The sequence below is a fragment of the Flavobacterium bizetiae genome, assembly GCF_024271895.1.
In the GTDB taxonomy this organism is placed as follows: domain Bacteria; phylum Bacteroidota; class Bacteroidia; order Flavobacteriales; family Flavobacteriaceae; genus Flavobacterium; species Flavobacterium bizetiae.
Map to the genome: position 1 here is coordinate 346,030 of NZ_CP091861.1, position 171,471 is coordinate 517,500.

Genomic DNA, 171,471 nt, shown 5'->3' on the forward strand with positions numbered 1-171,471 from the left:
CAGCAAAAACAATTTTTGCTCCTCTCAATACAAAAGCATTTGCAGTAGAAACAAAAGTATAAGACGGCATTATCACTTCATCTCCAGGTTTGATATTAATTAAAATTGCAGCCATTTCTAATGCATCCGTACAAGATGTTGTCAGCAAACATTTTCCAAAACTATACTTTTGTTCAAAAAAATATTGACATAGTTGTGTATACTTTCCATTACCTGATATTTTTCCAGAAACAACAGCATCAGTAATATATTGTGTTTCTTTCCCCGTAAGATAGGGCTTGTTGAAATGTATCATTATCTTATAAATCTTAATGGGTTACCAATATATAGTCCACATTTTACAATTGATTTCACCACTAACGAACCAGCTCCAATTTGAGTATTATTAATAATTTTTATATTATCAATAACTGTCGAATTGATTCCCAAGAAACACAGTTCTTCAATTGTTACAAATCCTGCAACAGCAACTCTTGGCGATAAAAAAGTATGTTTTCCGATAGTAGTATCATGAGCAATAGAACAACTTAAATTTAAAATACAGTTTTTTTTTATAATGACTCTTGCATCAATTACGCAACCGGGATAAATTACAGAACCACTTTCTATAATTGCAGTAGAATCAACCCAAGCCGTTGAGTGTACTAATTTCCCAAAAGGAATTTTACTTTCAAGTCTTTCGAACAAATATTTTTTCACACCTAAATGCTTATATCCAATTCCTATTAATAATTCATCAAATTGTTTTAATACAAAAGCCTTTTCAATATCAGTCGTTTTTCCAATTACTGGAATTGAATTCACACTTTTTTTTATAGAAAAATCATCAAAGAAAACTACTTTTTTATACTGTTGGTCAGATAATGCAAAATGAGCAATTTGTTGCCCTAAGTCTCCTGCCCCAATAATAGCTAATGTTTTCATATTCAAAATATAAGATAATTACGAGCTTCAATTCCTTCATTAAATAACAAATCTAATATTGAAACACCATGAACAAATGGAGGATACAATTGTTCATACTCCGGATATGCCGAATAATCAAAATAATTGATTTTCACACCCGCTTCTTCAAAAATTCTTTCATTCATATATACTTTAGCTGCTGGACCTGAAAAATAATCCGTTCCATTTAACTTTAAACATAAATCAAGTAACCGCTCTGAACGTTCCTCTTTTAAAGAAAAATCAGAAGAAAAATGAAAATTAGTTTTTATGTTTAATATTTCACAAATTGCACTTATAAATCGAAAATTTATCTCTGTTAAATACTTAGATGTTGTGTTTAAGTATAAGTCTTCAAAAAAATCTTTATAATAATTAAAATTAGCTGACTTACCATAAACTTGTTTTATAACATTCCAATGGTCATTATTCCAATTTTTGTCAGATATTTTAGTTTCCCTTATTTTTTGTAAATACTTACCTTTAACTTCAACTGGAATTGTCAACCATTTAACACCCGATTGAGTTTTAATTAAATTTCTATTTCTCCAATCTCTTTTAGTAAATTGCATATCATCATAGATTACAAAATCATCCGCCAAAGCAATTGAATCGAAATATCCTTTCCAAGGAATATAATTTGATTGAGTTATTATAATTTTTCTCATTAAGATATAATATCTTTAGTACTCCACGATAATGAAGGTCGAATCATTCCATTAACTTTTCCTAAATAACCAGATTCTCTTATAATATCTTTTACTTCAAAAGTTAATAATTCATGATCACTAAACAAAGGGTTCATTTCATTTGTATGAAAATAAACATGTATTTGATATACATCATCATTTAAAAAATTAGATGGAATTTCGCAACAAATCTCAGTAGCTTTATTTAATTTACAATTAAACTTACCTCCTGATCCAAAAACAATATCCCCTTTTATAGTTTTTAAATCAAATCCTATAGAAATGAATTCTTTATTTGTTTGATTAATGATATTCATTTTAAAATTAATCAACGAAGTCACATCGATTATATCATTTTTATTACTTGTAGAGGCATTTTCAATTCCAGCATACATAATTCGAATTTTATCATTGCCTTTGGCTTTAATAATAGAATCAAAATTAATGATTCTTTCTAAAAAAGAATTACTTTGCAAATAATCTGAAATTACTTTAGTAGGGGTTCCACTGCTACAAATTTTCCCATGTTCCATAGATACAACACGTGTACAAAGTGTTTCTACTGCCGCCATATTATGACTCACAAATAAAACAGTTCTACCTTCTCCCTTAGAGATATCTTGCATTTTACCAATAGCCTTCTTCTGAAACTCTGCATCACCAACAGCCAAAACCTCATCAATAACCAAAATTTCAGGTTCTAAAAAAGCAGCTACAGCAAATGCTAAACGAACAGTCATTCCAGAACTATATCTTTTTACAGGCGTATCAATGTAACGTTCGCATCCTGAAAATTCAATAATTTCGTCAAGCTTGGAAGAGATTTCTTTTTTGGTCATTCCCAAAATTGCACCGTTCAGGAAAATATTTTCTCTTCCGGTCATCTCTCCATTAAATCCTGTTCCTACTTCAAGTAGTGAAGCAATACGCCCACGAGACTTTATACTTCCAGTTGTAGGAGCTGTAACTTTTGAAAGTATTTTTAAAAGTGTTGATTTTCCAGCACCATTTTTACCAATAATACCGAGCACTTCTCCTCGCTCTACCTCAAAGTTAATGTCTTGTAAAGCCCAAACATAATCAGATCTTCCTTTGGTGGAACGATCATTTGTTTCACCTATTTTTAGATACGGGTTCTCTTTTCCTCGAATCTTATGCCACCAACGATTGATATCATGACTTAAGGTTCCGGTACCTACTTGTCCTAAGCGATATTGTTTAGAAATGTTTTCGGCTTTTAATATTATATCTTTTTTCAATGGTAAATCTAAAATGGTAAGTAAAACATACAGTTACAAATATTCGATTTTAAACAGTATCTATAAAGCTCTTTTCCGTTTTGTTGAAAACTAAAAGTCCGATAAAAAATACCGCAATAGTAACAACTAAAGTATACGAAAGACCTAGCACTGAAACTTCTCCCGCATCTAAAAGCATGTAACGAGCTGTTTCTATTATATACGCTAATGGATTATACTCTACGAGCCAGCCATAGCCTGGTAATTTATCTTTAATTAAACTCATAGGATACATAACTGCAGACAGGTACATTAATAACTGTATCCCAAAACCTATTAAATGACTGAGATCTCTGTATTTTGTTACCATTGCCGAAATAAGCATTCCTAATCCCAATCCTAAAACTCCCATGATTATAATTAAGATAGGAAAAAATAAAATGAGACTGTTTAATCCTAAATTTGCTCCCTGAAAATAATAGAAAATATAAAATCCTATAAAAATCAAAAATTGAATTCCGAATTTCACTAAATTAGAAATCACAACTGATAGTGGTGTAATAATCCGAGGAAAATACACTTTCCCAAAAATAGCAGCATTCGCTTTAAAAGTATCTGAAGTTCCCGTTAAACACGCAGTAAAATAATTCCAAACGGTTATTCCAGACAAATTAAACAAAAATGGAGGAACAGTACCTGTATCAATACCAGCAACGTTATTGAATATTATAGTAAATGTTACAGAAGTAAATAATGGCTGGATTAAATACCAAAGTGGCCCTAAAACGGTTTGTTTATAAACCGTAATAACATCTCGTTTTACGAAAAGGAGCAACAAATCTCTATATTGCCAAACTTCCTTTAAGTTTAGTGAGAAGAATTTATTTTTAGGTGTTATTTCAAACAACCAATCATTTGGGGTATTGTTGTCGTTCATTTTATTTTAAAACTAATTAACCGAAATAGTTTCTCAAAGAGCAAGGTTTAATTAACAAGATTTTTATTCGCTTATAAATTATATTAAAAGCAAAAAGGCGTTTTTAAAAAAACACCTTTTTAATATCATTTGAATACAAAATTCAATTTATCATAAGAAACTACTTATCTAAAACTTCAAAAGCAGAATTCATACTTTTAAATTCCGGAACAATTTTCTTCATTTTCGTAACAATATCATCATTGTCATAGAAGTCAGCAATACCTATAAGCTCATCAATTTCAATATGCAAATTTTCGTATTCGTCTTGTAATTCCTGAGCAATCATAATTTTATTATGATAGGTTGGCAAAGTCTTAGAAGTATCATTTAATAATTCTTCATATAATTTTTCCCCTGGTCTTAATCCAACAATTTTGATCTTGATTTCTTTATCCGGAATAAATCCTGCCAGCTTAATCATTTTTTTAGCCAAATCAATAATCTTAACCGGTTTACCCATATCAAAAATATAAATCTCCCCTCCGTTACCCATCGCACCCGCTTCTAGTACTAACTGACATGCCTCCGGAATCGTCATAAAATAGCGTATGATATCCTGATGGGTAATAGTAACGGGGCCACCCTCAGCAATTTGTTTTGTAAACAAAGGAACCACTGATCCATTTGAACCTAAAACATTTCCGAAACGAGTTGTAATAAACTTAGTTGCCCCATCAACATTTTCTTTTTGATTTTTCAAGAATAACGATTGAACATATTTCTCAGCAATACGTTTACTGGCCCCCATAACATTACTTGGGTTAACAGCTTTATCTGTAGATACCATTACAAATTTCTTCACTCGATATTTACAAGCTAAATCAGCCAGATTTTTAGTTCCTTTAATATTGGTCTGAATCGCCTGTGATGGATTTTCTTCCATCAATGGAACATGCTTATAAGCTGCAGCATGAAAAACAACATGAGGACTATAATTTTTAAAAACTTTTTCTAAAGCTTTTTTACTTCTAACGTCTGCAATAACTGCTACAATTTTTGCCTGTGACCCTAAAGTTAGGGTTTCTAAACATAAATTATGAAGTGGTGTTTCAGCATGATCTAAAATGATAACAACTTTAGGATTAAATCCTAAAACCTGTCTTACTATTTCGCTTCCAATTGATCCAGCTGCTCCACTAATAAGAATTGTTTTATCTTTTAGCTGTTTTGAAATTGATTTACTATCCAGAACTATAGGTTTTCTTTCAAGTAAATCTTCAATCTGAATGTTCTTTACTTTTTGAGAAATTTCTTTTTGATTCTCCCAATCTGAAATTAATGGTACTGTATATACTCTATAATTGAATTCTAAGCATTGATCAACAATAATCAACTGTTCTTCTTTTGATAAACTTTTATCCGCTATAATAACACCTTCTGCAGCTACAGAACGCATTAAAGCAGGTAATTTTTTTCTTAAAATCAGAATTGGTAAATCTAACATTCTTTTAGATGCATTCTGATTATTCTTATCTACAAAACCAACAATTTTAAATCGTGAAGGTGTTTCAAATTTTAATGCATTTGCAACCGAAATTGCATTAGCATCAGTTCCATAAATTACAGTTCTGATTAACTTAGAATTGGTTTTCTCTGAAAAATACAATTCGAAAGTTTGTTTTACGACAACACGATACAAGAATAAACCACAAAAAGATAAAACCAAATTTATAAAAAGTGCCGTATTCAAAAAAGCTTTATGTCCAGTATATAACTCAAAAACTAAATTGAAAAATAAAAAAAACACCAAAACTGACATTTGAGAAAACAATAGCTTAATAGCATCTATGTAAGAAGAGTGTCGTATAATTCCTGAATACGTTCTAAAAAGCCAAAAGAAAAATACATTAATAACGATTAAACTTGAGACAAAATAAAACTGATGTGACGTAATAATGTACCCCAATGCGGTCCCTTCAAACAACATATACGTAAATGTGAACGAAAAAATTAGCACCATTACATCTATAGCAATAATAATCCATCTAGGCAGATAGCTAAGATTATTAATGCTACTTCTTAGATTCCTGGGTGAGAGAAAATTATGCAACAACGATGCTATTTTGGTTTGTTTGTCTGTATTCAATTTGGTTTAGTTTAATTTTGTAAACTTTGTCTGTCTTACAAAAATACAAATTAAAGTTTTTAAAAAATTATTTCTCGATGCAAATTAGATTTTAACGCCTTTTTTCTTTTGTTTTAAAAATTCTATTAAATACGATCCATATCCGGATTTTACCAAAGGTAAAGCTAATGTTTCTAGTTGTGCATCATTTATAAATCCTTGTCTCCAGGCAATTTCTTCAATACAGCCAACTTTCAAACCTTGTCTTTCTTCAAGGACCTGAACAAATTGTCCCGCCTGCATTAAACTATTAAAAGTTCCTGTATCCAGCCAAGCCGTTCCTCTGCTTAAAATACCCACTTTTAAGGCTTCTCTTTCTAAATATACTTTATTCACATCAGTGATTTCATATTCACCACGAGCACTTGGTTTAATATTTTTGGCAATTTCTACAACCGAATTATCGTAGAAATATAATCCCGGAACCGCAAAACTAGATTTTGGTTCTGCAGGTTTCTCTTCGATTGAAATTGCTTTAAGATTCTCATCAAATTCCACTACTCCATATCTTTCCGGATCTGAAACATGATAAGCAAAAACAACACCACCGTTTGGTTTTGTATTTGATTTTAAAAGCTCCTGCATATTCGATCCAAAAAAGATGTTATCTCCCAATATCAAAGCTACATCATCATTACCTATAAATTCTTCACCTATTACAAAAGCCTGAGCTAAACCGTTAGGAATTGCCTGTTCTGCATAACTGAATTTGCATCCTAAACTTGAACCATCACCTAATAATTTTTTAAAATTTGGCAAGTCGTGCGGAGTAGAGATAATTAATATTTCACTAATCCCTGACATCATTAAAGTAGACAACGGATAATAGATCATTGGTTTATCATAAACAGGCATCATCTGTTTACTCATAGCAAGAGTCAATGGATGTAAACGTGTACCAGAACCTCCGGCTAAAATAATTCCTTTCATAAAATTTTATTTTAGATTTTAGATTTTAAATTTTAGATTACTTAATTGGAATACTAATATTTAAATCTTCAATGCATCTTTTATTTATACAAACATTTTTTTCAAACTTTCTTTATAATATGGAATATCTACATTATAAGTAGCTTTAATTTTTTTCTTATCTAATAATGAAAATTCAGGACGCTTTGCAGGAGTTGGATATGATGCTGATGGTATACCGCCAACATTACAACTGTATCCTCCAAATTCTTTTATGCTCAACGCAAATTCATACCAACTTATTTCACCTTCACTCGAATAATTATAAATCCCTGGAATCCATTCTGGAAATTCCAAAATATCAATCATTGCCTGAGCTAAATCAGCAGCATATGTTGGAGATCCTATTTGATCGTTTACAACGTTAATAGTATTTCTTTCCTGCATTAATCGTTGCATCGTTTTTACGAAATTATTTCCAAATTTACTGTAGACCCAAGAAGTTCTTATAATAATTGAATTTGGATTTTCTTTTAAACAAGCAATTTCACCTGTCCTTTTACTTGCTCCATATACATTGACAGGATTAGTTTTCTCGTCTTCATTTAAGGCAATTGAAGAAGTTCCGTCAAAAACATAGTCTGTAGAAATATGAATTAGTTTTGCATCATTCTTCTGAGTATATTTTGCAATAAATTCTACCGCAAGATGATTTATTGTGAAAGCTAGTTCTTTTTCAGTCTCAGCTTTATCAACTGCTGTATAGGCACCACAGTTAAAAATAACATCAGGTTGAATTTTATTTAATTGCTTTTCAAGAATATCTAAGTCATCTAAAGCGATTTGAGTTCTATCAGCAAAAATCCATTCATAATTTGAATAATTTACAGATAAAACAGCTAATTCAGATCCTAACTGTCCGTTTGCTCCCGTTACAAGAATTTTCTTCATTAAAATAAGCTGTTACAATTTTCAATAAAAGGAAGTATTTGATCTTTTTCGGAAACAATTGCATCTTTTAAATCCATGCCCCAATCAATATTTAAAGAAGGATCATCATATTTAATTCCACCTTCAGAAGATTTATTATAAAACTGATCACATTTATACATTACTGATGCTGTTTCACTAATAACCGAAAAACCATGAGCGAATCCTTGGGGAACTAATAATTGCTTTTTATTTTCTGCTGATAATAAAATACTAAATGCTTTTCCGTAGGTAGGTGAATCTTTTCTTAAATCAACAGCGACATCTATAATTTCTCCTTCTAAAACTCGAACTAATTTTGTTTGTGCAAATGGTGGATTTTGGTAATGTAGACCTCTTAAGGTTGCATTTTTAGAAAAAGATTGATTGTCCTGAACAAAATTTATGTTAATCCCTAAATCTTCAAATTTAGTTTTACTGTAAGATTCAAAAAAATAACCCCTTTCATCTCCAAAAACAGTTGGTTCTACAACCACCAAATCTTTTATAAACGTTTCTTCAATTTTCATATTAAAATCAATTCTTATTTATATTCAAAAAAGTTGATTATAACTTCTTTAACTCTATCTTTATCTTCTACTGACAAATTTGACCCCGATGGTAAGCATAATCCTTTTTCAAATAATTTTTCGGCAATCTTATTACCATAATATGGATATTTTTCAAAAATTGGCTGTAAATGCATCGGCTTCCAAAGTGGACGACATTCTATATTTGCTTTTTCAAAAGCAAGTCGCAAACTTTCCCTATTTCTATTTTTATTAGGTTCAACCAAAATGGTAGTTAACCAATAATTCGAAAAATAATCTTCATTAATACTCTCAAAAACATCCACTCCTTCAATATTTCTGAATATCTCTTTATAAAAGCTATTAATCTTTCTTCTGGAATCTACATTTTTATCTAAAACTTTCAACTGTCCCAATCCAATTCCTGCGCAAATATTACTCATTCTGTAATTATATCCTATTTGGCTATGCTGATAGTGTATCGCTTCGTCTTTAGATTGTGTCGCATAAAAAATGGCTTTATCCTTTAGTTCTTTTGAATTACTTATTAAAGCCCCCCCACTTGAAGTGGTAATTATTTTATTTCCATTAAATGAAAAAATTCCGAAATCTCCAAAACTTCCACATTTTTTTCCTTTATAAGAACTTCCTAATGCTTCAGCACTGTCTTCAATAATTGAAATACCATACTTATCTGCAATAGCATGAATTTCATCCACTTTATAAGGATTCCCATAAAGATGCACTACTATAATCGCTTTTGGCTTTTTTCCTTTTTTAATTCTATCTTTAATAGCAGCTTCTAAATATTCAGGACAAATATTCCAGGTATCTAATTCGCTATCTACAAAAATTGGGATTGCTCCCTGATATAGAATTGGATTGGCCGAAGCTGAAAAAGTCATACTTTGACAAATAACCTCATCTCCTTTCTCTACTCCTAACAACACCAATGCCAAATGAATAGCCGACGTACCTGAATTGAGTGCCGATATAAGTGATTTCTCATTTAGATAATTTTCTAAAGCACTTTCAAATTCATCAACATTTGGCCCTCCGGAAGTTATCCAATTTGTTTCTAAAGCCTTTTGAATATACTCTTGTTCAAAACCGCTTTCTTCAGATAAGGATAAATAAATTCGTTTATTATCCATTAATTTTCCAATAATCTGAAGGATAGCGAATATCATCGTCACTCACATTAGTAAGCGGCAATGTTGAAAAAGAAATTAGTTTTGAATCTTTTTCTAAAGATTCTATAGCATTGGCATAACCTGCAGGAATATGCACTATCTTATTATCATTAACAGAAACAAAAATAGTTTCTACAATTATGTCTTTCGAAGGATTTTGCCAATCATCAATTTTTACAAAATGAATATGGAAAGAACCAGTTAAACAATAAAAGTTTTTGTTATCTAATTTATGTCCTTGCCAGGCACGAATAGGATTTTCTTCAGAATTACTAATGATGTAGAATCTCTCGATATCCGTAAACTTAAAATCATTAACATACGAAATAGTTCCTCGATGATCAGAGAAATTACCTCCTTGAATTATTTTTGGAATCATGCCTTTAATTTTAAATCACTTTTATTTAACAAATAAAACTTAAGGGTATATATTAAAAGTAATGGTGATATCACAATTACAAATAGTACTATGTCATTAACCTTTTGATATAAAAAGATAACTAAAGCTGAAACTGCACTTTGAGCGATTGCGTAGTATAAAGAGACCAAACGGTGTTGCATTTTATATTCATTACTTAAAACCTGATACAAATGAAGACGATGTGCTTCAAAAATATTTTGTTTTAAGTATAATCGATGGATAATGGTGCAAATTGCATCAACACCATAGATTGCTAAGAACAAAAGCCATACGAGAGAACTGGTTACTAATATCAATTTCAAAATCAAATAAATAACCCAAAAAGCAATAGCGATACTGCCAATATCCCCGGCAAAACATTTTGCCTTTTTTCTATAATTAAAAAACAAGAAAACGAAACTGGCGATCATTGCATACTTTATAAAAACAGCATCAAAGAAAAATTGAATATTTTTATTTACATATAATAATGCCCCCATTACAATCAAAGTATACAATCCTGTAATACCATTAATTCCATCCATAAAGTTATAAGCATTGATCAATCCTATTGCCAGGATATATGCAATAATAACTCCATAAAAAGGCATCAAAATAAATACTCCTAAATCATAAAAAATCAAGGTAATAGCTAAAAAGTGAACTGAAATTCTGATTTTGTTAGACAAACTATGAATATCATCCCAAAAACTGACTAAACTAACCAGAGTAATCCCGCTAAAGAAAAAATAATTCGTCTGAATATTTTGTAAAAAATAAATTAGAGCAGCGAACCAAAAAATGATTCCGCCTCCTCTTAAAGTAATTTCTGTATGTGAACTTCTTTGATTGGGTTTGTCAATAATATTATAACGATCAGCTACTTTAAAATAAAGTAACATCAAAATCATTAAAATTATTCCTAGTATTGTGTATTGCATTATATATCAGGTTACTCCCAATTAGTATCTTTTATTTCATTGTAAACTTTTTGAACACCTTCCTCCAAGGTAGTTTTAGCCTTCCAACCGAAATTGCTTAGTTTAGAGACGTCCATTAATTTACGTGGAGTACCATCTGGCTTGGTTGTATCAGTTAGAATTTCACCTTCGAAACCAACGACTTTTTTAACTAAAATTGCCAGATCTAAAATTGAAATATCTTCACCAACTCCAATATTAACTAATCCCGATTCATTATAATTTTTCATTAAAAACACACAGGCTTCAGCAAGATCATCAGCATGCAAAAATTCTCTTTTAGGGCTTCCAGTTCCCCATATAGTAACAGAGCTGTCGTTATTACGCTTTGCAGTAATAAACTTTCTCAGCATTGCAGGTAGAACATGAGAGTTTTTTAAATCATAATTATCATTTGGCCCATATAAATTTGTAGGCATAACCGAAATAAAATTACAACCAAACTGGTCTCTATAGGCATCGCACATTTTGATACCTGCAATTTTTGCAATTGCATACGGTTCGTTTGTAGGCTCCAATTCTCCTGTAAGCATATATTCTTCTTTTAACGGCTGCGGCGCCATCTTAGGGTAAATGCAGGAAGATCCTAAAAACATTAATTTTTTTACATTATTTAAGTATGATTGATGTATTACATTATTTTGTATCATCAGATTTTCATAAATAAAATCTCCTCTGTATGTGTTGTTAGCAATAATTCCTCCAACTTTTGCAGCTGCTAAAAAAACGTAATCAGGTTTTTCTTCTGCAAAAAAATCAGCTACAGCTTGTTGATTACGCAAATCTAACTCTGAAGACGTTTTAAGAACAAAATTTATATGTCCCTTAGCTTTTAATTGACGTAAAATAGCTGAACCTACCATTCCACGATGTCCCGCTATGTATATTTTATCTTTTAAATTCATAATTTTAATTTCATATTCCAAAATAAATTATTCTGGCTTTTAAATTAATATCTAATAGCTGATTTTACCTCGTTTAACATCTTTTCTCTTTTCACATAATCAAGATCACATGCCATCATTTCTCTCACTAATCCAGCCAAATCATATTTCGGCACCCATCCTAATTTCGTTTTCGATTTGGTTGGATCTCCAATAAGTAAATCCACTTCTGTCGGACGAAAATATTGTGGATCAACAGAAATAACCTCTTTACCTAACTCAATCTGATAATCAGAATTATTACAACCAGCTACATATCCTTTTTCATTTACTCCTTCGCCTCTAAATTCAATATCTATACCTACTTCTGCGAATGACATTTTAACAAAATCACGTACATAGGTAGTTTCTCCCATAGCAATAACATAGTCTTCCGCAACATCTTGCTGTAAAATGCGCCACATTGCTTCTACATAATCTTTTGCATGTCCCCAGTCGCGTTGGGCATCTAGATTTCCTAAGTATAAACAATCTTGTTCTCCTAAAGCAATTGCAGCCGTTGCCATAGTTATTTTACGAGTAACAAAAGTTTCTCCTCGACGAGGTGATTCATGATTAAACAAGATTCCGTTACAAGCAAACATATCATAAGCTTCACGATAATTTTTAGTAATCCAGAAACCATAAATTTTTGCTACTCCATAAGGTGAACGAGGATAAAAAGGTGAGTGCTCATCATAAAGTCCTTTTTCATTTTTATTCTCAGCCAAACCACCATACAATTCAGATGTTGAAGCCTGATAAATGCGTGTTTTCTTTTCTAAACCCAAAATACGTACTGCCTCAAGTATTCTTAGTGTACCAATACCGTCAACATTAGCCACATATTCCGGCGAATCAAAGGAAACTTTTACATGACTCATAGCCCCTAGATTATATATTTCATCAGGTTGTACCTCTTGAATAATTCGAATAATATTAGTAGAATCCGTTAAATCCCCATAATGCAACTTAAAATTTACATGAATTTCGTGTTGATCTTGATAGATATGGTCAATACGTTGTGTGTTAAAAGAAGAAGCTCTTCTTTTAACACCATGGACCATATAACCTTTCTCTAATAATAATTCTGCCAAATACGAACCATCTTGTCCTGTGATTCCTGTTATAAGTGCAATTTTCATATTTGTTTTTTTTATTTTTTTCTAAATGAAATAAATGTCTTTCTCAATCCCTCATCTACCGAAATCGGTAATGACTTACCTATTGCTTTTACTATTTTCTCATTACTTACGACATAATTCTCTGTGAGCTTTTGCAAACGTTCTGAATTTAAAGGTAAATACAAATAATCTCCAAACTTAGCGATCAACCATATTAAATTTTGCGGTACCTTTAAAACTTTGCTTCTTTTATTCATGCTTATTGCTAAAAGTTGAACTAATTCATTTGTTGACAATGTTTTGTCATCCGCCACATTATATACTCCTGAAGGAATGGAAACATTTTCTATTAATTCATTAATAACAAAACAGAAATTCTCTATACTCAAAAAAGAACGTTGATTATAAAAACTACCTAATGGCCACGGTAAACCTTTGGTAACAATTTGAAATAATAAATTAAGATTTCCCTTATTTCCTGGTCCATGGATTATACATGGTCTTAAAATATAAACTCGCTTATTACTTGGTAATTTCTTACTTAAAATATATTCTTCTGCCAGATGCTTAGAAATACCATAATGGGTTTTAGGATTAGCAATTTCATTTTCTGTTAAAATACCTATAGCTCCATCTGATACAGCCTTTACCGTACTTATAAAAATAAACAAATCCAAATCCGAAGCCAAAAAGGAATCAAATACTTGCCTAGTTAATTCAAAATTAGTTTCATAATACTCATTTGGTTTAGAAACTTTTTTTAAATCATGTGCTTTTCCAGCCAGATGAATTAAAACATTGCCACTAAAACTAAAAATTTGATCCGGTACATAACGTAAGCTTAGGGTTTGTACCTCACTTAAGCCATTCAAATATTTCTGAAGATTTGTTCCTACAAAACCCGTTGCTCCAGTAATTATGATCTCTTTCATTATCTGGAAAATTTAAAATAAATATAACTATATAATTTAAATGGTAAAACTCGCAATGGGATTTTAAAAAGTAAGACTTTTGTAAATTCAATATAAGTAAAAAAATCTATTTTTAAAAATTTTCTATAGAGCTTAACTTCATTAATTGCATATTTTATACCCCATCTTCGTCTAATAGCTTCTGAAAGATTTTCTCCCAGTCTAAAATACAATACATTTTCCTTAACATTCCCAAACATAAATCCTGCCATATAGGCTCTAACAAAAAAATCATAATCTTCTGGAAAGATAGTAGTGTCATAGCCATTTATAGCATCAAAAGCTTCTTTTTTAAACATAATAGTTGGATGTGAAAAAGGACTTCTAAATTTCATAAATTCGACAATTTCTTTATGGAAAAGAGGTACTTGCCTAATAGAAATAACATCTTCAATTTCTTTTGAGAACTCAATTATTTGTCCTCCTACAATATCCAAATTATTATCTATCAAATAATCCATTTGTATTTCAAATCGATTAAAAAAACAAATGTCATCTGAGTCCATTCTTGCAACAATTGAATTTCTGACCACTCTCATTCCTTCATTTAAAGCGTTAGCTAAACCTTTATTTTTAGCCAAAGAGACTACATTAAAAATATATGGATATTTTTTTTCATAATAATGGATAACACTATCTAATCCTTCCGTTAGTTCACCATCTTTAACCAACACAATCTCATTTGGAACAAATGTCTGATTGAGGAGTGACTCTATAGATTTTTCAAGAAACTCAGGTATTTCCTTATTATATACCGCCATTAAAACCGAGAATTCGAAAGCTTTATTTGACATTTTTTTAATTAAAATTGTAAATTAAGAATAGTAAGTTATAACCTCAACAAATTTTTCTATTTGAATCTTAGGGTTAAACTTTTCTATTTGATATTTAATGTTAACTCTAAAGTCATCAGAGTTAGTGATTAATCTTTTAAGATTATTTGATAAAAGTACAGTATCATTTGGATCTTGTACGATCCCACTAGTTCCAACGACTTCCGGTAAAGATGATACATTAGATACAATTGATATTTTATTAAAATACATGGCTTCTAAAGGAGGAATCCCAAATCCCTCATATCTACTTAAATAAACCATACCAGTGCATTTTTCAATTACGCTGTTTTTTTCACTATCACTTAAATATCCCATGATTTCAACCTTTTCTTCTAATCCTAAATCTTTTATTAATGAAATAATTTTATCATAGCCCCAACCTAATTGCCCAACTATCTTGTATTTATAAAAACCAAACTCTATATTTTTGTTTAAAAAATCATTAAAGCCAATAATCATATTTTCAATATTTTTACCGGGTTCAATAGTACAAACGGTTACAAAATAAGGCTCAGAAATAGTTTCCGAGGAAAATTTCAACTCTGGAATAAAATTATAAATAACTTTTATCTTTGATGTTTCAATATTTGTAATTTCGACAATATCATGTTTAGAAAACTCCGAAACAGTAATAATTGTATCACTATTTTGTGCCGCCTTTTTAGACAATCCTTTTATATATAGGCTACGCAAAAAAGAATATTTATTATCAACTCGAAATGGTATCATATCATGAATACTCGAAATGAGAACATTTTTTTTATTTAAAATCTTTGCCCAAAGAGGAATTGATGGCGTTGGAGAAAAAAAAACATTCTTACCTCTAATCAAATAAAAAGGTAGAACAAACTGTTCAAATAAAATTCTGATTACAAAATTATGTACAAATGAAAATTTTATAACTCTAATCTTAATATTTGCATTTATATCAAACAGACTCAAACACTCAACCTTAGTATTTGACAATAAAATTATCTCATCAAATTTATCCCATTTTTCATCTTCAAAATCAATATTGCTAACTATTCTTTTAAAAAAATAGCCTACTCCCGCAAGTTTATTTGAATTAAAATTAATCAAATTAATATATAGCTTCATGATCTATTTCTAGTTATTTTTATCAAAATAGATCTCAAAATGTTTTCTGGAAATTTCTTCCCAAGAAAACAAATCCATTAATTTTGAAACATTTTTATCCGTACAAGCATTATCACTTAATAACTGTTGAATTATTTTTTTTGCCTCATCTTCATTATGTACAAGATAACAGTATTTATCAAAAAAATCATTAATTTCCTTATCATCAGAGTATGTAGTAACTATGATGCAACCATTTAAAGCTGCTGCCATTAATGATCCCCTTCTAGATGAAACTCCATCTGGAAATGGCAGATACACAATTTTACAATCAGCCAAATTATCTGCTGTTTCATCCACTGATCCATTCAATAGATATTCGATATAAGTAGATTCACTTTGCAGCTGATCTAAATAAGATTGATATCTGGCTAAATTTTGACCAATTATAACACATCTTTTACTGCCAAAAAATTGATTAGCAACTGCTATGAAAGATTCTAACCCTTTTATTGGTCGTATATGTCCAAAATAAGCTAAATCAATTTTCCTTTCTGATAAGTTTTTCCCACAATTTTTAGACCTTGGAATATTACTGCCTATATTGATTACGAATATTTCTTTTCTATTTAAAATCGGGAGTTTTTTAAGATAAGCATACTCTGTTTCGTTCGTAACTATTATTTTACTACTAAAAAAAAGTAGTAACATTGTGAAAATTTTTGCTTTAAAAGTCCTGTTTGACAACTCGTGGAGAGTAACAATTATTTTTTTCTTTGGCAAAAAAGCAACTAATAAAAGAGGTAAAAAACTATATCCATATCCTTCTGTAGGATACTGAATATGTATAAAATCCGCTTTTTTAGATTTAATCTCCCTAAGGTAAGAAAACAAGTTACCTACACTCCAATTTGTTTTATAGAATAATTCAAAAGAATTACCTTGATTTATAAGGGCTTTAAATAATTGTTCTGAATAATCTCCAACTCCACAAACATTTGGAGGATAAGATCCCGTAACAAATAATATTTTTTTTTCAACTATCATTGACTTGCGTAAAGTTTATAAGGTATATATAATTCAGGGTAGGCGTTTAAAGAACTTAATAATTGGAAAAAACCATAAAATAATAGAATTCCAAGAAAAATAAATTTAGTTCTCACATCAGTATAACTCCAAAAACGACCAATTAATGCAATTTCAATAAATGTAAAATAAGTGGAAATCATCTGAAAAATTGGCGATCCGTTAAACAATAAATACAAAGCAAATCCTACAATGTAAACATTTAAAAAGTAATCTGAAAGAGAATCTAAAATACCTTTATTCTTTTTTATCACGTATAAATAAAACAATATAAAAACACTTCTTTTTATTACAGATAATGTCATCAAAATTACCGGATTTGTATTCTCCGGAATAACATTCTCATTATTTTCAGAATAAAACAGCATTTTTTCAACAAAAGGATTACTACTAAATGCTGACAATACATCACCCAAAAATCCTACAAATTTAAAAGGTAATTGTGGAATTCCGATAAACAAACAGACCATCAAAATAATCAATATTTGTTTTGTTGTAAAACGTTTACGAGGAATAAACCAAGCTAAAATAAGCATTATAGAAGTACGATGAAACAGAAAACCGATTGTTTGCCATATAGCATATTTTTTATATTTCTTTTCATGTACAAAATAAAAAACAAACAGCCCTGCACCCAAGGAAATCATTCTACGATTACTTCCCATAAACTGTGCTACAAAGAAAGCATTATAAAATAAAAAAAAAGAAATATTGGGATTAGAAGAGTGTTTCTTTAAAAACCAGAAAACAATTCCAACACCGATAAAACTATCAACTAATAAGAATAATGTATAATTATTAGTAAACATCTTAACAAAAGCATTAAGCAAAACATAACCTAAATCAAATGAATAAACATTCAATAGAAATGTCCAATTTAATTCTAAAGTATCAAATAGTACCTTATAAGATTCCCAATCTGTTCCTGTTTCCCATCTTAATCCCGTAAAAAATGATAAAAATATAAAAGAAGTAAATAATAAAACATTTCGATAAGGTCTTAAATCTGTACATACTTCTAAAACAGCTAAAATAAAAAACCACAGATAAAAAAATAAGTATATTTTTCCATCAGAAAAAAGATTGAAAATTAACTCGACCATAACTATTTAATAGTTGATATTTTCTTCATCAAAATCTGTTGTGATTAAATGTATCTGCGATTCAAAACGGCTAAATGGGCGCATTAGACGAATTAATAGAAGGTATTTCTCAAGTCCTATTAACCTATAAAGTAATCTAGTCCCAGTATTAAACATTCTCAATTTTCTGCCAACCCCATTTAAATTATCTTTATTTACCTTATCAATATTTATAATTGAGGATTTCATCATGCCTTTTTCTTTTAATTTCTGATATAAAGAACCTTGCGCAATTGAAAATGGATATTCAAACAATTGTCCTTTATTAGTTAAAGAACGGTAAATACGGCGATGAAAGCCTTTGATGGCTTCATCATTTTCAAATACTCCAAACGAATATTTTTCTTTAATATAACTATCAAATACATCTCTATTTTCGTAAATTGCCTTTGCATAAATATTTGTCAGGAGTTTTATGTCCTCATAATCTTTTATGCCTGAAATATTATTTTGAACTACATTTCCTTTTTTTAGCTCAACATAATTATACCCAGAATAATGCACAAATATAACTGGATGAATTGACTCTTCAGAATCGGTTTCACGATTGCAAACCATTAGTCCTTCGTCACTCATAAAAACTTTACGTTCAAAAAAATTCCAAGGTGCAATATTCATTCCCAGATGACGAGAAATATGTAATTCTGTACTGTTAAAAAAACAAGGCAGAAAATCCATCCACTTTTGATCTGTAAAAAACGAATCATGAGAATCTATATAACACTTATCCAATAATCGAGTGTGCCACCAGGAAATCATTTTTTTTGATGCAATACTTCTTTTAATTGCACAAAACCCAAGATTAAAAACGCCTGTACTAAGTAACCCACTTTCAGATCGATCCCCTTGAAATGTATCTTGAATAACTGTTATATGTGGCGTTAATACAATTGAATGGACATCCAACATATCATAAATTGAATTCAAACTATTATATATAAATATATCTGGATCTAGATAGATAATTTTATCATATTTAGTTTTTTCTATAAAATATGAGAACGAAGCTGGTTTAATAGACGTACAAAATTCTGTTAAATCATATTTAAAACTCATATCAATCCATTGTTTACTCGAAATATTCAACTCATTTCTTGCAAACAAAATATTTGATGGTAATTTTTCTAAATCAAAGTTGTCTGAAAAATCATCCGCTACAATAATAAAAAAATCTGTATCTGGATTTTGGGCTTTCAAAGAAGATTCTAATATTTGAGCTAACCCTATGTAATTTTTTGCAACTATTGTAAATGCAACCTTTGACATTTATTTGAACTTTATAATTTTATTAATAATCAGAAATTTTAATCCAGCTTTGAGGATAAAAATCTTTAGTTTCCAAATAGTTTACAAAGTATTTAGGAACAATCACTATTTTATCATTACTCTGATTCAACCAAGCTCCCCACCAACTAAAAGTACTATTTGAATTTATATTGTGCTTACAATTACTCATTAAGTGCATATCTTTCCAAGAATTTTTTCCATTATTACACTCAATAAAAGTACATCTATCCAATACAAAATTATCCTTAACCCATTGTAAATCATTTGAAAACACAAAAAAATGAGGATTTACAACCATTTCATTAATTTTCTTTATAGCAGTTTCAAAATAACCTTTAGTACATACAGAACCATACATCTCAAAATGAATACCTTTCATATAGTCACCTCTTCTAACATGTATTGAAACACTTTCACAATTTTTAATTTCTTCTAAATGTCTTACATTAACATCATCCTCTACTTTTAATTTAAAAGTATCTAAAATTTCATTTTGATTAACATCAAAATATTTTTCTGAATGCCATCCGCCATATAAAAAACGAATTCCTTTTGACGGTTTTATTAAAGATTCATTAAAATCGTAATTAGCACTCTCTTCGACTAATGTTATTCCAAATAAATTCAGAACTTTAATAATCGGTTTAGAAAAATAAGGGTATTTTTTAATCGTCAAAATTCTAAAAAGAAGAAACAGAACAGAATTTATCAGTGTTTCTTTATACTGAATATTAAAAACTCTATCAAGCTCATAACCATTATGATTTATGTGAGACCTTTTATCAAATATAAAGCTAGTCGAATTATCAATTTTCCTTTTTCGTAGAAAAAAACCATATTGAGACATTTGGTTTCCTAAACCATTAAAAATAATTACTACATCCATTTATTATTTAACTTTTAATCTCATTATTCCTAATGAATTTTGCAGGATTACCTCCCCAAATCTGATTTTCAGGAATGCTTTTTGAAACAACAGAACCTGCTGCAATTACAACATTATTCCCAATAGTAACTCCCTTCAAGATAATGGAATCCATTCCAATAAAAACATTATCATTTATTATGACTGGCGAATTTACCATATTCTTTTCATCTTCATCTGTATGCCAATGACAAGGATTTAGAGAATGGAAATCGGAATCTACAATAGTTACTCCTCCACCGATCATAATATTATTTCCAATTATAATTGATTTAGTTGCAACAATTACAACATTGCTCATACCAATGTTATTTCCTAAAATAAGTTCTGCATTTTTTGAAACAAAAAATTTACATTTATTATTTTTCCCTAAAGTGGAATACTTAGCTTCATTTACCATTATTAAATCTGAACCAAATCTTACCAATGAGTTAGAATGAACATCTAGCAATGGTATCCCAAGAGAGCGAAATGATTCAAATTTCACTCCATTAATAACGAAAATACACTTCGTAATAAAATTACTAAAACGCATGTAAAACCTCATCGATAAATTACGATATAATTTAATCATCTTTTCAATTATTAGACTAATTTTTTCTTTCTTAAAAATCTTTTAGAAAGAAAAATTAATATATTAATAAAGATTTTAGGAGATCTAAATAAAAGGTTTAATCTAAAAGTTGATCCTATCAATAATTGGGAATCATGCAAGTACTTATTTTCAACCTCCAGATACAATGTAGAAAAAACATCGTAGTCTATAATTTCTTGAACAAAATCTCTTTTGCTTTTATTGTTTGACATTAAGTATTTAAATTCATCGTTAAATAATTCTGGCGTAATTAAACATTTTTTCAATTCTTTTCCTTCATTGTATCGAAATTCCGGATCTTCACATAATTTATTACCATAAGCTAAAAATTCAGGAATACTAGTTCTAGTAATAATATGTTTTGACTGATGACAAACAAAACCTTCTATAAAATTAACAGGAAGTTTATCATTTGTGTAAGCCAGAATTGGTTTAGAATTATAAGAAGCATATTGCGACATCAACCCTCCACACAGAGGATATGTTCCTAGATAAAAATCACAAGACTCATAAACTTCATTTATATCACTACGATTGCCTAATAAAAAAATCCTAGTATGTAGATTATTTGAATTAATAAATTTTTCAAATATCGAATTATTACCCGTGCCTGCAAACAATAAAACTACATTATCATTAGAAATTAAAAACTGTTTAATTAAATCAAAATAAACATTATTTTCTCCATAAATTTTATAGTAAGAACCACCTGAAAAGACTTTAATACTTGACTCGGAAATCTCTTCAGGAAAACCATTAAAGTTTGTTTTATTTACGATAGGGTAATAGGGTAATAAAAGCAATTGTTCTCTTTTTAATCCTCTTTTATCAAGCGAAACAGAACAACCGTAACTTCTAAACTCTATACAATATTCTATACAAGAAGCCCCTAGCCAATAGGCATGATCCGTAGCATTTATATTATATCTTATTACATTTTTAAGTATATTGCATATAGTAATTGCAACCACATCCCACGGCATAATATGCATAAGATATTTCTCAGGTTTATAATCAAAAATTAATTTTTCAATTAATTTAATTTTTTCTACATAACTATACTCTCGTTCAAAAGTAAAAATTGATCCTTTAGGATATGCTGCAATTTCTTCTTGAATAATTTTTATCCTATTTAGATCGGTATCTCCATAAATGTAAATAAATTCAATATTTGCATTAATGAACGCACGAATATATTGCTGAGTTAAGCCATGATTATCACTCCCATTTGTGTCTATCAAAGCATATTTTCCTTTAATCGAAATAAAATCTTCAAAAAACCAGGTGTTAATCTTTTGCGAAATATTAAATATTAAGTTCTCAATTTCATTATCTGTATAAAAAAAATTAGAATTGTAACCTAATTTAGCACAAATCTCAATGTATTTTAAAGACGATTCTAGATCAGAATTTTCAAAACATTTTGCAGCAATTCTTTTTAAATCATCATATTGCCTTAAAAAATCTTCTTTAGTGAAATCTAACATATTGTAAATTGAGTATTATATTTTACTTTTAAATAATATTTTTCTAAAAATGACTATCATAGTAACAAAATATAGAAAATAATTAATTGCAAATGCAATTGTAATTCCATTTAATTTAAAATATAATATACATAAGTAACTAATTAAAACGTATGTTAACGAAAAGACAATTTCACTTATTACAAATGCTTTTGTCATAGCTTTGGCAGTCATCAAAAATGCTACTAACCAAGCAGCAATTTTAAAAAAATCTCCTAGCAACTGAAAGAAGAAAAGTTCGCTCATTGCTTCAAAATCTTTAGAATATAATATCCTAATTACTAAGAATCGAAACAAATAAATTACTGAACAACTCACAAATACTAGTGGCATTATTATTTTATAGCCTTTAAAAATTTCCTTTCTTAATTCATCATTACTAAATAAAGAAGATAACTTAGGTAAATAATAAGTACTGAGTGACATAGTTACAATTAGCAGATAACCATCCGAAATTCGCATCATTCCCTGCCAATAACCGGCGGCGTCAACTCCCAATTTATCAATCACCACATTTCTTAAAATAATCTGAGATACAGGCATGCAAATTGAAGATGTAATTGCCATCAAACTATAGTGAGATAATTTTTTAGCAACATTTTTATCAAACGGCTGATTAAAAAATGACCAAGAAAACCAGTCACTTTTTATCACTAAAACAAGAGTTACAAAAAAAACGATAGATTGAGTAAGAACTAGTGCATATAATGCACCAAGCAATTTAAAGTTAATTACTAATATAAGAGTGAATATTAATCCAATAATACTACCTGCGGTATTTACTATAGTGTACTTTTTTATTTGTTTTAACCCATTTAATATAGCTACAAGAAAAGTATTAAGTGAATATAATATAATAGTCAAACCTAAAACTCTTATAGGATTAATATATACAAGAGATTTAAACAACAAATCGGAGATAAAAGAAGCAGAGAATAATAAAATTAATCCAAAAAAAGCAGAACAATAAATGCTTATTTTTAAGGAAGTACTAAAAAGTTTTTTTATTTTATCTTTATCGCCATCATATTCAGCAGTATATTTTATTACTCCAGTATTAATTGCACCATTAGAAAATGTAAGTACAATTGTAATAAAATTATTAAACTGTCCTATTAAAGCAATTCCACTTGGTCCCGTTATTAACGCAATTACCTTTCCTGTTACAAATCCAGAAGATATTCGTATTATTGAAATTATAGCAGAAAAAAAAGAAGTTTTTATTAATTTCAAAATAATTAATATTTATTCAAAACTTCGACTATTTTTTTTACTTCCTCTATTGTCATTACAGGACTTATTGGAAGACTTAAAACTTCTCTATGGATTTTTTCTGTTACAGGTAATGAAAGAGCATTCATTTGAGGATAACACACCTGTTTATGAGGCGGTATAGGATAATGCACTAAAGTTTGAATTTCGTTTTCAATGAGATAAGATTGCAACTTTTCACGATCATCAGTACGAATAATAAATACATGCCATACATGCTCATCTTCTATCGTTTCACTAGGCAAAGTAATCTTATCATTTTTTATATTATTTAAATAGAACGACGCAATTTTTCTTCTTTGTTGTGTTTCAGAATTTAAAAAATTTAGTTTAACATTTAAAAAAGCAGCCTGTATTTCATCCATACGACTATTTAACCCTTGATATTGATTTACATACTTTTGTGCAGAACCATAATTTGCTAAAGCACGAATAATCTTTTCTAATTCAATGTCTTTAGTAGTAACTGCACCAGAATCTCCTAAAGCCCCAAGATTTTTTCCAGGATAAAAACTAAATCCTGCCGCATCTCCTAAATTTCCAGTCTTAATATTATTCCAACTTCCACCAATAGCTTGCGCGTTATCTTCTATTATTTTTAGATTGTACTTTTCCGCTAAATATTCAAATTTTTCATGCCAGCAAACCCTTCCATATAAATGAACAACCATAATGGCTTTGGTTTTTGAAGTAATGTTTTTTTCGATTAAATTTATATCTAAATTATATGTTTCCAAATCTGGTTCTACCAAAACAGGGACTAAATTGTTATCTGTTATTGCCAGTATTGAAGCAATATATGTGTTAGCAGGAACAATAATTTCATCTCCTTCATTCATTATGCCCATTTCAATATAGGCTTTAAAAATAAGTCGTAATGCGTCTAAACCATTTGCAACAGCAATTGCATTTCCTCCTTTTTGAAAATTTTCCAAATTTTCTTCAAACTTTTCAACCTGCTTGCCCAAAAGATACCAGCCACTATTAATAACTTCTGTTGCAGCTTCAATAAGTTTTTCTGAATATTGATTATTTATTTTTTGTAAATCTAAAAATTTGATCATTTTTTATTTATTATATATTACCACACTTCCCCAAGAGTATCCAACGCCAAAACCTGCTAAAAGGATTTTATCATCTTTAATCTGTAAATCCAATCTGTTTTTTAAAGCTATGGGAATAGTTGATGAAACTGTATTACCATAATTCTGCATATCAATAAGAAACTTCTCTTTTGGAATATTTATTTTTTTTCTCAAATAATCTAACATGAAAGTATTGGCCTGATGAAAAATAAATTGGCTAATTGTATCTATGGTTTCATTGTTTTTTCTGAGATTATCATTAATCAGTCCAGGAACTGCCTTTGCTGTGAAGTTAAATATCTCCGGACCATTCATAAAAAGATTATTGTCATTTGGAAAATTATCGTCAATGGTCTTATGATTTTTCATAGCGCCATTTTTAACTATTAAATTCTCAAAGCCTTTTCCATCAGTACCTAATGAAAACTCTCCTAATCTATATTCACCATTATTTGAAATTAAGGTTGCAGCTGCAGCGTCGCCAAAAATACTTCTGTTACCTTTATCTAAAGCGTGAATATGCTTTGAATAAGTCTCTGCAGTTATTAGAACAACATTTTTAGCAATCCCTGCAATTACTAATCCTTTAGCTAGCGATAGTCCATAAATAAATCCCGAACATCCCTGATTAATATCAATAGCTCCACAGCTAGTTGAGAGACCAGCCCTATCTTGAACAATACATGCGGTTGTAGGTAAAAAATAATCTGGAGATTGTGTACAAACTAACAAAAAATCAATATCCGATTTTTTTATATTATGTTCCCTACATAAATTATTCAATGCCTCAACACTAATATCGGATGTAAATTGGTCTTTTCTTGTAATATTTCTACTTACAACCCCAATTTTCTGAATAATTTTTTCACTATCCCATTCTGGAAATTGAGCGACAATATCTTCATTTGTCAATACCTCAGATGGCAGATAATATGAAATATGCTTTATGTATGCGTCCATTATTTACTATCTTGAATGAACTGGTAGAATTCTTCAATAGATTTAAAACTTGAAATCTTTTCTATTTCAACTTTTAGATTATATTCATCTTCGACCATCATTTGAATTGTTACAGCTGTTAACGAATCCCAAAAATCAGAACCAGCATAATCAAATTCTGGTGACAATTCAATATTAATATCTTCTAATTGATTTCTAAAACTTTCAATAAATTTTTCCATAAAAATGTTTTTTTAATTTAAAATAATTTTTCAAATTTTCTTTTATTAACTAAAAAATTTTCTTTAGTCAAAACAAAATAAAAATTCAAGTCATCTTCACTTTTCAAATATGGGTGAAATTTCTTATGATAACTTATGACAGATTTGTTTTCTTTTCGTACTTCAAAATTTAATTGGTTATAACCCAATGCAACAAATACGAATTCTTTTAAGATAATATCAACTTTTATAACGTTAATAGGAATATTATAAAATGGTTTTGAGACAAAACTTCCAATTTCAATACTATCACTTGTTTTATTATAAATTCGATAAGTAGCAAATTCTTCACCTTTTTCATCAATAGCAATAAAATAATACTCGTCTTTAGATTTTTCGCGTTGTTTATATTTTCTTATCCAATCTTTTTGTTTGTCTATATCTATATCAGTTGGACTAATAAATTTAGCTTTAGAAGTATCTGTTCTCAATTGTATTATAAAATCAGCGTCTGTCTCTTCTACTAATCTTAACTTTATATTGTAATTATGTATTGCTTCCAAGGGAGATAAAATTTAAATATTCATTGTATGATCTAATATAATCCTTTTCAGTATATTCATGAGACGCTAGAACCAAACAAATAGAACCGCTAGAAAAATTAATTTCTGAGGCCCAAATTCCTGGTGGAATATGTAATCCTACATCTGGTCTGTTCAACAATACTTGTCGTTTTGTAACCCCATCATCTAAAAGTACTTCAAAACTACCACTTGTAGCGACCAAAAATTGATGGCATTCTTTATGAGCATGTGCACCTCTTGATTCTCCACCAGGGATATCATACAAGTAGAAAATTCTTTTAACACTGAATGGAATTTCAATGTTGTTATTAACAGCGGTTATATGTCCGTTTCTATCTCCTTTTTGCATTAGATACAACAGATTACAATCAAAAACTGTTTTTTTATTTCCCATTTAACTATCTTTTAATTCTTCAAAATCTCTTATATAATTGTCCACTGAAAATGACTCACTTGAAATATGCAAAGCCAAAGAATTAGTAGAAAAATTTTCTATATGTCGCCATGTTTTTGCAGGTAAGTATAACCCATAATAACTTCTATTCAATGAATACTTTTCAGTAGTTCCGTCCAAATTTGTTATAACCACATCAAAACTTCCACTAAGGGCTATAATTATCTCTTTTTGGGTTTTGTATGCATGCCCACCTCTAACTTCTCCACCTGGTACATCATACGTCCAGAAAGTTCTTTGTATTTCAAAAGGTATTTGATCAGGATATTGTAAAAAGGTAAGGTTACCTCTTGGATCTTGAATTTTTGGAAAATCTAAAATTATAGGTTTCATAATTAAAAAATAATATTACTCTTTGATGAGTACTTTAAATAACTTTCTAAAAACTAAAAAAACAGTTACTAAAATTGCGGCTAATATTCCTCCAATTAAAATTCCTTTTGCTTTACCAAGTCGCTCCTTAGCTAATGGCAAAATTGGTTTATCAATAACTTGAATTAATGGCGTTTCTTTTCTCAAAGTTACTTTTGCCAACTCGGTTTGTTTTACTAACTCCGTTAGTATTGCGGTATTAGCCTGCACGTCAACCTGCCTTTTAGCTGAGGGTGCACGACGCACATTAAGAGCTGGATTTAAATTAAAGGTATTATCATTTGCAATGGCAACTCCAGTAATGGCACCATTGAGTTCTCCACGAATTGAATCGACTTGGCGTTCTAAAATAGCCATGTTCAATCTGGCTTTTTTGCTTTTTGTTTCAATATAAAACTGACCAACTTCTTTAGCTAAAGTTTCACAAAAATATTTAGCGAATAATTCATTAGTAGAAGAAACATCAATGTTAATTATAGCAATCTTCTTGTCTTTTTGCCCAACAGATAATCCGGATTTTGATAAACCTTCATATAACTTACCTAATATACTATCCTGAGCTCGTGTAAAATATTTACGGTTAGCATTTGGTAAAAACTCTATCTTAGAAAATTTGGAATTTTTATTCCAGCTTTCTCTCCATTCATTATTTTGAATGTACATTTCTGCCAACGAGATAACTTTGCCATTATATTCAACTGGAGATAACAATGTTTTCTCTACCATTACTCTTGACTTAAATAATTCAGTCAAGTTAGCCCCACTAAAAACTCCTCCTCCACTTCCTCCTAAATCTAATCCAAATGAACTAGCTAATCCCAAAGCTCCCCCAATGCCTCCGCCTTTTTCATCTTCTAATGCAAAAGATAAAGTTGCAGTATATATTGGTTTTTTAATATATGAATAAGCAAGTCCTAATGCAGCTCCTGCAATTCCGGCTAGTAAAATTACTTTCCATTTAGAAAATAAATACTGATTCCAGATTTTTAATTTTTGAATCAATTCTTTTAACGAAATTTCATCGTTATTACTAGATTTATTATCCATCAAAAATAATTTATTTAAAAGCAGTAACAATTAATAATGCTAAACTAGCAAAAGCTGTACCTAGACCAGCCCATTCTCCTGCGCTCATTTTTTTTCTTTCAGGTTTTTCGGGAACTACAATTTGTGAATCTGGTTCCACTTTAGGGTAAGATCTAAAGAACAAAAAAGAAGTTGTTACATCAGCTTTTCCATTAGGGTAAATTATATAAGCTTTTCTTTTCCAGCCTTTACTATCAACTCCTCCAACAGAATTAATATAATATTTAAATCCCTTTCCGCTTCTATAGGGTATTTCCGACGTTAGCAAAACATTACCTGTTACCTTTACTCCTTCACTATAGATTGCAACTTCAATCTCGTCTCCAGGAAATAAAGTAACATTTGAGTAGTGATTTTTATCCTTTACTATTTTTTCCCAATTTACGGGAATTGTAACATATTTTAAATCCTCTTTTAACTTTTTACTCAACTTCTCTTTAAGCGTATCATTTTTAGATAAATTCAGGTCAATACGCTCTAATTGATCAATTTGTTCTTGTTTGATAGGTCTCTTAATTTTCATACCATCCAAATTCGCAATTGAAGTTAATCCTCCTGCTCTCATAACAACGTTATAAACTGTCTCTTTCTTATTCGCTAAAACATACTTACCCGGATAACTTACTGCACCCAATACTGACACCATCTCCGGTTTCTCATAGACAGCCATTCTGCGAATATTAATAACATCAAAAGGTTTTAAAACAAAGTTTTTGATCTGCTCGTTATTACCTGCTGTTATTTCAAGTTCAACTAATTCGATACGTTTTGGATCAGCGTCATCGATTACATCAGACTTAATCATTCTTGCAATTTCGACTCTTTTAGAAGCAGAACCTGTTAATCCCCCAACCTGAATAACTAAATCATTTAAAGTTAAATTTTCAAAATATTCATATTCGCCAGGATTTTTAACTTCACCATCAATAGTAATTTTATATTCTTCTCTAAAATCTAAAATAGAATATACCGTTACAATATCTTCTCTTTTTAATGCTATATCTGAATTTAAGTCTCCTGATAAGGCTGCCGATAAATCAACATTAACAATTTCTGTAGTTAAATCCGTTTTTAAACGAATAATTCGAGCTCTTTTTGTATAAGCATCTTCTTTAAGTCCTTCTGCTCTTGTAATAAGATCCGAAATTCGCATTCCTTCATTATAAGAGTAATAATCCGGTCTAAAAACTGCACCCTCGATTTTAATACGGTTCTCAAATCGATTTAAAATTTTAGTCACTCTAAAAACATCTCCAGATTGAGGCATATAAGAATTGTATTCACTTTCGTTTATATCATGCACTTTAAATTCTTTTCCTGTTTTCTGCATTACATTTACTGATGCAGTATAAGCAAATTCATTGAAACCGGATGCAAAATTCAATAAATCAGAAAACTTTTCTCCTTTTTTCATTTCAAAAATTCCGGGACGTTTTACTTCCCCTTCAACGGTAACTCTTTGGCTATACGCCGGAATTCGAATAACATCATTATCTTTCAAACTCACATTATCAGATTGATCACCCTTAACTAAAAACTTATAGATGTCTACATTTTTGTAAACTTTATTATTTCTAATTAATTCTATATTTCTGTAACTGCCGTTTTTCCCAGGTCCTCCCGCTAAATGCAAAGCATTATACACTGTTGCCAAAGAAGAAATAGAATAATTACCTGGCTGTTTTCCTCCTACAATAGTAATTTTAATGGTACGAATTCTACTTAAACTTACACTAACTTGTGATTGCCCGGAACCTACAGTACTATAAACTCTTGCAATAGCTGCTTTTATTTTTTGAGTAGCTGCTTCGATTGACATTCCTGAAACCGAAATTTGACCAACGTAATCTATCGTTATCTTTCCTTCTACGCTGACTGGAATACTGGCATTGTATTCCTGAACACCGTATACACTTACCTGCAATTCATCTCCTGGTCCCAAAACATAATTCATAGGAGTGGCTAACTTTAGATCCGGTTCAAAATTCAAAGTAGGGTTATCAAATAATTCAGAACCAAAGATTAAGGCATTTACTGAATCTTTTATTTTCTCGTTTTTAATCTTCTCCTGTTTTCTTCCAAACTCAGTATCTTTATCTACGATCTTTGGCTTATTCTCTTTATCTTTTGAATCGTCCTTTGAATTTTTCTTTTCATATTCATTAAGCTTAATTCTAAGCTTATTAAACTCCGTTTGAGTCATCCCTTTCGATAAAACCATTGACTCTACACTATCAATTGTTGCATTGTTGCTTTTTAATTGAGCACTAATTTTTGCTAAATCATCATCAGACAAATAATCTACTTTAACAGTACTTAAATCTTTAGATTTCAGTATGTCCTGAGCATTCGCATTAAATGATAATAATAAAATAAAAAGCAGCGTAAGAACGTATGTTATCTTTTTCATATGAAACTATAATTTAACCTGAAGTGTGGTGTAAATAAAATTGTTTATTGTTTATGAATATTGTTTTTGATAATACTCTTTATAAGATCCAGAGGTTACATTATGCAACCATTCTTCGTTATTAAGATACCAATTAATTGTTTTTTCCAAACCTTCTTCAAATGTAACTGAAGGTTTCCATCCTAATTCTTTATTAATTTTAGAAGCGTCTATTGCATAACGTAGATCATGACCAGGTCTGTCTTTTACATAAGTAATCAATTCCAGTGAAGTTCCCTCAGACCTTCCTAATTTTTTATCCATAATTTGGCATAATAGTTTTACCAAATCAATATTCTTCCATTCGTTAAAACCTCCAATATTATAGGTTTCATGATTTTTACCATCGTGAAAAACTAAATCTATCGCAATAGCATGATCTTCTACAAACAACCAGTCACGGGTATAATTACCATCTCCATAAACTGGTAATGGCTTATTATTGATGATATTATTTATAAAAAGAGGAATCAACTTTTCAGGAAAATGATACGATCCGTAATTATTAGAACAATTCGTTAAAACATAAGGCAAACCATAAGTTTCACCATAAGCTCTTACAAAGTGGTCAGAGCTTGCTTTAGAAGCTGAATAGGGAGAATTAGGATCATAAGAAGTAGTTTCTGTAAAAAGTCCTTCTGCTCCCAGCGAACCGTAAACTTCATCGGTGCTTATGTGATAGAAACGTTTTCCTTCAAAACTATTTTTCCATTGTTTTTTGGCCGCATTCAATAAATTCATCGTTCCAATAACATTTGTTCTCACAAATGCTAATGGATCTTCAATGGAACGATCAACATGAGATTCTGCTGCCAAATGTAAAATACCATCAAAATTATGCAATGAAAAAAGTTCATTGATAAAAGTTTCATCAACGATATCTCCCTTTATAAAAGTATAGTTTGATTGATTTTCAATATCTTTAATATTCTCAAGATTACCAGCATAAGTCAAAGCATCTAAATTGAAGATTTGATACTCAGGATATTTGTTTACAAAACGTCTTACTACGTGTGAACCAATAAAACCGGCACCGCCAGTGATAAGAATTTTTTTCATTTCAATTAGTTTAATAAATCTGAATTTATTTTTTCTAACTCACTATAGATATCCTTTACATCTTGTGAGTTTTCTTTTTGCAAAATTAAATTTGCTGTATCGGTGTACACGAAAATAGTGTTTTTTAATCCCAGAAAAGTAGTATGCTTACCAGAACCAATCACCATATTTCCATTTTTATCTATAGGATGTCCTTTTGAAACTAAATAATCATAAACAGACTCAAATGAGCCTAAATCTGACCATGAAAAAGCAGCAGGCACTACTTTTATTTTTTTGCTGCGTTCCATAACAGCATAATCAATACTAATTGAGGGAATTTCTAATGACAAATTTAAATCTAAAAATCCATTCTCACTTGCTTCCCAGACAGCTTTAGATTTTTCATATACATCTGGTTGAAATTGTCTCAATTCATCTAAAAGAACGCTCGCTTTAAAACAAAACATTCCACTATTCCACAAGAAGTTTCCTTTAGCAATAAATTCTTTAGCTGTAGTTTGATTTGGTTTTTCACGGAATGAAATTACATTATCTCCTTTTGACTCGATATAGCCATATCCTGTTTCTGGCTTTGTAGGGATAATTCCAAAAGTAACAATAAAACCATCCTGAGCTTTTGAAATAGCTTCATTAATTGCTTTATTATAATCTTCTATTTTATCAATAATATGATCTGATGGAGTTACAATTAAGATATCATCCGGATTTGACGCAAATGCCGCAAAAGCAATGGCAGCAGCAGTATTCCTTGGTGTTGCCTCCACTATATTCACATAAGAAGTTTTGGTTTTATCCATAACTTTTCCGCTTAAGTGATGATTATCTACATTCCCTACCACCATTACTTTATTTGCTAAATGACTGTTACGATCGACAGTTATTTCAAATAAAGATTTATTTTCAAAGATTTCAAGATATTGTTTAGGTTGGCTTTTTCTTGAAAGTGGCCATAATCTGCTTCCTACACCCCCAGTTAAAATAACGTGAGTTACTGATACTCCCATATAATATTATATTTTTTTTAATTGTTTTTCAGCAACCTCTTTTCTAAGATTACTACTTGAAAATCGATGATCTCTAACATTAAAGTATAATGTTATTCCTTTTTGCTCACAATAATCACGCCCCGTAAAATTTTTCTCGCGATATTCATCACCAATAATACGTACATCTATTTTAAAGGAACGTAAAATATCTTCCAGATCTTGCTCGGTTGCATAAGGAACAATTTCATCTACAAATTTGCAGCCTTTTAATTGTATATATCTTTCTACTACTGTTTGCGAAGGACTGTTTTTTTCAGGACGATCAAGTGTTGGATCTGTTTGCAAACCTACTATCAAATAATCGCATTCTCTTTTTGCTTCTTCTAACATTTTAATATGTCCAGCATGCAGTAAATCAAAAGCACTAAAAGTTATTCCTACTTTCATAATTTAAAATTAAAGTCTATTATCAGCTATACTGCCCAAAACTCCTTTTACATCGTATAATAAACTATTTTCTTTTTGCAACTCTGAGAAATTTAATTCTAAAAATTCGTGATGAGAGACTCCCAGAACAATTGCGTCAAATTTATTATTTGGCACTTTCTCAATTGTTACTAAATTATATTCTTTTTTTACATCATTCGCATTAGCCAATGGATCAAATATGGTTACTAGAATTCCGTATTCTTTTAATGCTTTTACAACATCAACAATTTTTGTATTACGAACATCCGGACAATTTTCTTTAAAAGTAATTCCAAGCATCAAAAGACTTGCTCCATTAACAGAAATTCCTTTTTTGATCATCAACTTTACTATTTGCGAAGCAACATATTCTCCCATGCTGTCATTCAAACGTCGTCCTGCCAAAATTATTTCGGGATGGTAACCAAATTCCTGAGCTCTTTGCGCTAAATAATAAGGATCAACACCAATACAATGCCCTCCTACTAATCCTGGTTTAAAAGGTAAAAAGTTCCATTTTGTTGAAGCGGCAGCTAGTACTTCCTGTGTATCAATATTCATTAAGTTGAATATTTTAGCAAGTTCATTTACAAAAGCGATATTAATATCTCTTTGTGAATTTTCAATAACTTTTGCAGCTTCGGCGACTTTTATACTTGGTGCTAAATGTGTTCCGGCAGTAATTACGGATTTATATAAAGCATCGACTCTTAATCCAATTTCAGGTGTTGAACCTGAAGTCACTTTTAAGATTTTTTCGACTGTATGTTCTTTGTCTCCCGGGTTTATTCTTTCAGGAGAATATCCCGCAAAGAAATCTTCATTAAATTTTAATCCCGAAACTTTTTCTAAAACAGGAACACATTGTTCTTCGGTAACACCTGGATAAACAGTTGATTCATAAATAACAATATCTCCTTTTTTTAATATTTTACCTACTGACTCGCTTGATTTATATAAAGGAGTCAAGTCAGGACGATTATTTTTATCTACCGGAGTAGGAACTGTCACTATAAAATAATTACAATCTGCTATATCATTTAAAGAACTTGTACAATATAATCCAACTTCAGCATTCGAATTATCTACTAAAACAGCTTGTAAAGTAGCATCATCAACTTCTAATGTTGTGTCTGTACCTGATTTTAAAGAAGCTATTCTTGATTCATTTATATCAAAACCTACAACTGAATATTTAGTAGCAAATAATCTGGCCAAAGGTAGCCCAACGTAACCTAAACCTATAATGGCTATTTTTACATTTTCGCTCAATTTGTAATCTTTTTTATCTATTTCAGTCATAATAATTCACGGCTTCGCCTCTCTGAGTCACAAAGATTTGACACAGATATTCTAAAATCATTTTCGGCAAATATAACATATTAAGTCAATTTATTCAATACGGTTTCCCGTAATACAGAAAAAACAAACAAATAAACATTAATGCTAAGCACCAACACTCTATCAATCAGTATGTAAAAATTTACCTTATAAAAAAAACAGAAAATAAAATCTCTATTTGGAGAAATTTTACCTTCTGTTTATTACCAATAGTTACACAATATAACTACATTATTTATATTTTATTTTAAGGACACACCCTAAAGATTCTAAAACTAACGTATAATAAGTATTCGATATTTCCTGAACTATTGCATCCTGATTACTAAAAGCTCCGGATTCTAATTTTATACGATCACCAACCTGAATAGAAGTCACCGTAACATCACTTAAATTAGGAGCTGCCAGACTCGTTTTTATGATTTTAATTTCTTCATCGCGAACAATAGCTGGTTTTCCCAACCAAAACAAATATCGAACCACTCCTGAAATCTGAAAAACTGAATTTCGATCAGTATCTTCTAGCTGAACAAAAACATAGGAGTTAAAAAGCGGCACTTCAACCTTTTTCTTTCTATCTGTCCATTGTTTAATTTGAATTATTAATGGACAGTAACACTCAATTCCAATTTCATTAAGTTTTTCCGCAACTTTTTTCTCCCACTTGGGTTTTGTATACACTACATACCAATTCTTCATTTTTCTTTTTATTGAAATAAACTTTAAACCAATCTTCCCTTATTCATTTCATATTAAATTTCACTTCAATACTTTTTGCAATTAAGAACCTATTCCTTTATAAATGAAGCCTATTGATTCTAATTCTTTTGCATTCAGAATATTTCTTCCGTCAAAAAGAAAAGCTGGTTTATGCATCGAATCATAAATTTTTTGCCAATCATAGGTAGTAAACTCATCCCATTCTGTTAGAATAGCAATAGCATGAGATCCTTTACAGGCTTCATAAGCATTATCAAATATTGACAAGGCTTTACTATTTGCTTCCACTGTTCTGGTTTCTAAATAATCTAAATCACTTAGCATTTTATTTCTGGAAACTTTCGGATCATAAACAGAAATTTTAGCCTGTTCGTTAATCAAATCATCAGCTACATATATAGCAGCAGATTCTCTGGTATCATTTGTATCTTTTTTGAAAGCCCATCCTAAAAATGTAATTTTCTTATCAGCAACTGTATTATAAAGGGTTTGAACTATTTTATTAGAAAACCTTCTTTTTTGATGATCGTTCATTATAATTACCTGCTCCCAATAATCGGCTACTTCATTTAATCCGTATGATTTTGCAATGTAAACTAAATTAAGAATGTCTTTTTGAAAACAAGAGCCTCCAAAACCAACAGATGCTTTTAGAAATTTAGGTCCAATCCTGCTATCCATTCCAATAGCTTTTGCAACTTCATTAACATCAGCCCCTGTTTTTTCGCACAATTCAGACATGGCATTGATAGATGAAATACGCTGTGCCAAAAATGCATTTGCAGTTAACTTAGAAAGTTCAGAAGACCAAACATTTGTCGTTAGGATTTTATCTTTACTAACCCAATTCGCATAAACATCAACTAAAGCATTAATTGCTTCTTCTCCTTCCGGCGTTGTATCTCCTCCAATTAAAATTCTATCCGGATTTAATAAATCAGTTACAGCAGTACCTTCGGCTAAAAATTCAGGATTCGATAAAATTTGAAATTGAACTCCATTTCCTGTATTATCCAAAATGCTTTTTATAGCTTCAGCAGTACGAACAGGTAAAGTTGATTTCTCTACAACAATTTTATTCTGCTTTGCTACTTTAGCAATTTGTCTTGCGCAAAGTTCTATATATTTTAAATCGGCAGCCATACCTTTTCCTTTTCCGTAAGTCTTAGTTGGCGTGTTTACAGATATAAAAATTACTTGCGCTTCATCAATAGCTTTTTCTACTTCTGTAGAAAAGAAAAGATTTCTTCCTCTTGCTTCTGCAACTATTCCTGAAAGTCCCGGTTCGTAAATCGGAATATTATCTGTATTTGGATCGTTCCAATCTTTAATTCTTTGTTCGTTTAAATCAACAACAGTGACTTGAATATGTGGGCATTTTTGAGCAATTACTGCCATTGTCGGACCTCCAACATAACCTGCACCAATGCAACAAATTTTTGTAATTTTCATTTAATTTACTATTATCTTGAACCTTATTTTATTTTAAATTTTTCCAATACCAGCTTACCGCTTCTTTTAATCCATCTTGTAATGAATATTTAGGATCATATCCTAAAATTGTTTTTGCTTTCTCTATACTGGCTAAAGAATGCGGAATATCACCTGCTCTGTTTGCACCATAAACAATCTCTACATCTGCTATTTTAGCATCAAATTCAGAGAGATAATCTTTTAAATAACCTACCAGATCGTTTAATGTATTGCGATCGCCAAATGCGGTATTGTAAACCGTATTTACAGCTTCTGGATTTTTATTAGTCATTGCCAATTCGTTCATCTGAATTACATTGTCTATATAAGTAAAATCACGAGAATAATTTCCATCTCCATTAATTACCGGACTTTCATAATTCATTAATTGAGTAACAAACTTTGGAATTACCGCCGCATACGCACCATTTGGATCTTGCTTTCTTCCAAAAACATTGAAATATCGCAAACCAATCGTCTCTAAGCCATAAGTTCTACTGAAAATTTCAGCATACAATTCGTTTACATATTTTGTAATTGCGTATGGCGATAATGGTTTACCAATAACATCTTCTACTTTTGGCAATCCTTGAGAATCTCCATAAGTTGAAGAACTTGCTGCATATACAAAACGTTTTACCTTTGCATCGCGAGCAGCCACTAACATATTTAGAAAACCCGAAACATTAACATCATTCGTCGTAATAGGATCATTAATAGATCTGGGAACAGAGCCTAAAGCTGCTTGATGCAAAACATAATCAACTCCATCTACCGCTAAATTACAATCAGCAATATTTCGAATATCACCCTCGATTAATCTATAGTTTGGGTCATGTATAAAATCTTTTAAATTATGACGGTGTCCTGTAGAAAAATTATCAAGACAAACTACTTTATGCCCCAATCCTAAAAAATACTCAGACAAATTTGAACCAATAAAACCCGCTCCGCCAGTTATTAAAATTGTATTTTGAGTTGATGTTTTCATTATTGCGAATTATTTTTTCTTGAATTTATTCAAAATTTCTTTCCAGAAACTTAATTTATCTCCTTCATCATGATAACCGTTTGAATAAGCTCCATAACCGTACCCATATCCATAAGCCGTGCCATATTTCGCTTTATTCTCATAACCATTTAAAATAATACTCGCGTTTGCAAGTTCACCTCGTTGCACTCTGGTATTTAGCAACGTGATCATATCTTTTTTAGTATAATTTTGTCTTACTATATAAAGTGTAACATCAGCATATTGTGCTAATTCCAATGCATCAGATACCAATCCGACTGGAGGTGTATCCAGAATGATATAATCATAATGTTGTTTTAGTTCTGTAATTAATTCTCCCATTGCATCGCTCAAAATCAATTCTGACGGATTTGGAGGTATTGGCCCTGAAAGGATAACGTCAAGATTAGGAATTTGAGTCGTGTTTATAATTTCAGCTAAACTATTTTGTTTAATTAAATAATTCACCACTCCTATTTGATTTTTCAATCCAAACTCATCTGCCAATCTTGGCTTTCTTAGGTCTAAACCAATAATTACGGTTTTCTTTTCGCTTAAAGCAAAAACGGTCGCGATATTTATCGAACAAAATGTTTTTCCTTCACCACTTATAGACGAAGTGATCATTAATGTTTTTGAACCGCTTACTTGTTGTTTTTTATACAAAAACTGCAACGAAGAACGAATCGTTCTAAAAGCTTCTGAAAGTGCTGACTTGGGCTTATCAAAAACAGCTAAATTCAGAGAATCTTTATTAACTCCAACGACACCAATTAATGGTATTTGAGTTAATTTACTAATATCCTCAGTATTTTGAATTGAATTATTGACAAAGAAAATTCCGAAAATAAATAATAAAGGTACTAAGGTTCCTAAGAATAAAGCCAGAATATAATTTACAGAAGTTTTAGGACCAATTAATCCTCCACCAATATCCTTTGCAGGATCAATAAAATGGAGGTCAGATAAATTTGAGGCTTTAACAATCTCCGCCTCATTTCTTTTCTTCAAAAATTCATTATAAATATTGTCACTTAAATCATATTTTCTCTGAATCTTCAGCAATTCCTGTTGTTCTTCCGGAAGTCTTTTTACGGTACTTTCGGCCTGACCAATTTTAGCGTTTACCATTGCTAAATCTGTCATTAAAGATCCTTTTGCTGAAGCTATATTTTCTAACAAAACATTTTTAACAGCCTGCATTTGGTTATCAAAATCTTTAAAGATTTTATCACTTTTTACCGCATAAGCCATTTCTGATCTCTGAGTTGAAAGCGCTATTAATTTTGAAACATTAACAACAACATTGGGATCTTCTATTCCTGCAACAGAAGGTGCTGGTAATCTTGAGTAATCGACACTATTGTTTAAATATGATTTTAAAGAATTATAGTAAGATATTTTTCTCGTGATCTGATCTCTTTCGACATCAAAATCCATTATTTTATCTGAAACTTTTTCTCCGCCACCTTCAATTTCATAAATATTTTTATCTTTTCTAAAGGTTTTGAGTTCACTTCCCGTTTCTTTCAATTGCGACTCCATTGCAACCAGTGTACTATCGATAAACCGTATGGTATTGTTTGCAAATTGATTTTTACCATCAAGCTGAAGTTTGATTAACATTTTTACGGTTGCATTCAAATACTCCACCATTCTGGCTTTATTTGTTCCTTGCATCGATAATGTTAATATCGACCCGCCTTTATCATCAGAACTAACATTCACTCCTCTATAACCTGATACAGTACCATCAAAATCATTAAATTTTATAAAATATTCATTCCCTGTATACATTCCGGGATTGTCATTTATTTGTATCTTTAAATTTAAAAAAGGCAAAGAAACCTGTTCTCCTACTTTATATTTCTTTACAAATTCTGTTGGCTGAACAGCGGTATTGCTATAAGTATTATTAGAATAGGTGATTAATGAAACCGAATTATTTTCGAAAGGGATTCGAATTTCATACTCGTTAGCACTTAAAAATTTAATGCTAATCAAAGTATTAGCCAATTGACCTTTTGATTTATCAATTACAACATAAAAAGGAACTGCGCCGTAAGAATCTACTAAATTGTATTTTCCTTGTGTAAGATAATCGATGTAAAACTGTAATTTATCTACAACCAATTCATTATGAGATCGAGATTGTATTATTGTCGAAATTCCGTTTACCTGATCTGAAACTCCTCCCCAATTAAAAACCAAACTGGTATTTGACGTAAAAAACGGGTTTCTTTCTTCTTTGATAGAAACCATCGTTTGCATAGCATAAATTTTTTCTTTTCGAATATTTACCTGATATGCAATTGTAAAAGCAATAATTAAACTAGCTAAAAACCATTTCCAATAACTTAGAATCTTCAATAAGAATCCTTTAAAATCAAAATTTGAATGATTTTCAAAAATGGAAAAATCTTTTATATCTAACATTTTTTGAATTTAGTTTTAGTTTTTAAGCAATAGGAAGACTGTTGTAGCAAGCGACAAAACAGTAATAATGGTAGTAATAGATTCTATACCTGTTTTTCCTGTTCCCCAGGTTTTTTGTTTAAGTGGTTTTACATAAACATAATCATTGGGTTGCAAATAAAAATAAGGTGATTTTATTACATTAACATCTGTTAAATCGATATCATGCATTTGTACACCTGTTGGGGTTTGACGAATTATTGTTACCTCTTTTCTATTTCCTGTAATTGTTATATCGCCGGCATTTGCGATGGCCTCCAGAATATTTACATGTTCCTGAAACAATGTTTTAGTTCCTGTACTTCCTACCTCACCATTTATTGTATATCTAAAACCTGCTAATTTTACAGTAACAAAAATATTTGCCTCTTTTTTAAAATATTCTTCCAGTAATTTTTTTTCAATAGTAACCCGAACTTCTTCAAGGGTATATCCTATCACATTAATCTCTCCTAAAATTGGCATTCTGATATTACCATGATCATCAACAGTAAATCCGTTAAAATATAATGTTGACTCAGATTTTCCTGCCCCTGCTTCTGTTGTATTAAAGATTGAAACTAATTTAGGATCAATAGCTTTTATATCGACGCTTAAAATATCATTTACCTGTAATCTGTAAGGTTTAGATTCTACTGCAGCAATATTATTTTGTTCTACTGAACTGTTTTTATCCTGCAAATAGGTTAAGTCTTTTACCGGAATACAGGATGTAAACAACACACTAATTAACAGTAATATATAAAAGCCGTTTTTTGTCATTATTGAAATTTTATCGCAAATATAGCTTTTCCTTTAATCTTCAGAAAATCTAACCTTTATTTGGGTTTATTTAATTGTTTTTGAAAGTTTTTTCGAACGGAACGCGATGTAAAATACTTCTTCCGAGTGTAATTTCGTCTGCATATTCTAATTCATCACCCACAGATATACCTCTTGCAATGGTTGAAATTATAATTTCTGATTCTGCAATTTGTTTATAAATGTAGAAATTGGTTGTATCTCCTTCCATTGTAGAGCTTAATGCAAAAATAATTTCCACTACTTTGCCTGCTTTTACTTTTTCGACCAAAGTCGAAATGTTTAACTGACTTGGCCCAACACCTTCGATTGGAGAAATTTTTCCACCCAAAACATGATAAATCCCTTTGTACTGGCCTGTATTTTCAATCGCCATTACGTCGCGAATATCTTCTACTACACAAATGGTCTGATGGTTTCGCGCTAAATTTGCACAAATCTCACAAACTTTTGTATCTGAAATGTTATGGCAACTTTCACAAAATTTAATATCCTCACGCATATTTAATAATGCATGAGATAAAAAGCCTGTTTGTTCTTTTGGCTGTTTTAATAAATGCAACACCAATCGCAATGCCGTACGCTTACCAATTCCAGGTAATTGCGACATTTCGTTGACTGCTTTTTCTATTAATTTTGATGAAAATTCCATGACGACAAAAGTAATATTTTTAATGGTTTAGTAGACTTGGTGGCAACTAAATTCAATATGATCGAGAATACTAATTATAGATACAAAAGGGTCTTTCTAGCCCAGATGGTAACGGCATCCTTTTGTGGTGGGGTTCACCACAAAAGATATAGTGGACAGCTGGAAATAGCTCCTAAAAATTTTAATATTGATTTGTAGCCAATAAAACCAAAGTACAAGCAACTTCTGCTTTAATATTGTTCAATTCTAATAATTGATATAATTCCGGATTTTCGGTGCCTGGATTAAAAACTACACGTTTTGGCTGTGCTTCGATTATATAATTGTAGTAATCTCGCTGACGTGCAGGATTTAAATATAAAGTTACTGTATCTATGTTTTTTACAGGAATTGCTTTGGTCTGAATTTTTACACCTGCAACTTCTCCTGTATTTTGACCAATTGCCAAAACGGTATGTCCTTTTTCGACTAACATATTTATGGCTCTATAAGCGTAACGATCTGGTTTTGTGGTTGCACCCAGAACTAAGGTTTTTTTATTTTTCATCATTTTTAAATATGCTACAAAAGTAATCAAAAAGTACGAGCTTATTTTAGCTTATTGATTTAGTTACAAGAACAATTAAAATAATATCCTAACAAGAATTTGCTTTCATATCTTAAAAAATAACTATTTTTACTTCATTAACTAAAATTACATGGATTTATTCATTTATCTATTTGCTGCTCTTTTTTCGGTATTAAATCCAATTGGTACAGTGCCCATTTTTGTTGGACTTACGCAACATGATTCTCAGGAAGAGCGTGCCAGAATTTCGCTTTGGACAGCCATAAACGTTTTTATCATTTTACTCGTTTCTTTTTTTATTGGTCAATATGTTCTGAGTTTTTTTGGAATCAGTATTGATGCGCTTCGTATTGCAGGCGGAATTGTAATTGTCAATTCTGGCTTTTCGTTACTTTCCGGAAAAATCAATAAAAAACGAGGAATCAATAAAAAGGTAGAAACAGATGCTCAGCAACGTAATGATATTGCACTAACTCCGCTAGCGATACCAATGTTGGCAGGACCGGGATCAATTTCTTTGCTTATTGCATTTTATCAGGAACATCACGGAATGGAAGAAATTATCATTTCGACTTTGGCAATTTTAGCTATTGCAGTTGCAATTTTTGCCATTTTGAAAAGTGCACATTATTTAGCCCGAATATTAGGGGCTTCAGGAATTGTGGCTATTTCGAGAATTGTTGGTTTTATAGTAATTTCTATCGGAATTCAATATATTGTGAGTTCTATCATTAATATCGTTAAAGGAAATTTGATGTAACTCATTTAAAATATTTAAATAAAAAAAATCCAAATTCCAAAAACTGAATATCTCAGTCTGGAATTTGGATTTTTTTATTTGAATTTTCTAAAACTTAACTTCTTGGCAAAAACACTTCAGCCATCATGCATCTTGCGCTTCCACCTCCGCAGGCTTCAATCGTATCAAGGCTTGAACTTAAAATTTCGGCATGATTTTCTAATTGAGTGATTTGTTTTGGAGTTAGACTTTGATGTGCCGATGCACTCATAACGATATACTTCTTATCATTTGTTCCTCGAACTTCTAACATATTACCAGCAAAATTATTTACTTGAGCTTCGGTAATCAGAATAACTTCTTTTTTATCGGCTTTTAGATTTTCAAGAACCATTTTGCGTTCTTTTTTGTCATCTATAGAATCGGCACAGATAACAGCAAAAGTTTCGCCTAAACACATCATAACATTAGTATGATAGATTAATTTACGTTCTCCATCAACAGTTTGGAAAGCTTCAAAAATAACAGGAGCATAATCAAAGTCTTCACAAAATTCGATAAATAATTCTTCATCAGCGCGTGGAGACAATGCGCAATACGCTTTTGCATTAGCACGATCTAAAAGTAAACTTCCGGTTCCTTCAAGAAAAAAACCATCTTCTTCTGCCGATGTGTAATCCATTATGTTATTAATCTCAAAACCTTTGTCTTCAAGAGTATCTAAAATATCTTCACGACGTTCGTGGCGACGATTTTCTGCAAACATTGGATAAAGGGCCACATCTCCATTTTCATGAAAGGAAACCCAGTTGTTTGGAAAAATACTATCTGGCGTATCTGTTTCTAATGTATCGTCTATCACCGTAACATCAACTCCAACAGCTCTTAATTTTTCAACGAAAGTATCAAATTCCTGCTGTGCTTTTGCATTTACAGTACTTGGCAAAAGTCCGTCTAATACTTTTTGGTAATAATTATTTACAGCAGTTTGCTCATTCATTCTAAAAGCAACTGGCCGAATCATTACTATTGCATTTGTCGTTTGTTTCATTTTCTATATTTTTATTTTGTTTCAGATTTCAAATTTTAAGTTACAACAAACGCGGAACCTGAAACAAAGAATTTAATCTCTAATTAATGGCAAAGTTGAACATCTCAATAAACCTTCCTGCTTTGCAATCTCGGCATAAGGAATTTCTTCAACGATAAAACCGTTTGCACGTAGCCAATTGTTTAATCTGGTAAAGTTTTTTTCTGAAACTACTACATTTTCGTCTATAGAAAACACATTAGAAAACATATTGTACATTTCGTTTCTTTCGATATGAAATAAGTTTTCTTTCCCAAAAAGATTAACTAAATACATATAATCAGCTTCTTCACGGAAACCTCTTTTATAAATAATTCCTTTATCTTTTCCAACAGGCTGAAAACAACAGTCAAGGTGCAACGCATTATCACGAGCTTCGATTTTAGATTTAACCAAATCGAATTCTTTTACAATTTTATTAGGAAATAATTCTTTTATAAAATTAACACCGTGCATATTTGTACGCGCTGTAATATAATCTTTATAGTCACTTCCTTTATAAGTTCCGATAAAAACATGATCATTCCAAAGCATAACATCACCACCTTCAATATGAACTTCTTCCGGAGGACGAACTACTTTTAAAGGATCCATCTGATCAATTATATATTGAATGGCATCTAACTCGCGCTCTCTATCAGGAAGAATATTGGATTTTACAAATGTATCATCTATAACGAAACCTATATCTCTCGCAAAAATCTGATTGTAATTTTCAATCATTTCAGGACGATATACTTTTACATCATACTTTTGAAATACAGCATTAAAAGCGTCCATTTCAGCAATCATATCTTTTTCGACAGGATAAGTTCCCGCTTTAATATGTTCCAAAGATTTAGGATCATAGGCTTCATCTAAAGATGGAGTTGGCCCATTATGAACAGCAGAACCCAAAACCACAGCACGCAGTCTCGACGTTTCGTTCTTTATATTTAATTGCAACATAACTTTATTATATTTTGGCCAAAGATAAAAAAAGCTTCACAGTTAAGTGAAGCTTTAAAATATTTTTATTTGTTCGACTTAAAGTCTCTCAACGGGTGCCCAGTATAAATTTGTCTTGGTCGACCAATTGGTTCTTTATTCTCACGCATTTCTTTCCATTGTGCAATCCATCCTGGTAATCTACCAATAGCAAACATTACTGTAAACATATCTGTAGGAATACCTAAAGCTCTGTATATAATTCCAGAATAGAAATCTACGTTTGGATATAAGTTTCTTGATTTGAAGTAATCATCTTCTAAAGCTGCTGTTTCTAATTTTTTAGCGATCTCTAAAATAGGATCTTCAACTCCTAGAGTTTCTAAAACTTCTTTAGCTGCTTTTTTGATTATTTTAGCTCTTGGATCAAAGTTTTTATAAACTCTATGACCAAATCCCATTAAACGGAATGGATCATTTTTATCTTTCGCTTTCGCTAAAAATTTATCAGTATCTCCACCGTCTTTATTGATTTCTTCTAACATTTCAAGTACTGCTTGATTTGCACCTCCGTGAAGAGGTCCCCAAAGCGCAGAAACACCAGCAGAGATAGAAGCAAATAAACCAGCATGAGATGAACCTACCATTCTTACTGTAGATGTAGAACAGTTTTGCTCGTGATCTGCATGAAGAATAAATAATTTATCTAATGCAGCTACAATAACCGGATTAGCTGAGTAAGGTCCTGTAGGCAATTTAAACATTAATTGCATAAAGTTTTCTACGTAACCTTGTGTATTGTCATAGTAGTTTAACGGATAACCCATAGTTTTTCTATAAGTCCAGGTTGCAATTACAAGAAATTTACCCATTGTTTTACAAATGGCTTCGTACATTTCTTTTTCATTTTCAACGTTTACCGCTTTTGGATTAAATGCTGTTAAAGCACTTGTTAAAGCAGAAAGAACTCCCATTGGGTGAGCCGTTTTTGGAAAACCATCAATGATATTTTTCATCTCTTCGTTTACCAAAGTATGTTTTTTAATACCATTTTCGAACTGCTCTAATTGTTGAGCTGTTGGCAATTCACCAAAAATTAAAAGATAAGATACTTCTAAAAAATTAGCTTTTTCAGCTAAATCTTCGATGGAATATCCTCTGTAACGCAAAATTCCTAATTCTCCGTCTAAGAATGTGATTTCACTTTTACAAGAACCAGAATTTTTATATCCCGGATCTAAAGTAATAATACCAGTTAAATCACGTAATTTGTTAATATCGATAGCTGATTCATTTTCGCTTCCTGTAATTACCGGAAGTTCAATTTTTTGACCATCTACTTCTAATGTAGCTATTTTTGACATAATATATCGGAAATAAATCTTTAAAATAATAATTTATCAAATCTAAGGAATTTAAGACTAATTAAAAAAAGAATACTGCTATGAATTTGTTAAAACTCCAAAAAAAAACCATTCGTGTAAACGAATGGTTTAATTTTAATATATAACTCTTACAATTATTTAATCTTGAAAGCGTTTAATCCCGGGAAATAAGCAGTACTTCCTAACTCTTCTTCAATTCTTAATAATTGGTTGTATTTTGCCATACGATCAGAACGAGAAGCAGAACCTGTCTTAATTTGACCACAGTTTAAAGCTACTGCTAAATCAGCAATTGTATTATCTTCAGTTTCTCCAGAACGGTGAGACATTACAGATGTATAACCTGCATTTTTAGCCATATTTACAGCTGCAATAGTTTCTGTTAAAGTACCAATTTGGTTTACTTTTACAAGGATTGAATTTGCAATTCCTTTTTCGATTCCAGTTGATAAACGTTCAACATTAGTAACGAACAAATCATCACCTACTAATTGCACTTTGTGTCCAATTTTTTCAGTTAAATATTTCCATCCATCCCAGTCATCTTCATACATACCATCTTCGATAGAGATAATTGGATATTTAGCAGCAAGTTCAGCTAAATAATCAGCTTGCTCTTCTGAAGTTCTGATTTTTCCAGTTTCTCCTTCAAATTTTGTATAATCGTATTTACCGTTTACATAAAATTCAGAAGCAGCACAGTCAAGAGCAATTACAATTTCGTCACCAAAAGTGTATCCTGCTTTTTCAACAGCTAATTTAATAGTATCTAAAGCATCTTCAGTACCACCAGCCAAGTTTGGAGCAAAACCACCCTCGTCACCAACAGCAGTACTTAAACCTCTGTCATGTAACACTTTTTTCAAACTGTGAAAAATTTCAGTTCCCATTTGCATAGCATGTGAAAATGAAGTCGCTTTTACAGGGAAAATCATAAATTCTTGAAATGCGATAGGAGCATCTGAGTGAGAACCTCCGTTGATGATATTCATCATTGGTACAGGTAATGTATTAGCAGAAACACCACCAACATATCTGTATAAAGGTAATCCAAGTTCGTTTGCAGCAGCTTTTGCAGCAGCCAAAGAAACTCCTAAGATAGCATTAGCTCCTAATTTAGATTTATTAGGTGTACCATCTAAATCAATCATTAATTGATCAATTGTGTTTTGTTCGAAAACAGAAGTTCCAACTAATTCTTCAGCAATAACAGTATTTACATTGTTCACTGCATTCAAAACTCCTTTTCCTAAGAAAGCTTTTCCTCCGTCACGTAATTCAACAGCCTCATGTTCTCCAGTTGATGCTCCAGAAGGAACAGCAGCTCTACCTAAAACTCCATTCTCAGTAATTACATCAACTTCAATAGTAGGATTACCTCTCGAATCAAAAATTTGTCTTGCGTGAACTTTTATTATAATACTCATTATTTTTGTTTTTTATTAATAAATTATAAATATTTTTCGAAATTATAAAAATATTCAATATTAAATACCACATTTAACAATTAAATATCTTTATTTTATTAACTACATCGTTTTAGCAGAAGCCGCTTTTATATTCTCAACAAACTGATCGAATAAATAAGAAGAATCATGCGGTCCAGGACTAGCTTCCGGATGGTATTGTACAGAAAAACAATTCTTATTTTTCATACGCATACCTGCAACAGTTTCGTCATTTAAATGCAAATGTGTAATCTCTAAATCAGGATGATTATCCAACGCTTCTTTATTTACAGCAAAACCATGATTTTGAGAAGTAATCTCACCTTTTCCTGTAATAAGGTTTTTCACCGGGTGATTTATACCTCTGTGACCATTAAACATTTTATAGGTCTGAACACCATTTGCTAAAGCAATTACCTGGTGTCCTAAACAAATTCCGAATAAAGGATTATCATTCGCTAAAATTTCTTTTGCTACTTCAATTGCTCCAAAAAGTGGATCCGGATCTCCAGGACCATTTGACAAAAAGTACCCATCCGGATTAAACTCTGCCAAATCTTTATAAGTTGAATTATAAGGGAAGACTTTAATGTAACAATCTCGCTTTGCAAGGTTTCTTAAGATATTCTTTTTGATACCAAGATCTAAGGCCGAAATTTTGTAAGTCGCATTTTCATCTCCAAAAAAATAAGGCTCAGTAGTTGAAACTTTTGACGCCAACTCTAAACCTTCCATGTTTGGCACATTAGCCAATTCTTTTTTCAAATCTTCAATCGAAGTACCATCTGTACAAATAACAGCATTCATCGCACCATTATCACGAATATAGCTTACTAGCGCTCTGGTATCAACATCAGAAATACAGATTAGATTTTGTTTAATAAAATAATCCTCTAAACTTCCTGAAGAATCTTCTCTCGAATAATTAAAACTAAAGTTTTTACAAACTAATCCTGAAATTTTGATGCTATCTGATTCTATTTCCAAATCGTTAACACCATAATTTCCAATATGAGGATTAGTAGCCACCATAATTTGACCAAAATAAGAAGGATCTGTAAAAATCTCCTGGTATCCTGTCATTCCAGTATTAAAACAAACTTCACCGAAAGTTTTACCGCTGATTCCGATAGATTTTCCGTGAAAAATAGTTCCATCACTTAGTAATAAAATGGCGCTTTGTCGTGTAGTGTATTTCATTATTTAATTTGTATTGTTTCTTTTTTAATTGTTTCATGAAACCTGCGTTGCGGATTTCATTTGTAATTAGATATTTTGCAAATTTACTTCTTTAAAAGAGTGCTTCCAAGATTTTTTAAAAATTTCATTCATAAAATTAAAACCTAAGTTTTAAAATAAGTTACATTTTAAACTATTTTAAAAAAATCCAAAAAAAAAGGATAAACTAAAAATTAGCTTATCCTTGATTTCTATAGAATCATTACTTTCATAATTATTCAGAAGCTTCAGTAGTCGATTCTGATTCAGCAGCTGGAGCTTCAGGAGTAGTCTCCTCAGCTTTTTTTGCTTTACCACCACGACGGCTTTTAGCTTTTTTAACTTCTTTTTTACCACCATTGTAAAGTTCATTGAAATCTACAAGTTCGATCATTGCCATATCAGCATTATCTCCCAAACGATTTCCAACTTTAATGATACGAGTGTATCCACCTGGACGGTCTCCAACTTTAGCAGCTACGTCTCTGAATAAATCAGTTACCGCATATTTACTACGTAAGTAAGCAAAAACAATACGACGATTGTGAGTCGTATCTTCTTTTGATTTTGTGATTAAAGGCTCAACGAATTGTTTAAGCGCTTTAGCTTTAGCAACAGTAGTGTTAATACGTTTGTGCTCAATAAGAGAACAAGCCATATTAGCTAGCATAGCTTTTCTATGTCCAGTCTGTCTGCTTAAGTGATTGAATTTTTTTCCGTGTCTCATTGCTATTTTAAATTTAATCCCGCAAGCGGGATTGAATTATTCTTTATCTAATTTGTATTTAGCTAAGTCCATTCCGAAAGTTAAATTCTTAACAGCTACAAGTTCATCTAGCTCAGTTAAAGATTTTTTACCAAAATTACGGAATTTCATTAGGTCATTTTTATTGAACGATACTAAATCACCAAGTGTATCAACTTCAGCCGCTTTCAAGCAATTTAATGCTCTCACAGATAAATCCATATCAACAAGCTTAGTTTTAAGCAATTGTCTCATATGCAATGACTCTTCATCATACGATTCTGTTTGTGCAATTTCGTCAGCCTCGAGTGTAATTCTTTCGTCAGAAAATAACATGAAGTGGTGAATTAAAACTTTAGCAGCTTCAGTAAGAGCATCTTTTGGATTAATAGATCCATCAGTTTTGATTTCAAAAACTAATTTTTCGTAATCTGTTTTTTGCTCAACACGGAAGTTTTCAATTGCATATTTTACATTTTTTACCGGAGTAAAAATAGAGTCTGTAAAAATAGTACCAATTGCAGCGTTCTGTTTTTTGTTCTCCTCAGCAGGAACATATCCTCTACCTTTTTCGATTGTTAAATCGAAGTTCAATTTGATTTTAGAATCTAAATTACAGATAACAAGGTCTGGGTTCAGAACTTGGAAACCTGAAATAAATTTTTGAAAATCACCTGCTGTTAGTTGATCTTTACCAGAAACAGAAATTGTAACTGCTTCATTATCGATATCTTCAATTTGACGTTTAAAACGTACTTGTTTTAGATTAAGAATAATTTCGGTAACATCTTCAACAACACCTGAAATAGTAGAAAACTCATGATCTACACCTTCGATACGAACAGATGTAATTGCATAACCTTCTAATGCTGAAAGCAAAACTCTTCTAAGTGCATTACCAACTGTCAATCCATAACCAGGTTCTAAAGGTCTAAATTCGAATTTACCTTCAAAATCGGTTGAATCGATCATGATAACTTTATCGGGCTTTTGAAAATTAAATATTGCCATAAATTTCGACTAAGTCAATTATTATTTGTTGTACAACTCTACGATTAATTGTTCTTTAATGTTTTCTGGAATTTGAAGTCTTGCAGGTACAGAAACGAAAGTTCCTTCTTTAAGATCATTGTTCCAAGTAATCCATTCATAAACATGACTTGAATTTGATAAAGAACGTTCGATAGCTTCTAAAGATTTAGATTTTTCACGAACTGCAACTTTATCACCAGGTTTAAGGTGGTAAGAAGCGATATTTACAACTTCACCATTTACGGTAACGTGTCTGTGAGAAACTAATTGTCTAGCACCTCTTCTAGAAGGAGCGATACCCATTCTAAAAACAACGTTATCTAATCTTGCTTCACATAATTGTAAAAGAACTTCACCAGTAACACCTTTAGTAGCTGATGCTTTTTTGAATAAATTTCTGAATTGTTTTTCTAAAATTCCGTAAGAATATTTAGCTTTTTGCTTTTCCATTAACTGAACAGCATACTCAGATTTTTTTCCTCTTTTTTTAGCCATCCCGTGTTGTCCAGGTGGGTAATTTCTTTTTTCGAAAGATTTATCATCTCCGAAGATTGCTTCGCCAAATTTACGAGCAATTCTAGTTTTTGGACCAGTATATCTTGCCATTTCTAAAAAATTAAATTTAAGGTAGAGATTATGAATTCAGGTCAAATCCTTCGATAATCTATATTCTACCTTGTTTATACTATAAATAAATAAAATTAAACTCTACGTCTTTTTGGAGGACGACATCCGTTGTGAGGCATTGGAGTAACATCGATAATCTCTGTAACTTCAATTCCACCGTTATGAATAGAACGGATAGCAGACTCACGTCCGTTTCCTGGTCCTTTTACATAAACTTTCACTTTTTTAAGTCCAGCCTCAAGAGCTACTTTACTACAATCTTCTGCTGCCATTTGGGCTGCGTATGGAGTATTCTTTTTAGAACCTCTGAAACCCATTTTACCAGCTGAAGACCAAGAAATAACTTCACCTTTTTTGTTTGTCAAAGAAATGATGATGTTATTGAAGGTAGCAGAAATATGAGCTTCTCCCGTTGATTCAACGATAACTTTACGTTTTTTTGCAGTTGCTTTAGCCATATTACTTATTATTTAGTTGCTTTTTTCTTGTTAGCAACAGTTTTTCTTTTACCTTTTCTTGTTCTAGAGTTGTTTTTAGTTCTTTGTCCTCTTAACGGAAGACCAGATCTATGACGAATACCTCTGTAACAACCAATATCCATCAAACGTTTGATGTTTAAAGAAACTTCAGAACGTAATTCTCCTTCAATTTTGTAAAATGAAACAGCATCACGAATCGCTCCGATCTCATCATCATTCCAATCTTGAACTTTTTTGTCTTGGCTAACTTGAGCTTTTTCTAAAATCTCAATAGCTCTACTTCTTCCTAATCCAAAGATATAGGTAAGTGCTATAACACCTCTTTTATTTTTTGGGATATCTACCCCTGCTATTCTTGCCATAATTATCCTTGTCTTTGTTTAAATCTAGGATTCTTTTTGTTTATTACGTACAATCTCCCTTTTCTACGCACAATGATGCACTCGGGACTTCTCTTTTTTACTGATGCTCTAACTTTCATAGTGAATATCCTTTAATATCGATAAGTAATTCTTGCTTTTGACAAATCATAAGGACTCATTTCTAGTTTCACTTTATCACCAGGTAATAACTTGATGTAATGCATACGCATTTTACCAGAAATATGAGCAATTACGATATGTCCATTTTCTAACTCTACACGGAACATCGCATTTGACAATGCTTCGATGATTGATCCGTCTTGTTCTATTGCTGATTGTTTTGCCATATAAAAATTAAGCTACTGCTTTTCTATTTTTACCAGTCTTCATTAAACCATCATAATGTTTGTTTAACAAGTATGAGTTGATTTGTTGAATAGTATCTATTGCAACCCCAACCATAATTATTAACGAGGTACCTCCAAAAAACATTGCCCAAGATTGTTGTACATCCATAATACTTACAACAATAGCTGGGAACACAGCAATCAAAGCAAGGAATAAAGATCCTGGGAAAGTTATTAAAGACATCACTTTATCAAGAAATTCTGAAGTTTCAGCTCCTGGACGAACGCCCGGAATAAAACCACCACTTCTTTTTAAATCGTCAGCCATTTTGTTAGTAGGAACTGTAATCGCAGTATAGAAAAATGTAAATACAATAATTAAAGTTGCAAATACAAAGTTATACCAAAATCCGAACATATTACTAAATGCACCAACAATAGATTGTGATGTGTCTGATTTAGACAATCCAGCTACAGCTGCAGGTATAAACATAATTGCCTGAGCAAAGATGATAGGCATAACCCCCGAAGCATTAAGCTTAAGAGGAATCCATTGTCTATTACCACCTGCCAAATCTTGTTCGTAATCCCCGCTTGTAGTACGACGAGCGTACTGAACAGGAATTCTACGTACTGCCATTGTAAGCAATACACAAGAAATGATCACTAATAACCAAACAATAATTTCAATAACTAACAACATTGGACCACCATTGTTATTGGTAACTCTGGTTGTAAACTCTTGGATAAAAGCTTGCGGTAAACGCGCCAAAATACCAACCATAATCAATAATGAAATTCCATTTCCAATACCTTTATCTGTAATTTTTTCCCCAAGCCACATAGCAAAAATAGTACCAGTAACTAAGATAATAACAGAAGAGAACAAAAATTCAGGTGAATTAAAGCCTAGTAAGAATGCACTACCAGGTAACGTTCTGTATAAATTGTAGATATAAGTTGGACCTTGAACCAGTGTAATAGCTATAGTCAACCAACGAGTGATTTGATTAATCTTTTTTCTACCACTCTCTCCATCGTTTTGAAGTTTTTGCAAATAAGGAATCGCAATTCCCATTAACTGAACAACAATAGATGCAGAAATATAAGGCATAATTCCTAAAGCAAAAACTGAAGCTTTAGAGAAAGCACCTCCTGTAAACATGTCTAGGATAGATCCTAAACCATTTTTAGTTTGTCCCGCTAAACCTGTTAATTGAGTTGCGTCAATTCCAGGTAGCGTTACGTGTGCACCAAAACGATATACTAAAAGCAATCCTAATGTAATTAAGATTCTGTTTTTCAGTTCTTCGATTTTCCAAACATTACTTATTGATTCAATAAATTTCTTCATCTTAGTAGATAAGTTATATAGTTACAGCTTCTCCACCAGCAGCTTCAATAGCAGCTTTTGCAGTAGCAGTAAATTTGTGGGCAGTTACTTTTAATTTTGCTTTCAATTCTCCTCTACCTAAAATCTTAACGATTTCATTTTTGGTAGCTAGACGATTTGCTACGAAATCTGTCATTGAAACAGAATCAGTAATCACACCATTGTCTACTAATAATTGAAGCGTATCTAAATTAACACCTTCGTATTCTTTACGATTGATGTTTGTGAAACCAAACTTAGGCACACGTCTTTGAAGTGGCATTTGCCCTCCCTCAAAACCAATCTTTTTAGAATAACCAGAACGAGATTTTGCTCCTTTGTGACCTCTTGCAGAAGTACCACCTTTTCCTGAACCTTCTCCTCTACCTAATCTTTTATTTTGATTGTGTGTTGACCCTTCAGCTGGTTGTAAGTTACTTAAATTCATAACAGTATTTGTTATTTAGCTTCTTCGACAGAAACTAAGTGTTTAACTTTGTTTATCATACCAAGGATAGCAGGATTTGAATCATGCTCTACAACTTGTCCCATTTTACGTAGACCTAAAGCTTCCAAACCTCTTTTTTGAGAAAGAGGACAGTTGATTTTGCTTCTTACTTGTTTTACTAATAATTTAGCCATAATTTCCTTGAATTAACCTTTAAAAACTTTTTCTAAAGAAACACCTCTTTGTTTTGCAACAGTATGAGCGCTTCTCATTTGTAATAAAGCATCAAAAGTTGCTTTCACTACGTTATGAGGATTTGATGATCCTTGAGATTTAGATAATACATCGTGAATACCTACTGATTCAAGAACTGAACGAACAGCTCCACCAGCAATAACTCCTGTACCATGAGAAGCAGGAATTAAGAATACACGTGCACCACCAAATTTACCTTTTTGTTCGTGAGGAACAGATTGTCCATTCAAAGGAATTTTTACTAAATTTTTCTTAGCATCTTCTACTGCTTTCGCAATTGCTTCAGAAACGTCTTTAGATTTTCCTAATCCGTGACCAACTACTCCGTTTTCATCACCTACAACTACAATAGCAGAAAAACCGAAAGCTCTACCACCTTTTGTAACTTTAGTAACACGATTAACACTTACCAGACGATCTTTAAGTTCAAGACCACTTGGTTTTACCAATTCTACATTTTTGTATTTAGACATAATATATTAGAATTTAAGTCCAGCCGCTCTTGCGCCTTCTGCTAATGATTTAATACGACCGTGATACAAATATCCACCTCTATCAAAAGTGATGGTTTCTATCCCAGCTTTTAACGCTTTCTCTGCAACTAATTTTCCAACAGCAGCAGCGATTTCAACGTTAGTACCTTTTCCTATTTCTTTTTCTCTTGAAGATGCAGCTAAAATAGTAACTCCATTTACATCATCAATAAGTTGAGCGTAAATTTCTTTGTTACTTCTAAATACAGATAGTCTTGGGTTAGCAGCAGTACCACTAATCGATTTTCTAATTCTGAATCTAATTCTCTGTCTTCTATCAGATTTTGTTAATGACATAATCTTATTTTTTAAGCTGATTTACCTGCTTTTCTTCTTAATACTTCACCCACAAATTTAACACCTTTTCCTTTGTACGGCTCAGGCTTACGGAAACCTCTGATTTTCGCAGCAACCTGTCCTAAAAGTTGTTTGTCAAATGATGTTAATTTTACGATAGGGTTTTTTCCTTTTTCAGATATTGTTTCTAAAGCTACTTCTGGAGCAATTTCTAAAACAATATTGTGAGAATATCCAAGAGCTAAATCTAACTTTTGACCTTGGTTTGAAGCTCTATAACCAACTCCAACTAATTCAAGTTCTTTTGTAAAACCTTCAGATACACCAACAATCATGTTATTGATTAACGATCTGTATAATCCGTGTTTTGCTCTTTGGTCTTTATGATCAGACGATCTTTCTAATAAAACTTGATCGCCTTCAACTTTTACAGTAATGTCCGAAAACTCCTGAGTTAGTTGACCTTTTTTTCCTTTTACCGTAATGATACCGTCTTTAACTTCTACAGTTACTCCAGCAGCAATTACAATTGGGCTTTTACCTATTCTTGACATCTTATTTAGTCTTTAAAATTAGTATACGTAACAAATTACTTCACCACCTACATTTAATTGTTTAGCTTGTTTTCCAGTCATAAGACCTTTAGAAGTTGAAACAATTGCAATTCCTAATCCGTTAAGGATTCTTGGTAATTTGGCAGCACCTGCGTATTTACGTAAACCAGGTTTACTAATTCTTTGGATATCTTTAATTACAGGCTCTTTAGTATCTTTATCGTACTTCAAAGCAATTTTGATTGAACCCTGAACAGAGTTGTCCTCAAATTTGTAACTCAAGATATAACCTTGATCAAATAAGATCTTAGTTATTTCTTTTTTTAGATTAGAAGCTGGAATTTCAACAACTTTGTGGTTTGCAGCCACAGCGTTACGAACTCTAGTCAAATAATCTGCAATAGGATCTGTATACATATGTATTTGATTGCGATTATGGTTTTCGGGAGGCACCCGCCTCCCGAACCTTTAATCAATTAAAATTATTTTTTGGTTTGCAAAAGTAATAACTTATTGCGAGATTACCAAGACGCCTTTTTAACTCCAGGAATTAACCCATTATTAGCCATCTCACGGAAAGTTACACGTGAAATACCAAATTGACGGATATAACCTCTTGGTCTACCTGTTAATTTACAACGATTGTGTAAACGAACTGGTGAAGCATTTTTAGGTAATTTTTGTAAGCCTTCATAATCTCCAGCTTCTAATAAAGCTTTTCTTTTTTCAGCGTACTTAGCTACCGTTTTCTCTCTTTTCACCTCACGGGCTTTCATTGATTCTTTAGCCATGTCTTAATTCTTTTTAAAAGGTAATCCTAATTCAGCCAATAATGACTTTGCTTCCTTGTCTGTTTTTGCAGTAGTAACAAATGTAATATCCATTCCTGAAATTTTGTTTACTTTGTCAATATCAATTTCCGGGAAAATGATTTGCTCCAAAACTCCAAGGTTGTAATTACCTCTTCCGTCGAAACCAGTAGCTTTGATACCACTAAAATCTCTAACGCGTGGTAAAGCAGAAGTAATAAGTCTATCTAAAAACTCATACATTCTCTCTCCACGTAAAGTAACTTTTGCTCCAATAGGCATACCTTTTCTCAATTTGAATGACGCAACGTCTTTCTTTGAAATTGTAGATACTGCTTTTTGTCCAGTGATCTTTGTTAACTCATCAACTGCATAGTCAATAAGTTTTTTATCAGATACAGCTGCACCAACTCCACGGCTCAAAACGATTTTTTCAAGTTTTGGAACTTGCATCACGTTTGTATATCCGAATTCTTCTTTAAGAGCAGAGATTACTCTACTCTTATATTCTTCTTTTAGTCTAGGTGTATATGCCATTACTATAGTACTTGATTAGATTTTTTTGAAAATCTTACTTTCTTATCTCCTTCTACTCTAATACCAACTCTAGTTGTTTCCTTAGTTTTAGGATCAATTAGTGAAATGTTAGATATTTGTATAGAAGCTTCTTTCTTAACGATACCACCTTGAGGGTTTTTAGCACTTGGTTTTGTATGTTTCGAAACCATGTTTACACCTTCAACTATCGCTTTATTTTTCTCACGGTAAACACGTAAAACTTTACCTTCAGCACCTTTATGGTCTCCAGCAATAACTCTTACGATATCTCCTGATTTTATTTTTAGCTTTATCATCTTAAAACGAATTAAAGCACTTCTGGTGCTAATGATACAATTTTCATGAATTGTTTTTCACGAAGTTCTCTTGCTACCGGACCAAAAACACGAGTTCCTCTCATTTCCCCTGCAGCGTTCAAAAGAACACATGCATTATCATCGAAACGGATATAAGAACCATCAGCTCTTCTCACTTCTTTTTTGGTACGTACAACAACTGCAGTTGAAACAGCTCCTTTTTTAACGTTACCGTTAGGAGTTGCATCTTTAATAGATACTACAATCTTGTCACCAACAGAGGCATACCTTCTTTTGGTACCTCCTAAAACACGGATAGTTAAAACTTCTTTTGCTCCCGTGTTATCTGCTACTTTTAGTCTTGATTCCTGTTGTACCATAATTATTTAGCTCTTTCTAAGATTTCAACTAATCTCCAACATTTTGTTTTACTTAAAGGACGCGTTTCGCTAATTCTTACAGTATCTCCAATGTTACAGTCGTTTGTTTCGTCGTGTGCAACGTATTTCTTTGTTTTCAACACGAACTTACCGTATAATGGGTGTTTTACTTTTCTTACTTCAGCAATAACAATAGACTTATCCATTTTATTTGAAGTAACAACACCTATTCTTTCTTTTCTTAAATTTCTTTTTTCTTCCATCTTTCAGCAGAATACAATTATTGTAACTCTCTTTTAGTTAACTCTGTAGCCAATCTTGCAACTGTTCTTCTTACACTTCTAATTTGAAGTGGGTTCTCAATTGGAGAAATAGCGTGAGCCATTTTTAGGTCAGCATATATTTTCTTAGTTTGACTAAGTTTTTCTTGCAACTCCGCTGCAGAAAGATCTTTTATTTCTGATTGTTTCATAATATAAATTTAATTATGCTTCGAAATCTCTAGCAACGACGAATTTAGTTTTTACTGGAAGCTTTTGAGCTGCAAGACGTAACGCCTCTTTTGCAACTGATAAAGGAACTCCTCCAACTTCAAACATAATTCTTCCGGGTTTAACAACGGCAGCCCAATATTCAACGGCACCTTTACCTTTACCCATACGTACCTCAAGAGGCTTCTTAGTAATTGGTTTGTCTGGAAATATTTTGATCCATAATTGTCCTTCTCTCTTCATGAAACGAGTTGCAGCAATACGCGCAGCTTCGATTTGACGAGAAGTTAAGAACATTCCATCTTCATGTACAGATTTAATACCAAACATTCCATTAGAAAGTTCATGCCCTCTTTGAGAGTTACCTTTCATTTTACCCTTTTGTACCTTACGGTATTTTGTTCTTTTAGGCTGTAACATTTTTCTTTAGTTTAAAAATTTACTTTCTTTTACGAGCGTCTGGTTTTCCACCTTTATTAAAGTTAGATTTACCTCTAGGGGCATCTCCACCTTTACCACCACCAGTTCCAGATTGTTTTTTATCCATTCCTGCAAGTGGAGAAAGATCTCTCTTTCCATAAACTTCACCTTTCATGATCCATACTTTGATACCCATTCTACCGTAAGTAGTGTGAGCTTCAGCCAAAGCATAATCAATATCAGCTCTGAAAGTTGATAGAGGAATTCTACCTTCTTTGAAACCTTCTGAACGTGCCATTTCAGCACCATTCAAACGACCAGAAATCAAAACTTTAATACCTTCTGCATTCATACGCATAGAAGCTGCAATAGCCATCTTAATTGCACGTCTGTAAGAGATACGGCTTTCGATTTGACGAGCGATGCTTGTCGCCACAAGATAAGCATCTAACTCAGGTCTTTTAATTTCAAAGATATTGATTTGAACCTCTTTGTCAGTAACTTTCTTAAGTTCTTCTTTTAACTTGTCTACCTCTTGCCCACCTTTTCCGATAATAATACCAGGTCTAGCAGTAGTGATAGTAACGGTTACAAGTTTCAAAGTTCTCTCGATGATTACTTTAGATACACTAGCTTTTGATAAACGAGCGTGGATATACTTTCTGATTTTGTGATCTTCGGCAAGTTTATCCCCGTAATCATTTCCACCATACCAGTTTGAGTCCCACCCTCTGATGATACCAAGTCTATTTCCAATTGGATTTGTCTTTTGTCCCATGCTGCTTAAGAATTGCTTTGTGTGTTATTGATAGCTCCAAGCACGATTGTTACGTGATTAGAACGTTTTCTTATTCTGTGTGCACGACCTTGTGGAGCTGGACGAAGTCTTTTTAACATCATTCCACCATCTACTCTGATCTCCTTAACAAATAATCCAGCTTCTTCTAAATTACCTTCACTATTTTTTTGCTCCCAGTTGTTGATTGCAGATAATAATAGTTTCTCTAATTTTCTTGAAGCCTCTTTAGAACTAAATCTTAAGATGTTAAGTGCTCTTTCTACCTTCTGACCTCTTACCAAGTCCGCTACTAAGCGCATTTTTCTAGGTGAAGTAGGGCAGTTATTCAATTTTGCGAAAGCAATAGACTTATTAGCCTCTTTTCTCGCATCTGCTGTTTCTCTTTTACGAACTCCCATTGCTTCTTATTTTTTACCTTTATTTTTTGCTCCAGCATGACCTCTAAAAGATCTAGTTGGTGAAAATTCTCCTAATTTGTGACCTACCATGTTTTCTGTTACGTAAACTGGTACAAATTGACGACCGTTATGAACTGCGATAGTTTGTCCAACGAAATCTGGAGTAATCATAGAAGCTCTAGACCAAGTCTTTACTACACTATTTTTACCACTTTCTACGTTTTCCTGAACTTTCTTGTCTAACTTATAATGAACGAAAGGTCCTTTTTTTAATGAACGTGCCATATCTTATTATTTCTTTCTACGTTCTACGATATACTTGTTACTCGGGTTTTTCTTAGAACGAGTTCTATAACCTTTTGCTGGTATTCCATTTCTTGAACGTGGATGTCCACCAGAAGAACGTCCTTCTCCACCACCCATTGGGTGATCAACAGGGTTCATTGCAACAGGTCTTGTTCTAGGTCTTCTTCCTAACCATCTTGTTCTACCAGCTTTTCCTGATACAACTAATTGGTGGTCTGAATTAGAAACAGCTCCAATTGTAGCCGAACAAGTTAACAAGATTAATCTTGTCTCACCAGATGGCATTTTAATTGTAGCATATTTTCCATCTCTTGCCATTAATTGAGCAAATGTACCAGCTGAACGAGCAATTACTGCTCCCTGACCTGGACGTAACTCAATACAAGAGATTACAGTTCCTAAAGGAATTCTGCTTAAAGGCAATGTATTACCAATTTCAGGTTGAGATTCTGGACCAGAAACTAATTTCTGACCAACTTTCAATCCGTTTTGAGCAATTACATAAGTTTTCTCTCCATCAGCATAAGCTAATAAAGCGATAAATGCAGTACGATTTGGATCGTATTCGATTGATTTCACAGTAGCCGGAATTCCGTCTTTAGTTCTTTTGAAATCAATAATACGATATCTCTGCTTGTGACCACCACCCGTATAACGCATGGTCATCTTTCCTTGACTATTTCTACCTCCAGAGTTTTTTATCGGCGCTATCAAAGAGCGTTCCGGCTTATCAGTTGTAATGGCGTCATAACCATTCACAACTCTAAATCGCTGACCTGGGGTAATAGGTTTTAATTTTCTTACTGACATTTTTCTATCTTAGATATTGTTGTAAAAATCAATTGTTTCTCCTTCTTGTACTTGAACAATCGCTTTCTTAATTGCATTTGTCTTTCCACTGATCAAACCACTTTTAGTGTATTTTGTAGTTCTATCCGGTCTTACGTTCATCGTGTTAACTGAAACGATAGTTACCCCATAAGCAGCTTCAACAGCTTTCTTAATTTGAACTTTGTTTGCTTTTTTGTCAACAACGAATCCGAAGCGGTTTAAAACTTCACTTTCTTTGGTTACTTTTTCTGTTACTATAGGTCTAATTATGATGCTCATATTCCTATTATTTACTTAAATTTTCTTCAATTAACTCCAAAGAACCTTCTAAAAGCACTAAATTATTAGTGTTTAAAATAGCGTAAGTGCTTAATTCTGAGCTAGTTACGACATTTGAAGCCTTTAAATTGCGTGACGACAAATATACATTTTTATTCGACTCACCCAACACAAATAGAGATTTTTTATTATCTAACCCTAAAGCTTTCAAAACGTTAATGAAATTTTTAGTGTTTGGAGTTTCAAAATTAAAGTCCTCAAGAACGATAATATTTGACTCTTTTGCTTTGATTGAGAAAGCTGATTTTCTTGCCAATCTTTTCAAGCTTTTATTCAATTTAAATGAATAACTTCTTGGTCTTGGTCCGAAAATTGTTCCACCACCTTTAAACAATGGATTCTTAATACTTCCCGCACGAGCAGTACCTGTTCCTTTTTGTTTCTTAATCTTACGTGTACTTCCTGTCACTTCAGCTCTTTCTTTAGCTTTGTGAGTTCCTTGTCTTTGATTAGCAAGATATTGCTTAACATCAAGGTATACAGCGTGATTGTTTGGTTCAATTGCGAATACTGAATCAGAAAGTTGAACTTTTCTACCAGTATCTTTTCCGTTGAAATCTAATACTTTTACTTCCATTACTTCTGAATGATTACATAAGAGTTTTTATGTCCAGGAACACATCCTTTAATAACAAGTAGGTTCTTTTCAGCAACTACTTTTAAAACTCTAAGGTTTTGAACTTTTACATTGTCTCCTCCCATTCTTCCAGCCATACGCATTCCTTTGAATACTCTAGATGGATAAGAAGAAGCTCCCACAGAACCTGGCGCTCTTAAACGGTTGTGTTGACCGTGAGTTGCTTGTCCAACACCACCAAATCCGTGACGTTTAACAACCCCTTGAAAACCTTTACCTTTAGACACACCTTGTACATCTACAAATTCTCCTTCAGCAAAAATAGAAACATCAATAAGATCCCCTAATTTTTGTTCAGTTGCAAAATCTTGAAATTCAACGACTTTTTTCTTAGCAACAGTTCCAGCTTTTTTAAAGTGACCTAAAGCCGCTTTAGTGGAATGTTTCTCGTTTTTGTCATCGAAACCAAGTTGCAACGCTTCGTACCCGTCAACACCTTTGGTTCTGACTTGGGTAACAACACACGGCCCAGCCTCGATTACTGTACAAGGAATGTTTTTCCCGTTTTCGTCGAAAATACTAGTCATGCCGATTTTTTTACCAATTAACCCAGACATAAATATTAATTATTAATTACTAAAATTCCCTTCAATTTGAAAATAACAGAAATTTCCAAACAGGGAGTGCAAAAGTATACATTAAAATTGAATATACCAAACAGTTAGAAAAATTAAATAGCTCATTATCAAAATCAAAGAACCAATTCTACATGCGTAAGCATTCTTTTTCTTCAAAAAAATAATTTTTCATCTTCATAACTTAGAAGAAACATTCTCTTGATATTTACATAATTTGATAAAGAAAAAACCCTGCAACAGCCTAAAACAAAGACATTTCAATCAAAACACAAATAATTAAGAACAGTCGATATTTCAGAAAAAACAACAAGAAAAAACTTTTTCGCATAAAAAAAGCGAAACACTTCTGTCTCGCTTTTTTTTTATAAAATATAATAAAAAATTATACTTTTATCTCTACTTCAACTCCACTTGGCAATTCAAGTTTCATTAATGCATCAATAGTTTTAGATGAAGATGAATAAATATCAATCAATCTCTTGTATGACATTACTTCAAATTGCTCTCTCGCTTTTTTGTTAACGTGCGGAGAACGCAACACAGTGAAAAGTTTTTTGTGAGTTGGCAACGGAATTGGACCTGTTACAACTGCTCCAGTAGTTTTTACTGTTTTTACGATCTTTTCAGCAGACTTATCTACCAACATGTGATCGTAAGATTTTAGTTTTATTCTGATTTTTTGACTCATTTTCTTAAGAATTAAGCGTTACCTTTTGCTTTTTTAATTACCGCTTCTGAAATATTAGAAGGCGTTTCTGCATAGTGAGAAAACTCCATTGTTGAAGTAGCTCTACCAGAAGACAATGTTCTTAATGTTGTTACATATCCAAACATTTCTGATAATGGCACATCAGCTTTAATAGTTTTAGCACCATTTCTGTCACCCATGTCATTAACCTGACCTCTACGACGGTTGATATCACCTACGATATCTCCCATGTTTTCTTCAGGAGTAATAACTTCCATTTTCATGATAGGCTCAAGAATAACCGCTCCAGCAGCTTTAGCAACTTCTCTATAACCCATTCTAGCAGCTAACTCAAAAGAAAGAGCATCTGAATCGACAGGGTGGAAAGATCCGTCTGTTAAAGTTACTTTCAAACTATCAACTTGGTATCCTGCTAAAGGACCAGTTTTCATAGCTTCACGGAAACCTTTCTCTACAGATGGAATATATTCCTTAGGAACGTTACCACCTTTTACAGCATTAATAAATTGCAATCCTACAGGAACTTTACCATCAACTTCATCAGCTGGCTCAAGTGTAAATACGATATCACCGAATTTACCACGACCTCCTGATTGTTTTTTGTATGTTTCTCTGTGCGTAGCACTTCTTGTAAACGCTTCTTTATATTCAACTTGAGGCTCACCTTGGTTCACTTCAACTTTAAATTCACGTTTCATACGATCAATCAAGATATCCAAGTGAAGCTCACCCATACCTGAAATAATAGTTTGCCCAGAAGCCTCATCTGTTCTAACAGTAAACGTTGGATCCTCTTCAGCTAATTTAGCTAAAGCCATACCCATTTTATCTACATCAGCCTTAGTTTTAGGCTCAATAGCAATACCAATTACCGGTGCAGGGAATTTCATTGACTCAAGAATAATTGGGTGCTTTTCATCACACATTGTATCTCCAGTCTTGATATCTTTAAATCCAACTGCCGCTCCAATATCTCCTGCCTCGATATACTCAATTGGGTTTTGCTTGTTAGCGTGCATTTGGTAGATACGAGAAATTCTTTCTTTGTTTCCAGAACGAGTGTTCAAAATATATGAACCAGCATCCAAACGACCTGAATAAGCACGGAAGAAAGCTAAACGACCAACATAAGGGTCAGTAGCAATTTTAAATGCTAAAGCAGCGAATGGCTCTTTTACATCTGGACGACGAAGAATTTTTGTTTGATCTTCTTCTAACAATTCAACATCATCAGGATGAATTCCTTCGATACCTTCTTTATCCATTGGAGATGGAAGATACTTACAAACAGCATCTAACATAAATTGAACTCCTTTGTTTTTGAAAGAAGAACCAGCAAGCATAGGAATGATTGCCATGTCAATTGTAGCAGCTCTTAATGCTTTGTTGATCTCATCTTCTGTAATAGAGTTTTCATCTTCCATGAATTTCTCTAAAAGATTCTCATCATAATCAGCAACCGCTTCAATAAGAATAGATCTGTATTCTTTTACTTCTGCAAGCATATCCTCAGGGATAGGCACAATATCAAAAGTAGCTCCTTGTGTTTCATCATGCCAGATAATAGCTTGATTTTTCACTAAGTCAACTACACCTTTGAAATCGTTCTCTTCACCAATTGGCAAAGTGATCGCAACTGCATTAGATTTCAACATATCTCTAACTTGTTGACATACATTCAAAAAGTTAGAACCTTGTCTATCCATTTTATTTACGAATCCCATACGAGGAACTCTATATTGATCAGCAAGTCTCCAGTTAGTTTCAGATTGCGGCTCAACACCATCAACTGCACTAAACAAGAAAACCAAACCATCAAGTACACGTAAAGAACGGTTTACCTCTACAGTAAAGTCAACGTGTCCAGGAGTATCAATAATATTAAAATGATAAGGCAATGTCTCAGGCAAAACTTTACCTTGCTCAGTAGGAAAATTCCACTCACAAGTTGTTGCAGCAGAAGTAATTGTAATACCCCTTTCTGCTTCTTGCTCCATCCAGTCCATTGTAGAAGCACCATTATGTACTTCACCAATTTTATGAGTTTTACCAGTATAAAAAAGGATACGCTCAGTTGTTGTTGTTTTACCAGCATCAATATGAGCAGCAATTCCTATATTTCTTGTATATTTTAAATCTCTAGCCATTTCTTACGAATTAAAATCTAAAGTGAGAGAAAGCTTTATTAGCTTCTGCCATCTTGTGAGTATCCATTCTTTTCTTAACCGCAGCACCTTCTTCTTTAGCAGCAGCTAAACACTCTGATGCTAAACGTTGTGCCATAGATTTTTCATTTCTTCTTCTAGAATAAAGTATCAACCACTTCATTGCCATAGAAATTTTTCTGTCTGGTCTAATTTGCATTGGAATTTGAAATGTAGCTCCTCCAACTCTACGACTACGTACTTCTACGTGAGGCATAACGTTTGTTAAAGCATCTTTCCAAATTTCTAATGAAGATTTTTCTGAATCCTGCTTTTTAGACTCAATGATGTCAATTGCATCATAAAATACTTTGAAAGCTGTAGATTTCTTACCATCCCACATTAAGTTGTTCACAAAACGTGTTACCAATTGGTCGTTAAACCTCGGATCTGGTAAAAGTGGTCTTTTCTTTGCCGCTCTTTTTCTCATGTCTTTTTTTTAATAAAAAGTTATAGGTCATCCGTTAAATGTTATGTGTCATCCACTTTAGCTTACGCCAAATTTCAAACCCTTAACTCCTAACCTCCAACTTTAACGTTTTAAATTACTTTTTTGCTTCTTTTGGGCGTTTAGCACCGTACTTAGATCTTCTTTGCGTTCTTCCTGCAACTCCTGACGTGTCAAGCGCTCCACGAACGATATGATATCTAACACCTGGTAAATCTTTTACCCTTCCACCTCTAACTAATACTATCGAGTGCTCTTGTAAATTGTGTCCTTCTCCAGGGATGTAAGCATTCACCTCATTACCATTTGTCAAACGTACACGCGCAACTTTACGCATTGCAGAGTTTGGTTTTTTTGGTGTAGTAGTGTAAACACGCGTACAAACCCCTCTTCTTTGAGGACAAGAATCTAAAGCAACCGATTTACTCTTCTTAGTTATCTGAGTTCTTCCTGTTCTTACTAATTGTTGAATTGTTGGCATAATTAATACTAAAAATTTATTATGTATATTAAATTCCCGCTTTTTACGGGGTTGCAAATGTATAAAATATTTTTCAGTATACAAACGTTAATTCATTAATTTTCAATAACATTATTTAAGCTTATGATTTTACAAACAAACAATTGATATTTGCAATACTTTTAAAAACCAAACAATTAGATTTGAAACACCTTATATACATAATTTTTTTCTGCCTCGGCTCTTCCGCTTATAGCCAAAATTATTACTTAAAAATAATTGGCTCAAGCAAAAGCGAAAACCAAATAATCGACTCTATTAACTACAATACGAAACATCCCAATATCAAATCATTAAATAAAGAAATAACGATTATCTCAGAAAAGCTAACAAAAATCGGCTTTTTAGACAATAAACCTTTAGAGATTACACAGGAAAATGACAGCACCTATACATCAAAAATAGAACTAAAAAATCGCATTAAAGAGATACATATATATATAGGTATAAATAATTCATTTTTTAACTCAACCCAAATAAAAAACGACTCCTTAATTCTACCTTATTATGAAATAGAAAATTTCTTAAATCAAAAGATAATTGAGGCTGAAAAAAAAGGTTTTGCATTGAGTAAAATAAAATTTGAGAACATTAAAAGAAAGAATTCAATAATTTATGCTGACTTAAATTTTAAATCCGAAAAAAAACGCACCGTAAATTCAATTATTCTAAGTCAAATAAACCCTGAAGAGAAAAAATTTTTCCCAAAAGGCCACCTAAAACAGCTCAACAAAAAATACCTCAATAAAACTTTTAATCAGGAAACTGTAAAAGAACTTTACAACGACATAAACAGTTTTGAATTTATCACACAAACGAAGTATCCGCAAATATTATTTACAAATGACTCCACTAAAATATACGCTTACGCAGAAAAAAGGAGCGCAAATACTTTTGACGGCTACATAGGATTTTCAAATGACGAAAACAAAAAAACAACACTCAACGGATACCTTGACCTGGCACTACTAAACACTCTTCATGCCGGCGAGCAATTTTCATTATACTGGAAAAGCGATGGAAACCAGCAAAAAACTTTCAATACCAGAATAGAAATTCCATACATCTTCAACTCATCATTAGGGATCAAAGCACAGCTAAACATTTTTAAACAGGACAGCACTTTTCAAAATACCAAAACAGCAATTGATCTCGGATATTATTTAAATTACAATTCTAAAATATACCTGGGCTACCAATCAACGGAATCAAGCGACATTCAGAACACCAATAATTCAACGATTAGCGATTATAAAAACTCCTATATCACTTCATCCCTTGAATATAAAAAAATTGACTACTCTAACAACCTTTTACCTAAAAAAGCTTATATCAATTTTATACTTGGATACGGAAAAAGAAACACAAACAGCACAGCAGAAACTGCTGATTCAAGCCCACAAGCCTATGTAAATGCTAATTTTTCATATAATTTCGAATTAAACAAAAGAAACTACATCAACATAAACACGCAGAGCTACTATTTAAAAAGCAAAAACTATATCACAAATGAGCTCTTTAGATTTGGTGGTATTAATTCTATAAGAGGTTTTTCAGAAAACAGCCTTCAGGCCAACTTCACCTCTATGCTTCTCACAGAATATAGATACCTTATTTCGAAAAATCTATACATTAATTCAATTCTTGATTATACAATTTATCAAGATTTAACAAATAGTCAAAATCCTGACAAAATTAAAAATTTAACAGGAATTGGAATCGGCACAAACATCCAAACTACGAGCGGCATACTTCGGATTAATCTCACTAATGGCGGGACAAGACTTAAAGAAATTCAATTATTTAACACTATTGTTAATATATGTTATAATGTTAAATTTTAACTTAACAGTAAAAATCATTAACACAATATTAGGTTTGTTAACAAATTATTATGAATATTGTAAAACTAATTCAAAATAATTGAGAAAATGAAACCAAAGTTCAATGGATTTTTAGCACTTCTAGTAGTGCTATTCGCGCAACTAACCTTTGCGCAAGAAAGAGCCGTTTCGGGAACTGTTACTGACGAAGCAGGCTTACCGCTACCAGGGGTAAGCGTGTTGATTAAGGGAACAAAAACTGGAACACAAACAGATTTTGACGGCAAGTATTCCATCAAAGCAACAACAAGTCAAGTTTTAGTATTTAGCTACATTGGAATGAGAACCCAAGAAATAGCAGCGACTTCATCGCAAGTAAATACTAAATTATCCGGAGATGCTCAACAACTTGAAGGGGTTGTGGTAACTACAGCAATGGGTATTAAGAGAGAAAAAAAATCTCTAGGATATGCTTCTCAACAAATTTCAGGTGCAGATATTAACGGCGGCGCAGGGAGCGCAAACGTTGCTAATCTTTTATCTGGTAAAGCTGCGGGTGTAGAAGTTCAAAGAAACACCAACTTTGGAGGGTCTACAAACGTTGTAATTAGAGGAAACAAATCTCTTACAGGAAACAATCAGGCACTATGGGTAATTGATGGAGTACCAATTGACAACTCAAACTCAAACACTTCTTCTCAACAAGTAGGGGGCGGAGGTTACGATTATGGTAACAACGCATCTGACATCAACCAAGAAGACATCGAAAGCATTAACATCTTAAAAGGAGCGGCCGCAACAGCTCTTTACGGATCAAGAGCCGCAAATGGTGTTGTAATGGTAACAACCAAAAAAGGAAAATCAAATGACAACAAAATAGGCTTTACCTTTTCAAGCGGGTTCACCAATGGAAGAATTGACAAATCAACTTTCCCTGAATACCAAAACAGATATGGTTCAGGATACGGTTTTGGTTCATCATTCTTAGGTACAGGAACACCAGATACTGTAGACACTTCAAATGACGCATCTGATGGAGACGCATTCGACAATCAGCTAGTATATCAATGGGACGCTTTTACACCATTTTCGCCAAATTACGGAAAGGCAACCCCATGGGCAGCTGCAAAAAACGGTCCTGTAACTTTCTTTAAAGACGCCCAAACCTTTGTCAACAGCATCTCTCTTGAAAAATCTACAGAAAGATCAAGCTTGTCTATGAGCTATGTTAACACAAATCAAACAGGTATTCTACCAAATAGTGAATTGAAAAAAAATCAAATTAGCACAAGATTTAGCCAAAAAGTTACAGACAAACTTACCGCCAATGCTTACGCTTCTGTTACATTACAAAGTACAGTAGGTAGAAACTCTACTGGTTACAACGACAACATCATGGGTAACTTCAGACAATGGTGGCAAACCAACACTGATGTTCAAGCTCAAAAAGATGTTTATTTTGCATCAGGTGGCCAAAACATAACATGGAACTGGAGCGACCCTACTACACCGGAAGGATTAGTGCCAGCATATTGGGACAACCCATATTTTACACGTTATCAAAACTACTCCTCTGATGACAGAACTCGTTTATTCAGCTATGCATCTTTAAACTATGAGATCACTCCATGGTTAAGCGCATTAGGGAGAGCTTCTTTAGACACTTACAAACAACTTCAGGAAGAAAGAAGAGCCGTTGGTTCTATTGCATCAGGATTCGGTCTTTCTCCAGTTGACGAATCATCAGGATACCAAAGAAATGACATTAGCTTTCAAGAGATTAACTATGATTTTATGTTAAACTTCAACAAAAAATTCGGAGACAACATCAGCATTAATGGAGTTCTTGGAACAAACATAAGAAGAAACGACAGAGACAATGTACTATCATCAACAGTTGGCGGATTAGTAGTACCTGGAATCTATGCTTTATCTAACTCAAAACTAGACTTACCATTTCCAAAAGAAGCTAAAATATCTTCCGGTGTTAATGGTATATATGCTCAGGGATCTATTGGATATCTAGACACCTACTTCATCGACGCCTCTATCAGAAGAGACGTTTCATCTACATTACCAGACGACAACAACTCATATGTTTATCCAGCTGTTTCAGGATCTTTTTTATTCTCAAACGTAGTAAAAGCAAATTGGTTAAATTTAGGAAAATTCAGAGTTAATTACGCTGAAGTTGGTAACGATGCAGATGCATTACAACTGAACAATACTTATAACAGAGTTTCAAATTTCCAAGGACAACCTCTTTACACAAACTATTTGTTACTTCCATTCCGCAGCATTAATAAAAACCCCGAACTTAAACCAGAAAGAACAAAATCATTCGAAGTTGGTTTAGAAGCAAGTATGCTAGACAGACGTTTAGGATTTGACATTACTTATTACAAGACAAACTCTGTTGATCAAATTGTATCTGCAGCAGTATCTTCTGCTTCTAGTTATACAAACGGACTTGTTAATGGTGGAAATATCGAAAACAGAGGTTTAGAACTTCAATTAAATGGTACTCCAATTAAAACAAAAGATTTTAGCTGGGAAATTATCATCAACTGGTCGAATAACAGAAGTAAAGTTATTTCACTACCAAACGGACTTGACAATCTTCAACTAGGAGCTTTCCAAGGTGGAGTTACCGTTAATGCCGCTCCAGGAGAGGCATATGGAGCCTTAAAGGGAACAGATTACGTTTATACAAACGGACAACCGACTATAGACCAAGCTACAGGAAAATACATGATCACTACTTCTTCAAGCAATGTAATCGGAAACATTACTCCAGATTGGATTGGGGGCATCAGAAATAAATTTACTTACAAAAATTTAGCTTTTGGATTCTTAATTGATACTCAAAAAGGTGGAGATATTTTCTCTTTAGACATGTATTACGGTCTTGCTTCGGGATTATATAAAGAAACAGCTGTAGGAGATATTAGAGAAAATGGAGTTATACAACCTGGTGTTGCCCCAGATGGATCAGTTAACACCGTAAGAACAGAAGGCGGAACAATTGAAAACACCATGGGTTATGGAGCGGCTCCAAACAAAGCTTTTATTTATGACGCTTCATTCGTAAAATTAAGAGAAGTTTCAATCACTTACAACTTCCCTAAAAAAATGTTCGAGAACACATTCTTAAGCTCTGCGTCAGCAAGTCTTGTAGGATCGAATCTATGGATAATCAGTAAAAATCTACCATACGCAGATCCAGAAAGCGGATTATCTTCAGGAAATAGCTCAAGAGGTTATTCTGTTGGATCACTTCCAACAACCAGAGATATTGGATTTAACTTAACATTCAAATTTTAATACAGAAAAAATGAAAAAATTAATATATGCTTTAGGAATTATGATTCTCACAGTTTCATGTGATGATAGCAGCCTAACAGACTTAAATGTAGACATCAAAAACCCTTCTGTAGTCCCTCCTAGCACTTTATTTACAAATGCAGAAAAAGGTCTTACTGAGCAATTAGTAAACACAAACGTAAACAGAAACATTTTTAGATTAGTAAACCAGCAATGGACAGAAACCACTTACCTTGACGAATCTACCTACAATTGGGTAACCCGCAAAATTTCCGACAACCACTGGGACAGATTATATGCAGGAGCACTAGCTGATTTATCACAAGCAAAAGGTTTTATCGAAAAAGAAGTAATATCACCAACAGACCCTGAATTTACCGAAAAAACCGTGATAAAGAAAAATCAATTAATACTAATTGACATCTTAATGGTGTACACTTATCAAGTATTAGTAGACACTTATGGTGACGTTCCTTATACAGAATCATTAAAAGCAGCAGCTAATTACTTACCTAAATACGATAAAGCAATTGACATTTATAAAGACTTAATTGTACGTCTTAATAACGACATTGCAACTATCGACACTTCGTCATCAGCATTTGGCACGGCCGAAGTAATTTATCAAGATGATTTGGATGCTTGGGTTAAATTTGCGAACAGTATTAAACTAAAATTAGGAGTAAACCTAAAAGCTTCAGGACTAGAAGGCGCTATTGCAGATGCAACAATTATATCAGGCGCAGCCGGCGGATTTACATCAAATGCTGACAATGCAAAATTACCCTATATGTTAAACCTTCCTAATACGAATCCACTTTATGTAGATATGGTATTTTCAGGAAGAAATGATTTTGTTGTTGCAAAACCATTTGTTGATGCATTAGTTACACTTAATGACCCAAGAAAAACTCCGTATTTTAAACCAACTTATAAGGTTCAGGATCCTGTTACAAAAGAACTAGTAACAGTTACAGGTTATAAAGGAGGAATAGTTGGAGAAAAAAATGCCCAAGCCCGTTTTACGCATGTAAGCGACAAAATAAAAGCTCCAGATTTTAGCGGTACTTTATTAGATTATGCCGAAGTAGAGTTTTTATTAGCCGAAGCTTCAGGAAGAGGAGTAGCAGTGGGAGGATCTATAGCCTCACATTACGAAGCAGCAATTAGAGCCTCTATGCAAGACTGGGGAGTTTCAGATGCAGATGCAGATGCCTACCTAAACCAGCCTGCTGTTGCCTATGCTACCGCAACAGGAACATGGCAGCAAAGAGTTGGAGAACAAGCATGGTATGCTTTATTCAACAGAGGTTTTGAAGGATGGACATCAACAAGAAGGCTAAATTTCCCAGTTTTAGCATTAGCCGCAAATGCAGACGCTGCAGCCGAAGGTCAGATACCTTCAAGAATGGCATATCCTATTAGAGAGCAAACATTAAATGCTACAAATTACAATGCTGCATCTACTTCAATTGGAGGTGATAAATTAAGCACAAAAATTTTCTGGGATAAATAAAATAGTAATCCTAACATAATTTAACAGAAAACCATCCTTCCAAAAGGGTGGTTTTTTTGTCTAAAAGTTATAAAAAAAAGAATAATAACCACTATTTTCTTAAATTTAACATTTTAAAGAATCACATTATTTTTCATTATTATCATATTTGAACCAAAAAAATACGAATTTGCAATTTACACATCTTTTTTAACTATAAAAAAACAATATCTTATAGTAAAATCATAATTTAACTAAAAAAAAAGCTTTTTATATTAGGTAGATTAACAAATTATTAAGATTTTTGTCGGACTAATTCAAAATATTTAAAAATGAAACTAAAGTTCAATGGATTCTTAGTGCTTTTATTAGTACTAATTGCGCAACTTACTTTCGCGCAAGAAAGAGTTGTTTCTGGAACAGTTTCTGACAATACAGGAATGCCTTTACCAGGTGTTAGTGTATTAGTTAAAGGAACAAAGACAGGAACACAAACTGATTTTGACGGAAAATATTCTATCAAAGCAGCACCAAACCAAGTATTAATTTTCAGCTACATCGGGATGCAATCTCAAGAAGTTGCTGCAAGTTCATCTAATGTTAATGCAAAACTAAAAAACGATTCAGTAGAACTGGAAAGTGTTGTAGTAACTGCATTAGGTATTAAGAAAGAGAAAAAAGCATTAGGATATGCTACTCAAGAGGTAAAAGCAACAGAATTAACAAGAGGAAACAACAACAGCTTAGCTGGTGCACTTCAAGGAAAATTAGCTGGGGTACAAATCACTCCTTCTAGTGGTGCTCCTGGAGCTTCTTCTCAAATTGTTATTCGTGGAGCTCGTTCTTTCACAGGAAACAACACTCCATTGTATGTAATTGATGGTATGCCGGTAGCATCTCAGGCTGATTACAGCACTGGAAATAGTGTAACTGGATCAGATCTTGCTAATAGAGCAGTTGATATTGATCCAAACGATATTGAATCTATCAATATTCTTAAAGGACAAGCTGCATCAGCAATTTACGGACTTAGAGCATCAAATGGTGTAGTAGTAATTACTACAAAAAGTGGTAGAGGAGCTTCTAAAAGCGGAAAACCTACAATAAGCTTCAACAGCTCAATTACTGCAGATGATATATCTAGAAAAATTAATTTTCAAGATGAATATGCACAAGGATCAGGTGGGGTATACGCTCCAACAAACTCATTATCTTGGGGTCCTAAAATTTCAGAATTACCAAACAATCCAACATACGGAGGTAACGTTCCAAATGCTTTAAATGGAATGAATGCAGGAGCTCATCCTGGGCAATACTACGTACCACAAAGAGTTACAGCAGGCTTAGACCCATGGGTTTCCCCTAAGGTATATGACAATTTTGGTGATTTCTTTAAAACAGGAATAACAGTTAACAACTCTTTTAACATAACACAAGCTACTGATAAAAGTAATTACGCATTTGCTTTAGGTTCATCTAACCAAGATGGTTTTATACCTTCAACTGGCTTGGATCGTTACAATGCAAAAGCAGCATTTAGTACAAAATTAGGAGACGAATGGAAAACTGGATTCGTAGGTAACTACATCAACACTAAAATAACAAAAGCTACAGGTGCGAACGATTCATCTGTTGCAGGTGCATTCGCAAGTCCAATCAGCTATGATTTAAAAGGAAATGGATTCGCAAGTCCAACAGATCCTTACAAACAAGTTTATTACAGACCTACAGGATTTAACAACCCTTACTGGGCAGCTAAAAACAACATATTTGACGAGCAAACTGATCGTTTTTTCGGAAATACATATGTTGAATTTGCTCCAAATATCTCAGCGAACGACCAACATAAATTAACTTTCCGTTACCAACTTGGTGCTGATACTTATACTACTAACTATAGAGATATCCAAGAATACGGAAATCAACAAACTACAGCAGGACATTTAGAGATTTACGGAATTTCATCTAGAACAGTAAACTCATTATTTACTGTTAATTATGAATACAAAATTTCAGACGACTTAAACTTAACAGCTTTAGTTGGTAATGAGATTAACGATAGATACAATAAATCGTATAGCATGACAGGAAATAACCTTAACTATGGTGGTTTCCCAAATTTATCAAATACACAACAAACAGTTGCTACGGATAACATTGTTAAAAACAGAACTTTCGGTTTATTTGGAAATTTGAATCTTGCATACAAAAACTTTATTTTCTTAGGTGGTACAGTAAGAAACGATATCGTATCTTCAATGCCAAGAGATAATCGTTCATTTGTATACCCATCTGTATCATTAGGTGTAGTATTAACTGAATTAGAAGGATTAAAAGGAAACTCAACATTATCTTTTGCTAAACTTAGAGCATCTTGGGCTGAAGTAGGTCAAGCAGGATCTTATTTAGAAAACTACTATACAGTACCTAGTTACTCAGGTGGTTTCTGGTCTAACTCTCCAGTAAATTACCCACTTGGAGGTGTAAACTCATACATCCCAAACAATGTAATGTATGATCCAAACTTAAAACCTCAAAATACAAGATCTTATGAATTAGGTGGAGAGGTAAGATTATTTAAAGATCGTGTAAGTATCGATTATACTTATTCTAGACAAAATGTAATTGACCAAATCTTCCAAGTACCATTAGCAGGTTCTACAGGAGCTGCTACTTTAGTAATGAATGGAGGAAAAATCCACACTAATAGTCATGAATTGATCGTAAGCGTTACACCAATCAGAACTAATGATTTCGAATGGACAGTATCTGCAAACTATACTCAAATTGACAACTTCGTAGACGAATTAAAAGAAGGAGTACCAAATATTTTCTTAGGAGGATTTACAACTCCACAAATTAGAGCTAGTATCGGAGAGCGTTTCCCTGTAATTTACGGAACAGCTTTCGCAAGAGATGCCAATGGTAACATTATAGTTGATGCTAATGGATTAGCTACAGCTGGAGAAACTAAATCACTTGGAGAAGTAGCACCTAAATTTAACTTAGGAGGTACAACAACTTTCAGATACAAAAAGATAACTCTTGCAGCTACTTTTGACTGGAAAAACGGAGGTAAAATGTACAGCGGAACAAATTCATTGTTAGATACTTACGGATTAAGTGCTAAAACAGGAAACCGTGACGAGTTATTAGTTCAAGAAGGAGTAACAGCAGATGGACAACCAAATACAAAAGCTGCTACTAAAGAAGCTACTTACAACAGATATTCAAATATTGCAGAAACTGCTGTATATGATGCTTCTTTCGTAAAACTTAGAGAATTATCTTTAGGATATACTCTTCCACAATTTTCTACAGGATTCGACATTCGTGTTACTGCATTCGCAAGAAACATTTTATTATGGGCTAAAATGCCAAACTTAGATCCAGAGTCATCACAAGGAAATAACAATATGGCTGGAGGTTTTGAAAGATTATCAGTTCCACAAACAACAAGTATTGGAGTTGGAATGAATCTAACAATTAATTAATATAATTCAAAAAAATCATGAAAAAATATAAAGTCATCTTACTTTTGGTGATTGCGTCACTTTCATTAAATTCTTGTTCAGAGGATAAAATGGACGACATCAACAAAAACGTAAACGATCCACTAGATGTGCCAACTCGTTTTGCCATCACCGACGCTATGACAAGTACTGCATTTAGTAATACTGGTTCAGACATATCTTTCTACACTGGCGTATATGTAGAATTAAACGCAGGTGGTTTTGGTCAAATGTATAATGCAGAGACAAGAAATGGTGAGCCTAAAAACCAGACTACTTTTAACAACTCTTGGAACAGTATATATCAAACTATGTACAACCTAAAGTTGATCATAAATAAATGTACTACTGGTGAAGAAAAAGGTAATACTGCGACATTAGGTGCTGCACAAGTTCTATACGCATACAACTTAGCTTTGTTAACAGATATGTTTGGAGACGTTCCTTTCACTGAGGCTTTTCAACCTGGAGTAATTTTTACCCCTAAATTAGACCGTCAGGAAGACCTTTACAAAATTGTTTTCGCAACTCTTGAAGATGCGATCGTTAATTTAGGAAAAACATCAACTTACGCATCTTTAGGATCTCAGGATCTAATATACGGAGGAGATAATTCTAAATGGATAAAAGCAGCTAATGGTTTATTGGCTCGTTATACATTACGTCTTTCTTTTAAAAACCCTGATTATGCAAAAGTATTGACTTATGTAAGTAAGTCTTTTACAAGCAAAGCTGAAGAATTTAAAATGAAAAATGCAAATATTCCTAATCCTTATTTCCAATTTGATAATGATAGAGGTTATTTATTTGCTAGTAAAAGTTTACATGATAAATTAAGTGCAAGAACAAATGACCCACGTACTGATGGTTATTTTGAAAAAATTACATTGTCAGAGGCATCGCCTGCAACTTATGTGTTTTTTAATAATGGTGTTAGCCTTCAAAGTCAAAAATATTCATATTCAGCATTATTAAATGCAACCAATCCGATATTTATGTTAAGCTATCATGAACTATTGTTTATTAAGGCAGAAGCAGAAGCAAGAAACTCAGCGGCTGTTACAAGCACAGCTAGCTTGACTGCTGCTGTAAATGCTGCTTTCAACAAAGATGAAAAAATTAATTTTTCAACTACGGATGCTGCAACTTATGTTGCTGGATTAAACATTGTGACTAATGCTGATTTATTAAAAGAAATCGCTGTACAAAAATACTTCTCGTTTTACGAAAACGAATCAGCTGAAGCATTTAATGACTACAGACGTTGGTTAGCTATGTACGGTTCTGCAGCTGCAAATCCGATTCAATTGGCAAATCCATTGAATGCAACTCAATTCCCACTTAGATTACCTTATGGTGATTCTGATGTATCTGCAAATAGTAATGTGAAAGCAGCATTTGGAGATGGAAATTACGTTTATACAGAAAAAGTTTGGTGGGCTGGAGGTACTAGATAATAGTATTCTTTACATCTAAAAACAATTCAAAAAAAGGGCACTTATCTTACGATGAGTGCCCTTTTTATTTTTAAGGACTACAAAACCCTTCTGTCAAAATAGAAAACAAACACTTATGTCACTCTCTTTTCAGAGTGGTTTTTTTTTTGTAAACATTATCCCTATATTTGTCCCATGGAAAAAGAACATCAAATATTTGGAATTAGAGCCATTATAGAAGCAATTCAAGCAGGTAAAGAAGTCGATAAAGTATTTATACAAAAAGAGATTTCAGGAGAATTAATGAAAGATTTAATGAAAGTGATGAAACGCGCTAACATAAATTTCTCATATGTACCTGTGGAAAAATTAAACCGATTAACTCCAAACAATCACCAGGGAGCAGTTGCAACCATCTCTCCTATTGGTTTTATAGAACTGGAACATTTAGTAGAATCGACAATTGCATCTGGTTCAAAACCATTATTTTTAATATTAGATCAAATCTCTGATGCCCGAAATTTTGGAGCTATTATTAGAACAGCAGAATGTACAGGCGTGAACGGAATCATTGTACAAAAATCTGGTTCTGCCCCGGTAAATGGAGACACAGTTAAAACTTCTGCAGGAGCTGTATTTAATGTCCCTATCTGCAAAGTTGAACACATCAAAGATGCTATTTTTTATCTTCAGGGTTCAGGAATTAAAACTGTTGCTGCAACCGAAAAAACAGATCAAAATATCTATGACGTTACATTAAACGAGCCGCTAGCCATTATTATGGGATCTGAAGAAAGAGGGATAAATCCTTCTGTACTTAAAATCGTTGATGAAAAAGCAAAATTACCAATGTTTGGATCAATAGGATCTCTAAACGTTTCTGTAGCTTGTGGAGCATTTTTATACGAAACTGTTCGACAAAGAAGTTAAGTAGTATTGAGGAATTAGGTTGACAAATAAATATAATAATTGATGTCTTTAAACCCTACCCAAAACATATCAATAAAAAAAACCGGTTTAATACTTGTAATTATTTTGACTACAGGTATTAATTACGGTCAGACTACTTCATATAACCAATTTTGGAATGAAATTCAGTTCACCAGAACCATCAACGAAAAATGGTCGACTGAATTAAATCTAGGTGCTGTCTATAGCAGCACAGAATCTTCTTCTAATATTTTTCAGCAAAATATACAGCGTTCTGCACGCCTTTGGGGACATTACTATTTTTCTGCCCGTTGGAAATTCTCTACCTTTTTAGCTTATAATTATAATAAGGACGTTCCGGAAATTGGACAATTTAAATCTCCTGAGACGAGATTTGCGCTACAAGGAATTTACTATTTTCATAAAACGGGTTACACTTTAAGCACCAGAATGAGAATGGAATTGCGGCATATGCGAAATGAAGAAGGTGACTATGACAATGTTCTAAGATATCGCCAGCAAATAAAATACATCCTCCCAATAAACAGCAAAGTTCTAAGAGAAGGTGTTGTTTATGCAATAGCTTCAGATGAATTATTTTTTAAATCAGGAACAAAAGTAACAGGCTTAAGCTTCTTTGACAGAAACAGACTAAACATTGGCGCGGGATATTTATTTAGTGATGACATTCAGGCAGAAGTAACTTATGCAAATGAATACCTGCCAAGGGACAATGAGAATCAAATTGTAAATGCAGCATCATTGACGGTTACTTTTAATAATCTCTTTAGAAATCTAAGTAAAAAACTACATCATAAAAACGAATCTTCAACTGACGATTAAATTTTTACTTGTCTTTTTTTTTCAAAAAACAAGCGAGCTGTTTTACAATAGCATCTTTATGTAATTTAAAATCATAGCTGCGCACAAACTCTGTACCTTCCATATTAATTTCGGCGACGACAGCTTCAAACTTAGAAAAAGCTTCGATATCTTTTTGATCAATTAAATAAAGAACCTGCATCACTGAATCGTTATGTCGGTACTGAGTATCATAATGCGTTAATCTGTAGACATTTTTATCAGTAAGATGAATCACTAAATCATCCTTAATTTTTTTACCTTCTTTTTTAGGCGGAAATGGTGAAGGTTGCAGCGCAATAAAAAAATGCTCTTTATCTGTTACGATATTAATTTTTAATGATTTTGACTTTGTAGTATAAAAGTTAGTCGGATCAAAATAGTAAGTCATAGTACCATCTGCAAGTACCCTATTCTTTATATCGCATTGAGCATGCATATTTGAACTAATTAAGACTAATAAAAAAACAATGGTAAAGCTTATTTTTTTCATAACATCTTGATTGAAATTAGAATACAAACAAAAATAGTCATTAAATTAATTCAAATATTGCATTTTACATTTTATCCTCTGATTCTGTTTTGGTTACTGTATAATTAACCGAAACATTTGAATTATAGTAATTCCAAAAAAGTTCCGGTTCTTCCTCCGGAATCTCTGTATTTACGAAATTTCCATTTTCATCAAAATGTTTCATAAATGCATCTTCTTCAGGATTAAAGTCCGGTTTTTGCCATTCGTAAACAATAGGTTTTGCGTATTCAGGAGTTTTATAAAGTAACGACATTCCAAATCCGGTTATAAAACCAGCTAAATGCCCTTCCCAAGAAATTGTTTTATCGACATCAGGAAAAACATACCAAATCATTCCTCCGTATAGCAAAATTACGGATAACGAAAGTGCCACTAAACGGTAATAATGCGTTTGAATTCCTTTAAAAAATATAAAACTCACCAAAACATAAATTAGTCCACTGGCCCCTATATGATAGTTCTCTCGGCCAATAACCCAGGTTATTAAACCCGAGAATAAAATCCCAAAACCAATTACAGCAAATGATTGTTTGGGATAAAAAAATTGCATAGCCGCTAATAATACTAATAACGGAATAGAGTTATTATATAAATGGTCTAAATTTTCGTGAATAAAAGGGCTAAACAAAATACCTTGCAAACCTGAAAAGTCGCGAGGATAGATACCATGTTGATAAAAATCAAAATCGAAACGGATTTGCATCCAATAAACAATCCACAAAAAAAGAACAAAAAAAACAGGAAGACCTATCACGGCATTCGAAAATTTAAAGTGGTTATCATTCATCGTTTTTGGAAATAAAGTTATAAGGATGATATCAAAAAACTATCCAATTACAATTTACTGATAATTTGTCAGCTAACCACTTATGCCCTTTGTTACGATTTGTAACCCTTTAATACTATAAAATTAAAATTGAAAATAGTAATTTTACAAAATGGAAGCACCTTTAGCCGAGCGTATTCGCCCACAGCAATTAGAAGATTATATCAGTCAGAGTCATTTGGTTGGACCAAATGGTTCATTAACGCAACAAATTTCGAAAGGAATTATTCCGTCATTGATCTTTTGGGGACCTCCCGGAACAGGAAAAACAACTCTTGCACAAATTATTGCTCAGGAATCAAAACGCCCATTTTACATCTTAAGTGCTATAAATTCAGGGGTAAAAGACATTCGTGATGTAATTGAAAAAGCAAAGCAAAGTGGCGGATTATTTACAGCAAAAAATCCTATTTTATTTATTGATGAGATTCACCGATTTAGTAAATCACAACAAGATTCGCTTTTAGCTGCTGTCGAAAAAGGATGGATAACACTTATTGGTGCTACAACAGAGAATCCGAGTTTTGAAGTTATTCCTGCATTATTGTCACGTTGTCAAGTTTATATCTTAAATGCCTTTACCAAAGCAGATCTAGAAGCTTTATTGCATCGTGCAATGAAAACGGATACTTATCTGGCAACGAAAAACATTACATTAAAAGAAACAGAAGCTTTACTCCGACTTTCTGGCGGAGACGGAAGAAAGTTATTGAATATTTTTGAACTTGTAATCAATGCTTCATCAGGCGATGAAATTATTATTACAAACGATCGCGTTTTTGAATTGGTGCAACAAAATACTGTTTTGTATGACAAAAGTGGCGAACAGCATTATGATATTGTTTCGGCATTTATAAAATCAATTCGTGGCAGTGATCCCAACGGAGCCATTTATTGGCTGGCAAGAATGATTGAAGGCGGTGAAGATGTTAAGTTTATTGCCCGAAGAATGCTTATACTTTCTAGCGAAGATATTGGTAATGCAAACCCAACAGCTTTTATAATGGCGAACAATACTTTTCAAGCTGTAACAACTATTGGTTATCCTGAAAGTCGAATTATATTAAGTCAATGTGCCATTTATCTGGCAACTTCTCCTAAAAGTAATGCTTCGTATATGGCAATTGGTAATGCGCAACAATTGGTAAAGCAAACAGGAGATTTACCGGTTCCTATTCATTTAAGAAATGCTCCAACAAAACTTATGAAAGAATTAGGTTATGGCGATGATTATAAATATTCGCATGACTATGCTAATAATTTTGCGGAACAGGAATTTTTACCCGATGCTGTAAAGGAAACGGTTCTTTATAATCCAGGCAGCAACTCAAGAGAGAATAGCAACCGTGAATTTCTAAAGAACCGTTGGAAAGATAAATACGGTTACTAAAACCGTATTTTATTTTTAGAATTTTACTACCACTTTTTCAGATACTAATTGATCATTTTTATAGTACTCAAAAAACCATTGATTGTCTTTTGCGTTTAATGATCCCTGAATACCATCTTTTATAGCAATAAATGAATCCGGGCGAGATGTTTTTAACAACTTCATTACCACTTTTGGTGTTTTATCAATTAACTGATATCCGTTTTCTGTTGGTTGCGCGTACAATAAGTTAGGATCTGTCATATCTGCAACCGGAGCTGATACAGTTGCTGTCGCAGCTAATGTTTGAGCAGTTATAGGGGCTGAAGCAGCTACAGTATTAGCAGTTTTTCCGTTATACTTATAATTTAGTGCATTTATAGAAACAAATGCCAACTCAAGACTTTCTCTGTAGGCAGATTCATATTCTTTTTCTTTACTTCTTCCTACTTGTGATGTATAAATAACCTTACCATAGCAATCTCTAAATTCTAGATAAAGTTTAGTGATTAAAAATCCACTATCTCTTTTTACATCGACATATAAAAGATCACAACGATCAGCAAATCCTGCAGGAAGTTGTTCATTTGCATAAAAAGCCTGAAAACCAGCTTTAAGTAAATTTGCCTTAGTCATCGTTGACAGCCTGTACTGATTTTCTGTTTTAAGAAAATCATATTTTAAAGGCACAATAACTGCTTTGTAATCATTAACAGATTGTGAAAACCCAATAACTGAAGTAAGAAATGCTATCAAGAAAAATTTAATTCTCATAATTATAAATATTTTTTAAGTTCTAATAAATGATTTATTTGTTTAATATTATCCGGTGCTGCAATTTTTTTATCATTAAAAAAAATAGCATCCAGACCAGCGTTCAAAGCCCCATTGACATCAGCATCAAGGCAATCGCCAATCATTATACTATTTTGTTTTGATGCTTTAGCAACATTCACAGCATAATCAAAGATAATACTATTTGGCTTTTTTACACCTGCCAATTCAGAATTTGTTATAGTCTCGAAATAACCAGAAAGTAATGCATTATTAATCTTCTTGTCCTGAACATTAGCAAAACCATTAGTAATAATATGCAGTCTGTATTTTGGTCTTAAATATTCTAAAACTTCAATTGCGCCATCAAAGAGATGGTTATTATCCGTTAAAAACTCGATATAATCGTTTGCAATTTGGTCGATACTTTCATCAGAAATCTCAATATTCAGAGCATCAAAAGAAAACTTCAATCTATTGTATCGCAATTCTAAATGCGTAATTTTATCATTTTGATATAATTTCCAGCACTCCTGATTTATAGGAGCGTATTTTTCTATAAAATCCTGTATTTTAATCTCAGGAAATCTGCTCTTAAAAATTCGATCGAAAGCCATCTCTGAGTTCTTATCAAAGTCCCAAAGCGTATGATCTAAATCAAAAAAAACATCGGTAATATTTGTCTTCATGTGTTAAAAAATTCCTTCATCTACAAAACTATAATATTTTGTTTCAGTAATGATTATATGATCTAAAACTTTAACATCTAAGCTTTCTCCTGCCAATTTTATTTTTTGGGTAATATCCTTATCCGCTTTACTTGGCATTGTACTGCCTGAGGGGTGATTGTGGCACAATATCAAGCCAGTAGCCCTGTTTTCGAATGCTAACTTAAAAATAAGTCGCATATCTACAATGGTTCCCGTAATACCTCCTTTACTTAATTGCGTTTTAGAAATTACATTATTTGAATTATTAAGAAAAAGCACCCAAAATTCTTCATGGGCCAATTCGCCAATAATGGGCTGCATAATTTCAAAAGCCACTTTGCTAGAAGTTATCTTCGTTAATTCAACCTTTTCTTCTGCTCTCCTTCTTCTACCTAATTCTAGTGCCGCAATAATAGTAATAGCCTTCGCCTGCCCTATCCCTTTAAAATTCATTAGATCGTTAATAGACATTTTACCCAAAGAGTTTAAGCTATCTAAACTGGCCAAAATTCGCCGGCTCAATGCCACAGCAGATTCATTACGACTACCGGAACCAATTAAAATTGCTAATAATTCTGCATCACTTAAGGCTTGTTTTCCTTTTAGCATTAGTTTTTCTCGAGGCTTGTCATCTTCTGACCAATCTTTAATAGCAAAATGATTTGAATTCATAGTAGTTTTTGTCATTAATCGAAAAAATAAATCAGCTATTTTTACGAAAGGCGAATATATTAAAAAATAAGAAAAATCATTCATAAAATATATTCTATAATTTTAATCCTTACATTTAGATTCGCATAACACACCACTAAATTTGTCAGATGAAACCACTCTTTACTGCACTCGTTTTTTTATTACTTATATCTTGTAAACAACAACCAACAGATTCATCACAAAATATAAATGAACAAGAAGATGCGAAAACTTTTGAGCAAAAATTATCAAACGCCGCTTTATCTATAATTGACCCGACAATAGATTACGATCCTGCTTATTTCTCTATCGAATATCCCAACGGAGATGTACCAAAAAACAAAGGCGTTTGTACAGATGTGATTATTCGTTCGTACAGAAAATTAGGTATTGATTTACAAAAAGAAGTTCACGAAGATATGATCAAAAATTTTTCAGCATATCCTAATTTACAAAAATGGGGAATGACAAAAACCGATACTAATATTGATCATAGAAGAGTTCCTAACTTGGAAATCTTTTTTGAACGAAAAGGGGAAAAACTTCCTGTTACACAAAATCCAAAAGATTATAAAACAGGTGAAATTGTAACCTGGCTAATTAATAATAAATTACCCCATATTGGAATTGTAACCCGCAAAAAATCAAAAGACGGAAAAAGAAATCTCATCGTACACAATGTTGGCAACGGGCAAGTACTGCAAGATTGTTTATTTGAATATAAAATTGTGGGACATTACAGGTATTGGAAATAAAATTCCAACTTGAATTGTATATGATCTATAATTCCGAAAAGCAAATTCCAAAAAAAAATGCCAATTACAAAACTGCAATTGGCACATTATCTTATTATCAAATTGACTAATTATCTAATTAATCAACCCTTTTACTTCATCAAAGTTTAATCCTCCGTAATTTCCTGAACTCATCAATAATAAAGCAGAATTATCAAGATTTAAATTGAATAAATAATCTTTGAATTCTGCAGGATTAGTATAAATAATTAAATCTTTTCTATTAAAAGCTGTTGCTATTTGCTCGTAAGTTACTTCTTCTAATTGCTTAATTTTTACAGCATCCGGAGAATAGAAAACAACAGCAACATCAGCATACTCTAAAGCGCCTTCATATTCTTTTAAAAACTCAGCATTCAAACTGCTATAAGTGTGTAATTCTAAACAAGCAACCAAAGTTCTGTTTGGATATTGCTCTTTAACCGCTTTTGTCGTCGCGGCCACTTTACTTGGCGAATGTGCAAAATCCTTATAAGCTACTTTACCTTTTCCTTCTGCGATTTTTTCTAAACGCTTTGATGCACCTTTAAAACTCGCAATTGCTTCATAAAAATCAGCTTCATCTACGCCCATGTTTTGGCAAATCCATTTTGCTCCGGCAAGATTATTTAAATTATGCGCTCCAAAAACTTCAATTGGCATATCGCCCTCTGGAGTTTCTAACAAGGTTACACCATCATTTACACTATATTTTGGAGTAGCATAAGCCAGTTTACGAATTGGATTCGTTGCAGCTTCAGCAACACGCTTAACTTCTGAATCCTCTTCGTTATAAACTAAGATTCCGCCATTGGTAATTTTGGCAATAAAAATTTCGAACTGCTCTACATAATTCTCATAGGTTGGAAATACATTAATATGATCCCAGGCAATTCCAGAAATTAATGCAATATTAGGTTGGTACAAATGAAATTTTGGGCGTCTGTCTATAGGAGATGATAAATACTCATCACCTTCCAGAACCATAAAATCATTTTCTTCGGTAAGGTGCACCATCGTATCAAAACCTTCAAGCTGTGCTCCTACCATATAGTCAACTTCGATATTGTGATAATGCATTACATGCAAAATCATAGAAGTAATAGTTGTTTTTCCGTGCGAACCTCCAATTACAACGCGAGTTTTATTTTTAGATTGCTCGTATAAAAATTCAGGATATGAATAAATTTTCAAACCTAATTCCTGCGCTTTTAGCAATTCAGGATTGTTTGCTTTTGCATGCATTCCAAGAATTATTGCATCAATATCAGCCGTAATTTTCTCAGGAAACCAACCTAACTCAGCAGGTAAAATTCCTTTTTTTTCTAATCTTGATTTTGATGGTTCAAAAATAGCATCATCACTACCTGTAACCTGATATCCTTTATTATGCAATGCTAATGCTAAATTGTGCATAGCGCTCCCGCCTATCGCGATGAAATGTGTTTTCATTATAAATTCCAATTTTTAAATTCCAAATTCCAATCTTATCATTAAAATTTGGTTATGAGATTTGATTATTGTGTGTCAAATTTTCGTTTTAATTCCTGTGCCTTTTTAGGGTCTTTTAATTTATTCAAATATAAATTATATAATTTTTGAAATGTGACTTTTGATTTACCAATTTCATTTGCCTTCATATAATTTTTTTCTGCCAATGTATATCTCTTAAAATATTCTTCGATTCTCCCTCTTGACAGATAACCATCTACCGGAGAAAATTGTGCTAATTCATTCGAATACCCAATTGCTTTAGATTCGCTTCCGCCCAAAATACCTGGTAATTGCAAATATATTTCAATCAAAGCCCATCTTGCCTGCACGTGTTTCGGATTCAGAACAATTGCTTTTTCAAAGGCTTGTTTCATATCGTCTACCATCGTAAAAGCTTTTATTTTATTTACTTCTGTAGCTCTCATCGCCAGACAACCTCCATATTTAAAATAATAATCAGCTTCTGCGGGTTTAAGTTCTTTGAGTTTTTTAAAATATTCAGCACCTTTTACCCATGCTTTTTGATGTGCTGCAATTTCTCCCAAATACTCCATTGTTTTTATATCCAAAGGTTTGCTTTTTAAAACACCTTCAAAAATAACTTGTGCTTCGTCGTATTTTTTAGATTGAAATAGCTTCTCGCCTTTTTCAAAATTAGATTGTGACCAAATACAAATTGGCACAAATAAAAAAAAGAGGAGCAGCTTTTTCATGTTTCAAAAATAGGGAAATATAAAACGTAACATTTGGTTTTAGAGATAAATTAGTAATTTGTACGAAATTTATTTTACCCGCATCCCAACCTTTATCAAAAAACTGTTCTCTATATTCTAAAACTTACTTATGAAAAAAATATTATTTGTTTTCTTATTGTTCTCAATGACTTTGTCTGCGCAACAAAATGACAAAAAATGGAAAAAAGTTATTGAATTTGAGAACGAAGGAAAAATTAAGTCTGCAAGTGAAATAGTGGATAAAATTTACAACAAAGCAGTTTCAGATAAAGACGAAATTCAAATGATAAAAAGCTTTTTTTATCATTCTAAATATTTACAGGTTCTGAGTGAAAATGCACAGACCAAAATTCTAAACAATCTTGAACAAGATATTAATCGGGTTTCAATTCCTTCAAAAGCCATTTTAAACCTGGTGTATGCAAAGTGTTTAAATGATTATTTTAATCGAAATAATTATACAATAAGATACAGCAGAACGAATACAACTTTTCTTGAAAGCGATTTTTTGACCTGGACAGAAAATAATTTTACTGTTCAAATTAATAATGCTTTAAATAAAACATTAGAAAATGAAGCAATTTTAAAAAGTACATCCTTAACAAAGTACGAAGCTATTTTTGATTATTCTACTTTAGAAAAATTTAAAAAGCAAAGCTTGTATGATTATATTATTAAAGAAAACATAGCTCTTTATACCACTAAAATTCGTCTATGGGAAATTCCTAAAAATGATTTTTTACCATTTAAAGCAGAACTTGTTGGAAACTCAAATGATTTTATAAAATTAAATTTTGATTTCGTTTCTAATGAAAATTTACGCTTGCTTTTGAAATTATATCAAAAACAAGAAACTAACAATCCATCAGTAGAAAATCAATGGGAACGCATACAATTTTCCAAATCCAATTTAATAGATATTGATGAAAGCTATCTTTCATTATTAAATAAACTACAAAAGAACACAAATGACGTTTTTTTGATTCAAAAAATACAATTAGAAAAAGCCGCTTTTTTAATTCAAAAAGCATCAAAAGAAACTCATCCGGATTATAATATTAAGGCACTTGCAACTTTAGATAGTATTATTACTATTAACAATCGATCTAATGCGTACAAATTAGCGTTACAAAAAAAAGAAAATATTTTATACAAAAGTATACAGGCACAACTTCAGCAATACACTTATGCAAACGAAAACACAAGAGCTCTATTTCGTTATAGAAACCTGGAAAAATTAAAAATTTCATTTTATAAAATCAATCAAAATCAGCTTAGTAACTTAAAAAAATCAAATAGTACAAAAGATAGTTTAGGTAATGCTATAATCAAAAAGTCGCCACCTCTTAAAAGTGCCACCTACACTCTTGTAGACAAAAAAGATTTTTTCGAATACAGTACAGAAGTTCTTTTGCCTCAATTAGACAAAGGTTCTTATTTGGTTTATTTTGAAAATGACTCAGATTTAAAAGACAAAAAAGCATATTCTTTCGAAACTCTTTCCGTTTCAAACTTATCCGTTTTGGCATCTCAAACAGACTCCAAAGAAACGTTTCAGGTTCTCGATCGAAAAACCGGAGAACCAATAGAAAATGTAAGTATTAAATCTCCGAAATTTTCTATTATATCTTCTAAAAACGGAATAGCTGTTTATAACGAAAAAACCGAAAGATATAATTACGATACTTTAGTATTTTCGACAAAAAACGATACACTAACAATAAATAAAAACTACATAAATTATAACCGTGAATATCTTACAGAGAATAGTAACGAAAAAATTTATACCGACGGAAAAGTAGCTTTTTATCTCGATCGGGCCATTTACCGACCTGGACAAACGGTTTATTACAAAGGCATTGCAATTCATAAAAAAAACAATAAGAATATTATAGTTCCTAACACTACATTCAACATTATTGTTGAAGATGTTAATAGTAATACTATTCAAGAATTTAACATTACTACAAATAAGTATGGTTCTTTCTCCGGTGAATTTATTTTACCTAAAACCGGACCTACCGGAAATTTCACAATGAAAGCTGAAGAGCCTGACAATTACGAAAAAGACATTACCTACAATAAAGACGAAGAAGATCATCCTTTTTGGGATCATGCCGATCTAAAAAATTCAGAAATACAATTTAGAGTAGAAAAATACAAACGTCCTAAATTCGAAGTAACTTTTGATCCTAAAAAAGAGAGTTATCAAGTTAACCAATCAATGAAGGTAAAAGGAACAGCCAAAGCTTTTGCAGGAAGCAACATTTCTGATGCCAAAGTAACTTATACAGTAACACGATATACAAGTTATTACAGAAATTATTATACGCCGGACAGTCATGAGATTATAGCTTCTGGTGAAACTAAAACCGACGCTTCAGGTAAGTTTACTACCGACTTTATTGCCCTACCATCTAAGAACAGTAAAAAAGATCAATTGCCTGTTTTTAATTACCGTATAAAAGCCAATGTAACTGATATTAATGGCGAAACTCACGAAGCTGAAACTACTGTAAAAGTAGGTTATCACGATTTGGTTCTTACCACTTCTATTCCTAACGTAATTGAGACCAAAAACAAAAATCAAATCAAATTATCCAGCACTAATTTAAATGGTGAATTTTTGGCTGCCAAAGGCGAAGTTAAAATCTATTATGTAAGTTCATTTTCAAATAAATTTAAAGAGCGAATATTTTCTCAACCTGAAATAAAAACGATATCCGATCCAGAATTCGAGAAGTTATTTCCATATGAAAACAACAAAAGCATAAAAGATAGCATCAAACAGGTTTTGGTATTTACTAAAGCTATAGACACTCAAAAGGACAAAACTCTGGCTTTAGATTTTATTTCGAATTATAAATCCGGAAATTACAAAGTTGTTTTTTCGGCAAAAGATAGTTTTAATAATCTAATCGAAAGCACTTCAGATTTCGCACTTTATCAAAGCAACGATAAATTCGATAGTAGTAAATTACTCAAAATAAGCCAAACGAATACAGATCCTACAAAAGATGGTTTTATAGCACTAAAAATTACATCAATAGTCCCGGAACTTTATGTTATAACTACAGGAAATTATAATAGCGAAATATTTTCTCAGGAAACGTATCATCTTCACAACAATGAAATTACAGTCAAAATTCCTATCAAAAAAGAATTTGAGAAAAAAGTAAAAATAAGCTTTCAAAGTGTTTTTGAAAATGAAACTTTTAGTAGTGAGATTGATGTAGCCTTAAAAGAATCATCTCCAAAATTAGAATTTAATGTAGAAAGTTTTAGAAATAAGATACAACCGGGAAGCAGCGAAAACTGGTCATTTAAATTAAACGCTATAAACACTAAAAACGAAGCCGAAGTTTTAGCCTCTATGTATGACAGTTCACTCGATCAATTCGCCATAGGAGATTGGAGTATGCTAGGGTTTAATGATTTTTATAATGACGGAAATAATGTAAAAACACGTTTGGGTTTCGAGAAATTATATCTTTCTATTCCAAACTTAAACTCACCGTACAGACATATCGACTTTAATAATGAAACAACTAAATTAATATGGTTTGGATTTGATTTTAATAACGATCAAAGAGCCACTTTTATACAAAAAGAATATCAAAAACAACTGACGAAAAAGCTGAAGAAACCAAAAAATGCAAAACTAATCTACGGATCAATTACTGATAAATCGAAAGAACCACTTCCAGGAGTTACAATTACAGTAAAAGGAACTCAAAGAAGCGCATCATCAGATTTTGATGGTTATTTCGAAATTGAAGCAGCAGAAAACGAAGAAATTATTTTTAGTTATATTGGTTCAAAAAGTCAAACTATCTTAATAAGAAATCAAAAAAACATTAGTATTATTTTAGAGAACGATACAAATGGTTTAGAAGAAGTTGTTGTTGTAGGATATGGCAAAACAACTAAGAGACGTTTGACCACTGCTGCAGCTGTAATAAAATCTGTCAGTTCAGAAGTTGTTGAAGAAGATAATAATGTTTACAATAGTGCAGGAATCGAGAAAACACTTGGCGGATCCGTACATGGCATTACAATTAGAGGAAGTTCGACAATAAATGGTGAAACTCCTTTATATGTAATAGACGGCGAAATTGTTTCTGCAAATAATATTAAAGATATAAACCCAGCAGATATTCTTTCAATAGAAACTTTAAAAGATGCAAAAGCCACAGCCCTTTACGGAAGTAAAGCCGCAAACGGCGTAATCATCATCACAACCAAAAAAGCATTAGAAGCCTTAACCCAAGTAAAAACCAGAAAAAATTTATCTGAAACTGCTTTCTTTTTACCCAATCTAAAAACAGATACAAACGGAAAAATAAGTTTCAACTTTACATCGCCTGAAGCTTTAACATCCTGGAAACTTCGTTTATTGGCTCACAATAAAGATGCTGTTTCCGGTTATTTAGAGAAAAGTGTTATTACCCAAAAAGAATTAATGGTTTTACCGAATTTTCCTCGATATTTTAGAGAAAAAGATACTATTGTAATTAGTGCTAAAATTTCGAATGTTACTGCCGAAGCAAAAACAGGAATTGCCCGTTTACAATTTTTTGATGCTGTAACTATGCAGCCTATCGATGCCAAAATGCTAAACACGAAAAACATTAAAAACTTTACTGTTGGTGCTTTTGGGAATACAACGGCAACCTGGACAATTTCTATTCCTGAAGGTTTGCAAGGCGTTCAATATAAAATTCTGGCCAAATCAGGCAGTTTTTCTGACGGAGAAGAAAACATTCTTCCGGTTTTGACCAACAATATGCTTGTAACAGAAAGCATCCCAATTTGGGTTCGTGAGAATTCAACTAAAGAATATACATTTGAAAATTTAAAAAACAATACTTCATCAACTTTAAAAAACCATCAATTTACGTTTGAATATACTTCAAACCCAACCTGGCTTGCGATTGAGTCGCTACCCTATTTAATGGAATACGAACACGAATGTGCTGAACAAACTTTTGCCCGCTTTTATGCCAATGCTTTGGCTTCTGAAATTATTTCGAGTAATCCGAAGATTGCAGCTCTTTTTGAAAATTGGAGAAAGAACGGAAAACTAAATTCGAAATTAGAAGAAAACGAGGAATTGAAATCTATTATTCTCGCTGAAATTCCTTGGTTGAAAGATGCTGAAACCGAAGACGAAAAGAAAAAAAAACTTGCACTTTTGTTTGATTTAGAAAAAATGAAAACTTCACAAGAAGCTACTTTCGACAAATTAAAACAAAAACAAAAAGCCTCAGGAGGATTTGCCTGGTTTGACGGAAGTAACGAAAGCGAATATATAACGCGACATATTCTGGCAGGTTTAGGTCATTTATCTAAATTGAGTAAAACAGAATATAGCAATCAAAAAATTGATGCGATTGCTAAAACCGGAATTCCGTTTCTGGATGGTAAATTTTTACAATACTATAAAAACAGCACCAAAGATTTAAAACCAACAGAGAAACTAATCTGGATCAATCCATATTCTGATCTTCACTATTTGTATACCAGAAGTTTTTATTTAGACAAATATCCGCTTTCAGATACTTTACAAATAGCAACAAAACAATATCTGGAAACGGCTAAAAAAGATTGGCTGAAATATTCGCTTTACGAAAAAGGATTAGCCGCTTTGACTTTAAACCGTTTTGGAGAAAGTGAAACTGCTAAAAAAATCATCGAGAGCTTGAAAGAAACTTCTTCAAACAATGAAGATTGGGGAATGTACTGGATTGCCAACAAAGCAGGTTGGTATTGGTATCAGGCGCCTATAGAAACTCAGGCTTTATTAATTGAGGCTTTCGCCGAAGTGAATCACGATACCAAATCTGTTGATGCAATGAAAGTGTGGTTATTAAAAAATAAACAAACCAAAAACTGGCCTACAACAAAATCTACAACCGAAGCCATTTATGCTTTACTAATGCAAGGCAACGACTGGCTAAGTGTAAAAGACAACACAGTCATTAAAATTGGAAATGAAAAAATAGTAACTAAAAAATTAGCGGAAAACGAAAAAGAAGCCGAAACGGGTTACATCAAACTGAACTGGAAAGCCGATGAAATTAAAAAAGAAATGGCTTCTGTAAAAGTCGAAAACAAATCGAAAGTTCCGGGATTTGGTGGTGTTTACTGGCAATATTTTGAAGATTTGGATAAAATCAAAAGCAATTCTGGTGCGGTTTTATCTGTTTCGAAAAAAATATTTGTTAAACAAAGATCATTTACCAGTAATCAAACACAAGGTATTAATCTAACAACCCCATATAAAGTTGGCGATCTCATTACTGTAATATTAACTATTACGGCAAAAGAAGACATGGAATATGTACATCTAAAAGATATGAGAGCTTCTTGTTTTGAACCTGTAAATGTACTTTCCGAATACAAATACAAAGATCGTTTAGGATATTATATGAGTACAAAAGATGCCGCAACACATTTCTTCTTTGATACTATCAACAAAGGAACTTATGTAATAGAATATGATATAAGAGTAAATAACAGCGGAGAATTCTCGAACGGAATTACAACGATTCAAAGTATGTATGCGCCGGAGTTTGCAAGTCATACAAAAGGGATACGAGTGAAAGTTAATTAAAAAACTTCTTAAAATTCCAATTTGGAAATTCCAAATTCCAAAAGCGTGCAATAAAAATTGTTATTTAAATCCGACAGGTTTTAAAAACCTGTCGGGTTTAACTTTGACAATTGTAAGTCCGAGCAAAGTCGAAAATCTATACCAATTCGAATGCCTTCAGCTTCGCTCAGGATGACAATCAATTTCATAATCACACTATTTCAGGCTGAGCGGAGTCGAAGCCCTTTTTAAACAAAAAACCCGACAGATTTAAAATCTGTCGGGTTTACTTTTATAAATAAATTGAGATTATTTAGCAATCGTCAATTCGTCAATAATGTTTTTAGCTCCGGCGTATTTGTCGATAATCCAAAGTACATAACGAATATCAACATTGATAGTTCTTTGCAATTTTGGATCAAAAATAACATCGCCAGCCATAGCTTCGATATTTCCGTCAAAAGCAATTCCAATTAATTCTCCTTTTCCGTTAAGAACCGGTGAACCAGAATTTCCTCCTGTAATATCGTTATCTGTCAAGAAGTTTACTGGCATATATCCTGCTTTATCAGCATATTGTCCGTAATCTTTTTTCTTGTTCAATTCTAACAAACGTTTTGGTAAATCAAATTCCTGATCTCCGGCTTTGTATTTTTTCACCATACTTTCCATAGTAGTATAGTTATTAATTTTAGCATCGTTTCTTGGATCTGCAGGTAAAGCACGAACTTTTCCGTAAGTCAATCTCAAAGTAGAGTTGGCATCAGGATACTGAATTGTGTTTAATTTTGATTCTCTTAAACCTTCAACCAATTCGCGGAAAGCAGTTGCAAAACCATCATCAGCTTTTGCCTGATCATCAGTTTTAGCACGGTATTTTGTCATCAAATCATTAGAAATAATATACAACGGATCGTGTACAATTGCCAATGGTTTTGGATCAGCCATAAATGCCAATACTTTTTCTTTAGTTGTAAAGTAACTTATTTCAGTTGCTTTTGCAACATCTGCAGTAAAGTCACCATTATTTTCTGATTTCATTTTAGCTACCTGAGTACCTAAACCATATTCAGCACCTTTAGAAGTATATAAATTCAATTGTGCTGCAAAAATATCTTTTTCAAGAGGCGCATAAAACTCCCCATAAATGTTGTCAATCATTGTATTGATCTTAGGCAACATCTCAGCTTTTTTAGCATCATTTTCATTATAGTAAGCGATCAAAGCATTACCTAAATTTGCTGGTCCCGCTGCATAAGCTGACGTACGCAAAAGTTGCATTAAGTAATTGTCATGAGTTGCTTTTAAATTTGTCGATCTGTAATAATCATTAATAGTAGGAATTACATTCTCGTACTTTTCTTTATTAGCAGGTTTAGTTGCCCACTCATAGAATTTATCTTCTTGTGCAGTTTTAACATCTACTGTACCAGCTTTTGTTAAAGCATCAATCATTCCCTGACGGTTTTTCCAGTAGTTGGCAGTCGAAGCATATTTAGACGCGTATTGCAAACGAACTGTTGCATCTTTGTCCATATACTTTTTCATTACATCCATTCCGGTTTTAGCACCTTCAACCCATGCAGGATAAGCATATTTAATGTTTTGCTCGATTCCACCAGCTGGCATCCAACGGTTTGTTCTTCCAGGATATCCTAAAATCATCGCAAAATCATTTTCTTTAACACCTTTAATACTTACTGGTAAGTAATGTTTAGGTTGCAAAGGCACATTATCTTTAGAATAAGCTGCAGGATTTCCGTCTTTGTCAGCATAAACTCTAAACATAGAGAAATCTCCTGTTTGACGAGGCCACTCCCAGTTATCAGTGTCTCCACCAAATTTACCAACACTTTCAGGAGGCGTTCCTACTAAACGAACATCTGTATAATCCTGGTAAACGAAATAGTAATACTCATTTCCCTGAAAGAAAGGACGAACAGAAACAGTATATTTTCCGCCTTCGTTGTTTTCTTTTTCAATCAAATTGATTTCTTGCTGAATGATTTTGTTTCTTTCAGTCTCTGTCATTTGATCATTTACTTTTGATAAAATTCTTTTAGAAACATCATCCATACGAACAAAGAAACGAACGTATAATGATTTTGGTTTCATTTCGGCACTTTTCTCTTTTGCCCAGAAACCGTCTTTTAAATAATTTTGTTCTGCTGTAGAAAGTTCAGCAATTGCATTATATCCACAGTGGTGATTAGTTAATACTAATCCGTTTTTAGAAACGATCTCAGCTGTACAACCTCCGTTAAATTGTACAATCGCATCTTTCAAACTATGGTGGTTAATGCTGTAAATTTCTTCGGCTGTTAGTTGCAAGCCCATTTTCTCCATATCTCTATGGTTTAATCTTTCGATAAACATCAAGAACCACATTCCTTCATCAGCCTTTACAGGAAAAGCCATTAGGCACATGGTCAAGAATAAAACTACTTTTTTCATGTTATTTTGTTTAAGTTCTGCGAATATACTTCATTTTCGCAACAAATAATAACTCAAACCTCCAAAATCGAAACATATGAAATCCTTTAAAGCTTGGTTTTACGAATTTCGCAAATCGTATAAAAACAAAAATTAAGATTGTATTATGAAATAAAAGACAGGTAAATCCCAAAATTTAAATGAAATTAAAAATAAACAATTTGAGAAATCAACAATTTTATAATAATTAACTTTCAAAAATAAAATTAACTTATAATTTATTTCTTACAAAAAATAAAACATATAGCTTTGTAGAAATAAATTAATCAATAAAAAAATGAAAAAATTATTAGTTGTTGTTGCTCTATTTGTGGCAACTCTTTCAAACGCACAAAAGGGTCATATCTTTTTAGGTGGAGACGTAGGTTACTCATCAGAAAAAATTGGAGATGCTAAATCTACCAATTTCGAATTTGCACCAAGAGTTGGTTATATGTTCGCGAATAGCTGGGGCGTTGGTGTTGAAGGATCGATTCAGAATATTGACCTTGCCGGATCACCTAAAACTGAAAGATATAAGATAGGAGGCTTTTTGCGTTACATTACTCCTATTACCGAAACTTTTGCTTTTTATGCAGATCTTGGAGGAGGTTACCAAACTTATTCTGTTAACGACGCAAAAGGTATGTATGCCTTTTTTACCCCGAATCTGTCTATTAATGTTAAACATGGCGTAGCATTGAATTTCTCTATTGGAGGAATTAAGTACGATAACCTGGATGGGCACAACGACCCAAGACAGGAACGTTTTAGTTTCGATTTTGGAAACTCATTTAACATTGGGATTTCTAAAAATTTCTCATTGTAATTTTTTAGTTTTCAGCTAATAATAAAGCTGAGACATTTTTTTGTTTTTTTCGTTGAAAACAAAAAAACCCGACAATTTTTGATTGTCGGGTTTTATATTTTACGCCATCTATTTTACTCGTTTAGCATTTTCCAAAGTTTATCTTTAAGATCAGTTAATCCTTGTTGGGCAACTGATGAAATAAACATGTATGGAACATCTTTGAAAGCAACATCTAATTCTGTTTTTAATTCAGCTTTAAGTTCGTCATCCAGCATATCGCATTTTGAGATTACTAAAAGACGTTCTTTATCTAACATTTCAGGATTGTATTTGGTCAATTCGTTTACCAAAATATCATATTCTCCTTTTATGTCCGGAGTATCAACAGGAACTAAAAACAACAATGTTGAGTTACGCTCAATATGACGCAGGAAATAATGTCCTAAACCTTTTCCTTCTGCAGCACCTTCGATAATACCCGGAATATCTGCAATTACAAAAGATTGAAAATCTCTGTAAGCAACAATTCCTAAGTTTGGTTTTAGGGTTGTAAAAGGATAATCGGCAATTTTTGGTTTCGCTGAAGTTAATACCGATAATAAAGTTGATTTTCCAGCATTTGGAAATCCTACTAAACCTACATCGGCTAAAACTTTAAGCTCTAAAATTACATCCATTTCTACACCCGGTAAACCTGGTTGTGCGTATCTTGGAGTCTGATTGGTTGAGCTTCTAAAATGCCAGTTTCCTAAACCACCTTTTCCTCCTTTTGAAAGGATTTTTTTTTCACCATCTTCGGTAATTTCGAATAAGGTTTCTCCGGTTTCTTTATCTTTTACGACAGTCCCTAAAGGTACTTCGATGTATTTATCTTCTCCATCGGCACCTGTACTACGATCTCCTCCTCCGTCTCCACCGTGACCGGCTTTGATATGACGAGCAAATTTTAAGTGAAATAATGTCCACAAACCTTTATTTCCTACTAAATACACGTGTCCGCCGCGGCCACCATCACCACCGTCCGGGCCACCTTTTTCAATAAATTTCTCTCTATGTAAATGTGTAGATCCTTTTCCTCCCTTTCCGGAAGAAACATATATCTTAACATAATCTACAAAATTTCCTTCTGTCATTGTTTTGAATTTCAGACTTTAGATTCTAGATTTTAGATTGCTCTAAATCGTACGTCTAACTTCTATTGTTTTTGTATTCAGCCTCAGTTTTGGTTTCTAACGCAAACTGCGACTAAAAACTGTGACTGAAAACTATTTTATTCTCTCTTTATTCTTTAAGTGCTTTTACCAACACTTTATCAATCTTAACGCCATCCATATCGATGACTTCTAACACAAATTTTTGCCAGATTAATTTCTCGCCTTCTTTCGGGATATGAGAAAGCTCGGTCATAATCATTCCGCTTACGGTATTTACTTCGTAATCATTTGTCAATTCGTCTAACTCGAAATAAGTCAGGAAATCGTGTAATGAATAATGTCCGTCTACCAGCCATGTACCGTCTTCTCTTTCTACCAGTTGAAATTCATCTTTATAAAAATCAGATGCATCACCAACCAGCGCTTCGAGAATATCATTTAAAGTAATAATTCCCTGAAAAACACCGTACTCGTCAGAAACTAAAGCATAATGAACTCCGGTTTTCTTAAAATTCTCCAGAGCTTTATAAGCTGTCGTTTGCTCCATTAAATAAGGAGGATCGGTCATTATTGCTGCTAAATCAAAATGATCACTTTCGATGTTGGCAAATATATTTTTAAGGGTTACGATACCCACAATATCATCGTAATTGTCTCTGTAAACCGGATAAACGGTATGCAAATCCATAAGGACAAGTTCTTTTATTTTTGCTTTATCAGCATTAAAAGGCAACATGTCTACCGATTTACGGTGTGTCATTAATGAGTTTACTTTTCTGTCGCCAATATGAAAAACACGTTCTACGATATCTTGTTCGATTTCCTGAACTTCTCCGCCTTCGGTTCCTTCTTTTATAATGGCTTTTATTTCTTCTTCAGTAACCTTTCCGTCAGCTGATGGTTTTATTTGCAAAACGTTCAGTAAAAAATCTGTCGAAGTGGTAAGCAACCAAATAAATGGAGCTGTGATAATCGAAATAATTTTCATTGGCATTGCTACCATTTTGGCAATCGATTCCGGATAATTTAACCCGATTCGTTTTGGCAGCAATTCTCCTAAAACTAATGAGAAAAATGTTAAGACTACCACTACAATTCCTACTGCAACTGAATGTGCATAGGGTTTTAAGAAAACAAATCCGCTAACAAATATTTCTACATCTACTGTGATTTTATCACCACTATAAATACCTGTTAAAATCCCGATTAAGGTGATTCCGATTTGTACTGTAGATAAAAACTTGTTTGGTGAATTGGCTAAGTCGAGAGCAATCCTGGCACTTTTATTTCCTTTTTTTGCGGCAGTTTCGAGTCTATTTTTTCGGGCTGAAATAAGTGCAATTTCAGACATAGAGAAAACTCCGTTTAATAGTATTAGAAAAAATATTATTAGTATTTCCAATTTGTGGTTTATTCGTTATTGAATTGTTCGCTAAATGTAATTTGTAACCTAAATGTTATAGCTCAGATGAAAGAGAAAAGCCCGGAGCTAAAAAAACTAATTTTTCTTGCCAGAAAACAGCGACCGAAGGAAGCTCGTTTTATGGTATAGAAAAATAGATTTTTACGTCCCGATAGCTATCGGGATTTCACGTACAGCTGGAAAAAGCTTCTACAAATTATCTATAACTGACGTTAATCGCTCTGTAATATCTTCGATAGTTCCGATACCGTTTACGGCATGAAACTTATTTTGTTCTTTATAATATCCGATTAGTGGAGCTGTTTTTTCATTGTATTCCTGATATCTTACACGAATTTTTTCTTCGTCCTGATCATCTACTCTTCCACTTGTTTTTCCTCTTTCCAGTAAACGTGCTACCAGAATTTCATCATCAGCTTCTAATGCGATTGTTGCAGTAACACCTGACCCAATTGTTGGTAAAAATTTATCCAGAGCCTGTGCCTGATCTAATGTTCTTGGATAACCGTCGAACAAGAAACCTGCCGTATCCGGGTGTTTATTTACCTCGTCTATTAACATTGCAGTGGTAACTTCGCAAGGAACCAATTCTCCGTTGTCCATAAAAACTCTTGCTTTTTTACCTAAATCTGTATCATTTTTTAAATTAAAACGAAAAATATCTCCTGTTGAAAGATGAGTTAATTTGTATTTTTCTTTTAAAAATTCTGCCTGAGTTCCTTTTCCTGCGCCCGGCTTTCCAAATAAAACAATATTAATCATAATATGAGTGAGTGTTGTTACTTCTAATTTTTTATAAGAAGTTTTAAATGAATATATAGTTGTGTGTGTTTATGCTTATTCTGCTAATTTATAAACTTCGGCCAGGTTTCTTCCTAAACCATCGTAGTCTAATCCGTAACCAACAATGAATTTATTTGGAATTCTGATTCCGATGTAATCTATTTTAATGTCTTTTTTATAGGCGTCTGGTTTAAAAAACAAAGTGGCAATTTTAAAATGCTTTACATTTTGTGCTTTAAACAAATGCTTTAATTCTTCGATCGTATTTCCGGTATCGATAATGTCTTCGATGATAATTACGGTTCTGCCTGATAAATCCTGATTGATACCAATTAATTCTTTTACAGTATTGGTCGTTTCAGTTCCTTCGTAAGAGGCCATTTTAATGAATGAAATCTCGCAAGGTTTTTTATACTTTTTAACAAAATCGGCAACGACCATAAATGCACCATTTAAAACACCAATAAAAATTGGAGTATCGTCTCCAAAATCATCCTCTACCTGTGCTACTAATTTGGTCAAAGCAAAATCAATTTCTTTGGCCGAAATAAACGGAACAAATTGTTTATCGTGAAGTTGTATCATTATTTTTATGTTTAAAATAATGGGCAAAGATACAGAATTACAACCAAACTGTAAGTATCAAAATAGGCTGTACTTGTATTTTTTTAAGAATGTTAAATATCACATAATATTTATAAATGTTTTCTTAAAAACTTTTTTATTTTTACTAAATTGTTGTTCTATAAATATTTAACCCTAAATCACAATGAAAAATACCACACAACTATTTTCAATATCATTATTAGCCATACTGACTGCCTGTAACGGACAGGTAAAAAAAGAAGAAAAAGAAGCGCTTGCGAAACAACCTAACGTCGTCGTAAAAACTGCTGTTGGAGATCTGACATTACCTCCGCCTTATGCTACCGAATCTAAATCTAACAATAGTAAAGTGATTGGATGGCCTGAAGGAAAAACACCTATTGCGCCTGAAGGTTTTACAGTTACTAAATTTGCAGATGGTTTCGAAAATCCGCGTTGGACATATATTGGACCAAACAATGATATTTTTGTGGTAGAAAGCGGCACAAGAACGAGTAAAAATCAAATTACAGTTTTACGTGATAAAGACAAAGACGGTAAGTTTGAAACGCGTGAAGTTTTTATAAAAGACTTAAATAAACCTTTTGGAATGTTGGTTCTAAAAGACTTTTTCTACATTGCAAACACGGATGGTTTATACCGATATCCGTATAAAAACAATCCGTTAAAACTAGAAACTAAAGGAACTAAAATTCTTGAACTTCCTGCCGGAGGTTACAACAATCACTGGACAAGAAATATAATCTCAAATCCTGAGGGAACAAAAATTTACGTTTCGGTAGGTTCCGGAAGTAATGTGGGAGAAAACGGAATGGATAAAGAGGTACGCCGTGCTGATATTCTTGAAATTAATCCTGACGGAACTGGTGAAAAAATATATGCTGCCGGACTTAGAAACCCTGTTGGAATGGATTGGAATCCCGTAAACAAGGAACTTTGGACAGCGGTTAACGAACGTGATGAATTGGGCGACGATCTTGTTCCTGATTATGTAACGAGTGTAAAAAGAGATGGTTTCTACGGTTGGCCTTACTCTTATTATGGTAATATTCCTGATCCTAGAATGAAAGGCGAACGCAAAGATTTAGTAGCGAAAGCAATTGTTCCGGATGTTCCGGTTGGTCCTCATACGGCTTCGTTAGGTTTGGCTTTTTATACTAAAGATGCTTTTCCTGCAAAATACAAAAACGGAATTTTCGTAGGACAACACGGTTCATGGAATCGCTCTAAGATATCGGGTTACAAAGTTGTCTTTGTTCCTTTTGCAAACGGAAAACCTTCTGGAAAACCGGAAGATTTTTTAACTGGTTTTATTGCTAATGCTGATAAAGCAGAGGTTTACGGACGTCCGGTTGCGGTAACGGTTACGCCAGACGGATCGCTGTTGGTGAATGATGATAGTGGGAATACGATTTGGAAGGTAACGGCGAACAAATAAAAGTAAATTCCAATATTTAAATTCCAATTTTAGTGGGAATTCAAAAACGCTGGTTTTTTTTACCGAAAAGAACTCTAAGATTTGTTTTTTTATCTCGCAAAGTCGCAGAGTCGCAAAGAAAATTAAACTTTGCGCCTCTGCGACTTTGCGAGAAAATTACATACAGACTAAAAAACTTTGCGCTCTCTACGAAACCTTTGTGTTCTTTGCGGTTAATCTTTTTATGCCCAACAAACTCTTTTATGATTTTAAAAAAATATTGTTTTCTCTTTTTTGTGTTTTGCGTTTTTCAAAATAGCAAGGCACAAGAAAAAGAAAGCAAAACTATAGATTCTGTAAAAACTCAAAAATTAGATGAAGTCATTATAAGTCCGCTTCATGTTAATAATCGTTTGCAGAATACTCCGGCTGCAATTGGCATTTTATCTAAAAAAGAGCTTTTACAAAATAACGCTACCGATATTACAACCGTAATCAATACGATTCCGGGAGTTTTTATGCAATCATCGAATTTTACGACAACCCGAATTTCGATTCGTGGTATTGGCGCAAGATCTCCGTACGGAACCAATAAAATCAGAGCTTTTTATGGCAGTATTCCGCTAACATCCGGAAACAGCGAAACGGTTATTGATGATATTGATCTCGAAAACATAGGACAACTTGAAGTTATTAAAGGTCCGCTGTCGAGTATTTATGGCGCTGGTTTGGGCGGTGCGATTTTAATTTCACCTCAACTTTCTAAAACAGTTGGAGAAAATGCCAGTCTAAGCAGCGTTTTTGGTTCGTTTGGATTACTCAAAAACAGCTTGAATTATAGCTTGAATAAAAATAATTCAAGTGTAAATATTAGCTATCACAATCTTAAAACCGATGGATGGCGAGAAAACAGTTCGTACAAGCGTGAAGGCGTTACACTTGCTGGAGAATTATTCAGGAAAGAAAACAGCAAGCTTACTTATTTTTCGAATTATACTTATTTAAAAGCTTACATACCAAGTTCTATAACTAAAGAAGTTTTTGATTCTAATCCTAAATTGGGTGCCGCAACCTGGGTGGCTTCAAAAGGGTTTAAGGAATACAAATCGACTTTGGCGGGATTGGCTTATGATTTTAAAATTAATGATCATCTGAATAATTCAACTTCAATTTTTGTGAATTATAAGGATAGCAACGAACCACGGCCTTTTGATATTTTACGTCAATATACTTTTGGGACTGGAGGAAGAACCCAATTTTCAGGAAATTTTAAAATTAGTAAAGTCGAAAATCAATTCATAGCCGGAATTGAATATTTTACTGATAATTACAGCGGAAATACTTTCGAAAATTTATACAAAACCAATAACGGAGAAGGCAGCCTTCAGGGCAAACAACTTACTGAAACAGACCAGAAAAGGCATTTCTATAATATATTCGCCCAATTAAGAACATTACTTTCAGATCATTTTGAAATTCAGGCAGGATTAAATTATAATGAAACTCATTTTGAACTAACAAATTTTCTCCCAAACAAAATGGCAACGGAAAAGTACAGCTATGACGGAATTTTTTCGCCTCAATTGTCTTTTCTTTTCAAACCCAATCAGGAACGAACTTTATATTTTTCTGTAAGTCGCGGATTTTCGTTGCCTGCCACAGAAGAAACACTAACAAGTTCCGGTAACATTAATCCGGATATAAAACCGGAAAGCGGTTATAATTTTGAAGCAGGCGGAAAGTTCTATTTCTTCAATAAAAATCTTTATACAGAAGTTGCGGTTTATCGAATGGAAATAAAAGATTTATTGGTAGCCAAAAGAATTGGTGATGATCAATATGAAGGTATAAATGCTGGCAAAACGTTTCATGAAGGAATCGAAGTTTCGGCAAAACACAATTGGGTCATTAATCATTTTTTTACTTTGAATTCTTTTATTGGTGCATCGTTAGGCCAATATGAGTTTAAAGATTTTGTCGATAACGGAAATGATTATTCCGGAAATAAACTAACCGGTGTTGCGGCGAATAAAGTAAATGCTGGAATAATTTTAAATACTTATTTGGGTATTTATTTTTCTGCTGATTTTCAGTTTACAGATAAAATTCCGCTAAACGATGCGAATTCGACTTATTCAGATTCTTATCATATCATCAATTTAAAAACAGGTTATCGTTTTGAAATTCTGCCTAAACTCAATACCAATCTAGCTTTTGGCATTAATAATGTTACTGATGAAAAATATGCCTCTATGATTTTGCCCAATGCCGTTGCAGTCGGCAACGCAAGTCCCAGATATTATTACCCGGGCTTACCTATTAATTATTACGGAACTATTTCACTAAATTACTTATTTTAGATGCCTAATAAACCGAAAAAAATGTTGTCTGAATTACAAGCAAAACTAGACTATGTAAATGCTTACAGAGAAAACCGACTAATGGCGGCTCAGTATGTTTTAGAAAACCAGCATTTATTTGGAGAATTGGTTGCGATTTGTTTTTCACCAGAAGACAAAAACAATCATAAAGCTTGTTGGATTTTAGAGTTTGTGTCTTACGAAGAGTTAATTTGGCTGCAACCTCATCTTGATTTTTTATGTTCTAATTTGAAAGTCTTAAAAGATGAAAGTGCTATTAGACCAATCGCAAAAGTGGTTCAGCTTTTAGTGAAATCCCATTATAAAAAAAATGACGACAGTATTTTACTTTCCAAAGAAAATCTGCAAGATTGTATCGAAGCTTCTTTTGATTGGTTAATTAATGATGTAAAAGTCGCCACAAAAGCGTATTCTATCAGAACATTATATGTTTTAGGAAATCATTACGACTGGATTCATCCTGAACTGCAAATGATCCTGAACAAAGATTACGGAGATCATTCTGCCGCTTATAAAGCTGTAGCCAAAGAAGTCTTAAAGAAAATTGAAAAATAATTGCGCTACTGATTAATTTTACCGCAAAGCACGCTAAGTTTTTACCTTAGTATTATGGTGAGAAAACATAAAGTTCGCAAAGCTTTGTGACCTTTACAGCTATTTATAGCCTCAAATAAAAACCTTTGTGAACTTTGCGAAACCTTTATGTTCTTTGCGGTTAAATTTTTAGCCACAAATTAAAAGGATTAGAATGATTTTTTTTAGGTCGCCACGAATTAAACGAATTTCCACGAATTTTTAGCTCCAAAATTTAACGTATAGCTTTGTGACCTTTGCTGCTATTCATAGCTTCAACTAATAAACTTTGTGAACTTTGCGAAACCTTTGTGTTCTTTGCGGTTAAATTTTTAGCCACAGATTAAAAAGATTATAATGATTTTTTAGGTCGCCACGAATTACACGAATTATATTTTGTCAAAATTGAAGCTTAAAAATTTGTTTAATTCGTGGCAAAAAAAATAATCTCACTGCAAATTGTGGCAAAAAAGATTAAAAAGTATCTTTGCACAAACACAACTACAATGAACTATTTTTCTTCTGATTTTAAATTAGGAATATTAGGTGGCGGACAATTAGGCAAAATGCTTTTGTTCGACACTCGAAAATTTGATATACAAACTTATGTTTTAGATCCGAGTGACGAAGCTCCGAGTAAAATTGCCTGCAATAAATTCTTCCAGGGCGATTTGATGGATTATGAAACGGTTTACAATTTTGGAAAACAAGTCGATGTTTTGACTTTCGAAATTGAATTGGTTAATCTTGAAGCTTTAACGCAATTAGAAAATGAAGGCTTAAAAGTATATCCTTCTCCAAAAACTTTAAAAGGAATTCAGAATAAAGGAGTTCAAAAAGATTTTTACACCGAAAGTAATATCCCAACTGCAGCCTATTTACGATTTGAAAGTCCGGCACATTTGCAAAAATCAGTTGGAAATAATGAAATCACGATTCCGTTTGTTTGGAAATGTACTGAGTTTGGTTACGATGGCAATGGCGTGAAAGTCATTCGTCAGATTTCGGATATGGATGATTTACCAAACGTAGAATGTATCGCAGAAACTATGGTTCCGTTCAAAAACGAATTGGCGGTTATCGTAGTAAGGAATCCATCGGGAGAAATAAAAACCTATCCGGTTGTAGAAATGGAGTTTCATCCGGAAGCCAACCAAGTAGAATACGTAATTTGTCCTGCCAGAATCGACGAGAAAGTTGCCGAAAAAGCCAGAGCAATTGCTTTGAATGTTTCGGAGAAATTCAATCACGTTGGTCTATTAGCAGTTGAAATGTTCCAGACTCACGAAGATGAAATTTTGGTAAACGAAGTTGCACCTCGCCCACACAATTCTGGTCATTACTCTATCGAAGCCAGTTATACCTCACAATTCGAAAATCATTTGCGCGCTATTCTGGATCTTCCGTTAGGAAATACAGATAGTAAAGTTGCCGGAGTTATGGTAAACTTAGTTGGTGCCGAAGGTTTCTCTGGAGATGTTGTTTACGAAAATATCGAAACCATTTTAGGTTGGGATGGTGTTACACCACATATTTACGGAAAGAAACAAACACGTCCTTTCAGAAAAATGGGTCACGTTACGATTGTCAACGAAAACATGAACGAAGCCAGAAGAATTGCTGAGGATGTTAAGAACACTATTAAAGTAATTAGTATATAGTTTTCAGTCTCGGTCGCAGTCACAGTTTTCAGTCTAAACAAAAACTTAAAACCTGAAACTTTAAACAACAAAACAAACAAAAAACAACATGAGCAAAGTAGCCATCATAATGGGAAGTATCTCTGACATGCCAGTCATGCAAGATGCCATCGACATATTAAAACAATTCAATATAGAAACTGAAGTTGATATCGTTTCGGCACACAGAACGCCGGAAAAATTATTCGATTTTAGTAAAAATGCACATACACGCGGAATTTCGGTAATTATTGCCGGAGCTGGCGGAGCCGCACATTTACCTGGAATGGTAGCTTCAATGTCTCCACTTCCTGTAATTGGCGTTCCGGTAAAATCAAGTAATTCTATCGATGGTTGGGATTCAGTTTTATCGATTCTGCAAATGCCAGGCGGAGTTCCTGTTGCAACGGTTGCTTTAAACGGAGCAAAAAATGCCGGAATTTTAGCAGCACAAATTATCGGAAGTCACGATAAAAAAGTATTAGATACTATTATTGCTTACAAAGAAGAACTAAAAGCAGCGGTTAATAAAGCAGCTGAAAGTTTAAAATAGTTTTCAGTCACAGTTTTCAGTCACAATTTACAGTGTAAACTGTGACTGAAAACTGAAAACTAAAATTATGCTTCGTCTTCAATTTCTTCCAAGACAGACTCAAATTCATATTCATCTATATCTTCATTATTAATCCAATTTTCTGAGGTAACTAAATTATAATTTATATTGTCTGTTGTTGTCAATTCCCAAACTATATCTTCAGCTTCAGGAAACGGAATGTTTTGAGACATTTGATTTTCGAACAATCTTTTAATCAAATTTCTATCAGACAAACCTTTGTTCAATAATTTCAATACATTTTCGGCTGTTAGTTTTTGTACTTCACCATCAGTTGTCGTCATCGAAAAATGAACAATAGAAGCTTTTGCATTCGGAAATTTCCCGTTGTAAGCTTTAAAAAGCAATTGATTAATGTGAAACAAAGTTCCTTGCATGTCTATCTCTGGATATTCCTCACAAACTTTATCAATTAACATGTTGTGCGCAATTTGCTCGATTTGCCCTTCGGTTAATCTATCAGGAAATTTATATTTCAAGACTATTTCCGCAGCTTCGTTTGGTTCATAATCCGAGATTGCCATTTCTAATAATTCCGGTAAACTTGCTTTATCCGCTGTTGCTCCGTCAGGATAATTGAATTTTTCTAATAACTGAACAAGATCTTCATCAGACCAATATCCTTCTACTTCGTTAACAGTATCTATTCTCTTTATTACAATTTGATAATTCATCGTTTTTCTGTTTTACAATTTCTGATTAGCATTTATAGTTCTAATCACATTTTTTCAATTTACGCTTTTAAATATGCGTACAGAAATAAATAACATATCTATAACACAATTTAAGAGGTTTTTATGCCGAGAATCGATCTGGTATAGACAATTAGATTTTTATAAATTGCTATCTTTGAAATTCAAAAATATTGAGTTCAATTCATAAAATAATTATATCATAATGAACGTTTTACTTTCAAAATTTACTACCAAACATAACACAGCTCCTTTTTCGCAAATTAAAATTGAAGATTATCTTCCGGCTTTTCAGGAAGGAATTACTTTGGCTAAAGCCGAAATCGATGCAATCGTAAACAATCCGGAGGCACCAACTTTTGAAAATACGGTTGTTGCAATGGATTTTTCAGGAGATATTTTAGATCGTCTTTCAAGTGTTTTCTTCAATTTGAATTCGGCTGAAACAAGTGACGAAATGCAAAAAATCGCTCAGGAAGTTTCACCTTTATTATCTGACTTTGGAAATGACATCACTTTAAACGCTGCTTTATTTGCTAAAATAAAAACGGTTTACGATCAAAAAGAAACATTAGATCTAAATGCGGAACAAACTACACTTTTAGATAAAAAATACAAAAGTTTCTCCAGAAACGGAGCGAATTTACCAGAAGACAAAAAAGATCAACTAAGAGAAATTGATAAAGAATTATCGAAATTGAGTTTACAATTTGGCGAAAATGTTTTGGCAGAAACCAATGCTTTCGAATTGCATTTGACCAATGAGAAAGATTTAGCAGGATTACCTGAAGGAACGATCGAAGCGGCAAGATTATTAGCAAAAAGCCAGGAAAAAGAAGGCTGGATTTTCACTTTAGATCATCCAAGTTATGTTCCGTTTTTGACTTATGCAGATAATCGTGAATTACGTAAAAAAATGGCGATTGCTTTTGGAGCAAAAGCATTTCAGAATAACGAATTCGACAATCAGGAAAATGTCTTGAAAATTGCCAAATTACGATTCGAAAGAGCTAATTTATTAGGTTATAAAACGCATGCTCATTTTGTTTTGGAAGAAAGAATGGCTGAAAGTCCGGAGAAAGTTTTCTCTTTCCTGAATGATTTATTGGCTAAAGCAAAACCTGCCGCTCAAAAAGAATTTGCTGAGTTAACGGCTTTCGCCAAAGAACTGGACGGAATCGAACAATTAGAGAAATGGGATGGTGCTTATTATTCTGAAAAATTAAAGCAACAGCTTTTTAATTTAGATGATGAAAAATTAAAACCTTATTTTCAGTTAGAAAAAGTACTAAACGGCGCTTTTACAGTTGCCAAAAAACTATACGGACTAACGTTTACCGAAGTTTTTGATATCGATAAATACCATGAAGAAGTTACGACTTATGAAGTAACGGATGCTGATGGTAATTTAGTTTCGATTTTCTACGCAGATTTCTTCCCAAGAAAAGGGAAAAGAAACGGCGCATGGATGACTTCATTCAAATCGCAATCTATAAAAGATGGCGTAAATGAAAGACCACATATTTCAAACGTTTGTAATTTTACCAAGCCAACAGAAACTAAACCATCATTATTAACTTTTAATGAAGTAACGACTTTATTCCACGAATTTGGTCACGGTTTACACGGAATGTTAGCCAATACAACTTACCCTAGTTTATCAGGAACTTCTGTTTTCTGGGATTTTGTAGAATTACCAAGTCAGATTATGGAAAACTGGTGTTACGAGCCGGAAGCTTTGGCTTTGTTTGCGAATCACTACGAAACCGGAGAAATTATTCCGATTGAATATGTACAAAAAATAAAAGAAAGTGCCAGTTTTCAGGAAGGTTTGGCAACTTTACGTCAATTAAGTTTTGGATTATTAGACATGGCTTGGCACGGACAGGATCCAACCCATATTACAGATTTAAAAACTTTCGAAACGGAACAATTTGCTAATACGCAATTGTATCCTGATGTAAAAGAAAATGCAATGAGTACGGCTTTTTCACACATCTTTCAAGGTGGATATTCTTCCGGATATTACAGTTATAAATGGGCTGAAGTATTAGACGCTGATGCTTTTGAATATTTCCAGGAAAAAGGAATTTTCAATCATGAAGTAGCGACAAAATTTAAAGACAATGTACTTTCAAAAGGAGGAACAGAACATCCGATGATTTTATACAAACGATTTAGAGGTCAGGAACCAAAACCTGAAGCTTTATTGAAAAGAGCAGGATTGCTTTAGACTTCTTAGATTTTTAGACTTCTTAGAATATTAGATAATTAAAACCGACGTAGAAATACTTCGGTTTTTTTATTTGATTTTGCCAAACAATAAATTTAAGTATCTTCGTGTTTTTAAATCTTAATCTTACAAAAAAACAAATTGAAAAAATATTTTAAAATCTTCCTTTATCTCGTAATCATCGGATTAGTTACTATTGTTTTTATAAATTATTACGTGAAATCTTCGACCAAAAAAAACATTTATTATTCGATTAAAAGATTCCCTAAAAATGATGTGGGAATTATTTTTGGTGCCGGAATTAACGGAGATCAACCCAGTAAATATTTAAAGGACCGCCTTGATGCCGGAATTCTATTATACAAGGCAAACCGCATTAATAAAATTTTACTTTCGGGAGATAATGGCCGCGATGAATATGATGAATTAACGGTAATGAAAAATTACTGTTTCAATCACGGAGTTGATACCACCAAAATATTTATTGACTATGCAGGATTCGACACTTATTCAACTATGTATCGCGCGAAACATATTTTCAACATCAAAAGAGCAACTTTAATTTCTCAGGAATATCATTTAAACCGCGCTATTTATATCGGGCAAAAATTGGGGATTAAATCGGTTGGATATTCAGCAAATAATGGAGAATATCTCGGATATAAATATGTTACTTTTAGAGAATATGGTTCTATTTGTAAATCTTTTTTTGATGTTCTAAGAAATCGCGAGCCTCGCTTTTTGGGGACTCCAATTGATATTAATGGAGTTTCAAATTATTCTAAAGAAGACAAACGATAAAAACGATCGCGTAATTATATCGCTTCGCTGGAGCTTTTTGACATTTGGCAACGGAATTTGCTATAAATATTCTGCTCCGCTGGAGCAACTAAAAAGGGCTGACTCACTTTTGAGACAGCCCTTTTTCAATTTTAAAATAAAATCTTTACTCTATATTCTATTTTCTTTACTCTTTCTCTAAAACTCTATTCGCCAATTTCCCAACGCTTAGTCCCTGAACTACAATTGAAAATAAAACTACAATATAAGTTACTTCAAGCAATAGGTTTTTGTATTCACCTTCCGGCATAGAAAGTACTAGCGCAATAGAAACTCCACCGCGAATTCCACCCCAAACCAAAACCATTAAAGATCCTTTGCTATAAGCAGATCTAATACCGAAAATTTTAAAAATATCGAAGAATTGCCAAGGTAAAACGATAGAAGCGATTCTGGCGAATAACACAATAAAAATAGCCACAAAACCAGTTAATAATTGTTTGTTTAGATCCGGTAATAGCAATAACTCAAAACCAATAAACAAGAATAAAATAGCATTTAATATTTCATCGATAAGTTCCCAAAATTTACCCAAGTAATCTTTCGTTACTTCGCTCATAGCTACTTTTTTTCCGTAATTACCAATAATCAATCCTGCGACAACCATTGCCAACGGACTTGAAACGTGTAAACTTTGAGCAATCAGAAATCCTCCCATTACGATAGAAAGCGTTATTAGAACAGAAACTTTATAATCGTCGATTTTTTTCATAACCCTCGATGCGGTATATCCTAAAACAGCTCCTAATAAAAGTCCGCCAATTCCTTCTTTTGCAAATAACCATGCAATAGAACCAAAAGTCATATCAAAGGTCGGATCAGTTGCCATTTTTAAAACAACAGCAAACATTACAACTGCTACTCCATCATTAAATAAAGATTCACCAACAATTTTGGTTTCTATTCTTTTAGGCACTTTTGCTTGTTTTAAAACTCCCAATACCACGATTGGATCCGTTGGAGATATTAATGTTCCGAAAACCAGACAAAATATATACGGGATTTTTATTCCTAAAACAGGCGCGATATAATAAAGCAATACAGAAATAATTAATGCTGACAAGACAACGCTCACTGTAGAATAAATCATAATAGGAACTTTTTGTTCTTTAAGATCAGACATATTTACGTGTAGTGCACCGGCAAACAAAAGAAAATTCAACATAGCTCCCATTAAGATTTCATTGAAGTCGAATTCTTTTATTAATTCAAAGAAATGTTTTGTAGTATCCGGAAAATAAGAATCCCCTAAAAGACGAATTCCTACCGAAACTAACATGGCAATAATCATGATTCCAATAGTTCCCGGAAGCTTTAAAAATCTTAAATTTAAATAGGCGAAGAAAGAGGCCAATACAATTAGTATTGAAAAGGTGTAGTATAATTCCATAAATTTGATTTTTACAAAAATAAATTTCCATTATCTAATACAAAATTTCATTTCCTAAATTAACATAACTTTACAATTCTTAAATAACTTTAAAAGCATTAAAAGAAGGCAATAAATAAATCGAAAAGCCGAAGTAAAATCAAATTTACTTCAGCTTTTTTTTATGAATTTAATTAATTTTTGACTGTCTTAGGCTTTATTTATAAAACACTATTTTACAACTCTTCCTGATTTCTAAAATCACTTAATTCAATTTTGTTACTTATCCCTACTCATAAGCTTTTCGGGTTCCGCTTTGCATGATTTATTAAATAATTACAGCTTATTTTTTTTGCTTTTTCTCATTAATAAAATCTACCAGCTGTTGAGTTTTCAGTGCTTCTATTTCTTTAATACGTTTTGCACGTGAGTTATCTAAATTATTAGCATTTTTACCCGTAGCCACTAAAGATGGTTTAGTAAATAGTAAATAATCTCCAAATAAATGGCTCAAAAACAAAGGAGATTTTCCTGGCCTCTTTTTATCAAAATTTGCAGATTGATGACAAGAAAAACAATTTGCTAAGTTGCTATTGTTAATCTCATGAATATCTTCCTGAAAAGTCTGCGTGTAGGTTTCCATGGTAATGTTGGCCAGATTCACTGAACCTCTGGCTAACGAATCCGGAAGGGCACTTTCGATATCTTTTGTTACAATTGCTTTCTTTTGATTTTCAGAAGAAACTCCGTCAAAATCTAACCAGATAGAACCATTATAAAAATAATTTCTAAAAACATCCTTCAAATTAGATGCTACACATTTATTGATATCCTCAATATTATTAAAGTTAGCCGGTTCTGCCTGACTTGTAGCCATAAAAGCACCAGTGTTTAAATCCTTTGGCACACCATATTCGTAGAGAATAAATGCTTTGTTAGCAACAACCGGAGCAGTTGCACCTTTAAGCCATCTGATACCATCTATACCGCTGCTTGTTCCTTTTTCATAAAACAACATTTCATTTACTGCCTTTACAGAATTATGTTTCTTATCATAAACAGGCGCCATATCTTTGTGTTCAAAAGTTGCCCAGATAAATTCAGGGTGATTTTTTACAACTCCCACTACGTGCATACCTAATAAAGCAACGGTTTTTTGAACATATTGTCCTTTGCTGTTTTGAACAGCAGCTTTAGTAGTGAAATAATCTTGTTGCTGTGCTTTGGCAATTGCATCAATATTAATCCAGGAAGCTTTTAACTCTAAAGCACCAACCGGAAATGTCTCTAAATTAGAAACCGGTAATTTCCCGCCGTTGATTAAGGAAGCCATTAAAACTGCTTTGTCTTTTAAAAGTTTATTAATGTGAATGGAATAATAAACGGTATCTGCGACATTATTAAATTTAGGATTAGAACGCAAAACAGCACTAAAACCGGCTTGATTAATAGAACTCAACGCTAATTTTATACCCAATTGTGGCGCAACATCTTCCATTTGCGGACTAACTAAATCCAGAGAATCTAAAAAGAAAGGATTTCCGTTTGGCAATGGTTTTGTTACCCACAAAAACTTTTGCCATGACCATTGATGAAAATCACAATTTGTAGTGGTCTCACTATCAAACGGACTTCCGTCTCCTTCTTTTGGTGCCGGGGTTTGATCGTGAGGAAACCAACTGGTTTCGCAATCACATGCATCTGTTGAAGTACTCGCGTACGAAGTTTTAACTCCATCTTTATAAAGTCCGTTACTTTTATTAAAAAGAAACAACCATAAACCAACTGCTACTATAATAACAAGCAACAAACTAATAATAACGTATTTTTTTTTCATTTTTTATAGGTTTAATTATTCGGGGAGCGAGAAGATCTTTGTAACAAAAAAGACCGCCTTAACCAGGCGATCTTTTACATCAAAACTCTAATCGAGTGAGGATTTTTTTTGCTATCCTGTGAATTGTTTTTGGGGAGAATTTTATTTCTAAACCAACTCTTCTTTTAGATTTTTTACTGATGCTACCGGAACATTTTCTACAGTATGGTTGAAATATGAAAAACCTCCATTACCATTCCAAGCATTATCGATAGCCAAATGAGCATTGAAATTTGCTAAAAAAGAACCAATTGCAGGAGGAGGTACAGAGTGTACATATTGCCCTTGCAGACTAACTACCTGAGTAACATTTCCTATTCCTGTGGCATATATTTTTCCTGTTACTGAAACAACAATATGACTATCAGGACCTGGTATAGCCTGAGTAATTACTACTGTACCAGAAACAGAATGTTGTGATGGTACTACTACTAAACTAAATGTTGCGATTGGAGCACCTGGTGTTCCTACATTTCCGATTGTGCCTTTTGCTAAATAAGCACCTGCTAATAATTCTGACATAACTTGTTGATTTAGGTTTCCTACTCATAAGGCTTTTCGGGGACGCCTCGTTTTTTTTAGTGGTTTCTGCTCCAACTTTTTAATCTGTTAATGAAATTATTTAGCGTTTAAAAAACTCCTGAATAATACATTTGGGGTGATTTTCTATTTCAAAGCTATATCAAATAAAAAGGCTTAATTATTAAAATGATACAGAATGGAATTTATTGGTTATGAATGAGATAATAAATGACACAGAATAATTTAGCGCGTAAAAACACCTATTTTATCCCATTTTAAAAAGAAATAATCCACCTTTCATAATTAAACTTTCATTTATTTTTGAAAGTTTAAAAACTTTTGCTTACATTTGATCCATGGAATTCAAAGAAGCAAAAAATAAGTTTGTACAAACCTGGGGAGCGTTAGGTTCTCAATGGGGAATTAATAAAACGATGGCACAAATCCACGCTTTATTAATGGTCTCGAACGAACCTGTTTCTATGGAAGACATCATGGAAGAATTGCAAATTTCACGCGGAAATACCAGCATGAATCTAAAAGCTTTAATGGATTGGGGAATTGTATATAAAGAATACAAAGCCGGAGAAAGAAAAGAGTTTTTTACTGCCGAAAAAGATTTAGACGAACTGGCTGTAAAAATTTCAAGAGAAAGAAGCAAAAGAGAAATTAAACCTACGCTTAAAATTTTAAAAGAAGTTTCTTCGATTGATGCTAACAATTCGGCTGAAGAAAAACACTTTGTTGATCAAACTTCTAAATTATATGATTTTGTTTTAAAAGCAGATAATATGTTAGATAAAATGACTGAATTTAATGATAACTGGTTAGGTAAATTGGTTATAAAAATGATGAAGTAAAAAAATTCAATTCAAACTTTCATTTTTTTCTGAAAGTTTAAAACAAATGATAACTATGAAAACTATAAATAACCTTAATTATTTTTTTGTTGGATTTCCTTTCATTTTAATTGCTCTTGGTTTTTCAAATAATCAAGCTTTTGGCGAGTTAGCAGGTTATGGTTTATTTTTTAGCATCTTAACCGGATTATTTCAGGTTACAATTGGTGGATGCATGTTATTTGACGAACCTAAAAACAAATATCTTCAATTGTACATTCTTGGGGTTGTTTTTTATTTTGTTATGATTTGCATCAACCCTTTTTCATCTCATGATTTCAAAACTTATTTCGTAATTGGAATACCTACAATACTGGCATTTTATCTTTCATTATTAATCTATAAAAAAGCATACCAATGAATTTCTTAAAAGCAGAATGGAAAAATTTAGCACTTTTTAATTATGAAGTTGATGCTAGAATCTTAGAGAAATATCTTCCGGCAGGAACTGAAATAGATTTTTGGAATGACAAATGTTATGTAAGTCTGGTTGGATTTATGTTTGAAAACACGAAAGTTTTAGGATTAAAAGTTCCGTTTCATATCGATTTTGAAGAAGTCAATTTGAGATTCTACGTAAAACGTTTTGAAAACGGCGAATGGAAACGAGGCGTTGTTTTTATTAAAGAAATTGTTCCTAAAAGCGCCATCACTTTTGTTGCCAATACTTTGTATCAGGAACATTATGAAACTCAGAAAATGAGACATGAAGTAATCGAAAAAAAAGATAGCAGTACTTTTATTTATCAATGGGAAAATGATCAAAAGTGGAATACGATTCAAATAGAAACTAAAAAGAATCCTGTAGCAATTGAGATTGATTCTGAAGCTGAATTTATTACAGAGCATTATTTTGGTTATACTAAAATAGACCCAGAAACTACTTTCGAATATGAAGTTCAACATCCGAGATGGGAACAATTCGAAGTTTTAAATTACAATATTGATATTGACTTTAATAAAACATACGGAACTGATTTTGAATTTCTTCAAACTACAAAACCAACTTCAGTTTTCTTAGCGAAAGGCTCTGAAATTGTGGTTAAGAATAAAAAGAAACTAAAATCAGCCGCGTTGGGTGTAGTAAATAAAAATATCATTAAACACATAGAAACATAGATTTAATCTTTTTGAAAAAGTAAATCAAAAAGAAACTAGTTTCTCACACATAGCTATGTTTGTTAATGCAAGTGAAACGCCTTTACTGACTTCAATAATTCTATGTTTCTATGTGTTAAAAACAATTACAGTCAAAAGTTTAAATCAATTTCTCTAGTCGAAAAAACACATCATTAAACCCCAATTCATTTCATAATCTTTAAAACCAAAAATCATGAAAACGCTCGAAAACCAAACTTTGCTTTATGATGAAGATTGCCCACTTTGCAGTTTATACACAACTGGATTTGTAAAAAGTGGTATGCTGGATGAAAATGGAAGAAAATCATATTGTCAACTATCTGACGAAGAACAAAATTTTGTAGACTTAAAACGTGCGCCAAACGAAATTGCTTTGGTAGATAACAAAACAAAAACTGTTACTTACGGAATTGATAGTTTAATAAAAGTGATTGGATTTTCTTTTCCGTTAATTGAAAAAATAGCGACTATCAAGCCCATACATTATATTCTTAGAAAAATGTATTCTTTTGTTTCTTATAATAGAAAGGTAATAATTCCCGGAAATGTAAAGGAAGAAAACAAACTACAATGTGTTCCGGATTTCAATTACAAATATCGTTTTCTTTTTATCGGATTTGCCTTAACGATAACGACTTTTGTTTTATTTGAATATTCTAATTTGATTCCTGTTTTGCCCAAAACAAGTATCGCTAGAGAAGTTGCTTTGGCATTTGGTCAAATCGTTTTTCAAAGCTTGTTTATTTTAAATTTCAATAAACAAACTATCATCAATTATGCAGGAAATTTAATGACCGTTTCTTTAATGGGTTCTTTGATTTTATTGCCAATTTTAATTGTAAGTCAGTTGATAATTATTCCTGCAATTATCATTTTAGGTTGGTTTGCGATAACTGTTCTGATCATGTTTGCAGAACATTTTAGAAGAATTAAAATTCTAAAACTTCCCTATTATCTTTGTTATACATGGATACTTTATCGAATTCTTGCTTTATTTTTTATTCTTAATTAACCTCTCGAAAACCTGACGGGTTTTAAAAACCCGTCAGGTTTAGCGCAAAAAATATAAAAATGAAAAAACTTATTATAGCAGCCGGAACCGGTTTTTTAGGACAGGTTTTAGTGAATCAATTCAAAAATAAATTTGAAGAAATTGTGATTCTAACCCGGGGAAAATCTCAAACCATCGACGGAATAAAATATGTAAATTGGAATGCCAGAACTTTTTCTGGTTGGGAAAATGAATTAGAAAATGCCACTGTTTTAATAAACCTTGCAGGAAAATCTGTGGATTGCCGATATACCAAAGCAAACAAACAAGAGATTTTATTATCTCGTATCGAAAGTACCAAGATTCTTAACAAAGCGGTTTTAAATTGTAAAAACCCACCTAAACATTGGCTGAATTCATCTACCTCAACTATTTATAGATTTTCATTAGACAAACAAATGGATGAAGTTGATGGCGAAATTGGAAATGACTTTTCTATTAATGTGGCTCTTTCTTGGGAAAAAGCTTTTTTTAAGACTGAAACTCCAAATACTTTAAAAACAGCTTTGCGAACTTCTATAGTATTAGGGAAAAATGGAGGTGCTTTTATTCCGCTTAAGACTTTGGCAAAAATAGGTTTTGGAGGAAAACAAGGAAAAGGAAATCAGTTTATAAGCTGGATTCATGAAGATGATTTCGCCAATGCAATTGATTTTATTATTGAGAAAGAAATTACCGGCGTCATAAATATTGTTTCTCCGCAACCAATTCGCAATGCTGATTTTATGCAAAAACTTAGAAAAGCAGTTGGTTTTCCTTTCGGGATTCCGATGAATGCTTATCTACTAGAAATTGGATCTTTCTTTATTCGAACAGAAACTGAATTGGTTTTAAAAAGCAGAAATGTAATTCCGAAAAGACTTTTGGATAATGGATTTGAATTTAAGTTTGGGGATATTGATAAGGCTTTTGAAAACTTACTAAGAAAATGAATTCTATTTTTCTCTTAAGACATTGGATTTTTACATTATTGTTGGGACCAATCATCTTTTCAATAATAAATGGATATAGTGCTAATTGGAGCTCAAGAAATTTTTCTGATTTTTTTCAACTATATCCATTTATGGTAATTATAGGATTACTTTTCTCCTTACCAACTTATCTTTTATATATTTTCATTACTACTGTTTTAAAAAACAAAAACATAAAAATAGTTCATGAAAAAACAATATTAATCATATTCGTAATAAGCGGAGTTTTTATAACTACAGCGCTTATAAATGGAACTGTGTGGTTTGACCTTGCGATTTCGTATTCACTTTCCTCTATTATTGCAACATTCTTTTTTACAATATATTTTAAAAATGATAAAGGATAGGTATAGCAATATCTTGTACTAATTAATAAATATTTCACCCCGCTGGGGCTCGACAATTTTTACTGCATATTTCTACAAATATATCGTCCCTCTGGGACTTGAATTTACCCGTCAAAAATTCTTATGTATTATTCCGGCGGAGTAAAATATTCTAACTAATTATGACAACAATAAATCTCACCACAAAAATAAAAGCATCGAAACAAATCGTTTTTGATGCTTCACGAGACATAGATATTCATCAGCAATCAGCGAGTAAGACTAGTGAAGTGGCTATTGCCGGAATAACTTCTGGCCTAATCAATTTAAACGAAACGGTAACCTGGCGCGGTAAACATTTTGGGATTTATCTCACGCACAAAAGCCGAATTACCGTAATGAACTTTTATGATTATTTTGTCGATGAAATGGAAGAAGGAAAATTCAAATTCTTTAAGCATGAACATTTTTTTGAAGAACAAAATGGTATTACGATCTTGAACGATAAAATGCAATATGAAACTCCGTTTGGAATTTTTGGTAAAGTATTTGATTCTTTATTTTTAAAGAAGCATTTAATACAGTTTCTTTTAGAGAGAAATAAAATACTGAAAGAAGTATCTGAAAAACAGATTTAAAATAATTTTCTTACTTTTATAAGTATTCCAACCATTGTAAATCATTAAAAATAAACTTATGACTTTAAAAACTAAAATTTTATCGATAGCATTCTTCGCCATTTCTTTTATAGGATTTGCACAGAGTAATTGTGCAACTTTAAAAGGATGTGAAAGAAAATTATGCGAGCTGAATACGAAATTGGTCGCTGCTAAAAAAGCCGGTAATCAAAACCAAATAAAGGGAGTTGAAGAAGCTATTTCGAAAACTAAGAAAAACTGTACAACTAAAACCGTAACTAACGATCTTGACAAAAAGGTAAAAGAAAAGCAACAAAAAGTTAAGGAAAGAACAGACGATCTTAACAAAGCAATTAAAGATCAGGAAAGCAAAGAAAAAATTGCTAAGAAAAGAAAAAAACTAGATGAAGCTAAAGCTGATTTGAATAAAGCATTGGCGGAGCAGAAAACGAAATAATTATTTTAAAATTTTTCTCTCGCAGATTGGGCAGATTCTATTATAAATCTCTCTTTTTAAAAATAAATTTTCTTGTTTTATGGTTGCGTGAGGGATAGAAGCGGATAGCCCACAGCCTGACGAAGGAAGTGCGAGGACTTGCAGCGGATAGCCCGACCCGGAGGGACACGCCCAAAATAACATTTTAAATATCTTCATAAAAAACCCGATGTTCAAAACAACATCGGGTTTTTTATTATGCATTGAAAGAGAATTATATATTAAATGTCTTCTCTATTGGTAGCCTTCATTACAAAAGTAAAATACAAAAAAACGGTAAGGGTATTGATAAATAAATGCTCAAGAAAAACATAAATACTCATTGGAGGCATAAACCAGCTAAAAACGCAAGTCCCAAAATATGCACTTAGATAAAGCATTGTTTTTTGATAGAAGATTACAATTTTTTTATTGATGTGAAACAACAAAAACAGCCATAAAATCAATTTATTATTTAGCGCCATCGCAAAAACCAAAGAAAAAGCACAAACGAATATGGTAACGCCAAAGTAAGACTCAATCATAAGAGGCCAAATAAAACAGATGAAGAAATTCCATCCAAAAAACAAGGCCAGAAATTGCAAAAAAGTAAATTTAAATCTTAAAAAGTATATGTTTTCTTCCATAAAATATCATGAGTACAATTTATAAAAATACCATCATTAACCACCAAAAAATGGGGACGCTCTCGACCCAGAAAGAAGTGTAATATCTGGATCTGTTGGTATTGGCAAAGAAAATAAAAAGCATTAATGTTACGACCATTATAAGATTGATGATAAGATCGTGAACTGTGAAGGACAAAATACCAACAATCCAAAATGGGACTAAAAGCGAAAAGCCTAGAATTTTAGTGCGCTTTACGCCTATGGTTTGCGGAACGGTTTTGAGATGCGGATCGTCATTGGCCAAATCGAGGATTTCGAAAACCAGAATTAAAACAAAAACCAGTACAAAACGCTGAATGCATTTGGTATAAAAGTTTGCCGTAAACGGAATTTCGGCATTTATATAAGGTAAAACCAAGGTGGCTCCTACCCAGCAAAGTGCCACAATGTATATTTTTACTCCGGCCCAGTTTCGGGCATTTTTTTTATTGGGAAAAAACGGAAGTGTATAAAGTGCGGTGATGGCAAAAATGATGACAGAAACAACTTGTGTAATTCGCTTGAGATGGAAGAAATAATAGCCAACTAAAACGAGTGAAATTAGACTTAATGCAGCGATAATTTTTAATTGTTTTGTCATTGGTTTTTTCCTTACCCGAACCCATGCATCATATTTAACAAAATTATACCCCACAATTGTTCCAAAAAAAACGAACAACGCCATTGACTCATCGTATTGAATATGAAACATATGAAACGTTATTCGTACCAAAGCATAACATGATAAAGCCACATGAATGCTGCTATTGAGGTAAAAATCGAATATCTGTTTTAGTAGTTTCATTCTTTAAATCTAATCAATTATTAACAAATCAACTCTTTAGTTGTAAATTTCATAAAAATTGAAGTTAAAAATACCTATTAAATTATTAATAATACTTAATTTTGCGCCACAAAAAAACAACACATTTACTATAAAATGTAATAAACCTTGTGTTACACTTGATTAAGTCAAAGAAGATACATCGCGAATTGCATTGCCCTTAAAAAATTAGATAGCTACAAATGAGAACAGATGCTTTTGCTTTAAGACACATTGGCCCAAGAGAAACAGATCTTCAACACATGTTACAAACCATTGGGGTTGAATCGATCGAACAACTTGTTTACGAAACCCTTCCGGATGATATTCGTTTAAAAGCACCTTTGAATTTGGATCCTGCAATGACAGAATACGAATTTGCAAATCATATTCAGGAATTAGGGAAGAAAAATAAAGTATTCAAATCATACATTGGTTTGGGTTATCACCCTACTATCGTTCCTGCTCCTATTCAGAGAAATATTTTCGAAAATCCAGGATGGTATACAGCTTATACGCCTTATCAGGCAGAAATTGCTCAAGGTCGTCTTGAAGCAATTTTAAATTTCCAGACTACTGTTATTGAACTTACAGGAATGGAAATTGCAAACGCTTCTTTACTTGATGAAGGAACTGCTGCTGCCGAAGCTATGGCTTTGTTATTTGATGTTCGTACTCGTGATCAAAAGAAAAACAATACAAACAAATTCTTCGTTTCTGAAGAAATTTTACCTCAAACGTTATCCGTACTTCAAACACGTTCAACTCCTATCGGGATTGAATTAGTTGTTGGTAACCACGAAAACTTTGATTTTTCTAATGAGTTCTTCGGAGCCATTTTACAATACCCAGGAAAATACGGTCAGGTAAACGATTATAGTGCTTTTGTTGCTAAAGCAAAAGAAAACGAAATCAAAGTTGCCTTTGCTGCTGATATTTTATCATTAGCCACTTTAACTTCTCCGGGAGAAATGGGAGCTGCAGTAGTAGTTGGAACTTCACAACGTTTTGGTGTACCAATGGGTTACGGTGGTCCTCATGCTGCATTTTTTGCTACTAAAGACGAATACAAACGATCTATGCCAGGTCGTATTATTGGAGTTTCTATTGATGTAAACGGAAACCGTGCTTTACGTATGGCGTTAGGAACTCGTGAGCAGCACATTAAACGTGAAAAAGCAACTTCAAATATTTGTACTGCTCAGGTTTTACTTGCGGTTATGGCCGGAATGTACGCTGTTTACCACGGACCAAAAGGATTACAATATATTGCAAACAAAGTTCACGCATCGGCAGTTACTACTGCTGAAGCTTTAAATAAATTAGGTGTTTTTCAAACCAATACAGCTTACTTTGATACTATTTTAGTAAAAGCAGATGCTCAAAAAGTAAAAGCGATTGCGGAGAAAAACGAAGTAAACTTCTTTTATGTAGATGCTGATACGATTTCTATTTCATTAAATGAAACGACTTCAATTAACGACATCAACCAAATTATTGCCATTTTTGCTGAGGCTTTAGGAAAAGAAACTTTCACCGTTGCTGAATTATCTGCTACAAGTCAGTTACCTGCTTCATTAGAAAGAACGTCGCCTTTCTTAACGCATGATGTATTCAACAATCATCATTCAGAAAGTCAGATCATGCGTTACATCAAAAAATTAGAGCGTAAAGATTTATCATTGAATCATTCGATGATTTCATTAGGTTCTTGTACGATGAAATTAAACGCAGCTTCAGAAATGTTGCCTTTATCAATGCCAAACTGGAACAGTATTCACCCATTTGCACCAGTAGAACAAGCTGAAGGTTATATTACAATGCTTAAAAAATTAGAGCAACAATTAAATGTAATTACAGGATTTGCCGGAACAACATTACAACCAAATTCTGGAGCTCAGGGAGAATATGCTGGTTTAATGGCGATTCGTGCTTACCACTTATCTAGAAACGAAGGTCACCGTAATGTATGTTTAATTCCTTCATCAGCTCACGGAACCAATCCTGCTTCTGCAGCTATGGCCGGAATGAAAATCATCGTTACTAAAACTACTCCTGAAGGAAACATCGACGTAGAAGATTTAAGAGAAAAAGCGATTGAGCACAAAGATGATTTATCTTGTTTAATGGTAACTTATCCATCTACTCACGGAGTTTTCGAATCTTCGATTATCGAAATCACAAAATTAATCCACGATAATGGCGGATTAGTATATATGGATGGCGCAAACATGAATGCGCAAGTTGGATTAACAAATCCTGCTACAATTGGTGCCGACGTTTGTCACTTAAACTTACACAAAACATTCGCTATTCCTCACGGTGGCGGCGGACCTGGAGTTGGACCAATTTGTGTAAACGAAAAATTAGTTCCGTTTTTACCAACTAACCCAATCCTTAAAGTAGGTGGCGAACAAGCCATTACAGCAATTTCATCTGCACCTTACGGATCAGCTTTAGTATGTTTAATCTCTTACGGTTACATCACAATGATGGGAGCTGAAGGATTAAAAAGTGCTACAGAACACGCTATCTTGAATGCTAACTACATGAAATCTCGTTTCGAAGGACACTACCCAATTCTTTATACTGGAGAATGCGGAAGAGCAGCTCACGAAATGATTTTAGATTGTCGTTCATTCAAAGAAAACGGAATCGAAGTGGGTGATATCGCAAAACGTTTGATGGATTACGGTTTCCACGCTCCTACGGTTTCTTTCCCTGTAGCTGGAACTTTAATGATCGAACCAACTGAATCTGAAGATTTAGCAGAATTAGATCGTTTTTGTGATGCTCTTATTTCAATCAGAAAAGAAATTGAAGTTGCAACAGCCGATGATAAAAACAACGTATTGAAAAATGCACCACATACCTTGGCAATGTTAACAACTGACAATTGGGATTTCCCTTATACAAGAGAAAAAGCGGCTTATCCATTAGACTACATCGCCGAAAATAAATTCTGGCCATCAGTTCGTCGTGTAGACGATGCTTACGGTGACAGAAACTTAGTTTGTAGCTGTGCTCCAATTGAAGCTTACATGGAAAACTAAAAATCAGTTTTCTAATATTATATCCAAACCCGACAGGTCTTTAAACTTGTCGGGTTTATTTTTTGTTTCAGTTTTCAAATTCAGCATAACGTAAAAATTGAAAACTGAACCAAAAATCTAAAATCAGAAATCTAAAATCTAAAATTTTAATCTGGGCGTGCCATTAAGTTAAGCTATTTTAGATTGTGTTCCATCGGAACACCTCATCGGTAGAAAAAAAATGCATCGTGAGAAACATCGTCCCATTGGGACGTTTGAGAAATTGTATAGATAATCTGTATAAAATCAAACGTTCCTTCGGAACGTGAAAAAACGCGGTATTTATTGGGCTACCAATGAAATGTTCCTATGGAACAAAAACAAAAATGAGATATTGTCCTTAATAAATTGTACAATTAGATTTTTCCTTAATTTAACGATCTTGCCTCATATCCTCACGCAAAAATTTACATTAACGCCTACAAAACTTTAAAATAAAACTTAAGGTTTTCTAATTTTTAACACTTTTTGAAACTTCGGCTTTATTTATAACAAAACACCAAAAAGCTTTAACATTCTTCCGAAAAAAAATATGTCAAAAAACAAAACTCAAACGTTTGAAATCTCGGTTAAAGTCAAATTTCATTAAAAAATTAACAATAAATCCTATAAATATTTATTATTTCACAATTATATGCATGCATAGTATTTTTTATGATAGTTATCATGATTTTATTTATACTTTAGCAATAAATTTATCGGATAATTACTGAATAATGAAAATAAAAATAATTGGTATAGGAAGTTATATTCCAAATAAAGAAGTAAGCAATACAGACTTTGGTGATCACGTTTTTCTAAATGAGGACGGAACTCCTTTTGCTTATCCTAATGAAGTTGTAATTAAAAAATTCAAAGGTATTACCGGAATCGAAAACCGTCGTTATGCCGAAGATCAACATACCTCATCTGATTTAGCCTTTTTTGCTGCCGAAAGAGCACTTGAAAACGCTAAAATCGATCGCGAAACATTAGACTACATCATATTTGCGCATAACTTTGGCGATGTAAAATCCGGAACAAATCAATCGGATATTTTGCCAAGTTTAGCAACACGTGTTAAAAATAAACTAGACATTAAAAATCCTAAATGTGTAGCTTACGATATTCTTTTTGGATGTCCGGGCTGGATCGAAGGAGTTTTGCAAGCCAATGCTTTTATCAAATCAGGCATGGCAAAACGTGTTATGGTAATTGGAGCTGAAACGCTATCAAGAGTTGTAGACGATCACGATCGTGATTCTATGATTTATTCTGATGGTGCCGGAGTTTCAATTATTGAAGCTTCTGATGACGAAGCAGGTTTATTATCTTACGAAAGTGCCACTTTTGCCAATGATGAAGCTAACTTTTTATTCTTCGGAAAATCATACAACCCAGATTTAGATCCAGACATTAAATACATTAAAATGTACGGTCGTAAAATCTACGAATTTGCCTTAAGCCAGGTTCCTTGTGCGATGAAAAGTTGTTTAGACAAAAGCGGAATCGGAATTGATGAAGTGAAGAAAATCCTTATTCATCAAGCCAACGAAAAAATGGACGAAGCCATCATTGCCCGTTTTTACAAACTATACGATAAAACCGCTCCTGAAAACATTATGCCAATGAGTATTCATGATTTAGGAAACAGCAGCGTTGCAACTGTACCAACTTTGTACGACTTATTGATACAGGGAAAACTAGAAAATCACGAAATTAACAAAGGCGATGTTGTCATTTTTGCTTCGGTTGGAGCAGGAATGAATGTGAATGCATTTGTATATCGATACTAGTCGCAGCTTACAGTCACAGTATTCAGTTTAGAAGACTGTAAACTGAGACTGTAAACTGAAAAACTAAAAAGTCCGCATCTTAATAGTGCGGACTTTTTTAGTATATTTGCGACCTAATTATAAAATCAAGAACGAGAGATTGTTTCGTTCCTCGCAACGCTATGTACGAAAAAACGTTTCCGAATAAAAGATTCAAACTTACCTTAGAGTTTTTACAAAAACACGTTAAAACATCAGAGACTATTTTTGATTTTGGTGTACCAAATCCGTTTTCTAAAATAATGGAAGAAAATGGTTATACCGTAAAAAACACAAAAGGCGAAGATTTAGACAACGATCAAACAGCGCTACAAACCGAAGATTATACCGTTTTTACTGCATTCGAAATTTTCGAGCATTTGCTAAATCCATATACCATTCTACAAAACGTAAAATGCGATAAGTTGTTAATTTCAATTCCGTTGCGTTTATGGTTTTCTCCGGCATATCGTTCAAAAACAGATATGTGGGACAGACATTACCACGAATTTGAAGATTGGCAATTAGACTGGCTTTTAGAAAAAACAGGCTGGAAAATAACCGATCGCCAAAAATTTACACATCCAGTAAAAAAGTTTGGTTTCAGACCCTTATTAAGATATTTCACTCCAAGATATTACATCGTTGTTGCGGAGAAAATAAAAGCATAAATAATAAATTCCAATATTTAAATTCCAAATTCCAATTTTAACCACATCGGTAAGATTGGAATTTGGAATTTTAGAAGATTGCGATTTATTCTCAAGATTTGGAATTTTTAAAAAATTGGGATTTAATTAAAAAAACATGAAGTATTATATCGTTATTCCCGCGCACAACGAGCAAGATCTAATTGGTCTGACTTTGCAATCCTTAGTTTCTCAAACTGTTTTGCCATCAAAAGTTGTGGTTGTAAACGACAATTCGACTGATAAAACAGAAGAAGTGGTTTTGGGATTCGCAAAAGAAAATCCGTTTATATCTGTTGTCAATAAAACTTCAGACGCGATTCATATGCCAGGAAGTAAAGTCATTCAGGCTTTCCAAAAAGGTTTTGAAACACTGGATTCTGATTATGATATTATTGTAAAGATAGATGGCGATTTAATTTTTCCGCCTAATTATTTTGAAACGATTATAAAACATTTTGAATCTGATCCAAAAGTTGGAATGGTTGGAGGATTTTGCTACATCGAAAAAAATGGCGACTGGGTATTAGAAAACTTAACCGATAAAGATCATATTCGCGGTGCATTAAAAGCATATCGAAAAGCAACTTATCAGCAAATTGGCGGTTTACGACCAGCAATGGGCTGGGATACGGTAGACGAATTACTTTGCAAATATTATGACTGGAAAATAGTGACAGACGAATCTTTGCATGTAAAACACCTTAAACCAACAGGTGCCAATTACAATAAAACGGCCCGTTATAAACAAGGAGAAGCTTTTTATACTATAGGTTACGGTTTTTGGATTACCGCAATTGCATCGGCAAAATTGGCGATGATGAAGAAAAAACCATTTTTATTTTTAGACTATATAAGAGGTTTTTGGAAAGCAAAAAGAGCTAAAACACCTTTATTAGTTACACCCGAACAAGCTAAATTTATAAGAAATTACCGTTTTCAGAAAATGAAACAGAAGCTTTTTTAGTTTTTAAAACTTAAAAAACTGTAAAGTGAAACTGTAAACTGTAAACTAATCCTTAATTTAGCCAATATTACTAAAATTATGATGCTAATCCGTTATATATCTCAACTAGGAAGATATTTTTTAATGCTGAAAGAAATTTTTAACAAACAGACAAAATGGTCTGTGATGAAAAAATTGATTTTTAAAGAAATCGATGATTTAATAATCGACTCTCTGGGCATTGTTTGTTTTATCTCTTTTTTTATTGGAGGAGTTGTTGCCATTCAAACTGCATTAAACTTAACTAATCCATTAATTCCAAAATACTTAATTGGTTTTGCTACACGTCAATCTGTGATTTTAGAGTTTGCTCCTACCTTTATTTCGGTAATTATGGCCGGAAAAATGGGATCTTATATCACCTCTAGTATTGGTACAATGCGTGTTACAGAACAAATTGATGCTTTAGAAGTTATGGGGGTTAATTCATTAAACTACTTGGTTTTCCCTAAAATAGTAGCTTTATTAATGTATCCTTTTGTAATTGGTATTAGTATGTTCCTTGGTATTTTTGGTGGATGGCTTGCTTGTGCTTACGGAGGATTTTCAACAAGTGAAGATTTTATTCAGGGAGCTCAAATGGAATTTATTCCTTTTCATATTACATACGCTTTTATTAAAACCTTAATATTCGCAATGTTATTGGCTACAATTCCGTCTTTTCACGGATATTACATGAAAGGTGGAGCATTAGAAGTTGGTAAAGCAAGTACAGTATCATTTGTATGGACATCTGTTTGTATCATTCTTTTTAATTACATATTAACTCAATTATTATTAGGATAATGATAGAAGTAAAAAACATAGAAAAATCATTTGGTGACAGTAAAGTTTTAAAAGGGGTTTCGACCGTTTTTGAAACCGGAAAAACCAACTTAATTATAGGACAAAGTGGATCCGGGAAAACCGTTTTATTAAAAACTTTGTTAGGTATTCATACTCCAGATTCAGGAACAATCGAATTTGACGGTAGAGTTTACTCAGAATTAGATCCAGACGAAAAAAGGGAATTAAGAACTGAAATTGGAATGGTTTTTCAAGGAAGTGCTTTATTTGATTCGATGACTGTTGAAGAAAATGTGGCTTTCCCGTTGAAAATGTTTACCAACGATAACAACGCTAAGATTCAGGAACGTGTTGATTTTGTTTTAGAGCGTGTTAACTTAGTTGATGCACATAAAAAATTACCTTCTGAAATTTCCGGAGGTATGCAAAAGCGTGTAGCGATTGCTCGTGCAATTGTAAATAACCCGAAATATTTATTTTGCGATGAACCTAACTCAGGTTTAGACCCGAATACCTCGACATTGATCGATAATTTGATTAAAGAAATCACTGAGGAATACAATATCACCACCGTAATTAATACGCACGATATGAACTCGGTAATGGAAATTGGTGAGAATATCGTCTTCTTAAAAAAAGGAGTAAAAGCATGGCAAGGAACTAAAGAAGAAATCTTTAGAACTGATAATAAAGATATCGTGAAATTTGTTTACTCTTCAAACTTATTCAAAAAAGTGAGAGAAGCTTATTTAAAGGGATAAAATTCCAATATTTTAAATTCCAAATTCCAATTCTGGAAGAACTCAATAAAAAAAATTCCAAATTCCAACTGCATCAGTTTTGGAATTTGGAATTTTTTATTTAGAATTTCCTTTCTACGGTTGGAATTTGGAATTTAAAATATTGGGATTTTCATCAGCCTTACTGTAAATTTATCAACTCTACCTCAGCATTTGGATTAAACAAATAGGTCTTTCCTGAGCTTATTTCGATACATTCAAAACGTTTGGTTCTAACGGCTAACTTCTTGAATATTTTTCCATTTTGAATTCTGAATACACTTCCGTACGGAATTTCAAAAACATAATTTTTATCATTTTGCGCATCGTATTGCTTTAAAGCCAATGATAAAGTAGTATCAGTATCACTACTCGCAGATGGATTCTTAAAATGCCTTGCTAACAAGGGCAACAATTGCCCCGGGAAAATCTCCGGACGAATAAACGGAATCATCATGCGTTGAAACGTATGTTTCCATTCATTTCCGTGCGGTTTTATTTTTCGTCCGAACCTTTCAAATGCCACCAAATGCGAAATCTCATGAATTAACGTAATCAAAAAACGATACTTATTTAAACTGGCATTTACCGTGATTTCATGTTTACCACTTGGGCCTCTCCTATAATCTCCATGACGCGTCTGGCGTTCATTTACGATTTTAAGATGAACCTGATTGGCAACAATCAAATCAAAGACAGGCTTTACAGCATGTTCAGGTATATATCTTGCTAATGTTTCGATCAATTTAAGTTAGATGTTATTTGTTAAACGTTAGAAGTTTTCTACAATTGGAATTTGGATTTTATTTTTTGGAATTTTTAAATTTATGGATTCGTCGAAGAAACTTCCAACACTTTTCCGTTAAAATATTTATTTCCGTTAAGGGTAAAATCATAAATATAATTTGCCATTCCTTCTGCAGAAATTGGCGCCTGATAACCTGGGAAAGCTTCATTTAGCATTTCGGTCTGAACAGAACCCAGAGCCAGAACATTAAACGAAATTCCTTGTTCTTTGTATTCTTCTGCCAATAATTCAGTTAAAGTAATTACGGCTCCTTTACTTGAACTATAAGCGGCTAATCCTGCAAATTTAAGACTTCCTCTTACACCACCAATTGAGCTAATGGTTACGACATGACTTCCTTTTTGAAGATAAGGCAAACAAATTCTGGTAAGATTCGCTACCGCAAAAACATTCACTTTATAAATACTTTCAAAATCAGCCTGAGTAGTTTCTGCAAAAGGCTTCAATAATAAAGCTCCAGCATTATGAACTACGGCATCAACTTTTTTCCAGGTTGATGATAAAAACTTATCTACTTCTGTCAAAGCTGTTTCATCTGCCAAATCTATCGAAAGGCAAGTAATGTTTTGATGTTCTAAAAGTGTTTGAGGTATTTTTCTGGAAATGGCTAAAACCTGATTTCCGGCATTAGCAAATTGTAATGCTAATTCGTAACCAATTCCCCGACTGGTTCCGGTAACAATAATATTTTTCATAAAGCAAAAATAAGCAAAACCTATATAAAGACCGGTTATTTATTCATTGTAATTTCCTGTGTAGGCGAAGTCGTAATTTTTGTCACCGCCGGTAAAAACTCCTGAATAAAAGCAGTCATGTGCGGAATATCCATTAACTTAAATTCATCCGAAACATGATGATAAAATTCAAAATTTTCAAAATCGAAAGTACTTATAGACTGACATGGTTTTTTGAATGCTTCATAAAACGAATAATTATCAGATCTGTAAAACAATTGATATTCGGCTTCTTTTGGTAAAAAACCAATCGTCTTTTTCCCCGTATATTCATTAATTTTCTCTGCCATATTCGATTTATCAAAACCAGTAATGTAAGCCAGATAATCACGTTTCATTGGTACACCAATCATTTCGATGTTCAATTGTGCGTATAAATTGAAGTTTTGTTGCTTTAGTTTTTGCACCAGGCTTTTAGATCCTAATAAACCTTTTTCCTCTCCTGCAAAAAACACAAAAAGTATACTGCGTTTATTTGCTTTTGTTTCGCTAAAATATTTTGCCATTTCTGCAACGGCAGTTACTCCGGATGCATCATCGTTGGCTCCGTTATTGATCATATCGTCTTGTTTGTTTTTCTCTAAACCAATATGATCATAATGCGCGCTTAAAACCACAAATTCTTTTTTAAGTACAGGATCTGTTCCTTCCAAAACTCCAACAATATTAAAGGCCGGCGATTTGAAGTTGGTAAGCGTATCACGATAAGAACTAAAGTATGGCTTTACTTTATTTTTCTTTAAGAAATCTTCTAAAAAAACTGCTGCTTTTTCGATTCCTTTTGTTCCGGTTTCTCGCCCTTCTAACTCATCTGAAGAAAGGTATTTCAGAAAATCTGAAACGTCATTTTGTTTGACTTGATAGGTAATTTCAAGTGGCTTTGAAACTGATTTCGAACTCTTGTCATTTACCGCTGTGGGATTCGACTTGCAGGCTAAGAAAACTAACGGAATAAGAAAATAAAGTCTTTTCATGAATGAAAATTTTAGTTAGACTTTAGAACTTATATCTCTAAAGCCGGTCGTTTAAAATATTTTTTATACACTTTAAATACCTGAAAACTTCCTAAAAAAACAAAAAGCAACGGAATAAAAACAGGCATTAAATACTTTGAAAAATGACTTGATTTTTGAAAAAGAGTCTGCAAAAGTACAATGAGACTAAACATTCCTAAAAAAACGCCTATCAAAGTTCCTGCAATATAATAATATTTTAACTTTCTTTCTATTGTAATAAACTTTCCGTTAAGCAAATATAGATTCCAACTGGTCCAGAAAGGGAGTTGCAAGAAATTTAAACAATTTAAAACCACGCCAATTACAAATGGCGAATACATCAAATACTCTTGCAGATAATTGTTTGATTTACTTGTTTGGTGAAAATTAAAATAAAAAAAGAAGGCCAAACCAAACATAAAAACAATCGCAAAAAAATCGATTACTTTCATCAATCGCTTGTTTTCGATAAGTCGTTTGGCAAAAAGTAACGTAAAATAAATTACAAAAGTCTCGACAAAAACAACTCCAAACAAAAAGAAAACCAAATTATGAAGTCCTGATTTTGAATAGATTTCAAGTCCTGCTAAGTTTAAATATCCCAACGGAATTGAACCCAGAAAACTTATCAGAAATCCTATCGAAATATTTTTTATTCTTTTCATTTTTAAAAATTCATGATTTTATTGTTTTGCGCCAAATGCAATCTGTACTCGCGCATTCCGTCTTTGTGATCTAAATACGGAACGCCCATTTTATGATTTTGAACACTAATTTCATACATATAAGTAATGTGCCTTGCCAGTTCTTTCCAGGCAAACCAAACTGAATGTTTAGGATCATAGATATGAGTCGGTTCGCTTGCAGCCCCGTTGAGTTCTACAATCTGAAAATTCTCTCCGCGTTCTAATTCTTCAAAAGTATTGTACATGATATCAAAACGTCCAAAATAGAATTCAGGAATCTGAGTTGCAATTTCATTAATCGTCGCGGTAAGTTTTGGTGTAATCAAATGGCTGCCATCGAGAAATTTTGCACCTCGCGCATGATTCCCAAACGGAACTAAATTCTTTACTTCGCCTTTCTTTAGAATTTGGTATAATTGATCCCCGTATTCTTCTTTTAAAGATTCAAGCTGAAACTGAAATCGTGGTGTTTTATAAATTAATTCTTCAATAGTCGAAATTCCGTCACCAATAACATTCAGGAATTCTTTAGAAACAATTCCCGTAATTTTCCCTTCTTTTTGAAGCGGATGGCGCACATAAAAAATACCTACTTCTTGTTTAAACGGGATTAAATCTTGTATTAAAAAATCGAAACTTGCTTTTTCAGCATATTCTCTTAATTCAGAAACCGTTTTGATTTTTTTTACGCCAGAACCACGCAAACCAATATCAGGCTTTGCGATAAACGGAAAATAAATTTGTTTTTCGACTACTATATCAACTATCGCCTTCAAATTGGTATTTTCCCGAATCAGAATAGTTTTGGGATAATACTTTTTAGGAAGTAAATCATAAATCTTTTTTTTACTTTCCATAATAAATCCGCCATTCTTAATTTGTGGATTAGAGGCATTAAAGAAAAAAATCGATCTGGCTTTGATCGCATAATACGCCCAAAGAAAATAAATAGGAACATACAAAACCTGAAACGGCCAATATTCCCAATTGGTGATTTTATGAAAAAGTAGTTTCATCTTTATTTATTTAAATACTAATAAAAGAGGTCGAAAAATCCTGTGCATTTACCAAATCATAATATTGCATCGTTCCTTTATTTTGTTGAATTATTGCCTGCGTAACGCTTAAAGTTTTCAAGGTGTTTTCTCTATTAATAACCAATCCGTTTTCTGAATCTTCGCGTTTGGTATTTTGATGAAAACTCAACATTTCTGTAGCCGAGATTTCCTTTTTATCCTGTAAAAAATCAACAAACCACGAAGCTCTTTCCTTTCGAACCGCAGCTGAATATAAAGTAACCGACGACCAAATATGGTTTTGAAATTCGTCTAATGGTCTCGTTCTTTTTTCTAAACCATCCCAAATTAATTCATACAACATCGAATCCTGAAACAAAATCAGTGTAAAAGGCTCAATATCTTCCAGATTAATTTGTTGCCAAAAATCTTTTGGCGAAGCATCAGCAATAATATCCAAAGCAATTAGACCGCGGCTCTTTCGATAAGAAAACTTCGGCTTATGTTTTTCAATTCCGCCATTTAGGAGAACTACAACATTTCCGTATTCGTCTATCGCAAACCAGGTTCCTCCGGCTTTTGAATCTTTTGGGTAGGTAATGTTCTTGCCTTTATGTAAATAATTTCTAGGTGAAATCGCTTCAGGGCGAATTACTTTTTCGTCCCGATTTGAAGTTATAATGACAACTCCATTCGTATTAATATAACTTACTGTACACATTGTTTTCTATATTCTATAGTCGAGCGCGCTACGCCAAAATTTTCATTAATCGAAATATTTTCAAATGGCAAAACAGCCACTTTTATCAAAGCCTGATGATGAATACAATGCTCCATATTATAAAGCAATTCTCTATAATAACTACTTTGAATCCTGATGGCAAGTCCGTCGATTATTTGTTCCAGATAAAGCGTTTTGTTTTCACTTTTTAATCCTGATTTTATCTCGATAATGCATTGTTTCGCAAATTCGGTTTCAGTTTGAATTTGGGTATTTCTATCACGATTATCATAATTTAAAACCCCAAAATCATAACCATTTTCAAGACATTGAAACATCTCGATAATATGTCTGGTGTGTTCACCAATCGTTGCGCCGCTTAAAGCTTCGCAAGATTTTGAATATTGCTGATCAGACAACTGATCTAATAGATAAATTAATTCATCTAAACTATAACGTATTGATTTTAGTAACATGGCTATTTGAAATTTAGAAGATTAAACAATTTGTTTTTATTGAAGTAAAGCAATCCTAAGCAACATAATAAAGTAATAACGGCTAGTAAAAACAGAAATCCTCCGTCATTTTCTACCACTATTCCCAACACCAATAAATGGGATAAAATAGCGCCAATCATTATTCCGGATCCGCCTAAAGCACCAATCCATGTGGTTTTTGGAATTAAAATTAAAACCGCCACAATAAGTTCTGCAATTCCTGAACCAATTCTTCCGTAAGGTTCTGCTCCCAAAGCCGAGAAAATATAAATACTTTCTGCAGCTCCGCTGAATTTAAAAAACAAGGTCTGCAACAAAATTCCCGCAGCAACAATTCTTAGAATCCAGATTGTATTTTCTGTTTTCATGACGACCTTTATTTATATGTTTTTTTCCAGTTATTGTCGGCCTTAGTTTTAAGGTTGGTCTGATCCTTGTTCCAACTTTTTAAGGTATTATTAAAGTATGCATTGTAAAACAAGTACAGTTTGCCGTCGATAATCTTAAAGGTTTCCGGGTTTATTTCGACCTTTTCTCCCGCGCTTCCCATTGCATAAGCACACCATCCTCCGTATTGAGGTTCGTATTTTGAAGGATTTTTTAAGAATGCCTCTTTATTTTCGGTTGATGAAAATTTATAAACCACACCCTGATAAGATGTTGTGAATTCCTTTTTCCCTTTAATGGCTTTTCCATCAGTAAAATACCCAACAGGATCATATCCCTGAATGGCAACTTTATTTTCTAAATTGTATTGTTCTATTCTTTTGGCATCATTTTGAGCAAATGAAGTACCTGAAATCAAAATCAGCACCAATAATACTAGCTTTTTCATCTTATTTTATTTGATAGTTTTTAATACTGAAACAAGTAATTCGTTTGTTATGCGATGCTTAAAATCAGGCGAAATGTATTCGAATAAAATAGCGCTTTCCGGGTTTACCACAAAAACTGACGGAACAGGCAATAAACTCGTATTCATCCCTTTAGAATGTACGTTAATTACAGATTTATAGTTTTCCGGGGCTTCAAAAGCAATACCTACTGCTTTTATTAATTCTCCTTTTGAGTCAGAAAGCAATGTATATTTTACTTTATCGGTTGCTTCTGTAACTTTTAAGTTCTCCGGAGCATCAGGACTTATGGCTATAATTTGATATCCCAAATCAAGAATCTTTTTTTCGGCTTCAGCCAAAGCCTGCAAATGTGCATTGCAATAAGGACACCACCCTCCACGATAAAAAACTAAAACTGTTTTTTTCTTTTTAAATAAATCAGCAAGTTGGACCTCTTTATTATCTGATGTTTGTAAAGTAACATTGGGAATTTTTTCTCCTATTAATAAAGGAGCAATATCTGTGGCCGTTTTAGGAACAGCATTTTGCGAATGAGCAACAGAAGTTATGGTTGCTAAAACAATAAAAAGTAATTTTTTCATAATTTAATATTTTACATCTTTTTGATGATGTAAAATTATTGTACTATGAAAAAGCAAAATGTCGGCTAATTTACACTTCGCTTGAAATAATTAAATTTTGGTAATATCCGAAATGATAATTTCTTTTCTATTGTAGTTTAGGAGATTATTTGTTTCCATTTCATTCAGCAATTGTGTTGCGGTTTGTCTTGAAGTACAAATGATTTGCGCAATATCATTTTGGGTTAAATAATTTTCCAGGGTTACTACATTTCCGTTTCGAACACCTTCTTGTTCTGCCCAGTCTTTTAGAAACTGATATAGTCTTGTTTTAGCATCTTTAGAAATTAAGTTGGCATAACTATTTTTGATGCGTTTCATTTTTAAACCTACAAACTTGGTGTACGAAAGTGCCAATGTTGGATTTCTAAGCAATAAATCTTCAAAATCCGACATCAAAAAACTACAAATGGCAACGTCGTCTGAAAGTACTTTTGCATATTCCTCTACTTTATCATCGGTCTCTAAAGTCAATTCGCCAAACAAATCTCCTTTCTGGATAATGTCTTTTATGGTTTCGTTGCCTTCATCATCAATAGCAACAATTTTGATATTTCCTTTTTTTAGTAAAAAAATACGAGGCACATCTGAAGATGAAAAATAGATAATTTCTCCTTTTGATGCTTTTTTAAAACCTGTTATAATGCACAATTGCTTGATTTGAGAATAACTCAAGGTTCTAAACAATTTATGATCGCGCAAATACCAATATTTTAAATCTTCGTACATAAAGTAAATTTTCTACTTGTAAATGTAGCAATTTTAAGATCCAAATAAAAAACCCTTTCAGATCCAAGAGACTGAAAGGGTTTAAAATATATATTTTGTAAGGAAATTTATCCTGCAATTACAGATCTTGAAATTACGATTTTCTGAATTTCAGAAGTTCCTTCGTAAATCTGAGTAATTTTCGCATCACGCATAAAACGCTCTACATGGTATTCTTTTACATAACCATTTCCACCGTGAATCTGAACGGCTTCAACCGCTGTATCCATTGCTACTTGCGAAGCAAACAATTTTGCCATTGCACCACTTACATCATAGTTTTTATGCTGGTCTTTATCCCAAGCTGCTTTCATACATAAATGACGTGCTGCTTCGATATTTACCGCCATATCTGCCAGTTTAAAAGCAATCGCCTGGTGGTTGCAAATTTCTGTTCCAAAAGCTTTACGCTCTTTAGAATATTTTAAAGCCAACTCATAAGCTCCGGAAGCAATTCCTAAAGCTTGAGATGCGATTCCGATACGTCCGCCTGCAAGAGTTTTCATTGCAAACTTAAATCCAAAACCGTCCTCACCTATTCTGTTTTCTTTAGGAACTTTTACATCACTAAACATTAAAGAGTGTGTATCAGAACCACGAATTCCCATTTTTTGTTCTTTTGGTCCAATAGAAAAGCCCGGCATATCTTTGGTCATGATCAAAGCATTGATTCCTTTGTGTTTTAATTCAGGATGCGTTTGAGCAATTACCAAATAAACTGATGCAGTGTTTCCGTTTGTGATCCAGTTTTTTGTTCCGTTTACGATGTAATGATCTCCCATGTCTACCGCAGTAGTTTTTTGCGAAGTGGCATCACTACCTGCTTCCGGCTCACTTAAGCAAAATGCTCCGTGAATTTCTCCAGAGGCTAATCCCGGTAAATATTTTTGTTTTTGTTCTTCGGTTCCAAATTCCTGTAAACCCCAACAAACTAAAGAGTTGTTTACAGACATTACTACAGAAGCTGATGCATCAACTTTTGAAATTTCTTCCATAGCAATAACATATGAAATGGCATCTAAACCGCTTCCTCCGTATTTAGGATCAACCATCATTCCCATGAATCCTAGTTGTCCCATTTTTTTTACTTGCTCAGTCGGAAAAATTTGTTTTTCGTCGCGTTCAATTACGCCCGGCAACAATTCGTTTTGAGCAAAATCTCTGGCAGCTTGTTGAATCATTAAATGTTCTTCGGTCAGATTGAAATCCATAGTTATACTTTTTTATTATTTCCCCTAAACCAAATTTTTAACATTTCGCTTAGCTGATGGTTATTTTTGTTTTTTGAATTGTTTTATTTCCTTTAAAAAAGGCTTTCAAAGATAATTTTTAAATGTGGAATTAACAATGCATGCATATAAAATTAATAGATTTGCAACAATTACGATATCGTTTTCGTAATAATAACGAAATTTAGCAATACTGACATTAAGTTTGCAATGTTTTCTGCAAATTTTAAGAATATAAATACAGTAGAAAATGAGGTAAAACTTATGGCGAGGTTTGATTTATAACCTGAAAAAGATTAAACAAATCATAAAACGCGTAAATGTACGTAAAACAAGTCTTACTAATTTGATTATTAATTAAATACAATAAAAAAATCGAGACACCTCAAGAAAAAAACTCACTAAAAAACGACGTTTAATTGATAAATTAACATTATTTTTGCCTAAAAATTATAAAATTGACAGAACATGAAAAAGATTTTACTATTCCTTACTCTCCTTTTAAGCGTACAATTTTCTACCGTTTCTGCCCAGACTCAATTAGATGTAAATGGGGTAACGGTTCCTAGAAAAATTGAATTTCAAAATAAATCTTTGCAACTTAACGGAGCTGGAGGAAGATCTAAAATGTGGCTCGAAGTTTATGTGCAAGCATTGTATTTATCTCAATTAAGTCAGGATCCTCAATTTATTATTGATAGTGATACTGAGATGGCAATTCGTATCGAAATTACCTCGTCTATGGTTTCTTCAAACAAATTAACCAAAGCAATGAATGCAGGTTTCGAAAAATCGGCTGGAAGTAATCTTGAAGAATTACGACCAAGAATTGAAGATTTTAAAAAATTGCTAAGCGATGTTATTAAAGAAAAAGATGTTTTTATTTTAGGTTATAATCCGCTGGACCAAACTATCAATGTTTATAAAAATGAAGTTTTAAAAGGAAAAATTCCCGGATTCGATTTCAAAAAAGCATTGTTTGGCATTTGGCTTTCGAATAAACCAGTAGACGAAACACTGAAAAAACATTTATTAGGAATATAATTTTTCTATTAATTTTTATAGAATACTAAAGCCGAAAACGCATTGTTTTCGGCTTTCTTTTTTTTGTTTGTTAAAATTGCAACAGAATACATTATTCGCATTATTCTATTTTATACTTTTACGCAAACTAAACATATCTCAACAAAATGAAAGATTTATTACAACAATTTGAAAATAAAGCACCTGAAATTGTTTTTAACTGGAAGGATTCTGAGACAGAAGCTGAAGGCTGGACTGTTATAAATTCGCTTCGCGGAGGAGCTGCGGGCGGAGGAACGAGAATGAGAAAAGGCTTAGATATGAATGAAGTTTTGTCATTGGCAAAAACAATGGAAGTGAAATTTTCAGTTTCCGGACCTGCAATTGGAGGCGCAAAATCAGGAATTAATTTTGACCCGAATGATCCTCGTAAAAAAGGTGTTTTGCAACGTTGGTACAAAGCAGTTTCGCCATTATTGAAAAGTTACTACGGAACTGGTGGAGATTTGAATGTGGATGAAATTCACGAAGTAATTCCAATGACAGAAGAATGTGGTGTATGGCATCCGCAAGAGGGCGTTTTTAACGGACATTTTAAACCAACGGAAGCGGATAAGATTAATAGAATTGGTCAATTACGTCAGGGTGTTATTAAGGTAATTGAAAATCCTAAGTTTTCGCCTGATGTAACCAGAAAATATACTGTTGCCGATATGATTACAGGTTATGGCGTTGCCGAAGCGGTTCGTCATTTTTATGCCACATACGGCGGAGACATAAAAGGCAAAAAAGCAATCGTACAAGGTTTTGGAAATGTAGGTTCTGCTGCTGCTTTTTATCTTGCAGAAATGGGCGCAAAAGTAATCGGGATTATCGATCGCGATGGCGGATTAATTAAAGAAGAAGGGTTTTCTTTTGATGAAATTAAAACTTTATTCCTTAATAAAGACGGAAATAAACTAGTTGCCGATAATATGATTCCGTTTGAAGAAATCAACTCAAAAATATGGACGATTGGTGCTGAAATTTTCACGCCTTGTGCGGCATCAAGATTGATACAACAAAGTCAGATTGATAGCTTAATTGCTAATGGACTGGAAGTGATTTCGTGTGGTGCGAATGTTCCTTTTGCTGACAAAGAAATTTTCTTTGGTTCTATTATGGAAGAAGTGGATCATAAAGTTAGTTTGATTCCGGATTTTATTTCGAACTGTGGAATGGCAAGGGTTTTTGCTTATTTTATGGAGAAAAAAGTTCAAATGACGGATGAGGCGATTTTTAATGATACCTCTGAAATTATAAAAAATGCGATTGTAAAAGCTCACGCTTTAAATCCATCCAAAACAAATATTAGTGCAACTGCTTTTGAAATTGCATTGAAACAATTAGTATAATTTTAGTTTATACTTTTATTCTAAGCGGGCTAAATTTTAGCTCGCTTTTTTTATTTAAAACTTAACCGAAAAGTTCGCAAGGGTTTACGCAAAATTCACAAAGCTGTTTTTTTTTAATCGCGCAAAGTCGCAGAGCCGCAAAGAAAAACTTAAAAAAGAAAAAACTTTGCGTCTTTGCGACTTTGCGAGAAATAAATTAGCGTTCCTTGCGTAAACCCTTGCGAACTTTGCGGTTAAATTAAGCCCAGCCCTTTCATTCTAAACAATTTTTACTACTTTTAAACGTTTTTATTAAATACTATTACATAACTCAGAATCAAAATGACTTTTACGGATTCTTCAGATAAAAAGAAATCTCTATTAATATCTACAGCTATATATGCTGTTTTGTTGTTGCTTTTATTTTTCATTCGTTTTTGGCCTCCTTATAATCCTGAAAATAATGCTGCACTTGCTTCAGGTGGCGGCGGTGGCGGCGTGACAGTCAATTTTGGAGATAGTGATTTGGGCTCAGGCGCAAATTATAAGAGTGAAGTTTTGGAGGTGAAAAATAATGTAAAACAAGCTCCTGCAAAATCTACTCCTGAAGAAGAAGCTATAATTAGTCAAGAAAATACAACAGCCGATAATGACGTTGTTATCCCAACGAAAGAAAAGCCTAAGAAACCTGTTCCTGTTGAAAAACCTGCACCAAAACCTGTTCCGGAAAAACCTAAAGTTTCTAATTCTACAAATGATGCTTTAGCAAGTATAATGAAAGGATCGAATAAAGGTGGAGACGGCGATGATAAAGCAGCGGGAAATAAAGGAAAAGCAGGCGGAAGTTTAAGCTCAAACGGTTATTATGGTACTGGAGGTTCCGGTGGCGGAACTGGTGGTGGAAACGGTACCGGAAATGGAATTGGTACGGGAAGCGGTTACGGAGCCGGAAGCGGCGGAGGTTCTGGCGGCGGATCTGGATATTCTTTAGGAACGAGAAAAGCCTTATCGAAACCTGCACCAAAATATACTTGTAATGAAGCCGGAAGAGTAGTTGTTGAAATCACAGTAGATCAAAGCGGTAAAACAATTAGCGCGACTCCCGGAATAAAAGGAACCACTAATACGGCAAGATGTTTATTGGATCAGGCAAAAATTGCTGCAATGAATACCAAATGGGAAGCTGATGATGATGCTGCGGCGAAACAAGTTGGTAAGATTATTTATAATTTTAGTTTAGATTAAAAAACACGGATTTCACGGATTTACACTAATTATTGGATTTCATATATATAAAAAGGCTTTCTGAAATATTTTAGAAAGCCTTTTTTATTGACCGATTTGTTACTTCGACGCGAGGAGAAATCTTCGTAAAGCAACCACGATTTTGTCATCCTGACGGAGGAAGGATCACACTAGCAGCTCGACAAAGATGTTCGACAAAGATTGTGGAATTACTTTGCGGAGTTTCGTGTGTGATCCTTCCTCCGTCAGGATGACAAGATTGTGTGCTTAATTCTAGTGCGATTGCTTCGTTCCTCGCAATGACATAATCAATGGCTACTTTTTCTATGCTCTTTCCTCTATTCTCTCTCTTCTTCCGCGTGAGGGATAGGAGCTGGCTACCGAAGTAGCGCGGATAGCCCGACCGCAATAAAAAAATGGGCGAATCAACGTTATGCTGATTGGCCCATTTTTTTATTGTGGTCACGCCCAAATTATCTTTTTACTTGGGGCTGGTAGCAATTACAAATTTTAAATTGTTCTTTACTCCTATTTGCAATACATCGACTAAATCCTGTACCTGCAGATTAAACGGAATTCTAACTACAACGGTTTGCTCTTTGTCTGCTCCTATTTTTGACATTAGACTGGTTTCGAGGTTTTCGAAATCTACGGGTTCTTTGTCGATGAAGAACTTTTTATCTTCGGTAACGGACAAACTGATGAGTTGTTTGTTTGTTTTTTCATTTGATTTCGCTTTTGGCAAAGTCATCTTGATAACATTAGGGTTTGCAAGTGTTGAGATAATAAGGAAAAACAACAACAGGAAAAACATAATATCACTTAATGATGAAGTAGCCACTTCGGCATGAAATCTTCTTTTTCTCTTAATAGACATACCTTATGCTCTTTGAATTATATTGACAAATTCTAATATTTGTTTTTGGATTTTTAATGCAAAATCATCAATTTTTCCGTTCAATAAGTGGTAAGCGCTATAGGCAATAATACCTACGATTAGTCCTGAACCTGAACTGATCATTTTTTCGTATAATCCTCCGGAAATGTTTCCGATACTGATGTTTTCTGTAACTGAGATGCTGTAGAAGATCTTGATAACTCCGGAAATGGTTCCGATAAATCCTAAGGTTGGTGCGATACCGGCTATAAGTCCTAAATGTCCTAAGCGTCTTTCCATTTCACCAATTTCGATATCTGCAGCACGGTCCATGTTTGATTCAATTTCGGCAATTGGTCTTCCGATTACGAGAACTCCTTCTTTCAGGATATTTCCGGCAGCGGTATTGCTTCTTTCTACAATTGTTCTGGCCAACTCGATATTACCGGCATTTAGCTTGTCTCCTACATCCTGCATTAATCTTGGGTCAATTTTAGAGGCTTTGCTGATATATAGATAACGTTCTATAATAACGTAAAATGTATAGAATAATAATAAGGCGATCGGGATTAGGAAAAAACCTCCTTTTAAGATAAATCCTAAAACTGAGATCTCTGTATTTGGTGCAATTTTTTCGATAACTACGTTAGATGCGTTTGCAATGGTATCTGTTTGTAATTGAATAAAACTAAACATATAATAATTCTGGTTTTTAATAATTAATTCTAAAAAATATTTGAAATTTGCAATAAAGATAATTTTCGCTGTAATATAAAACTAAAAAAAACGAAAATTATTTCAATCGACAACTATTTTATCCAAAATACATGAACTATCAGGAAACTACCAATTGGATGTTTAATCAACTCCCGATGTATCAACTTCAAGGCCCCTCGGCATACAAGGAAGATTTAACTAATATTAAACTATTGGCAACGCATCTTGATAACCCGCAAAACAGGTTAAAATGCATTCATGTTGCGGGAACAAATGGCAAAGGTTCTACTTCGCATATGCTGGCTTCGGTTTTGCAGGAAGCGGGATATAAAGTGGGTTTGTATACTTCTCCGCACTTAAAGGATTTCAGGGAAAGAATTAAAATAAATGGCGAAGAAATCTCAGAGGATTTTGTTTGTGAATTTGTGGCAAAACATAAGGATTTCTTTGAAGCGAATGATATGAGTTTTTTCGAAATGTCTGTAGGTTTGGCTTTTGATTATTTTGCTTTCGAAAAAACAGATATTGCTATTATTGAGGTTGGTCTTGGCGGAAGATTGGATGCTACTAATATTATTACGCCTTTGGTTTCTGTTATCACGAACATCGATTTAGATCATACTCAGTTTTTAGGGAATACTCCGGCACTAATTGCGGGTGAAAAAGCGGGAATTATTAAACCAAATGTTCCGGTTGTTATTGGTGAATATACCAATGAAACTCAGCCTGTATTTTTGGCTAAAGCCGAAGAAAATAAAGCGCCTATTTATTTTGCTGCTGATTTAGTGACAGAAGTTTTTCCGTCGGACTTAATTGGGGATTATCAATTTCATAATAAGAAAACGGTTCAGCAAACGATTGCTGTTTTGAATTCTCAAAATGAGTTTACCGTTTCGGATGAAAATTTAAAATCTGGTTTATTGAAAGTGGTAAAAAATACGGGATTGCAAGGAAGATGGCAACAATTGGGCGAAAACCCGAAAATCATTTGCGATACGGCACACAACAAACACGGATTGGCGGTTGTGATGAATCAGATTCAAAAAGAAATTTTTGATAATCTACATATTGTTCTGGGGGTTGTAAATGATAAAGACCTAGATTCTATTTTGCCTCTTTTTCCTAAAAATGCACAATATTATTTTTGCAGACCTGATTCGTCTAGAGGTTTAGCTACTGAAATTTTGAAAGTAGCGGCTAAAAAGTATAACTTATTAGGAGAAAAATACGATTCGGTAGCGGAAGCTTTTGCTGCCGCGAAGCAAAATGCGACGGAAAACGATTTTATTTATGTTGGCGGAAGTACTTTTGTCGTTGCGGAATTGCCCTTAAGCTAACTGATCTGGGAATTATTGTAAAAAGGCTAAAAAATCTTGCTTTATAATAAATTCAATTACAACTAGATAGAAAAAACTTTAAAAAAACTTTAAATTTTTAGCGCGTTTTCTTTGCAGAACTGAAAAAGTGGCTTATATTTGCACTCGCAATCACAAACGATAGCAACCTAGTAAAATAGGGCGATTAGCTCAGCTGGTTCAGAGCACCTCGTTTACACCGAGGGGGTCGGGGGTTCGAACCCCTCATCGCCCACCAAGAAACTCCTTAAGAAATTAAGGAGTTTTTTTATGCTTTATATTTTGAATCATGTCCGATTTGAGTTATTTCTTCTCTTTCGCCTGAATAACTTCTCTTTTTATAGAATCAGTTGGCTTTAACGTATCTTTTTCTTTATTGATGATTTCACTATCGCTAATAGTATCATTATCGATTACTGCAGGCTCCCCTTCTATCGCTGCTTTTCCCATACAACTCGTTAAAGTAAAAAGAAGACTTACTGAAAATAGAGCAAGATTTTTAATTGGTTTGATCTTAATTCTACTAATTCTATTTCTTAAATTATGATATTTAATATTCTCCTTCGTTTGAACCTGATCAAATTTAAAATGCCCGCAAACATCTTCTTTACCTGAATTTTCAATCAAATAATTTTTAATTTCAGGAATCTCCATTTTAGTAAAATCAACTACTGTTTTACTACAAGAATTACAAAATCTACCATCTGTATTTGGTATCATTGAATTCCAATTTTGACTGCAGGGCTTCGGTACATTAATTTGATTTTCCATTTAATTTAAAAATTAGTAATTGTTGTTTTTAAGGTTTGCTAACTTCTTCACGCAAGACAAATATAATGCCGCAATAAATGAACTTTTAAAATTGAGAAAAAAAATGAACCTTTGAACTATAAACCTTGAATACTACTTATAGTAATTCCAACAAAGCAATCATCCATACAGTTTTTCTCGACGTATCCGCATTGTGATATCAAGCCATCATTTTTTGATTCGAAATAATTTGTTGTGTTTTTTCGCTTAATTAACCAATCACTTTTCGCTTTCGCATAGATTTCGTCTAATGTTAAAGCAGCAGCACCATTTTGATGGGTATTTATTTCGCTTTCATTTTCTGTCCATTCTAGTTGCTCTGCAGGAATATTAACCGGATTGCCAATGTATTTGAAACTTCTGTTTGTTACTTTTCCACTTGAGACGGTTATCGTAGTTTGCCATCCGTACGAAGAAAGCAAAGAACCTCCCGGAACAACATATTTATAGGAGTTTTTCGAAGATTCTTTAAATTGTAACCATGCAGTTTGACTACTTTGAAAATCGTTTTTATAGCTCAAATCATCATCAGAAGAACAAGAAATTAATAAACTACTAATGAATAATAATGTGATGTAATAAATTTTGTTTTTCATAATTTATGTGTTTAATATTATATTCTTATTTTTTATTATTCTAAAGCTATATTTCAATTCCTCTTTCTTTGCTTTTCTAAATTATAACACTTCACATTTTATATAGTTTTCCGCAATATAAACACATTTTCCTAAAGCGATACCTTTTTACATTTAATCATAAAGAAAGGAAAATTTTCGTCAAGTTCTGTAATTTCAAACAATCCAAATTGATCAAATTCTGCATGAATTGCTTCTTTGTCATAAAAATACATTTGTACACCATCGAATATTTCATAACGATCTTTACTTATAAATTTGCCTTTGCCGTAAGTATGCGCTTCTTTCGTAATAGCTGTAAAAACCATATACCCGTTTTCTGATAATTGGTTGTAACAATCTCTAATTAGTTTTTCTCTGTCTTTACTATCTAATAAATGTATCAGCGCGTAGCAAAATATTCCATCATATTTATGGTTATCAAATGGCATATCAGTTACAGAACCGTGATAAATTTTGAGATCTGTACCATAATGTTTTGCTGCCAGATCAATGGCCGTTTGCGATATTTCGATTCCTGTTACTGTTATTCCGTTATCTCTAAAAACCTGAGCATTTCTTCCGTAACCTATTCCCGGAATTAGAATATTTTTGATCGCCTTTTCGACAAAAAAATCCTTTACTACTATTGCCGATTTTGATGGCTCAAGTCCCCACATTTCCTGTTTATCTATAAAATTATCTTCCCAAAATTCTGCCATACCCTATTGTATTTATTTGTTTTCTTAATTTTCAGCACTCTCGCCAAAATTAATCTTTTTTAAATTATCGCAACAAAATTGCATTAACAATTAAAACTACTCATAAAAACGCCTCTACATTTAAACAGTTTCATAAATTTTTATACATTTGAAAAAACAAAAACAATGAATAGAAAAGGTTGTCTTCCTCCGCCAAGAGTTTAATTTCTTTCTAAAATGAGATGAAGTTATAAGTTGATAATACATCAACTGTTTCAGCGTACTTCATATTTAACTAGTAATTAATTAAATCTTGTTCGGTTTCGAGCATCCCTTTTCATGAAAAATTCATATCTAAAGTTACACATAGCTGTAATACTTTCGGGCTTTACCGGTATTTTTGGCAAACTCATTTCCCTTAACGAAGGACTTTTAGTTTGGTACAGAACCTTCTTTTCTGCCATTATTTTATTTTTCCTTATGAAGTTAACCAGAACGTTGGTACAAATCAATATTCGGGAAAAATTAAATATTGCCAAAATCGGTTTTTTTATAGCTATACATTGGGCATTTTTTTATGCCAGTATAAAATATTCCAGCATTTCTATTGGCGTGGTTTGCTATTGCCTGACTAGTTTTTTTACGGCAATTTTCGAACCCTTGATCAATAAAAACAAACTTGTTTTTTCACAATTCGTTTTTAGTGTCATCACATTATTTGGCATTAGCCTGATTTTCCATTTTGATAGTTCTTATCATACCGGAATTTTATTAGGCTGCGTTTCATCTGCATTTGCCGCTTTGTATACCATCTATAACGAACGACTGGTAAAAACGTACGACAGTAAAATCATTAATTATTATCAAATGATTGGCGGAACTATTTGTTTGGGAATTTTAATGCCTTTTTATTTAATCTTTTTTCCTGTTTCAAGTTTAATTCCTAACGGAAGCGATTTTTTTTATCTGATCTTGCTATCATTATTTTGTACTGTAGGCTTGTATGTTTTATTTGCCGAGGCACTGAAGAAAATACCCGCTTTTACAACCAATCTTACCTTTAACTTAGAACCTATTTATGCTATTATTTTAGCATTTGTATTTTTTAATGAAGGCAAAGAAATGAGCAAATCATTTTACCTGGGATTATTTTTCGTAATGACTTCTGTTATTCTTCAAACAATAATTTCTTTAAGAAGAAAGAAATAAAAAAATAAAAAAACCTCCAGAGTTTATTGACTTTGGAGGGTTTTTAAATTTTGAAATATTTTTATTTTTTTGATTAACTGAATAGCCTCTATTACATTCTTATTTTCCACTTTTGTTAAAATTGTAAACATTACACGTCTACTTTTTAACTTTATATAACAAATTTTAAAATATTTATAGGTATTTTCTAATATTTTTTAATATTTTTGAAAACCAAAAACGAAACCAAAACCAAAACCTTAAATTTTTAATCTTTTGAAAAAACTTCAAAAAGAACTTCTTTTTATAATTCTACTTGGATTATTTCTAAACACACCAAAAATTTTCAGCCAAAATAACAATGAAGTTTTAACTTACAATTGGTTTGACAAAAATCTTGGTATAGAATCTCTGAATTTCAATAATGGGAGCGGACATTTAAATTTTGACAGAACAATAAATGATCATCATCGTTATTATAATACCAACGAATTCAAGAATGGCAATATCACGTATGAAGGTCAAAACTACTATAATATAGACCTACAGTACGATATATTCAATGACCAGCTAATCGTTAGACCTTACACTGAATCATATTATATACAGATCAATCTTATTAAAGAAAAAGTTGATTCTTTTAAAATTGGCAATGAGAAATTCGTCAATTTAAAGGATATACCTGCTTCCTTTAAATCTGGTTATTATGAAGAAGTAATAGTTGGAAATAGTAATATTGCCTTATACATAAAACATTCTAAAGCTCAAGAAAAAGTCATAAAAGACTATTCAGTTTTCGTTGATTACAAACCTCATTTTGACTATTTACTATTAAAAGATAATAAACTCACCTTGATTAATAATAAAACAGAAATTGTTAAATTATATCCGGATCAAAAAAGAAAAATAAATGATTTCTTTCTTATGAACAAGGATTTAAAAAAGACCAATCAGGTGTTATTTATGAAAAATCTAATAAAATACATTAACAATTTCTAGAAAATAATTAAATGAGAATTTTTACTATTATTTTACTTTTTTTGGGTTTAAATCAGTTAATGTATTCACAAGATTCGAAGCCAACAATTAGCATTACTTACAGCAACATTAATCAAATCGAAGTTTTAAAAAAAATTGAAGCTTCGACAAATTACAAATTTTACTTTCAAGAAGAGTGGTTTGATAAGACTGTTTTAATTTCTGGCAGCTTCCAGAATAAAACATTAGACGAAGTATTGTCTAAAATATTCAAAGACACTGATCTTAATTTTTTTGTAGATAAAAATAAAATCATCTTCACTAAAAACAGTGTTATATACAATAAATATCCTGTAAAAGGCACTACTGATCCCAGAAATATACAAACTCCTGTATTCTTTCAGCAATATGATTCAATTAATAAAAATGCATCAAATGTAAAAGATAATCAGATTGCATTAATTGGTAAAGAGCAAGTAGAAGAAACTGAAGTAGAGTTTTATACTTTATCTGGTAATATAACAGACATGAAGGATAATAAACCTCTTGCTGATGTAAACGTAAAAGTAAAAAACACAAAAATCAGTGCAACAACTGATGCTTCAGGATTTTATAGTTTAAAACTTCCTACCGGTATCAATACTATCGAAGTTGAATCTTTAATTTATAAAAACACTTCGAGAAAAATAATGATTTACAGTAATGGAACTTTAGATTTTTCTATTATTGAAAAGATAAACCATCTGGATGAAGTTGTAGTAAAAGGTAAAAACAGCCAAAATATCAGAACAGCAATTACCGGAGTTACAACACTTGAAGCAGAAGGTTTAAAAAATATTCCGGTTGTTCTTGGCGAACGTGACATCTTGAAAGTCGCTCTAACAATTCCAGGAATAAAAACAGCTGGAGAAGGTTCATCAGGATTTAGTGTTCGTGGAGGAAAAGAAGATCAAAACTTAGTTCTGTTAGACAATGCAACTCTTTATAACCCTACTCACTTATTTGGATTCTTTTCATCCATTAATCCTTATACTATAAACAAAGTAGATATTTACAAAGGAGGGATTCCAACTGAATTTGGAGGAAGACTATCTTCTGTATTTGACATCACTTCTAAAAATGGAAATGTAGACAAAATTACTGGAGAAGGTGGAATTGGACCTGTAACGAGTAATTTAACAGCTTCAATTCCTGTTGTAAAAGGAAAAGCAAGTTTATTGGTAGGAGGAAGAGCAACTTATTCTGACTGGATTCTAAAATCATTAGACGACGAAAATCTTAAAAATAGTAAAGCTTCTTTTTATGATTTATTTGCAAAATACAATCATAAAATAAATCAAAACAATTCAGTTGAAGGAACTGTCTATTATAGTAAAGATGCTTATAATATCACACCTGATTCTTTGTATAAATACAGTAACAGACTTATTTCTTTGAAATGGAAGCATAATTTCAGCGAAAAAACAAACAGCGAATTAAATGTAACTAATAGTGAATATAAGTTTAATATTAATTACGATTCCGCTAATCCTGAATCTTTTATCTTTAAATATAAGATAGACGAAACTCAGGCCAGTGTAAAATTTAATACTTCGTTCAACGCAAAACATAAATTTACTTACGGAATTCAAACTAAACTTTACAAGGTTAATCCTGGAGAGATGACACCAAACGGATCGTCTTCTTTGATAATTCCAGTAAAAGTTGACAACGAAAAGGGATTAGAATCTGCGGTTTATTTCTCAGATAAATTTCAAATTACAGACAAATTATTACTTGATATTGGTGCAAGATATTCATTGTATGCCGCTTTAGGAGAATCAACTCAAAAAATATATCAGGAAAATGTGCCTTTAACTCCATCAACAGTTATTGAAGAAAGAAATTATGGCAATAATGAAGTCATAAATACTTCAGGAGGTTTCGAACCCAGAATTGGATTACGTTATATCATTGATCCGTCATTTTTTATTAAAGCTGGTTTCGATAAAAACTTTCAATATATCCACTTATTATCAAACAACTCTACTCAAGCTCCAACAGATACCTGGAAATTATCTGACTTAAACGTAAAACCAGAAAGTGGATTACAATACTCATTAGGTCTGTTTAAAAAGTTAGACGATCAGGATATTGAATTAAGTTTAGAAGGATATTATAAAACATCTAAAAACATACTTGATTATAAAGTTGGTGCAAATATTATATTAAACCAGGATTTAGAAACCGAATTACTTCAAGGAGACGGAAAAGCGTACGGAGTAGAATTTTTATTAAAGAAACCAAACGGTAAACTTAATGGATGGATTGGCTACACTTATGCAAGGACTTTTATAAAATTAGACAGTAAGTTTTATGACGAAAAAGTAAATAATGGAGATTTTTTTCCTGCAAATTTTGACAAACCCCACGATCTTAGCATTGTGATGAATTATAAATTTACCCATAGATATAGTTTTTCAACTAATTTTGTATATCAAACCGGAAGACCAGTAACTTACCCTATTGGTAAATATAATTTTAATGGGGCAGAATATACATTATATAGTGACCGAAACAAATACAGAATACCGGATTACTATAGACTAGACATTGGATTAAACATTGAAGGAAATCATAAAATAAAAAAATTAGCACATAGTTTTTGGAATATTTCAATTTATAATGTGTTAGGACGAAACAATCCATACTCTGTCTTTTTTGTAACAGAAGAAGGAAAAATTAAAGCCTACAAAACGTCAATTTTTGCAGTTCCAATACCAACTATTACTTATAATTTTAAATTTTAAAGAGTTATGAAAAAAATCTTATACTATAGATTTCTTATAACGATATTGCTGGCATCAGTTTTTGGATGCACAACTCCGTACAACTATCAGGCTAATGGTTTTGAGGATGTTATAGTTATTGCAGCAACCATCACGAATGAATATAAATTTCAGGAAATAAAAATATCACGAACATATACTCTGGAAGAAAGTGCTCCTAAATTTGAAACTGAAGCTGTTGTATATGTAACCGACGACGCAAACAATAGATATGAATTTGAAGAAGGTGACAGCTCATATGTTTCTGCAATACAATTTCAGGCAAGTCCGGAAAGACAATATCAATTGCATGTACTAACCAAAAATGGAAAATCATACGTTTCTTCTATTGAAAAATTAACTACGCAAACACCACTTGAAAGTATTGAGGCTAAAGCAGTAACCAGAAATAACGTTTTGGGTGTAGAAATAACTGCCAATAGCAGCGATCCAACAAATACATCTAAATATTACAGATACGAATACGAAGAAACATCTCAAATTATTGCTCCAAGATGGTTTCCACAGAAAGCTGTTGCCAACATGTTTCCTGCAGGATCTAAACCTAAAGGTGAAATTATTTTTGCAGACAGAACCACAGAAGCCAGAGTTTGTTTCTCAAGTCAAAAATCAAACACTATACTTTTAACAAGTACGAATAATTTATCTTCAGACAAGGTGGTAAATTTCCCTGTAAGATTTATTAGCAGTACAGATAATTATATTAGAAACAGATACAGTATTCTTGTAAAACAGTATGTACAAAGCCTTGCTTCATATACGTACTACGAAACATTAAAAAGTATATCAAGTTCCGGAAGCTTACTCTCACAAACACAACCTGGATTTTTCTCCGGAAACATTAAATCTGTTGATAATCCGCGAGAAAAGGTGATTGGCTTTTTTGATGTAAGTTCATATTCAGAAAAAAGATTATTTTTTAATTTCATTGATATTTTTCCAAAAGAAAAAATTCCGGAATATCAGTATCACTGTCCTGATGAAAATCAAATTATTAAAGAGGCACCTCTCCTGTACTTTTATAATTATTGCTTTATTGACGACCCTCTTCTTTGTCAAGGAAATGAAATTCTTGATCTCATTAGTACAAACAGCAAAGTCTACTACCCGAGTAAACCAACAGTCTACATATTGTATCCTGTTGCATGCGGAGATTGCACAGCTTTTTCATCAAATATAAAACCATCATTTTGGATAGATTAAAACATATATTAGTCGTAATATTATTATTGAGTTGTAAGCAAATCATCTTTGCTCAAAATAATAATTCTTCAATTGAACTGAATGAAGTTGATACAAATATTAACGAAAGTGTTTATATAAGTACCAATAGTAACTCATTTTTAACTGGAGAAACCTTATTATATAACATATCGTGCCTAACTAAAACAACAAATTTACCAAGTAAATATAGCAAGGTTGCTTATTTTAAGCTTATCGACAGCAACAAAAAAATAATTACAACACAGAAAATATTTCTTAAAAACGGAATTGGAAATGGTGATTTTTTTATCCCTACCACTTTAGAAACTGGTACATATAAAATAATAGGATATACTAACTGGATCCTTAATAAAAATATTGATAATTATTTTATCACTGATATTTATATCCTGAATCCTTATAAAGAAAATAATGTAGTAACGACAAGTCAAAGTGAAATATCAATTTCAGAACCAACAATTGACAGCAATATTTCATTTCATTTTAATAGTAAAGTATTAGCGAATCGCCAGAAAGCTGAATTAAGCATTAAAACGGCTAATGACGATTTCTTAAAAGGAAACTATACAATATCTGTCAGAAAATCGGATGGTTTTTCGGTTCAGAATAAAGTGTTATTTAACGATTATAAACTAATCAATCAAAACAAAATCTCGAACAATACTATTAATTCTTCTGATTTTCTTCTTCCGGAATTGAGAGGAGAAATTATTAAGGGAAGAATAAAATCTAATTTTGGAGAAATAAACAACAGGAAAGTGGCTTTATCGATTGTTGGAAAAAATTATGATCTAAAAATAGCCAAAACAGATGAGCAAGGGCGATTTACTTTTAATTTAGAAAAAGCAAATACAAACCCCAATATTGTAATTCAGGTACTTGGAGAAAATAAAGGAAATTATACTATAGAAATTAACGAGCCTAAAGAAACGGACTTTTCTTCATTAGTATTTCCTGCTCTTCAATTAAATTCAGAATCAAATAAAAACATCACTGAAAGATTAATTTCTAGTCAAATAGAAAATGCATATTATAACACAAAAAAGGATAGTATAATTACTACTGATAAATTTGTTCCATTTTTTGGTACTTCAACTATACAGTATAAATTTGATGATTTCACCAGATTTCCAACAATGGAAGAAACCATTACCGAAATTATAACTGGTGTAGTTTTTAGAAAAGAGAAAGATAATTATAGTTTACTGATTAATGATTATGATAAAAATTTCAATTCAACATTACCTCCTTTAGTTGTTGTTGATGGATTGATACTTGAAAATTTGAATGATTTTTTCAAATACAATCCTAGAAATCTTTATAGTGTAAATGTTGTAAAAGGTCTTTACTACTATGAAGCAAAGTCATTTAACGGATTACTTTTTTTTACAACAAAGAACGGAGATTATGAAACAAACCTTAACGGAAGTTATATAATAAAGCCCCAACTTTTACGACCAGTAGCTAACAAAAGATATTTTCAGCCTGATTATACTCAAGATAAAAATACAAGAATTCCTGACTACAGACATCAACTTTTATGGTTGCCAAATGCTGATTTAAGTACAATTAACTCAAATGTTCAATTTTACACATCAGATGTTTCAGGTAAATTTGAAGTAACTTTAGAAGGATTTTCAGCAACAGGAAAGCCAGTTTATGTAAAAGAAATTATTGATGTAAAAAGTACAGATTCGAACTAAACAACAGTGAGATTAATAAAATTTTTCATCAGAGTATATTTATCAGAGGCCAGATTCAAACTTCATTTGAATCTGGCCTCTGATATTTTTAGAATATTTTACCACGGACTAATTCCAGTTGCATCTTCGATATCATTACTAAAAAATTGTCCTGTCGGCGCATTTTCATCAGTAAATGTATGTTTTATAATAAAAGCTGCCGCGCTTTCTACTGAACCCGGACCGTTATGATGGTTAAAATCTGTAGCTGTATAACCCGGATCAATCGCATTTACTTTAAAAGGTAAATCTCTCAACTCATAGGCCAACGCGATAGTATATGCATTCAAAGCCGCTTTTGATGTAACATAACTTGCTGCTTTAAAGTTATAATATTTCCAGGTAGGATCGCTGTGTAAGGTTAGAGATCCAAGTCCCGAGGTAATATTACTGATTCTTGGCGTTTCTGATTTTTTAAGCAATTCTAAAAAAGCTTGCGTAACACTTATTACACCAAAAAAATTGGTATCAAATACATTTTGAATGTCTTTAATCGATGTGTCTAAAGCACTTTGCGGAAACTCTCCACTAATTCCTGCGTTGTTGATGAGGATATCTAATTTTCCTTTTTCACTTTCTACAATATTTTTAGCCGCTAAAATGGTATCCGGTTTTGTAACATCAATTTGAATTGCTTCGATATTTTCAAATCCGCTTTTGTTTAATTCTTTTACGACTGCCTGCCCTTTTTCAAGATCACGGGTTCCTAAATAAACGAATAATCCTTTTTTAGAAAACTCTTTTACCAGTTCTAAACCAATGCTTCTATTTGCTCCTGTAATTAATACTGAATTCATTTTTTCTTGTTTTAAATTATTGAAGCAAAGGTCATTCGTTTAAAAACAAAATCATTTGCCATTTGACAAAAAGCAATTTAACGTATGTTTTTTCTAATTCTGCTCAAAGAAGATTGTGTAATTCCTAAATAAGAAGCCACATAAGATAACGGAATACGATTGATCACATTAGGATAAATTTTTAAAAACATCAAATAACGCGTGGTCGCATCCTCTGAAACCAGCGGACTTCTTCTTTCTACTTTTTGCCTCAATGCTTTTGAAATAATTTTATGCACGATAGCATCCCATCCCACAATAGTATCTAAAAGTTCTCTCCAGTCTTGTTTAGAAAAAACCAAAAGTTTACAATCGGTGATAGCCTGTACATAGGCATTTGAACAAATTTCATTATCGAAACTTTCCAGATCAACGACAAGATTATTTTCATCAATAAAATATTTGGTAATTTCTTCGCCTTTGTTGTTGTAATAACAAACGCGTATCACTCCGTCTAAAACAAAACCGACTTGCTGTGCAATTTTTCCAGCTTCAGAAAAATATTCATCTTTTCGAAGATTTAATTCGGTTGCTTTTTTCGTAATTAAATCAATTTGTTGCTGATTTAAATTACCAAACTGCAATATGTATTCTATAAAATCTTTCATAGAGGCAAGTTAGTCAAAGTTATCAGATCAAAATTTGTCATTTGGCAAAAAAATAAACTTCTTAAAATCAGTTTTACAATAATTTTTCTGTCTCAGATAAAAATTCTTCAGTAGCTTTTTCAATATCAATATTCATTCTTTCTGCTAAAACAGTAAGCCACCAAATAGATTCTCCAATTTTATGTTTCAATTCTTGTTCTGTATTTGCTTTTGGCCATCGCCCTTGTTGCGACATTACGTGACGCCCTACTAAACCGGCATCTGTTAAAAAAGCCAATGCATCCTCCTCTATAGTCCATTCACTTCCGTGATGCGTCAATTCTAATTCATGATAACGCTTTCTTATTTTTAAAGAACGTTCTTTTAATTGTTCAAAATTTATTGATGCCATAATTTAATTTTTATTAAATGATTCTTTAAATGCGACTGGACTTAAATTAGTTTTCTTTTTAAATAATTTATTGAATGATTGAGGATGTTCAAATCCTAATTTGTATCCAATTTCTGCAATTGAGTACGTACCGTTTGCAATATATTCTTTTCCTTTCTCTATTAATTTATCATGAATAAACTGCTGTGTGTTTTGACCACTAAGATTCCGTAACAAATCGCTCAGATATCTTGGTGATAAATTTAATCGCTCTGCTAAAAATTGTACAGTCAGTACACCATTTACTAATGTTTTTTCCTGATCAAAATAATCATTTATTTCAACTTCTAACTTAGCCAATACATCATGATTTACAGCTTTACGCGTAATAAATTGCCTGTTATAAAAACGATTACTATAATTGAGTAAAAGCTCTATTTGAGATATAATGACATCCTGACTAAAATTATCTATTCTTTCGTTGAGTTCATTCTGAATAAAAGCAAAAACGCCTAAAATAGTTTCCTTTTCTTTCTCTGATAAATACAAAGCTTCAGAAGCCGAGTAATTAAAAAATCCATATTTTTTAATTATAGCATTTAAAGAATAAGGACGAATAAAATCAGGATGAATATGCAATGACATTCCGCTATAATCTGCTTCTTCATCCTGCATTCTCAATATTTGTCCGGGAGAAACAAAAGACATTCCTCCTTCTTCAAAATCATAATACCCCTGACCATATTTTAGTTTTCCTTTAAAAATAGTTTTAAAAGAAATTTTATAAAAATCTAAAATAATTCCTTGTTCAAAATCCTTCGGATCAAAAATGGCTTCTCCATAATTCAGAATACTAATAAGCGGATGCATTGGTTTAGGTTGCCCCATAGCAATATGCAGTTCAGATACTGTATTGAATATTTTTGGCTGATTTTTCATGATCGCTGTTTTTGTTATTATGCACCACTTTACTTTTTTACTTTTCCAAATTTACAAAATGTTCTATGGGCGCAATATTCCAGCTTACGGTACTTTGATCAATTAGATCGTGAACAGTAGAATCACTTAGTTCATCCATCAATCTATGCATAGCTTTTGTACCATCTTCGGCATTTCCCCATATAAGCAAATCATGCACAATATTTTTCTTTAATTCAAAAATACTTCTGGAAACAAATCCTTTTTGCTGTTTTAAAAATTCATCAACTTCTTTATTAGCCGTAATAAATTGCTGAATGGTGCAGTTATTTAATTTAAAGGTAGTAAGTTCTATAGCCTGATTTTTCATTCTTATTTAAAATTTTAAAAAGTAAAATTTGTTCTAATATTCTGAACCTGAGTTTCGACGCCGTATTTTATTCGTTCATCGTATAATAAGTTCGCATCATTTCCTGCAATGTATCGCAATTGATTTTTATTATCCGTAGCCGATTGAAAAACAATTTCAGCAATATCTTCCACTTTTGTATAATTACTTAATTTTTCGGCACTATAACCTTTACTTACTTCCGCAGTCAATTTTTCATAAGCATCATGTTGGCCTAACTCCATAGATCGAACAGCAAAATCGGTCTGCATTCCGCCTGGCGCAATAATTTTAACTTGTATCCCAAATTGCGCCAGTTCGTAAGCCATACTTTCTGAAAAACCATCGATAGCAAATTTTGTTGCGCTATAAATAGAACACATCGGATATCCTATCAAACCAAAAGTAGAAGTAATATTAATAAACATACCGCTCTTTCTTTCACGAAAGTGAGAAGTAAAAGCTTTTGAAACTCTTATAACACCAAGCAAATTTGTTGTTATCTGACGCTGAATTTGTTCATCATCTAATGATTCTAATACTCCAATTAGTCCATACCCCGCATTATTCATGACAACATCTACATCATATAAATGAGTAACTTCTTCAATACCTGAGATGATCTGATCCTGCTGGGTTACATCCAAAGGAAGTAGAATTACATCTTTGAGTTTATTTAATTCTGTTTCATTTTCCGGATTTCGCATTGTAGCAATTACACGCCAACCTTTACTCTGAAATAATTTAGCTGTTGATTTTCCTAAACCTGATGAAGCTCCTGTGATAAAAATTGTCTTTTGCATTTTTTTATTTGTTTTAAAATTCTAATACAAAAGTCGAAAGAAACGTTACGGCCCATGTAGTAGTTTTGATGTTTCTATTAGCCAAAATGACAAAAGAAGACAATTAATATTTACATCCCAATAAAACAGTTGAATGTAAAAAACAAAAAAGACCAAGCTTAATTAAGTAAAAATACGTATAATTGCAAATAAAAAATACGTATTTAAAAATGAAGAGGATTTAGAAAAATCATTATTAACCAAAATAATATTTACAATCAAATCTATATTATTTTAATATCTTTATAATAATCAATACTTTATAAAACTAAATAAACAAAAGCACATCCTGATGTCCTGAGACATACATTTCAGTATTCATTTAAAAACATACTGAATTAAATATCAAAACAACCAAAACCAATACTATTAACCATCAGTATTCATTTCAAAACATACTGATTAAAATTTCAACTATGAAAATAAAAATTATAGCATTTTTGTTATTACCGTTTATTGCGATGAGTCAGCAAAAAAATCAGAGTCAGGTAGATTCTGTTAAGACATCGAATGTATTTGAGTTGGGAGAAGTTATAATAACCAATCATAAAAACAAGGATACGTTGAACAGAGTCACTTCTAAAAAGATGGAATCCCAAAACAAAATGGAGGTTTCGAAAGCCCTAAATATGCTACCCGGAATAACCTTAACCGCTTCCGGTCCACGAAATGAATCGATGGTTGCGGTACGCGGTTTCGATCTTAGACAAGTTCCGGTTTATATGGACGGAATTCCGGTTTATGTTCCTTATGATGGTTATGTAGATCTGGCGCGTTTTACCACTTTTGATCTTGCCGCGGTCGATGTTTCAAAAGGTTTCTCATCTGTTCTTTACGGACCAAATTCGTTGGGCGGTGCTATTAATTTAATATCCAGAAAACCATCAGAAAAACTGGAATATGACGGATCTCTCGGAATGATAAATACAAATGGCTATAAGGCAAACATTAATATTGGTACAAATTTGGGGAAATTTTATGTTCAGGGCGGCTACTCGTATTTTAACAGAGATTCATTTAGAATGTCATCCAATTTTGTCCCTACTAAAAATGAAGATGGCGGACAACGCGATAATTCGTATCGAAAAGATCAAAAAATAAGTTTTAAAATTGGATGGACACCAACTGAAAAAAGTGAATATGCAATTGGATACATCAATCAGATAGGCGAAAAAGGAAATCCGGTTTATACCGGAAATGATACACAAAATCCGTTATATTCAAAACCACGATATTGGCAATGGCCAGAATGGAACAAAGAAAGTTACTATTTTATTTCTAACTCTAATATAGATGACAAAAACAGTTTTAAAACCAGAATTTATTTTGATAGATTCAAAAACAACCTTGAAAGCTACGATGATAATACCTATTCTACACAAACCAAAGCCTATGCTTTTGAGAGTATTTATGATGACTATACGTACGGGGGAAATGTTGAATATAATACGAAGCTAATTCCAAAAAATGATTTAAAAATTGCTTTTCATTTTAAAGAAGATGTACATCGCGAAAACAATTTTGGAGAGCCCGTTCGTCATTTTGTAGATAATACAATTCTGGTAGGTATTGAAGACATTTATAAAATATCACAAAAATTAACCTTAATTCCAGGTGTAAGCTATAACATTCGAAAAAATAAAGAAGCGCAGGATTATAATGCGACTACCAAAGTCATCTCAGATTATCCTGCCGCAGATGCAAGTGACGCCTACAATGCACAAATTGGGTTATTTTATCAATTGAATAATCAAAACAAATTAGGTGCTACAGTTTCAGAAAAAACAAGATTTGCTACCATAAATGATCGTTACTCCTATCGGATGGGAACTGCTATACCAAATCCGGATCTAAAACCTGAAAAAGCGACAAATTATGAAATCAATTATACAGTAAACGCTTTTCAAAAACTAACGTTTCAAACCGCAATATTTTATAGTTCCTTAAGTGATGCTATTTTAAACGTTAGTAATCTAGTTCCAGGAAAATCGCAAATGCAAAACTTTGGTAAGGCAGAATACAGAGGTATCGAAGCACAAGTAAATTATGAGATATTAAATAATTTATCCGTTAATTTTAATTACACTTATCTCGAAAGAAAAAACATAACAGATCCTTCGATTCATTTTACCGATGTTCCAAACACAAAAGCAATGGGAACTTTAGAATATCAACCTATAAAATTATTAAAGTTAATAGCCAATTCTGAATTTAATTCTTCACGCTTTAGTACAAGTTACGGCGCCAGAGTTCCGGATTATACACTTTTAAATCTTTACGGATCAGCCAAGCCGTTTAAAAACTTTAGCCTTGATGCCGGAATCAACAACATCTTCGATAAAAATTACAGTCTTGTAGAAGGTTATCCTGAAGAAGGACGTAATTTTTTCATAACCCTACGTTTTTTTAGTTCTAATTAATATAAAACCATACCAATATGAAAACAAAAACTTATCTATTTGCTCTTTTTATTGCTCTAACTTTTACAATGTGCAATACGTCGAAAAAAGAAGATGTCAACCAAACAGAAAAAACACCAAAAGCCAAAGAAAGTGACGAACATATCGCTTTATCACCAGCCGATAGTTTAAAACTGGTAAATCATCAAATTGAGATAAAAGGCGAAGTAGAATTTCCGCTTCAACTAACCGTAGATTCTCTCCGAAAAATGAAAGTCGTTGATATTAATAATCTAAAAATTGTTTGCCAAAGTGGTGCTGTAAAAAAAGACGATAAAACTTCGAAGGGTGTATTACTAAAAGATATTTTAGAGAAAGCCAAAATCAAACAAAACGGACATAAAGACCGAAACTTTTACATCGTAGCCAGAGCATCCGATGATTATAAAGCAACCTTCTCATGGGCCGAACTTTTCAATAATCCAACAGGAGAAAATACCTATGTCCTGTTCGAAGAAAATGGAAAACCAATTAAAAACGGAGAAATGATTTTAATTTGTGGTAATGATATCAAAACAGGACCACGACATGTTTATTGGCTCAAAACAATTGAAGTCTATAAAGTAAAATAATTTTATAAAATCTATTAAGAAACTCCATTAGCAATAATGGAGTTTTCTAATCTATATTTCCTTTTATAATTCCTCTTTTAGATTGCTTAATAAAATTCAGAATATTATCATGTTCTATTGTTCGTTGAAAATTTTCTTCAATAAGATTTAAAGCATGAGTTGTATTTCGTTTTTCCTGAAAAATAATTCGGTAAATATCTTTCAACTCCCTAATCTTATTTGTCTCAAAACCCCTTCTTTTTAATCCAATTACATTTAAGCCACAATAAGACAAAGGTTCTCGTGAAGCTAATACATAAGGAGGAACATCTTTTACAACACGACTCATTCCACTAATCATAGCATGTTCACCAATGAGTGAAAACTGATGAATCGCCGACAACCCACTAATATTGGCCCAATCTCCCATAATTACTTCGCCGGCAATACCAACATTAAAACCAATAATACAGTTATTACCAATCAAACAATCATGACCAATATGAGTATTAGCCATAATTAGCGTACTATCTCCAATTATTGTTTTACCTTTTGATGCAGTGCCTTTGTTGATCGTAACAAACTCCCGAATAATAGTATTGTTTCCAATTTCCAGTAAAGTATATTCGCCTTTGTATTTCAAGTCCTGAGGAATTCCACCCAAAACCGCTCCCGAATGTATTTGACAATTTTCTCCGATCCTTGTACCACTTAAAATATTCACGTTACTACCAATCCAACTATTATCTCCAATTACTACATCATTTTCAATAGTCGAAAAATTCCCAATGTGCACATTCTTTCCAATTATAGCCTCCGGACTAATTATACTGTTTTTCAATTCCTTTTATTTTGAAATGCAAATATTGAAAAGAAATACATCCTATTTATTGATCTAAAGTCAAGTAATTTGAGCCCTGATCCTGCTCAAGGTTTCAGAACTTACACCAATGAGAGACGCGATATCTTTTAATTTAGCTTTTAGAATGATCTGAGGTAAAGAATTTAATAAGTATAAATATTTTTCCTGAGCATTCATTGAAGTATAAAAATGATGGAATTCATTTAATTTAGAAAGATAAACTCGCAACAGTTTTATATGAAACTTAGAAAATAAAGGATATTCCAATAAAACTTGTTCGTCCTGAAAAGAAAGCGAATATACAATTGTCTCTTCTGAAACCTGAAAACTTTCAAAAGAAGGTTTCTGTTCAAAAAAACTACTCAATGATGTTACAAATTGATTATCTGTATAAATCCATTTTGTAACCTCAATTCCATCTTCTACACAAAACCTGCGCACCAAACCTGATTTTATAAAATAGATCTTAGAACATATTTTTCCCTCAGTAATGATAAACTCACCCCTTTTAAATTTTTCTTCAACAAAATATTTTCTTACCGCTTGTTCAGTTTCCAAATCCAACTCCTGAAAACTATTTATTACCCTTAATAACTCAGTCATAATTCAAACTATTGCTTAAACAAATTTATCAATATAATTGAGAATGAATTCTAAAAATACATGACAAGAAAACAATTAGAAAATCGCAAAACAAAAGATTTAAGCCCTTTTATTTTTTCCACCATGAATCAAGTCATAAAACATATTACAAAAGCTAAAACACAAAATAAAACAACAAATAGTAAATGTTATAAGTATAATAATTTGGGCGTCTCCCTACGGGCCGGGCTGTCCGCTAAATCTTTTGCGAGAGAGGTTTTAGGGTAAGGCTTTGCCAGAAGTTTAGTGTATCGCAAAAGGATACCGCTTCCATCCCTAACGCGGCCTCGTGTAAACAGAAGATTGGTTTATCAAAAGAAATTTCAATTCCTGGATTTGCGGATAAAATTCCAAATTCCAACTATTAAAAGATATTTACCACATATTTTAAATTAAATTTCAATAAATAACCCTACAGCTTTGCGACCTTTATTAATGACAGAGTAATAAAAAAATCATTGCGTTCTTTGCGGTTAAATAAATAAAAACGCAAAAGTGTTATAAAACAAAAAATCCTCATCAAATAAATGATGAGGATTCTTAAAAGAAAGGCGACGACATACTCTCCCACATAACTGCAGTACCATCTGCGCAGGCGGGCTTAACTACTCTGTTCGGGATGGGAAGAGGTGAGCCCCGCCGCAATAACCACCTTAAGGTCGTTGTTACTTGAGGTAACTTTTTTAATTAACAATTGATAATTTACAATTCATAATTAAAAACAATATCTTAACATACTGAGATAAAGAAAAGTACTTTTATTTACTATTTTAGAAAGTTTCTTCCTCCAAGTTGCCCTGGAGGAAAAGGGTGTACATAAGCTTACGGATTATTAGTACTACTCGACTATGACATTACTGCCTTTACATCTATAGCCTATCAACGTGGTCATCTTCCACGATCCTTAAAAGAAATCTCATCTTGTGGTGGGTTTCGCGCTTATATGCTTTCAGCGCTTATCCCTTCCAAACGTAGCTACTCTGCGGTGCCCCTGGCGGGACAACAGATACACTAGAGGTTTGTCCAATTCGGTCCTCTCGTACTAGAATCAGATCCACTCAAATTTCTAACGCCCACAGTAGATAGAGACCGAACTGTCTCACGACGTTCTGAACCCAGCTCGCGTGCCACTTTAATGGGCGAACAGCCCAACCCTTGGGACCTTCTCCAGCCCCAGGATGTGACGAGCCGACATCGAGGTGCCAAACCCCCCCGTCGATATGAGCTCTTGGGGGAGATCAGCCTGTTATCCCCGGCGTACCTTTTATCCTTTGAGCGATGGCCCTTCCATGCGGAACCACCGGATCACTATGCTCTACTTTCGTACCTGATCGACCTGTATGTCTCTCAGTCAAGCTCCCTTATGCCATTGCACTCTACGCACGGTTACCAAGCGTACTGAGGGAACCTTTAGAAGCCTCCGTTACTCTTTTGGAGGCGACCACCCCAGTCAAACTACCCACCAAGCAATGTCCCCCGCAAAACGGGGTTAGGCCTCAGATAAACAAAGGGTTGTATTTCAACAATGACTCCACAACGCCTGGCGACGCCACTTCACAGTCTCCAACCTATCCTACACATCATTTATCCAAGGTCAATACTAAGCTATAGTAAAGGTGCACAGGGTCTTTTCGTCCCACTGCGGGTAAACGGCATCTTCACCGTTACTACAATTTCACCGAGCTCATGGCTGAGACAGTGTCCAGATCGTTACACCATTCGTGCAGGTCGGAACTTACCCGACAAGGAATTTCGCTACCTTAGGACCGTTATAGTTACGGCCGCCGTTTACTGGGGCTTCAATTCAATGCTTCTCCGAAGATAACATCTCCTCTTAACCTTCCAGCACCGGGCAGGTGTCAGGCCCTATACTTCATCTTACGATTTTGCAGAGCCCTGTGTTTTTGATAAACAGTCGCCTGGACCTCTTCACTGCGGCCCTGATTGCTCAGGGCGACCTTTCTCCCGAAGTTACAGGTCTATTTTGCCTAATTCCTTAGCCATGAATCTCTCGAGCACCTTAGGATTCTCTCCTCAACTACCTGTGTCGGTTTACGGTACTGGTACTAATTACCTGAAGTTTAGAGGTTTTTCTTGGAAGCCCTTAGGCGCACTATCTCTTTGTCCGAAGACTCCGAGTACTATCGTATTTCCCCAAGACGCGTGGATTTGCCTGCGCATCTTATAGGTAGGTACTTCAACGAACTATTCCGTCAGTTCGCGGCGCTTTCATCACTCCGTCACCCCATCACAGTAATTAGTAGTACGGGAATATTAACCCGTTAGCCATCGACTGTCCCTTTCGGGTTCGCCTTAGGACCAGACTAACCCACAGCTGATTAGCATAGCTGTGGAAACCTTAGTTTTTCGGTGTGCGGGTTTCTCGCCCGCATTATCGTTACTTATGCCTACATTTTCTTTTCTAACCAGTCCAGCATACCTTACGATACACCTTCAACCCTGTTAGAATGCTCCCCTACCACTTACAGTAAACTGCAAATCCATAGCTTCGGTAATATACTTATGCCCGATTATTATCCATGCTCGTCCGCTCGACTAGTGAGCTGTTACGCACTCTTTAAATGAATGGCTGCTTCCAAGCCAACATCCTAGCTGTCTGGGCAGACAAACCTCGTTCTTTCAACTTAGTATATATTTGGGGACCTTAGCTGATGGTCTGGGTTCTTTCCCTCTCGGACTTGGACCTTAGCACCCAAGCCCTCACTGCTGTGAAACATTATATAGCATTCGGAGTTTGTCAGGAATTGGTAGGCGGTGAAGCCCCCGCATCCAATCAGTAGCTCTACCTCTATATAACTTTATGCACAGCGCTGCACCTAAATGCATTTCGGGGAGTACGAGCTATTTCCGAGTTTGATTGGCCTTTCACCCCTACCCACAGGTCATCCGAAGACTTTTCAACGTCAACCGGTTCGGACCTCCACTGTGTGTTACCACAGCTTCATCCTGCCCATGGGTAGATCACACGGTTTCGCGTCTAACACTACTGACTAAAGCGCCCTATTCAGACTCGCTTTCGCTACGGATCCGTGGCTTAACCACTTAACCTTGCCAGCAACGTTAACTCGTAGGCTCATTATGCAAAAGGCACGCCGTCACCCCACGAAAGGGCTCCGACCGCTTGTAAGCGTATGGTTTCAGGATCTATTTCACTCCGTTATTCACGGTTCTTTTCACCTTTCCCTCACGGTACTGGTTCACTATCGGTCTCTCAGGAGTATTTAGCCTTAGCGGATGGTCCCGCCAAATTCAGACAGGGTTTCACGTGCCCCGCCCTACTCAGGATACCACTATCTATTATACTCGTTACCCATACGGGGCTATCACCCTCTATGGCGTCACTTTCCAGTAACTTCCGGTTCCTTGTACATAAAATGTCGTGGTCCTACAACCCCAACATTGCCGTAACAACATTGGTTTGGGCTAATCCGCGTTCGCTCGCCACTACTTACGGAATCACTTTTGTTTTCTTCTCCTCCGCCTACTTAGATGTTTCAGTTCAGCGGGTTTGCCCACCTATCGGTGTACTATGTCTTCAACATAGTGGGTTGCCCCATTCAGGTATCTACGGATCAATCGGTGTGTGCCCGTCCCCGTAGCTTTTCGCAGCTTATCACGCCTTTCATCGCCTCTGAGAGCCAAGGCATCCCCCATACGCCCTTATTTTGCTTATTGTACCAATCATAAATTAATATGACCGTTTTTTTTTGTTTTTTATTATTCGTATTACTACGATAACAAAAAACGCTTTCTACTTTTTATTATTTTCTTATCTCAATATGTCAATGAACTTTTGTCCTTTCGGACCAGTGGAGAATAACGGAGTCGAACCGTTGACCTCCTGCGTGCAAGGCAGGCGCTCTAGCCAGCTGAGCTAATCCCCCATTTTTCAATCTTAGATTGTAGAATTCAGATTTTAGATTTCTTGAATTCTTCTCTAATTTCTTTTGGTGAATTCCAACTTCCAGAATTTCCTTTTTCTAAGCTTTTCAGTCTTCTTTAGTTTGTTTGTTTTTTTTTATTATAACTTATAATTCATAATTTATAATTCAAAACTCTAAAAAAGTAGTCCCGGGCAGACTCGAACTGCCGACCCCTACATTATCAGTGTAGTACTCTAACCAGCTGAGCTACGAGACTCTGTTTTACTTAAAATTTATTATTTGAACTAACAGCAAGAGTAATTGAATCTCATAGATTCAGTTCCTTTAAATAGACATCTTTTTTCCTCAGCGTGTTGATAAGTCAACTAACACTCGAGGCTCTAGAAAGGAGGTGTTCCAGCCGCACCTTCCGGTACGGCTACCTTGTTACGACTTAGCCCTAGTTACCAGTTTTACCCTAGGCAGCTCCTTGCGGTCACCGACTTCAGGCACCCCCAGCTTCCATGGCTTGACGGGCGGTGTGTACAAGGCCCGGGAACGTATTCACCGGATCATGGCTGATATCCGATTACTAGCGATTCCAGCTTCACGGAGTCGAGTTGCAGACTCCGATCCGAACTGTGACCGGTTTTATAGATTCGCTCCTGGTCACCCAGTGGCTGCTCTCTGTACCGGCCATTGTAGCACGTGTGTAGCCCAAGGCGTAAGGGCCGTGATGATTTGACGTCATCCCCACCTTCCTCACAGTTTGCACTGGCAGTCTTGTTAGAGTTCCCGACTTGACTCGCTGGCAACTAACAACAGGGGTTGCGCTCGTTATAGGACTTAACCTGACACCTCACGGCACGAGCTGACGACAACCATGCAGCACCTTGTAAATTGTCTTGCGAAAGATCTGTTTCCAAACCGGTCAATCTACATTTAAGCCTTGGTAAGGTTCCTCGCGTATCATCGAATTAAACCACATGCTCCACCGCTTGTGCGGGCCCCCGTCAATTCCTTTGAGTTTCATTCTTGCGAACGTACTCCCCAGGTGGGATACTTATCACTTTCGCTTAGCCACTGAAATTGCTTCCAACAGCTAGTATCCATCGTTTACGGCGTGGACTACCAGGGTATCTAATCCTGTTCGCTACCCACGCTTTCGTCCATCAGCGTCAATCCATTAGTAGTAACCTGCCTTCGCAATTGGTATTCCATGTAATCTCTAAGCATTTCACCGCTACACTACATATTCTAGTTACTTCCTAATAATTCAAGTCTAACAGTATCAATGGCCGTTCCACCGTTGAGCGATGGGCTTTCACCACTGACTTATTAAACCGCCTACGGACCCTTTAAACCCAATGATTCCGGATAACGCTTGGATCCTCCGTATTACCGCGGCTGCTGGCACGGAGTTAGCCGATCCTTATTCTTACGATACCGTCAAGCTCCGACACGTCGGAGTGTTTCTTCTCGTATAAAAGCAGTTTACAATCCATAGGACCGTCATCCTGCACGCGGCATGGCTGGATCAGGCTTGCGCCCATTGTCCAATATTCCTCACTGCTGCCTCCCGTAGGAGTCTGGTCCGTGTCTCAGTACCAGTGTGGGGGATCTCCCTCTCAGGACCCCTACCCATCGTAGCCTTGGTAAGCCGTTACCTTACCAACTAGCTAATGGGACGCATGCTCATCTTTTACCGTTGTGACTTTAATTATAAAATGATGCCATTCTATAATACTATGAGGTATTAATCCAAATTTCTCTGGGCTATCCCTCTGTAAAAGGTAGATTGCATACGCGTTACGCACCCGTGCGCCGGTCTCTTAGTCCGAAAACTAATACCCCTCGACTTGCATGTGTTAAGCCTGCCGCTAGCGTTCATCCTGAGCCAGGATCAAACTCTTCATCGTATATTTTTTATATTATATTGCGATGTTATCTATCGGTTCTTTTCAAATCTCTCGATTCTATTACTCTTATTC

The 171,471-nt window shown here is 33.0% G+C and carries 167 protein-coding genes, 3 tRNA genes and 3 rRNA genes (1 of these 173 only partly in view); 45 read left to right on the forward strand and 128 right to left on the reverse strand.

Annotation, left to right across the window (positions count from 1 at the left end):
- From rffA to L0669_RS01825, 43 genes are all read right to left on the reverse strand, one after another.
- Positions 1-295: the start of a dTDP-4-amino-4,6-dideoxygalactose transaminase gene (gene rffA / locus L0669_RS01615; protein WP_263760830.1), read on the reverse strand. 839 nt of this gene lie to the left of the window's left edge; only the first 295 of its 1,134 coding nucleotides appear in the window; the start codon lies at positions 293-295; the stop codon falls past the left edge of the window.
- Complete coding sequence (locus L0669_RS01620; RefSeq protein ID WP_263760832.1) at positions 295-924, reverse strand: acetyltransferase; 630 nt, start codon at positions 922-924, stop codon at positions 295-297. The genes rffA and L0669_RS01620 overlap by 1 nt, the downstream gene beginning before the upstream one ends.
- Before the next feature lie 2 nt (positions 925-926).
- The gene (locus L0669_RS01625) at positions 927-1,613 is read right to left on the reverse strand and encodes a WbqC family protein (protein ID WP_263760834.1); all 687 of its coding nucleotides are present in this window, start codon (positions 1,611-1,613) and stop codon (positions 927-929) included.
- A complete protein-coding gene (locus L0669_RS01630) occupies positions 1,613-2,893 on the reverse strand; it encodes an ABC transporter ATP-binding protein (protein WP_263760836.1) in 1,281 nt (426 codons plus the stop codon). Before L0669_RS01630 ends, L0669_RS01625 begins: the two co-directional genes overlap by 1 nt.
- 49 nt (positions 2,894-2,942) lie before the next feature.
- Positions 2,943-3,809, reverse strand: coding sequence for an ABC transporter permease (locus tag L0669_RS01635; protein ID WP_263760838.1), 867 nt, complete (start codon positions 3,807-3,809; stop codon positions 2,943-2,945).
- Between the two features lie 160 nt (positions 3,810-3,969).
- Positions 3,970-5,937, reverse strand: a complete 1,968-nt coding sequence (locus tag L0669_RS01640; protein WP_263760840.1) for a polysaccharide biosynthesis protein — start codon at positions 5,935-5,937, stop codon at positions 3,970-3,972.
- Between the two features lie 84 nt (positions 5,938-6,021).
- The gene (rfbA, locus tag L0669_RS01645; RefSeq protein ID WP_263760842.1) at positions 6,022-6,906 is read right to left on the reverse strand and encodes a glucose-1-phosphate thymidylyltransferase RfbA; all 885 of its coding nucleotides are present in this window, start codon (positions 6,904-6,906) and stop codon (positions 6,022-6,024) included.
- An 84-nt stretch (positions 6,907-6,990) separates the two neighbouring features.
- Entirely contained in the window at positions 6,991-7,836 is an 846-nt protein-coding gene (gene rfbD / locus L0669_RS01650; protein WP_263760844.1) for a dTDP-4-dehydrorhamnose reductase, read from the reverse strand.
- Entirely contained in the window at positions 7,836-8,384 is a 549-nt protein-coding gene (gene rfbC, locus L0669_RS01655; RefSeq protein ID WP_263760846.1) for a dTDP-4-dehydrorhamnose 3,5-epimerase, read from the reverse strand. The genes rfbD and rfbC overlap by 1 nt, the downstream gene beginning before the upstream one ends.
- Before the next feature lie 14 nt (positions 8,385-8,398).
- The gene (locus L0669_RS01660) at positions 8,399-9,538 is read right to left on the reverse strand and encodes a DegT/DnrJ/EryC1/StrS family aminotransferase (RefSeq protein ID WP_263760848.1); all 1,140 of its coding nucleotides are present in this window, start codon (positions 9,536-9,538) and stop codon (positions 8,399-8,401) included.
- On the reverse strand, positions 9,531-9,956 hold the full coding sequence (locus tag L0669_RS01665; RefSeq protein WP_263760850.1) for a WxcM-like domain-containing protein: 426 nt from the start codon (positions 9,954-9,956) through the stop codon (positions 9,531-9,533). Before L0669_RS01665 ends, L0669_RS01660 begins: the two co-directional genes overlap by 8 nt.
- Positions 9,953-10,918, reverse strand: coding sequence for an MraY family glycosyltransferase (locus L0669_RS01670; RefSeq protein WP_263760852.1), 966 nt, complete (start codon positions 10,916-10,918; stop codon positions 9,953-9,955). The genes L0669_RS01665 and L0669_RS01670 overlap by 4 nt, the downstream gene beginning before the upstream one ends.
- An 11-nt stretch (positions 10,919-10,929) precedes the next feature.
- The gene (locus tag L0669_RS01675) at positions 10,930-11,862 is read right to left on the reverse strand and encodes a GDP-L-fucose synthase family protein (protein ID WP_263760854.1); all 933 of its coding nucleotides are present in this window, start codon (positions 11,860-11,862) and stop codon (positions 10,930-10,932) included.
- 44 nt (positions 11,863-11,906) lie between these two features.
- On the reverse strand, positions 11,907-13,025 hold the full coding sequence (gene gmd, locus L0669_RS01680; RefSeq protein WP_263760857.1) for a GDP-mannose 4,6-dehydratase: 1,119 nt from the start codon (positions 13,023-13,025) through the stop codon (positions 11,907-11,909).
- A gap of 11 nt (positions 13,026-13,036) precedes the next feature.
- Positions 13,037-13,936, reverse strand: coding sequence for an NAD-dependent epimerase/dehydratase family protein (locus tag L0669_RS01685; protein ID WP_263760859.1), 900 nt, complete (start codon positions 13,934-13,936; stop codon positions 13,037-13,039).
- Positions 13,936-14,769, reverse strand: a complete 834-nt coding sequence (locus L0669_RS01690; protein WP_263760861.1) for a glycosyltransferase — start codon at positions 14,767-14,769, stop codon at positions 13,936-13,938. The genes L0669_RS01685 and L0669_RS01690 overlap by 1 nt, the downstream gene beginning before the upstream one ends.
- 21 nt (positions 14,770-14,790) lie before the next feature.
- Complete coding sequence (locus L0669_RS01695; RefSeq protein ID WP_263760863.1) at positions 14,791-15,909, reverse strand: glycosyltransferase family 4 protein; 1,119 nt, start codon at positions 15,907-15,909, stop codon at positions 14,791-14,793.
- Between the two features lie 9 nt (positions 15,910-15,918).
- Positions 15,919-16,935 carry a glycosyltransferase family protein gene (locus tag L0669_RS01700; RefSeq protein ID WP_263760865.1) on the reverse strand — a complete coding sequence of 339 codons (1,017 nt, stop codon included), beginning with the start codon at positions 16,933-16,935 and terminating at the stop codon, positions 15,919-15,921.
- On the reverse strand, positions 16,932-18,077 hold the full coding sequence (locus L0669_RS01705) for an EpsG family protein (protein ID WP_263760867.1): 1,146 nt from the start codon (positions 18,075-18,077) through the stop codon (positions 16,932-16,934). Before L0669_RS01705 ends, L0669_RS01700 begins: the two co-directional genes overlap by 4 nt.
- A 6-nt stretch (positions 18,078-18,083) precedes the next feature.
- Positions 18,084-19,382: a glycosyltransferase family protein gene (locus L0669_RS01710; RefSeq protein WP_263760869.1), complete on the reverse strand. Its 1,299-nt coding sequence runs from the start codon at positions 19,380-19,382 to the stop codon at positions 18,084-18,086.
- 22 nt (positions 19,383-19,404) lie between these two features.
- Positions 19,405-20,289, reverse strand: coding sequence for an alpha-1,2-fucosyltransferase (locus L0669_RS01715; RefSeq protein WP_263760871.1), 885 nt, complete (start codon positions 20,287-20,289; stop codon positions 19,405-19,407).
- Positions 20,290-20,296: 7 nt separating this feature from the next.
- Entirely contained in the window at positions 20,297-20,728 is a 432-nt protein-coding gene (locus L0669_RS01720; RefSeq protein WP_263760873.1) for an acyltransferase, read from the reverse strand.
- A 185-nt stretch (positions 20,729-20,913) separates the two neighbouring features.
- Complete coding sequence (locus tag L0669_RS01725; protein ID WP_263760875.1) at positions 20,914-22,410, reverse strand: hypothetical protein; 1,497 nt, start codon at positions 22,408-22,410, stop codon at positions 20,914-20,916.
- A 15-nt stretch (positions 22,411-22,425) separates the two neighbouring features.
- On the reverse strand, positions 22,426-23,682 hold the full coding sequence (locus tag L0669_RS01730) for an O-antigen translocase (RefSeq protein WP_263760877.1): 1,257 nt from the start codon (positions 23,680-23,682) through the stop codon (positions 22,426-22,428).
- A gap of 5 nt (positions 23,683-23,687) precedes the next feature.
- A complete protein-coding gene (locus L0669_RS01735; RefSeq protein WP_263760879.1) occupies positions 23,688-24,785 on the reverse strand; it encodes a DegT/DnrJ/EryC1/StrS family aminotransferase in 1,098 nt (365 codons plus the stop codon).
- A 3-nt stretch (positions 24,786-24,788) separates the two neighbouring features.
- Complete coding sequence (locus L0669_RS01740; protein ID WP_263760882.1) at positions 24,789-25,766, reverse strand: ketoacyl-ACP synthase III; 978 nt, start codon at positions 25,764-25,766, stop codon at positions 24,789-24,791.
- Entirely contained in the window at positions 25,766-25,987 is a 222-nt protein-coding gene (locus tag L0669_RS01745) for an acyl carrier protein (RefSeq protein ID WP_263760884.1), read from the reverse strand. Before L0669_RS01745 ends, L0669_RS01740 begins: the two co-directional genes overlap by 1 nt.
- A 17-nt stretch (positions 25,988-26,004) precedes the next feature.
- Positions 26,005-26,529 carry a GNAT family N-acetyltransferase gene (locus L0669_RS01750; RefSeq protein ID WP_263760887.1) on the reverse strand — a complete coding sequence of 175 codons (525 nt, stop codon included), beginning with the start codon at positions 26,527-26,529 and terminating at the stop codon, positions 26,005-26,007.
- On the reverse strand, positions 26,513-26,944 hold the full coding sequence (locus L0669_RS01755; protein ID WP_263760889.1) for a sugar 3,4-ketoisomerase: 432 nt from the start codon (positions 26,942-26,944) through the stop codon (positions 26,513-26,515). Before L0669_RS01755 ends, L0669_RS01750 begins: the two co-directional genes overlap by 17 nt.
- Positions 26,945-27,337 carry a sugar 3,4-ketoisomerase gene (locus L0669_RS01760; protein ID WP_263760891.1) on the reverse strand — a complete coding sequence of 131 codons (393 nt, stop codon included), beginning with the start codon at positions 27,335-27,337 and terminating at the stop codon, positions 26,945-26,947. It lies immediately after the preceding gene.
- A gap of 15 nt (positions 27,338-27,352) precedes the next feature.
- Positions 27,353-28,423, reverse strand: coding sequence for a Wzz/FepE/Etk N-terminal domain-containing protein (locus tag L0669_RS01765; RefSeq protein ID WP_263760893.1), 1,071 nt, complete (start codon positions 28,421-28,423; stop codon positions 27,353-27,355).
- A 10-nt stretch (positions 28,424-28,433) separates the two neighbouring features.
- A complete protein-coding gene (locus L0669_RS01770) occupies positions 28,434-30,872 on the reverse strand; it encodes an SLBB domain-containing protein (protein ID WP_263760895.1) in 2,439 nt (812 codons plus the stop codon).
- Positions 30,873-30,923: 51 nt separating this feature from the next.
- A complete protein-coding gene (gene rfbB / locus L0669_RS01775; protein WP_263760896.1) occupies positions 30,924-31,970 on the reverse strand; it encodes a dTDP-glucose 4,6-dehydratase in 1,047 nt (348 codons plus the stop codon).
- Positions 31,971-31,975: 5 nt separating this feature from the next.
- On the reverse strand, positions 31,976-32,977 hold the full coding sequence (locus L0669_RS01780) for a mannose-1-phosphate guanylyltransferase (RefSeq protein ID WP_263760897.1): 1,002 nt from the start codon (positions 32,975-32,977) through the stop codon (positions 31,976-31,978).
- Between the two features lie 6 nt (positions 32,978-32,983).
- Entirely contained in the window at positions 32,984-33,406 is a 423-nt protein-coding gene (locus L0669_RS01785) for an adenylyltransferase/cytidyltransferase family protein (RefSeq protein ID WP_071635216.1), read from the reverse strand.
- Positions 33,407-33,415: 9 nt separating this feature from the next.
- Complete coding sequence (locus L0669_RS01790; RefSeq protein WP_263760899.1) at positions 33,416-34,729, reverse strand: nucleotide sugar dehydrogenase; 1,314 nt, start codon at positions 34,727-34,729, stop codon at positions 33,416-33,418.
- A 270-nt stretch (positions 34,730-34,999) separates the two neighbouring features.
- The gene (locus tag L0669_RS01795; protein WP_263760901.1) at positions 35,000-35,467 is read right to left on the reverse strand and encodes a UpxY family transcription antiterminator; all 468 of its coding nucleotides are present in this window, start codon (positions 35,465-35,467) and stop codon (positions 35,000-35,002) included.
- 81 nt (positions 35,468-35,548) lie between these two features.
- The gene (locus L0669_RS01800; RefSeq protein ID WP_263760903.1) at positions 35,549-36,940 is read right to left on the reverse strand and encodes a UDP-glucose 6-dehydrogenase; all 1,392 of its coding nucleotides are present in this window, start codon (positions 36,938-36,940) and stop codon (positions 35,549-35,551) included.
- 28 nt (positions 36,941-36,968) lie between these two features.
- Positions 36,969-37,952, reverse strand: coding sequence for an SDR family oxidoreductase (locus tag L0669_RS01805; RefSeq protein ID WP_263760905.1), 984 nt, complete (start codon positions 37,950-37,952; stop codon positions 36,969-36,971).
- Positions 37,953-37,961: 9 nt separating this feature from the next.
- A complete protein-coding gene (locus L0669_RS01810; protein ID WP_263760906.1) occupies positions 37,962-40,409 on the reverse strand; it encodes an exopolysaccharide transport family protein in 2,448 nt (815 codons plus the stop codon).
- Positions 40,410-40,424: 15 nt separating this feature from the next.
- Positions 40,425-41,210 carry a polysaccharide biosynthesis/export family protein gene (locus L0669_RS01815; protein WP_263760907.1) on the reverse strand — a complete coding sequence of 262 codons (786 nt, stop codon included), beginning with the start codon at positions 41,208-41,210 and terminating at the stop codon, positions 40,425-40,427.
- Between the two features lie 70 nt (positions 41,211-41,280).
- Positions 41,281-41,901, reverse strand: coding sequence for a recombination mediator RecR (gene recR / locus L0669_RS01820; RefSeq protein ID WP_263760908.1), 621 nt, complete (start codon positions 41,899-41,901; stop codon positions 41,281-41,283).
- Between the two features lie 181 nt (positions 41,902-42,082).
- Entirely contained in the window at positions 42,083-42,448 is a 366-nt protein-coding gene (locus L0669_RS01825; RefSeq protein ID WP_263763895.1) for a CoA-binding protein, read from the reverse strand.
- A gap of 151 nt (positions 42,449-42,599) precedes the next feature.
- On the opposite strand from L0669_RS01825, the gene L0669_RS01830 reads away from it, so the two are divergent.
- Positions 42,600-43,229: a MarC family NAAT transporter gene (locus L0669_RS01830; protein ID WP_263760911.1), complete on the forward strand. Its 630-nt coding sequence runs from the start codon at positions 42,600-42,602 to the stop codon at positions 43,227-43,229.
- Positions 43,230-43,323: 94 nt separating this feature from the next.
- On the opposite strand, the gene ctlX is transcribed toward L0669_RS01830, so the two are convergent.
- From ctlX to rpsL, 37 genes are all read right to left on the reverse strand, one after another.
- Positions 43,324-44,259, reverse strand: coding sequence for a citrulline utilization hydrolase CtlX (gene ctlX / locus L0669_RS01835; protein WP_263760913.1), 936 nt, complete (start codon positions 44,257-44,259; stop codon positions 43,324-43,326).
- Between the two features lie 72 nt (positions 44,260-44,331).
- Complete coding sequence (locus L0669_RS01840) at positions 44,332-45,246, reverse strand: dimethylarginine dimethylaminohydrolase family protein (RefSeq protein WP_263760915.1); 915 nt, start codon at positions 45,244-45,246, stop codon at positions 44,332-44,334.
- A gap of 65 nt (positions 45,247-45,311) precedes the next feature.
- Positions 45,312-46,589 carry a citrate synthase gene (locus tag L0669_RS01845; RefSeq protein ID WP_173971570.1) on the reverse strand — a complete coding sequence of 426 codons (1,278 nt, stop codon included), beginning with the start codon at positions 46,587-46,589 and terminating at the stop codon, positions 45,312-45,314.
- 155 nt (positions 46,590-46,744) lie between these two features.
- Positions 46,745-48,037: a phosphopyruvate hydratase gene (gene eno, locus L0669_RS01850; RefSeq protein WP_263760917.1), complete on the reverse strand. Its 1,293-nt coding sequence runs from the start codon at positions 48,035-48,037 to the stop codon at positions 46,745-46,747.
- 102 nt (positions 48,038-48,139) lie between these two features.
- Positions 48,140-49,258 carry a glutamine-hydrolyzing carbamoyl-phosphate synthase small subunit gene (carA, locus tag L0669_RS01855; protein WP_263760919.1) on the reverse strand — a complete coding sequence of 373 codons (1,119 nt, stop codon included), beginning with the start codon at positions 49,256-49,258 and terminating at the stop codon, positions 48,140-48,142.
- 253 nt (positions 49,259-49,511) lie between these two features.
- Positions 49,512-50,003 carry a 50S ribosomal protein L17 gene (gene rplQ / locus L0669_RS01860; protein ID WP_029272056.1) on the reverse strand — a complete coding sequence of 164 codons (492 nt, stop codon included), beginning with the start codon at positions 50,001-50,003 and terminating at the stop codon, positions 49,512-49,514.
- A gap of 36 nt (positions 50,004-50,039) precedes the next feature.
- Positions 50,040-51,032, reverse strand: coding sequence for a DNA-directed RNA polymerase subunit alpha (locus L0669_RS01865; RefSeq protein WP_026109818.1), 993 nt, complete (start codon positions 51,030-51,032; stop codon positions 50,040-50,042).
- 21 nt (positions 51,033-51,053) lie between these two features.
- Positions 51,054-51,659, reverse strand: a complete 606-nt coding sequence (gene rpsD / locus L0669_RS01870) for a 30S ribosomal protein S4 (protein ID WP_026982953.1) — start codon at positions 51,657-51,659, stop codon at positions 51,054-51,056.
- A gap of 95 nt (positions 51,660-51,754) precedes the next feature.
- Entirely contained in the window at positions 51,755-52,138 is a 384-nt protein-coding gene (gene rpsK / locus L0669_RS01875) for a 30S ribosomal protein S11 (protein ID WP_007803677.1), read from the reverse strand.
- 8 nt (positions 52,139-52,146) lie between these two features.
- Positions 52,147-52,521, reverse strand: coding sequence for a 30S ribosomal protein S13 (gene rpsM / locus L0669_RS01880; RefSeq protein ID WP_007803675.1), 375 nt, complete (start codon positions 52,519-52,521; stop codon positions 52,147-52,149).
- 2 nt (positions 52,522-52,523) lie between these two features.
- Positions 52,524-52,640: a type B 50S ribosomal protein L36 gene (gene ykgO / locus L0669_RS01885; protein WP_072945378.1), complete on the reverse strand. Its 117-nt coding sequence runs from the start codon at positions 52,638-52,640 to the stop codon at positions 52,524-52,526.
- A gap of 12 nt (positions 52,641-52,652) precedes the next feature.
- Complete coding sequence (gene infA, locus L0669_RS01890) at positions 52,653-52,868, reverse strand: translation initiation factor IF-1 (RefSeq protein ID WP_007136545.1); 216 nt, start codon at positions 52,866-52,868, stop codon at positions 52,653-52,655.
- 7 nt (positions 52,869-52,875) lie between these two features.
- Positions 52,876-54,222, reverse strand: coding sequence for a preprotein translocase subunit SecY (gene secY / locus L0669_RS01895; RefSeq protein ID WP_065450858.1), 1,347 nt, complete (start codon positions 54,220-54,222; stop codon positions 52,876-52,878).
- A 13-nt stretch (positions 54,223-54,235) separates the two neighbouring features.
- Positions 54,236-54,688, reverse strand: coding sequence for a 50S ribosomal protein L15 (gene rplO, locus L0669_RS01900; protein ID WP_017495009.1), 453 nt, complete (start codon positions 54,686-54,688; stop codon positions 54,236-54,238).
- Between the two features lie 11 nt (positions 54,689-54,699).
- Positions 54,700-54,882: a 50S ribosomal protein L30 gene (gene rpmD, locus L0669_RS01905; RefSeq protein ID WP_017495010.1), complete on the reverse strand. Its 183-nt coding sequence runs from the start codon at positions 54,880-54,882 to the stop codon at positions 54,700-54,702.
- A gap of 12 nt (positions 54,883-54,894) precedes the next feature.
- On the reverse strand, positions 54,895-55,419 hold the full coding sequence (rpsE, locus tag L0669_RS01910) for a 30S ribosomal protein S5 (RefSeq protein ID WP_085950926.1): 525 nt from the start codon (positions 55,417-55,419) through the stop codon (positions 54,895-54,897).
- Positions 55,420-55,422: 3 nt separating this feature from the next.
- Entirely contained in the window at positions 55,423-55,773 is a 351-nt protein-coding gene (gene rplR, locus L0669_RS01915) for a 50S ribosomal protein L18 (RefSeq protein WP_068843789.1), read from the reverse strand.
- A gap of 11 nt (positions 55,774-55,784) precedes the next feature.
- Positions 55,785-56,327 carry a 50S ribosomal protein L6 gene (gene rplF / locus L0669_RS01920; protein ID WP_121328839.1) on the reverse strand — a complete coding sequence of 181 codons (543 nt, stop codon included), beginning with the start codon at positions 56,325-56,327 and terminating at the stop codon, positions 55,785-55,787.
- 18 nt (positions 56,328-56,345) lie between these two features.
- Complete coding sequence (gene rpsH / locus L0669_RS01925; RefSeq protein WP_017495014.1) at positions 56,346-56,744, reverse strand: 30S ribosomal protein S8; 399 nt, start codon at positions 56,742-56,744, stop codon at positions 56,346-56,348.
- A gap of 104 nt (positions 56,745-56,848) precedes the next feature.
- On the reverse strand, positions 56,849-57,118 hold the full coding sequence (rpsN, locus tag L0669_RS01930; protein WP_031456037.1) for a 30S ribosomal protein S14: 270 nt from the start codon (positions 57,116-57,118) through the stop codon (positions 56,849-56,851).
- Positions 57,119-57,121: 3 nt separating this feature from the next.
- On the reverse strand, positions 57,122-57,673 hold the full coding sequence (gene rplE, locus L0669_RS01935; protein ID WP_017495015.1) for a 50S ribosomal protein L5: 552 nt from the start codon (positions 57,671-57,673) through the stop codon (positions 57,122-57,124).
- 2 nt (positions 57,674-57,675) lie between these two features.
- Positions 57,676-57,990 (reverse strand): 50S ribosomal protein L24, encoded by a 315-nt coding sequence (gene rplX / locus L0669_RS01940; protein ID WP_007803650.1) that lies wholly within the window; start codon positions 57,988-57,990, stop codon positions 57,676-57,678.
- Between the two features lie 11 nt (positions 57,991-58,001).
- The gene (gene rplN, locus L0669_RS01945) at positions 58,002-58,370 is read right to left on the reverse strand and encodes a 50S ribosomal protein L14 (protein ID WP_007803649.1); all 369 of its coding nucleotides are present in this window, start codon (positions 58,368-58,370) and stop codon (positions 58,002-58,004) included.
- Between the two features lie 2 nt (positions 58,371-58,372).
- Positions 58,373-58,633: a 30S ribosomal protein S17 gene (rpsQ, locus tag L0669_RS01950; RefSeq protein ID WP_007803646.1), complete on the reverse strand. Its 261-nt coding sequence runs from the start codon at positions 58,631-58,633 to the stop codon at positions 58,373-58,375.
- A 17-nt stretch (positions 58,634-58,650) separates the two neighbouring features.
- The gene (gene rpmC, locus L0669_RS01955) at positions 58,651-58,842 is read right to left on the reverse strand and encodes a 50S ribosomal protein L29 (RefSeq protein WP_007803639.1); all 192 of its coding nucleotides are present in this window, start codon (positions 58,840-58,842) and stop codon (positions 58,651-58,653) included.
- Positions 58,843-58,855: 13 nt separating this feature from the next.
- Positions 58,856-59,281, reverse strand: a complete 426-nt coding sequence (gene rplP / locus L0669_RS01960; protein WP_007803637.1) for a 50S ribosomal protein L16 — start codon at positions 59,279-59,281, stop codon at positions 58,856-58,858.
- Positions 59,282-59,300: 19 nt separating this feature from the next.
- On the reverse strand, positions 59,301-60,059 hold the full coding sequence (gene rpsC, locus L0669_RS01965; RefSeq protein WP_012022487.1) for a 30S ribosomal protein S3: 759 nt from the start codon (positions 60,057-60,059) through the stop codon (positions 59,301-59,303).
- Between the two features lie 5 nt (positions 60,060-60,064).
- Positions 60,065-60,478: a 50S ribosomal protein L22 gene (rplV, locus tag L0669_RS01970; RefSeq protein ID WP_007803631.1), complete on the reverse strand. Its 414-nt coding sequence runs from the start codon at positions 60,476-60,478 to the stop codon at positions 60,065-60,067.
- A 6-nt stretch (positions 60,479-60,484) separates the two neighbouring features.
- Positions 60,485-60,763 carry a 30S ribosomal protein S19 gene (rpsS, locus tag L0669_RS01975; RefSeq protein ID WP_012022488.1) on the reverse strand — a complete coding sequence of 93 codons (279 nt, stop codon included), beginning with the start codon at positions 60,761-60,763 and terminating at the stop codon, positions 60,485-60,487.
- A 6-nt stretch (positions 60,764-60,769) separates the two neighbouring features.
- Positions 60,770-61,594: a 50S ribosomal protein L2 gene (gene rplB / locus L0669_RS01980; protein ID WP_007803623.1), complete on the reverse strand. Its 825-nt coding sequence runs from the start codon at positions 61,592-61,594 to the stop codon at positions 60,770-60,772.
- 9 nt (positions 61,595-61,603) lie between these two features.
- Positions 61,604-61,894, reverse strand: coding sequence for a 50S ribosomal protein L23 (gene rplW, locus L0669_RS01985; RefSeq protein WP_017495018.1), 291 nt, complete (start codon positions 61,892-61,894; stop codon positions 61,604-61,606).
- Between the two features lie 7 nt (positions 61,895-61,901).
- Positions 61,902-62,531 carry a 50S ribosomal protein L4 gene (gene rplD / locus L0669_RS01990; RefSeq protein WP_041516263.1) on the reverse strand — a complete coding sequence of 210 codons (630 nt, stop codon included), beginning with the start codon at positions 62,529-62,531 and terminating at the stop codon, positions 61,902-61,904.
- Complete coding sequence (rplC, locus tag L0669_RS01995; protein ID WP_007803612.1) at positions 62,531-63,148, reverse strand: 50S ribosomal protein L3; 618 nt, start codon at positions 63,146-63,148, stop codon at positions 62,531-62,533. The genes rplD and rplC overlap by 1 nt, the downstream gene beginning before the upstream one ends.
- A 403-nt stretch (positions 63,149-63,551) precedes the next feature.
- Complete coding sequence (rpsJ, locus tag L0669_RS02000; RefSeq protein ID WP_007803605.1) at positions 63,552-63,857, reverse strand: 30S ribosomal protein S10; 306 nt, start codon at positions 63,855-63,857, stop codon at positions 63,552-63,554.
- A gap of 11 nt (positions 63,858-63,868) precedes the next feature.
- Positions 63,869-66,025: an elongation factor G gene (gene fusA, locus L0669_RS02005; protein WP_173971573.1), complete on the reverse strand. Its 2,157-nt coding sequence runs from the start codon at positions 66,023-66,025 to the stop codon at positions 63,869-63,871.
- Positions 66,026-66,035: 10 nt separating this feature from the next.
- Positions 66,036-66,512 (reverse strand): 30S ribosomal protein S7, encoded by a 477-nt coding sequence (gene rpsG / locus L0669_RS02010; protein WP_007803600.1) that lies wholly within the window; start codon positions 66,510-66,512, stop codon positions 66,036-66,038.
- 115 nt (positions 66,513-66,627) lie between these two features.
- Entirely contained in the window at positions 66,628-67,011 is a 384-nt protein-coding gene (rpsL, locus tag L0669_RS02015; RefSeq protein ID WP_007136570.1) for a 30S ribosomal protein S12, read from the reverse strand.
- Between the two features lie 182 nt (positions 67,012-67,193).
- On the opposite strand from rpsL, the gene L0669_RS02020 reads away from it, so the two are divergent.
- The 7 genes from L0669_RS02020 (at position 67,194) to L0669_RS02050 (ending at position 80,413) form a co-directional block, all read left to right on the forward strand.
- A complete protein-coding gene (locus L0669_RS02020) occupies positions 67,194-68,894 on the forward strand; it encodes a BamA/TamA family outer membrane protein (RefSeq protein ID WP_263760922.1) in 1,701 nt (566 codons plus the stop codon).
- A gap of 87 nt (positions 68,895-68,981) precedes the next feature.
- Positions 68,982-72,197 (forward strand): SusC/RagA family TonB-linked outer membrane protein, encoded by a 3,216-nt coding sequence (locus tag L0669_RS02025; RefSeq protein ID WP_263760924.1) that lies wholly within the window; start codon positions 68,982-68,984, stop codon positions 72,195-72,197.
- A 10-nt stretch (positions 72,198-72,207) separates the two neighbouring features.
- Positions 72,208-73,713 carry a SusD/RagB family nutrient-binding outer membrane lipoprotein gene (locus tag L0669_RS02030; RefSeq protein ID WP_263760927.1) on the forward strand — a complete coding sequence of 502 codons (1,506 nt, stop codon included), beginning with the start codon at positions 72,208-72,210 and terminating at the stop codon, positions 73,711-73,713.
- Between the two features lie 311 nt (positions 73,714-74,024).
- Entirely contained in the window at positions 74,025-77,186 is a 3,162-nt protein-coding gene (locus L0669_RS02035) for a SusC/RagA family TonB-linked outer membrane protein (protein ID WP_263760929.1), read from the forward strand.
- 89 nt (positions 77,187-77,275) lie between these two features.
- The gene (locus L0669_RS02040) at positions 77,276-78,661 is read left to right on the forward strand and encodes a SusD/RagB family nutrient-binding outer membrane lipoprotein (RefSeq protein WP_263760932.1); all 1,386 of its coding nucleotides are present in this window, start codon (positions 77,276-77,278) and stop codon (positions 78,659-78,661) included.
- Between the two features lie 174 nt (positions 78,662-78,835).
- Positions 78,836-79,570, forward strand: a complete 735-nt coding sequence (rlmB, locus tag L0669_RS02045) for a 23S rRNA (guanosine(2251)-2'-O)-methyltransferase RlmB (RefSeq protein WP_263760934.1) — start codon at positions 78,836-78,838, stop codon at positions 79,568-79,570.
- Between the two features lie 42 nt (positions 79,571-79,612).
- On the forward strand, positions 79,613-80,413 hold the full coding sequence (locus tag L0669_RS02050) for a DUF2490 domain-containing protein (RefSeq protein WP_263760936.1): 801 nt from the start codon (positions 79,613-79,615) through the stop codon (positions 80,411-80,413).
- Positions 80,414-80,417: 4 nt separating this feature from the next.
- Here L0669_RS02050 and L0669_RS02055 read toward each other — a convergent pair whose 3' ends face one another.
- Entirely contained in the window at positions 80,418-80,924 is a 507-nt protein-coding gene (locus L0669_RS02055) for a hypothetical protein (RefSeq protein ID WP_263760938.1), read from the reverse strand.
- Between the two features lie 64 nt (positions 80,925-80,988).
- Complete coding sequence (locus L0669_RS02060; RefSeq protein ID WP_263760940.1) at positions 80,989-81,753, reverse strand: rhomboid family intramembrane serine protease; 765 nt, start codon at positions 81,751-81,753, stop codon at positions 80,989-80,991.
- Positions 81,754-81,904: 151 nt separating this feature from the next.
- Between L0669_RS02060 and L0669_RS02065 the strand changes: the two genes are divergently transcribed.
- Positions 81,905-83,182 (forward strand): replication-associated recombination protein A, encoded by a 1,278-nt coding sequence (locus L0669_RS02065; RefSeq protein ID WP_263760942.1) that lies wholly within the window; start codon positions 81,905-81,907, stop codon positions 83,180-83,182.
- A gap of 15 nt (positions 83,183-83,197) precedes the next feature.
- Here the strand turns inward: L0669_RS02065 and L0669_RS02070 are convergent, their stop codons facing one another.
- The 3 genes from L0669_RS02070 to radC are packed head-to-tail and all read right to left on the reverse strand — an operon-like array spanning position 83,198 to position 85,317.
- Positions 83,198-83,935, reverse strand: coding sequence for a hypothetical protein (locus L0669_RS02070; protein WP_263760944.1), 738 nt, complete (start codon positions 83,933-83,935; stop codon positions 83,198-83,200).
- Between the two features lie 2 nt (positions 83,936-83,937).
- Positions 83,938-84,624, reverse strand: coding sequence for a YjjG family noncanonical pyrimidine nucleotidase (locus L0669_RS02075; protein ID WP_263760946.1), 687 nt, complete (start codon positions 84,622-84,624; stop codon positions 83,938-83,940).
- Between the two features lie 3 nt (positions 84,625-84,627).
- Positions 84,628-85,317 (reverse strand): RadC family protein, encoded by a 690-nt coding sequence (radC, locus tag L0669_RS02080; RefSeq protein WP_263763897.1) that lies wholly within the window; start codon positions 85,315-85,317, stop codon positions 84,628-84,630.
- A gap of 149 nt (positions 85,318-85,466) precedes the next feature.
- Between radC and L0669_RS02085 the strand changes: the two genes are divergently transcribed.
- Complete coding sequence (locus tag L0669_RS02085; RefSeq protein ID WP_263760948.1) at positions 85,467-86,093, forward strand: DUF1287 domain-containing protein; 627 nt, start codon at positions 85,467-85,469, stop codon at positions 86,091-86,093.
- A gap of 114 nt (positions 86,094-86,207) precedes the next feature.
- On the opposite strand, the gene L0669_RS02090 is transcribed toward L0669_RS02085, so the two are convergent.
- Positions 86,208-87,563, reverse strand: coding sequence for a UDP-N-acetylmuramate--L-alanine ligase (locus tag L0669_RS02090; RefSeq protein WP_263760950.1), 1,356 nt, complete (start codon positions 87,561-87,563; stop codon positions 86,208-86,210).
- A 65-nt stretch (positions 87,564-87,628) separates the two neighbouring features.
- A complete protein-coding gene (locus L0669_RS02095; protein ID WP_263760952.1) occupies positions 87,629-88,318 on the reverse strand; it encodes a tetratricopeptide repeat protein in 690 nt (229 codons plus the stop codon).
- Positions 88,319-88,448: 130 nt separating this feature from the next.
- Between L0669_RS02095 and L0669_RS02100 the strand changes: the two genes are divergently transcribed.
- Positions 88,449-94,955, forward strand: a complete 6,507-nt coding sequence (locus tag L0669_RS02100) for an alpha-2-macroglobulin family protein (RefSeq protein WP_263760954.1) — start codon at positions 88,449-88,451, stop codon at positions 94,953-94,955.
- A 288-nt stretch (positions 94,956-95,243) separates the two neighbouring features.
- Here the strand turns inward: L0669_RS02100 and L0669_RS02105 are convergent, their stop codons facing one another.
- The gene (locus L0669_RS02105; protein ID WP_263760956.1) at positions 95,244-97,388 is read right to left on the reverse strand and encodes a S46 family peptidase; all 2,145 of its coding nucleotides are present in this window, start codon (positions 97,386-97,388) and stop codon (positions 95,244-95,246) included.
- 316 nt (positions 97,389-97,704) lie between these two features.
- Between L0669_RS02105 and L0669_RS02110 the strand changes: the two genes are divergently transcribed.
- Positions 97,705-98,235, forward strand: coding sequence for a porin family protein (locus L0669_RS02110; RefSeq protein ID WP_263760957.1), 531 nt, complete (start codon positions 97,705-97,707; stop codon positions 98,233-98,235).
- A 113-nt stretch (positions 98,236-98,348) separates the two neighbouring features.
- On the opposite strand, the gene obgE is transcribed toward L0669_RS02110, so the two are convergent.
- The 4 genes from obgE to hpt all read right to left on the reverse strand — a co-directional run bounded on the left by obgE (position 98,349) and on the right by hpt (position 102,162).
- Positions 98,349-99,350 (reverse strand): GTPase ObgE, encoded by a 1,002-nt coding sequence (gene obgE / locus L0669_RS02115; protein ID WP_263760959.1) that lies wholly within the window; start codon positions 99,348-99,350, stop codon positions 98,349-98,351.
- Positions 99,351-99,498: 148 nt separating this feature from the next.
- A complete protein-coding gene (locus tag L0669_RS02120) occupies positions 99,499-100,773 on the reverse strand; it encodes a hemolysin family protein (protein ID WP_425250471.1) in 1,275 nt (424 codons plus the stop codon).
- Positions 100,774-100,983: 210 nt separating this feature from the next.
- Positions 100,984-101,556 (reverse strand): adenylate kinase, encoded by a 573-nt coding sequence (locus L0669_RS02125; RefSeq protein ID WP_191408431.1) that lies wholly within the window; start codon positions 101,554-101,556, stop codon positions 100,984-100,986.
- A gap of 75 nt (positions 101,557-101,631) precedes the next feature.
- Complete coding sequence (gene hpt / locus L0669_RS02130; protein ID WP_191408429.1) at positions 101,632-102,162, reverse strand: hypoxanthine phosphoribosyltransferase; 531 nt, start codon at positions 102,160-102,162, stop codon at positions 101,632-101,634.
- 184 nt (positions 102,163-102,346) lie between these two features.
- Here hpt and L0669_RS02135 point away from each other — a divergent pair, with 184 nt between their 5' ends.
- From L0669_RS02135 to purE, 5 genes are all read left to right on the forward strand, one after another.
- Positions 102,347-103,621: a PQQ-dependent sugar dehydrogenase gene (locus L0669_RS02135; protein ID WP_263760963.1), complete on the forward strand. Its 1,275-nt coding sequence runs from the start codon at positions 102,347-102,349 to the stop codon at positions 103,619-103,621.
- Between the two features lie 242 nt (positions 103,622-103,863).
- Positions 103,864-105,960 carry a TonB-dependent receptor gene (locus L0669_RS02140; RefSeq protein WP_263760965.1) on the forward strand — a complete coding sequence of 699 codons (2,097 nt, stop codon included), beginning with the start codon at positions 103,864-103,866 and terminating at the stop codon, positions 105,958-105,960.
- A complete protein-coding gene (locus tag L0669_RS02145; protein ID WP_263760967.1) occupies positions 105,961-106,536 on the forward strand; it encodes a hypothetical protein in 576 nt (191 codons plus the stop codon).
- A 524-nt stretch (positions 106,537-107,060) separates the two neighbouring features.
- Positions 107,061-108,215, forward strand: coding sequence for a 5-(carboxyamino)imidazole ribonucleotide synthase (locus L0669_RS02150; protein WP_173971595.1), 1,155 nt, complete (start codon positions 107,061-107,063; stop codon positions 108,213-108,215).
- 88 nt (positions 108,216-108,303) lie between these two features.
- Positions 108,304-108,786: a 5-(carboxyamino)imidazole ribonucleotide mutase gene (gene purE / locus L0669_RS02155; protein ID WP_173971596.1), complete on the forward strand. Its 483-nt coding sequence runs from the start codon at positions 108,304-108,306 to the stop codon at positions 108,784-108,786.
- 65 nt (positions 108,787-108,851) lie between these two features.
- On the opposite strand, the gene L0669_RS02160 is transcribed toward purE, so the two are convergent.
- Positions 108,852-109,520 carry a hypothetical protein gene (locus tag L0669_RS02160; protein ID WP_263760969.1) on the reverse strand — a complete coding sequence of 223 codons (669 nt, stop codon included), beginning with the start codon at positions 109,518-109,520 and terminating at the stop codon, positions 108,852-108,854.
- Positions 109,521-109,743: 223 nt separating this feature from the next.
- On the opposite strand from L0669_RS02160, the gene L0669_RS02165 reads away from it, so the two are divergent.
- Together L0669_RS02165 and L0669_RS02170 are read left to right on the forward strand one after the other, a co-directional pair.
- Complete coding sequence (locus L0669_RS02165) at positions 109,744-111,771, forward strand: M3 family metallopeptidase (RefSeq protein WP_263760971.1); 2,028 nt, start codon at positions 109,744-109,746, stop codon at positions 111,769-111,771.
- Positions 111,772-111,912: 141 nt separating this feature from the next.
- The gene (locus L0669_RS02170) at positions 111,913-112,572 is read left to right on the forward strand and encodes a SanA/YdcF family protein (protein ID WP_263760973.1); all 660 of its coding nucleotides are present in this window, start codon (positions 111,913-111,915) and stop codon (positions 112,570-112,572) included.
- 166 nt (positions 112,573-112,738) lie between these two features.
- On the opposite strand, the gene L0669_RS02175 is transcribed toward L0669_RS02170, so the two are convergent.
- The 3 genes from L0669_RS02175 to L0669_RS02185 form a co-directional block, all read right to left on the reverse strand.
- Positions 112,739-114,001 carry a cation:proton antiporter gene (locus L0669_RS02175; protein ID WP_173972830.1) on the reverse strand — a complete coding sequence of 421 codons (1,263 nt, stop codon included), beginning with the start codon at positions 113,999-114,001 and terminating at the stop codon, positions 112,739-112,741.
- Between the two features lie 322 nt (positions 114,002-114,323).
- On the reverse strand, positions 114,324-115,817 hold the full coding sequence (locus tag L0669_RS02180) for a hypothetical protein (protein WP_263760975.1): 1,494 nt from the start codon (positions 115,815-115,817) through the stop codon (positions 114,324-114,326).
- Between the two features lie 147 nt (positions 115,818-115,964).
- A complete protein-coding gene (locus tag L0669_RS02185) occupies positions 115,965-116,378 on the reverse strand; it encodes a DUF1842 domain-containing protein (RefSeq protein WP_173972828.1) in 414 nt (137 codons plus the stop codon).
- A 356-nt stretch (positions 116,379-116,734) separates the two neighbouring features.
- Between L0669_RS02185 and L0669_RS02190 the strand changes: the two genes are divergently transcribed.
- The 7 genes from L0669_RS02190 (at position 116,735) to L0669_RS02220 (ending at position 121,860) form a co-directional block, all read left to right on the forward strand.
- The gene (locus L0669_RS02190; RefSeq protein WP_263760977.1) at positions 116,735-117,238 is read left to right on the forward strand and encodes a GbsR/MarR family transcriptional regulator; all 504 of its coding nucleotides are present in this window, start codon (positions 116,735-116,737) and stop codon (positions 117,236-117,238) included.
- 55 nt (positions 117,239-117,293) lie between these two features.
- The gene (locus tag L0669_RS02195) at positions 117,294-117,638 is read left to right on the forward strand and encodes a hypothetical protein (protein ID WP_263760979.1); all 345 of its coding nucleotides are present in this window, start codon (positions 117,294-117,296) and stop codon (positions 117,636-117,638) included.
- Entirely contained in the window at positions 117,635-118,396 is a 762-nt protein-coding gene (locus L0669_RS02200; RefSeq protein WP_263760981.1) for a YqjF family protein, read from the forward strand. The genes L0669_RS02195 and L0669_RS02200 overlap by 4 nt, the downstream gene beginning before the upstream one ends.
- Before the next feature lie 214 nt (positions 118,397-118,610).
- Entirely contained in the window at positions 118,611-119,429 is an 819-nt protein-coding gene (locus L0669_RS02205) for a thiol-disulfide oxidoreductase DCC family protein (RefSeq protein WP_263760983.1), read from the forward strand.
- Positions 119,430-119,488: 59 nt separating this feature from the next.
- Positions 119,489-120,400 (forward strand): TIGR01777 family oxidoreductase, encoded by a 912-nt coding sequence (locus tag L0669_RS02210; RefSeq protein ID WP_263760986.1) that lies wholly within the window; start codon positions 119,489-119,491, stop codon positions 120,398-120,400.
- A 547-nt stretch (positions 120,401-120,947) separates the two neighbouring features.
- The gene (locus L0669_RS02215) at positions 120,948-121,403 is read left to right on the forward strand and encodes an SRPBCC family protein (protein ID WP_263760988.1); all 456 of its coding nucleotides are present in this window, start codon (positions 120,948-120,950) and stop codon (positions 121,401-121,403) included.
- Positions 121,404-121,461: 58 nt separating this feature from the next.
- Entirely contained in the window at positions 121,462-121,860 is a 399-nt protein-coding gene (locus L0669_RS02220; RefSeq protein WP_173972574.1) for a DUF1090 family protein, read from the forward strand.
- A gap of 260 nt (positions 121,861-122,120) precedes the next feature.
- On the opposite strand, the gene L0669_RS02225 is transcribed toward L0669_RS02220, so the two are convergent.
- Together L0669_RS02225 and L0669_RS02230 are read right to left on the reverse strand one after the other, a co-directional pair.
- The gene (locus L0669_RS02225) at positions 122,121-122,423 is read right to left on the reverse strand and encodes a hypothetical protein (RefSeq protein ID WP_263760990.1); all 303 of its coding nucleotides are present in this window, start codon (positions 122,421-122,423) and stop codon (positions 122,121-122,123) included.
- Between the two features lie 121 nt (positions 122,424-122,544).
- Positions 122,545-123,351: a UbiA prenyltransferase family protein gene (locus L0669_RS02230; protein WP_263760992.1), complete on the reverse strand. Its 807-nt coding sequence runs from the start codon at positions 123,349-123,351 to the stop codon at positions 122,545-122,547.
- A gap of 221 nt (positions 123,352-123,572) precedes the next feature.
- Here L0669_RS02230 and gcvP point away from each other — a divergent pair, with 221 nt between their 5' ends.
- From gcvP to L0669_RS02260, 6 genes are all read left to right on the forward strand, one after another.
- Complete coding sequence (gcvP, locus tag L0669_RS02235; RefSeq protein ID WP_263760994.1) at positions 123,573-126,422, forward strand: aminomethyl-transferring glycine dehydrogenase; 2,850 nt, start codon at positions 123,573-123,575, stop codon at positions 126,420-126,422.
- 755 nt (positions 126,423-127,177) lie between these two features.
- Complete coding sequence (locus L0669_RS02240) at positions 127,178-128,236, forward strand: 3-oxoacyl-ACP synthase III family protein (RefSeq protein ID WP_263760996.1); 1,059 nt, start codon at positions 127,178-127,180, stop codon at positions 128,234-128,236.
- 161 nt (positions 128,237-128,397) lie between these two features.
- Complete coding sequence (locus tag L0669_RS02245; protein WP_173972579.1) at positions 128,398-128,925, forward strand: methyltransferase; 528 nt, start codon at positions 128,398-128,400, stop codon at positions 128,923-128,925.
- Between the two features lie 136 nt (positions 128,926-129,061).
- Positions 129,062-129,910, forward strand: coding sequence for a glycosyltransferase family 2 protein (locus tag L0669_RS02250; RefSeq protein ID WP_263760998.1), 849 nt, complete (start codon positions 129,062-129,064; stop codon positions 129,908-129,910).
- Positions 129,911-129,988: 78 nt separating this feature from the next.
- Positions 129,989-130,735 carry an MlaE family ABC transporter permease gene (locus tag L0669_RS02255; RefSeq protein ID WP_072960475.1) on the forward strand — a complete coding sequence of 249 codons (747 nt, stop codon included), beginning with the start codon at positions 129,989-129,991 and terminating at the stop codon, positions 130,733-130,735.
- Positions 130,735-131,496, forward strand: coding sequence for an ABC transporter ATP-binding protein (locus L0669_RS02260; protein WP_263760999.1), 762 nt, complete (start codon positions 130,735-130,737; stop codon positions 131,494-131,496). The genes L0669_RS02255 and L0669_RS02260 overlap by 1 nt, the downstream gene beginning before the upstream one ends.
- 160 nt (positions 131,497-131,656) lie before the next feature.
- On the opposite strand, the gene L0669_RS02265 is transcribed toward L0669_RS02260, so the two are convergent.
- The 12 genes from L0669_RS02265 to L0669_RS02320 form a co-directional block, all read right to left on the reverse strand.
- Positions 131,657-132,259 (reverse strand): SprT-like domain-containing protein, encoded by a 603-nt coding sequence (locus tag L0669_RS02265; RefSeq protein ID WP_173972582.1) that lies wholly within the window; start codon positions 132,257-132,259, stop codon positions 131,657-131,659.
- Positions 132,260-132,339: 80 nt separating this feature from the next.
- A complete protein-coding gene (locus tag L0669_RS02270) occupies positions 132,340-133,017 on the reverse strand; it encodes an SDR family NAD(P)-dependent oxidoreductase (protein WP_263761001.1) in 678 nt (225 codons plus the stop codon).
- Positions 133,018-133,052: 35 nt separating this feature from the next.
- Positions 133,053-134,030, reverse strand: coding sequence for a M20/M25/M40 family metallo-hydrolase (locus L0669_RS02275; protein ID WP_263761003.1), 978 nt, complete (start codon positions 134,028-134,030; stop codon positions 133,053-133,055).
- Between the two features lie 29 nt (positions 134,031-134,059).
- Positions 134,060-134,716 carry a hypothetical protein gene (locus tag L0669_RS02280; protein ID WP_263761005.1) on the reverse strand — a complete coding sequence of 219 codons (657 nt, stop codon included), beginning with the start codon at positions 134,714-134,716 and terminating at the stop codon, positions 134,060-134,062.
- Between the two features lie 2 nt (positions 134,717-134,718).
- Entirely contained in the window at positions 134,719-135,753 is a 1,035-nt protein-coding gene (locus L0669_RS02285) for an ATP-grasp domain-containing protein (protein ID WP_263761007.1), read from the reverse strand.
- Positions 135,754-135,763: 10 nt separating this feature from the next.
- Entirely contained in the window at positions 135,764-136,474 is a 711-nt protein-coding gene (locus L0669_RS02290) for an NRDE family protein (RefSeq protein ID WP_263761009.1), read from the reverse strand.
- A complete protein-coding gene (locus L0669_RS02295; RefSeq protein WP_173972588.1) occupies positions 136,462-136,950 on the reverse strand; it encodes a DinB family protein in 489 nt (162 codons plus the stop codon). The genes L0669_RS02290 and L0669_RS02295 overlap by 13 nt, the downstream gene beginning before the upstream one ends.
- Before the next feature lie 2 nt (positions 136,951-136,952).
- Positions 136,953-137,339, reverse strand: coding sequence for a DoxX family membrane protein (locus tag L0669_RS02300; protein WP_263761011.1), 387 nt, complete (start codon positions 137,337-137,339; stop codon positions 136,953-136,955).
- A gap of 8 nt (positions 137,340-137,347) precedes the next feature.
- Entirely contained in the window at positions 137,348-137,806 is a 459-nt protein-coding gene (locus L0669_RS02305) for a YHS domain-containing (seleno)protein (protein ID WP_263761013.1), read from the reverse strand.
- 6 nt (positions 137,807-137,812) lie between these two features.
- Complete coding sequence (locus L0669_RS02310) at positions 137,813-138,409, reverse strand: peroxiredoxin-like family protein (protein WP_263761015.1); 597 nt, start codon at positions 138,407-138,409, stop codon at positions 137,813-137,815.
- Positions 138,410-138,499: 90 nt separating this feature from the next.
- Positions 138,500-139,177 carry a Crp/Fnr family transcriptional regulator gene (locus L0669_RS02315; RefSeq protein ID WP_173972592.1) on the reverse strand — a complete coding sequence of 226 codons (678 nt, stop codon included), beginning with the start codon at positions 139,175-139,177 and terminating at the stop codon, positions 138,500-138,502.
- 107 nt (positions 139,178-139,284) lie between these two features.
- Positions 139,285-140,427: an acyl-CoA dehydrogenase gene (locus L0669_RS02320; RefSeq protein WP_072960457.1), complete on the reverse strand. Its 1,143-nt coding sequence runs from the start codon at positions 140,425-140,427 to the stop codon at positions 139,285-139,287.
- Positions 140,428-140,913: 486 nt separating this feature from the next.
- Between L0669_RS02320 and L0669_RS02325 the strand changes: the two genes are divergently transcribed.
- From L0669_RS02325 to L0669_RS02335, 3 genes are all read left to right on the forward strand, one after another.
- A complete protein-coding gene (locus L0669_RS02325; RefSeq protein WP_263761017.1) occupies positions 140,914-141,489 on the forward strand; it encodes a chalcone isomerase family protein in 576 nt (191 codons plus the stop codon).
- A 146-nt stretch (positions 141,490-141,635) separates the two neighbouring features.
- On the forward strand, positions 141,636-142,862 hold the full coding sequence (locus L0669_RS02330) for a Glu/Leu/Phe/Val dehydrogenase dimerization domain-containing protein (RefSeq protein ID WP_263761019.1): 1,227 nt from the start codon (positions 141,636-141,638) through the stop codon (positions 142,860-142,862).
- A 321-nt stretch (positions 142,863-143,183) separates the two neighbouring features.
- The gene (locus tag L0669_RS02335) at positions 143,184-144,086 is read left to right on the forward strand and encodes an energy transducer TonB (protein WP_263761021.1); all 903 of its coding nucleotides are present in this window, start codon (positions 143,184-143,186) and stop codon (positions 144,084-144,086) included.
- 481 nt (positions 144,087-144,567) lie between these two features.
- Here L0669_RS02335 and L0669_RS02340 read toward each other — a convergent pair whose 3' ends face one another.
- Entirely contained in the window at positions 144,568-144,963 is a 396-nt protein-coding gene (locus tag L0669_RS02340) for an ExbD/TolR family protein (RefSeq protein ID WP_173972596.1), read from the reverse strand.
- A gap of 3 nt (positions 144,964-144,966) precedes the next feature.
- A complete protein-coding gene (locus tag L0669_RS02345) occupies positions 144,967-145,659 on the reverse strand; it encodes a MotA/TolQ/ExbB proton channel family protein (RefSeq protein WP_263761023.1) in 693 nt (230 codons plus the stop codon).
- Positions 145,660-145,790: 131 nt separating this feature from the next.
- Here L0669_RS02345 and L0669_RS02350 point away from each other — a divergent pair, with 131 nt between their 5' ends.
- Positions 145,791-147,017 carry a bifunctional folylpolyglutamate synthase/dihydrofolate synthase gene (locus tag L0669_RS02350; RefSeq protein ID WP_263761025.1) on the forward strand — a complete coding sequence of 409 codons (1,227 nt, stop codon included), beginning with the start codon at positions 145,791-145,793 and terminating at the stop codon, positions 147,015-147,017.
- Positions 147,018-147,195: 178 nt separating this feature from the next.
- Positions 147,196-147,273 (forward strand) — tRNA-Val (locus L0669_RS02355).
- Positions 147,274-147,338: 65 nt separating this feature from the next.
- Here L0669_RS02355 and L0669_RS02360 read toward each other — a convergent pair.
- The 3 genes from L0669_RS02360 to L0669_RS02370 all read right to left on the reverse strand — a co-directional run bounded on the left by L0669_RS02360 (position 147,339) and on the right by L0669_RS02370 (position 149,181).
- Entirely contained in the window at positions 147,339-147,755 is a 417-nt protein-coding gene (locus L0669_RS02360; RefSeq protein ID WP_263761027.1) for a hypothetical protein, read from the reverse strand.
- Positions 147,756-147,922: 167 nt separating this feature from the next.
- A complete protein-coding gene (locus L0669_RS02365; RefSeq protein WP_263761029.1) occupies positions 147,923-148,441 on the reverse strand; it encodes a hypothetical protein in 519 nt (172 codons plus the stop codon).
- 131 nt (positions 148,442-148,572) lie between these two features.
- On the reverse strand, positions 148,573-149,181 hold the full coding sequence (locus tag L0669_RS02370) for a class I SAM-dependent methyltransferase (protein ID WP_263761031.1): 609 nt from the start codon (positions 149,179-149,181) through the stop codon (positions 148,573-148,575).
- Between the two features lie 318 nt (positions 149,182-149,499).
- Between L0669_RS02370 and L0669_RS02375 the strand changes: the two genes are divergently transcribed.
- The 5 genes from L0669_RS02375 (at position 149,500) to L0669_RS02395 (ending at position 157,081) form a co-directional block, all read left to right on the forward strand.
- On the forward strand, positions 149,500-150,369 hold the full coding sequence (locus tag L0669_RS02375) for a DMT family transporter (RefSeq protein ID WP_263761033.1): 870 nt from the start codon (positions 149,500-149,502) through the stop codon (positions 150,367-150,369).
- 255 nt (positions 150,370-150,624) lie between these two features.
- Positions 150,625-151,347, forward strand: coding sequence for a hypothetical protein (locus L0669_RS02380; protein ID WP_263761035.1), 723 nt, complete (start codon positions 150,625-150,627; stop codon positions 151,345-151,347).
- A gap of 11 nt (positions 151,348-151,358) precedes the next feature.
- On the forward strand, positions 151,359-154,115 hold the full coding sequence (locus L0669_RS02385) for a TonB-dependent receptor (RefSeq protein ID WP_263761037.1): 2,757 nt from the start codon (positions 151,359-151,361) through the stop codon (positions 154,113-154,115).
- A gap of 6 nt (positions 154,116-154,121) precedes the next feature.
- On the forward strand, positions 154,122-155,357 hold the full coding sequence (locus L0669_RS02390; protein ID WP_263761039.1) for a DUF4249 domain-containing protein: 1,236 nt from the start codon (positions 154,122-154,124) through the stop codon (positions 155,355-155,357).
- Complete coding sequence (locus tag L0669_RS02395) at positions 155,345-157,081, forward strand: hypothetical protein (RefSeq protein WP_263761041.1); 1,737 nt, start codon at positions 155,345-155,347, stop codon at positions 157,079-157,081. Before L0669_RS02390 ends, L0669_RS02395 begins: the two co-directional genes overlap by 13 nt.
- 98 nt (positions 157,082-157,179) lie before the next feature.
- Here L0669_RS02395 and L0669_RS02400 read toward each other — a convergent pair whose 3' ends face one another.
- The 6 genes from L0669_RS02400 to L0669_RS02425 form a co-directional block, all read right to left on the reverse strand.
- Positions 157,180-157,917, reverse strand: a complete 738-nt coding sequence (locus L0669_RS02400) for an SDR family NAD(P)-dependent oxidoreductase (protein WP_263761043.1) — start codon at positions 157,915-157,917, stop codon at positions 157,180-157,182.
- A gap of 77 nt (positions 157,918-157,994) precedes the next feature.
- Positions 157,995-158,564, reverse strand: coding sequence for a Crp/Fnr family transcriptional regulator (locus tag L0669_RS02405; RefSeq protein ID WP_263761045.1), 570 nt, complete (start codon positions 158,562-158,564; stop codon positions 157,995-157,997).
- Positions 158,565-158,637: 73 nt separating this feature from the next.
- Entirely contained in the window at positions 158,638-158,955 is a 318-nt protein-coding gene (locus L0669_RS02410) for a nucleoside triphosphate pyrophosphohydrolase family protein (RefSeq protein ID WP_263761047.1), read from the reverse strand.
- A 3-nt stretch (positions 158,956-158,958) separates the two neighbouring features.
- Positions 158,959-159,873 (reverse strand): helix-turn-helix domain-containing protein, encoded by a 915-nt coding sequence (locus tag L0669_RS02415; RefSeq protein ID WP_263761049.1) that lies wholly within the window; start codon positions 159,871-159,873, stop codon positions 158,959-158,961.
- Positions 159,874-159,910: 37 nt separating this feature from the next.
- Entirely contained in the window at positions 159,911-160,222 is a 312-nt protein-coding gene (locus L0669_RS02420; protein ID WP_263761051.1) for a hypothetical protein, read from the reverse strand.
- A 14-nt stretch (positions 160,223-160,236) separates the two neighbouring features.
- Complete coding sequence (locus tag L0669_RS02425; RefSeq protein ID WP_263761054.1) at positions 160,237-161,043, reverse strand: SDR family oxidoreductase; 807 nt, start codon at positions 161,041-161,043, stop codon at positions 160,237-160,239.
- 455 nt (positions 161,044-161,498) lie between these two features.
- Between L0669_RS02425 and L0669_RS02430 the strand changes: the two genes are divergently transcribed.
- Positions 161,499-163,502 carry a TonB-dependent receptor plug domain-containing protein gene (locus tag L0669_RS02430; protein ID WP_263761056.1) on the forward strand — a complete coding sequence of 668 codons (2,004 nt, stop codon included), beginning with the start codon at positions 161,499-161,501 and terminating at the stop codon, positions 163,500-163,502.
- A 17-nt stretch (positions 163,503-163,519) separates the two neighbouring features.
- Complete coding sequence (locus L0669_RS02435) at positions 163,520-164,113, forward strand: molybdopterin-dependent oxidoreductase (protein ID WP_263761058.1); 594 nt, start codon at positions 163,520-163,522, stop codon at positions 164,111-164,113.
- A 46-nt stretch (positions 164,114-164,159) separates the two neighbouring features.
- Here the strand turns inward: L0669_RS02435 and lpxA are convergent, their stop codons facing one another.
- A complete protein-coding gene (gene lpxA, locus L0669_RS02440) occupies positions 164,160-164,933 on the reverse strand; it encodes an acyl-ACP--UDP-N-acetylglucosamine O-acyltransferase (protein ID WP_263761060.1) in 774 nt (257 codons plus the stop codon).
- 60 nt (positions 164,934-164,993) lie between these two features.
- The gene (locus L0669_RS02445; RefSeq protein ID WP_263761062.1) at positions 164,994-165,557 is read right to left on the reverse strand and encodes a Crp/Fnr family transcriptional regulator; all 564 of its coding nucleotides are present in this window, start codon (positions 165,555-165,557) and stop codon (positions 164,994-164,996) included.
- Positions 165,558-165,617: 60 nt separating this feature from the next.
- Between L0669_RS02445 and L0669_RS02450 the strand changes: the two genes are divergently transcribed.
- Entirely contained in the window at positions 165,618-165,824 is a 207-nt protein-coding gene (locus L0669_RS02450; protein ID WP_263761064.1) for a hypothetical protein, read from the forward strand.
- A 318-nt stretch (positions 165,825-166,142) separates the two neighbouring features.
- Here the strand turns inward: L0669_RS02450 and rrf are convergent.
- The 5 genes from rrf to L0669_RS02475 all read right to left on the reverse strand — a co-directional run bounded on the left by rrf (position 166,143) and on the right by L0669_RS02475 (position 171,399).
- Positions 166,143-166,252: ribosomal RNA gene (gene rrf, locus L0669_RS02455) — 5S ribosomal RNA — on the reverse strand.
- A 156-nt stretch (positions 166,253-166,408) separates the two neighbouring features.
- Positions 166,409-169,292: ribosomal RNA gene (locus tag L0669_RS02460) — 23S ribosomal RNA — on the reverse strand.
- A gap of 135 nt (positions 169,293-169,427) precedes the next feature.
- A tRNA-Ala gene (locus L0669_RS02465) sits at positions 169,428-169,501 on the reverse strand.
- A 182-nt stretch (positions 169,502-169,683) separates the two neighbouring features.
- A tRNA-Ile gene (locus tag L0669_RS02470) sits at positions 169,684-169,757 on the reverse strand.
- Positions 169,758-169,885: 128 nt separating this feature from the next.
- A 16S ribosomal RNA gene (locus L0669_RS02475) occupies positions 169,886-171,399 on the reverse strand.
- The 16S, 23S and 5S rRNA genes sit together here with 2 tRNA genes alongside, the layout of an rRNA operon.
- Positions 171,400-171,471: the final 72 nt, after the last annotated feature.

What these genes read in the sequence shown, in the direction of transcription:
- L0669_RS01625 (WP_263760834.1), bottom strand. Translation starts at nt 1,613, where the DNA reads ATGAGAAAAATTATAATAACTCAATCAAATTATATTCCTTGGAAAGGA.
- L0669_RS02075 (WP_263760946.1), bottom strand. Translation starts at nt 84,624, where the DNA reads ATGAAGACAAATATTACCGATGTTTTTTTTGATTTAGATCATACGCTT.
- rpsJ (WP_007803605.1), bottom strand. Translation starts at nt 63,857, where the DNA reads ATGAGTCAAAAAATCAGAATAAAACTAAAATCTTACGATCACATGTTG.
- L0669_RS01725 (WP_263760875.1), bottom strand. Translation starts at nt 22,410, where the DNA reads ATGTTAGATTTCACTAAAGAAGATTTTTTAAGGCAATATGATGATTTA.
- L0669_RS02290 (WP_263761009.1), bottom strand. Translation starts at nt 136,474, where the DNA reads ATGTGTACAGTAAGTTATATTAATACGAATGGAGTTGTCATTATAACT.
- rplF (WP_121328839.1), bottom strand. Translation starts at nt 56,327, where the DNA reads ATGTCAAGAATAGGTAAAAGCCCAATTGTAATTGCTGCTGGAGTAACT.
- L0669_RS01635 (WP_263760838.1), bottom strand. Translation starts at nt 3,809, where the DNA reads ATGAACGACAACAATACCCCAAATGATTGGTTGTTTGAAATAACACCT.
- L0669_RS02230 (WP_263760992.1), bottom strand. Translation starts at nt 123,351, where the DNA reads ATGAAACTACTAAAACAGATATTCGATTTTTACCTCAATAGCAGCATT.
- L0669_RS01825 (WP_263763895.1), bottom strand. Translation starts at nt 42,448, where the DNA reads ATGAAAAATAAAAAAACCTTAGTTCTGGGTGCAACCACAAAACCAGAT.
- L0669_RS02285 (WP_263761007.1), bottom strand. Translation starts at nt 135,753, where the DNA reads ATGAAACTACTTTTTCATAAAATCACCAATTGGGAATATTGGCCGTTT.
- L0669_RS01810 (WP_263760906.1), bottom strand. Translation starts at nt 40,409, where the DNA reads ATGTTAGATATAAAAGATTTTTCCATTTTTGAAAATCATTCAAATTTT.
- rpsD (WP_026982953.1), bottom strand. Translation starts at nt 51,659, where the DNA reads ATGGCAAGATATACTGGTCCAAAAACTAGAATTGCTCGTAAATTTGGC.
- L0669_RS02270 (WP_263761001.1), bottom strand. Translation starts at nt 133,017, where the DNA reads ATGAAAAATATTATTGTTACCGGAACCAGTCGGGGAATTGGTTACGAA.
- gcvP (WP_263760994.1), top strand. Translation starts at nt 123,573, where the DNA reads ATGAGAACAGATGCTTTTGCTTTAAGACACATTGGCCCAAGAGAAACA.
- L0669_RS02420 (WP_263761051.1), bottom strand. Translation starts at nt 160,222, where the DNA reads ATGAAAAATCAGGCTATAGAACTTACTACCTTTAAATTAAATAACTGC.
- L0669_RS02160 (WP_263760969.1), bottom strand. Translation starts at nt 109,520, where the DNA reads ATGAATTATCAAATTGTAATAAAGAGAATAGATACTGTTAACGAAGTA.
- L0669_RS02390 (WP_263761039.1), top strand. Translation starts at nt 154,122, where the DNA reads ATGAAAAAAATCTTATACTATAGATTTCTTATAACGATATTGCTGGCA.
- L0669_RS02085 (WP_263760948.1), top strand. Translation starts at nt 85,467, where the DNA reads ATGAAACCACTCTTTACTGCACTCGTTTTTTTATTACTTATATCTTGT.
- L0669_RS01690 (WP_263760861.1), bottom strand. Translation starts at nt 14,769, where the DNA reads ATGTCAAATAAAGCTTTCGAATTCTCGGTTTTAATGGCGGTATATAAT.
- L0669_RS02415 (WP_263761049.1), bottom strand. Translation starts at nt 159,873, where the DNA reads ATGAAAAATCAGCCAAAAATATTCAATACAGTATCTGAACTGCATATT.
- secY (WP_065450858.1), bottom strand. Translation starts at nt 54,222, where the DNA reads ATGAAGAAATTTATTGAATCAATAAGTAATGTTTGGAAAATCGAAGAA.
- L0669_RS02245 (WP_173972579.1), top strand. Translation starts at nt 128,398, where the DNA reads ATGTACGAAAAAACGTTTCCGAATAAAAGATTCAAACTTACCTTAGAG.
- L0669_RS02320 (WP_072960457.1), bottom strand. Translation starts at nt 140,427, where the DNA reads ATGGATTTCAATCTGACCGAAGAACATTTAATGATTCAACAAGCTGCC.
- L0669_RS02240 (WP_263760996.1), top strand. Translation starts at nt 127,178, where the DNA reads ATGAAAATAAAAATAATTGGTATAGGAAGTTATATTCCAAATAAAGAA.
- rpsS (WP_012022488.1), bottom strand. Translation starts at nt 60,763, where the DNA reads ATGGCACGTTCATTAAAAAAAGGACCTTTCGTTCATTATAAGTTAGAC.
- L0669_RS02300 (WP_263761011.1), bottom strand. Translation starts at nt 137,339, where the DNA reads ATGAAAACAGAAAATACAATCTGGATTCTAAGAATTGTTGCTGCGGGA.
- L0669_RS02145 (WP_263760967.1), top strand. Translation starts at nt 105,961, where the DNA reads ATGCCTAATAAACCGAAAAAAATGTTGTCTGAATTACAAGCAAAACTA.
- L0669_RS01740 (WP_263760882.1), bottom strand. Translation starts at nt 25,766, where the DNA reads ATGGACGCATACATAAAGCATATTTCATATTATCTGCCATCTGAGGTA.
- L0669_RS02150 (WP_173971595.1), top strand. Translation starts at nt 107,061, where the DNA reads ATGAACTATTTTTCTTCTGATTTTAAATTAGGAATATTAGGTGGCGGA.
- L0669_RS02260 (WP_263760999.1), top strand. Translation starts at nt 130,735, where the DNA reads ATGATAGAAGTAAAAAACATAGAAAAATCATTTGGTGACAGTAAAGTT.
- L0669_RS02205 (WP_263760983.1), top strand. Translation starts at nt 118,611, where the DNA reads ATGAAAACGCTCGAAAACCAAACTTTGCTTTATGATGAAGATTGCCCA.
- L0669_RS02060 (WP_263760940.1), bottom strand. Translation starts at nt 81,753, where the DNA reads ATGAATGATAACCACTTTAAATTTTCGAATGCCGTGATAGGTCTTCCT.
- L0669_RS02055 (WP_263760938.1), bottom strand. Translation starts at nt 80,924, where the DNA reads ATGAAAAAAATAAGCTTTACCATTGTTTTTTTATTAGTCTTAATTAGT.
- L0669_RS01795 (WP_263760901.1), bottom strand. Translation starts at nt 35,467, where the DNA reads ATGAAGAATTGGTATGTAGTGTATACAAAACCCAAGTGGGAGAAAAAA.
- L0669_RS01685 (WP_263760859.1), bottom strand. Translation starts at nt 13,936, where the DNA reads ATGAAAGAGATCATAATTACTGGAGCAACGGGTTTTGTAGGAACAAAT.
- rpmD (WP_017495010.1), bottom strand. Translation starts at nt 54,882, where the DNA reads ATGGCTAAATTATTAGTAAAACAAGTAAGAAGCAAAATCAACTGTCCT.
- L0669_RS02185 (WP_173972828.1), bottom strand. Translation starts at nt 116,378, where the DNA reads ATGTCAGAATTATTAGCAGGTGCTTATTTAGCAAAAGGCACAATCGGA.
- rplX (WP_007803650.1), bottom strand. Translation starts at nt 57,990, where the DNA reads ATGATAAAGCTAAAAATAAAATCAGGAGATATCGTAAGAGTTATTGCT.
- rplW (WP_017495018.1), bottom strand. Translation starts at nt 61,894, where the DNA reads ATGAGCATCATAATTAGACCTATAGTAACAGAAAAAGTAACCAAAGAA.
- rplO (WP_017495009.1), bottom strand. Translation starts at nt 54,688, where the DNA reads ATGAATTTAAGTAACTTACAACCAGCTGAAGGGTCAACACACAATCAA.
- purE (WP_173971596.1), top strand. Translation starts at nt 108,304, where the DNA reads ATGAGCAAAGTAGCCATCATAATGGGAAGTATCTCTGACATGCCAGTC.
- L0669_RS01755 (WP_263760889.1), bottom strand. Translation starts at nt 26,944, where the DNA reads ATGGGAAATAAAAAAACAGTTTTTGATTGTAATCTGTTGTATCTAATG.
- L0669_RS02365 (WP_263761029.1), bottom strand. Translation starts at nt 148,441, where the DNA reads ATGAAAAACAAAATTTATTACATCACATTATTATTCATTAGTAGTTTA.
- L0669_RS01675 (WP_263760854.1), bottom strand. Translation starts at nt 11,862, where the DNA reads ATGAATTTAAAAGATAAAATATACATAGCGGGACATCGTGGAATGGTA.
- L0669_RS02305 (WP_263761013.1), bottom strand. Translation starts at nt 137,806, where the DNA reads ATGAAAAAGCTAGTATTATTGGTGCTGATTTTGATTTCAGGTACTTCA.
- L0669_RS02255 (WP_072960475.1), top strand. Translation starts at nt 129,989, where the DNA reads ATGATGCTAATCCGTTATATATCTCAACTAGGAAGATATTTTTTAATG.
- fusA (WP_173971573.1), bottom strand. Translation starts at nt 66,025, where the DNA reads ATGGCTAGAGATTTAAAATATACAAGAAATATAGGAATTGCTGCTCAT.
- rlmB (WP_263760934.1), top strand. Translation starts at nt 78,836, where the DNA reads ATGGAAAAAGAACATCAAATATTTGGAATTAGAGCCATTATAGAAGCA.
- rpsC (WP_012022487.1), bottom strand. Translation starts at nt 60,059, where the DNA reads ATGGGACAAAAGACAAATCCAATTGGAAATAGACTTGGTATCATCAGA.
- L0669_RS01790 (WP_263760899.1), bottom strand. Translation starts at nt 34,729, where the DNA reads ATGACTGAAATAGATAAAAAAGATTACAAATTGAGCGAAAATGTAAAA.
- L0669_RS02435 (WP_263761058.1), top strand. Translation starts at nt 163,520, where the DNA reads ATGAAAACAAAAACTTATCTATTTGCTCTTTTTATTGCTCTAACTTTT.
- L0669_RS02110 (WP_263760957.1), top strand. Translation starts at nt 97,705, where the DNA reads ATGAAAAAATTATTAGTTGTTGTTGCTCTATTTGTGGCAACTCTTTCA.
- L0669_RS02350 (WP_263761025.1), top strand. Translation starts at nt 145,791, where the DNA reads ATGAACTATCAGGAAACTACCAATTGGATGTTTAATCAACTCCCGATG.
- L0669_RS02025 (WP_263760924.1), top strand. Translation starts at nt 68,982, where the DNA reads ATGAAACCAAAGTTCAATGGATTTTTAGCACTTCTAGTAGTGCTATTC.
- L0669_RS01705 (WP_263760867.1), bottom strand. Translation starts at nt 18,077, where the DNA reads ATGGTCGAGTTAATTTTCAATCTTTTTTCTGATGGAAAAATATACTTA.
- L0669_RS02190 (WP_263760977.1), top strand. Translation starts at nt 116,735, where the DNA reads ATGGAATTCAAAGAAGCAAAAAATAAGTTTGTACAAACCTGGGGAGCG.
- L0669_RS01805 (WP_263760905.1), bottom strand. Translation starts at nt 37,952, where the DNA reads ATGAAAACATCAACTCAAAATACAATTTTAATAACTGGCGGAGCGGGT.
- L0669_RS02180 (WP_263760975.1), bottom strand. Translation starts at nt 115,817, where the DNA reads ATGAAAAAAAAATACGTTATTATTAGTTTGTTGCTTGTTATTATAGTA.
- L0669_RS01720 (WP_263760873.1), bottom strand. Translation starts at nt 20,728, where the DNA reads ATGGTAAATGAAGCTAAGTATTCCACTTTAGGGAAAAATAATAAATGT.
- L0669_RS02200 (WP_263760981.1), top strand. Translation starts at nt 117,635, where the DNA reads ATGAATTTCTTAAAAGCAGAATGGAAAAATTTAGCACTTTTTAATTAT.
- rpsQ (WP_007803646.1), bottom strand. Translation starts at nt 58,633, where the DNA reads ATGGAAGAAAAAAGAAATTTAAGAAAAGAAAGAATAGGTGTTGTTACT.
- L0669_RS02090 (WP_263760950.1), bottom strand. Translation starts at nt 87,563, where the DNA reads ATGAAAACACATTTCATCGCGATAGGCGGGAGCGCTATGCACAATTTA.
- rplC (WP_007803612.1), bottom strand. Translation starts at nt 63,148, where the DNA reads ATGTCTGGGTTAATTGGTAAAAAAATCGGCATGACTAGTATTTTCGAC.
- rplV (WP_007803631.1), bottom strand. Translation starts at nt 60,478, where the DNA reads ATGGGAGTTCGTAAAAGAGAAACAGCAGATGCGAGAAAAGAGGCTAAT.
- L0669_RS02375 (WP_263761033.1), top strand. Translation starts at nt 149,500, where the DNA reads ATGAAAAATTCATATCTAAAGTTACACATAGCTGTAATACTTTCGGGC.
- rpsK (WP_007803677.1), bottom strand. Translation starts at nt 52,138, where the DNA reads ATGGCTAAAGCAACTGCAAAAAAACGTAAAGTTATCGTTGAATCAACG.
- L0669_RS01815 (WP_263760907.1), bottom strand. Translation starts at nt 41,210, where the DNA reads ATGACAAAAAACGGCTTTTATATATTACTGTTAATTAGTGTGTTGTTT.
- L0669_RS01770 (WP_263760895.1), bottom strand. Translation starts at nt 30,872, where the DNA reads ATGAAAAAGATAACATACGTTCTTACGCTGCTTTTTATTTTATTATTA.
- L0669_RS02280 (WP_263761005.1), bottom strand. Translation starts at nt 134,716, where the DNA reads ATGAAAAGAATAAAAAATATTTCGATAGGATTTCTGATAAGTTTTCTG.
- carA (WP_263760919.1), bottom strand. Translation starts at nt 49,258, where the DNA reads ATGAAATACACTACACGACAAAGCGCCATTTTATTACTAAGTGATGGA.
- L0669_RS02445 (WP_263761062.1), bottom strand. Translation starts at nt 165,557, where the DNA reads ATGACTGAGTTATTAAGGGTAATAAATAGTTTTCAGGAGTTGGATTTG.
- rpmC (WP_007803639.1), bottom strand. Translation starts at nt 58,842, where the DNA reads ATGAAACAATCAGAAATAAAAGATCTTTCTGCAGCGGAGTTGCAAGAA.
- L0669_RS02050 (WP_263760936.1), top strand. Translation starts at nt 79,613, where the DNA reads ATGTCTTTAAACCCTACCCAAAACATATCAATAAAAAAAACCGGTTTA.
- recR (WP_263760908.1), bottom strand. Translation starts at nt 41,901, where the DNA reads ATGGAATTTTCATCAAAATTAATAGAAAAAGCAGTCAACGAAATGTCG.
- L0669_RS02330 (WP_263761019.1), top strand. Translation starts at nt 141,636, where the DNA reads ATGAAAGATTTATTACAACAATTTGAAAATAAAGCACCTGAAATTGTT.
- L0669_RS02410 (WP_263761047.1), bottom strand. Translation starts at nt 158,955, where the DNA reads ATGGCATCAATAAATTTTGAACAATTAAAAGAACGTTCTTTAAAAATA.
- L0669_RS02430 (WP_263761056.1), top strand. Translation starts at nt 161,499, where the DNA reads ATGAAAATAAAAATTATAGCATTTTTGTTATTACCGTTTATTGCGATG.
- L0669_RS02400 (WP_263761043.1), bottom strand. Translation starts at nt 157,917, where the DNA reads ATGAATTCAGTATTAATTACAGGAGCAAATAGAAGCATTGGTTTAGAA.
- L0669_RS01865 (WP_026109818.1), bottom strand. Translation starts at nt 51,032, where the DNA reads ATGGCAATATTTAATTTTCAAAAGCCCGATAAAGTTATCATGATCGAT.
- L0669_RS02315 (WP_173972592.1), bottom strand. Translation starts at nt 139,177, where the DNA reads ATGTACGAAGATTTAAAATATTGGTATTTGCGCGATCATAAATTGTTT.
- L0669_RS02405 (WP_263761045.1), bottom strand. Translation starts at nt 158,564, where the DNA reads ATGAAAGATTTTATAGAATACATATTGCAGTTTGGTAATTTAAATCAG.
- L0669_RS02135 (WP_263760963.1), top strand. Translation starts at nt 102,347, where the DNA reads ATGAAAAATACCACACAACTATTTTCAATATCATTATTAGCCATACTG.
- rplN (WP_007803649.1), bottom strand. Translation starts at nt 58,370, where the DNA reads ATGGTACAACAGGAATCAAGACTAAAAGTAGCAGATAACACGGGAGCA.
- rfbA (WP_263760842.1), bottom strand. Translation starts at nt 6,906, where the DNA reads ATGAAAGGAATTATTTTAGCCGGAGGTTCTGGTACACGTTTACATCCA.
- L0669_RS02360 (WP_263761027.1), bottom strand. Translation starts at nt 147,755, where the DNA reads ATGATACCAAATACAGATGGTAGATTTTGTAATTCTTGTAGTAAAACA.
- rfbC (WP_263760846.1), bottom strand. Translation starts at nt 8,384, where the DNA reads ATGAAAATTGAAGAAACGTTTATAAAAGATTTGGTGGTTGTAGAACCA.
- L0669_RS02385 (WP_263761037.1), top strand. Translation starts at nt 151,359, where the DNA reads ATGAGAATTTTTACTATTATTTTACTTTTTTTGGGTTTAAATCAGTTA.
- L0669_RS01780 (WP_263760897.1), bottom strand. Translation starts at nt 32,977, where the DNA reads ATGGGAGTATCAGTAACTCACGTTATTTTAACTGGGGGTGTAGGAAGC.
- L0669_RS01660 (WP_263760848.1), bottom strand. Translation starts at nt 9,538, where the DNA reads ATGGATAATAAACGAATTTATTTATCCTTATCTGAAGAAAGCGGTTTT.
- rpsN (WP_031456037.1), bottom strand. Translation starts at nt 57,118, where the DNA reads ATGGCTAAAGAATCAATGAAAGCCCGTGAGGTGAAAAGAGAGAAAACG.
- gmd (WP_263760857.1), bottom strand. Translation starts at nt 13,025, where the DNA reads ATGAAAATTGCACTTATAACAGGAATCACAGGACAAGATGGTTCGTAT.
- L0669_RS01710 (WP_263760869.1), bottom strand. Translation starts at nt 19,382, where the DNA reads ATGTCAAAGGTTGCATTTACAATAGTTGCAAAAAATTACATAGGGTTA.
- rplP (WP_007803637.1), bottom strand. Translation starts at nt 59,281, where the DNA reads ATGTTACAGCCTAAAAGAACAAAATACCGTAAGGTACAAAAGGGTAAA.
- L0669_RS02295 (WP_173972588.1), bottom strand. Translation starts at nt 136,950, where the DNA reads ATGTTACTAAAATCAATACGTTATAGTTTAGATGAATTAATTTATCTA.
- rfbB (WP_263760896.1), bottom strand. Translation starts at nt 31,970, where the DNA reads ATGAAAAAAATTCTTATCACTGGCGGTGCCGGTTTTATTGGTTCACAC.
- L0669_RS02035 (WP_263760929.1), top strand. Translation starts at nt 74,025, where the DNA reads ATGAAACTAAAGTTCAATGGATTCTTAGTGCTTTTATTAGTACTAATT.
- rplE (WP_017495015.1), bottom strand. Translation starts at nt 57,673, where the DNA reads ATGGCATATACACCTAGACTAAAAGAAGAATATAAGAGTAGAGTAATC.
- L0669_RS02450 (WP_263761064.1), top strand. Translation starts at nt 165,618, where the DNA reads ATGACAAGAAAACAATTAGAAAATCGCAAAACAAAAGATTTAAGCCCT.
- ctlX (WP_263760913.1), bottom strand. Translation starts at nt 44,259, where the DNA reads ATGAAACAAACGACAAATGCAATAGTAATGATTCGGCCAGTTGCTTTT.
- rplB (WP_007803623.1), bottom strand. Translation starts at nt 61,594, where the DNA reads ATGTCAGTAAGAAAATTAAAACCTATTACCCCAGGTCAGCGATTTAGA.
- L0669_RS01670 (WP_263760852.1), bottom strand. Translation starts at nt 10,918, where the DNA reads ATGCAATACACAATACTAGGAATAATTTTAATGATTTTGATGTTACTT.
- L0669_RS01830 (WP_263760911.1), top strand. Translation starts at nt 42,600, where the DNA reads ATGGATTTATTCATTTATCTATTTGCTGCTCTTTTTTCGGTATTAAAT.
- L0669_RS02225 (WP_263760990.1), bottom strand. Translation starts at nt 122,423, where the DNA reads ATGATTGAGTCTTACTTTGGCGTTACCATATTCGTTTGTGCTTTTTCT.
- L0669_RS02105 (WP_263760956.1), bottom strand. Translation starts at nt 97,388, where the DNA reads ATGAAAAAAGTAGTTTTATTCTTGACCATGTGCCTAATGGCTTTTCCT.
- rpsM (WP_007803675.1), bottom strand. Translation starts at nt 52,521, where the DNA reads ATGGCAAGAATAGCAGGGGTAGATATCCCAAAAAATAAAAGAGGTGTT.
- L0669_RS02310 (WP_263761015.1), bottom strand. Translation starts at nt 138,409, where the DNA reads ATGAAAAAATTACTTTTTATTGTTTTAGCAACCATAACTTCTGTTGCT.
- L0669_RS01800 (WP_263760903.1), bottom strand. Translation starts at nt 36,940, where the DNA reads ATGAAAATTACAAAAATTTGTTGCATTGGTGCAGGTTATGTTGGAGGT.
- L0669_RS02040 (WP_263760932.1), top strand. Translation starts at nt 77,276, where the DNA reads ATGGACGACATCAACAAAAACGTAAACGATCCACTAGATGTGCCAACT.
- L0669_RS01840 (WP_263760915.1), bottom strand. Translation starts at nt 45,246, where the DNA reads ATGTTGCAATTAAATATAAAGAACGAAACGTCGAGACTGCGTGCTGTG.
- rfbD (WP_263760844.1), bottom strand. Translation starts at nt 7,836, where the DNA reads ATGAAGAAAATTCTTGTAACGGGAGCAAACGGACAGTTAGGATCTGAA.
- L0669_RS02250 (WP_263760998.1), top strand. Translation starts at nt 129,062, where the DNA reads ATGAAGTATTATATCGTTATTCCCGCGCACAACGAGCAAGATCTAATT.
- L0669_RS01665 (WP_263760850.1), bottom strand. Translation starts at nt 9,956, where the DNA reads ATGATTCCAAAAATAATTCAAGGAGGTAATTTCTCTGATCATCGAGGA.
- L0669_RS02220 (WP_173972574.1), top strand. Translation starts at nt 121,462, where the DNA reads ATGACTTTAAAAACTAAAATTTTATCGATAGCATTCTTCGCCATTTCT.
- L0669_RS02125 (WP_191408431.1), bottom strand. Translation starts at nt 101,556, where the DNA reads ATGATTAATATTGTTTTATTTGGAAAGCCGGGCGCAGGAAAAGGAACT.
- L0669_RS02210 (WP_263760986.1), top strand. Translation starts at nt 119,489, where the DNA reads ATGAAAAAACTTATTATAGCAGCCGGAACCGGTTTTTTAGGACAGGTT.
- rplQ (WP_029272056.1), bottom strand. Translation starts at nt 50,003, where the DNA reads ATGAGACACGGAAAAAAATTCAATCACTTAAGCAGACAGACTGGACAT.
- L0669_RS02065 (WP_263760942.1), top strand. Translation starts at nt 81,905, where the DNA reads ATGGAAGCACCTTTAGCCGAGCGTATTCGCCCACAGCAATTAGAAGAT.
- L0669_RS02070 (WP_263760944.1), bottom strand. Translation starts at nt 83,935, where the DNA reads ATGAGAATTAAATTTTTCTTGATAGCATTTCTTACTTCAGTTATTGGG.
- L0669_RS02335 (WP_263761021.1), top strand. Translation starts at nt 143,184, where the DNA reads ATGACTTTTACGGATTCTTCAGATAAAAAGAAATCTCTATTAATATCT.
- L0669_RS01785 (WP_071635216.1), bottom strand. Translation starts at nt 33,406, where the DNA reads ATGAAAGTAGGAATAACTTTTAGTGCTTTTGATTTACTGCATGCTGGA.
- L0669_RS01735 (WP_263760879.1), bottom strand. Translation starts at nt 24,785, where the DNA reads ATGATCAAATTTTTAGATTTACAAAAAATAAATAATCAATATTCAGAA.
- L0669_RS02340 (WP_173972596.1), bottom strand. Translation starts at nt 144,963, where the DNA reads ATGTCTATTAAGAGAAAAAGAAGATTTCATGCCGAAGTGGCTACTTCA.
- L0669_RS02275 (WP_263761003.1), bottom strand. Translation starts at nt 134,030, where the DNA reads ATGAAAAGACTTTATTTTCTTATTCCGTTAGTTTTCTTAGCCTGCAAG.
- L0669_RS02195 (WP_263760979.1), top strand. Translation starts at nt 117,294, where the DNA reads ATGAAAACTATAAATAACCTTAATTATTTTTTTGTTGGATTTCCTTTC.
- ykgO (WP_072945378.1), bottom strand. Translation starts at nt 52,640, where the DNA reads ATGAAAGTTAGAGCATCAGTAAAAAAGAGAAGTCCCGAGTGCATCATT.
- L0669_RS01845 (WP_173971570.1), bottom strand. Translation starts at nt 46,589, where the DNA reads ATGTCAAAAATAGCTACATTAGAAGTAGATGGTCAAAAAATTGAACTT.
- infA (WP_007136545.1), bottom strand. Translation starts at nt 52,868, where the DNA reads ATGGCAAAACAATCAGCAATAGAACAAGACGGATCAATCATCGAAGCA.
- rplR (WP_068843789.1), bottom strand. Translation starts at nt 55,773, where the DNA reads ATGTCATTAACAAAATCTGATAGAAGACAGAGAATTAGATTCAGAATT.
- L0669_RS02425 (WP_263761054.1), bottom strand. Translation starts at nt 161,043, where the DNA reads ATGCAAAAGACAATTTTTATCACAGGAGCTTCATCAGGTTTAGGAAAA.
- L0669_RS01700 (WP_263760865.1), bottom strand. Translation starts at nt 16,935, where the DNA reads ATGATAGTTGAAAAAAAAATATTATTTGTTACGGGATCTTATCCTCCA.
- L0669_RS01695 (WP_263760863.1), bottom strand. Translation starts at nt 15,909, where the DNA reads ATGAAGCTATATATTAATTTGATTAATTTTAATTCAAATAAACTTGCG.
- L0669_RS02345 (WP_263761023.1), bottom strand. Translation starts at nt 145,659, where the DNA reads ATGTTTAGTTTTATTCAATTACAAACAGATACCATTGCAAACGCATCT.
- L0669_RS01745 (WP_263760884.1), bottom strand. Translation starts at nt 25,987, where the DNA reads ATGGAAAAATTTATTGAAAGTTTTAGAAATCAATTAGAAGATATTAAT.
- L0669_RS01620 (WP_263760832.1), bottom strand. Translation starts at nt 924, where the DNA reads ATGAAAACATTAGCTATTATTGGGGCAGGAGACTTAGGGCAACAAATT.
- hpt (WP_191408429.1), bottom strand. Translation starts at nt 102,162, where the DNA reads ATGATACAACTTCACGATAAACAATTTGTTCCGTTTATTTCGGCCAAA.
- obgE (WP_263760959.1), bottom strand. Translation starts at nt 99,350, where the DNA reads ATGACAGAAGGAAATTTTGTAGATTATGTTAAGATATATGTTTCTTCC.
- L0669_RS01715 (WP_263760871.1), bottom strand. Translation starts at nt 20,289, where the DNA reads ATGGATGTAGTAATTATTTTTAATGGTTTAGGAAACCAAATGTCTCAA.
- rpsL (WP_007136570.1), bottom strand. Translation starts at nt 67,011, where the DNA reads ATGCCAACAATTCAACAATTAGTAAGAACAGGAAGAACTCAGATAACT.
- L0669_RS02370 (WP_263761031.1), bottom strand. Translation starts at nt 149,181, where the DNA reads ATGGCAGAATTTTGGGAAGATAATTTTATAGATAAACAGGAAATGTGG.
- L0669_RS01760 (WP_263760891.1), bottom strand. Translation starts at nt 27,337, where the DNA reads ATGAAACCTATAATTTTAGATTTTCCAAAAATTCAAGATCCAAGAGGT.
- radC (WP_263763897.1), bottom strand. Translation starts at nt 85,317, where the DNA reads ATGAATTCAAATCATTTTGCTATTAAAGATTGGTCAGAAGATGACAAG.
- L0669_RS02175 (WP_173972830.1), bottom strand. Translation starts at nt 114,001, where the DNA reads ATGGAATTATACTACACCTTTTCAATACTAATTGTATTGGCCTCTTTC.
- rpsH (WP_017495014.1), bottom strand. Translation starts at nt 56,744, where the DNA reads ATGTATACAGATCCTATTGCAGATTATTTGACTAGAGTTCGTAACGCT.
- L0669_RS02325 (WP_263761017.1), top strand. Translation starts at nt 140,914, where the DNA reads ATGAAAAAGATTTTACTATTCCTTACTCTCCTTTTAAGCGTACAATTT.
- rpsG (WP_007803600.1), bottom strand. Translation starts at nt 66,512, where the DNA reads ATGAGAAAAAGAGCGGCAAAGAAAAGACCACTTTTACCAGATCCGAGG.
- L0669_RS02140 (WP_263760965.1), top strand. Translation starts at nt 103,864, where the DNA reads ATGATTTTAAAAAAATATTGTTTTCTCTTTTTTGTGTTTTGCGTTTTT.
- rplD (WP_041516263.1), bottom strand. Translation starts at nt 62,531, where the DNA reads ATGGAAGTAAAAGTATTAGATTTCAACGGAAAAGATACTGGTAGAAAA.
- L0669_RS02165 (WP_263760971.1), top strand. Translation starts at nt 109,744, where the DNA reads ATGAACGTTTTACTTTCAAAATTTACTACCAAACATAACACAGCTCCT.
- L0669_RS02100 (WP_263760954.1), top strand. Translation starts at nt 88,449, where the DNA reads ATGAAAAAAATATTATTTGTTTTCTTATTGTTCTCAATGACTTTGTCT.
- L0669_RS01765 (WP_263760893.1), bottom strand. Translation starts at nt 28,423, where the DNA reads ATGGATAATAAATCTAGTAATAACGATGAAATTTCGTTAAAAGAATTG.
- L0669_RS02095 (WP_263760952.1), bottom strand. Translation starts at nt 88,318, where the DNA reads ATGAAAAAGCTGCTCCTCTTTTTTTTATTTGTGCCAATTTGTATTTGG.
- eno (WP_263760917.1), bottom strand. Translation starts at nt 48,037, where the DNA reads ATGAGTATTATAATAAAAGTTCACGCAAGACAAATTTTTGATTCGAGA.
- L0669_RS02215 (WP_263760988.1), top strand. Translation starts at nt 120,948, where the DNA reads ATGACAACAATAAATCTCACCACAAAAATAAAAGCATCGAAACAAATC.
- L0669_RS02030 (WP_263760927.1), top strand. Translation starts at nt 72,208, where the DNA reads ATGAAAAAATTAATATATGCTTTAGGAATTATGATTCTCACAGTTTCA.